Below are 230,686 nucleotides of genomic sequence, written 5' to 3'. Positions count from 1 at the left end.
CATTAGTCTTGAGCAGGCTATTCACACTTTGAGCATAAAGACGAGATAACTGATTGCCAAGCATAGCAGCTCGATGGAGCTCATCATCTCCAGATTGATGCAATTCTAATAATTGATTGCGTAAATACTCATCATAAGGCAAATAAGCGGTGCAGACTAAAGTGGGCCGTGATGAACTGAAATCTGCCAATCCCACATCGATACCATCTAGGCTGGTACCCGACATGATGCCGATATAATACATAGTCTCCAAACGCTAGTCAGTTCTATACGGTATTGTCAAGTCATTCTCTGATGCTAATTCAAGGAAGCATAGTTAATATTACGCATGATATTCAGTCGCGCCACCAGTGACTTAGTTTCCTTATGGAAGGCAGCCAGGTCTTTTTTTACAATGGGTGGGGCGCCAGGTAACACTATTTTAGAAGGATCGCGCTGCTCACCATCAACACGCAATTCATAATGCAAATGCGGGCCCGTCGCCATGCCAGTCGACCCAACATAACCAATAATATCGCCTTGGTTAACCCGTTTTCCTTTATTCAGGCCTCTTGCGAAAGCAGATAAATGACCGTATGCCGTATCGTATTTTCCTCTATGCTTCAGAATAATAAGCTTTCCGTATCCCGCCTGCGTTCCCGCAAAGGTAACGGTTCCACTTGCGGTGGCTTTCACCGGTGTACCGGCTGGTGCCGCGTAATCAATACCTTTGTGAGCTCGCCATTTTTTAAGTATTGGATGAAAACGGGCTTTTGTAAACCCGGAACTGATGCGAGAGAATGTTAATGGCGAGCGTAAAAATTCTTTCCGCAGGCTTTTACCCTCCGGTGTGTAATATCCTCCTTCCCCGCTAGAATTCTGAAAATACACTGCCTGATAGGATTTTCCCTTATTGACAAACTCAACAGCTAGGACCCGTCCTGTTTTAGCGTGCTCTCCATTATCGTAGAGCGTTTCATACACGACAGTAAAACGATCACCCTTATGTAAATCACGATGAAAATCAATATCAGAAGAAAAAATTTCTGTGATTTGCATAGCAACATTGTTGGGAACACCTGCACGATCTGTTGTTGCAAATAAAGAACTATTAACTACACCTGATCGCATCCGAATACGTGCATCAAGCTCTATCTGCTGCTCAGTCATCTGGAAAGCGCTATCGACTTTTTCCATCAAGAAAAGTTCTTCATTCCCGAAGAAATAGCGTAACATTAGTAACTCACCATCCGCAGTCGTCTGCGCATAGATGATTTTACCCGATCGTAATTGACGCATCGCCTTACTATCTCTGGCTGCACGCAGAAAATCAATGGTATCCTCTTTATTTATTTCGAGTCGGGCCAGTATTGCCGCAATAGTATCACCCCGTCGAATACTTTCTTGACGCCAGAAGGTTAAATTTGATTCGGTCTCTGAGAAAACATCTGGAATGGATAAATCAAGTACAACATCTTCTACTTGAATTTTTTTTAGGGAAGTACTGGGTGCAATACCAAATGCGGTAACGATACCAAACAATGACAAACTGATCATAGCGATCATGACGAATAACCAATGCCATCTTTTTCTTGTCAATGCTAATGATTTTTGAGCTAAAATCCTATTTTTATTGCGTAATGGCATATATAGCATATCAAGTATGAACCTTCAGTCATTCTCTCTGAATAAATACAAGTTTAACATGAAAATAAATAGATCATGCAGCAAGGTTCGCTTGACAAATCGATAAAACTACTTTCCAAGAAAACTCTAATAACAACTTGAATTTATTGTGAACAAATCAATCATAGAACAGTTAGAAATTATAAAACGAGGCAGCCATGAACTATTAGTAGAAAAAGAGCTGGAAATTATGCTTAATAAGCACTATCCATTGCGAATCAAGGCTGGATTTGATCCCACTGCACCGGATTTACATCTGGGTCATGCTGTTTTACTCAACAAACTACGTCAATTACAGGATATGGGCCATCATATTCTATTTCTAATTGGTGATTTCACAGGAATGATAGGGGATCCCAGTGGCAAGAATGCTACCCGACCGCCGCTTACACGTGAACAAGTTTCTGAGAATGCGCAATCCTACACAGCTCAAGTATTTAAGATTTTAAGGCCAGACCAAACCGAAGTTGTTTTCAACTCCACCTGGATGAATCAGTTAAACGCTGCTGATCTCATTAAACTAGCAGCGACTCATACTGTTGCCCGCATGCTGGAACGGGATGATTTTGACAAGCGCTATCGTAGCAATCAGCCGATTGCAATTCATGAGTTTCTGTATCCGTTAATTCAAGGATATGATTCTGTGGCACTTAAAGCAGATATCGAAATTGGCGGTACTGATCAGAAATTCAATCTTCTCATGGGAAGAGAATTACAAAAACATTTTACTCAGACACCCCAATGCATTCTCACCATGCCTCTCCTCGAAGGATTAGATGGTTTCAATAAAATGTCCAAATCGTTGAATAACTATGTTGGTATCACTGAAGCACCTCAGGAGATATTTGGCAAATTAATGTCTATTTCCGATCAGTTGATGTGGCGTTATATTGAGTTACTATCATTTGAATCACTGAACACGATTCAGCAATGGCAACAAGAAGTATCGGAAGGTCGTAATCCGCGAGATATCAAAGTATTATTTGCTCAGGAAATTGTTACCCGCTTCCATAGCGCACAAGATGCGCAAACAGCGCTCACTGATTTTGAAGCACGCTTCAAACGTGGCGTACTTCCAGATGATATGCCAGAGAAAACAATACAAACTGAAGCAGACGAACTACCTTTACCTCAACTATTAAAACAAACCGGACTGACTACCAGCACCAGCGAAGCACTGCGTATGATTGAGCAAGGTGGTGTAAGACTGAATGGAGAAAAGGTTGTTGACAGACACATTAAGATCGTGCGGGGTAGCACAGTAGTGCTGCAAGTCGGCAAGCGAAAATTTGCCAAGGTAATCATTAATTAATTACAAGCATTCTCTGAATGGAATATTAAAATAATGCTATCCGTTATCAGGGAATAATCCGTTTGTTTTTTAAATTTTTTTTTAATGATATGCTCTCGCATATCAATTATTCGATGAAACAATTAGTGTATTAATTACAACTACTGTATACTCATCGATTCAGTAGAATAGCATCTGGCTATTTTACTTTTGGTTTCATCGTTCCTGACCTCTCTTCGATTTTCAACTGATCTCGGAAATTGTACAGTACCTTTGGTTAGCGGCGATGCTTTTTATATGCGCCAGCTAGCAGTACTTTGCCCACCATTTCCAGGCGGTTATTCCCTGCTTGCGCGTGCATTCTTTTATTTTTCAGGAAAATAACGTGTCTTTTGAAAATCTGAACTTGCACCCTTCTATCATTAAAGCTATTAATGAAGCAGGTTATACAACACCCACACCTATCCAGGAACAGGCCATTCCGGAATTATTAGCGGGCTATGATGTCATGGCATCAGCGCAAACCGGGACCGGTAAGACAGCCGCATTCATGCTACCTGCATTACATCATTTGGCTGTTCCTTCCAAGGTACGCAGTCGTGGTCCGCGCATAGTCGTACTGACACCCACGCGCGAGCTTGCACTACAAGTATCTGAAGCAGCTACAAAATATGGCAAACATCTATCCCGCATTAAAGTCGTCAGCATATTGGGCGGAATGCCTTATCCGCTGCAAAATAGATTATTGTCACAGCCGGTTGATATCCTGGTTGCAACACCTGGGCGCCTGATTGATCACATCCAGCGGGGGCGGATCGATTTCTCACGATTAGAAATGCTCGTTCTGGACGAAGCAGATCGAATGCTCGATATGGGTTTTATTGATGATGTGGAAAGAATTGCATCAGCCACACCGGCTACCCGACAAACCTTGTTATTCTCTGCTACATTTGATGGCGCAATAGATAAGGTCGCAGCACGCCTGTTAAAATCGCCCAAGCGCATCCAGGTAGCTTCACAGCAAGCGCGACTGGATAATATTGAACAACGACTTCACTATGTAGATGATCTTTTACACAAGAACAAATTACTAGATCACGTACTACGGGACGAAACACTAAAACAGGCGATTGTTTTTACTGCCACAAAGCGTGATGCCAGTACACTGGCGGATAACCTGTCAGCACAGGGATACGAGGCAGCTGCGTTACATGGCGACATGAATCAACGTGAACGCACCCGTACACTGACTAAGCTTCGTCGCGGCGGATTACGTATATTGGTTGCAACAGATGTAGCAGCAAGAGGCATTGATGTGGCTGACATTACTCACGTAATCAATTTTGATTTACCAAAATTTGCTGAAGATTACGTGCATCGCATTGGCCGGACAGGCCGTGCCGGAGCATCGGGTACTGCGGTATCATTTGCTTCCAGCAAAGATGGCGGCAATCTGAAAAAAATTGAGCACTACACAGGTCAGTCAATTGCGTCCCATGTTATACCCGGCCTGGAGCCACGATTCAAGCCACGTTCCAGAACCGGTGGATTCAGAGGAACACCCAATGTTACGCATAAACGTAAACGCTCCCCGTTAAGCGGGAGCGATAAGCGTATTTTCAATACTGCCACCAATAGTATTAACGGTAACCGAAGCAATGGAAACCAGGATAACAACCGGGATCGCTCATTTTCTAATGACAACCGGGGTAACTCATATAAAAATAGCCGTAGTTCCGGTACGGCTCACTACGCCAGACCAAAATAATCTCATCATTTAAGCGCTATTGACATCCTCCCCTTCCTAAACGAAGGGGATTCCTAGCGACTTATTAAGCCGTTAAGAGTAGGTTTGTATTGCTACTGCCTACTGGTTCCTGCTTCTTAGACGAAACTAACGTTTCAACTCCACAGGCTAACAAGCGATGTCCTCGCTCAAGTACATTCAAGGCACCTACCAAGTCGGCATTGGCTTTAAATCCACATTCTGTACATTCAAAAGCACTTTGGCTTTTGCGATTGTCACGACTAACATGTTGACATCTAGGGCAGGTTTGAGAGGTGTATTGAGGGTTTACCTTCAATACATCCCCGCCTGAACAAGCCTGTTTATACTCCAAAAACGAAACGAACATTCCCCATCCTTGGTCAAGAATGGATTTGTTTAGACCCGATTTCGCTTTGACGTTTTTACCATGCTTTTCAACACTGCCCTTGGCACCCTTAGACATGTTTCCTATCTTTAAATTCTCAACTACGACCATTGCGTGATTTTTGCTGATTTCGGTTGAGGTTTTGTGTAAGAAGTCTAAACGAGCATTGGCAATACGCTCATGCAGTCGGGTAATGATTTGTTTCTGCTTTTTCCAGTTAGCAGAGAAACGGACTTTTTTAGACAGCTTACGCTGTTCAAAAGCCAGTTTCTTTGATAACTTTCTGAAACTGTTTAAAGGTTCTACGTATGGGCCGTCTGACAAGGTTGCAAAGCGGGTAACGCCCATATCAACACCAATCATACTGGTTGAGCTATGACGCTTTAGCTCGGTCTCGTACTCAGTCTGAATCGACACGTACCAATAACCGCCTTTACGGGAAATCGTCATATTTTTAACGTCACCAATGACTTGGCGTGAATTACGATATTTCACCCAACCGATTTTAGGCAAGAACACTTTGCTAGACTCTTGCTCCAGCTTAAATCCTTGTGGATAACGAAAGCTGTCACTCAAACCTTTTTTCTTGAATTTTGGAATCCGTTTTAAAGGCTGTTTTTTATCAAAACCGTCTTTGAACACTTTTTCTAAGTTTTTTAAGGCTTGTTGCAACGGTTGAGAATGAACGGTTTTTAGAAATCCATAATCTTCTGAGGATTTCCATAGCTTTAGCCAAAATGACAACTCGTTGTACCAAAGCAATGGCTGTTTCTGCTCTAATCTGAACAGATTCATTGCTAAGGCTTTATTCCAAACAAACCGATTAGCACCCGCAAACTCAACCATCTTCTGTACTTGGTCAGAATTTGGATTGAGTCGAGATTTAAAGGCTTTGCGTATAATCTGCTTCATGGTTATAATTATACAAAAAAGAATTGGTCTATGAAAGTTAATAACGATGTAAGAACAGGAAGATATTGCGTTTTTAATCTTCATGTTCATTTGATCTTTGTAACAAAATACCGTAGAGATGTTTTCTCCGGAAGGGTATTAATTGATTTGGAAGAAATATTTAAAAACGTGTGTTTGGATTTTGAAGCAGAATTGGTGGAATTTAACGGTGAGCATGATCATATTCACCTTTTAGTTAACTATCCACCAAAAATTGCTATTTCTAACTTGGTAAATAGTTTGAAAGGCGTTTCAAGCCGACTTATTCGCAAAAAGAATTATCCCGAAATTAAAAATAAGCTTTGGGGTAATATGCTTTGGAGTCCAAGCTATTTTGCGGGTAGTTGTGGTGGAGCACCACTCTCGATTATTAAGCAATATATTGAACAACAGCAAAGACCGCATTAAACAGGCTTCGCCTGTGCGCTTATATCTCCGCCCTGAAGGACGAAGTTTTACGCGCTATTTGATAAAATATCTGGGTTAGAAAGTCCTGATAATTTTTCTGGCAAAGGCTCACGTTTCCGTAACATACGTAATATCCAGCAGATAGCCAGTGCCGCAAGCAAATGCTTGAGTGTGTGACCGCTTATGATCTGTGTCAGATCATAAATTTCCTGATCCATTATTTCGGCCAGTTTGGCTATCGCATATAGGATGAGCGCTACATATATATCTGCTCCTCTACGATATCGAGAGGAAAAAAACAGGCTCAGTAAGACAATCAGCAGTAACGAGTAGAATTGCACCACAATATAAAAATTCAAATTCCCGGCACCCATCTGTTCACTCCAGTACCAATACAACACACTCCCAACTCCAAGCAAGATGAACAAAGGCATGAGCCGCGGGCCTAATTTCAGACTGACACGCTCGCTGAATGTCGCAGCAAGCAGTGCCATCAAGGCGATTGCTATCGGTAACCGATCCCACAATAAGCGATCATTATCTGGTGCCCAGTGATAATATGCCGAACCAAAACAGGCCATCACAACGCTTAGAAAAAAAATGAGATAGGGCCAATGTTCTGATCGTGTGATGAATACACTATGTGCAGGTGATTGTAGTGATCCTCCAATAAATATCACTCCTGCCACACCACTGAGTAAAAATGCTAAATTAGAAACAACGTTGAAGAAATTTTGAACACCCCAATAAGTATGCTGATCAGCAAATTGATGGTATGCCATGGATTGCGGAATCGGTGAAACAATTGACGCAACCAGCACTATGCCAATCGAGAAAACACCCATTATCCAGAGTCGTTTATGCAATTTAACCTCCTGTTATTACTCCTTGAATTGACTGCTCCCCTCCGTAGACGAAGGGGATTCCCAATTCAACGAATCCAACCCGGACGCACCTAAATGCAAACAGGACTTATAGATTCTCCAAGGACTGGCACCGCCAATCCAGCGGCCAAAACATTACGCGCGGCGTTGATATCTCGATCATGGATTGATCCGCATTCCGGACAAGTCCATTCGCGCGCATTCAAAGGCATCTTGTTTACGGTATGCCCACATCCCAAGCAGCGTTTGCTGCTTGGGTACCATCGCTCAATACCCACAATCTCGCCCGTAGAAAGAATAGCGAAGTGCGTTAATCCTAAGCCAATGCCGACTTTTCCGCTAACCTTTGGCTTTAACGCAACAGAGTCGTCGCAAAGCATGGAAACCCGGTATCGACCCGTTAAGTCTTTAGAGATCATTGCGGTTGTTAGTTTTGCTGCCTTAGGAAGGGTGCACGACCATCTGATATTCAGCGGATCTTTCATTTTTTCCAGCTTCAGAGACTTGCCGTCCCACTTGAAAGCGCTGGACGTGTATTCAGCCGAATGCCTCCCATACTTGCGCTTGAATGACGGGTATTTGGCTCGTTTGGCAAAGAAATTGCCGAATGCCGTTTGCAGATGGCGGAGCGATTGCTGCACAGGCACACTGGGAGCCTTGTTCAGCCATTCAAATTCAGGCTCTTTTTTTAACTTCGTCAACAAAGAGGAGGTAGCATGACACCCGATTCTTTTTTTCTCGGTATACCCAGCATCAGAGCGAACGAGCAACATGCGATTATAGACAAATCCAGCGCACCCGAATGTTTGGGCCAGCATAGTTGCTTGCTCAAAAGTTGGGTAAAATCTGAATTTGTATGCGCGCTTAATTTCCATTCACACACCTTAACAAAAATAGGTGAAAACACAGACTTTAGCATCAGCAAAACTGACTCCCTATCTATCCCCGGCCTTAAGGCCGAAGTTTCCCGTGAGTTAAGATGATGACTATAAATCTCTGAAAACTAAATCAGCCGTTCTACTCTGATTTTATATCACTGCAATTTTACGAAGCTTTCAAAATATATCCGCTATGATCATTACTCAATACTACTGTCGCCTACTCAAATGGATTACCCCCTATTGGAAAACGCTATCAATAGCAATCCTTTTTTTGGCAATCATGGCGCTAACGCTATCGATGCTACCGGCATTCATCAAGCAGATACTTAACAGCATTTTTGTTAATAAGGACCCGGAGTCAATCCAATTCGTCGCATTAGCCATCATTATGCTATTCATAATATATGGCACAGCGAGCTATATTAGTATTCATGCGATCAATGCGGCGAGCAATAAACTGGGAATAGATTTACGCATAGCCATGTTTCACAAACTGCTAAACATGCCCGTGCAATATCACGACAATTTAACTCGTTGCAATCTTGCCACTAGATTCATTGTTGATATAGACCAAATCACCCATACCATTTCCAACGTCATCATCATACTAGTGAAAGATTCTCTCACCCTCATCGGATTGACTGCCTGGATGTTTTATCTTAACTGGGAGCTCTCATTACTAGGACTATTGATAGCACCAATAATTGTGTTGTCCATACAGCTATTCGACAGGCTCATCCACAAAACAAATCAACAGGCACGTCAAATATCTGAGGCGTTAACTCAAGGACTCTTAAATACAATAGATAATTATAAAACAATCAAGCTTTATGGTGGCCTGTGGCGCGAAAAGCAACACTTCAGGCGTCAGGCTGAGCAGGTGTATCAGGCAACAATGCATCAAGTTGTCATCAAGGCACTTGGCATATCTTTAGGACAAGCAATTCTTATCCTCATCCTGACCGCAATCGTTTATTTGATGACCCAGCAGGCTTATTACAATAAAATCATTATGGAAGATGTCGGATCTTTCATTGTAGCGATATTAATATTTATTTTACCGGTACAACGCATTTCAAGTATCTATCAGCACTTGCAACAAGGGCAGCGGGCTATTGAAAATCTATTTTCATTCTTAACGTATGAATCTAAGCCAGATACAGGAACAATGGTCATAGAAGCGGCACAAGGAGAGTTAACTTTTGAACGGGTTAGCTTTAGCTTTCATTCACAAGCAGAATCTGTTCTCGACAATCTTAGTTTTGTTATAAAGCCAGGTGAAGTTGTTGCATTTATAGTGCCTAATTGTAGCGATAAAACCATTTTCATGGATTTAATCCTACGCTTCCTCTGCCCAACAGGTGGCAGGATATTACTGGATGGACATGACGTGGCGAACCTGAAGCTGACTAACCTGCACGCTAATATCGCCATGATTTCACAAAATCAGGGATTACTCGACAAAACGATTGCTGCTAACATTGCATATGGAACAATGCGGTGTGCTAGTGAGGCTAAAATAACAGCAGCCTCTCAGGCCTCTCATGCAATGGATTTTATTCGAGAAATGCCACAAGGCTTACAAACTCATGTTGGAGAAGGCGAAATAGAACTTACTGAACAACAGTGTCAATATCTTGCCATAGCGCGTGTATTCCTAAAAAATCCACCTATCCTTATTCTGGAAGATGTACCCATGACGATAAATTCTGAGTCTCAGCACCTGCAAGCCACATTAGAATCCTTAATGCAGGGGCGCACTACACTGATTATCACGCAACAACACTGCTTATCAGAAAAAATAGATCGTATTTTCGTCTTAGAAAATGGAAAAATTACTGAAACCAGAAAATGGAATAAATTATTTACCAAACAAGGAAATTGTATCAAATTCTTTCAGTCCCTTTTCAAAGCAAACAGAGATGGGCAATCGTCAAAAAATACCCACAAATGAACAAACCTATGTTCAGAAACCTGAGATACAGTAACCAATCCTGAATCAAATGACAAAAATCACATCGGAGCCTTCTATAGCAGATAATACGCGCATAATATTTCGCATCAACTCTGTATCGATAACAAAATAACCGACCTGAATATTCATTACCTTTCTAACTACACATGCCTGTTGCAAGCAACAATATAATACCCATCCGTCCGCTACCAACCTGTTAAACTTTAAGCTTAATGATCTGTTTTCCCATTCAATCAATATAATCCTTAATCATAACTGCCAAATCAGAATCAATAATAGCGAGATAGGCTAGAAAAATGATATTCAAACGCGAGAAACAAGCAAAGTTTCCTACAATACAAACTAACATATATGCAGCACTTATCTGACACTAATACCTTAAATGCTGCGGCACTTGATAATTTAAGGCAATTTACCGTGGAAACGGGAGAAACCTTGCTTAGCAAAGCAATCTCATTATTTCTAAGTACAGCGCCTAAAGAAATAAAGATGTTACAACATGCTTTAGATCAAAAAGATATCACTACATTAATTAAGATCGCGCATGGCTTTAAATCAGCCTGTAAGAGCCTCGGTGCAGAAACATTGGCAGACTACGCAACTTCATTGGAAAAAATTGCCAGACAAGGTCACACGCTGGGTATCGATGCGTTATTGCAGGCGATAAAACTTAACTTACCCGATATTCTATTATCGTTACGCCAAGAGCTTAGCAAAGTTCCCGCTACAGTGGCTAATAAGTTCGCTACACACGTATACCCCGCTAGCCATAATAAACGTATTTTATTAATCAATGGTAATACCATCTATCGCGTTATCACGAATGAGGTATTAACAGCTTCAGCATTTATTGTCGATGAGGCCAAGAATGGTTTAGAAGCGCTGAAAAAGATTAAACAACAAAAACCAGATTTAATCTTACTGGATGCCATAATGGATGAATTCAATGATTTCAGTACCTGCCAGCTATTACGAGCAGATTCCAGTCTCGCAAACATACCGATTATTATGTCAACAGGTTTAGATAATATCGATTCTATTAATCGCGCTTATGATTGCGGGGCAACTGATTTTATCGTTAATCCACTTAACTACCCTATTTTAATCCATCGCTTGGCATTTATATTGAGAGCCAATCGGAACGCTATCGAGCTCGAAAATAAGCGACACCAACTTTCAGCCGCCCAGCGTATCGCGCGCTTAGGCTACTGGATTTGGGACGTAGAACACAATCACTTCCAAATGTCAGAACAATTGGCAGATTTCTGTGACATTAATCTACAAATATTCGAGACAACTCTGGAAGGATTTATACGTCTGATCACACCAGAGGATCGTCAGATCGTTAAAAGAATGATCATGGCAGCACCTTATAGTGATACTACTCAACACATTGAATATCGATTACAAGTCTCTCAAAACAAAATTATCTTTGTACACCAGGAAATAACCAAGATAATCGATAATGGTCAAAATATCATTACGGGTACAGTCCAGGATATTACACAGCGCAAGATAAATGAAAATAAAATTCATCGCCTTGCCTATTTTGACCATCTAACCGGACTTGCCGGCAGAACTTATTATCAAGAACATATCACAATCGCTATCAGGACAGCCAATAATAATAATCGTAACGAAAAATTTGCTCTCCTGTTTCTCGATCTGGATGATTTTAAAGATATCAATGACAGCTTAGGCCATAACGTCGGAGATCAGTTCCTAAAAGCCGTAGCTAAACGTTTACAGGAAGTAACCAATTATGCTAGTTTTACAGCACGCCTAGGCGGCGATGAGTTTTGTATTCTTTTAACCGATATCAGTAATGATGAATCAATTACAAATATCGCGCACCGTTGTTTGCAACAAATAAATGAACCACTGTTTCTTAGTCATCAACGAATCAAACCCCGCATCAGTATTGGTATCGCAATTTTCCCACGCGATGGAAACAATGAAACGGAATTAATGAAAGCAGCGGAAATCGCAATGTATGCAGCCAAACAGGCCGGAAAACAATGTTATGTTTTCTATTCACAAGATATGGCCACTCAAGACGCCTCTCGCTTGGAAAAAGAACAAATACTGCGCGAAGCCTGTGAAAAAAAACAATTTATCCTTCATTTTCAACCGCAGATATCCATGCACACGGGTCGGGTCACTAGTGTTGAAGCATTAGTCCGATGGCAACACTCAGAAAAAGCTATTGTCTACCCGGGTGAATTTATCTCTCACATTGAGAAATTGGGTTTGATCGTCGATTTTGGCAACTGGGTACTGCAAACTGTATGCGAACAAATCGCGCAATGGCGCGCATCTGGATTACCCTATCTTCAAGTAGCTGTCAATATTTCACCATTACATTTTCAGGATGCTTCATTACCTGGCACGGTTCGGGATTTACTGATGAAAACTAACATTCCCGCTCAATATCTAGAATTAGAGGTTACCGAAAGTGCGATGCAAACAAAAGGACATGTCGAAATATTCAATCAGTTGAGACAGCTTGGCGTGAAAATTGCTATCGATGATTTCGGAACCGGGTATTCTTGCCTCGCTTCATTAAAAAAATTGCCGCTAGACTGTATTAAAATCGACAAAACATTTATTGATGATGTATTAACAAGCTCCCATACTGCGTTACTTGTGGGCGCGATCATTAGTTTGGCCAACGCACTTAACTATAAACTAGTTGCAGAAGGTGTCGAAACTAGAGATCAGGCATTGGCCATGCGCGAATTGGGTTGTCAAATCATACAGGGTTATTTCTTTTGTCATCCTGTCCCCAGTGATCAGATTAGCGCATTATTAGACGTTGATTTCACTCATCAATTAGACAAAGATATTTAAAACATTGCCTCAGTAACGGCCTGTTACAAAATTCATATCCCTTGACATCCTCCCCTTCCTAAACGAAGGGGATTCCTAGCGACTTATTAAGCCGTTAAGAGTAGGTTTGTATTGCTACTGCCTACTGGTTCCTGCTTCTTAGACGAAACTAACGTTTCAACTCCACAGGCTAACAAGCGATGTCCTCGCTCAAGTACATTCAAGACACCTACCAAGTCGGCATTGGCTTTAAATCCACATTCTGTACATTCAAAAGCACTTTGGCTTTTGCGATTGTCACGACTAACATGTTGACATCTAGGGCAGGTTTGAGAGGTGTATTGAGGGTTTACCTTCAATACATCCCCGCCTGAACAAGCCTGTTTATACTCCAAGAACGAAACGAACATTCCCCATCCTTGGTCAAGAATGGATTTGTTTAGACCCGATTTCGCTTTGACGTTTTTACCATGCTTTTCAACACTGCCCTTGGCACTCTTAGACATGTTTCCTATCTTTAAATTCTCAACTACGACCATTGCGTGATTTTTGCTGATTTCGGTTGAGGTTTTGTGTAAGAAGTCTAAACGAGCATTGGCAATACGCTCATGCAGTCGGGTAATGATTTGTTTCTGCTTTTTCCAGTTAGCAGAGAAACGGACTTTTTTAGACAGCTTACGCTGTTCAAAAGCCAGTTTCTTTGATAACTCTTTCTGAAACTGTTTAAAGGTTCTACGTATGAGCCGTCTGACAAGGTTGCAAAGCGGGTAACGCCCATATCAACACCAATCATACTGGTTGAGCTATGACGCTTTAGCTCGGTCTCGTACTCAGTCTGAATCGACACGTACCAATAACCGCCTTTACGGGAAATCGTCATATTTTTAACGTCACCAGTGACTTGGCGTGAATTACGATATTTCACCCAACCGATTTTAGGCAAGAACACTTTGCTAGACTCTTGCTCCAGCTTAAATCCTTGTGGATAACGAAAGCTGTCACTCAAACCTTTTTTCTTGAATTTTGGAATCCGTTTTAAAGGCTGTTTTTTATCAAAACCGTCTTTGAACGCTTTTTCTAAGTTTTTTAAGGCTTGTTGCAACGGTTGAGAATGAACGGTTTTTAGAAATCCATAATCTTCTGAGGATTTCCATAGCTTTAGCCAAAATGACAACTCGTTGTACCAAAGCAATGGCTGTTTCTGCTCTAATCTGAACAGATTCATTGCTAAGGCTTTATTCCAAACAAACCGATTAGCACCCGCAAACTCAACCATCTTCTGTACTTGGTCAGAATTTGGATTGAGTCGAGATTTAAAGGCTTTGCGTATAATCTGCTTCATGGTTATAATTATACAAAAAGGAATTTGTCTATGCAAGTTAATAACGATGTAAGAACAGGAAGAAATTAGGTTTTTAATATTCATGTTCATTTGGTCTTTGTAACAAAATACCGTAGAGATGTTTTCTCCGGAAGGGTATTAATTGATTTGGAAGAAATATTTAAAAACGTGTGTTTGGATTTTGAAGCAGAATTGGTGGAATTTAACGGTGAGCATGATCATATTCACCTTTTAGTTAACTATCCACCAAAAATTGCTATTTCTAACTTGGTAAATAGTTTGAAAGGCGTTTCAAGCCGACTTATTCGCAAAAAGAATTATCCCGAAATTAAAAATAAGCTTTGGGGTAATATGCTTTGGAGTCCAAGCTATTTTGCGGGTAGTTGTGGTGGAGCACCACTCTCGATTATTAAGCAATATATTGAACAACAGCAAAGACCGCATTAAACAGGCTTCGCCTGTGCGCTTATATCTCCGCCCTGAAGGACGAAGTTTTACGCGCTATTTGATAAAGAATGCAATGCAACCCTGTTTAACTTATGCATGACTCTATGATCAAGCGTCCATCTCCTTATATGAATACTCAGGAACCCAGGTTGGTAATTCACATCTAACTTCCGCATCACTTAACACCGGATGTTGATCAAACCATGTGATCAGTTCGGTGAGCCATTGTTCATCAATCTGGCTTGCTTGAGCAATGCGCAATTTAGCATGATGAGTAGGTAGCGTACTTTCATTGGCTGCCAGCAATTCTTCATGCAATTTTTCACCAGGGCGTAATCCACTGTAGACGATACGGATATCCTCCTCTCCCAAACCAGATAGACGGATTAAATCACCAGCAAGGTCAACAATTCTGACAGGGTCTCCCATATCCAATACGAAAATCTCCCCCCCGCCTTTATCACCGCCCATTAAACCAGCCTGCAACACTAATTGGGCCGCCTCTGGAATGGACATGAAATAACGCGTCATTTTAGGGTGCGTCACCGTAATCGGGCCGCCCCTGGCAATTTGCTCACGAAACTTCGGAATGACGCTACCGGCACTCCCCAGCACATTGCCAAAACGTACCATCACAAAGCAAGTTTTATATGTTTTTCCGTTCTGATCGTTTTTTTTAGCGCTGGAAACATATTGCTGCAAGGCCTGGCAAACCATTTCCGCCAGGCGTTTACTCGCACCCATAATACTAATAGGATTCACAGCCTTATCAGTTGAAATCAACACAAATTTCTCTACATCGAAGTCGATTGCAGTACGGGCGAGAATATAAGTCCCCATTACATTATTTGACAATGCCTGCCAGGCATTGTCATTTTCCATCAACGGCACATGCTTATAGGCTGCTGCATGAAATACTACTGCAGGGTGAAATTGCTCAAATAGCTGCACAAGTCGCGCACGGTCTTTTATATTACCAATGACAAACGACATATTGATTTCAGGAAAATTGGATTGAAACTCCTCCTGAATACTATAAAGTGCAAATTCATTCAGTTCAAGCAGCACCAGGCGACCCGGTTTAAACGCAACAATCTGCCGGCATAGTTCTGATCCAATCGAGCCACCTGCCCCGGTAATCAAGATTGTCTTTCCGGTTAATAAGCCGTGCAATCCCTCATTATCCAGCACTACTGGGGCTCTTCCCAGCAAATCATCCAGTTCGATATCACGAATCTGCGATATCGTCGTCTTACCACTAATCAAATCTACATAAGAGGGAACGGTCATTGCCCTGATACCGATATTTGAACACATCTCCAATGCGTGTCGATGAATACGACGAGAAGCTGAAGGCATTGCAATAATGACGTGACCGACATTCAATTTCTGTACCCAGTGAGGCAAATCATCTATCACACCCAGTACACGAATGCCATGTAATCGTGTTCCCAGCTTTCTTGGATCATCATCTAACATACCCACAACATGCCAGTCACGACTACGAGCCAGGTCTTTTACAAGACTCACGGCAGTGCTACCTGTTCCGAGTATTAATACTAGCTTACCTTCATAATTTTCCAGGCTATACAGGCGGCGTTCTTTCCATGCGCGATACATGAGACGAGTCCCGCCCATTAAAAGCAGCAAAAGCATCGGAGCCAAGAAAATCACTGAACGAGGCACACCATCCAAGAATCCAAGCACGAGTAATACCAACGATACAATAAGCGTACCCAGTATCACCGACAGGAAAATACGCTTCAGATCGGGTAGGCTCGCATAGCGCCACAAGCCCCGATAGAGTCCAAACCACAAAAAGGTACCTGCCTGGATTGGCACGACCCAAGGCAAAATCTCCAGTAATGGTGCCAAATAAAAAGAAGGAATCTTGAAATTGAAACAAAATAAATATGCAAACCACCAAGCCGCAATAACTGCGGTAAAATCATGAACGAACGCAATGAATGTACGTATACCAAATTTACTTGCGAACATTCTATTCCTTGCTGGAATAATGTCTCTGATAACGATCAGAAACGAGCATGAGTGTTAAATAAATACCACTCCAAATTACGCTGATCCAATACTGCACAGAGGAATCTTGATACGCCGCCCACATGGCACTAGCACCAACAGCCAACATCAGAATATAACTAAGCAATGCGGTGTTACGATGCCCCAAGCCACTGCGCAGCACACGTTGATAGTAATGTTCACAGTGCGCCTGCCAGATTTTTTTACCTCGCAAACCCCGCTTTATAAGCGTCACTGTGGAATCCATAATAAATGGCGAAAATATCAATAATGGTAGCCATAATGACCACAAGCCATCAATCCATCCCAATATACCCAATACTGCTGCCAGAAATCCCAGAGGAATCGCACCGACATCTCCCATAAAAATACGTGCGGGATAAAAGTTATATAATAAAAAAGCCATAGCAGCAGCAGCGATAGAAAAATTAATCATAGCAAATTCGTTGTGGCCAGAAAATAACGCGAACAAGCCATAATAGCCGAACCCGATCACTGTCATGCCACCTGCTAATCCATCTGAACCATCCATAAAGTTATACAGGTTAGACATCCAGACAATTACAATTGAGGTCAAAAACACGGCTACCCAGCCATACATATCCAGTAACAGCATAGTAGAAAATCCAGCAGCAGCAAGACTATGTATTAATAGCCGACACCAAATTGGCAAACTCCAAATGTCATCAATCAGTGATATCACTAATAGCAGGCTAATGCCTACCCATACAGATACCGGCAACACGGCTGAAAACAGTATCCAGGCAGTCAATACTCCGCACATCAGGCCAATACCGCCGATACGTGGCACAGGCACGGCATGAAGAGAACGGGAATTGGGATAATCTAATACCCGTAAAGCTTTCCCTTTTATTAACCACAAAATAGAAAAAAATGCGACCACGAATGATAACAGCGGTGCTGAAACTACTGACAAGGAAAACTCCAATACCATAGTGACTGGATTATCCTGTAAAAATTAGTTAGTGAGTAAACGATACGTACTATATTGATATACAGAACGCAATCGACAGAAATACAATGAACAATTACCCTATCATACCGCTTGGCTTGTCCAGTCTACAAAAATATCGAATAATTCCACTGTATCCCATCGCATTCTTATTAGAAGAATTTCACGCATCCTTGTTTCAGAATTCCATGAATCTACCAGATCCGGAAACCTGACGGGTCATATAAATGAGCACATGGAGCAGACTGATATGAAATCGCTTTGATTTTCTCATCGTAGCGTATTCCAAGAAGCACATCAGTCTGTTTTCGCCTTCTCCATCTTATTCACTACAATCGTTAAAATACACTGAGCACCTGACCAGCCTATTAATACGATTCATGAATTATACTGATGCCATCCTCTCTCTTTTAAGATACAGAAGATGGCAGGAATTCGACCAGAATGGCCAGATTATTCCGAAAACTTGGATGGCATCGGATTAGCGGCATAACTATGATGTGCTGCAGATTCTGCTGCACCATGTTCAAGCTTCATGCCCATATCAGAAAATACGGTTTCAAGCGCATTCAAACACAACACAATATTTTCAATTTTACTCGAGTAGCCCATCAAACCAAAACGCCAGATTTTCCCGGCAAAATCACCCAACCCTGCACCAATTTCCAGGTTATATTCATCAAGCAGTCTGCGTCGAACCTCTTTTTCATCGACGCCTTCAGGTACATATACTGCATTAAGTTGCGGTAGCCGGTATCGCTCATCGACCACATACTTCATACCAAAAGTTTCCAGTCCTGCTTTCAAAGCCTTGTAATTACGATCATGACGTGCCCAGGAGTGCTCCAACCCTTCTTCGTACAACATAAACAGTGACTCATGCAAGGCATAGAGCGCATTTGTAGGTGCTGTATGATGATAAGTACGGGTTGTACCCCAGTAACCCAACAACAAGTTTAAATCCATGAACCAGCTATGCACCTTTTCCTTGCGATTTTTGACTAATTCGATTACACGTTCGGAAAAACTGACAGGAGACAAGCCAGGAGGGCAAGACAAGCATTTCTGGCTGCCCGAATAAATCGCATCAATACCCCACTCATCTACTTTCAAAGGCGAGCCACCAAGCGAAGTAACCGTATCCACTATATTAAGGCAACCGTGGCGATGAGCCAATTCACATAGCGTCTTTGCATCCGATAACACACCCGTCGATGTTTCAGCGTGAACAAAAGCTAAGATTTTTGCATCCGGATTCTGCTTTAGCGCATCCTCTACTTTTTGTGGATCGACTGGCTCACCCCATTTATCATCCACGACGACCGCTACACCACCATGTCGTTCCACATTCTCAATCATACGCGATCCAAACACACCATTACGGCATACGATAACCTTATCACCTGGAACAATCATATTGACGAAGCACATTTCCATCCCAACAGAACCGGGCCCGGAAACAGGAAAAGTCATCAGATTCTTAGTCTGAAACGCATAACGCAACAGGCTCTTTAGTTCCTCCATCATGGCGGTAAATACCGGATCCAGGTGGCCCAACGTTGGCCTGGCCATAGCTGACAATACACGCGAATGTGTATCGGATGGCCCAGGACCCATCAAAACACGTTGCGGTGGATAAAATGTAGTAATTTTTTGAGTGGGACGAAAATCTTCGATAGTCATGAACAATCCTAAATTAATGTAAACTGATTTTGTTATAGAGTCTCTGATGAATTATGAGCCGGATAGATGATGGGATAAGATCCTCCAGATCAAGACACACATCACTGACAATAGCTATTCTATCATCAAGATCTAAACGATAAGATGGAGGATGCTAAGCACTAGGCTATGAGCTCATAAATAAACCAGTCATTCTTTATGTAAGAAATAGTGATTTTATCAAGTGATCGCAAAGTTTACTATAAACAAAACCACGCTCCATTGATAGAAAGCTCAAAAACATGCATAAAGAAGCAAAAGATATGGCATCCATCCACTCTTAGCGATACTAATCGCTTATATTCAATTCGACAGATAACAAATTATTCTGTTTCAGGATATCCCGAAGCAACAGACAGCGAATTCGACCGGTGAATGCAACGCATTAAATCGATTTACTACTATCGGGTGTCTTGACATCCTCCCCTTCCTAAACGAAGGGGATTCCTAGCGACTTATTAAGCCGTTAAGAGTAGGTTTGTATTGCTACTGCCACTGGTTCCTGCTTCTTAGACGAAACTAACGTTTCAACTCCACAGGCTAACAAGCGATGCCCTCGCTCAAGTACATTCAAGGCACCTACCAAGTCGGCATTGGCTTTAAATCCACATTCTGTACATTCAAAAGCACTTTGGCTTTTGCGATTGTCACGACTAACATGTTGACATCCAGGGCAGGTTTGAGAGGTGTATTGAGGGTTTACCTTCAATACATCCCCGCCTGAACAAGCCTGTTTATACTCCAAAAACGAAACGAACATTCCCCATCCTTGGTCAAGAATGGATTTGTTTAGACCCGATTTCGCTTTGACGTTTTTACCATGCTTTTCAACACTGCCCTTGGCACTCTTAGACATGTTTCCTATCTTTAAATTCTCAACTACGACCATTGCGTGATTTTTGCTGATTTCGGTTGAGGTTTTGTGTAAGAAGTCTAAACGAGCATTGGCAATACGCTCATGCAGTCGGGTAATGATTTGTTTCTGCTTTTTCCAGTTAGCAGAGAAACGGACTTTTTTAGACAGCTTACGCTGTTCAAAAGCCAGTTTCTTTGATAACTTTCTGAAACTGTTTAAAGGTTCTACGTATGAGCCGTCTGACAAGGTTGCAAAGCGGGTAACGCCCATATCAACACCAATCATACTGGTTGAGCTATGACGCTTTAGCTCGGTCTCGTACTCAGTCTGAATCGACACGTACCAATAACCGCCTTTACGGGAAATCGTCATATTTTTAACGTCACCAATGACTTGGCGTGAATTACGATATTTCACCCAACCGATTTTAGGCAAGAACACTTTGCTAGACTCTTGCTCCAGCTTAAATCCTTGTGGATAACGAAAGCTGTCACTCAAACCTTTTTTCTTGAATTTTGGAATCCGTTTTAAAGGCTGTTTTTTATCAAAACCGTCTTTGAACGCTTTTTCTAAGTTTTTTAAGGCTTGTTGCAACGGTTGAGAATGAACGGTTTTTAGAAATCCATAATCTTCTGAGGATTTCCATAGCTTTAGCCAAAATGACAACTCGTTGTACCAAAGCAATGGCTGTTTCTGCTCTAATCTGAACAGATTCATTGCTAAGGCTTTATTCCAAACAAACCGATTAGCACCTGCAAACTCAACCATCTTCTGTACTTGGTCAGAATTTGGATTGAGTCGTGATTTAAAGGCTTTGCGTATAATCTGCTTCATGGTTATAATTATACAAAAATAAATTGGTCTATGCAAGTTAATAACGATGTAATAACAGGAAGAAATTGCGTTTTTAATCTTCATGTTCATTTGGTCTTTGTAACAAAATACCGTAGAGATGTTTTCTCCGGAAGGGTATTAATTGATTTGGAAGAAATATTTAAAAACGTGTGTTTGGATTTTGAAGCAGAATTGGTGGAATTTAACGGTGAGCATGATCATATTCACCTTTTAGTTAACTATCCACCAAAAATTGCTATTTCTAACTTGGTAAATAGTTTGAAAGGCATTTCAAGCCGACTTATTCGCAAAAAGAATTATCCCGAAGAGACCTTTGCAAAACTCAGTTTTTAAAATAAAGTCCACAAGTACGGTCGTTATTTTGAATAATTGATGTGTTTTAGCCGATCTTAATTATAAAAACTGCGGAATAAGCGACTTATTATCCTATTTACCGTTTAAAAAGCACACATTTCCTGTATTACTAAATTTTGTACAAATAATTTGGGTAGTCTTTTTAAGTTATACGCCATAGCCTGCAGAATATGCCAAGCATGTGCTTTGGCCAAATCTCGGTAACGTAGGAATTTACTTCCAAACCAACGTGCCTGACTGCCAAAGGTACGTTCCACGACATACCGGACTTTGGTGATCAAGCGATTGCGTTGTAATTGTCGTTGAGTCAACGGTTTGTTCTTCACCGCCTTATCTTGAATGCCATTCGAGACTTTTGCAAAAGCCCTTGCCGGAAGCTTTCTACTATTGATTATAAAGAATTAATTTTTCAATTACTGGGGTTTTGCAAAGGTCTCGACTTATATTCTGATTGCTTTCCAATACCTGGGTTTCCAATATACGTTATCTAATTCGGATATTGTCACGCCTTTACGCAAAGAAACATGTAAAAATTTGTTTTCCTCAAGATAAATGCCGACATGCCTGGAAGTAAACCCTGTTTTAAAAAAAACCAGATCACCTGTTTCTAATTCAGATTTTCTAATTTCCTTTCCGATTTTGGATTGCAGGTGGGTCGTTCTAGGCAGATGCAATCCTAACTGTGATTTAAACGTCACGTATACAAAACCGGAACAGTCAATTCCATGCCGACTTAACCCACCCAGTTTGTAACGTACTCCGCGCCATTCATCAAACTGAATGTATAATTTTTCTTTAACGACGTTAGTGGTATCGGTTCTTTCATAAGCAGGGAACACCTCAAGCCGGACGGTTTCTTGTTCCGGCAAAGCGCCACAGCCTGCCAACAAACTACCGTATAGATAGACCACCACGTAAGCAATATTCCTATTCGTCATATTTGCACTATTTTTAAATAATAATCTGTCAAGCTTAAGTATTGTTTTTATTCACACGAGAAATCCTCGACAGGATTCTTCTCGCCATATTTCGTAGCGGAACAACTTCATCCGCAGCACCCAGCGCAATCGCTGCTTTAGGCATGCCAAATACTACGCAACTGGCCTCATCCTGAGCCAAATTATATGCGCCTGCTTGATGCATCTCCAGCATCCCTGCTGCACCGTCTTTACCCATTCCTGTAAGAATAACACCGATCGCATTTTTACCGGCAACGCGTGCTGCCGAACGAAACAATACATCCACCGATGGACGATGACGATTCACCGGTTCATCTTGGCTTAATACGGTTACGTAATGCGTGCCAGTGCGCCTCAATAACAAATGTGAATGGCCCGGTGCTAAGAATGCGTGGCCCGGCAGTATTCGTTCCCCGCCTTTTGCCTCCATTACGGATATTTGGCACAAATTATTCAAACGCCTTGCAAACATGCCCGTAAATGTCGCAGGCATATGCTGAGCAATGAGGATACCCGGGAAATTCGGTGATAAATTAATTAAAAATTCTCTGATGGCCTCAGTACCACCAACCGAAGCACCCATAACAACCAACTTCTCAGTGGAAATAGTTCGATTCGGTATCATCGACAATGCTCTATTAGCAGTATACCCGGTGCCCGATGATCCGCGAGACCACTTATGCCATGCTGTCATTGCAAAACGAACTTTATCCGTAACCTCGCTTGCACCCTGTTTCAAACCAGACACGATTTTGGATTTAGCAATAAAATCCACTGCCCCCAACTTAAGTGCTTGAAGGGCAATTCCCGAATTTTTCTCAGTGAACGCTGACACCATCACCACAGGCATGGGCCGCAATCGCATTAGTTTCTCGAGAAAATCCAATCCATTCATTCTGGGCATTTCTACATCCAGCGTCAGCACATCAGGATTCATGTCTCTGATCATTTCGCGTGCAACCAAAGGATCGGATGCTGTACCGATCACCTCCATATCATGCTCACCGTTAATAATTTCTGTAAGCAGCCTGCGAAATAGTAGGGAATCATCAATAATTAGCACTCTAATTCTTTGCACGGATACACTCCATTTGGATTGAATAAAGAATGCCTTCAAAGAAATAGTTTCATCGAACGGAAACTGCTGGTTTTATCCAGCAACCTATTGATTAACAGCACCGATGATTCGGCACAGCCTTAGCTCTGAAATCAGACTGCTTAAATGCCCTATTCCATCAACCGCATTACAGCCATGCTTATATAGCGACACACTCAGATGAACATTGACATCCTCCTCCGCCTAAAGACAGATCATTCCTGCTGCCTCTACCTCGGAATGGGGTAGATGACTTCGGTGGATTTCTGTTGCTGGCGACATAGCTGCATCGTTCACTTATCAGGCGAGCTGAGCATGTCCTGTCCTGTCCTGTCCTGTCCTTGGAATATTGGAGACTTTTGCAAAAATCTCTATTGATGGCTGCGTTGAGATCTGCATTTTCTGCGTACCCACATTCGACACACGCAAACTTGGATTGTGTTGTGCGATTCTAAACGGACACATGGTCGCAGGCCGGACACGTCCGGCTTGTGTTACGCGGATTGATGGCAAACACATCACCGCCACGCCACGCTTGCTTGTATTCCAACTGGCGGCGTCACCCCAACCCTGATCGAGAATCGAGTTGTTGAGGCCTATTTTGGCTTTGACACTTCGTCCTGGCGATTCAATCGAACCTGCTGCTGACTTACTCATATTCGTGACTTTCAGACCTTCGATAACAATCATCGCGTGGTTTTTGCTTATACGGTTAGAAGTCTTGTGGAGAAAATCATTCCCGCTACAGGCTACCCACTGATGCAATCGCGCTATTTTCTGTTCCTGTTTTTTCCAATTGTTGCTGAAATTGGTATTTCGCCAGCTTTGCCGCGTTTTCGCGGAAGGCGTTGACCGATTCAAACATCGTGCCATCCGAAAGCGTAGCAAATAACGTAACGCATGCGGCGTCCGCACTATTTCATCCTCCCTCTGAGCAGAGAGGATTTCCATTCAGCCTGTTAAAACCATTGAATCATCTGTATTCTCAATTGGCTATCCATATACACTATGGCAACCTATTGGTCAGCATATCTCAATCACAAGGTGCATTCCGCTGACCGCTAAGTTCGTAAACTGTTTTTTCGCGCAATCGAAATAGATTTCTGGCATGAAGAAAACTCTCTGAATGGCCTGCAAATAACAATCCATCTTCAGTCAATAATGGCGCAAATCGCTGCAAAATTTTGTATTGCGTCTCTTTATCAAAATAAATCATTACATTACGACAGAAAATAATATCAAAATTACCCCGTACGGGCCAATGATCATCGAGTAAATTTAGTTTCCGAAAAGTAACCATATTTTTTAATTCTTGCCGCACTTTGATCAAACCACTATTTTGATTTGTTCCTTTTAAAAAAAACGCTTTCAGGTAATCTCGAGGGAATTTATCCAATTGATTCATCAAATAAACGCCTTGCGCCGCTTTGTCCAATACATGAGCATTCAAATCAGTCGCCAGAATATGAACAGGCGGGGTCAGCGACTTGAAAAATTTAACCATCGTCATCGCTATTGAATAAGCCTCTTCACCAGTAGAGGATGCGCTGCACCAGATATGGATTTTATTCTTATTTTTACGTTGCTCTATGTGCTGTTTCAGCATCGGGAAATGGTGTTCTTCCCGGAAAAATGCAGTGGTATTTGTAGTCAAGGCATTAACAAACGCTTCCAACTCGATAGCATCACCCTGCGCCAGGAAATCCAAATATTCCTTAAAATTACGTAGCCCGTTAACACGCAGCCGTCGGGCAAGGCGGCTATAAACCATACCCTGTTTACTCAATGGCAGCGAAATACCGGCATGCTCACGAATCAACTTTCTGATTCGGTTAAAATCAGATGGCGTCAGACTAAATTCATATTTAATCTGATCTTCAGATAATCGCTTATTAGACATCCTGAATATTACTACCCACTTCTGAAAAGTGGTATGGATAGAATAAAAATAAACCCATTAATACTGAGCATTGAGGAGTCATGGCTGATTTATCATTCTCACTAAAAAGGAAAAATTCCGGATAGAATATATCTGATAGAAAAAGGGTTAATCATCTGTCTTTTTAATCCGAACAGGATCTATTAAAACTTTTCCCATCCATCATCACCGCTTTCTTTGCGTAACTGGGTTGGAATAGGCCCTGATTTCGTTATAGTCTTGCTCCCCACACTATGAAATGGCGGGCTTTCAGCACCGGCAATACGATTGCTTCTCTTGATGGGTACGGGTGCCATACCACCGACCAGTTTGAATACCATAACGGCCTGCAATAAATCCTGAGCTTGTTCTTGCATTGATTCTGCTGCAGTTGCTACCTCCTCTGCCAGTGCCGCATTCTGCTGGGTAATTTCATCCATCTGTGCCACTGCCTGATTCACATGTTCAATACCCGAACTCTGTTCTCGTGAAGCGATAGCTATCTCCGCCATGATGTCCGTCACCCGTTTAACCGCAGTGACAATTTCGTCCATAGTGATACCTGCTTCATCTACCAGTCGCGTACCCTTCTCAACCTTATCCACAGAATCATGGATCAATGCTTTAATTTCCTTTGCCGCAGTCGCAGAACGCTGCGCTAATGTGCGAACTTCAGCAGCAACGACCGCAAAACCGCGACCTTGGTCGCCCGCACGCGCGGCTTCCACCGCCGCATTCAATGCCAGAATATTCGTTTGAAATGCAATGCCATCAATCACGCTGATAATATCGACTATCCTCTTTGAACCCTGGTTAATTGAACCCATGGTTTGTATAATCCGATCGACTAAGATGCCTCCTTTTAGCGCAACCTCAGAAGCGCCCGCCGCCAGCTGATTTGCCTGTTGGGCATTATTCGCATTCTGTTTAACTGTAACCGTTAATTCTGCCATTGAAGCACTGGTTTCTTCCAGGCTTGATGCCTGTTCTTCAGTGCGCTGACTCAAATCAGTATTTCCCGAAACAATCTCGCATGCGGCCGTTGTAATCGAATCAGTATTAAGCCGTACTTTATCGACCAGGTCGATCAAATTATCATCCATCTTCTTTAATGCTTGCAACAATTTTCCCGCACCCTTTGTTGAGTTGACATCAATATGACTTGTCAGATCACCCGATGCAACTGAATTAGCGATAGCAATCGCTTTATTCAATGGCGTTACAATCGCGCGTATCAACAAAAACCCAATCAAGACTATCAACAGGACACCCAATGATGATGCAATAGTCGAAATCATAAAAATCTTTTCATAATCACTCTGTGCCTGAGCATGTTCCTGTGCAGCAATGTCACCTTGCAACTTTATTAACGCAGATAAAGTCGTATGCAAAATGCCGAATTTCTTCATTGCGTCTGTTGCCAGATTATTTATGGCTGCATTAAAATCGCCGTTAACCACAAAATTCATTGTACGGTTGCGGGACGTACGATACGCTGCCCATTGCCGGATAAAATTATTGGCCAGTATTTTTTCCTCAGGCGTCAAGACCGTTGTCATATATATTTGCCATCTGTTCTTAATCTCAACATCCAGCTTGGCAATAAGCTCAATCCTTTGTTTTGCACCCGCAACATTTCTTAAATTAGCCGCCAGCAGGACATTCAAGCGTGAACGCTGAACGCCATCGAGAAGGCCCGCCAAATCTATTAGCGGCATGGCACGATCCAAATAGACTGTACGCAGACGATCATTTGCCTGGTTAGTACCATACAAACCTAGCCCGCCAATACTTACCAACAATACGGATAATAGTCCCGTAACAAACATCAGTTGCGACTTTATCGTGATGTTATTAAACATCAAGCTCCCCTTACTCCCAATAACTCAATAAAATTATTTGACCGCCTGATCAATCAAATCCATTTCCGCACTTCCCATAAGTTCTTCAATGTCAATGAGAATCACCATTTGATTATCCGCTGTACCTAGTCCCATGATATATTCAGTATCAATAACCGAACCCAATACGGGCACTGGCTGAATTTGCGCCACGTCAAGATTAATTACATCTGGAACGCCATCCACCACTATACCCATTACCCGCCCTAATACATTCAGAATAATAACGATCGTAAGCGCATCATATTCAACACTTCCCAGTTTAAGCTTGATTCGCATGTCGATAATCGGCACAATAATTCCACGTAAATTAATGACGCCTTTTATAAAATCAGGCGTATTGGCAATCTGAGTAACCCCATCGTATGTTCGTATCTCCTTCACTTTTAAAATATCGATCCCATATACTTCCTTTCCTAAGTGAAATATAAGAAACTCACCAGAGGGCAGATCCACATGCTTACCATCTGATTCGACTGCACTCGTCGCCTGTTTCTGTGACATATTACGGGCTACCTCCTTAGACTGAGAAATTAATGCAGGGGATTTATGAAAACGATGAGATTGTCTTATTAATTCATGCTGTGACATCATCACAATTTCGATTATGTTCAGAATTAATGCCACTTTGCCATCACCCATGATGGTCGCACCTGAGATACCACGAACCCGACGATAATTGCTCTCTAGATTTTTAATCACGGCTTGATGCTGCCCTAGCAATGTATCGACTAATAAGGCTGCTTTATATCCCTCCGCCTCAAGAACAACAAGGATACCATTATCAATGTCAATGGCCTCTGATCGTATATCGAGAACTTCTTGCAAAACAATAACTGGCAAATAATCACCGCGAATTTGCACCACATATCCTTGCCCATTGACTGCTTTAATATCACCCGCTTTCGGTTGCAATGATTCCAAAATATACATGAGAGGCACAATAAGTACCTGATCACCGACTGCGACCGACAAACCATCCAGAATAACCAATGTGAGTGGCAGACGAATTGAAATCGTGGTGCCGATTCCAGGAATCGAATGGATTTCTATGTACCCACCCATTGCTTGAATAGTACATTTGACAATATCCATCCCCATGCCACGACCAGAAATATCCGTAATCGCTTCTACCGTTGAGAAACCAGATTCAAATATCAGCATCCAGACTTCCTGATCAGACATACCATCATCCGCTGATAACCCATGCTCTTTGGCTTTCTTAAGTATTCTTTCCCGATCCAAACCGCCGCCATCATCGCTCACCTCAATGATGATCCTGTTTCCTTGATAAAAAGCACGCAGCGTAATGGTACCTTTAGCCGGCTTATTTGCTGCCATACGTTTTTCGGGTAATTCAATTCCGTGATCCAGACTGTTGCGCACCAAATGAGTCAGGGGATCTATAATTTTCTCAATTAAGCTTTTATCCAGCCTCGTGTCTGCACCCATTGTTTCCAACTCAACCTGCTTATTGAGTTTCATAGCCAGATCATGCACGACACGTGAAAAACGGCTGAACACGAAACTAATGGGTAACATGCGAATCGACATTGCAGCCACTTGCAAATCCTGGGTATTACGTGCAAGTTGATCCACTTTGCTGAGCAGATTTTCATGAATGACAGGATCCAGTTGCGAAGTTGTCTGTACCAGCATGGTTTGAGTAATAACGAGCTCACCAATCAAATTGACTATTTCATCCACTTTCTCAACACGGACGCGCATCCATGATATTTCGCTGGAAGGGGCAATCAATTCAGAGCTTTTCTGTGTTTCACTTTCACCCGCTTGCACAGCGAGTTCCTTATCGGCTATTTCCTGTCGTGATGGCGATTGCAAGCACTCTTTGACTCTGGTTTCATCGTTATCATTCGCTATCGCAGGCGCAGGGGTTTCTATTGATGCATCAAGCGTCTTTATAAGCGGTTTGGCCGCACTATTCGTCGCCTCGATTTGGATTGCATCCGATGGTATCGTTTGGGAATGAATAATCGGATCAGATTGAGGTGGAGAAACTCTTTTATCGAACGTGGGCGTCACTTCAGAAAATTGCTTTAATGCCTTATACACCTCAGCCACAATCGTTGGGTCAACCTGACCATTGCCACGATATTCAGCAAGCTGACTCTTGATAACATCATTTGCCTTGAGAAAAATATCAATCACTTCATTGTGAAGCTCAAGTTCCCCCTTACGCAATTTATCAAGCAATGTTTCAAGCGAATGAGTCATGTCTATGATGTCAGTAAAACCGAAAGTACTGGCACCGCCCTTAATCGAATGCACCGTATGGAATACGGTATTCAAGTCCTCCAACTCGAGTGCATGCACATCGAGTTCAAGTAGACAAGTTTCCATCCTGACTAATAGCTCTGATGATTCTTCAAAAAACAACGCGTAAAATTGCTCCAGATCTATACTCATTTGCAGTCCATTTTAAATATACCGATTAACCTAACAACTGAGCAGACGAACAGGCCACATCGATCTGTAAAATTTATGGATGCTACCAGATCAAGAACAATCATTGCTTGTAACTGAAGTAATCTCCCTTAACTGTACAATCCGAGATTAGTCATACCCGAGGCGAGCACACAACTGCCGCCACAAATAGAATAGATGATGAAATGAATATGCCAGACTGTATAACAATCCTTTTAGGCTGGCATTGATTGTAAGTGCTTTCCTCAGCTGCTCAGCAAAGCTGGATGATTACTACAGACAAAGCTGAGCTAGGTGAATGTGGATTCTAAACAGCAATGGGTTATTTAATTTAATTGGCAACATCACCAATACGATTGGTCCAGCCGAGTGCTTCAAGCTCCATATGACTCAACTCACTGAGACTCAAAAAATCAAGCTTCTCAAGAATAACCTGGATTGCAGCAATATCTCCTTTTTCATTTGCTTCAATCAATCCTAACACCTGGCCTAAACGTCCATCCCGATAAAGCAGTGCCTGGCTCATATCTTCTGAGATTTCCAGCTTATTGACAATCTGCTGTATCTCAATGCCGAGCAAAACATCCAACAAAGACAGGATTCCAATCATAAAAGCGCGCTCTTGATGGTTTTTATCGTAGGGGCGATCTATTTTGGCAATCAGTTCCATTAATTTACCGCGCGTAGCGGCTGTCTGCAGCAAAGCATTTGACACCCCCCCATTAGATGAATCAGCAGCATAAAGCAGCAACTGTATCCATCTTTGCAATTGCTTGCGCCCCAATATCATAATTGCCTGCTTGATAGAATTAACCTTCTGAGGCAAGCCACAAGCGGCCGAATTGACCATACGTATTAAATTATAACTCAATCCAGGGTGGCGCTTGAATTCCTCCTCAATGGTATCAATATCACTGTCACCCATAACGAGTGTTAATAATTTTAGCAATAAAAATTTAGCAGGATCAGCCCGTCTGCCCGAGACAATTTCGGGCTTTGCAAAATAATAGCCTTGAAACATTTGAAAACCGAGCTCCATGCAGCGATTCGCTTGTTCACGATTTTCTATTTTTTCGGCTAGAAGCAGGACTGGCCATCGCTTCAGCACATTCACAATGCTAACGAGAGCAGCTTCCTCCAGAGCAAGTACATCAATCTTGACCACATTAACAATGGGTAAAAGTAATGCAATCTTATCATTGACCTCAACCACATCATCCAGCGCTAATTGATAGCCCATCTGCTTGAGCTCGATACAGCGCTGGATAATCTCCTCCGTGATATCAATCGTTTCCAGCATTTCAAGTACAACATGATTATTAGGCAAAAAATAGATTGCATCACTCATTAACAGCTCAGCATCAACGTTAATAAACCCGCGTTGTTGATCTAATACATTCTGAATCCCCAATTGGCCATATGCATTAATGATTACATTGGCTGTAGCCGATAATCCATTGGTAATATGAGCCGTCGTCGCTGCCTGATCCAATCGAAAAAGCAATTCATAAGCCACCAGATTTTGATCGCGATCCAGAATCGGCTGCTTACCGAAAAAAACACCTTCCATTTTATTCTCCATTAAAGCCAATATATAACGCGGCACATTCCATAAGCCGCGATTAGATTGACTTAAACGCCGCGCGTTATACCTCTAAATCACTAGAAACAGGGCCTGAATGTAAATAAAGCTCATCATCTTGATATTGGCTCTCAGCACCACAAACAAAAGAACCTGCATAGCAGGCTCATCTCAAACAATTTCAGCACTATTCCAGCGAAAAAATCGGGGCGTAAACTTACAGATAGAGATCTTTGCAAAACCCCAGTAGCTGAAAAATTAAATCCTTATAATCAATAGTATAAAACTTATGGTGAGAGCTTTTGCAAAAAGCCCAGATAATCCATTTCAATACAATCTGCTATAAAAACCAAATATACAGACCAAATCAAGAATGATTAAGAGAATAAGAAGAGGAATCAAGCACTATTTATGATACAACTCGAGAATTTACATGAGAAATAATAATCCGACCTATCCTGTATCCGCGACGATCTGATTTTTACCATTATTTTTCGCACGATACATTGCTGCGTCTGCACGCATCATCATATTCTGTTGCAGCTCCCCCGCTTGATATTCTGCGACACCAGCACTAAAGGTAATTAATAAACGTTTATTTTCATGAAGAAAGAATTTCTTGGTCAGATTACGCTGTATCCTTGATAAGACCGTTATCGCTTTCTCCAAATCCGTATTAGGTAACAGAATTACAAACTCTTCTCCACCAAAGCGCGCAATAACGTCATCTGGGCGGGTCGTATCCTTCACTGCCTCGACTAAATAAATTAGCGCATCATCTCCGACTTTATGGCCGTAAGTATCATTTAGCCGCTTAAAGTTATCAATATCAAGTAAAGCAAGACATAGTGGTATTTGGTGCCGTTTGGCACGGGATGATTCACGCTTAAAAGCAATATCCAAACCCCGTCGATTCAAAATACCTGTCAAATGGTCCTGATGTACTTTTTCGCCCATTTGTCGCAGTTCAGACTCTAGCTGGCTGATCTTATTCTGCGCCATATCAACTTCCGCGCGTACTGCCAGAAAATCATTACGAGAGCTTAATACATTCGCCTGTATCTGTTTGGTATCACGCATCATTTCTACAAGCAACTCATTCAGTTCTTCAATATTATCAATCTGCCCCGTTTTTTCTGAATAGTATTCAATCTTATCCTGATAGCCATTGGTTGTATTAGATAGCTCCTCAATACTATCAATTAGATAAGTTACCATCTGTTTCAAGGCTGTTTTAGCTTTAGATAGATGATCTTTTATGATGTCTTGTTTACGCATCATTGCTTCCAACTGATGCTCAGCCTGCTCAACAATTTGCAGGCTCAATGGCGTGGCCATCGTTGTTCGTAGCTTGGCAAGCTGATTTTTTACCCATTGATCATCCACCAACAATTCACTGGTACTGTCCATGAGCAAATTGATCAATCTCAATAAACCACGCTGCAGCTTGATAGCATTCTCACCACATGATTCAAAGTGGATACAGAATTGCTGAAAACGCATGATAAATTCGTTTGTTTCCTGCTGATCGTTAACTTTCCATACCTGTAAAGCCAAAAACCGGGCCTCATCCGTTAATACGGTATCACCGAGCTGCATCGTTGCAATGTGCTCTAGTATCTGAACCATAAATTTCTGCAAATGCGCGGATAGACGAGAATTCTCAACTGGATCACTTTGTGATAGCAACAGTGAGCCATTATCAGTATCCTCAACCTTCATTTGTTCATGAACAGAAGTTCGGGCACCATCCGGCCCCGGTATGACAGAATCTGGCGGCTTCGAAATGACCCCTGATACAACTGTCATTTCAATCAGATTTATTAATGTAGCTTTATATTGATACCAATCCTTATCATTGACAGCCTGTCTCAATCTATTGGCGCAGTGCAGCGATTCTGGCGTATTGTGAGGTAATTCTGCTGCGATTTCGGAAAGCATCTCTGCTGTATTCAAGCACATGCGATTAGCGGAATGACCCGCAATCTCATGGTATAACCTGTGGTAATTATCCGGCGTGGGTGAAATCTTGAGTAAGGCCAATTGCCGCAACGTCTCACGGGCAATTGCACATGAATTTGAATCATCACTCATATAAAACGCCCAAGAGTTTGAATAATGGCCGGGGTGAGAGTATTAATAAGCGACAATAACGACAAACATCACCTAAAACTTTAGCCGCTGCTTAGAAAAGCATTAGATTGTTAATATTAGCAATCAAGCGGATCGACAGTAAACGCTAATCCACCAGTTTATTTTTGATCGCATAACGAATTAACTCAAAATTATTGGTTAAATTGAGTTTTTCCAGAATTCGAGCACGATAAACACTCACCGTTTTTGGACTCAAGAACATTTCTTCTGAGATATCTGATAGTGTTTTTCCACTGGCAATAAGACACAATGTCTGGAATTCACGATCCGATAGCATCATATGTAATGGCTGATCAAAATCTGAATTGATCGTATTGGCGAGTTCTTGCGCAGCAACAGCCAAGCTCACGTATTTGTTGCCAGCAGCTACCTGGCGTATCGCAGTAACCAACTGGGCGGGTGCACTCTTCTTATTCAAATACCCAGCCGCACCTGCCTTCAATGAACGAATTGCAACATTCATACTCGGTACGACCACTGAGCATCAAAATAGCCAGATGCGGCTTCATTCTCTTTATCTGCTTAAGCAAATCGATTCCATTTCTATCCGGCAATGAAATATCAAGTAACACGACATGAAAACAGCTTTGCTCTATAATCTTAAGCGCCTCGAGCCCCGTTTCAGCTTCTCCTGTAACCTCAATATCATCTATTTCGCTTAATATCTGTTTCAGGCCCTGTCGAACAATAGCGTGATCATCAGCGATCATCACCAATATCATAAATGTTCCCTGCCGTTACCCAACACTACGATATCTTTCTGGCCAGCATATCCAGTGTTGTATATTTAGATTCCAAAGTCTCTTCTGAAATATCATTTAAATCATCCGATTGCATAAATTCATTCCGCTTATTATTAGATAATAAAGGGATGCGAATCGTTATTCTGGTTCCTTTTCCAGGTTTACCCGCGATATAAAAACTACCTTTTAATTGCTGACAGCGTTCTCGCATTCCTCTGATTCCAAATGAATCCTGTCCTTCCATATCCAGATTCGTAATACCACTTCCATTATCAGCCACTTCTAAAAGAACGAATTTATTTAAGCCGGCAAGCTTGACCTCGACACGAGAGGCCTTTGCATGTTTTGAAATATTGGTTAATGTCTCCTGGAAAATACGAAAGATGGCAACCGATAGATCGGGATCTAAATCTATTTCATCATCACTACAAAAGATCTGACAAGGAATACTCGTATGATTAATGAATTCTTTTGCTTGCCACCGAATAGCGGCAACAATACCACAATCCAGTATATCCGGCCTTAGATCCAGCGCAATTCTACGTGTACTGTCAATGACACGATTTACCAGCAAATCGATAGCAATTGCTTTTTTTCTGTAAAAATCCGGTTGCCGTGATGCGCCATTCATACAAGGTAGTAATTCACACCTGATGGCAGTTAGCGTACCACCGATATCATCGTGAATTTCATGAGCAATACGGGCGCGTTCGTGTTCTTTGACTTTCAACAGATAGGACGAGAGTTCAGCCAGTTGCTCTCGAGAACGGGCAATTTCAATTTCAGCCAGTTTATTTCGAGTGATGTTAATTATGATGCCATCCCACACGGTAGTACCATCATCCAATCTTTTTGGGGTGGCACGCAAACTAATCCATTTGATCCCACCGCTATTTCGGGCCTGGATACGCCCTTCCCAATTCCAGACGGTAAGGTGCTTAGCTGAAGAGATCATCAGCTGGTCATATATTTTCCTGTCATCAGACAGAACCAATTCAGAAAGTAAGGTGGGTGTCTTGATAAGCGCTTCTGGAGATAAACCCAGCAGTGTATCGGATGCCTCATTCATTTGTAGAAAATGAATCGTATGATCTTGCGCCATTAAAAGCCGAAAAACCACACCGGGCAGATTCGCCGTAACCGCCCGAAAGCAACTTTCGCTTTCTTTTAACGCAAGCTGCATATAGCTCAATTTCTGGCAATTTTCTGCTTCCAACACGCTACGACGTATAACAGAAACCAGTCGAGCCAGATTGCTTTTCATCAAGAAATCATAAGCCCCTTTTGCCATCAGCGTTGCAGCCGCCTGGGCTTCGCTGACATGACTAGACACAACAATCAGTGGTATTTTTAGTTTACGAATAACCAATTCAGACAAAATTGTCTCTGCATCAATCTTTGGCAAACTACAATCAGATAAAACAACATCCCAATTTTTATTCAGCAATGCATCACGAAAAGTACTGATTGTTGTCGTGCGAAAGCAATCAAAGGACAAGCCTCCTTCCTTAAGAACCTGTTGTACATATTCCGCATCCTCCACGGAATTCTCAACTAACAGTACATTCAGAACTTTTACCGCCACTTTTCCACCCTCTCTTGCAGGTTGAAGCTAGATTGAATTCCTGAACAATCATTTATACTACAAGATTATTCCGCCAGAAAGAAGTATTTAATGGCCATCGTACTAAACCAGTGTTGTAATTTTTCCACAATTGATACCTTGACCATCTCATATCAATCAATTTAAACATTAAACTTTCCAAAGGCCTATCCGATAACACTATTCAACGGTGGCTCACAGCCCTTTTGGATGACCGGGCAAACCAGCGTAAATGGTAAAAACACCACTAACTAACCACTAGTAAATTGATCGTAAGTTATTTATTTAAAGGTTGAGGAGAATCAAATGGCACAAGTTATCAATTCCAACATTACTTCGTTAACGGCGCAACGTAATCTGAATACCTCTCGAGATGCCTTGAATACATCTTTGGAACGTTTATCCTCTGGCCTGCGAATTAACAGCGCCAAGGATGATGCAGCAGGACTCGCCATCTCTGAAAGGATGAGCTCACAGATTCGGGGTTTAAATCAGGCTTCACGTAATGCAAATGACGGTATCTCGCTCGCACAGACAGCTGAAGGCGCGCTCAACGAAGTCACCAATAATCTGCAACGCATTCGTGAACTCGCTGTCCAGTCATCCAACTCCACCAATAACAGCGCCGACCGGGCCGCATTGGATCAGGAGGTACAGCAGCGCCTGGCCGAGATCGATCGAATTTCATCTCAGACTGATTTCAATGGAAAAAAATTACTCGATGGCAATTTTGGCACAGCGGCCTTCCAGATAGGCGCTAATGTGGGTGAAACAATCAATCTAACCGTCTCTACCGGAACACGGACCAATCAGATTGGACAAATCGCCGAGGGTACCTCATCAGTTGAAGTAACCACCGCTGCACTCTCTGGTACCGGCACCATCAAAATTGGCACCAATGATGCCGTCGATATCGGCGCTTCAGTCGCAGGAACAGCCGTCGGTCAGACAGCAGGCAGTGCTTACGCTAAAGCGCAAGCCATTAATGCCGCCAATGTACCCGGTCTTAATGTATCCGCCACCAATAATATTGAATTTGGCATTGCCGCAGCCACAGGCGGCGGGACATACAGCCTTAATATTAATGGCGAGGATATCTTTGCCAGTTACGACCTAGCTGCAAATGGTGACCTGTCTACCCAACAAATCAGCGACGCCATTAACGGACAAAGTGCCAATACCGGCGTAACCGCGACCCTGTCGGGGGGCAACCTGCGATTATCAGCTGCGGATGGACGCGACATTACCATTGGACAAGATAGTGCTACCGGCGGCATCAGCGCGGGTGGCGGCGGCTCCTCAACAATTAACGGTGTCGAGTTTCGTGATGGCACAATCGATTCGGTAGCGAATGCAGCGCTTGCTACCGATCCAGCCGTCAATGGCGGCACGCTCACTTTCCTATCCAACGAAAACATCGCCGTTACCGTTGATGGGGCCGAAATGGGGTTTGCCAACGCCGCTTTTACGCTCACCCGTGATACCAGCACACTCAGTTCGATCGATGTCAAAGATGCCGTAGCGGCGAATGATGCCCTCAAGCGCATCGATTCGGCACTGCAATCAGCCAGCTCCTTGCGCAGCACTTTTGGTGCCGTTCAGAACCGGTTTGAATCGACCATATCCAACCTGCAAACGACCACAGAAAATTTATCCTCAGCCCGTAGTCGTATTCAGGATGCCGATTTTGCCGCAGAAACCGCTAACATGACGCGGGGCCAGATTCTCCAGCAGGCGGGGGTCGCAATACTGTCACAAGCCAATTCATTACCCAATAACGTACTGTCACTATTGCGTTAAATAATCAGGCTGGCAACAAACAGGCATACGCGGGACGGCTAACAGAATGGGCCCGCGTCCATTCTACCTTTAAGGAATCGTGACATGCTAACGAGTCAAATAAATAAAGCTGCCTCAATCGCTGCCGATAGCATCCGTATTACAACTATCTGACAACACGTTATCTCCGCCAATGGCAGCAACAAGCAAACAATCCGATTCGACACAAGCAGCGGCATCAGAATTTCTGGTTGATCAGATGAGCCATAAGATTCAGGAAACACCCCATAACCCAACCAGATATTTTCAGTTGAGAACGACACGGGTAAAAACAACGATCAAGATAATGAATACATCCATTCAAAAGAGACGCGCCTGGCGACCCCCACAACGGCAGCCATAATGATCATCCGCACCTCGGATAAGAGGCAGGAGTTGCTATTGAGTGAAAAGTGACAAATGACAAATGACAAATGACAAGTGACAAATGACAAATGACAAGTGACAAGTGACAAGGCGTCATCGCAGGAAAATGTGTTAACGTTAATAGGAATTAGAGCATGCTTTCATCTCCAGGGATTGGTTCCGGACTCGATGTCAATAGTATTGTTAGCCAATTAATGACCGTAGAGCGCCAGCCACTGGCAGCACTGAATCAAAAGGAAGCCAAACAACAGGCCCAGCTTTCTGCTTTTGGCAGCTTAAAAGGCGCTTTATCTTCATTTCAAAGCAGCCTGAGTTCACTAACAGACCCCGCTAAATTTTCGACCATATCAGCCAATCTGGCGGATTCTTCAGTTGCAACCGTGATCACTTCTTCCAATGCGGTTGCAGGCCGTCATGATGTTGAAGTGCAATCGCTCGCACAGGCACACAAGGTAAAATCCGGTAATTTCGCATCTACCAATACCACGCTTGGGAGTGGCACCATCACCATCCAGTTCGGGACCTATAGTGGCGGCACGTTTTCACTCAACCCGGACAGGCCAGCCCAATCGATTACCATCGCACCCAATGAATCCTCATTAACGGGTGTACGCAATGCCATCAATCTCGCTGATGCAGGCGTCTCAGCCAGCATTGTAAATGATGGCGCCGGAGACCGCCTGGTTATTGCCTCAAAGCATCCTGGACTCAGTAATGCATTAAAAATCAGTACTGTGGATGATGATAACAATCATACGGATAACGCAGGCTTATCACAGCTGGTTTATGACGCCTCATCAGGCGGCACCATGAATCTAACTGAAACGGTAGCCGCCAGTAACGCCACATTAATAGTCGATGGTATTTCAATTAGCAAAGCATCCAACACAATTAATGATGCCATAGAAGGGATTACATTCAACCTCTTAAAACCCAATACCGGCAATACAACCACCCTGAATATCACGCACGACACAGCCGGCACTCAGGCTGCCGTCTCGTCATTTGTCAAGGCTTTTAATGACCTGGACAAAATAATCACAGATCTTTCGAAGTACGATGCGAGCACAAAACGGGCCTCCATATTAACCGGTGATGCGACGGTTCGATCCATCCAATCACAATTGCGTAGTACATTGAATGATCCCTTATCTACTGCTGGCGGCGGCTTAACCCTGCTATCGGAAATTGGCGTCAGCTTTCAAAATAACGGCACACTGAAATTAGATTCAGATAAACTAAAAGCCGTTCTCAAGGATTCAACCAAAGACATCTCTACCTTGTTTGCCTCAATGGGTAAACCCAGTGACAGTCTCGTTTCATTTGTCAGTGCCACTCCCGATACAAAAAACGGACGCTATGCCCTCAATGTGAGCCAAATGGCCACACAAGGTGCCGCCGTTGGCAGCACCCCCGCAGCACTCACGATCAATGCCGGCAGCAATGACACATTAGACCTTACCCTTGATAATGTCGAAGCCAGTATAACGCTGGCAGCCGGCACCTACAATGCAACCACTTTAGCTGCCGAAATCCAATCAAAAATTAATGGCCATTCAGCCTTTTCCGCCGCAGGCAGTAATGTAACCGTTACACAATCTGCGGGCATATTAAGTATTTCGTCCAATCGCTATGGCTCCGCCTCGATCGTGACGATTACAGGCGGAACAGGCCAATCAGATTTATTAGGCACACCCACTGAGACCCATGGCCTGGATATCGCAGGCACACTTGGAAACACAGCTGCAACAGGATCGGGCCAGGTGCTCACAGGTGCAGGTAACAGCAGCGGCCTGGTACTCGAAATAAAAGCGGGAACAACCGGCGCACGTGGCACCGTAGATTTTTCACATGGTTTTGCTTCCAGGCTCAACAAGCTGGTTGGCAGCCTGCTGGAAAATGACAGTTTAATCGATAGTCGCATGGATGGCATCAACTCCTCAATCAAGGATATCACCACACGACGGGAATCATTGAATCAACGATTGAATGGCGTGGAAAAACGAATACGGACGCAATTCGCCGCCCTGGACACAATGATTAGCAACATGACTCAAACGAGCAATTTTTTGCAGCAGCAGTTGGCAAATCTTCCCAGTATAGGAAACTAGCCATCAATACCTAGAAAAACACAAGGAGTAAAAGATGTATGCCGCAATGAACAATCCCATCTCTACCTATCAACGCATTGGCATCGAAACAGGTGTTGAATCGGCTAATCCCCACAAACTGATACTGATGTTATTTGAAGGTGCGCAGGAAGCACTGGCAAAGGCCAAAATGCACCTGCAGTATAACGAGATCGCCGCCAAGGGTGAAATGCTTTCAAAAGCCATCATGATCATCGATCAGGGCCTCAAGGCGAGCCTGGATATGAATGCCGAAGGTGATATCGCACTCCAACTACAAGCACTGTATGACTATATGATTCATCGCTTATTAACTGCGAATCTCCGGAATGATCCCGCAATCATCAATGAGGTCAATGAATTATTGTCAGTGCTATGTGATGCATGGAGAATCATTGGTGAATCAGATGCAGCAAAATCAATATCAGGCAAATAAGTAATCTCGGGATCAAGCAGCCAAGTAATTACATTAAAAAGGAAGTAAATCATGCTGGATGACGCACAGGAAATTACGACCTATGAAGCAATGTTAGTTATCACCAATCAGATGTTAGCCGCTGCTCAGAATAGTGAATGGGATAAGTTAGTTATCTTAGAACAAGAATGCAAGGCGCTCACAGACAAACTGGTGCAACACAGCTCCCAGAATATTCTCAGTCATGAATTGCAGCAAAGAAAAATCCGGATTATCCATCAAGTATTAGCCGATGATGCTCAAATCAGAATGATCACCGAACCATGGATGGAAAAACTTCGGAGCATACTCAATACGGCTGAACATAAACGCAATTTACAGCAGGCATACCAACCTGATCACAACACGTAATCGCCCAATCAGAGAACACCCTGTCATATCACATCTGAATCCATACAAACAACATAAAGATAATCTGTTGTGATTCCAACCATCATCAAAACTGATTCGATATCGCAGCCCTCACCTTCAGATTCGGTTGCACCCGTTACCCCTGTTGCCGCAGCTTCCAATGTAAAAAACGCATTATCGCACCTCATACCCGGACAAAAATATCAGGCCCTGATCGAATCCCGTTTGCCCAACAACCATGTCAAAGTTGTCATAGCAAACCAATCGTTACACATGCATCTCCCTGAAAATATACGGCCAGGGGATCAGATAGAACTCGTATTCATCTCGCGAGAGCCCAGGCTTCAGTTTTTATTACAAAGCAAGGGACTATCTGATGGATTAAAGCATAACGCATCGATTAGTACTACTGGGCGCTTTTTGAGTGCCTTAACCCAAGGCGCGATAAAACCAAGCATACCGCAATCATCAACGCTTACCACACCTATACTGCCCAGTCCACCATCAAATAGCCAGATATTACCCGGGTTATTGCAGATAGCGCTCTCTCAAAGTGGATTATTCTACGAATCTCATCAAGCGCAATGGATAGCAGGAAAAAAGACACTGGCACAGTTACAACAGGAACCGCAAGGTAAACTAACGTTCACAACTATCGATATGCCAACCGCATCTCATTCAATCATACCCGCTGACATACAAAGCATCTATTTGGTGCAGCAACAACTGGCTGCACTAGAAACGGGACATATAACCTGGCGTGGAGAAGTCTGGTGTGAGCAGGCCATGGAATGGGACATCCTGGAACACAAGTCTGACGGAAAAAGCGATACAGACAAGTTCATTCCGTGGCAGACGCAGCTACGGCTGACGCTACCCCAGCTAGGCGATATTATCGCTACAATTGCATTCGATGCACAAAGGGAGGTGCATATCAAACTGGATACCACCATAACAGAGACCGCCTGCTTATTAAAAAAGAATCAATCACCACTGGCAGCGGCCATGACATCAGCGGGCTTAAAGATTCAAGCGGTGGAGGTACAACACCATGTCAGAGAATAAAACCCATGTAACAGCCGTAGCACTGGCTTATCATCATGCTGAAACAGCCATACCTAAAGTAGTTGCAAAAGGACGAGGGGTTACCGCACAAGAGATTATTCGACGCGCCAGAGAATCGGGCATTTACGTGCATGAATCCGTAGAATTAGTCGCACTATTAATGCAAGTAAACCTGGATGAACGCATTCCTTCCCAACTCTACATCGCCGTAGCCGAATTGCTGGCCTGGCTTTATTATCTGGAACAAGAAAAAAATTCCGTGAATCCCTCTAGCGGACCGGGTAATCAATATACTACACAAAGCAGAACCCCTGAATAATGTCAAAATCTGATCAAAAACTCATAATGCCAGGAATTGCTCATACTTTTGAATCGCCTCAGAAAGAGGGCGAACAGGATTTCCGTATTCATTCAGAAGTTGAAATCTTTTTTATCCTAAGCACAATCATGCAGGCAAACACACTGATTACACTTTACTTTGATAATGCCAAAAACTTTATTCTCACATCCATTCTCGCAATCAATGCGGATAATAAAGAGATCATAATAGACTATGGTGTTGACGAGAAGCTGAATCAAGACGTATTGTGCACAAAAAAACTGACCTTCATAACATCTCAAAATAGAATCAAAATTGAATTCGTCTGTAATACCATTAGAAAAATACAATTTGAGAGCCTTGAAGCTTTTGCCGTCAAGATACCTGAATTTCTAGTGCGTATGCAAAGAAGGAATCATTTTCGTATTTCCACCCCAACGATCAAACCATTAAGATGTACTATTCCGCTTCCATCTGGAGGCAGTACCAACATAGCTGAAATCACCTTGCTCGATATCAGCTGTGGCGGCATAGCCGTTATCGATCACCATCCTATTATCAGCTTTGACCCAGGAAAAATATACAAAAATTGCCAAATCACATTACCTGGAATTGGCACCATCAATGTCGCTATCCAGGTAAAAAATACTTATCAGATCACCTTGCTCAACGGGCTGACTTGCAAACGTGCCGGTTGTCAGTTCATAGCGCTATCCACCAGCATGCAGGCAATGATCCAGCGCTATATCATCAAACAGGAGCAAATACAAAGAGCAACCGAGCAATCAGCTAGAAATTCCAACTTTCACAAACCAGCCTGAACGAACCCCCCAAAATCTCCAGGTTAATTCAATAGATACAATCTTCCGGATAAATGAAATACGGCATTCATTCTATTTAATTAATTCCAACAACAGCTAAGAAATTAACGAAATCTATATATCCAACTTAATCATCTTTAATGATGTTTACGGATTATCACATTATTATTCAGTATAATTTCAACCGCTACAGCCCACTTTCAGCGCGGCTTATTGTAGAAAAATTGATTACCTTATCGTTTCGGAATCTGCCATGCCCCGCAAAAACCATCACTTACCAACATAATTCCCTGGTCAGGGCACAAACAACGCTCCAGACACGATTCGATCTAATTCAGATAATATCAGACAAATCATCATATTATAGTAGTTTCTTGCTCAAGAATTGGGTAAAATCTGAATTTGTATGCACGCTTAATTTCCATTCACATACTTTAACAGAAATAGGTGAAAACACAGGCTTTAGCATCAACGAAGCTGACTCCCTATCCACAGGTAGATAAGCAGCTGGTGCGCCCATCCGTTTCGGAGAGAGTTATCCGTTCAGGTCAAGGCAGTGGTTTTTGACCCGGAATAAAAAGAATAACTCTCTTAATGACATAAATTAACCATCATATCGAGAAACACAGCATAACCGGATTAAACTTGCATATTCATTATCGTCTGATATGCCGCAACCAGTTTATTCCGTGTCTGTACCATTGATTGAAACGACACCTCTGCTTTTTGCAGCGATATCATAACTTCATGCAGGTTTGTTTCGGATTCATCACTCGCAAAACTCCGACTTAACTTTCCTGCTGTCTGTTGGACATGATTCACCTGATCTATCGCACCTTTCAATGCCCGGCTAAAATCAACGCTATTTTCCGCATCGGCAGCCGATGCGAGGGTCTTACCCCCCGATGCCAGCACCGATGCTGTACGTAATTGTTCCAATACATTATTTATTCCCAGTTTATCCATGCTTTTCCTCAAAAATTGGCTGGATCCATATCGTCTCTAGAAATTATCCGGCGGGAATTTTGCAATCCGCGCTCATAATAACTATCACACTGTTGCTTGCTGTTGCCTGTACAGTTAAACCACGGTCTGCAGCATAGCATTACTCTCAATTCTGATCATGATCAGAATAAGACAAACAAATTTGTTCTGTTTGATGATTCAAAGTTTATAAATTTCCTGATAATTCACATAATCACAGTAATCCAATCCAATATAACAACTAAGGAATAGGCATATTTATTGGCACCATAGCTATCCATTTTTTTAGCTGATATCTAAATATAACAACTGCTATAGCATGTGCCCTTATTTGACATTTTGATTGCTTAAGCTCATGTATTACTGATTAACCGGAGATTCATATCTATTGCTTATCTGAATCATCACTTGCTTGGATCCTTAAATTCTAGCTACTCATACATACTGTAATTAACAACTCAGAATTTAGGCAGGAGAAAATGCATGGCAACAACGCCCAATGAATCTAATGCGATAGCATCCAACACAACAATTCGGTTTGACCAATTTAACCAGCTATCCAGCCAAAAGAAATTGGGTCTCATTCTCTCTATAGCGGCCGTTATTGCACTAATGACAGGTGCATGGATGTGGAGTCAAACGCCCGATTATCGGGTTCTTTACTCCAATATATCGGATCATGATGGTGGCGCCATTATCAGCGCCCTACAGAAAATGAATGTGCCTTATAAATTTTCCGAAGGCGGCAGCACTATTCTGGCACCTGGCAATCAGGTGCATGAAGTGCGTCTACGGCTTGCTAGCCAGGGGTTGCCAAAGGGAGGACTCGCTGGCTTCGAATTGATGGAAAACCAAAAATTTGGATCCAGCCAGTTTTTAGAACAAGTTAATTATCAGCGTGCGCTAGAAGGTGAACTAGCACGCTCAGTTCAGTCATTATCAGCAGTACAAAGTGCGCGCGTGCACCTTGCTATTTCCAAGCCATCGGTATTTGCCAGAGATAAGCAATCACCCAGTGTCTCAGTATTGCTCAATCTATACCCGGGGAGAGTATTAGGTCCCGAGCAGGTCAGCGCCATCGTTCATCTGGTATCAAGTAGCGTACCCAATCTTCCTGTCAAAAATGTGACGGTCGTAGATCAGCATGGCAATCTTCTCAGCGCCCAAAATGAAAACAAATCTGATGGTGGATTTGATGCCAAACAACTTCAATACATACAGGATCTTGAAGATAATTATACGAAACGCATTGAGGCAATTCTTACACCTATTACGGGCGCAGCCAATGTACGTGCTCAAGTCACTGCTGATATCGATTTCTCACGTATTGAACGAGCAGAAGAAATCTACAGACCCAATAACAAGGAGCCTGAATCTGCTTCAATCCGTAGCCAACAAACGGTAGAGTCTAAATCAACCGGATCAAAGTTTGACGGAGGGATACCGGGTGCACTGACAAATCGGCCGCCTGAACCCGCAAATGCACCCATTGAAGTGCCTGGAGAGGCAGAGGAAGCTGCTCAGAATACACCGGTAACTCCACCAACCGACCAACGCATGGAATCTACCATCAATTACGAGGTGGACAAGACTATTCAACACACCAGCCAATCCATTGGAAGCATTAGACGGCTATCTGTAGCGGTGGTCATCAATTATCGTAAGAGAATTGATGACACAGGCAATGCACATCACGAGCCGCTCAGCTCCGAAGAAATCACAAAGATTAATAATCTAGTGAAAGAAGCGATGGGCTATAAAGAAAGTCGGGGCGATACACTCACTGTGACAAATAATCTATTTACGATCGCTGATAGTGAGAATGTCGATGAGATCCCATTCTGGAAGGATCCAGATATGCTCCTGTTGGCAAAAGAAATTAGTAAGCAATTATTAATTGCCGCCATTGTTTTATATTTTTTATTGAAGGTATTACGGCCTTTCCTAAGAAATGTCATCCAGCCCCAGCCAGCCATTCCAGCGCTACCTCCAGAGATTCCTGACAATGAAGAAGTGCTCGCCTTGGAACAATCTTTAGATAAATCAGAAAATAAGCTGGAGGATAAGTCGAATTATGAACAGAATCTTCAAATGGCTAAACAATTAGCAACCAATGAACCGGCGGTTGTTGCCAACGTAATTAAGAATTGGGTATCTAGCAATGACTGATCACGGCCTTAAAAAAAGTGCGATTTTACTGATGTCTCTGGGAGAAATGGAAGCAGCAGCGGTATTTAAGTGTTTATCACCCAAAGAAGTAGAAAAATTAGGTACAGCCATGTCTCATTTAAATAATATAACGCGGGATGAGATAGAGAGTGTACTGGAAGAATTTAGTACTCAAGCGCAAGGAAAAACGGCATTAGGCCAGGATTCAGCTGAGTATATTCGAACAGTACTCATTAATGCACTCGGTGATCAAAAGGCAGCAGGCCTGATCGATCGCATTCTGCAGAATAATGACACAAGAGGCATCGAAGATCTAAAGTGGATGGATCCACCATCAGTAGCAGAATTAATTAAATATGAACATCCTCAGATCATTGCCACTATCCTCGTACATCTTGAACGTGAACAAGCCAGCGAAATCCTGAGCCTACTCCCGGAACGCTTGCGAAATGATACATTATTGCGAATCGCAACACTCGATAGCGTTCAGCCTCACGCATTACGCGAACTCAATGATGTACTAAGCAAACTGCTATCGGGCAGCAATAATATCCGAAAAGCTCCTATGGGCGGCGTACGGACTGCGGTAGAAATTCTTAACTTCATGCCAGCCTCTCAAGAAAGTAACGTAATCGAGCATATCAAACAATATGATGAAGATTTTGCACAACAGATTATGGATGAAATGTTTATTTTTGACGATCTGATCGATATCGATGAGCGCGGCATCCAATTACTACTCCGGGAAATTGAATCTGAATCATTAGTGATTGCACTCAAGGGTGCACAGGAAGAGTTACGCAACAAAATCTTCAAGAATATGTCACAACGTGCCGCTGATGCATTACAGGAAGATCTCGAAGTTAAAGGTCCGGTACGCCTATCCGAAGTTGAAGCAGCACAGAAAGAAATTCTTAAAACATTACGTCAACTCGCCGAAAGCGGACAGATCATTCTCAGTGGCAAAGGTGATGATAACCTTGTTTAATACTCGATCGAACGATGCAATCCTGAAAACCTCGGCAAGGATCCTGACATGATAACGACTCATTTGATACCTAAAGAAGAACTCGCTGCTTATCAACCTTGGGAGCTAGATTCTTTTGATGCCCCTAATAAAAACAAACCGCAGAAAACAAAAACTGTTGATAACCCAGAACCTGATAATAATAAAAAAGCAGCGGCTATGTTACCCACTGAGGAACAAATAGCGCGTATTTATCAACAAGCAAAACACGAAGGACAGACAGCCGGCTATCAGGAAGGACTTGCAACTGGCTATCAAGAAGGCAAGCAAAATGCAGAGATAGAAATAAAAAGCGAAATGGAACGCATACACACACTACTATCCAGCCTCAGTCAGGACCTACAGAGGATAGACCAACAAGTTGCACAGGATCTATTAACCTTAGCGCTCGACCTTGCGAAAAAAATGATTACTCAGTCACTACAGATCCATCCGGAATTAATCCTTCCCATCGTACAAGAGGCAATACGTCATTTACCCAATTCCATGCAGCATCCCTGCCTTATCCTGCATCCAACAGATGCGGCACTGGTACGTCGCCACATGGATGATCAATTATCACATGCTAACTGGGAAATTCATGAAGATAAACGAATATCACAAGGAGGCTGTCTGCTAAAAGCCAACGGAAGTGAGGTTGATGCCAGTCTGGCAACGCGGTGGCAAAGAATACTGGCCGCCATCGGCCAAAAAGATAACTGGATAGACTCAAAAGAATAGCATGACTCGCAATGATCATTGGTGCAGTTTTTTACATAACTGTAACCAACTTATCACAGCTTCAGATCCATTATTACAGAGTGGTACGCTAACGCGTGTCGCAGGACTTGTGATGGAAGCTATTGGATTGAAACTTGCTGTCGGTAGCAGCTGCACTATATTCCTTCCCAATGGAAACAATGTTTCGGCAGAAGTAGTTGGTTTTTCAGAAGATCGCTTATTCCTAATGCCATCTGGCGATACCTATGGATTAGTGCCTGGCGCCAGAGTGGTTTCAACAGAATTCATTGGAGAACTACCTAAAATCGGCTGCCTTCAACACCCAAAAAGACGCGCCGCAGATCGTGCCAAACATGTCATGGTTGGTTATGAATTACTGGGACGCGTATTAAGTGGAGCGGGGGAACCACTGGATCAACTAGGCCCGCTACGCGTCGAGAATAGCATGCCATTGTATAGTCGGCCTTATAATCCACTGGAACGTGTCCCGGTCAGTGAGCCACTAGATGTTGGTGTACGCGTCATTAATACCTTATTGACTGTTGGAAGAGGTCAACGTATGGGCTTGTTTGCTGGAAGTGGTGTCGGCAAAAGCGTATTACTCGGCATGATGGCACGTTATACCAGCGCTGATGTAATTGTTGTTGCCTTAATCGGCGAGCGAGGACGTGAGGTTAAGGAATTTATAGAGAATATCCTGGGAAAAGAGGGACTCGCACGTGCTGTGGTTATTGCGGCTCCCGCTGATACCTCGCCATTGCTGCGGTTGCAAGGAGCCGCTTACGCGACAGCAATTGCTGAATTCTTCCGTGATCAGGGTAAACACGTGCTATTAATTATGGATTCACTCACACGTTTTGCCATGGCACAACGAGAAATTGCGCTGGCTATTGGCGAACCACCGGCAACCAAAGGTTATCCGCCATCTGTATTTGCCAAATTGCCTCAACTTGTGGAGCGGGCCGGCAATGGTAATAAAGCCAGCGGTTCGATTACTGCCTTTTATACGGTATTGACCGAAGGTGATGATCAAAATGATCCAATAGCCGATAATGCACGTGCGATTCTCGATGGGCATATAGTGCTTTCACGCCGATTAGCTGAAGCTGGGCATTACCCCGCTATTGATATTGAAGCCTCCATCAGTCGTGTCATGACCAGCCTGGTTTCACGTGAACAAATCGAATTAGCACGGCATTTTAAAAGTCTATATTCTCGCTATCAGCGCAGTCATGACTTGATCAGTGTCGGTGCCTATGTTGCGGGCACCCATCCAGAGCTAGATAAAGCTATTAAACTTTACCCTGCTCTTGAATCTTTTTTACAACAAGGCATGTTTCAGCAGGAGAACTACCACGATAGTCTAAAGAAACTAATGATACTGTTCGATAACAAGCAGGGCTAAGTAATCTATGAATCTTAAGATTCATCTAGTGTATAAAAAATAATCCTTGCAACATTCATTATTTGAAGCTTTTGCAAAAGTTCTTATAAGAAGTTTTAGACTATTGATTATAAAGAATTGATTTTTCAACTATTGGGGTTTCGCAAAGATCTCTATTTGTATAACACGAGATCGTCTCTTAGAGCTGAGGTGATTATACAATCCTGACTTAACCTTACTCACCACAATTACCTGGAATCGGGGAAATATTAGGAAATACAACAATATGATAAGGATATTGTAATGTCTAAAAGCTCATCCCTCAAAATACTACTTGATCACGCTCAGCAACAAAGTAACACCTCCGCAAGAAAACTGGGACAGTTAAATTCCCAGCAACAAGAGGCAGAGAAGAAATTGCTTTTACTTCTACAATACCAACATAATTATCAATCACATTTTCAAGATTCCGCAAAAAAGGGTATCGACCAAATTGAATGGCTGAATTTCATTGCATTTATGAATAAACTGGATGCGGCTATAACTGAACAACGCAAAACCGTTACGATTACCAATAGCAACAGAGAAATCGGTGGAAGTGAATTCCAATCCTATCAACGCAAACTCAAGTCCTACGATACATTATCACAACGTCACGACAGGATTAAAACACAGCAGCTGACAAAGCGCGAGCAAACGGAACAGGATGAATATGCCGCCACCCCATCCATTCACCATTATAAATAAATAAAAATCTATTTAATGCTGCAATAATTAGGCTTATTGATATTCTAATGAAATTAGTTTCATACAAAAATGCCGATATCCAATATATTGATTTCGCCACAGACACACGTTTTACCCGATAATCCGATAACGTTAGTTAACTCAGACACTGACGTCAATGAACCATTCGAAAAAGTAATGATGCGAGAAATTTCGAAAGAAACCGCTGTGCATGAACCAAAGAACCACATCCCAGCTCCTCATGAAATCTATGATAAGACATCGTCTTCAGGGATCATCATAAATTCATCGGAACCAATACAAACAGATGAAAGAAATAGTACGACACCCGATACCAGCGTTGAAAACACGATCAATACCGAAATAACGCCATTTCTCTTACTACCAGCACTATTGATCAGCAAGCCATATCAATATGCCGGTAGCCACCAGCAGACACCAGGTCCCAACGCCTCATCACTAACGACTCATCAGGTGCTACAGCCAGACCTGTCAGGAAGCGGCACACTGAATCAAATCAACAAACAGTTCTTTAGCTCGGCAGATTTTGCTGCTTCCAGCAGAACACCACCGCTCTCTACAGAAAGCAGCCAAACCATTTTCTCTAACACAGGAGAACTCACGACTTTGCTACTACCAGATTCTGCACATCAAATAGGTATAACGAGTAGTACGACATCTATCACTTCTCCCCTCACACTCGATATAGACAGTATCAACCTTGATACCCATGCTGGACAACCAAAATGGAATAACGAATTTGCCCAAAAAATAGTATGGCTGTCGAACCAGCAAGGTCAAACAGCTGAGATTCGTTTAAACCCAGCTCATCTTGGCCCGATCGAAGTCTTACTAAATATCACAAATGAACAGGGTGCTCAAGCCACAGCCCAGTTCGCATCACCTCATTTAGCTGTACGTGAAGCAATTGAAGCAGCTCTACCCAGGTTAAAAGAAATGATGTCAGAAAGCGGAATTGAGCTCGGGAATGTCCTGATTGGTGCAGACTCATTTCAACAGCAAGCCAATACCGGGCACCGTCAACATACACCATCAAGATTGCCTATTGGCAGAATAAGTACGCATGATGCGCCTGCTAGTCAGATTGAGACACATATTCAATCTAATCAGCATCAGGGGATTGTCAATACTTTTGCTTGATCAACAACCAGGTCTCAAGCAAGACAAAGCCGTTTTGACTGCTCCCCTCCGTAAACGAAGGGGATTCCCAATTCAACGAATCCAACCCGGACGCACCTAAATGCAAACAGGACTTATAGATTCTCCAAGGGCTGACACCGCCAGTCCAGCGGCCAAAACATTACGCGCTGCGTTGATGTCTCGATCATGGATTGATCCGCATTCCGGACAAGTCCATTCACGCACATTCAAAGGCATCTTGTTTACGGTATGCCCACATCCCGAGCAGCGTTTGCTGCTTGGATACCATCGGTCAATACCTACAAGCTCTCGCCCGTACCACAGCGACTTGTATTCTAATTGCCGCACAAATTCACCCCATCCTACATCGGAAATTGATTTTGCGAGGCAACGATTTTTCTTCATATTGCTAACAGCTAAAGACGCTACAGCTATCACTTGGTTTTCGTTCACTAGCCGTGTTGAGAGTTTATGTAGAAAGTCTTTACGAGCATCAGCAATTCCTGCATGTAGTCGCGCTACTTTCAGTCTGGCTTTTTGTCTATTGGCCGACCCTTTGCGCTTTTTAGATAGCTTGCGTTGCAGCTTAGCAAGCCTGGTTTCATTCTTTCGTAGCGTGTTAGGAGACGCAATCTTCTCGCCCGTAGAAAGAATAGCGAAGTGCGTTAATCCTAAGTCAATGCCGACTTTGCCGCTAACCCTTGGCTTTCGCGCAACAGAGTCGTCGCAAAGCATAGAAACATGGTATCGACTCGCTGAGTCTTTAGAGACTGTTGCAATCGTTAGTTTTGTCGCCTTAGGAAGGGTGCGCGACCATCTGATATTCAGTGGATCTTTCATCTTCGCCAGTTTCAGAGACTTACCGTCCCACTTGAAGGCGCTGGACGTGTATTCAGCCGATTGCTTCTCATGCTTGCTTTTGAATGACGGGTATTTGGCTCGTTTGGCAAAGAAATTACCAAATGCCGTTTGCAGGTGGCGGAGAGATTGCTGCACAGGAACACTGGAAACTTTGTTCAGCCATTCAAATTCAGGCTCTTTTTTTAACTCGGTCAACAAAGAGGAGGTAGCATGATACCCGATTCTTTTTTTCTCGGTATACCAAGCATCAGAACGAACGTGCAACATGCGATTATAGACAAACCGAGCACACCCGAATGTTTGAGCCAGAATAGTTTCTTGCTCAAAAGTTGGGTAAAACCTGAATTTGTATGCGCGCTTCATTTCCACTCACACACTTTAACAGAAATAGGTGAAAAACAGGCTTTAGTATCAACGAAGCTGACTCCCTATCCATCCTCGGCCTTAAGACCGGGGTTTTCCGGAAGTTGAGATGATAAAGCGAAGCTACTGGCCCACCCATATCGTATTGGGCCCTATACGCTATAATAACCGCTCGTTTATTGACATCGTCCCCCGTCTAAAGACAGGCGATTCCTGCTGTATCTACCCCGGAATGGGGTAGATGACTTCGGTGAATTCTTATTGCTGACGACATGACTGTATCGTTCACTTGACAGGCGAGCTGGGCATGCCCTGCCCTTAGAATATTGATGGCCGCGTTGAGGTCTGCATTTTCTGCTGCGTACCCACATTCGGCACACGCGAAATTGGATTGCGTTGTGTGATTCTCGGCAGGCACATGGAGACTTTTGCAAAAGTCTCTGAACATAAGACTAAAGATTTAGGCTCATTTTCCGTATCTGGAAATAGCCATGAATTCGGCTGCTGTTTGTTATATTCCCCCCTTTCTTATTCTTACATAATTGACCTGTCGCATAAGGAATAAAAATGTCAACAACTACTAGCATGGAAAACACCAAAAATAAGAAGAACTTATTGCCGATAATTCTGATTGCGATAATAGCCATTGGAAGTGGTGCAGGCGGCGCGTGGTATGTTATACAGAACCTGGATACAACAGGAGAAACCACACAATCCCATAAAAAACCAGTGAAATTCATTGACATAGAGACCTTCACTGTCAACCTTCAACCAGAAGAAGATAGCCAGTACCTGCAAGTAGGACTCACTGTCAAAACTCAAGAAACTGACGTAGTCAATGTTATTAAAAAACAAATGCCTGAGATACGTAATCGTATCCTATTATTACTATCCAGCAAAAAGCCAACAGAAATTCTTTCCATAGCTGGTAAACAGCAATTAAGTGCAGAGATTACTGATGAGATTAGGCAAACAATTGATTCAGAGATCATGCAAGAAGAGATTCTTGACGTATTATTCACATCATTTGTTATCCAATAATACTGATGACTGAAGATTTCCTCTCCCAGGAAGAAGTTGATGCCCTACTCAAAGGCACAGCGGATGAAAATAATAATATATCAAATAAACAAAGAGCATCTGGCATTCAATCCTATAATATTGCGACACAAGAACGAATCGTGGGCGAACGCATGCCTACCTATGAAATTATTAATGAACGGTTTGCGCGCCTTCTACAAACTGGGCTATTCAATTTTATGCGTCGAACGGTTGATGTTTCGGCTAGACCGCTCAAAATAATCAAGTACAGTGAGTTTGTACGCGATCTAATCGTGCCTACTAATTTCAATATCGTTCATATCAAACCATTACGTGGCACTGCCTTATTCATTTTTGACCCTAGTTTGATATTCCTAATCGTAGACCATTTATTTGGTGGCGATGGCAGATTTCATTCGCGTATAAAGGGAAAAGATCTCACCCAGACTGAGCTGCGTATCATCCAGCGCTTGCTCGATGTTGTATTTGAGGGTTATGAAAAATCATGGGAATCTGTCTATCCGGTGAAATTTGAATATATCAGATCCGAAATAAATCCCCAATTTGCAAATATTGCTACCGCTAACGAAATTGTGATTGCTGTTACTTTTGATATCGATCTGGGTGATAAAGGTGGTGAGTTACATATTTGTATGCCTTATGCAATGATTGAACCGATACGCAATATTCTCTACAGCACTTTACAGTGCAATCATTCGGAAACTGACAAACGTTGGGTACGCCTGCTATCACAACAAGTACAAAATGCTGAAGTAGAACTCGTTGCCAACCTTGGACATACAAAAGTTACCTTTGACCAGATCTTGAGTATGCAAGAAGGCGATATCATCCCATTAGATATCCCCGAAACTATTACAGCATCTGTAGATGGAATGCCAGTAATGGAATGTCGCTATGGCATCATAAACAGACGATATGCCTTAAGAGTAAATACAATGCTTTGCCAAGCAGAGTCTATTTAACTTAATGGAGATAAATATGCCTGAAACTACGACTACGAAACAATCAGATAGTAATGATTCGGCAACCACAATGACAGAACAAACGTTATCGACATCGGATAAGCCTGAATCGACTACTGCCCCGACTGATACTAATATCAATGCTGGAACTGGAACTGGAACCGAAACCGAAACCGAAACCGAAACCGAAACCGAAACCGAAACAAAAAATAATACGATGCCTAACGCACAAACTGCTTCTGTTTTTGAAGAATTTTCAAAGGATGAATTATTGACTAGCGCCCAAAATGATATCGATATGATTCTGGATATTCCTGTTCAGCTCACTGTTGAACTTGGGCGAACAAAAATTACGATCAAAAACTTATTACAACTAGCACAAGGCTCTGTCATTGAACTTGAGGGTACGGCGGGCGGACCAATGGATGTACTGGTTAATGGCTGTCTAATTGCGCAGGGTGAGGTGGTTGTAGTCAATGATAAATTTGGTATCAGACTGACCAATATTATTACACCGAGTGAACGCATCCGAAAACTCAATCATTAAAGCCTTGAATGCTAATCCGCTATCTAACATTATTGATACTCGCAATTCCATCTCGAATCTATGCCGAGGTATCACAGCCGGGCTATACGCCTCCCCCACCAGTCATATCTATAGAAAATATGTTACAGATGGCTGCCGGATTATTACTGGTGTTGATAGTCATTGGAGCGGCTACTTGGTTACTCAAACGTTTCGCTATCATCCCAACGACTACTTCAAACGCCATAAAAATAATTTCAACGACAAGCATTGGTCAACGGGAGCGCATCGTGATACTTGAAGTAGGTGACACCTGGCTGGTTCTAGGCGTTGCTCCTGGTCGAGTTAGCACTTTGCACAGTATGGAAAAAATTTCAATGAAACCATCTGATGATATATCCAATAAATCAGGTAACGATAAATTCTCGGAACATCTAAACCAACAAATAGGAAAGAAATATAACCAATCATAGTTCAATGGCAGTCCATTGATTTTATTGTATCTATTTATGCCTAATATGGACTGAGTATGCACTTTCTTCGGGCTTGTTTGCAATTGCGGCGTCTACTCCAAGTACTGTTTTTACTAGCAGGTTGTTGTTTTACGTTACCTGTATTTTCACAACAAACAGGATTTCCTGCATTCTCCAGTACGCCTCTCTCAGGTGGCGGAGCACTCTATACATTGAGCCTGCAAACACTGCTATTTTTTACTTCGCTGACATTTTTGCCAGCGGTCGTATTAATGATGTCTAGTTTCACGCGTATTATCATCGTGCTATCACTATTGCGACTGGCATTAGGAACACAATCTTCACCGCCCAACCAGGTATTAATTGGACTGGCATTATTTTTGACTTTTTTTGTTATGTCACCTGTAATTGATCGCATTTATCATGAGGCCTATCTACCTTTTTCCGAAGATAAAATAGACATTATTAAAGCTGCAGATAAAGCCAGTGTTCCCCTAAAATCTTTCATGTTGCACCAGACCCGTGAAACAGATCTGGCACTGTTTATTCAAATATCTAATAGCCATGAAATACAAAATCCAGAACAAATTCCATTAAAAATACTCGTCCCCGCTTATGTTACCAGTGAACTAAAAACAGCATTCCAGATTGGATTTCTCATTTTTATTCCCTTTCTTATCATAGATATGGTTGTGGCCAGTGTATTGATGTCTATGGGTATGATGATGTTATCGCCCATGATTATCTCGTTGCCTTTCAAATTAATGCTGTTTGTTTTGGTAGACGGCTGGCATTTACTCATTGGTTCATTGACACAAAGTTTTTTTACCTGACAGGAAGAAGATTCATGAGTCCAGAAAATGTAATGACTATCGGACGGCAAGCACTTGAGGTTACTTTTATGATTTCTGCACCTCTACTTCTAGCGGCATTGGCTACCGGCCTCATAGTCAGTATTTTTCAAGCGGCCACACAGATTAATGAAATGACTTTATCGTTCATACCCAAGTTACTCGTTATGTTTATCGTGATGGTTTTAGCGGGTCCCTGGATGCTTAACATCATGATCGACTACATGCGACGGCTCTTTACCGACATTCCCTGGTTGGGAGTCGGCTAACTTGTATTATAGGTTTTCGTTTCATCAAGATTTCGATACCGGGATCTCCACTTTTCTGATTTACAACCATTGCCGATAGTCGATTAATTGATATACTAAAATGCTTAGTATTACTACTATAGAGCTTGATGCACTATTAGCAACATTTCTTTGGCCATTCAGCAGAATTTTAGCGCTCATCACAAGTGCACCCATTTTCAGCAGTCCGAGCATTCCGATACGGGTAAAACTTGGATTCGCTACAGTCATTACAATTCTCATAGCACCCACACTAAAATCATTGCCAGCGATAGACCCGGGTTCCGGAATTGGCTTGCTTATTATCATACAACAAGTAATCATCGGACTTGCTATCGGACTTACCATGCGGATTATATTCATGGCAGTAGAAATGGCAGGAGAAGTCATCGGTCTACAAATGGGCCTGGGATTTGCAACTTTCTTTGATCCGCAAAATACTAGTCAAACTCCGCTTATCAGCCGGTTCTTGGGAATAATCGCAAGTCTGGCATTTATTGCAATGAATGGTCATCTCCAGATAATTACCTTTATTTCAAAAAGCTTTGACACGTTACCAATCGGTTCCACCGGAATCACAACACCCATGTTTGTCACGCTGACTAAATGGGGAGGAGAGATTTTTCTAACCGGCCTACAGTTATCACTTCCCGTACTGACAGCGTTATTAATTACCAACCTTGCCTTAGGCATATTAACGCGCGTCGCACCTCAGTTAAACATTTTTGCAGTGGGTTTCCCACTGACATTATCCATTGGATTTCTTGTACTGGCACTCAGCATCCCCTTTTTCACACCAATCCTGGAACGCTCAATTCAAGATGGGTTGAATATAGTAACAGAAATGACCAATTCATCTCATATCAACGCACCATGAGTCCTTCTGGCATCCATTCTGACCAAACGCGTAAACAAGCAATATTTACCTTCTGTTTCAATACTCGATTTTTGTCCGAAGCTGCTAAATTAGAAACCCCTATATGCAGGATACTCATAACGCTTAATACCCATTAGTTATCCGTATGACAAATAATCATGACCTTCAAGTCTCGCTTAATAAAATCACTATTTAAACCCTATCCGCCCTCAGAATCCAGAAGAGACATAACCACTGTTCCACCTGATAGTAAGCTGGCTAATATAGTACTTCATGAGCAGGAATCCTCGCCTGCAATAGATATGGACACACAAAGAAAGATAGCTAGACAGGCGCGATTAGCTGCAGAAGATCAAGCAATTAAGGAAGCTAAAAATCGCATCGAATTGGACACTAAGGCCCGCGTCGCGGCGGAAGCCAGAGCCAGGGCAGAAGCGAATGCCCGAATGTCCGCAGAGGCTAGAATCAAGGCTGAAACAACGGCAACAGAACAAGCCAGAGCCAGAGCCAAAGCTGAAACACTGGCTACCGATGAAGCACATGCTCGCAAAGAACTCGAAATCAAAGCAAAGCAACTCGCTGAGGAGAAAATCAGAGCTGAAAAAGAAAAAATGGTGCTGCTGCAGGACAAAATAAAAGCAGATGAGCTCATCATCAAAGAAACACAGCAACGTACCCAACAAGAAGCACAGACATTAGATCAGGCAAATGCCCGCATAGCAGCAGAAAAAAAAGCAACAGAAGCGATCATTGCCAAAGGCAAAATTGAAGAAGAGGCGCGTCTCCTCGCGCTAGCCATTATCGAAACAGAAACAAATGCGGCGGCTATAGCATCTGCCAGAATCCAAGCAGGAGAGCGAGTGCTTGCATTAGCCACAGCAAGTAGCGAAGCTGAAAGACAAGCCATAGAAGAAATTCAAGTACGCATGCGTACAGAAGCGGAAATACTAGAACAAGCGCATAATCGTTTGGCAATCGAAACTAAAGCGCGTAAAGCTGCGGAAGAAAGAGCTCAAACCGAAATTATTGCAACGCAAGCAGCTCAAGCCAGAGTAGAAGCTGAGACAATCGCTGCACATGAGGCCCAGAAGCGTACAACGGCTGATACCCGTGCGACTACAGCGGCTCAAAACAGAGTAGATGCAGAAAAAGCGGCGGCAGCCATTGCTGAATCCATTGTCACCAAAGAAAGGGCTGCAGAACAAGCAATAAAAGCAAGAATAAAAGCTGAAAAGCAATTACTTGAAGAACCTAACAATCGCATGATGGCCGAAACCCATGCAAAAACAGCTGCAGAAGCGCGCCTGCATGCCGAACAACAAAAAACACTCATAATAAAAGAAAAAATGGAAGCTGAGATAGCTGCAACAGAAGCTATTCATTCACAAATCACAGCTGAGAAAAAAGCCACCGAAGCAGCACGTGCACGTGCTCTGGCTAGTATTGCCACACAGACAGCGGCGGAAAATAAAACAAAAGCCGAAACTAAAGCCAAAGCTGTTTTTGAAGAGAGAATCAAAGCTGAGGCACTCGTTACTGAAAAAAACAATGCGCTTACAGAAGCAGAAGAGCGTTTATTGGAGGATGCTAAGATTCGTGTGGAGGCAATTAACCAAGCAGAGAAAGCAGCGATTGAACGTCTCGAAACAGAACAAAAGATTACCAGATTGGTAATCATTGGAGTTCAAGAAAAGATTACTGCCGCAGATAAAGCAAAAACCCGGCTACAGGCAGAAGAAGCAGCTATAGCAATTGCAGTCGCCAAGAAAAAGGCTGAATCTGCCGCCTTAGCTGCAATTCAAGAACGTATTGATAGCGATGAAAGAGCTCTGGAACAAGCTATTTCTCGCGAAGCAGTCGAGAGAATGGCTAAAGAAGCATCATTAGCCCGTGCCCAAACTGACAAGGAAGCAACTACAGCGGCCACATCAAGAATACGAAAAGAAATTGCGGCGGCAGAATGCATCCGAAACAAAGTTACCGGCGGAATAAAAACACAAGAAACGGCTTAAAATTCTTGTCTTGATATAACTAGCGTGCCGTTCATCCTTATCACAGGAAGATTAAGAATCCTTGACAGATATAATACCAAGAGTATGGTGTCATTGCATGAAACTCACACGAAACAAAAATCAAGATAGAAGTTTTTTCAGATATAGAATTCAACGGTAAACTCAATACCACTCATGAAAAATTATCTGTATTCAAAAGATAGAATAGTAAGAATATCGATCATAATAGGTTTAATGGTAATTTTATCCAATGGGATTGCCGCACCCCTCGATGAAAAAACCACCACAATGCTTGACCAAAATGAAATGGCGGTGACGATCTATAATCAAAATCTTGCATTAATAAAAGACTCTCGCAGCATCGAACTGGATATTAATTCTAACCAGCTAGCCTGGCGTGAGGTATCTGCAAAAATGCAGCCAGAAACAGCCTTGTTACGCAATCTAACTCATCCCAGCGGTTTTTATTTGCAAGAACAGAATTTTGATTTTGATCTACTAACACCACAGCAATTGCTGGAAAAACATATTGGCAGTAACATAACCGTCATTCGTCGAAATCCGGCTACGGGTCATGAGACCAGTGAAATAGCAACCGTTCTTGCAGCTAATGATGGCGTTGTTCTCAAGTTCTCCGATCGAATTGAAACCGGTATCCCAGGTCGCCTGGCATTTCCTAGCGTACCAGAAAATTTACGTGATAAACCTACCCTGGTTACCTCGTTTATTAATTCCACAGCAGGTAAACAGAATCTTGAACTTTCCTATTTAACAACAGGTTTATCCTGGCAGGCTGACTATGTAGCTGAATTAGATGTGCATGATCATCATCTTGATCTCAACGGCCTGGTTACATTAACTAATGAAAGTGGTACGACTTATCCCAATGCCACATTGCAACTTGTTGCCGGTGACCTCAATCGAATACACCACCCAAGATCAATTGCTAGAAAAACGAGAGGGATGACCGCAGAATTAGCCAATATTTCTGATATGCAGAATGAGGCATTATTCGAATATCACCTCTACACACTCAAACACCGCACAACCCTGGCAGATAACCAGACTAAACAAGTCGCGCTCATGTCAGCTGTTCATGTGCCCGTTAATAAGGAATTTGTATTAACAGGTGATAACTATTATTACTCCGGGCAATATAAAGATATTGGAGACAAATTAAAGATTACGGTATTCATCAAGTTCCAGAACAAAGGTAAAGGCTTAGGTATCCCATTACCCAAGGGGGTTATTCGAGTTTATAAGAAAGACCAGATGGGCAATGCACAATTTGTGGGTGAAGATCAAATCGACCACACACCCGACAAAGAATTTATCCGCTTGAAACTAGGAAGCGCATTTGATTTAACCGCTGACAAGAAACAGAGCGATTTTCAGGCGTTAACGGGAACAATGCACCAAAATAGTATATTTGAAACAGCCTATCAGATCACACTGAGAAATGCCAAAAAAGAGGAAGTAGCTGTAACAGTACATGAACCGATACCCGGCGACTGGACAATAATATCCGAGTCTCAACCACATACAAAAATATCATCTAATCTGGCTGAATGGAAACTATTACTACCTGCTGACAAAGCAATTACTTTGACTTATCGCGTACGCACTAAACTGTAATTCGATTCTGTAACCTGAAATCCCGGTATATTGACCTTTATAGATTACGATTTTTATAAAATTAATTTTATAAAAGCGTTAATTAATATCGTTCGTTCGCTTCACTCTCCTATTACAGCCTCCAACTCCAGCCAGTTTTCTTCCAATTCAGCAATTTTTCTCTCGAGATCCTTATGTACATCAGTCAGTCGATTAACCTCATCACGCGTACAATGAGTATAAGTCTTCGGATCAGATAACTGACGACTGACGGCAGCCAATTCCGTCTGAGCTATTGTCAAAGCAGCTTCAAGCTTTGCCTGTTTGGATAAAAGCGCTCTTTTATTTTGACCCGATACTACTTTCGGTTTTAATTTCTGTGATTTAGATTGAGATTGAGATGATTCACCGGAACGACCTTTCTCGATCCAATTTTTATAATCTTCCAGATCACCATCAAATAATCGAGCTTCACCATCAGCAACTAACCATAACTCATCAGCTACAGAACGAACCAGGCTACGATCATGTGATACCAGCACCACTGCGCCCGTATAAGCTTCCAGGGCCAATGTAAGCGCATCACGCATATCCAGATCCAAATGATTCGTTGGCTCATCTAACAGCAATATATGTGGTTTCTGCCATGCAAGTAACGCAAGTGCCAAACGACTCTTTTCTCCACCTGAGAAACTTACGACTGGGCGATCCTCACTATTTCCACCCAACCCAAATTGCCCCAGGAAATTCCTTAGCTCCAATTCCGTTTGCTTGGGTGCCAGCCGTATCATGTGTTGCAATGGTGTCGCAGCAGCATCTAAATTTTCTAACTGATGCTGGGCAAAGTAACCTATACGAATATCCGGCGCCATCTCTACACTGCCAGAAGTCGGTTTGATCTCATTCATAAGCAATTTGATCAACGTTGACTTTCCTGCGCCATTAGGCCCCAGTAAAGCGATACGTGCACCTGCCTGTAAGGTTAGATGAACGTGTTGAAACAAAGGATTCTCGTTATAACCAAAACTCATCTCCTTAACACGCAATAATACATCAGGACTATACTGTGGTGCTTCAATCCGCAATTGAAAATAGCCATCTTCCGTCTGTACCGGCACAATACGCGTTAATCGCTCCAATGCCTTCAACCGGCTTTGCGCCTGCTTCGCCTTAGTTGCTTTCGCACGAAAACGACGCACAAAATCTTCCATATGTGCGATCTTTTTTTGCTGTTGCTGAAAAGCCTGAGTTTGTTGTAGATGGCGCTCAGCGCGAATATGCTCAAAATCATCATAATTACCAGTATAACTATCAATTTGCTGGTTATGGATATGTGCAATACGGTTAATGCAGGCGTTAAGAAACTCTCGGTCATGCGAAACGACTATCAGGCTGCCGGGATAACACGCTAAATATTGTTCAAGCCAAAGAATGGCTTCCAGATCCAGATGATTAGTTGGCTCATCCAGCAGTAACAAATCAGCTCGATGCATTAATGCACGCGCCAAATTCAACCGCATGCGCCAGCCACCAGAAAATTGATTGACGGGGCGCTCCAATATATTATTGCTAAAACCGAGTCCATTCAGTAATTGTGCAGCCCGCGCACGGGCAACATAACCATTCGTTGTCTCATAGCGTTGTTGTGCCTCGAACCAGGCAATATCATGCTCAGCGCGCGCCAATATTTTTTCTAATTGACGCAATTCCACGTCACCGTCGAGTACAAACTCAAGTGCAGGCTGACTTGAGTTAATGATTTCCTGCTCGACAAAAGTGATCGTTTTGCCCGATTGCAAGTTAATTTCACCGTTATCCGGCTTAATTTCTCCACGTATCAAACGAAATAGTGTCGATTTTCCACAGCCATTCGTGCCAACCAAGCCAACACGCTGATTAGCAAAGACTTGCAGGTTCGCATCTTGCAATAGCGGGATGCCGCTTTGCAGATAAGTTAGACGTTGAATATTCAGCATAAAACATGATAGCAGAATTACCTTGATTCACAGCATGGTTATCATGCTCATTCAGGTGACTTTATTCTGCCTGGTCTTTGTAGTTAAAAATAAGGTGTCTTCTTGTAATCTATGGAGGCAAATTTATATTACATAAATTGTATTATTAGGTTAGCAACCATTTATTATAACGCTACTCACCAATTTAAAAATTAAGCTTGACATTTGAAATAATCCACATTTTTATAGCGAGATAACCAAGTGAGTCTGACCAAACCCGCATGAACACTAGGGAATATAATAACCATATGTTTTATATAGAATAATCGGGTGCACAAAAATTAGTCGAATTAAAAAATACCGTTATAAGAGGACAGGTTAATCCTTTAATTTACAAATTATCCACAAACTTATCCACAGGAATTGTGGATAAAAAAGGCTCTTCATTTTTTATATCCCGCAACAAACGCATTCATTAAATTGCATTTTGAATGCTCTCTCCACCTTGAGGATATTTTCTGCCGCGTTCGCCTCCCGAGCGTAGCTATTGCCGCAAAAAAGATGTCTTCCACAATCGGTGGATAAATGACATTTTCTTTAAAATATGCAGCAAACAGAATGATTTCTGCTTGACAAATAAGATTTTTCTATTTAAACAAAGGATTACTCATACCAATTCGTTTGATACTTGTAGCTATGGGAATACAGATACAGGGCAACGACAACATCACGAATACCATAACGGCTAGCTGTAGTACCTACTTCGAAGATATGAGCCACTCGAGCTACTCATTAAAATAATACAACCATCGTTTCAAACGATGGTAAGCTGATATGATGATGTTTCTGAAGGGGATGTCAATACATCATTATTCAAATTGCCGCTGAGATCACATTCACTACATTCAATCGGTTTACAGTATCAGAGTTTCGTTCGACATATTTCAAAGCCCCATTGCGACTTTTCATATACCCCATAGCTCCTACTTTCGTAATACTGCCAAACACTGTCGTGCCGATGTCTTTGGATACGCGATGTCTTTGGATACGATTACTCAGCTAAAAAATCTATTTTCTTCAAGAAATCACCTGATATTATATTATGCTGTCGGCCCAACACAGATCTCAATCTCATTGACGTGTTATCCAGAAGTCAAGATTCTGAAGAGATCTTCTGGAATACAGTGCGCTTATCATTAGTTTTTACTGATGGTCAAACAGCGCTATGCTATGATTCCTCGCTATATCTTGACATCCTCCCCTTCCTAAACGAAGGGGATTCCTAGCGACTTATTAAGCCGTTAAGAGTAGGTTTGTATTGCTACTGCCTACTGGTTCCTGCTTCTTAGACGAAACTAACGTTTCAACTCCACAGGCTAACAAGCGATGTCCTCGCTCAAGTACATTCAAGGCACCTACCAAGTCGGCATTGGCTTTAAATCCACATTCTGTACATTCAAAAGCACTTTGGCTTTTGCGATTGTCACGACTAACATGTTGACATCTAGGGCAGGTTTGAGAGGTGTATTGAGGGTTTACCTTCAATACATCCCCGCCTGAACAAGCCTGTTTATACTCCAAAAACGAAACGAACATTCCCCATCCTTGGTCAAGAATGGATTTGTTTAGACCCGATTTCGCTTTGACGTTTTTACCATGCTTTTCAACACTGCCCTTGGCACTCTTAGACATGTTTCCTATCTTTAAATTCTCAACTACGACCATTGCGTGATTTTTGCTGATTTCGGTTGAGGTTTTGTGTAAGAAGTCTAAACGAGCATTGGCAATACGCTCATGCAGTCGGGTAATGATTTGTTTCTGCTTTTTCCAGTTAGCAGAGAAACGGACTTTTTTAGACAGCTTACGCTGTTCAAAAGCCAGTTTCTTTGATAACTTTCTGAAACTGTTTAAAGGTTCTACGTATGAGCCGTCTGACAAGGTTGCAAAGCGGGTAACGCCCATATCAACACCAATCATACTGGTTGAGCTATGACGCTTTAGCTCGGTCTCGTACTCAGTCTGAATCGACACGTACCAATAACCGCCTTTACGGGAAATCGTCATATTTTTAACGTCACCAATGACTTGGCGTGAATTACGATATTTCACCCAACCGATTTTAGGCAAGAACACTTTGCTAGACTCTTGCTCCAGCTTAAATCCTTGTGGATAACGAAAGCTGTCACTCAAACCTTTTTTCTTGAATTTTGGAATCCGTTTTAAAGGCTGTTTTTTATCAAAACCGTCTTTGAACGCTTTTTCTAAGTTTTTTAAGGCTTGTTGCAACGGTTGAGAATGAACGGTTTTTAGAAATCCATAATCTTCTGAGGATTTCCATAGCTTTAGCCAAAATGACAACTCGTTGTACCAAAGCAATGGCTGTTTCTGCTCTAATCTGAACAGATTCATTGCTAAGGCTTTATTCCAAACAAACCGATTAGCACCTGCAAACTCAACCATCTTCTGTACTTGGTCAGAATTTGGATTGAGTCGAGATTTAAAGGCTTTGCGTATAATCTGCTTCATGGTTATAATTATACAAAAAGGAATTGGTCTATGCAAGTTAATAACGATGTAATAACAGTAAGACATTTCGTTTTTAATCTTAATGTTCATTTGGTCTTTGTAACAAAATACCGTAGAAATGTTTTCTCCGGAAGGGTATTAATTGATTTGGAAGAAATATTTAAAAACGTGTGTTTGGATTTTGAAGCAGAATTGGTGGAATTTAACGATGAGCATGATCATATTCACCTTTTAGTTAACTATCCACCAAAAATTGCTATTTCTAACTTGGTAAATAGTTTGAAAGGCGTTTCAAGCCGACTTATTCGCAAAAAGAATTATCCCGAAATTAAAAATAAGCTTTGGGGTAATATGCTTTGGAGTCCAAGCTATTTTGCGGGTAGTTGTGGTGGAGCACCACTCTCGATTATTAAGCAATATATTGAACAACAGCAAAGATCGCATTAAACAGGCTTCGCCTGTGCGCTTATATCTCCGCCCTGAAGGACGAAGTTTTACGCGCTATTTGATAAAAAATCTCTTATAAATATCAACGATCCGATTCGATTGAAGCCTGTTATAAACTCTGTGTGGTGCCGGGAGGGGGAATCGAACCCCCATGATGTTACCATCGCGGGATTTTGAATCCCGTGCGTCTACCAATTCCGCCATCCCGGCATATTCTGCTTAGCTATATTTTCTATACTTAGCTGGAATATGTAATTATTACCGAAAACACGAAGTACAGCAACCTACTTAAGAAAATACTCAACACACCGGTTATAATACACACGATGAAAACTCGGGATTTTGATTTTTACCTGCCGACTGAATTGATCGCACAGTTTCCTGCTGAACGACGTACCAGCAGTCGAATGCTTTATCTGGATGGAGTCAATGATCAATTACAGGATACGCTGTTCACTCAGTTACCAGATTATTTACGTGCAGGAGATGTACTGGTGTTCAATGATACCCGTGTTATCAAGGCACGTTTATTGGGTGTAAAAAGTAGTGGCGGAAAAATAGAGGTAATGGTAGAACGCATATTGGATAATCATCGAATACAAGCAACCATTCGTGCCAGCCACGCACCACAAATTGGTTCCAGACTGCTACTCGCTGATGCAATTCACGTTACAGTTATGGCTCGCGAACAAACATTTTATACCTTGCTTTTTGAACATGAAAAAACAGTAACCGAATTACTCGAGCAATACGGCACTCTACCTCTTCCCCCCTATATTTCACGGCAGGCCACAGCTGCCGATGAAACGCGTTATCAGACAGTTTATGCAAAAAATACCGGAGCAGTTGCAGCACCAACTGCAGGCCTTCATTTCGATACAGCTTTACTGACAAAATTACATGAGATGGGAATAATTATCAGCTATGTAACGTTACATGTCGGCGCAGGCACCTTTCAGCCAGTACGTGTTGAGAATATTGCCGATCATACAATGCATAGTGAAACATTCCATATACCAACCGAGACGGTCAACGCAATCCAACATGCCAAAGCGTCGGGGAAACGCATACTAGCAGTGGGGACCACATCGTTACGCGCGCTCGAAGCCTCTGCATTAGCGCATAATGGCGAATTAACCGCCGGTTATGGTGATACCCGTATTTTTATCACCCCAGGGTTTCGTTTACGGATTGTTGAACGATTACTCACTAACTTTCATCTGCCTTGCTCCACGTTACTCATGCTGGTATCCGCTTTTGGTGGAATAAGGAATATTCAGCGAGCCTATCAGCATGCCATCACAAATCGTTATCGTTTCTTCAGTTATGGTGATGCCATGTTGATCGAAAAAAAATCATGAGATTCCAACTACACTGTACCGATCACGCTGCCCGGCGTGGCACGTTAACACTGGCACATGGCGAAGTAGAGACACCTGCTTTCATGCCCGTAGGCACTTATGGTGCGGTTAAGACGATGCCACCCGCCGCTTTACAGGAAGTTCATGCCCAAATAGTGCTAGGTAATACCTTTCATTTATGGTTGCGACCCGGTCTGGAAGTAATCGAAGCACACGGTGGATTGCATGATTTCATGGGATGGAATAAACCGATATTGACTGATTCCGGTGGCTTCCAGGTATTCAGCCTGGGAGCATTGCGTAACATCACTGAAGAAGGTGTTAAATTCAAATCTCCGGTAAATGGAGACAGCTGTTTCCTGACACCTGAGGAATCGATGCGAATTCAACGCACACTCAATTCTGATATTGTAATGATATTTGACGAATGTACACCCTACCCTGCTAATGAAGCAACAGCAAGCACATCCATGGAATTAAGTCTACGCTGGGCAGAACGATCTAAACGCGCCCATGAAAATAATCCTAATGCTTTATTCGGTATTGTTCAGGGAGGCATGTTCGAGAATTTGCGCGATCAGTCGTTTGCTGCATTATACGATATCGGTTTTGATGGCTATGCGATTGGCGGTTTATCAGTAGGAGAACCCAAAGCTGATATGCAGCGCATACTTAAACATATTGCACCACAACTACCTATAGAAACCCCCCGTTATCTAATGGGCGTGGGTACACCGGCAGATATTGTTAATGCTGTGGCACAGGGTATTGATATGTTTGACTGTGTAATACCTACACGCAATGCGCGTAATGGCTGGTTATATACACGCCAAGGTGTTATCAAACTGCGTAACAGTCAATATCGATTAGATACTGCACCACCAGACGAACATTGTCATTGCTATACCTGCCGCCATTTCAGCCGTGCTTATTTGCATCATTTACAGCGTATCAACGAAATACTGGGCGCACATCTCAATACTTTACATAATTTATTTTATTATCAGCAACTGATGAGCGAAATTCGGACGGCAATTGAAGTTGGACAATTTGAAGAATACGCACGAGAATTTCAAGCATAAGCGCGCATCATGCTAATATATTGCTTTTATAAATTATTCTTGGAGAGATATCATGCTGATTAGTGAAGCCTTCGCTCAAGCTGCCGCGCCTGCTCAGGCGGAGGGAAGCTTATTAAGTCTATTGCCGTTATTTGGAATACTAATCCTCTTTTATTTCCTGCTCATTCGTCCACAATCCAAACGTGCAAAAGAGCATAAACAAATGACGGAAGCACTACAAAGGGGTGATGAAATCATAACCAGCGGCGGAGCACTGGGACGAGTTAATAATGTCAGTGAAAGCTACATAATCATGGAGATAGCACCCAATGTGGAAGTAACCGTGCTCAAATCAGCTGTTCAAACTTTATTACCCAAAGGTACACTAAAAAGTATCGAACCATCCAAAGGTGGAAAGACACAAAAAAATAACAAATTATCAAAAACCAATGAATCACCAGAAATTGATAAACCTCAGGAGACCAAGAACATAGCTGAGGCCAGTGATGACGATACTTCAAAAAACAGCGAAAAAACTAATTAACAGTTGCAAAGGTAGATATCGTTAGCTTGGTATCAACCTTTGTATTTTTTTACCTATTATCTAACTAAAAACCATGAACCGCTACCCACTCTGGAAATATCTGATTATTGCGGTTTCACTTTTGCTCGGACTGCTTTATACCCTGCCAAATTTTTATGGAGAATCCCCAGCAGTACAAATTTCTCCATTACGTATTACCCTAAGTGCTGATACAAAATTACTGGACCGAGTTGAAAACGCATTAAAGAAAGCTAATCTCTCTACCGATGGGATTTTCTTTGATACAGAAACTATCAAGGTACGCTTTGTTGATACCGACATACAACTTAAAGCTAAAGATATCCTACAAGCAGAGCTCGGGGATCAATATATTGTTGCATTAAACCTGTTACCCAATTCTCCTCAATGGTTAACAAATATCGGTGCTTTGCCAATGTATCTGGGACTTGATTTGCGAGGCGGCGTACATTTTATGCTACAAGTTGATATGGATGGGGCGCTTGACAAATCGCTCGATCGCTATAGTACTGATATACGTAGCAGCTTACGTGAGCTAAAAATTCCATATACTGGACTTGAGAAGCAGAAAACAGATCTCACACTCAAATTCCGTGATATCGAATCACGCTTAACCGCAGAAACTGAACTCAGAAATATTTATCCTGATTTAAACCTGCGTAAGGAAGATACTGATAAAAGATTCCACCTCGTGGCCAGTATCAAGCCAGAGGCGCAGGCGCATATGCAGGAATCAACTGTACAACAAAATATTATTACCTTGCGTAATCGCATCAACGAGTTAGGTGTAGCAGAGCCCATCATCCAGAAAGCGGGCGCGGATCGCGTAATCGTGCAATTACCAGGTGTACAGGATACCGCGAAAGCGAAAGATATTTTGGGACGGACAGCTACCCTCGAAATACGCATGGTCGATGATGAACGTGACATCGACTCTGCGCTACGCGGCCAAATTCCATTCGGCACCGAACTCTATGAAGAACGGGGCGGTGGTCCATTATTGGTAAGAAAGCAGGTTTTATTAACTGGCGATCAAATCACGGATGCTCAACCTGGTTTCGACAAAGATAATCAGCCTGCCGTGCATATCAGTCTGGATAATAATGGGTCACGTATCTTCAAACAGTTAACACGAGAGAATGTGGGCAGAAGAATGGCCATTCTCTTGATCGAAAAAAATCAGACGGAAGTCGTTACCGCACCAGTAATTCGCGAAGAAATAGGTGGCGGACGCGTACAAATAAGTGGACGTATGACAAGCATGGAAGCCAAGGACGTCGCATTGCTATTGCGTGCTGGCGCATTAGCTGCACCCATGGACATTATCGAGGAACGTACCGTCGGACCCAGCTTGGGTGCCGATAATATTGCCAGGGGCTTTAACTCAACACTGTATGGATTTCTTGCTGTAGCCATCTTTATGGTAATTTACTATTTAGCATTCGGCGCTATTTCAGTCGTTGCGCTCAGTGTAAATTTACTATTGTTAATTGGCTTACTTTCAATTATGCAGGCCACACTCACACTCCCTGGTATGGCAGCCATTGCATTGACTGTCGGCATGGCAATTGATGCAAACGTTCTCATCAATGAACGTATTCGAGACGAACTACGTAATGGTATTCCATCTCAATTGGCTATTAATGCTGGATATGAACGTGCAATTGGAACTATTCTGGACTCCAATATTACAACTTTAATCGCAGGTGTCGCATTGTTTGCGTTTGGTTCAGGCCCAGTTAAAGGTTTTGCCGTAGTACTTTGTCTTGGCATCTTGACCTCGGTATTCAGCGCTGTCATGGTTTCACGTAGCATGGTTAATCTGATATATGGCAGCCGACGCAGGCTCGAGCGCGTTCCAATCGGTCAAATCTGGATACCCAAAAAAGTAAACAATGATTTCATAAAAACGCAACAGATAAGACGAAAATAAAAGATCAACAAGGATCAAGTATGGAATTTTTTAGATTTAGCCGTGACATTCCCTTCATGAGTTGGGGAAAATATACTACTTTCATTTCGTTACTATCATTTATTCTTGCCATTTTTTTTCTAACTACTAAGGGATTGAATCTTGGCGTTGATTTCACTGGTGGAACCGTTTTAGAAGTCAGTTATAGCCAGCCAGCCGATCTTGATAAAGTGAGAAACATGCTGGCTGACCTAGAAATGTCGGATGCGAGCGTTCAAAATTTTGGTACTTCGCGTGATGTATTGATACGGTTACCCATCAAAGCTGAATTATCGAGTGCTCAATTGTCTGAAACCGTTATGAGCGTACTACGGCAAGAGGATAAAACCGTAGAAATACGCAGAGTTGAGTTTGTCGGACCACAAGTTGGAAAAGAATTGCTTGAAAGCGGCGCGCTGGCGCTATTATTTGTATCCATCGGTATTGTGATTTATTTGGCAATACGCTTTGAATGGAAATTTGGGATTGCGGGCATCATTGCTAATCTACATGATGTCGTAATAATCCTTGGTTTCTTCGCATTCTTTCAATGGGAATTCTCATTAACCGTGCTGGCGGCGATTCTAGCGATACTAGGTTACTCTGTTAATGAGTCAGTTGTTGTCTTCGATCGCATACGTGAAAATTTCCGCAAGTTGCGTAAAGCATCTGTGCCACAAATTATTAACAACGCCATTACACGCACTATGTCACGTACCATCATTACTCATGGGAGTACTCAAATGGTTGTAATCGCAATGTTATTATTTGGCGGTGAAGCACTACATTATTTTGCAATGGCGCTAACAATTGGTATTTTATTTGGCATTTATTCTTCTATTCTAGTAGCCAGTCCTATTATCATGCTTCTAGGCGTCAAGCGTGAAGACCTTGTCAAATTAGATAAAAAACCGCAAGAAGAAGCTGTGTTATAAAATACAACAGACAGCAAGCAAGTCCCTGTTTACTATATACATCATAACCTGATCAGAGTGAGATGACTTGTCTGAAATAATAAATTGGATTGTTGATACCGTAAGCAGTCTCGGTTACTTTGGAATCTTTATCCTAATGTTTGTGGAATCCAGCTTTATTCCTTTCCCAAGCGAAGTTATTATGATTCCAGCAGGCTACCTTGCATTTAAAGGTAAAATGGATCTGTCAGCAGTCATCCTATGCGGTATTCTAGGCAGTTTATTAGGTGCATTGCTTAACTATTATTTAGCTGCAAAACTAGGTCGCCCTTTATTGCTACGTTATGGGAAATATATCTTCTTCCATGAAGAGCATCTAAAAAAAATGGAAACTTTTTTTGTACGTCATGGCCATATTTCCACTTTCACAGGTAGATTGCTACCAATGGTGCGTCAATACATCTCAATTCCTGCCGGTTTGGCGCGCATGAAGCTATCGGTATTCAGTCTTTATACTGGTTTAGGCGCTGGAATATGGGTTATGATTCTGACACTGCTAGGCTACTTCATCGGTGAAAATGAAATGCTGATCAAGGAATATCTGCGAGATATTATTCTCGGCCTTTTTATTTTCTGCTTAGTATGCTTGGCCTTTTATTGGTATCGACAGCAACGTCGCGGCCATTAATAAACAAGTTGAGACCTTTGCAAAACCTCAATAATTGAAAACTTCTGGCAAGGGCTGTTGTAAAAGTCTCAAGTTGTATAGTCTAAGAAAGACCGCTGCATAACTGGTTATCTCGGACTGGGCAAGGTTTTTAAGTGTTTGATTCATCAATGCTGCAAGTAATCAGAAAAACTCAAAAACACAGAGTTATGCAGCGGTCTTTAAGAGGCTAAGGCGATAACATAGCAACAAGACATAACAGTCAATCAAAACCGTTATGCCTTGTTCAGCCTACTACATAAAAAACTCTCTACTTAGAAGCAACGTAGACGAAATAAAAACCTGTTATACACTTCGGATCTTGGTTATGCGGCATTTGTGACTTCAGTTTGGCGTCGTCGTAAAAAGAAAAAAGCACCAGCTGACACAATAATCACAACTGGCAGAATAATGGTCACCCAACTTGTTGGTCTTCCTTCACCAACCGAAAATGGAAAACGGGACACATAATCTTCCGCACCACCCGTAACCGTAACCAAGCCCACAAATTTACCTTTCTCTGGAAAAACATGCTCCACCGCAATGGATGCACTAGGATAAACCTTTGGCGGCAGATGATATACGGTAATATCATCCAAATTCTCCTCTGAACCTGTGTCACGAATAATACGTACTTCCGTAGTCAATGGGCGTAATTCATCATTGATGTAATCCAGTGCCACGACAGTTTTACCAATCTCCGGAATATCTTCACAGAATTCTTCCTCTTGAGTTAATGGCTGATAACCAGTGAAATGCATGGTATATGGCCCAACTGTGAGGATACAGAGATCCTCAGCCAGGGCTAATCCGCCATGTGCCTGCACTTGTGCAGAAAATATCACACTTGCTGCGAGTAATACTGATACTAGCGTTTGTTTTATTAAGTTTAATTGAAAAAACATGGAGAGTATTCCTGTATAAATTATGACGGGCATAATAATACTGCCTCATGAGTCGTCAGACTACCCATTTATTTTTGAACGGCGGGAAGCCAGCCAGCTTTTCAGCCGCTTTGATTTCATAAGCTTATAACCAAGCACAATCATCAACAGTAATCCGATTACCGGTCCGATCGCAGCACGAAACACCGCTGCATAGTTGATCATTTCAACCCGTAACTGATATTGGTAGTTCAGTGGAGGTACGCCTTCTGCCGTCACAACAACCAAATGCTCTCCCTGTTCTAGTGTACTCTCTGTATTGATTACGCCATCTTTAAAATAACCTGGCTGTATATTGATTATTGTTTCACCATCAGTTGCATTATTCCCTTTGATTACTTTCATTCCTATCGGCATATCCCGCAGTGCTGGATCAATCAAGTCCACCACAAGCACCGTATTTCCCGTATGCGGAATATCAGTACAATAATGAGCACCTATATCATTTTGTGGTTGGTAGGCGCTGAAATGTATCATATTCTCGCCGATCCGGCGCATACAGCTATCCTCTTCTATGGCAACCTTTCCATGTGCCAAAGCCATGCCTGCATATAGTGTCGTAGCCAGAATAAAGGCTGCAATACTTATCTGTATTATTTGCCTAACCACGACAAATCCTCCTGTCTGGTGAGCGCCTCCAAACAAATAAGGCTTGTTTATGCCCTTCCGTTTTTATTATTCCATTCCTGGATTTTGTGTGGCACTCTGAATTCGTGATATTACGTTATTTATAAAAAAACCGGCACACCTCTGTCTGTCTTACAACAGTGGCGTGCCGGTGTTTTATGCCGAACTTAGATTAAAGCTTAGTGAATACCGGTATAACTGCGCCAGCAATACTATTAATGTAACGATTACCTTCTTCGTCCCAAGTCATCAACAAACCACCAAAACGACTTTCCGGATCGCCCAACAGAGCCATCAGACGCTGAACTTCCCATAATGCATCTTTAGCTTCCATTTTAACCTCACGGGTTTCGCCTGGTTCAATCGCTGTATCATCATCCATCGATAAACCAGTCGCTACCAATTCTCTCGGATAAGCTGGATCCAAATGTTCTTGACCCAGCGCATTAACAAAGCGAACACCTGCTGTGGTGAATTCACCGATGTTAATACCGGTATCTCCGTTATTGGTGATGCTCATGGTCACACGCAATGCACGACCAGGCACGTCATAGTTAGCGTGGGTCACTTTAATCGCTACCGGATTAGGTGCGATTGGCAACGGTGCTACTTTAGACTCACCCGCTTGAATCGGTACGGTATAAGGATGTACGGTTTCTGTATAACGATAACCGCCCCAGACGATTGCACAAGTCAGTATTGCTACTGCCAAACCGACTTTCCTGTCCATCGGATCCAGCAACAACTCATCCCCATAAGCCAGCAATACACGGCTACGTGGCAGGAACATCGGACGTGCTACAAAGTAACCAATCCAGAAAACACCCAGACCCATCCACAATGCATGCCAGAATACACCATTGCCATGATTGAATGTTTCTGTGTCAATGGTCTTGCCTGTCAGTGTTTTAATTGGGTTGGTAAAGTCATCCCAGCTTCCGGTGATGTTCATCCAAGATGCAGGACCCGCAATCGGACCAGCGTCTTTCACGTTCACCATAGCGTGCATATGGTGACGTCCCGGAATTCTCGCTTTCAGCTTGACTTCAAATTCATAGTCACGGCCAATGACAAGTGGTCCAGCGATGAAGGTAGGTTCACCATTCAGCTTAGTGCTCAAACGTACAAACACAGGGCTAGGGCTACCTACGTTGAAGAACGCACGTTCAGGCTTGCCAACTGCACGTGGCCAATCTTCCGCCAAGTGAAATTTACCTGTCATCGTAGCGATATCATTCACTTTAGTCGTCTGAGGACCCCACTTCAGGTCATACCATTGTATGGTACGCATCCGTAAGAAAGGTTCTTGCGAACGTTCGCCGTGTGCCGCTACGGGTGAAACATCTAATACTACTGTTAATGCCAGTGTTGCTACACCATACGCCACTCCATAGAGACCAATGATGCCCAACTTAAATATGTTTTTTATACTCATTATTTAATCCCCTCTGCGAAACCTTCTTCACCAAATGCAGTGACATCGTGCTTCATGGACACCTTGCCTCTTGCACCTTTAACATAGTAAAACGCTGTACAGTAAAGTTTGCCAAAGTACCACCATACACAGAACATCAGCATGGAAACAAAGGCTGCAAAGAATGCGGCAATCACGGTCGTATGTCCACCAAAGGTACGTAACGAGCCTTGTTCAATCAATCGTACATATTCAGGTGTACCAGTACGAACATAAAGGAAACCAGTATAGTCCGCCAATGAGAGCAATACACCTTCAACCACTACAGGCAAGTGTGTTGGTCCAAAAATAGGCCAGTTACCTGGGTAGAAAAACAACCCAAAGAAACCACCACCAACCAATGCAGTAACCAACCAGCTGCGTGTCAGCAACATGACTGTATCCAGCATCAGTGCGCCAGGAATCATGGTAGATGGCAGTACAAAGTTCATGGGGTAATGTGACCACCAGTAGAAACCCCAGTAACGTGTCAGCCACTCACCTACTAGCAGACAGACGATACAGAGTGTCGCGCCAAACGGCAGACGATAGTTAACCCACAGATAGTACATAATTGCCGCACAATACATAATTCCGACAATCGGGGTAACCACAGGCCAGTATTGGCGATCCTTCCAGTCAAGCCAGAAATCCCAGTCTCCAGCTAATAGCATGAAGTGCATGTGATAGGTCCCGACCAGAAGGATACATAAAATTGGAAAATATACTGCATCGATCATTCTCGACATCTTGATCGCCTCAGGCGGCATTTTTGCTGCCTTTAAAATTTCGTCTGTTCTGCTCACTAAATCCTCCCTCCGATTGTTTCGTGTGATATTAAATTTAAAAACATGGCGATTCTCTTATTATTTTTTTCTGCGGTTTACTGCGTCGTTAGTTTGTATCGGCTTCTCCCTAAAATACAAACTAACGTCATTACAATTTCCAGACATCCCCACTTCAATAAAGCACGATACGAGGATATCCATCATAACCTGAGATTAAGGAACAATCCGGTTATTGAGAATTTCTTTACTCTGATTATTCCAGATCACATCTGTCAAGTTGGAATAACGCGTAATGATCTGTGCTGCAATCCCACCTGAGAACAGTCCAGCCCAGCCCAATATCACAAAACCCCAGTGTAACGGTGCACTGAACAGCTCTTCCATGAACCAGAAAGCATGACCCCATTCGTTAAGACCCACGTTTGGCAGAATCATGAGTGGGCCTGCAATTGCCATAACCAGTGGAAATGATGTACCGCGGCTATACAGTGGCAGACGGGTCATTGAATATAGGTATGAAGCAACACCACAAACGATATACATCGGGAATGAACCATAGAACACTACAACGTGACTTGGGGTAAAGCTGGTGTCACGGATAATAACCTGGTGCCAAGATGCATCTTGCTCAGTAAAGAAACTACCACCCCAGTAAACACCAAACAGGTAGATACCCAGCCACATCAGAAAATAGAAATAACGTTTGACTTCCAGTTTCGGATCCAGATTATCCAATTGTTCTTTGGTATCGCGAGTCTTTAGAATCCAACCCCAAGTGACTAATGCGAATAATGGCATAACGGTCATATGCACGCGCCACAGTCCCATCCAGACGCGTTCGAATTCCGGTTCCATTGAATCCATACCATGTGAATAAGCAAATGTACGCTGATACCAAATCCAAAAAGTCGCTAAAGCAAGCATTGTCGCTAGACCGATCTTATAGTACTTTGAGTCGTACCATTCTGTCATGTCATAGTCAACTTTTGCGCTGGCTGCGCTACTTGTTCCCATTGTTGTTGCCATGTTTGTTTCTCCTGTTTCTTTCTGTTAATCAAAACTATTACCAAACAATCACTATTCTAGCTTTAATATCAATGAGTCGTAAGAAATAATCGATACTTATTGCTTCAATTTAATAACTACGCCTGATTAAGCAAGTTTCGCCTACCCGTTAGCTATAGCCCGCAGGCTAGTCGACCTTGGGGATTGAAGTCAAGTGGTTTGTCATAAAAATTCCACTTTAAAGATAAGGACACTCCCTATATATCTTAAATTTCCTTTGCTTCATAATGGATTAAATACATTTCACTCATCTGTAATATTTTTGATGGAAAATATGACTACAACTATTTTCTGATAGTTATTTTTTCGATAAAATGGGCTTCACTCTATTATGTGATCATAATGGAGAAACTTGGACTTTGTTCTCCTATTACCCTATACCTCTATTATCGGGCTGAGACCTTTGCAAAGGTCCTCGCCAGAAGTTTTATGATATTGATTACAAATAGTTAATTTTTAAACTATTGGGCTTTTGCAAAGGCCTCGGGCTATAAACAAAATAAAATTACGTCGCCATCAGTCCTGATTGCTACAGATATGTATCAGAAATAACATTTGATCTACTTGATTCAGTGCTCGCTTAAAGGCAAATACGTCGACACTAACCAAAATCGTACAAACTTCACTAACACTAGAGAATCAACTGTCATCGCACCAACAATTTTGCTGCTTATAACGACAGCCTCAGAATTACGCAATACTCCCGCTCGTCTATAGAAAATCAGATACGTCTTAGATAGCGTAATCATGAGATGCTTGCCCGGAGAGCGATACACCTGATCTGCACAACGGCAAGAAATGAAGCGGTATTTTTGGCATATCTTGTGGCAATACCGCGCCATCTCTTGAGATAGAGGAAAATATTTTCAACCAGGTGTCGTAATTTATAGCGTTCCTTGTCGTAAGGCCTTCATGCTGTACGATTCTTTTTTGAGGAGATTACGATTTCCATACCCTCCCTCCTTGCCTGTTCAATAATTGCATTGTTGTCATAATCGCGATCTGCCAGTAAATAATCCGCATCAAGTTCTTTGATTAAGCGATCAATCTGCGTGCAATCCGCTGTGGTACCTTGTGTAATAAAAACTCTGACCGACATACCATGCGCGTCCACGGCCAGATGCATCTTGGTATTGAGCCCCCCTTTTTGTGCGACTCATGTCCTGATTTCCGCCCCTCGCCCCAGCGGTATGGGGATGAACCTTGCAATGACTGGCATCAATCATAAGCCGTTCGTAATCCGGATCGCCAATCGAGATCTCCAGTAACTTTTTCCAAATGCCCTTGTCGCGCCAGCGGGTAAAACGGCGGTGCGGGTTGCTCCAGCCTCCATAATCCGGCGGCCAATCCCGCCACAGTGCGCCCGTGCGAATAATCCAGAAACAACATTAATAAACTTGGCGATTATCTCTAGCTAGCCTCCCCAAACGCCTTGGCGGCCAGGCAAATGAGTCTCAAACAGTGCCCATACTTCGTCTGGTATATCATGCCTACGATGTGAATGTGTCATATGAAATTCTTTCTTTTTTTACAAGCATCTCATATTTCTCATTTCGTGACTACATTATTTAATACTTCTCAATCTGAACAGAAAATAACAAGCTAACATTAGCCTTAAATTACGCCACTGATCAATTCAATTTGATCAAACTTACCTTTAAGCGCTAATGCAAACCAAAGATTAGCCGTAATGACCATAACATCAACACCAAAGCGCTTAAAAATTTCAAATCAACAAAACAAAAATGGATTGTATAAACCGAGGAAAATTAATAGGCGGCGAGACATTATGCCGCTTCTTTCTAGTTAGCGTTGCAGATGATCCAGCTTGTTTGTTTCATTAGCCCATTCATCTGCATCAGGTAACGCGTCCTTCCTTTCTATTATAGGCTGCCATTGTTTGGATAACTCAGCATTAAGCACAATAAACTGTTGCTGATCATCTGGCACATCATCTTCGGCGCAAATAGCTTCGACCGGACACTCAGCAACACATAACGTACAATCAATACATTCATCTGGATCAATTACCAGAAAATTGGGGCCTTCCCGAAAACAATCGACTGGACATACATCTACACAATCTGTGTATTTACACTTGATACAACTTTCGGTTACAACATAAGTCATGACAGCTATTCCTTGCGTAGTTCTTAGAGAATCTGCAATTTTAACAGAGATCTTACCGATCTCGCCATTAGCAACTAGTCTAAATTTTATATATACTTTTTTATCTGAGAATATAACTTACTGAATTAAAATTAGTATCTTAATTCAGAACAAGCTAGAATGATTCAACCGGTTACATACTGCATACATCACAAGCTTTGATAATCACTCTCCAAAACATCATCTTTCACCTCTTCAATCAAAGGATATCTTCTCATCTCAAGGGGAACGAATACGCACATTAATCGTCAACCGAGTTTAATTCCCCATACTAATATATTCTCTGCCGGTTTTTATGGCATTCAAACTAGGCCACGTTACACACATTCGATATATATCAACCAGCGAAAGATCGAATAAACAAGATTGTTAATATAATTTACTTTCCCTGCCGAAACGATATCTTTTTACCTCCCAGGAATTTATTATCTTCACCAAACAGCGAGAAAATGATAGAACGACATGCAATCTGTTATAATCTTTGTTTGCGGTATTCGCTTCATTCACGTCTGCTCGCTACTCGCTTTATTTCCCACACTTCAGAGTAATTCTGCAAATCCAACCTCTTAAGTTAGACAAGACGACGTGCGATAGCTATTCGCAAAGCCCAAATGTATCTTCGCCCATTTGCTTAAAACTAGCGTTTTGTAACTGGAACGACAGACCGATGCCACTCTTTTTGGAATTTTATGTCTTTCACTACTCTCGGTTTGTCCGATAAAATTATTCAGGCTATTACTGAACGTGGCTATGCCATCCCAACTCCCATTCAATTACAAGCCATTCCTGCCGTACTAGCCGGTGGTGATTTATTAGCTGGTGCGCAAACCGGTACGGGCAAAACCGCCAGCTTTACCCTGCCAATTCTACATCGATTATCCAACAAGCATATTAAGGAAGCATTCAACGAACGGCCACCAGTACGTGCACTGATTCTTGTCCCCACTCGTGAACTTGCAGTACAAGTAGAAGAAAGCGTGCGCGATTATGGCAAATATTTAAAATTGAGTTCAATGATAATGATCGGTGGCGTTAACATCAACCCACAAATCTCTCGCCTAAAAAAGCCTGTAGATATTCTGGTTGCCACGCCCGGGCGCCTACTGGATCATGTACAGCAAAAAACCCTCGACTTATCGCATATTGAAATTCTCGTGCTGGATGAAGCTGATCGCATGCTCGATATGGGTTTTATTCGCGATATCAAGAAAATACTCGCATTACTGCCCAGGCAACGACAAAACCTATTATTTTCCGCCACTTTCTCGGACGAGATTCGAACACTAACGAGTACATTACTTGCTAAACCGGCGATAATTGAGGCAGCAGGTCGCAATGCGACTGCCGATATGGTGACACACGTGGTACATCCGGTAGACCGCGAACGCAAACGTGACCTGTTAATCCATCTCATCAAACAAGATCACTGGCAACAAATACTCGTCTTTACCCGCACCAAGCACGGTGCTAACAAACTGGCTGAATATCTGACCGCGAATGATATTCCAGCTCTCGCCATTCACGGCAACAAAAGTCAATCGGCTCGCACCCGGGCGCTGGCAGAATTTAAAACCGGTAGCATCCGAGTGCTCGTAGCAACAGATATTGCTGCCCGTGGTATCGATATCAGTGAACTACCGCACGTAGTTAACTTTGACCTGCCCAATGTAGCGGAAGACTATGTCCATCGCATTGGTCGTACTGGCCGTGCCGGTACAGAAGGTAATGCCGTATCGCTAGTATGCATCGATGAACATAAACTAGTAACAGATATCGAAGCAGTAATCAGGTGCAAGTTGCCCAGTAAAATTATTACCGGTTTCGAGCCTGACTCACGCATCAAGGCTGAACCTATAATAAATAAGCGCAGTAGCCATTCGCGCAACACCACATCCGCACGTAATCAATCAAAAAAACCAGCAAAGGGTAAACCAGCGATTCGAAAATCAGCAGGACACGCATCGCAACCGACAACAAGTCACCCACCTGCATTATATCGACCTGATCGGCGGGGGCGCTAACCCAGACTTTTCTCAGTTTTCCATCGTTTGGATGTACACTTAAAAACCACCCTCTACTGTACCCAAGAACATCATATGGGGTATAAATGATATCGTATGTTCATATCGCAGGCATGATATATCAGACAAGGTATGGGCACCGTTTGAGACTCATTTGCCTGGCCGCCAAGACATCTAAGGAGGAATAGCTAGAGATAACCGCCAGTTCATTAATGCCATTTTCTGGATTATTCGCACAGGCGCACCGTGGCGAGATTTGCTGCCGGATTATGGAGGCTGGAGCAACCCGCACCGCCGTTTTATCCGCTGACGCGACAAGGGTATTTGGAAAAAGTTACTGGGAATCTCTTGATTGGCGATCCGGATTACGAACGGCTTATGATTGATGCCAGTCATTGCAAGGTTCATCCCCATGCTGCTGGGGTGAGGGGCGGAAATCAGGACATGAGCCGCACAAAAGGGGGTTCAATACCAAGATATATCTTGCCGTGGATGCGCAGCCAGTCAGAGTTTTTATCCCAGATTTTCCATTAGGAATTTCCCAATAACGAAAAACTAATGGAATGAATAGCCTACATCAAAACAATCAGGAAGAAAAACTTGCAAATTAAAGCAACCATAATTTAGAGAATTCCAAATGTATTCAATAGGTTCTTCTAATGGAAAATTTGGGTTTATTACACAAGGTACCACAGCGGATTGCACGCAGGTTGATCGCTTAATCAAAGAACTTGATGCGGATTATTTACTGGCAGATCGCGGTTATGACAGCAATGCGATTATTGAACAGACAAGGAGGTAGAGTATGGAAATCGTAATCCTCTCAAAAAAGAATCGCACAGTACGAAGATCTTACGACAAGCAACGCTATAAATTACGGCATCTGGTTGAAAATGCTTTCCTCCATCTCAAGAGATGGCGCGGTATTGCCACAAAATACGCCAAAAATACCGCTTCATTCCTTGCCGCTGTGCAAATCAAATGTATCACTCTCTGGGCAAACATCTCATGACTACGATTTCTAGAAAAGATTCTGTTTGAAATTGCGACCCAACAAACTAAACAGTTTTCACGGGCTTAAACATATTTCGTGCCATACGTAACAAAAAATAATGTTGCTTTCTATCCCAAGGCGTAAATCGAGGTAGCTGATACTGGTCATCACCACGTTTTGCAACGCCCCAAGCGGTCGATACTGCTGCACTGAAACCTAATTCCTTTACTATATTCACATGATCCAGTTGATAATCTTGCCCTGGCTTTCCATTCGGGTAAGCAAAGAACTTAACAGGAGCGCGAATGATGCCTTCTAGCCGCTCCTTCCCTTCCGCAATTTCACTCCGTGCCATATTATTTTTGATGCGTGCTAGTATAGGATGATTCATAGTGTGTCCGCCTATTTCCATTCCGGCACTATGCAATGCTCTTATTTGACTAGAAGACATCATCAAATCATCAGGTAAGTGGATTGGTAATAAGGCACACATTTTGTCAACTTGAGATTGCCTTACTTCAAGTGGTAAATATTTCAGTGTTGAGAGCAATGAGAATAGGGTTTGCCTGCGCTGCATAAGCGAACCGATCGCATAATTCCCAAGACCGATACTTGTCAGATCCAGTGAATCTCCCGGCACACGTCTAACAAACTCGATTACACTATCGTTCCACATTCTTCCGCCATTAATGCAGCCAGCTGCAATGAAGAATGTTGCTGGAACACCATATTGCTTAAGTATCGGTAATGCCACTTCCGCGTTATCAGCATAACCATCATCAAAAGTAATGCAGAGCGCCCTACTAGGAAGTGTGCCTCTACGCAATCCCAGAATAGCATCGGGTAATGAAAGCACATTGAAATACCGGGTCAGATAGCTCAAATGTAGCTCAAAGCTCGCCTTATCTTCTCGTCCGCCCAATAAACGATCCGGCTCCAACAAAACCCGGTGATAAATAACGATGGATAAACACGCCGAATGACCCGAAGGCGACAGCAATGAAATCAGTCTACGCAGAAACATATACCCCATATTATTACTTATCGGTAGCTTATTATTCATTTCAGGGGGCGCTCTCCCCGAAATATAAATGCATGACTAAAAAGTGTTCCAAGCAGCGGTATATAGCAAAAAAACCACTGCATGGTACTTGTCTCGACTATCCATTGAAATCGATGATAACGAGAAGGAAAAATGGGTAACCAATATAATTCCACATTCTCCAGCCCATTCGATTGCATTAATCGCCGAATATGATGATGAGATTCGTAGCGCAAGTGCATGGGGCGCCCTCGAGCCCAGCGTAACAACGCTTCCCATAAATGAGGTAAGCACCAACCGTTTAATGCATCAATCCATACCTGCCCACCCGGTCGAACTACCCTTGCAAGTTCACTAACTACCGTTTCCGAGTTCACAAGTGCCTGAGTTACACCAAAACATATCACACCATCAACACTATTTCGCTTTACAGGAATTTTATTGACATCTGCAGCACACCAGCAAACCAAACCGGTTCCCTTCTTCCTTGCCTTTTGTAGGGTCGGAAGAGAATAATCAAATCCAATGACACTCTTATTTTGTTCCACAAGAAATGCCGAATATGTTCCCGCTCCGCAACCGATATCCAACCATAACCCATCATTAGACGGTATTCTCTTCCACAGATGGACAAAATGGCGCAACCTGGCCTTCAATCCGGTGGATGACCAACCAGCAATAGCGGCATCATCTTCAGAATTAACTGCAAACCCTTCAAATCTCTTACGCCATTTTTTTTCAAAACTATTCTGAGAAAGCTTTTTATCAGGTGGATATTGACCTGATACGCCTGTCGTCTCTTTTTCTTTACTTTTATTATTGCTTATCATCGGGCAAGAATATAGTCTCAGTTAATCATTTTAAGGAGATGGTTGTTCTAGAATTCTTAACGTTAAAACCAATATAACTAGAAGATGATAGCCAAGATCAAAATATGCCAGCCCAAGAAATGCGCCACCAACGGCATAACCCACAAAACTTACCTGTATCATTGCAGCCAGATCATATGCCCATTTATCCGGATGAGATGTCTTGGTTAAGAACATAATTCTCGTGGCAGTTTTCCAGGTAAGAAAACCTAAAATCAGAAAAATCGTAAGACCGACAAAACCATGTTCTCCCAAGATCTCAAAATAGATACTATGAACATCATGATATTTCCCCGTTCCTGCCCCCACTAAACCCGGTGAAAAACGCTCATAATTTTCAGCATTAAAGCTTTCAAACCCTCCACCTGTTAATGGCCGCGCAACCGCCATTTCATATGCAAATTTCCATGCCTGGAAACGTCCCTGTGCAGAGCTATCTTCCTGATGATCCACTATCGTACTCATTCTATCGTGCCATTGTTGTGGCATAAATATAAGAAGTAAAGGCATCATCAGCAGTATGATAATCAGTGGCACCAGCTTCTTCCGACTTTTTAACCATATAAAAAAACTAATTGCTGCGATAGCAAGCAGTGCACCCCGTGATTGTGTGCCAAAAATCGCAACCGGTATCAATAATAAGGCCAGTATCAATCCAGCACGAATCCATGTCTGGGCAGTATTGAGATATAAATACCAGATTAATGGCAAAACCATGACAAGCGCTAAACCAATCTCCGTATTCCCCGCGATAAAACTGCCGGTCGGTCCCAATACATGATCACCTCCCCCACTCGTTAAGGTAAAGATTCCACCCTTGATTCCATAAAAGCCGATAGATAATGCGATTACCCATATAAGGCTATGGATTCGCTCCTTAGTCCCCATAACCCATAAGGTTATAAATATAACAATTTGTATTTTAGCTACTTTTTGCCACTGAGGCCATGAATCCTCGGGCTGCAAGGAAAAAATAGTGGTGATTAAAAACCAAATATTCAAAAAAACAAGCCAGCGAATAATTGGCGGCCAAGAAAAAACCAATTGCTTTCTAGAAACAAAAAGTGCAACGATCGTTATTGCTCCAACTATTGCTGCAAATGGAAAATTATAAGCAAAGCCCCACCCCAGTCTATGTGGATTCATATAACCTAACCATGACCAAAGCAAAACACCAATCTGAGGATTGGTGAATACGAAGGGCAGCCCTCCCAGCACAATAATAGCAACCAGCACATCTCTCACAGACTATTCATTTAACGCATGAGTAATGAAGCCAGCTACAAACCAAGCTGGAATAGATGGTCAGCATGAGCTTATTAATATTTCCGCATCAGAGCTACATGAACATGACATGATACCTGCTCCTTAAATAGATTTTGTTAATTGAAAATGGTCCACAGTGTTTTATACTGCCTATTTTAGGCATAAGTAATAAATTTCATTCTATTGCCTGAAAGTCAGAATAGTCATTAGCCAGATCTAATTGTATTCGGCATATAAGTTTCTTGGCAATATCCGAAAAACAATCTCAAAATCTGTTCAAACAAAGCAGTTCACTTAACCACGCGATCATACTGATCCATTGTTTATTTGATGTTGCAACAATAGCGCATCGACAAAATATTTAGTCGCCCAATTCGGATAGCCTGCTCGCATATATCCACCAAATATAGGAAAAGATCCAGCAATAGCGCCATTCAGCGCCAGATTGGTGGAATCCACTACCTGTAATACTTTTAATGCATCAACTAATCTATTGGCAGCCTGTTTGTATTTGATTTCACCAGTGAGCTCAAATAGTCGATAGCAAACAATCGCAATCTGTGCGTTACCTGTGAGGCAAGATGAGAATGCTGCGGGCTCCCAGTCTGCATAAAAACGCCCTGCTAGTAACCCCTGCTGATTAATACGTGTAATCAATGCATCCACAGATAGTCTCGTTGCGGTTACAATATCAAGACGTTCTGCAGCCACACCAACTTCCAATATCCCCTGCAAGGTATAACCAATTGTATGCGTAAGTGGTGCAGTGGATCTGGTCAAACAATTGTGTGCAAACCAACCATTAGCCTGCTGCTGGCGCAAAGCTGCTTCAACAGTCCGGATCGCAGCTTCCTGATAATGTCTCTCTCCGGCGAGTGTTCCAAACCGATACATTGCCCAGGCACATAAACAAGTATATGTCTTAATTTCATCTGCGCTAACATAGCTACCATTAGTATGAAAATAACCGTTTGGATCTATATCTGCCACCAGGAAATCGGCAGCACGACGACCTGCTTCCAGGAATCTTTCATCACTCGTTGCACTAAATGCGGAACACCATCCATCAAGCACCATCCCAGTATTGAATGCCGCCGCAGTCTGCTTATCCGGCAAACAGACTGGCCCGCCCTGAACTGCTCCCGTTGGCATTTGGATTGCTATCTCCCACTGCAGCATTTTGAGTGCAGCATCCTTGGCAGCTGAATCATCAAAACACCTTGCATATGTCAACAGTGTCGTTGCGATATAACCGCTTGTTTCCGGATAGGATGGCAACCACGCCACTCCCTCGCGACGACACGGAAAATAACCGATTGATACACCATCATCTTCTGTCACTTGCTGTGCATAGAGTAACCACTCTACCGCCTTACTTGCATGGAATAAGGTTTTACCCGTCTCCGGCTGGATCGCACAGGTTATATAACGCCATTGATCTTTCAAAACATGGCGCATAAATACGCGATTCTGTCGTTTCGGTAATCGCATAATCTCACCAATCAGTGCATTCATATCCCAATACTGTTGGCGCAATCCACTATTAGCATAGCTATCCCGCATGATTCGTATAAAAGTACTAAATTTCAACTGACCCCCAAATCTTTAAGCCAAATCAGACCAAACCATAATTAACATAATAGTTTCTGCAATATGGATACCAGCAAGACAGCTATTCAATGACCGGCAATTATCGAATTATATTCCAGATTATTCCTGGGTGCCTTATCGGTACAAATGACCGAACCTTAAATTCTAAGCGAATACTTATTCACGTCACAGGCTATAACCAGATCTCCGGCTCCTCCCCATTCCGTACCCTAAATAAGTCGACCCGGTAATTACATATACTCGACATCTAATCCGCATCAATCCACCACGAAATTTGTGGATATCAATATTCTTTTAGCTCATAAATCCAATCACTGGCAAATCAATCGTCATAACTTAGCCTATTAGAAAACTGGATAACAGGCTTTTATCGCATCGCGGTTCAATACCTTGAGTATTTTTTAAAATAATGGAATCGCAATCAGCGCTATTGCATAACAATTACTTTTTAGTCAATATGTTTGAAATCAATACAGATTATCAAAGAGCAACACAAGCATCGCTTATATCTTGAATATAGCATAAGAAGTTAAATTCATTAATTTTCTAAAAGATATATCGTGAAACAACATTATATAAACCACTTAAGTAGGCAAATAAAAATAAACCGATACTCTTATCTATTTTTCATTTTAGATTAGAATATAACGCATGAACGAATTCATGCTACCAATATGAACTGTTCTTTTCGTGCGGAATATCTATACTTACCATACACAAAACTTAGCGCTGCTCAATTTAAATGACAAATTTTTCTGCTGCCGCACTGAATACACCGATACTCGAGATTTGCATGACTCATATGCAAAATCTTCATAATCCATTTTATACACCAGAATATATTACCTATCGGCGTTCTCAAGGCGATATACCCTGGATCCTGTCCAGTAACTCTATTCATACTCAATCAGAAATATACTGTTTGGCTTTTATGAAATCTGGACGACTGAGACATTCCCTTGAAATACCATCTATACCGGATATTTCAGGAAATGAACCTTTCTGGCACGGGCTAATGGATTTCTGCCGCAACAAAGGCATTTCCAATCTGTCGATAAATAGCTTTGGTGCGCAAGGTGGACTAATTCCACAATTGAAGCATGAACGAAGTCGTAAGAAACGATATGAATACATATTGGATCTAACCCACCCTGACGCCCTAAAAAAAATGTCAAAACAACATGTACGTAAAGTTAAGCAGGCACAAAAAGCCGGCGTAAAAATGCAACGTACATGTCATCAGGAAGCAGTTGAAGCACATGTGCGTTTGATCAGCCTTTCCATGCAGCGGCGAAAAGCGCGTGGAGAGAACATTACAATTTCAGTTCCCACAAAAAATATCCAGCATTTAGTTAGTACCGGCACAGGAGAGATTTTTCAAACTGTGCTAGCTGATCGGGTCGTATCCTCAAACTTGATTCTGCGGGCACCGAGAGCAGGCTACAATCATTCTGGAGGAACGAGCCCAGAAGGCATGGATTGCGGTGCATCTCATTTTCTCATTTATGAAATTGCCGGTGCGCTTCGTGATGAAGGAAAAAAGACACTCAACCTGGGAGGTGTTGACGATCCGGATCCGAAATCTGGATTAGTCAGATTTAAAGCTGGTTTCGGCACTGAACGGATTCAGCTTGAAGCAGCGCGATTCATGCCGAGAAGCGTTGTATTCGGTTTCTTACAACACTTTTTATCGTCAATAAGGAAATAAGCTTGTCCGCATTTAGACCTTTACTTCGACGGATTCACACTTTATTGCCGGATAACATTCGCCGTCCAATAGATATTGCGGCAATAAGTCTGCAAAATACGCTGCAAAATTGGCATATGCCCGCCCACGTTGTGCACGCTTTACTTCCTGATGGTCATACCCAAGGCACGATTCTCTATCTTGGGGATCAACTTCAGTATAAATCCTGGACACATCAATTTTTCGGACAGGCAGTTGAGCCCACTTTCGTGGGTCAATTTACTTTATTTCAGATATTATCTGGACGAAATTCAGCGTTATCAGCCGACATAATACTTTGTCCATTGAATCCATGGACGCTGTCTTTATTTACGCGTTTTGGATGGCACATTATACCCTTGAATGTCAATTGTCATGTCGATCTGAGCAAACCAATTGAGGAACTACTTCGCAGCAAGGGAGCAAAGGAGGATTTACGTGTAGCGCGTCGTCTGGGTTATCATTTTGATTTTCCAAAAAACGATGCAGCCATTCATGAATTTTTCCACCAAATGTTAATTCCGACAGCAAAACTTCGACATGAAGAGCGTGCATTTTTATCCCAGTGGGAGAATATTAAACGTATTTATCAGAATGGAGTTCTCATTTCTGCACATCTGGACAATCAATGGGTCGGTGCAATATTACTCGCACGAGAAAATGCGGAAACTATTCGATTCGCAAACATGGGCTGGCGAAATGGGGATGAACAATGGCGTAAAAAAGGCATCGTGGCAGCCCTCTTTAATCAATCCTTTATCTGGGCACAAACGAATCGATTCAAATGGGCCAACCTCGGTTCTAGTAATCCTTTCGCGAATGATGGGCCGCTTAATTTTAAGCTTAAATGGGCTGCAACGCTTACTGCACCCGAACCGAGTTTTATCGATGGCAAACTTGAAGGTACGCGATCATTCATCGGTGTGAAACTGAATCTCACATCATCTGCGACACAATCTTTTCTTACATCAACGCCATTACTCGAATACAAAAAGGGTCAGTTAAGAGCAATCGGGTGGAATGCCAAAATTCCACCCTTGTTCCAACGACAACTTGATCTCGGTTGTGAGTGGGTTAATCTTGCCGAATCTCATGATATAAATCAATAATCGTGATATTCAAGCACTCTTTATTTCACTTCAATTACTCTGTTGATTATACATAGCTTAATTGACGTGATTGTTTCCATAGATATTCCTGTTTTTAGGGAGTGACCCTATGTTGCCGATACAAAAAATCTATAAGAGCTTGACTGCTTTTATCAAGATTAACCTAAAACGAATAATTCCTATAAATCGGATTCACATCGATTCTCTTATTGACCTGAACAGACTCCTGCTGTTTAGCTGGACGCCAAGTGAAATGCCCCCTTTCAAACCAAGACCTGACCTTGAAATCAGGAAATTAACTCGGAAAGATTTTTCTGCTCTGATGTGTGATAGCGGGAGATTTTCAGAACAAGCAAAGCGATACTATCTGAAGCGCGGCATCGAAACAGCCTACGGCGCTTATATCGATGGGGAATTAGTTCATATAAGCTGGGTTTACACTGCGGCCGAATATTCAAAAGAACCTTTCCAGCGACTCGCTCTTGAAAATCATGAAGCAGAAATCGTTAACTGCTTTACATTAGAAAAATGCCGCGGCTTTGGAATTTATCCCTATGCAATCCAATTCCTATCCAATCTTCAATTTCAAAACGGAATGAAACGTGTTTATATGATGGCTGATCATAAGAACTACGCTTCACAGCGTGGAATAATTAAAGCTGGGTTAAAACCATTAGGCCGAGTCACCTATATACGTTTTCCCGCAACATCTAGCCGGAGTATTTATTATCGGCGGCACCAGAATTAAACAGGCCTATTCTGGTTATTAAACTTAACACACAGGAGTGCCGTTAGCTTTTTTCTTCTAAAGAAAATCAGCATAAGCTTTTCGGTGCGGCCGAAAATAACTCAATTAAGGAGTAATGACATGATCCCTTGGCGCATAAAAGCTTTTTTCTCCGAACACTTTCCACTTGGATATCACTTACTTGTAAATTTACGTACTCGACATGAATCGGAAGAATACTGGAATTATGCATTCGATGTCAGCTGGCAGGCCGGAAGTCGCGACTGGCCGACCAAGAATCGATTAGTAAAAAATCTGACATCGAGTACTGATCGAATCCTAGATGTCGGTTGTGGTACAGGCGCTATGTTGCGATATTTAAAAGAATACCATTATACAAATCTCGAAGGCCTCGAGATCTCAAGTCGTGCTGTTGAAGTACTCGGTGAATACGGTATTACCATGCATCATGCGCGCCTTCCTGATCTACCGCTACCCGAAGAACAGTTCGATGTGATTGTCGCATCTCAGGTTCTGGAGCATATTATCCCTCGGCGAAAATTTTTGCATAAATTACAGCGCTTATTGAAACCAACAGGATCGCTTATAATCTTTGTTCCTGATAATTGCCTAGGCCCCATAGATGAGCCAAGTCATGTCACCAAATTCACCAAAGAAAGCTTAACAAAAACACTATCAGTTCATTTTAGTTCGGTTTTCGTTAACAGTATGAAAGATGAAAATTTTGAAATGCCCATTCTATTCGCATATGCTCAAAATCATGCAGAAGCCCGCTCATCAAAAGAATTGACAAATGCAGTGGCAGCAGCACAATACACATCACCGTCTGAATAATGTATTATTTCGTGCAAGTAATCAGATACCACTAGGATAATAATACTCTGTTTTTCCGAGTTCCAGTCATCACCGGCTACACTCGATTTTCATCTGAATATATTAAGTACTTCTCGATAGCCTTGTCTGTTAAGAAATAAGGTCAGCCCACCATACGTCAATACGCCAGTTACAAACATAGCCATAAGCTGCATCAATTGACTCACATCACCGACAAGCAGCCAGCGAATACTCCAGACTGCCGCATACATTCCAACCGCTGCGGCCAACGCTGGCACAATAGCCATTAGTAAATCACGTAATCGCAGTCCCATCACGCGCAAGGAATGACAGTAATTAAGAAAGACTACTGGATATACGGCAATCCAGCTGATTGCCACACCGATAATTCCCCACTGACTGCCCACTAGAAAAGCAATCGACATCACGCATGAAGCAAAAAGTAAATTCTTCATATTGATATCGGGCCGTCCAAATGCATCGGTCGCGGACGAAAAGAAATTATCCACCATACGTAATGGCATCACTAACGTTAATAGTTGCAAAGGTAAAATAGCACTTTGCCATTTCTGTCCTAGAAATATCAAAATAATTTCATGCGCGATACTGGAAATACCCCACAGCACAGGGAAAGCAACAAGGCTGAGGATACGCACCGCTTTAATTACAGAATGGCACAACTGTTCACGATCATGCTGATAACGTGAAAACACGGGAAAAGCAACCTGTTTCACAATAGCGGATACCCGCTGCACGGGTAGCGAAGCAAGGTGCATCGCCACTGAGTAAAAACCAAGCATTTCTTGGCCGAGTAATTTACCAACAATAATGATATCAGCCTGATTAAAAAAGAACCAAAGCAGGCGAGATATCGTGACCGTACCGCCAAAAGTTATAAAATTTCGCATACCCAACAAAGAAAAGTTAGGCAGCTTGAAAAATGGCGCAAACAGATTTACCGCCACCACTCTCCAGCTTGAGGCAAAAATAGTTCCAAAAACAAGCGACCAAATCCCATAACCTGAAAGGGCTAGAATAAGCGTCAGAACACTACTGGAAACTGCGGCAGTCAGATAAATAAGTGACAGTTTCTTGAATTTCAACTCACGGTGCAACAGTACATCTGGAATTGTACCAACCATTGTAAGTAGGAATTGAAGCGATAAAACCTGCAAAATCGGGATAAGACGTTCATCACCGAAAAAACTGGCTATATATGACGTAAGCAGATTAAGTACGACTAGCAAGCTTAAATTTATTACAATAATAATACCGAAGGCTTGGCGTAATGAAGCCTCATCTATTTCCTTCTTTTGTATCAATGCAGGGGTTAATCCTGCTTCGGCCAACATGAGCATAAATGCAATAAATACGGTTGCCATGGCAAGCAAACCATAATCCTCTGGTGACAACAAACGCATCACCATGAGCGTAATACCCCAGGTTACTATCTGGCCGCCAAATTTTGCGCCGGCGGTCCATTTCAGACCAGACAGAACTTGCTTACGCATCGTCATAGATAGCCATCTCGATGCAATCTCTTGCGAATATTTATCTTCATCCGATTTTTTTATTTTTTTTCAAAGAAGTGTATCTTTTAATTTAATTCTTAGCTTCCATACTCATTCCCAAATAGGCTCATTCATTGAACTAAGGATGCTTTTCATTGTAATGAAGCTCCTATCATTCCCTTTGAAGAGCTTGCTAATTAGCACATTCGAAACAATTGAAACTACAAACCTCATTCAAACTTATGATGACGTCCAGTCGATATCAGCTAATCCAGGATAAAGCAAATCAATTTCTTTAAGTGTGCGTCTCGGACCCGCTGGCGAGTAAATGCGATAGCCAGCCAGCTCAATGGGGGTTATATAACCAATAACGGACGCAAGGTCTGAAAGGCGCACACCTTGCCTGACCAAGTAAATAATATAAGTGTGCCTGAATGCTGCAGCCTTGATTTCTTCTGGCGCCGACAAACCCGCATCTGCCACCACACAGGAAAGCAAGGCAGCCAAGTCATCATAACTGAGTGGCTGGTCTGAGGGCCCGATTAGACGGCACGCAGGCATTGAAAGCAATAATTTTAATACATGATTCAGTGGAATTACTCTAGGCGATACGCCTGCGATAGTCAGTTTTTCTTGTTCAAAATCGATCTGTTCAGCTGAGAGCGCCGAAATTTCATCCAATGTCATGCCACTGAGTAGCAATGTGATCAACAGTTTTTCTTTTTCACGGGCTACGCGCAATAAAACAGCGACCTCCTGGAGTGAAAGTTCTCTGGCTAGCGGATTCTGCAATGCCGCATTCTGTTGCTGAGTCAGTGCAGTCTGCTGTTGTTGCGGATTATTTAAGACTTCACGCGTCGTATTACCATGATGGAGGTGAATATCAGATCGATTCATTGTTAATTCTGGCTGCACCTTCCGAGTTAAGAATTCAATAATCCAGATACAAAGCAAACTCAACAAAACTGAACCAATCACAGCCAGAAGAGCATCTCGCTGATAGTCTGGTCCGATCGCGTTATATGGTCGGTATGCGCGATCAATTACCTCAACTTGTGGGTATTTTTCTGTATATCTGGATTCAATCTGAATCAATCTTGCCTGCGTCTCGCGAAATAATAATTCCAGCCCCTCAAGGTCCGTCTTCAAAGCTTCGTGTTCAGCGAATCGCGCTGTAAACTCAGCAGCTTTTCTCTTATGATCATCCAACTGACGGCGTATCGCTTTAATAGTCTGAGTCGCCGCATCATACTCTTGTTGCGCCTCTGAAACGACAATTCCTTGCCCATTTTGACGCAAATACTTGATTTCCTCTGTCAGCGCCGCTAATTTTTCTGGAATTACCTTTAAAGTGGGAGATAATGCCATGTATTCACGAGTATAACGTCCGTCCAACTCCTCTAATTCTTCGCGTAATTCCTGTGCACGCTTCTCCAATATGCTGAGGGTTCGACCTTCATCCTGCGGTATAACGGTTTGACCTCTACCAATCGCTTTATGAATCGCATCCAATTTCGCTTTGGCTTTAACTGCTTCTTCATTGGCCTGATTAAGCGATTCATGTAGACCTTTTAAACGAGCTAGCGCTTCATTTTCTTCCCGCCCTGTAGAAATAATTTCATTATTTTGCCTAAAGTGATTTAATTCCGTCCTTTTTGAGCTGATTTCATCTTTCAAATTAGTCAGCTCGCCCTGAATAATCCGAGTTGTTTCTCCTGTCGATTGAGAGACTTCAGCTGCCCTTGCCGCCAAATAGACTTCGATCCAGGTATTAATTAGAACCGGCAAGATTGCTGGATCAGAGCCTGTAGCCATCAATTCAACCAGGTTTGTATCCATCACAGGCTGCACATTCAACATTTGACGGATGTCTGCAACAGTCAGATCCACATCTTCCTCAAGGGCTGCATTTAACCGTAATCGTTTTGATATTTCAGCCAGGAGGGCTGAGCCCATTAAAATCTGCTTCTGTATCGCCACGTGCTGGATATCCGCTTCTCTGCTCTGCTGATCAACACTTGTTTTAGCTACGGTCAATAGCGTGGCTGTACTCTGGTAAATTTCTGGACGACTATAAACATAACTTAGCGCAAGTGTCGCGCTGAGAAACAAGATAATGATAAAAATGATAAATCGACGTGATTTAAACCATGGATTCCGATTCAGCGAGGATGACGAATAATATTCTTTAATCGGTGTGAGATCTATTTGAGAAATATGATTTTGCATAGCTATTATTCTCCTCACATCTGCGCTATATAATAAAATAGCCTGCTCTTTTATACCTAGGAAGAATCAGGCACATCATAGAAATCTAGAAATTCATATAAAAAAACACTCGATTTTCGTGCCCGTGAGTTTTAGCTGATAGGCATAATTCAAAATTATCTGTCTATTCTATTATCAGAATTCCTAGACAGAAATCAATTTAACAGATTTTACCGAACTGAATTCATGTTGCACAAAAAAGAATAAAAAAATCCAAAATCTTATACTGCATATCCAATTGCATGGCACTGTAGCTCATTTCCCATATCATTCCTGATGGTATCCGATAACGCTTCATTCGGATACAATGTTCTTCTTGGAAGAGCAACTTCAATCAAAGCATCATGTTTAAATTTATTTGTAAACCACGATACAGTAGAAATTCACAATATGACTGCGGTGTCGTGTAAATAACCAAACACAATTTACCTCAATAAATTGAGGAACTGATCGCCGTCTTTCTTTCCTTTATATTAACAGTCATTCATATCACTGAACCACGATCTCAACCCCAACGGTACCTGGCGCACTTAATAACCCTCAAATATGACTAGATGAAAGTACTGTCATGAATAAAAAAAATGAAATTACTCAACAACAGCTAGAGGAATTACGCACTGTCATCGAGTTGCATAATAATCGCTATTTTGCCAAGAATAATCCGAGTATTACCGATGCCGAATACGATAAGTTATTTCGTCAATTACAACAATACGAGCAATGCCATCCCGAATGGATTACAGCTGAATCACCGACTCAGCGCGTAGGAGCAGCACCTCTCAGTGAGTTCTCCCAGATTACCCACCGCACTCCGATGCTCTCACTTGGCAATGCTTTTGAGGATATCGAAGTGGAGGCCTTTGATCGACGTGTACGTGAAAGCCTTGGCATAGATTGCGTGGAATATGCAGTAGAACCCAAATTCGATGGGTTGGCAGTAAGCCTGTGTTATGAAAATGGCATCTTTATAACGGGCGCAACCCGGGGTGACGGCTATACAGGTGAAGATACTACACTCAATTTACGTACCGTTAAGTCCATACCATTACGCCTACCCACTGAAACCGCGCCAGCTTTGCTGGAAGTACGTGGTGAGGTGGTAATGCTTAAAACTGATTTTAATAGACTTAATCAACAGCAGCGTGAAAAGGGGATCAAAGAATTTGCCAACCCCCGTAACGCAGCGGCTGGATCGCTGCGCCAGCTAGATCCAGCAATCACTGCAACCCGTCGGCTGACATTTTTTGCATATGGCATTGGTGTCTATGAAGGCGAAATGGTACCCGATGACAAGCATAGTCATATTATGGCGTATCTGGCTACCTTACATTTTCCGATAGCGCGTGAATATCAAACGGTAACAGGATTCCCCGCATTATTTGAGTTTTATCGTAAAATCGGAGCAATGCGTGACCGACTGCCCTACGATATAGACGGCGTGGTATATAAAGTCAACTCATTAAGCCAACAAAAGGAATTAGGGTATATATCACGTGCACCTCGCTTCGCACTGGCGCATAAGTTTCCGGCTCAGGAAATGACCACCCGGCTATTGGCTATCGATATACAAGTTGGCAGAACCGGGGCCCTGACGCCGGTTGCACGGCTAGAACCGGTATTTGTGGGAGGCGTTACTGTGACCAATGCGACGCTGCATAATGCCGATGAAATCAAACGTAAAGACATCAGGATCGGTGATACCGTCATCGTACGACGAGCAGGCGATGTGATTCCTGAAATAGTCTCAGTAGCCATGGCGCAACGCTCTCCCCTGAGCAAACCATTTATCATGCCTGATCACTGCCCAGCGTGCGGCGCCAAAGCGATACGTTTACCAGGAGAAACCCCTGTACGTTGCATGGGAGGACTTTTTTGCCCAGCACAACAGAAACGAGCCATTGTCCATTTTGCTGCACGGCGGGCAATGGATATTGAGGGATTAGGTGACAAACTGGTGGGACAACTGGTGGATAATGCGATTGTGCGAACCCCGGCTGATCTCTACAAATTAGGTATCACAGCACTTCACAATTTAGAGCGAATGGCAGAAAAATCAGCGGACAACCTTATTAAGGCTATCGAAAAAAGCAAGCGTACTACATTATCACGTTTTATCTATGCGCTGGGTATTCGTAACGTTGGTGAAACAACCGCTAAAGCACTTGCACGACATTTTGGTAGCCTTGACCACTTAATGAATACGGATATTGAACATTTACAGCAAACACCAGATATCGGTCCCATCGTTGCTCGAAGCATTACCGACTTCTTTGCTGAACAACATAATCGTGAGGTAATTGAGCAATTGCGTTTCAGTGGCGTATATTGGGAAGAAAATAGAACATTCCCAACACTCATGGTCGAAAATATGGCGGTCAGCGGAAAGACTTTTGTGTTAACAGGCTCTTTAATCGGGATAACCCGAGAAGCCGCTAAAAAACAAATCGAAACGCAAGGCGGAAAAGTAACAGGCAGTGTCTCGAAAAAAACAGATTATGTTATTGTTGGTACTGATCCGGGCAGCAAATACGACAAAGCGATTGAATTGGGCATCGCTATTCTCGATGAAGCCGGTCTACAAACATTGCTTCATTCATTCTAACACAATAATACATATGCTCTCTCTTCAAGAAGCCCACCGAATAATGGATACGGCAGAGCAGATTTATTCTGCGGCCGCTATCACTGAAACGGTTAACCGTATGGCACAGGAGATCACAGCGTCACTATCAAACCAGTATCCCTTGGTTTTATGTGTGATGGGAGGCGCTGTCGTATTTACCGGCCAGTTATTACCGCTATTGAATTTTCCGCTTAATTTCGATTATCTTCATATCACACGTTACAATAATGAAATACACCCCGGTCAAACACAATGGAAAGTATTACCGCGTGAAAACCTGAAAGGGAGAGTCGTACTGATAATAGATGATATTCTTGACAAAGGAGTGACACTTGCGACAATCCGTGAACAGGTCATGCGTTCTGGTGCAACAGCATTTTACAGCGCTGTCTTTGTTGATAAGGAAATAAGTAAACCTAAACCGATCCAGGCTGATTTTGTCGGTGTTACGCTGCCAGATCGCTATCTATTTGGTTTTGGAATGGATATTCAGGGCGCATGGCGAAACTTACCGGCAATCTATGCCATCAAACAATAATTTTGAGAAAATATGCTCGCAGTGATCGGTGGTAGTGGTATGGCCCAACTTCCCTGTCTTGAAATATCGCATCGACAGATTATACGTACGCCCTATGGTGAACCATCAGGGCCTTTGACTTTCGGAAAAATCAATAATCATGAAATCGTATTTCTGGCGCGACACGGTCATGGTCATATTATCCCGCCACATGCGGTAAATTATCGTGCCAACATCTGGGCATTGAACTCACTTAAACCAAAACATGTTATCGCAGTAGCAGCAGTGGGCGGTATCCATGCTGATTTCAAGCCGGGTATGCTGGTTATTCCTGATCAGATTATCGATTATACCTATGGCCGTAAATTTACTTTTTTTGAGGGTACTGAACAGCCCATTACATATACCGATTTTACATATCCCTATTGTCAGATAACGCGCGACTATATTCTTGAAGCTGCGAAACAGGCTAACGAAGCAGTTATTGATGGGGGCGTTTACGCCGCAACACAGGGGCCACGGCTAGAAACAGCCGCAGAAATTAATCGTCTGGAGCGTGATGGTGCTGATATGGTCGGTATGACCGGCATGCCTGAAGTAGCTTTGGCCAAGGAGTTGGGTTTATGCTACGCAACCATTGCTGTCGTTGCCAATCATGCTGCGGGCAGGGGTTCTAGTGTACTGGCTATTCCACTGGCGGAGGTCTATGCTATTCTGGAGAAAGCAATGGTCAATGTTAGAAATATTCTTCAACAAGCGGCAAAATATAATGGCAATTAAATCTGTTTTAAAAATGGGCGATCCCTGTTTGCTACAAGTAGCAAACAAGATCGAAACATTTAATACACCGGAATTAAATAATCTACTTCAGGATATGTCTGACACTATGGTGTCTCTTAATGGTGCGGGCCTCGCAGCACCGCAGATAGGTGTTAGTTTGCAGGTAGTTATTTTTGGTATTGAGAAAAACCCACGCTATCCGGATGCAGAAGAAGTTCCCTTTACCGTATTGATTAATCCGATACTCACCCCCTTGACAAAGAAAATGGAGGAAGATTGGGAAGGCTGTTTAAGTGTACCAGGAATGCGCGGCAAGGTACCTCGCTTTACCGAATTACGCTATCAGGGAATGGACCAATACGGCCAGCATATAGATCGTTGCGTGAACGGATTTCATGCGCGCGTTGTGCAACATGAATGCGACCATCTGCAAGGCATTCTTTATCCGATGCGAATAACTGATTTTCGTACCTTTGGTTTTACTGATGTCTTATTTCCAGATCAAATAATGATGACTGAATAAATAAGAGTGAAGCGCTACATCACATCTACGAATCAGAACAACACGGGCTTCACAACCACCAGTATCACCACGGCAAACAGGATAACCACTGGAAATTCATTAAACCAGCGGTAATACACATGGCTATGCTGATTACGGTCATTTTTGAAAGCAGCAACAAATCTGCCACAATAGTAGTGATAAATAACCAGTAATATAACTAATATGAGTTTGGCATATAGCCAGCTACCGGAAAAACCATAGCCATGCCATAACCACATGCCAAAGATGATGGTTAGTACTGCGCCCGGCGTCATAATACCGTAATAAAGCTTTCGCTCCATTATCTTAAAACGCTCCTTACCCGATTGGTCGTCACACGTCGCATGATAGACAAACAAGCGCGGCAAATAAAATAAACCTGCAAACCAGGTAACCATGAAAATAATATGTAAAGATTTAATCCAGAGCATGACTGTTTAGCTGTAGACACTATTTAAATAGCGAAAGGCAGAATCATACCATTTTCAGAATCAGATTAGCCATAACCAGAAATTTAGAATCATATAAAGAAGGCAAAATTACTCTCTTATCGGCGATCATCCCGTTTATCGACATTCATATGTATTTCCCACTCAAAATAAAAATAGTTTTATCTTACATAATCACTTATCAGTCATGCTGATGATATGATACACATACGACCACACAAAAAGACAAAGACGCCGCTACCTGGTCGTGTTCTTTGCAACACAGTGACTATGTTCGTTATGTACCAGATACTTATGGTTAAGCAATAGATCATCTTATCTTTAGCCTGATTGAATAATAGGGTATCACATGCAAACACATATACCGCTAACAGAGAAGGCATTGTGGCAACACCAACACATCAACAGAACAATACTCGTCCAACTAGCTTTACTCTATCTCTTCGTTATCGTATATGGCAGCTTAATACCATTTCAGTGGAACAATCTGGCATTCGCCACCGCACTAGAAAAATTCCAGCAGATTCCATTGCTCAAGCTAGGTACCGATAATCGTGCCGACTTGGTCGCTAACTTATTGCTGTATATTCCTTTTGGTTTTCTGATTTGCGGATGGTTAGTTCAACAACACGACCACCCCGTGATCATATTGATACGCATTGTATTATCACTTTTATTCATAACAGCGGTTATAGTGAGTATTGAATTTACTCAGCAATTTTTTCAGCCGCGCACAGTATCACTAAACGATATATTCGCCGAATTCAGTGGATCCGTTATCGGTATCGGGCTATGGCTGATAGCTGGCCCATGGTGTGTGTCGCACGCTCAGGCAATCTCCCGAGGTGGAATCAAGGCCCGCCAGACTGTATTAATTATCTATACTCTCATCTACCTTGGATTAAGTCTGTTTCCTTATGATTTTTTACTATCGGCAGATGAATGGCAGATAAAACTAGCATCAGAATCACTAGGTTGGCTATTTATACCTCATTGCGGCACAACCTGCATAGGGCGGTTAATCCCAGAAGTATTGATTGTCATACCGATAGCATTACTTATTTTCGGATCAAAGCAACACCCATCATTCTTCCTCGCAGCCATGGTAGGAGCTGCATTGGGTATATTGATCGAGACTTTACAACTCACCATTGTATCTGGCATCAGCCAAGGTGCATCAATAGTCTCGCGAATAATCGGCATGCTGCTGGGAGTAAAATTAATCCAATTAGTGCGTAATCAGGACTGGCGTAATCTTCGTCAAAAAACGCGGAGCCTGTTAATGCTAGGCATTATCCCTTATCTTGCCGCATTAACCTGGGTAAGTGGCTGGTTTTCCGGCGACTGGCTTAGTTTATCTGAAGGATGGCTGCGACTCACACAGACACACTTCCTGCCATTCTATTATCATTATTACAGTACCGAAACAGTCGCATTAATCAGTCTGTTATTCCAAACCGGACTCTATCTACCTATTGGCATTGGATTCTGGCTATGGCATTGGAGCGAATCTGCAGATAAATGGCAACATGGGCCTATCTGGTCTGCTGTGATCGCTGCCACCTTGGCGTGTTTAGCTGAAACCGGCAAGCTTTTCGTATCAGGCTTACATCCCGATCCAACCGATATCTGGATCGCAGCAGCCGCCGCAGCGATAGCTTATCACTTGTTAAATCTCATGTTTTCGCCAACCACAAACATACCCATTACATCCGGATTGATGCATCAGGAGTTAGCCTCGGTCACACAATCAATTACCGGGATTAAAATACTCGGCATTCTAACGTTGTGTATTGCAACTACTGCCGCACTCTCTAGTCCGCTCAGCACAATATGGATTCCAGTGGCACTGACCATTTATGCGGCATTACTCTGGTGGCGATCGGATTGGTGGTTAGTATGGGTATTGGCCTTACTGCCTTTGCTCGATTTAACCCCCTGGAGCGGGCGCCTGTTCTGGACCACATATGACACGCTGCTTCTGGTAACCATCGGAATTGGTTATTTACGTTTACATCCAGATCGATATATCCAGCCCGCATTTAATCGACTACCCGGGCTCTTACTGTCATTATTCACATTGTCTGCGGTCATCAGCCTAGGTATTAGCATACTACCGCTCACCGCACCCGACTCTAATGCTTTTAGTCATTATCACAGCCCCTATAACGCATTTCGTGTTGCGAAAGGCTTATTCTTTGCACTCGCCTTTATTCCGCTATTGGTTAAGGAATGGAATAAACCTGAACAGGCCATACAGAAGCTGGCCTTGGGTATGACGCTTGGTTTATTAGGTGTTGTTTTGTACGTACTCTGGGAGCGTGCAACATTTTCTGGACTCTTCAATTTTACAACACATTATCGTATTACTGGACCTTTTCCGGGGATGCATGTCGGCGGGGCCTATATCGAAACTTATTTAGCAGTTACATTACCATTTGTAGCGCTGTGGGTCTGGCAACAACGGCGTATGCGTACTTCAATAGCAGCCGCCTGTTTATTTAGTCTAGGTACTTATAGCATTATGGTGACCTTCTCACGCACCGGGCAGGCTGCATTCATACTGACCACTATTATTGTTATTTTTGGCTTTATAAAACTGATATTACAAACACATATGCGGCGTTTTATTAATATCGGCACGACCATTTCACTCATATGCATCATAATAGCTGTAGCCTGGCCAATCTTTGGGGGGCAATATAGTCAGTCGCGCTGGGCTACTATTGAGCAAGATATCATTAAACGCACAAATCATTGGGCGAAAGTACTGGATATTCTTCGGTTGCAAGATACCTCAGTCTTTGGTGCCGGCCCGGGCTCATTTCCAGCGGCCTATTTCTGGAGTTCAGATTCCCCTACTCGTCCCGCTACTTATACTTTTTCTTCTGAAAGTAACAATCAATTTCTGCGACTGGGTAGTGGAGATGCCCTATATTTCGAACAATCAGTAGCCGTTTTGCCAGAACAAAGATATCAACTCACTCTGGACTTACGAGCTAACACTGAAAATGCGACCTTAACAATTTTTATTTGTGAAAAATCATTATTGTACTCATATACCTGCATTCCGGTATCCCTGCATCTCAAATCATCCGCTGGACATTGGGCCCGATATGAAACCCAGATCTATACTCGGCATTTTGGCCCGCCTGGCAGCCAAATGCGGCGACCAGTTAAATTATCGTTAAAAAACAGCAATGTCGATACCATTGTAGACATTGATAATATCGCCTTACGGGATCTTACTGGTAAAAATCTAATCAGCAATGGTGATTTTTCTGAAGCAATGCATCACTGGTTTTTTTCTGTCGATAACTATTGGCCATGGCATATTGAGAATTTCTATTTAAATATATTTTTTGAACAAGGCTGGCCCGGCCTCATTTGTTTATTTTCACTGATTATTTATGCACTGATCCGTTGGTCATCATGTGCATGGCGCAACGACAAATTGAGTTTAGTCCTATTTGCTTCTTTTATCGCTTTTCTGGTAATAGGTCTACTCAATAGCTGGAATGATGAACCACGTCTCAGCTTTTTATTCTATTTTTTGCTGATTATTGGTTTGATGGCGGAGGTACGTTTTATACCTGCACAACATCATTCCTCAACGACCTCAAATACGTCATAGATAGAGATAGAGATAGAGATAGAGATAGCCGGTAATATTTAAATAGATCAAGATAGAATGCCTTATACTTTTTCAAACTTAACGATGACATAGCCTGGTCAATAAGGCTCAAACTCTAATCGTGCACACTTATTACATTAGGGATATTTTTTCTATGTGCCAATTGATATAAAACAGGTAGTACTAGCAGGGTTAACGCAGTCGCAGATAAAATACCCCCAATAACGACGGTAGCCAAAGGTCGCTGCACTTCTGCGCCTATACTGGTGGCTATCGCCATGGGAACGAAACCGATCGCATCTGTCAAAGCCGTCATCAACACCGGACGCAGTCGCGTCAAAGCGCCTTGTTCTATCGCATCATTAAGCGCATAGCCTTTCTCTCGCAAGTTACGAATGAACGTTAACATGACGATTCCATTTAATACGGCTATACCAGAAAGAGCAATGAAGCCCACTGCTGCAGAGATGGAAAAAGGAATATCAAGTAACCACAGAGCCACTACGCCGCCAGACAGTGCAAATGGAACACCAGTAAATACAATTAGCCCATCACGAAAATTCCCGAACATCAGGTAGAGCAAGATGAAAATCAAACCCAGTGCAACCGGCACAACGATTTGAAGACGCTCGGTAGCGGAAACCAGCTGCTCATATTGTCCTCCCCACATTATCCAGTATCCCGCTGGAATCTGCACTTGCTCAGCAATCCGTCCTTGCGCTTCATTAACAAAAGAGCCGAGATCCCGTCCGCGAACATTTGCGCTAATGACGGCCCTGCGTTTTCCATTTTCACGGCTAATCTGATTAGGCCCTTCAATAATATTAAAATCAGCAACTTCACCCAACGTAAGATAGGTGGTTACATTCGCTGGCATACCGGGAAGCACGGGCGTTCCAGGCAGTGTTAGTGGCAAACGCTTAAATGTTTCGATATCAACACGCAGCTGCTCCGGCAGTCGAACTTGTAATTCGAAACGGCGATCACCTTCATAAATGAGGCCAGTACTCATACCGCCTATCGCAATCGTAATAGCATTTTGCACATCAGACACATTCAAACCATAGCGTGCCATTTTTATACGATTCATTTGAATAGAGAGCGTCGGCAATCCTGTTAGCTGTTCTATTTTTACGTCGGCCGCACCGGGAATAGACTCCAGGATTCTTTCTATTTCCTCGCCCACAGAAAGCAATGTATCCATATCATCACCAAATACTTTTACCGCCACATCCGCGCGCACACCCGACAGCAATTCATTAAATCGCATTTGTATCGGTTGGGTAAACTCATAATTATTGCCGGGTACATCATTTACAGCCAGCTCCATGGCGGCAATTAATTCACGCTTGGTACGATATGAGCCCGTCCATTCTTCCTGGGGTTTCAGTATGATAAAAATATCGGCCACACTCGGTGGCATTGGGTCGGTGGCAATCTCTGCAGTTCCAATTTTGGAGAAAACCCGTTCAACTTCTGCGAATGTCTTGATTTTCCGTTCCAGTTCATTTTGCATCTCAACAGCTGTCGTCAGGCTTGTGCCAGGAATCCGTAACGCATGAAGTGCAATATCCCCCTCATTAAGACTCGGCACAAACTCGCTGCCCATGCGGGTCGTCAACAAACCTGATAACACCACAATAACCACAGCAAGTGTGATAGTCAGTCCTTTGTTATGCATCGCGGCAGTCAGCATGGGAGAATAGATTTTTTTGGACCAAATGACTATGCGACTTTCTTTCTCCTCTATTTTTCCAGTTAAAAATAGTGCGATTGCGGCGGGAACAAACGTCACTGAAAGAATAAACGCGCCGAGCAGCGCAGTCACAATGGTGAAAGCCATTGGATGGAACATTTTACCTTCCACACCGGACAGAGCGAAGATTGGCAAATAAACTATTATAATGATGAATTCCCCGAAAAATAGCGCCTGTCGTGCTTCCTTGGAAGCAGCAAATACCACGACCAAACGCTCACTGAGGGTGAGTGTTCTGCCTAATCGCACCTGTTCTTTTCCTAGGTGTCGAATACAGTTCTCAATGATCACGATAGCGCCGTCTACAATAATTCCAAAATCCAACGCACCCAGGCTCATCAGGTTTGCGCTGACGTTGTTTGCCGCCATGCCGCTTAAAGTAAATAACATTGAAAGAGGAATAACCAGCGCGGCGATCAGGGCCGCACGGATGTTACCAAGGAACAAAAATAGCACTATAATAACCAGGACAGCACCTTCAAACAGATTGGATGCAACGGTTTGAATGGTTTTGTCCACTAATGAAGTACGATTATAAACCGGTGCTGCGACAATGCCTTCCGGCAAGCTGCGATTAATCTCTGTCAGTTTATCGGCAGCCGCTTGGGCAACTGTACGGCTGTTTTCTCCAATCAGCATATGAACGGTGCCTAACACGACTTCCTTGCCATTCTGAGTAGCCGCGCCGCTGCGCAATTCCTTGCCCAATATGACATCCGCAACATCCTTAATGCGCACCGGTATACTCTGCCGAGTACTCAGGATAATCTCACCGATTTCATCCAGATTTGTCACCTGCCCAGGCACGCGAATCAAGTATTGCTCTCCGCTTTTCTCGATATAGCCTGCGCCAATATTCTGATTATTGCGCTCCAGCGCAGTCACCACGTCCTGCAAGGACAAGCCAAAAGAAATTAGTTTTTCCGGATAAGGCGTAACATGAAACTGTTTGACAAAACCGCCAATAGAATTAACTTCCGTTACGCCTTTGACGGTAAGCAACTGTGGCCGGATTATCCAGTCTTGGATTTCGCGCAAATCCATTGAATTATAAGTGTTGCCATCCGGCTTTAATGCGCCCGCTTCAGCATCGACCGTCCACATAAAGATTTCACCCAGCCCGGTGGAGATTGGCCCCATGATAGGCTCTATCCCTACAGGCAGCTTTCCCTTTGCTTCTTGAATACGCTGACTGACTAATTGACGTGCAAAATAAATATCCGTGCCTTCCTTAAAAACAACGGTAACCTGCGACAGACCATAACGCGAAATAGAGCGGGTATAGTCAAGCCCAGGAAGACCCGCCATGATTATCTCAATCGGAAAGGTCAAACGTTGCTCAGCTTCCAGTGGCGAATAACCCGGTGCCGAGGTATTTATTTGGACCTGTATATTGGTGATATCCGGTACCGCATCAATGGGAAGGTTCTGATAACTATGAACGCCAAACAAAGCCATTGCAAACACAGTCACCAGGACAAGACCGCGGTGATTTATCGATAGTTGTAAAATGCGTTCAAACATGTTTATTTGTCCTGGGTGAGTAATTTGGTTTATTCCGCCGGCTAATTTTGCTTATGGCTTAATGATCATGTGTCGCACCAGACTTACCCAGCTCGGCTTTGATGGCAAAACTATTGCCCCCAGCATATTTCTCTCCAGCAGACAACCCTTCGAGCACTTCCACCTGCTCTCCATCACTGCGCCCCAGTTCCAATGGACGGGCTTCAAAGTATTCACCATAGCGACCAAATACCACGGTCCAGTCGTGCAGAGTCTGCAGCGCATCCATTGATACCGCGACAGGTACCTCAATCTCCTCAGCGATTAGCGCAATGTTAATAAACATACCGGCACGCCACTGTCTCTCTTTATTATCAAGCGTAATGCGCGCTTGAGCGGTGCGCGTTTGCTCATCGATGAACGCGCTGATATAGGACACAACCCCTTCCCCTTTCACATCCGATGCGACTGCCTTGATGATCGCTGTCTGCCCAATTTTGATCACATTCAAATCTTTGGGATAAACAGTCAGTGCAGCATACATAGTCGAAACATCCGCCAAAGTAAAAATTTCTTTGTCTTCTTTTAGAACCTCACCGCGAGCAATTTCCTTAGTAATCACCAGCCCGGAAATCGGCGCACGAATCTCAAAACGGGTAAGATTCTTTACCTGATTTAACTTTTCCGGCTGCTCTCCAAACGCACGTAATTTTGCCGAGGCAAGTTCCAGCGCTATTTCTGCTTCACTGGATAACTGCTGCGCAGTAAGGTAGTCCTGCTTCGCCGTGATTTTTTCTTTCCACAACTGCTGTTCCCGTTCAAAAGTAATACGGGCTAAATCCAGTCGCTTCTGAGCGGCCAGATACTGGCTACGCAATTCCGCCAACACCTGGCTTTCGATAACGGCCAACACCTCTCCTTTTTCCACCTGCCCTCCGAGATGACGCTCAACATTAACGACAATACCTGGCACACGAGGCACAACGCGAACAATATTATGATGATTAAAAGTAACTACGCCGGGCAACTGGAGCTTCGGTCGGAGAATGGCCGGTCCTGCGGTTTCTATTTCAACACCGCTACTTTCCAACGTTTCATCTGACATTTCTATGCGCGCTTCAATCTGGCTGTAACCCCAATGGAAAGTCTTTCCCATCCACTCAACTGCAATCGCCGCATCAAAGGAATGAGGCTCTACAACCACTTGATCACCTAGCAAATAATTACCCTCCGCTTTAAATTTGACTAATTGTGCCGGAGCACCAAGCCTCGACAATGTAATCGCAGCTTGGGCAGCGGTTGGAGGCAGTGGCTTGTCATTCTCATACAGATAAAGGCGAAATTGTGGCGGCACCCCTTTTTCATAAATGGTAACTTCCACACTAAAATTATCTGTCGTAAACAGCTTTCCACCTTTTGGACCTTTTTTCTCTTCGCTGTTTCTATCGTCAACACTAACTGATCCTGCGTCATCATCTCGAGATACCGTTTTGTCCCAGCTAAGTATCAGCGCGCCCACTATTACACCCATTACAATCACAATAATGATCGGCTTTAGATTGGTTTTATCCATAACTTGCTCCTTGAGGAATCTGAGTCTGCGCTTAAGCTTTAATTAATTATTTGACGCGCATCTTTATCAATCGGCTGAGCAATCAGACGTTCTATTTCATTGACCAGACGCTGATAGTTTGCAAGCGCCTGCAAATATAATGCCTGGTTCTGAAACAACGTACGCTGTGCATCCAGCATTTCCAGGAATCCAAAGCGCCCCAGCTCATAGCCTCTGCGTGCAGTCACAGAAGCTTCTCGCGCGCCCGGCAATATCTCTTCACGCAACATATTGATTTGATTGTGCGCCGCAATTAATGCTTCATAAGCCTGCACAAGCAAGGTTCTTAGCCGCAAATCAGTTGCCGCCCATTCGTCCTCCGCCTTATCCACGCGCTCATGTGCCTCAAGAATATTACCTTGGTTTCGGTTAAATATTGGCAATGGTATGGAAAGACCGACCAATGCCGTCGTATCTTGGCGGTGTTCCGTGGTCATAAATCGCCTGACACCCGCATCAAGCGTAATATCCGGAATACGCTGCGCCTTCTGCAATTCCAGTATTGCTTTTCGCTGTGCCAGGTTTAACCGACTACCTAATGCTGCCGGGTTGGAATGAAGAGACTCAGCAAGGATATTAAAATCTGGAATAGCGACAAACGACTCAAGATCACCCAGAGCCCGCTCAAATCCTGGCATGGGCTCACCCCACAGCAAGGCTAATTGTTTACGCGCAATCTCTAAATTCTGGTACGCCTGTTCAAATTCAATTCTTGTTGTTGCAAATGCAACCTTCGCTCTGGTTTCCTCAATGGGCGGAACTTTCCCGCTAAGTACACGTTTGGCGACGGTATCAACCACCGTTTGTGCTAACGCCAGGCTTTCATTTACGAGTTGTAATCGCCGCTGGCCCGCCAATACGTCAGTAAATACATTTGCCACTTGAGCAATCAAATCCAAACGCCGGGTTTCAAAGTCCTGCTCGGCCCGTTTTTGCCCCAGTGAAGCGGAATTAATTCGCGCTGTACGTTTTCCACCCATCTCAATTAATTGACTAATTCGAATAGACACAAATCGCGCGCCCGGGCTATTAGGCCGCGTACCAATATCCTCCGAATCAATTTGTAATAGCGGATTTGGCAACAAGCCTGCTTGCAGGATTACGCCGCCCAATGCACGTGTTTCTTTATCAAAAGCGGCTAAATCCGGATTATGTTGTAATGCCAGCTGAATCGCATCACGTAATGTAAGGTCAGTCTTATCATTAACCAAAGACTGTGCAGTATTGCTTATATCCTGTTTTGAAAATACTGTAGAAGTTGTATTTTCGGCAAAGGATGGCGAAATACAAACGAACTTAAGAATAAGTATAATGACTGCACGATGCCACAATGCCATGAATAATAAAAAATAATTCATGAGTAATCCTCCGCCAGACTTATATCGGGGTTATATTATAAACAGCTCAGAATGTGTAAGGACTCGAGACTATCCTTAAGCAAGGAAAATCTCAGGCGCATTTTTCACATACTATCTTCGCTCTACGAACCTCTGGTAGATCAGGTTTTCTGCAATGAGATTACCATTGAGAGTTTCAGGCTGGATCCGGCAATGAACAAACAGTCCCAACTCAGCTAAAAGCACAGCAACCTTTGAAAGGCAAGATACCTAAGCGGCTCAAATAGCTTTTTCATTTGGATAAATTAGCCAAGCGTCCAGCTTAACCTGAAGCTCTAGCTGACGGAAATATTTCGGGGAGGGCGAAAAGGCGAATCCCGAATCGAATCGGGGATAAATAAAGGAATAAATGCAACCACGGCTTCTTTACCTGTTACAGCTGATAATGAGGGGGAAATTGTAAAATAGAAAAACTGATGCTGTCCTACTGCATGAAGACTTAAATGTATTATGGAATCCAGAATCTCATCATCTGCTATCTTGTTATGCTGATGATGTTCTATATTCTCTACCTGCGTTAGCGACGTATGATGGTGGTCAAGTTCATGCATAAAAACAAATGTCCACGCAACTGCGTTTGTTAATAAATTAACAAACAGTACGAGTGCAACAAGGTTAATAGCCGAGGGTCTTTTTTTCATAACAGCCAAGACTATATGCTTACCCTACAAAGTCGTCAATCTATTACCTTGAGGATTATAGGTAACAAATAAAGTGCCCATGTCTCCTGTAGTCATTTTGTCCGCTTCATCTGCAACCCTCCTGGGCTAAAGATAATCCGGACAGATATTTGTTACCCGTGCGGACAGTTTAGATAATGTAATCATGAGATATTTGCCCAGAGAGCGATTCGATTGTCAGTTAAATACCCGCCTTCAGAAAATCAAGGCCAGATGTTGGATCGAGCCCATTGAGTTTTCCTGGCGTAAGCCATGTTATTGACTACGTCGTGCGTGAGAAACAATTGGTCGTATTCGGTGCATCGCACAAACGAAGAGTCCCGCTTAACCATCTGGCCAAAGAAAGACGTTTTAATTGTAGGAGCGCGAATATTTTGTTAAGCCTGTGTACCACCATTCTAAACGACCTATTCGCGGCATAGCTTACCGGCCACTTGCGCGACATGAGCACCCTGAAAGCGTGCAATTTTTATTTCATTGTCTGACGGCTGGCGTTTGCCATCGCTACCGGCCAGCGTGCTTGCCCCGTAGGGTGAACCGCCGGTGATTTCACTCATGTTCATAATCTCCTGGCAGGAATAGGGAACACCCACGATGATCATGCCGTGATGGAGCAAAGTAGTATGAAACGAGGTAATCGTGGTTTCCTGTCCGCCGTGCTGGGTACCCGTGGACGTGAACACGCTGCCAATCTTGCCAATCAAGTCGCCGCTTAGCCATAATCGGCCTGTCTGGTCAAGAAAATTGCGCATTTGCGCGCACATGTTGCCAAAACGCGTGGGCGTACCAAAGATGATGGCATCATAATTCGGCAAGTCATCCACTGTCGCAATCGGTGCCACCTGATCAAGCTTGGCACCAACCTTCCGTGCCACTTCTTCTGACATAAGCTCGGGTACGCGCTTAACGACAACCTCTGTATTCTCGAAGTTGCGTGCACCTTCAGCTACTGCCTTGGCCATAATTTCGATATGACCATACATGCTGTAATACAGGATAAGAACTTTTGCCATGTTGCACCTCCTGGTTTTATATGAACGCCAACTCAATCCATGTGAAAACTTTGCAACAGAATCAATCTAAATGAACTTATAGTTTCGGATTTGACCATAAACTGATCGATATCGAAGAAACTAATCGGTATAGTATAAAAACTGTCAACCATTAATATAGGAGCAAATGAATGAATAACACACTCAAAGCGATTTTTAGTGTAAATGACGCACTCGGCAAGTTGGTATTACGTTTGACACTCGGTATTTTTATATTGTTTCATGGTATGGCAAAGATTTTTAATCCCGGTTCGCTGGAATTCATCAAAGGCCAACTTGCAACTTTCGATCTTACACCCTATTTAGCTTATGGCGTATTTTTGGGAGAAATTGTTGCGCCATTGTTAATTATTTTAGGCATTTTTGCACGATTTGGTGGGCTTTTGATCGTGGGTAATATGCTGTTTGCGCTCTTTCTAGTGCACCAGGATGAACTGTTAAGCCTGGATGCACAAGGTGGGTGGGCGCTCGAGCTACAAGGTTTTTTCTTATTGTGCGGTTTGACAGTTTTTCTTATGGGAAGTGGAAAATTTGCAATCAAGCCGGACTAATTTGAATATCGATATTAGCCTTTTTTTATATACAGAAAGAAGCCCTTATGTCTAAATAAAGCCGATTGGAAGCATTCCACCGGCAAAATTTGAAATAGTATATTATCGCCAACGGTAGAGTCAGCTGGTGCGGCTTGACTCAAACAAAAAAGCCTCTAGAAAAGTCAGGGCGATTCAGTACGTTCATAAACCAGAGACCTGCGAAAAGAACATTGATTATTACCCAAGGTAATGCCTGTACATTCCAACGTAAATTCCGACGTTTATGAAGTGTTAAGGTTTGAGACCCGTTACGATGCTGTGATATCCAAATGCTTTATGGATTTGAATTTCCTCAAAGCCGATTTCGTCTAACATGGCGGTCAATTCCTGGCCTGAATATTGCCTGCCTTCCGTCCAGCCCATCATGATCATGCTGTACGCAGCAGAGGTAAACGGGCCTGTTTTTTCGTCATTATAGAGCATCTCATGAATGACTATTCGCCCGCCAGATTCAAGGCTGCCGAAGCTTTTGGCTGTCAAAAAATGACATTTATCCGGCAACCAATCGTGATACATGTTTGAGAAAAAATGAAGATCAGCAGTAGGCCAGCGATCCTGCCATATATTGCCAGCATATGTTTTGACACGAGTTTGTAAACCATACTGGGCAATATATTCTTCGGCCACTTCGCACACTTGTGAAAAATCCAGAAGCAATGCCTGCTGCAGGTTTGGCAGCCGCAACGCAGCGCCAATTGAATGCGCGCCTGAACCACCCCCAATATCAAGCATGACGCGATGTCCTGAAAAATCCATTATTGTTGGCCAGACCAGTGCTGAGGTGATGCTGATACTGTGCATGCCGGCGGTAAAACGGCGGAGCAGTTTAATTTGCTCTTCATGTGATTTAAAAATATCGCCGCCTCCATATGCCTGTGGAGAATCGGTAAGAACCGCTTTTTCCAGACCCGCAATTGAACTCACCTGATAATTATCAATCATCATGTCCCAAAAAAATCCGAAGTAATTTGGGCTTGTCTCAAGCAGATATGCTTCAGTCACCGGAGTCAAACAATAGCGCCCATCCTGCAAAGACAAGAAACCCAATGCAGTCGCCGTCGTCAATATTGCCTCAGCGGGCCGCTGTTGGATATTAAGTGCACCACAAATCTCTAGCAACGTGCGCGCATTTTCAGCCAGCAAAGGAAAAACTTTGAGCCGGTGCGCCAGGAGCAGTGCAGGATAACCATAAATAGCAAAAATCACATCCCATAATGGGCGATCATCCACCTGCGGCACCTGAATACTGGGAATTTTATCTTGCATCATCACGCTTCCTCTTGCTTATATGTTTTGATCAATGAAACGGGTCAATATCAATACACACGTGTTATTTCATTCGTTTTTGATTAAAAACTTCCATGATCAGGCAGATCCGGATTTTTCAGCTTCAACCAGACGCTTGATATTCTGAACAGTGCGCTCGGCGCCATCTTTTATGGCAGCACGCACTAATCCCTCAAGCGGACGCATTATCGCCAGCAACTCAAGCAACTCAAATGTAAACGTCAATTTTGTCGAATTGCCAGAATCAATAACCTGCAATTCATACGAGCAGCGAAAAGGATCGGATACGCCAAGAAGGGTTAAACGCTTATCCTTATCATAATCGAATATTTTAAAACGGGATTCTGAACGGCGCCCCTGGTCAACGCGCACTTGCCGGCCTATCGTTCCAAGTTGCACCGGGCCAGGCGTAATCTGCTCAAGCTCTTTGACTTCCGGAGACCATTTGGGATAATTCTGAAACAGGTCATTCCCGAGATATTGAAATAGTTCACTGCTGGAACATTCAACAATGATCGATGCTCTGCCTATGACAGGCTCGGTAGAACCCAGATTCAGTATGGCGCCTAAATTAAACATATTACGTTGTCCTTTCTTTCGAAACGATATCCAGCCTGGGGATTGAAAACCTAATACACATGCTGTTTATCCACTTAACGTATCCTGTCGCTGCCACATCACACGCTACAAACGAAACATCTCATGATTTTTCGTCTATCAAGACTATCCAATTTTCCTGGCAAGCGAATGAGTATATACAAACAATAAATGAATAAGGTATCAATTGCAAACTTCAGCTATTTCTGGAATCGGACCGCAATCATCAAGCGACAGTGATCCTGCAAATCCGAGCAGTCAACTATTGAAGTATACTCATTTCCATGGAGCCCGAAGTTTCATAAAAGGAAGGTGGTAGCGGCACGGCCTCGCCACAAGATATGCCAAAAAACCGCTTCATTCCTTGCCGCTGTATAAACCAGGTGAGATCTTTGCGAAACTCCAACAGTTGAAAAATTAATCTTTTATAATCAACGGTAAAAAACCTCTGGGGTGGATTTTTGTAAAAATCTAAAATGTACTGCTTTCTGAGCAAGAATCTCATGACCGCATTACCTAGCATAACGACGATTGATTCGTTGCCAGACTAGTGAAATATTGGCAGGGTATTACGACAACGTCCTCTGGTAATTAATCCACCAGTTTTCCTTGGTAATGACACTAACACCCTTTTTTATTCGGTGATTATCGTGAATCGATGGTAGCTGAGTTCATTATGCCAATATCAAGCGCTTCACAGGAAACCAAATATTAAAACGACTTCCCTTCCCCACTCTACTAACAATTTCTAGCCGTGCTTGGTGGCGATTCGCTATATGTTTAACGATAGCAAGCCCTAAACCGGTGCCGCCTGTTTCACGCGAACGACTATTATCCACTCGATAAAAACGCTCAGTCAATCGCGGAATATGCTCGGATCCAATACCTATGCCGCTATCTTGAACAGAAAACAGTCCCTGACCCTCATGTATCATCCAATGTAGCATGATTTCCCCACCTTCTGGCGTATAGCGGACAGCATTACTCACCAGATTAGCAAAAGCACTCCGTAACTCATCCTCACTACCTAACAGCTGTGCATCCGTAGCCAGATTCAGGCTGATCTGGTGACGCCCTGCACTCAGTGACTCCGCTTCTTGAGATAAATCATGCAACATTTCCACGATATTTATATTTTTCTCCGAGACTATATTCTGCGCATTCTCCAAACGAGATAACATTAATAAGTCTTCGACCAGACGTTGCATACGTGTAGTATGCTCGGACATGAGTGCCAATGCGCGCTGACGCACGTCAGAATCCGTATTGTTTTCTTCCGAAAGCGTTTCGAGAAAACCACCAATTACAGTTAAGGGTGTTCGTAACTCATGGGAAACATTGGCAATGAAATCTCTGCGCATCGTTTCAATTCTTTCGAGATGCGTAATATCCTGACTGATTAGTAATTTCTGTTTATCTCCATAAGGAACCAGCTGTAATGAGAGAGTCAGTTGATGATAGTGCATCTGTTTTAATACTAATGGATTGCTATAATCACGCGTGGCTAGATATTCCACGAACTGTAGCTGGCGCACCAGATAAGTGATCTGCTGACCGGCATCCAGTTTAAGATTCACGCCTAAATGCTGTTCAGCCATTGGATTACACCATTCAATACGGTCTTTTTCATTCAGAATCACAATGCCATTCGGCATCGCTGAAGTAGCACGCTGTATGCGTTCTAAAGCCATACTGAGTTTCTGTTGGCTTTGACTATGACGACGCACATAGCGGGCTAGCCGTGCCAATACATCACCCCAGGATCCAGAACTATCAGGTATCGTTGATGAAGTGAGCTCAGGAAGCTGTAACCAGCGATCCAGTGCTGCTAAGTTACGCAGATGATAAATGACTAGCCACAACAAAATGATGCTGTAGAACATGAGCGCCTTGGCTGCACCCAGTGCTGCCCATAACAAAGCCGTTATAAAAGTAACAAAAATAATGCCGCTGAAACGTTGCCAGAAGTCAGACACTTGAATAATCTCAAAAGATGGGAGTTAAGCCAAATTCTATTAAGAATTTAAGAGTTGTTAAGAAAGTTGAATCTGTCGACATATACCATCACATTGCCTGTAAGGCGTATATAAACGCCAATTTGCATATTATCCTGGAAAATTATGGAATGTGGAATGTGGAAAAATACACAGGCTTCATACACTCTCTATCATGATTCAGGTTTCGTTTGAATGATCCTCGGAACTAACAGAAAAACAATAACGGATCCTGTTACAGCTTGTGCCCATCTATTTTTACCCATTTTCATGGTGATATTTTAAAGACCGCTGCATAACTGGCTATCTCGGGCTGGGAAATATTTTTAAATATTTGATTTATCAATGTTTCAAGTAATCAGAAAAGCTTAAAAACACAGTTATGCAGCGGTCTTTTTTATGTAATCCACAAATATGTACATTGGCTACACGATCTTCCAAAAAGATAGGCTCATCCCCCGCGATCAGGTCATTGCCTACGTGTGTATATCTGCTCGGCATGTGTCATCACAAAATATAATAAGCGAGGCTCAGTTGGACTCAACATACTGGGTTGTCACGAACAATGATGTGATGAATGGCTGAGTCAAGGCCGAATTCATCGTATTCAATTATATCATCAGCCAGCTCCGGCAAGCGGCGGTTCATAGCGTCCTCATATGAATATTATTTATCCATACCGATCAAAGTACGCCTATATCACAATAATGGATATTTAACCTGCCAAGCGAATTCGAACCGATCGACATCACTGATCGACTTCGATAGACAAGGGTTCTGTTGCATGTTGCTGACTACTCGCGTCTCAATAACCGTTACTTAAAAACCGCCCGGGACGACAAACCAAAATCATTTTCTTATCCCCCCGGCCTAAACTCCGGTATTTTTAGGAGACTTTGATAAATTAAGCTTTTTCTTCAAGAGAAACTATGGTAGTTTATATGTGCTCATGGTTCTATGATAAAAAAACCAGATTGAAAGCATAAAATGCCTCTAGTTTATCAATAGGTGTATTGACAATAAAGAGGCTTCGAAATGTATCTTTTAAATACATACAAATAATTTCTGCACAATGTTGATGCTCGATTAATCTCAGCTGGTTATTATCACGCATCATTGTACGTTTGAGGTGTAGCATCATGGCAGGGCTAAACAAGGGAACACCCACTCCCACAGAAATCAAATTACATCAGCAGTCCAGATTGCTTGATATTTCTTTTTCTGACGGCAAGACTTTTCAATTTTCTTGTGAATTTCTGCGCGTCCATTCCCCTTCGGCTGAGGTACGCGGTCATAGTCCTGGGCAAGAGATATTACAAGCTGGCAAAAAGAACGTAAATATAAAACAAATCGAACCTGTAGGAAATTATGCAATCCAGCTAAACTTTACGGATGGCCATAATACTGGGCTTTATTCATGGGATTTATTATATCGCTACGGCCTTCATCAAGATGAGATGTGGCAACATTATTTGCAGCGGATGGAACAAGTCGGTGCCAGTCGAGAACCAATAGTGGGTAAATGCAATAATTAGTTGTAATCTAAAAAAGCACGCTACATGTGTTCATTCATCATACAAAAGGCAGCGAAGTAGGAATAGCTAAGCCCACGATTCCGGAATATCTCGTGGCTTAATGCAATAAAGAAATTAGAAAAATAATTATAAACTATTTTGTTTATTCAGACCCGGTGTAACTTCATATTCAACGAGTACTGAGCTGATCACTCGCTTATTAGAAAACGATATCACAATTACGTATTGTATAAACTATCATGACAAAAACCACACATTTTGGCTTCAATACCATTTCTGAAACAGAAAAAGCACGTAAAGTCGCGAGCGTATTTGACTCGGTAGCCGAACGTTATAATTTAATGAATGATGTCATGTCAGTGGGCTTACATCGCTTATGGAAGCGTTTTGCTATAGAAACCAGTGGTGTTAAAAAAGGCGATCGAGTGCTGGATATTGCCGGTGGCACAGCAGATTTAAGTACATTGTTCTTGAAACAAGTTGGCAAACAGGGTGAGGTTTGGTTAACCGACATCAATAATTCCATGCTGACTATTGGCCGTGATCGATTACTAAATGCGGGAATAGCGACGCCCGTCACACAGTGCGACGCAGAGAAACTCCCCTTCCCTGATAGTTATTTTGACTGTGTCAGCGTTGCTTTTGGTCTCAGAAATATGACACATAAGGATATTGCACTGAAAGAGATGTTGCGTATATTGCGACCTGGTGGATCTGTTATTGTTTTAGAATTCTCTAAAATATGGAAGCCCCTGCGCCCTCTATACGACACTTACTCATTCAAGATATTACCTACAATGGGTAAAATCATCGCAAACGATGCGGAAAGCTACCGCTACCTGGCTGAATCTATCCGCGTACATCCATCCCAAGAAACATTAAAGGAGCTCATGGAACAGGTTGGCTTTGAACGTGTAGAATACTTTAATCTGGCAATGGGTATCGTTGCGCTTCATCGAGGCTATAAATTCTAGCCCGCTTTTCTGTAAGAAAATTATCATCGGCTCGATTAAACTTTATATACATTATCGCTCGCCGTACTGGTCAGCGAACCACCGGTTTGCCCATTGATATCTACCCACAAATGTGGCAAATTTAACTCATCAAGCCAGCTCTGTCCTTTCTCTTCCTTAAGCATACCAATAGTCGAAGCACTGCCCGCAACAACACAGAAATCACCCACAACACTGACTGATGCCATTTGCCGTACTGGCCAACCTGTTTTAGGATTGAGCACGTGTCCATAGCGCATGCCATTGAGAATAATACAACGCTCATAATCGCCGCTGCTGGCCAAAGCGCCCGTATACAGCTGTAGTGTCAGCAACACCGCATTGGTCTGACGTGGATGGCGTATTCCGATACGCCAGGGATTTCCATCAGCGTGAGGACCGATAATTTTAATGTCTCCACCCAAATTGACCATGCCATGCTGGATACCCCCTTCCCAACACAATGCAGCAGCACGATCAACCGCATATTCCTTCACTATTCCACCAAAATCAATCTCCATGCCTGCCATAGGAAATTCCAGTATGGGTGAAATCCAACTTAACTTATCCCAGCCCACTCTTTCGCGCAGACTTTGAATGACTTCACCGGAAGGTAAATGGGCTGATTTAAAATTCCAAGCCCGACGCAAGATACCGGAGGTAATATCAAATAACCCATCACTCTCTCGATAACAGATTGCTGCATAATCCAACAATCCGGCCGTTTCAGCATCTACTGATATACGACCACCCAGTGCCGCGGTACGATTAATTTCGGATAAAAAACTATCTTCACGATAACGCGAATAAATCGCTTCCAGTCGCTGAACATCCCCAATCGCTTTATCAGCCACGCACTTGGCTTTACTGCGTGTCTTCGCATACAGTTGAATAGCGCAGGGAGTGCCCATCGCTGTAAAGTCACATTGATAAAACTCTAAACTTGCCAATATTCTCCGAATTAAAAACTATAGCCCCAGGTCGCGGCAAGCGCACCCTTGCGTTCTAATTGAAAACCGTTAACATCATCGCGCAGGGGTTGCAGCCATTCAACACCCAGACTGTTACCGACAAATTTACCGCTAGGAACAGAAACATTTAAACCCAACCCGATATCCCAATATTGCCCGCCCTGATTGGTGGGAAAATCCATTGGTCCGATACGAGCATTAAACACATTAAAATCGCCCTTAATCGCACCTTGTAAGGTATAAATGCCGCGTATTGAGGCAGACAGCCATCGGTTCAAACGGTAGCCACCCCACGTTGTGGCTTGAAACATATCACCCAAACGATAACCGGATTTATTCTGCTCTTCCATGCGCTTGACACCATTTAACTGTGCTCCCCAGGACCAGCGCCTACTGTGTCCTGTGTAGGTAAGGCTGGGTAGAAAATCCCATGTGCCACTTCCCAACTGCATGCCAAAATGAATCAGTCCACCATCAATCTGAAAAATACGTCTTAACTCCAAATCCACATTCCCGGTAGGTGCGCTGAGTCCCAAACCCATGTGAAGCTGGTGCCCGGATGTTGCATACAATTTAACCAGAGAAGACATGACGGTATCACCCACACCACCTGTAGCATGTCCGGCGATGCCAGTATGCTCATGAATACCAGGTATAGCAGCAGGACGTCCAGATAGCGCGCGAAGATCCATATCCATATCCATAAAATTAGGCATCAACATCACATTCAGCCAATCAGTTGGAGCATACATGATATTGAGCATATGCATATTCATGTTCATATAAGTCGGCGTAAATCTGCATTGCGTACTATCGCTGCAGCCCAGATCTACAATCATCTGATCACTGGCCGGATGGGCACCACGCAGCATATTACCCGCCTGGCGGCTGTACATGAAACGATAGCCGAACATAAAATCACCTGCCTTATCCAGCATATGACTATACATCAAGCCCGCCGGCCCATGTTCGCCATGATGATGATCTGACACACTATTATGGTCTGAATGTGAACGATGATGATTATCATCGGTGGAAAAATTCAACTGCTCCACATTAATCTTTATGACAGCATTCGCAACATAATAATCAAAATCAGCAAAACCTGTTCCGCCACTTCCACCTAATTTTAATGAACTTGCACGCGTATAATATTCGAAACCGGCTTCCAGTTCGATTCCTTTGACAAAGGTTTTATTCAATGCAAAACCCCCACTCAACGAACCAAAACCAGACAAGCGATGATCACTGGAAAAATTATCCGGTAATTTATCCGCATCAAAAGTATCGGTCTTCGGTTGTACATTCAGCAAGGATTCGTCAACCAGATCCCCATTACTATCGCGCAGATTAAAATTTCCGTCACGCACAAACTGCATATCTGGATTATTTACATCAACCCATATCTGCCGCCCCAGCTGATCTACCGCCCGACTACTAAACGACTGCTGGGAAAAGAGATACGGTTGATAGAAACTGGCCGCATCCTGCGAGTAATAACGAACTCTGGGTGTTAGCGTCCAGCCACGACCAAGCGGTTGAATCCAGTCAGCCGAAAATGTATTAGTATTAATGCCCCAGTCGTCATAGGAGAACTTATAGTTCAAATGTAAGGCTGCATCAAATTTACTGACATATTGAACATATTTCGTACTGATGGCTAACTGGTTACGAATATTGGGCCGTTGCTCAATCAAGGCACGCACATCGCCTACAATCGGCGTATTCTGATTATCATTAAGGGACGCCGGATCAACAAAGATAACGGTCATCGCCTTGTAGGGATTCTCCATGAATCCCGTACTATGGGTATAGTCAATATTGGCATCGATCAGCGCATGCTTACTCAGAATCTGAGTCAGACCAAAATGGCTTGTCCAGTCTTGACGACTGCCATGCAATATCTCCGACCCCCCGCGACTTTCTATCTGGCTTGCAAAAGCCGTTCGAGTCAGATAAGGTACAATATCATGGTCAAGAATAGCGGAAATATCGCTGCTGGTATAACCCAGCCCCAGTTTCAGGCTGGTTAGCTTCTGATTAAAATCGAGTCGTCCGCTCACGTTACCGTAGCGGGATTCGAAATCATTCTCCAGCGAGAGCCCCCCTCCAATATCTAAAGCCGCTTCATTCCACTCATAACCTAGTTTAAAATCAGCCGCATTACGCGTTTCCGGCGATGCAGAAGATAAAATCTCCACTGCCCGGGTATCCTTACCAATTATTTGCCCAGTCAAAGCATCTTGTCTAATCGGATTGAGTTGTCGATCCAGTAGAATCTGTGTATTCACAAAAGGAGAAGCGCCTGCTACAACAACTCCGGAAGGTAAATTCCTCAGAATAGGTCGATTGCCATTGGTCGCCAAAGGAGCCGTAGTAACCGGTGTCGCACCAGACCAAGTATCGCGCGTATAGTTAAAAGAAAATTTAACACGATCCGTTAAAGAAAGATTTCCACTTGCATGAATCACCTCTGCCTCAATCGGTTTAGCGCTATTGGGTACGGTAAAAAGTTTTCTTTTCCCTTCCTGAAACCGGCTATATTGGAAGCTGAAACTGTCAGCCCCCACATCAGCAGCCTGAGCCGGCGGCAACAACAGACCTGGTAGAACCAGCGCTGCAGAAGTCAGTGCCTGTAAGGTAGTATTTTTCGATGAGGTGATATGAGATGCTGGTTCGCATGACTGGTGACTAACAATGAAACACCGGTCTCTGCCACCAGACTTCAAGCTATCTGATTCCATGAAACGCGTTTCCTCGCCTCAAGCTTCAGAAACAACCACAGCCACCTCCACCACCGGCAGAATGGGGACTTGCCGCTGCTTCACGACTACCATAATTATGTGCGCGTATGGTACTTTGCAAGGGGTGCGGATCCAGAGCCATCTGTGGTTTAGCAAGAATACCACGCTCCCAGGGCGCCACATTGGCACAACCTGATAAGATGACGCCAGTCAAAACAAATAGGACTACCGTAATTCGCGTATTCTTCATTATTTTCAATAACAGAAAATTATCGAGGTGTTTTAAACGTATGGCAGATCTAGTCTGAATGACAAGCAAGGAAACTCATAGTGATTCTGTCAATAGATGTTCAAGTACACCGCGCAATTCTTGTTTATCTCCAGATCGAAATCCCTGATGAACGTGCCGGATAATGCCTTCTTGATCAATTATGTAAGAAGTGGGCATGGCAATCACACCGAAATCTCGGGCGCATTGCTTATCTGGATCAAGTGCAATGGTAAAACCAGCCGGATATTTGTCCAGGAATTTTTTTGCATCCATAAGCTTTTCATCCAGATTAATACCAATTACTTGCAAACCCTGATCTTTCAAATCGTGTTCTAACTGATTTAGAAATGGAAAAGATCTGACACAAGGCGGACACCAGGAAGCCCAGAAATCAACGTAAATTACTTTTCCTTTTAGCTCTTGCAAATTATAGACGTGTTCACCTTCCAGTGAAGTGAGCATGCAAGATGGCTGCACCTCTCCGACAGAGCGAGCCGATACAGACATTGTCGTAGCTAGAGTCAGTACGAACCCTGTCAAGAATAATAACCAAATCTGTCTTATCATCACAAATTACCGTCTAGTGTAAACTAATCATCTTACTTTTATTGCTTACTTAGTTGACATCTCCCTGCCTGAAGTCAGGAGACTCCCATCGCACTCAATCCAACTCCGAGCTGTCTAGACACTCTCTTTCAGCAAGCGACTAAACCATATCTCCACGGTTTTATCCGCATATCTTGCGAGATACCGTATCTGTCATCGTGCCGTAGTAAATGCCGACGCGACTAGCTGGAAAAACTTAGCATGGAACCACGCTATATCATTACCCTGAATAACAGAGACAGCGCTTCACAGCACAACGACTAAAATTACCCTCTGGTCTCTGTATGTCTCTGTATTTTTATCGGGCACACAACAAAAATGATGCTGCTCCAGTATTTATAGAATGCAATAACAAATATTGCGTTCACCTCGGTTTAAATTCCGGGATTCCAAATTGAGTTACACCAATATCTGTTCCCGTATGCACACTATCGATCGTATTACAGTGCCATTCAATTTCAAAAAATCGAGTTCCCACATCGGTTTTATTCACCAGTATCCAATAAACACCCGGACCGGCTTGTAAGGTAATAAACGGACTAAAATTCGCATCGCCTGAGGTCGTATCACTAATACTATTTGCCTTATTGCCTTTATAGACCTGAAGATTTACCAGCAAATTCGGTACTGGAGGCGAGTTATCCCTGATTCGGACAATCACGTGATCTGCAGGCCCGTTACCATCATCAAAGCAGGTAATTTGTGCTTGGCCCGTAAAATTTCTGAACATATTTTCGGAATCAAGCGTACCACCTCCCGTATGTGCATGGCTCACGCCAGCATAGAGAACTATTGATAAAATAATAAGAGCGCAGAATGTCGCCTTTCTTAAGAATAGGGATAGCATCACCAAGTCCTCCTCTCTCTATATACGTTATTTAACCTGCTGAGTAAGATACTGATCACGATAGCCGACTATAAAAACCGACTTCATGATTAATATATCACCATAACCCATGAATCACTCAATATCGACCAATTAAAAGAATAACATCCGTCATCTAATCAAGCCTTCTTAATGACCGGCCCTGTCCATATCAAAACCCGGATTGATCCACTTATTTTATGAATACGGACGGAATCGGAGAGTCATTGCCATCCGTACTTACCTCAATATTAAGGCTGTGGCCAGACTTGCTGACCATTAATTTTTATTGGCATATCACGATTAATTTGATTGGCTGAAGGCTTGACGATCACATCCACACCCTCCCCGCAAGATTCCGGCAATGCGGAAACGCGCTGGATTTTTAGCGGTGCCGGGCCTGTATCCGTCTCTCCGGTATAATCAAAAACCGTACCTACTTTTTGGGTCCACAGATTAGCGGTTTCTCCATGCACCAAACCATCAATACCTGATATCTCACAGACATCAACGATTGATATATTGAATGTTACACTCCTGGCACAAGACTCTGGATTAATAAGCGCAGCGCTCGTTCTGAATGGTAGCAGCGCCATATGGTGCGCATTCATACCCTCACCTCCACCAAACCAGAATCCAACAACATTGCCATTCGCGTCCACTTTCTCATCTGCATTTGTAAATACAGCGCGTGTTATGGCCATTTGATTGAGATTGCCCCAATTTTCAACAAAGTCGGTCAACGGGCCTTCATGCGCGACATCATTGACCAGTATTGTCGAATCCACGCCATCTGGAAAAACAACAGAAGAGCCAATAATGGCCTTATCACCACAGCCATGTCCAATCACCACGTTATTGAAAACCCTCTCACCTTCATTGATCTGTGGTACTTGTAATCGCGTATGCGCAAATGCGGCCTGTCCTGCACTCATCCATAAAATAGCCGCTAATGCATTAATATATAATCGAAAGTTATCAGATTTTATCATACCGGGACAGCTCCTTCCTTATTCTAGTCTTATAAATATGGACATACAGTATCTTGCTTTGTTCCAGAAAACACAATGCGACATAATGTCGCACCTATCAACCAAACAGATTTCAAACTATTATTGAGAGACTTTTGCAAAAGCCCTCGCCAGAAGTTTTTCACTATTGATTATAAAGGGTTAATTTTTCAGCTGCTGGGGTTTTGCAAAGGTCTCACCTTATCTTTCTTGCATCCAATCATCGCATTGATCTTGAGAAAGATACGCTGAGATCTGAACAAAGTACCTGGCTAAAACAGCGACTTGTGCAGCTTGATCAAAATATAGGCGTTATTCTAACGGATAACCTCAACCCGCTCGAATCGCTACAGGCACGTAAATCAAAGGATTATCGGCGTATACTTGCCGATTTAATGGGCACCAAGCACCTAATACGTTAGGACTGAATGAATGAACCAATAACGAACCAATCCGCAGTATTTGCCTAACCATTTTACTTATCGATTAAGGGAACTCGCTCCATCCCAGCTTTTCTCTCAACATACGATAATAACTATGATTAATTGAATGCAAAAACCGGACTGTTTTGGGAAAACGGCGCACAATGATTTTATCAGTTTGTTCCAGATCAAAACTGGAATGGCTGTCACACTGAATACGCACATCCGTTGAACACTGCATGATGATTTCTATGCTGGCATCCGGCCCAACTACAATCGGGCGATTACTGAGTGTATGCGGGCATACTGGTACTAGCGCGATTAAATCAAGACTGGGGTGCAGAATAGGTCCCCCTGATGATAAGGCATAGGCGGTAGAACCCGTCGGGGTTGCCACAATCAGCCCATCTGAGCGCAGCGTATAAACATACTCATTATTTATTCGCACCTCGAATTCAATCATACCACTGCTGATACCCCGATACAGCACTACGTCATTAAATGCCAACGAACTGAACATATTGGTTTTATAACGATTGACCTCAGCATATAACAACATACGGCGCTCGGTCACATATTGACCATCAAGCATAGCGCTGAGTGTTTCCAACATAGTATCTGTAGATAAATCAGTGAGAAATCCAAGTCGCCCCTGATTTATACCGATCAGAGGCACATCATAAGATGCCAGCATGCGTGCGATATTCAACATCGTTCCGTCGCCACCCATTACGACTGCCAGATCAGCCTGTAGGCCAATTTCTTCAAGCGTCAAAGCAGGATATTCCTTGATGGGGGCATAAGAAGCAGTGAGGTGATCAAATAACACCACAAAATTATGATCAGTCAGGTACTGAGCTAAACTTAACAAGGGCACCACAATTTCTGGGTTCTTATGCTTACCAATCAGTGCAATCGTTTGAAATGGAGAATTCATTACTTGAAAAAACAAAAAATAACTATAGTTATTAGAGAGCCAAATAGTAGTCCGAATTGCCGATAAGCATACAGATTACTAAAGAGCATATAAATGTGGAATATTAACTTAGCCTGCACGCACGATAGTTAAGATCGCCCGTTAATTAAACATTAAGATATATAATGAAAACGATACCTTAATCAAAGTATGCAGAATACACGGAAAGTGTAGCATATTAAAATAAAATCACTCGCTGCAATAAGCATCGAATCCTCCCGATTGGTGTAGAATTAGCCTATGCTTAATGAACGCGCACAAATCTTACTAAGAACACTGATTGAACGTTATATACACGAAGGGCAACCTGTGGGCTCCCGTTCTCTTTCGAAGTTCTCTGGGCTTGATTTAAGTCCTGCAACTATTCGTAATGTCATGGCCGATCTTGAAGACATGGGTTTAGTCACCAGCCCCTATACTTCTGCAGGTCGCATACCAACACCACAAGGCTATCGTCTTTTTGTGGATACCCTGCTTGTTATGGAACCGCTCGATAGCGCAGAACTCAGCCATTTGGAAAGCCAGTTACATCCGGATAATCCAACCCGATTAATCAATGCCGCATCTCAACTTTTGTCAGAATTGACCCGTTTTGCCGGTGTAGTGGTAACACCCAAGCGCACGGGTGCCGTATTTCGTTACATTGAATTTATGGCATTATCAGAAAAACGTATCTTGCTGATTATTGTGACGCCCGAAGGCGATGTGCAGAATCGCATCATCCATACCGATGCAACTTATAGCCAGACCGATTTAATAGAAGCCGGGAATTTTATCAATCAAAATTATGCTGGATGCACACTCGACGTAATCCGCAGCCGCCTTCACAAGGAATTAAAGCAGCTGCGTTATGATATGACGAGTCTTATGAACGCGGCAATTGAAGCAGGCGGTGATGCCATCAATGAAAGCAGCGAAGCTGTTATATTGGTAGGGGAACGCAGGCTTCTGGATATACATGATTTATCCGGTAATTTGACCAGCCTGAAAAAATTATTTGATCTATTTGAACGCAAAACGAAGCTGTTACAATTGCTGGAATTGAGTCACCATGCACAAGGCGTCAAGATTTTTATAGGTGGCGAATCAGACGTTGCATCATTGGAAGAGTTTAGTCTGGTTACAGCACCCTATGAAATGAAAGGAGAAATTGTCGGCACCGTGGGGGTTATTGGTCCAAGACGCATGGCGTATAAACGCATCATTCCGATTGTTGATGTTACGGCAAGACTGCTTTCTCAGGGATTATCCCAACATTAAAACATCATCGCTTATTTATATCCGATACCCTACTTATAAAACAATACATTAAAGAACAACCTGCCCGTTTTGTTTATTTTATGAAATCTAAATTAATGTCTCCTGAACCCATTTATCAACATGGCACGCCCAGTAAAACCGGTGTTTTATTGATCAACCTCGGTACACCCAACGCACCTACTGCAGAGGCACTGCGGCCTTATCTAAAACAATTCCTAAGTGATCCACGTGTAATAGAGGTGCCAAAATGGATATGGTGGTTGATTCTGCATGGATTCATACTCAACACCCGGCCCAAGAAATCGGCAGAAAAATATGCACAAGTCTGGATGCCGGAGGGTTCTCCACTTAGAGTGCATACTGAACGCCAGACGAAATTACTCTTCAATTCGTTAGAGGCACGTACTAAACCTGCACCAATTGTTGAATATGCCATGAATATCGGGAGCCCATCCATTGCTGAGGTATTAGGTCGCATGAAAGAGCGGGGCTGTGAACGTATTCTGGTTCTACCCCTTTTTCCACAATATGCTGCCAGCAGCACCGCTTCAGCGATGGATAATATTTTTGCAGAATTAAAGAAAATGCGGAATCTTCCTGCAGTCCGTACCGTTAAGCAATACCATGATCATCCAGGTTATATTTCAGCACTGGCACAAAATGTACGAGACTACTGGGAAAAAAACGGCAGGCCAGACAAACTGATCATGAGCTTCCATGGCGTCCCACGCATGACCCTTGATAAGGGAGATCCATATCATTGTAGCTGCCAGAAAACGGGACGGCTATTAGCTGAAGCACTCGAACTCGATGCAGATCAATATCAGATTTGCTTTCAATCACGCTTTGGCAGGGCCAAATGGCTGACACCTTATACAGCAGTGATACTCAAGCAACTCGGCAAAGAACAGACTCGCCGCGTGGATGTCATTTGTCCCGGTTTCGTTTCCGACTGTCTCGAAACACTAGAAGAAATCGCGATAGAAGGCAAAGCAACCTTCATAGAAGCTGGCGGTAAAGAATTTCACTACATTCCTTGTCTTAATGAGCGCGATGACTGGATACAAGCATTATCAGATATTACTTATACTCATTTGCAAGGATGGCTGGAATTGCAGCAATCAGAAGAAGAAACAGAGCAGTCCAGGAAGTTAGCACTGGAAATGGGTGCCAGGGAATAGATAGTTCCAATCTGGTCACTCGCTTTATTTGCCTTTCTTTCTGTTTGCTTCAGTTTCTTCAACGATTTCGGCATCCTCAATAACAACATATTGTCCTTCTTCCGCTCGCGTGGACTTATGTAACTTCCGACGCAACCACCAAAGCCTTAAACCAAGGCCTGCCGCAGCAACCACAAACAAAGCAAAAAAAGCAGCAAAAAAGAAAGCACCCAATACTGCCATAATGATAACAACAGGAATCAGCATCGCATACACCGCCCAGCGACTTCTTGGAGAAGCGGGCGTTGCTTCATTATCTGTTGATCCTGTCTGCCTATACTCGGAGATTCTACTAATTATTATTCGTTTATGGTCATCATTCATTGCATTAACTCCTCTATCTCGGCTATTTCTTTAGGTGCAGCAATCGTCAGAAGCTCATGGCCCACCTGAGTCACCACCACATCATCTTCGATACGAATACCGATATTCCAGAATACTTCTGGAATATTATCTGCCGGTCGAATATAACAACCCGGTTCCACAGTTAAAACCATCCCTGGCTCCAGCAAACGCCAGTTTCCGCCCTGCTTGTACTGACCAACATCATGCACATCCAGTCCCAGCCAGTGACCAGTGCCATGCATATAAAAACGCTTATAATCTTCTGTCTCTATAACTGTATCGACACTGCCCTGACACAGCCCCAAATCAATAAAGCCCTGAACCAGTACTCTTAATGCGCTGATATGGGGATCATTCCATGAGTTACTCGGTTTGACCGCATCTATCGCGGCTGCCTGAGCAGACAATACTAATTGATACACATCTTTCTGTACTGGCGTAAATTTACCATTAATGGGAAACGTACGCGTAATGTCTGATGCATAACCATCTAGTTCGCAACCGGCATCAATCAATAACAGATCACCTCCCTTGAGTACTGCATTATTCTCCATATAGTGAAGTACACAAGCGTTCGCGCCACCAGCAACAATCGACGTATAAGCCGGCGCTTGTGCGCCACGTCGACGAAATGTATAGAGCAACTCAGCCTCAATTTCATATTCATTCATTTCAGGGCACGTAATCTGCATAGCACGTCGATGAGCATCAGTTGAAATGGCTGCGGCATCACGCATAATCTGAATTTCTTCCTTACTTTTGAATAAACGCATCTCGTCCAGTAATAAATGACTATCACGAATTTCTGCCGGTACCGTAACACCTCTACGTGCTTGTTCACGAACGCGATTAATCCAGCCGATAACACGCGTATCCCAAGCAACATTTCGCCCGAGAGTACAATAAATTGCAGGCTGGTTAGCGATCAATTGAGGCAATAGCTCATCCATTCTGGAGATGGAATAAGCCTCATCAAAACCGAATATTTCTTTCGCAGCTTCAGGACCATAGCGGAAACCATTCCAGATTTCACGTTCAACATCCTTGTCGCGGCAAAATAAGATATGCCTTGAACAGGACTGACTGGCTTCAGCAATAATAACCAATACCGATTCGGGTTCACGAAACCCCGTCAGATAATAGAAATAGCTATCAAAGCGATAGGGATAGTGTGCATCTTGGTTTCGCAATTGTTCTGATGCCGTAGGAATAATAGCCACGCCATTTTGCATTTTAGATGCCATCTCTTGGCGTCGTAATAAAAAAGATTTTACTTGCATCATTAAAAATATTTATAAAATTAATTAGATAAATTAGCGCTCAATATCGACATTCTCAAACATGCAAACAATACTAGAAAAAATCGAATGTTCACGTTTCTTCATGAGTCTATTCATATCTCTCCAGTTACACACTTCATCATCGTCAAATCATATAGGCAGATCGGAATCGATTATCTATCATCCAGTGCACACACTGTTAAATAACTACCCGGAAGTACGGCAAATATTTTTTAATCAACCAGTCTTTCGCAATGTCAACAATGGCGATTCTGAAAGCGTAGCGCGCGTTCCCATTAGACCGGCCATCACCACACCCAATACGCCTGTCAGAAAACCGATGAACCATATCCATGGATTAAATGTGTAAGTTAAATGTAATACATAATGACCGATAAGATATCCGAGTACACTGGCACCAGCAGCAGCAAACAAACCGGATAATCCACCCAATATCGCAAACTCAGCAGCCCAGGCGCGCATCAACTGATCACGCCTGGCTCCCAGTGTACGAAATATAGCAGCTTCATAAATGCGTTCATCCTGAGTAGAAGCAATCGCCGCATACAACACTATAAGCCCGGCCAATAATGTAAACAGGAAAACAAACCCAATTGCTTGAGATACCTGTGCAATCATCTTTTGTACTTGCCCGACCACAGCCGCCACATCAACTACCAGTAAGTTGGGAAAAGCCCTGACCAATTCATGCATCATTATTTCCTGAGATGGCGGCAAATAAAAACTCGTAATATAACTTACCGGATATTGCTCTAATAAACCAGGTGGTGTCACAACAAAAAAATTCACGCGAAACGTATCCCACTCTATCTTCCGCAAGCTGATGACCTTGGCAGAAAAATGACTACCCGCGATATCATAGGTTAACTGGTCATCCAGTCGGATGCCAAGCGTTTTTGCAATCCCATCCTCAATCGAGATAACTGCCTCCGTACCATCATCTTCCTTATTCCACCAAGAACCTGCAACGATCTGGTTATCATCTCGCAAAGTATCCGTCCATGATAGATTGAACTCGCGCCTGATGTGATTTGCCGCATGGGGATTCGCATAATCCGCCGACGATATCTTTTTACCGTTAATCTCAATTAGACGACCACGTACCATAGGAAATACAATGGGTTGGTCAATATCATACTGATCAAAAAATTCCTCTAATGGCTGTAATTGGTCTGTCTGGATATTAACCAGAAAGCGGTTAGGCGAGTCCGGCGGTAAATTTGCGTGCCATTCCTGCACCATATCGTCTTGAATCATGGTCAGTATCAACAGCGCCATTAATCCCAATCCCAACGCAACAGCCTGCACTACACTAGAAACGGCGCGCCGTCTAATGCTTGCTAAGCCATAACGCCAAGCGCTACCCGATTGATGACGCAAACCTGATAAACACTTTATCAGCAAGAAGCCAAACAAACCAAAAATAGCTATCGATGCGATAAATCCGCCAATAATATAAAATCCTAGCCGCAGATCTCCAGCCTGCCATATTAATAATAAAGACAAAATTATTATCCCCAACACATAGCCCGTCAGGCTTTGCATATTAGGTACGCCGATATCTCGACGTAATACACGTAATGCCGACACGCTACGCAGATTAAGTATCGGTGGCAAGGCAAAACCCAGCAACAGCACTATCCCAATTAGCAGACCATGTATGGCAGGCATCCAGCCAGGCCAGGGTAATCCTGTTTCTGTCAGGCCAGACAGCCAAGTGGCCAAAATTTCCTGTGAAGCAAAGCCAAGCAAACAACCCAATGTGCTCGCAACAATTCCGAGTACCAGAAAATAACAGAGATATAAATAAAGCAGACCCGTCTGGCTTGCACCCAGGCTACGCATAACGGCGCAGCCATCCAGATGACGCAATGTAAAACGGCGCACTGCGAGTGCAATGGCGGTAGCTGCCAATATCACACTGGCCAGCGCCGACAGGCTTAGAAACTTTTCAGCACGATCCAAAGCGGCCTTAATTTCAGGGCGTGCGTCACGGATACCTTCTATACGCTGTGTCGCTGTCAGTAATGGCCGTGCCCAATCACGATATTGTTCTACTACACCAGCCTCACCTGCTATCAATAAATGATAGGCAATACGGCTGCCTGGTTGAATCAAACCTGTCGCCGGCAGATCAGCTGCATTAATCAGTACACGTGATCCCATATTAATAAAGCCAATGGAATGGTCCGGTTCACGTAGAATCAACTCCGCTACGGTTAGTTGTAACGCACCCACATCAACCTTATCTCCCCGCTTGAGTGCAAGGCTTGTCATTAATTTTTCATCAATCCATATCGTACCGGGTACTGGAATAGCATTCGCTACACGACTGTTTTGCTGTGATCCTATGAATTCAGCGCCATCAGCAAGATATAACCGGCCCCGCAACGGATAACCTTCGGTAACCGCTTTAATGTTAGCTAACTGATTACTCTCACCATTAGAAATCATACTGGGAAACTTGGTAATATTAGAAACAGCCAATCCTAATCGTTCTGCTTCATCAGCATAATCTACTGGTAGTGGGTGATTAGAAATAACCAGCAGATCGGCACCCAGCAATTGGTTACTTTCATGCGAAAGTGCGCGCGCTACCCGGTCAGAGAAAAAACTCACAGTCGTCATACCACCCACTGCAATCACTAATGCTAATATCAAAATATGCAGTTCACCCGCACGCCAATCTCGATGCAGCATGAGAAAGGAAAGCTTAAAAAAATTCATAGAAAAATTTATTCCTTACAAAATATATTGCGTGCTACGTAACCGGTGGGTGGTATACGTAAATCTTATCTGATTTACGAGAAGATGATTATTGTATAAGTTTACCGTTCGCTAATCGTATCTGGCGCGAGCAACGCTTAGACAGCGCCTCATCATGAGTAACCAGTACCAATGTAGTGCCATGTTCACGGTTCAACTCAAACATTAACTCTATAATTTGGATGCCCGTGGCGGAATCTAAATTCCCAGTTGGTTCATCAGCAAGCAATAATTTCGGCTGTGTAGCAAAAGCTCGGGCGATCGCAACACGTTGCTGCTCTCCACCAGATAACTGCTTGGGATAATGGTTTAAGCGCATTGCTAATCCCGTACGCTCCAGTAATTTTTGTGCCGTTATTTGTGCATCATTTATTCCAGAGAGCTCAAGTGGTAACATTACGTTTTCGATGGCAGTCAATGCTGAGAGTAATTGAAATGATTGAAATACAAAACCCAGTACCCTGCCTCGTAAAGCGGCCCGATTATCTTCATCCAGAGTGAAAATATCAACACCATCAAGATGAACTTTACCTGAAGTCGGAACATCCAATCCTGCAAGTAATCCCAGAAGGGTCGATTTTCCTGAGCCAGACGCACCTATAATTGCAACAGCTTCACCCGCATTTATTTCCAGATTAATATTCTGCAAAATGGTGAGCTGCTGGTCTCCGGTATTGACTTGTTTAGTTAAAGCATTTGCCCAAAGAATAGGTTGTTTAACAAAATTATTTACCATGAAAAAATTCCTGATTATTCTATTTCTCTTTTTTACGATGATACCTAGCACCATGGCTGCATCTACTAATGCCATTACCGTTATGGTGTTTGGTGATAGTCTGTCTGCCAACTATGGTATGCCAACAGAGGCCGGCTGGGTTACACTGCTGAAAGAACGATTACAGTTGCAGTCACCCGTATATCAAGTGGTTAACACTAGTATTAGTGGCGAAACCACACTAGGTGGACGCAATCGTATTGAACAGGCACTTGAAACACATCATCCCGATATTGTTATTCTTGGGCTTGGAGCCAATGATGGATTACGTGGTTCATCGATTAATTCTATTTATGACAACCTGAAAGCGATCATCGAAGCTTGCCAAAAAAATAACGCGTTAGTACTCTTAGTCGGCATGCAATTACCACCTAATTATGGCATAGCTTATACACAAAAGTTCCGAGATATTTTTCCGCAACTTGCAAAAGCATATCAAATTAAATTAGTACCCTTTTTACTAGCGGGCTTTGGAGATAAACGTGAATTCTTTCAGTCTGATGGAATACACCCCAATATAATCGCACAAGAAAAAATTGTAGATAATGTCTGGGAAGTTTTATATACGATGTTTCAAGCAAACCAAGTTGCAGTAAACATAAATATCAAATAATCTTTATTATTCCGGATCGGCACTGTCTGGCACAGGATGAGGGTTAAAATATTATGGCTTGTCCAGCCCATTTATGAATTCCTTTAGATCTTTCGCCAATGGTGCCTCCAATTGTAATCGTTCTCCCGATAAAGGATGCGTAATAACAATTTTATAGGCATGTAGAAACATGCGCTGTAGATATGCCCCCTGAGATTTCCGAGCGGTTTGTTTATTCAAAACGAAATCTCCATATTTATCATCCCCGATAATAGGAAAGCCCAGATGAGCCAGGTGTACGCGAATTTGATGGGTGCGCCCAGTTTTCAATTCTGCTTCCAGCAAACTAAAACTCTCCCAGGATTTTTTTAATCTGAATATCGTATGCGCCGGTATTGCCTTCGCATGACCGTTCTTATCCGAAACAACAGCTACACGCCGCTCACCCATTGTGGTCACATATTTATGAAGTGGTAATTTCACACTACGGTGAGAATCTTCCCATTTACCGCTAACCAAGGTAAGGTAAAATTTCTGGATCTTTCCTTCGCGAATTTGCCGATGCAGTTCAGTCAGTGCGCTGCGCTTTTTTGCTAGCAGTAAAATACCGGAAGTTTCTCTATCGAGACGATGTACCAGTTCAAGGAATTTCCAATTAGAATATTGCGCCCGTAGCTGCTCAATAACACCAAAGCTCACCCCGCTACCACCATGCACTGCCATACCTGCAGGCTTGTTAATGATCAACAGCGCTTCATCTTGAAATAAGATGTCAAATGTAACAAATTTCATTACCGCATGCTGGGTAATACTCTTCTCTCCCTGTCTAATCGGTGGAATGCGCACACTATCATTCAATTGCAACCGATAACTGGCGCTAATACGCTTACTGTTAACACGTATTTGACCACTGCGCAAAAGCTGGTAAATATGACTTTTGGGAACGCCCCTGAAACGCTTGAATAAAAAATTATCAATGCGTTGATCATGCCCATCTTCTCCAATATCTTCCCGAGTCACACTATCGGATAGATTTTTTTTGCCTAAATTATTAATTTTACCTATACTTCTCACACTGAGATCCAATCTATCCTTTATCCGGTGCTATATCGTAATGGTGGTAGATTCTTGTTCGACCGGAAACAAGAATCAGCTCTGAACCTGGTTAATATCGCTCACCAATAGAAGTAGCGATAATAATTGATTTGCGCGCTCAAAGTACATGTAGATTGTAGATTTTTTGCTTATGGTTTCCTGACACCTACTTTAAAATAAGTTTATAGTCTTAACCTAAATAAAACTTGGTATTCCTGACTCTGTTTACTAAAAGTAAACCTCAGGCATCAAAAATGACAAACTAAAGAATACTCATTAATAAGAATAAATGATTAACTAATTGATAAGTCAGCACTATAACAAAATAGCTCGGTCAATAAATTATATTTACGAATACGCGTACCGAATAAAGCTATTCTGCCTATGTGCAGATAGTCTACCCGTGGACAGGGCGCGGGGGGCATAAAATGAAACGAATGTTATTTAACGCGACACAGCCAGAAGAGCTGCGTGTCGCGATTGTTGATGGCCAGAAACTAATTGATCTGGATATTGAATCTGTCAGCAAGGAACAACGCAAAAGCAATATATATAAAGCAATTATTACCCGTTTAGAACCTAGTCTTGAGGCTGCTTTCGTCGACTATGGAAGAGAACGTCATGGTTTTTTACCATTTAAAGAAATATCCGCCGCCTGTCTGGGTGAAAAAACAGATTCTACGCGCGGTCGCATTCAGGATTTACTCCATGAAGGTCAGGAACTCATTGTTCAGGTTGATAAAGATGAACGTGGGAGCAAAGGTGCGGCGCTAACCACCTATATCTCTCTTGCGGGACGATATCTGGTTCTCATGCCTAACAATCCACGCAGTGGCGGTGTATCTCGTCGCATGAGCGGCGAAGAACGCGCTGAACTGCGAGAAGTTATTTTAAAGCTGGATGTGCCTACAGGCATGAGCATTATTGCGCGAACCGCCGGAATAGGCCGCAGTGAAGAAGAGCTGCAATGGGATCTGAACTATCTGACACAACTATGGCGAGCTATTGAAGAAGCGGCCGGTAATCAGAATGGGGTCTTTCTAATTTACCAGGAAAGCAGCTTAGTCATACGCGCCATTCGCGATTACTTTCATCATGAAATTGGCGAGATTCTGATTGACAGCAAAGATATCTATGAACAGGCTTGCCAGTTCATGACACATGTCATGCCCGCCAATGTTGATTGCCTTAAGCTTTATTATGATGACGTGCCTTTATTCTCTCGTTTTCAAATTGAACATCAGATTGAAACGGCATATTCTCGACAAGTAACCCTGCCCTCGGGCGGCTCGATCATTATCGATCATACTGAAGCACTGGTATCAATCGATGTAAACTCAGCGCGCGCTATTCGTGGTACTGATATCGAGCATACTGCATTAAATACCAACCTGGAAGCGGCGGATGAGATAGCACGGCAACTCCGCTTGCGTGATTTAGGAGGGTTAATTGTTATTGATTTTATTGACATGGAAGTGGTACGCAACCAACGTGAAGTAGAGAATCGGCTGCTCGAGGCACTGCGGCATGATCGCGCACGCATACAAGTTGGGAAAATCTCTCGCTTTGGCTTACTGGAACTATCACGTCAGCGCCTTCGTCCGTCACTCGGTGAAAGTAATTATATTCCATGCATACGCTGCCATGGTACAGGTCATATTCGTGGAACAGATTCAACAGCGCTGCATGTACTCAGAATCATTCAGGAAGAGGCAATGAAAGAGAATACGAGCGCACTCCACGTCCAGCTGCCCGTGAATGTTGCAACATATCTACTCAATGAGAAGCGAGCAGAAATTCACGATATTGAAGCGCGCTTTAAAATGGACATCATACTCATCCCGAATATTCACATAGAAACACCACATTACAGTATTACACGCTTACGTCATGATGAGACAAGGCCCAGCGAAACACTCGCCAGCTATCAAATGGTCGAAAAATCGACTGAAGAAATAGTACTTCCATCAACGGAACAAAAAATAAAACCAATACGTCAAAAGGCTGTTGTACAAGGTATCACGCCAACCCAACCGGCTCCAATCCACGAACAAAAGTCTCGAGAGCCCACGTTTCTTGATAAGTTTTTTAGCTGGTTTAAACCAGTAGATATGGTAGAAATAAAGACGGACCTGGAGCTGGAGAAAAATAAAGAAAAGCCACATCATGGACGTGGACGCAACCGTGGACGGCGTGATCGTAATCGTAATGAGCGTAATACAAGTATTGAACAATATAAGGATCATAATCAGGGTGAACCAGCCATAAGCGAAAGCACCATCTTACTGCAGGACCAACCTTCTACTCAGCACATAACCGATCATGAACAGGGGGCTGATGAAGCGTTATCTGTATTGAAAAATTCATCATTGTTAGATGATAAGCAACCATCAGCGGAGAACAGACTATCAACAGAAGCAGCACTTACAGCTGACAGTCATTCACCGCGTACTGAAGAACCCGGACGGTCTCGACGACGTCGCGGTGGCAGACAGCGTGACCGCTCATCACGAGAAAGAAAACCCGTGGAAGCAAATACACAAAACGCACTTTCTGAATACGAACAGATAGCTCAACCCGCACTCCACGGCGAAAGTACATCGAATGATATATTATCGAACACACAGGAGAAAGCAAGTCATCCACTTATTACGCAAGAAATAACACAACAGGAGGCAACTGCTGTGGAATCTTTTGTAACGACAATACCCGTTGATGCCGCGAAGAAGAATACGAATATCGACACACATGAAACGATAGAAGCAATATCAGATTCAGACAAAGTGATCGTCGAGACTGATCATCAATCTGCCTCCCAAAAACAAGACGTTCTGGAATCCTTTAAACCATTATCCGCTATCGAACCATTAGACTTAACCAAAAATGGACTCGTCATGATCGAAACGACAACAGAAGGAGTTGCCGTCACAACAGAGGAACTAGCATTACCTAAGAAACAAAGAAAAAAGGTCGAAAAAGTGACAACCGAAACCGAGACCCTGATGCAAATAGAAACAAATAAATAATTATATGTCAAAGAAAGAATCCAGCACTTCTCCCATAAATATTCATAATTTTTAGTTTTATACTGTCACGCTGTATGATAGACAGGCATAAATCTGATTTTTAAATAAAGTCGGACTGTTAAAAAATATTTTTAATAGTCCGGTAGATTACCTAAAGTCGACCTATTACAAGCAACGGAGTCTAGCCATGATCCCTAAGGGATAGCATTAATTATCGAACTTCAGAAGCAAGTAAATCATTCGACTTCATATCACCATACAATTATTGAGGCTTTGCAAAGGTCTCAACACTAATGCGCCTGCTCCCAGTTCTCTCCAATACCCACTTCAACCAGTAATGGCACATCCAGCTTTGCGGCATTACTCATATAGACTGGTAATCCATTTTTTATAACCTCAATCTCAGCATCAGGCACCTCTAATACCAATTCATCATGGACCTGCATGATGAGTTTGCTGCGCATATTCTCCCGCACTAACCAGTTGTGTACAGCAATCATAGCCAGCTTGATAATATCTGCTGCGGTACCCTGCATCGGTGCGTTGATAGCAGCCCGTTCTGCACTGTGTCTGCGATGACCATTAGCGCTATTAATATCAGGCAACCATAATCTCCGTCCCAGTACTGTTTCAACATAGCCTGATTGCCTCGCATGCTCTCTGGCATGCTCCATATAATCGGCTACGCCGGGATAACGCGCAAAGTAACGATCCATATAAGTTCTTGCAGCGCTGCGCTCAATACCTAACTGCGCTGCCAAGCCAAATTCAGACATGCCATAGATCAACCCAAAATTAATTATTTTGGCATAACGACGCTGTTCCTTATTCACTGCTGTCAGCGGTACACCAAATATTTCAGTAGCAGTCGCATTATGAATATCTTCACCTGCAGAAAATGCTTTAAGCAAGCCCGTATCTTGTGAGATATGCGCCATAATGCGCAGCTCAATCTGTGAGTAATCTGCAGAGATAATCTTATTTCCGGGTGAAGCAATGAAAGCTTCACGGATACGCCGACCTTCAGCAGTCCGTACTGGAATATTCTGCAAGTTCGGATCGTTACTAGCCAACCGGCCTGTTACAGCGACAGCCTGCGCATAATTAGTATGCACCCGCCCCGTAGTCTCATTAACCATGAGTGGTAATTTATCGGTATAGGTTGATTTTAGCTTGGCAAGTGCACGATAATCGAGCAATATTTTCGGCAAAGGATAATCTAATGCGAGTTGTTGCAACACTTCTTCATTAGTGGAAGGTACACCTTTAGGCGTTTTTTTGATAACAGGTAATTTGAGTTGATTAAATAGAATTTCCTGTATTTGTTTCGGTGAATTGAGATTAAATGGTTGCCCCGCGTGCAGAAATGCCTGTTGCTCTAGAATCAATAATTTCTCACCCAGTTCATGACTTTGCATTTCCAGTAGGCTCGAATCCAGCAATACACCATTACGCTCAATTTCGAAGAGTATACCCAGTACAGGCATTTCAATATGATGATAAACAAAATTAAGACGCGCATCACATTTAATTTTCGGATATAGATACTGATGCAATCGCAGCGTAATGTCAGCGTCTTCCCCCGCATACCGGGTAGCGGACTCGATCGCTACCTGATCGAATCCGATACGATTGACACCCTTCCCAGTGATTTCGTCATAACTAATGGTATTGACATTCAGATGGCGCAGCGCCAGGCTATCCATATTATGGGGATGGTGAGATTCCAGTATGTAAGACTGCAATAGCGTGTCATGCACAATCCCCTTCAGATGAATACCGTGATTGGAAAAAATATGCTGATCATATTTAAGATTCTGACCTAACTTAGGTTTAGTTGCATCTTCCAGCCAGGGCTTTAATTTTTTTAGTGCAAAATCAATGGCCAGTTGCTGCGGCGCACCAGTATAACTATGCATGAGCGGCAGGTAAGCGCCATGAGATGCTTCAATACAAAATGATAAGCCAACCAGCTGTGCTTGCATTGGATTTAAACTTGTCGTTTCGGTATCGATTGAAACCAGCGTAGCGGCATTAAGACGCACTAACCAGTCATTCAACTCCGATTCGGTCAATATCGTTTGATAAATTGCCGGAGAAGTGCTGACAAACAACACGTTATCACTCTCTTTCGCCGCCTGATTTTCTACATTACCTTTATTACCATTTTCACCCATATCTGACATGATTGGCTGCGCTAATCCCATATGTCGCTTTAACTCCCGCAACGCAGTCTTCATGTCCAATCGTTCATATAACGCTATCAGTTTCTCGGTATCCTGTGATTTAATTTCAAGATCATGCACATCTACTGGTAACGCTACATCACATTTTATAGTGAGTAATTTACGAGAAAGATTCAGCCAGTCCAACGCTTCACGTAAATTATTTCCGACTACCCCCTTAATCTCATCCGCATGAGCAATAATATTATCCAATGTTCCATAGTGTGCAAGCCACTTCACCGCAGTTTTGGGGCCAACTTTTGCAACACCGGGAATATTATCGGCACTGTCACCTACCAGCGTGAGGTAATCTAGTATACGTTCGGGGGCCACGCCAAACTTAGTTAATACATTTGCTTCGTCGAGTATTTCATTATTCATGGTGTTAACCAGTGTTACCTGTGGATTCACCAATTGTGCAATATCTTTATCTCCCGTTGAAATGATACAACGCATTTTTTCATGTACCGCCCGTTTCGCCAGTGTGCCGATGACATCATCTGCCTCCACGTCGTTTATAATCAACATCGGCCATCCCATGGCACGAATACAATCATATAATGGCTCAATCTGTGCCACCAGGTCATTTGGCATCGGGGGACGATGTGCCTTATATTCTGGATATAAATCATCACGAAAAGTTTTACCTTTTGCATCAAACACACACGCGCTATAATCAGCGTAGTAATCCTTATGCAAGCGGCGTAACATATTGAGCACACCATGAATTGCGCCCGTTGGTTCGTTTTGGCGGTTGCGTAAATCCGGCAAGGCATGGAAAGCACGATATAGATAAGACGAACCATCAACCAGCAACAATGTTTTCATTTAAAATTTTTTTCCTATGAGTCTACAAGATAAGCCAGCCACCGTTATGTCCCTGGAAAAACCCTGGTCAGCAAGAGAGTCATGGCGCTTGTTTGGGATTATGGCAGAATTTGTCGAGGGAACGGAGCGACTTGATGCAATCCAACCGGCCGTTAGTATCTTTGGTAGCGCACGCACCAATCAGGATCATCCCTACTATCAATTGACTGAGAACATTGCCAAACAACTCTCTGACGCCGGTTTCTCGGTTATTTCAGGAGGGGGTCCAGGTATCATGGAAGCAGCCAATAAAGGCGCTTATTTCGGAAAATCACCCAGTATCGGCTTAAATATTCAGTTACCACATGAGCAGCATCGTAATGCTTATCAGGATATTAGCCAGACTTTCCGGCATTTCTTTGCACGTAAATACATGTTTGTTAAATTTGCTACGGCTTATGTTGTTATGCCGGGTGGATTTGGCACATTAGATGAGCTAATGGAAGCACTCACTCTCGTACAAACCGAGAAAACCAGAAAGATGCCCATCATTCTGGTTTGCTCGGAATTCTGGAGCGGTTTACTTGACTGGTTTCGGCAAGTTCTAATAGTCGAAGGGTTTATATCACCTGAAGACATGAATCTGGTACAAGTCATTGATGAACCCAGCCAGGTCGTTAATGCAATATTCCAGTATTATGAAACTTATGGCTTCGAACCCACTGCAGCAGAACGAGAAACCCAGCTCAGTCTGTGATTGATTCCTGCTGCGTTAATTAAAATACGTGCAAGAACCTATCAGGAGTGAACATGCATCGAATAACTATTACTTTATTTTTAAGTTTCATATTTCCTGTCTTGGCACAATCCGGTCAGCCTCAGAATCTACAACCATTACCCGAAATAATAGAACCACCTCCACTGCCATCCGATATTGAACAAGACTTCGAGCTAGAACCACAAATCCGAGACGACATTTCCTCGGTACCACTACCACCCGATATCGAACAGGATTTCGAACTGGAGCCTCAGATTACCATTATCAAACGCGGAGAAGATACGATTGAAGAATACCGTGTTAATGGCGAACTTTACATGATTAAAGTTACACCCCGTATTGGTTTACCCTACTATCTGGTTAACCGGCGTGGTGATGGCATTTTTAATCATCCGGGAGACCCAGGAAGTGGTGTACGTGCGCCTATGTGGTTACTAGAAAGCTTCTAACTTCTAACTATAAAGGTAACAAAGGGTGTGATTTTGATAAAATCACTCTTCATTTAATTTTCTGCTACCTTTTTCTCTTTTCCACTCATGTCCGTCTTTACTCCAGTTACTCATAACCAACTCTCTGCCTGGCTAAAACGCTATTCATTAGGCACATTAGTCGACTTACAAGGTATTACTTCTGGTATCGAAAATACCAATTTTTTCATGACCACCACACAAGGTAAATATGTTCTGACTCTATTTGAAAAGCTTACTGCCACAGAACTGCCTTTCTACCTCAGCCTCATGGCACATTTGTCGCATCATGATATACCCTGTCCTAATCCCATAGCGACACTGGATAATAAACTATTGGGAGAATTGAACGGTAAGCCCGCTACAATCGTTACTTGCTTGCCGGGAAAATCACTTGAATACCCAACTACTAATCAATGTGCTGCAGTTGGAACACTATTAGCAAATATGCACTTATCTGGTCAGTCTTATTCCGGAAAAATGAAAAATCCATGTGGGTTAGAATGGTGGAAAGCGAAAGCACATGAAATGACGCCGTTTCTTTCTCAAGAAGAACAAATATTACTTAGAAAAGAATTATATTTTCAATCTGCCTATCAATCTGAAGGGTTACCACGCGGCATCATTCACGCAGATCTTTTTCGTGACAATGTATTATTTACAGGCAACACGATTGGGGGCGTCATTGATTTTTATTTCGCCTGTAATGATATTTTACTGTACGATCTTGCTATTACCAGCAATGACTGGTGTATTACCCAGAATAAATTATTGGACGAAGCACGTACACGTTCTCTGATTACAGCGTATCATCAAATACGACCCCTGACTCCTTTAGAGCACCAAGCCTGGCCGGCAATGCTGCGTGCTGGTGCCCTGCGTTTCTGGATATCACGATTGCATGATTACCATTTGCCTCGTCCAGGAGAGCTCACGCACGCCAAGGATCCCATTCATTTCAGAGAAATCCTAAAAAATTATTTGGCAGATCAATCTAGATTAAAACAAATCTGGATTTAAACCTTAATTCACTAAGAAACGGTCATATTGAACCTCATTGGAGACATGGAAATGGAAATTAGACAAGTCAATGCAAAGCAAGGGTGGCAATGGATTATCAGCGGTTTTTATCTATTTCGAATGGCGCCGGCTGCCTGGATATTAGCAGGCTTCACACTGGTCCTGATCGCCATGACACTCGCCCTGGTTCCCTTATTGGGAAAATTCATTTTTACATTGATCTCACCGGTCTTTCTTGCTGGGCTCATGATGGGATGCAAAGATTTAGAGCAAGGTAAAAAACTAGAATTACTTCATTTATTTCTGGGTTTCAAGAAAAATGTAGCGCCACTCATAACTATTGGCGGAATTTATTTGATTGGGCAAGTGTTGATCGTTGGTCTTGTCATGCTGATCGGTGGTACGGTAATGATGGACATGCTGCTTTACGGAAAAAGGGTCGATGAAAATGAATTAATGGTTGTAATGGACAATATGTTAACAGCATCGCTCGTAGCGTTGACACTCTCCATCCCTTTAATGATGGCCGCCTGGTTTTCGCCATTGCTCGTGATCTTTAATAATACACCGCCCATTGTCGCAATGAAAAAAAGTTTTTTCGCCTGCCTCAGAAACTTTATTCCTTTCCAGATCTACGGCATCACACTCATCATACTCACCATATTTGCGGTCATGCCCTATGGACTGGGTCTGATCGTATTGATACCAACCGTATTTGCCTCAATTTATGTCAGCTATAAAGATATTTTTCTTTCCGAACCACTGATCATCCAAGATACCCCGCTCAAAGAAACTAGCCAAAAAGCAAACTGGTCAGATGAGCCTGATAGCATTACAAAAAAGGGTACCGAGTCCGGAACAGATCAAAATATTGCCATCAATGCAGATCAGAATGAGATTCAATGTACATACTGTGGTTTGCATTTACCCAAAGAAAAAGCGGTCAAAATTAATGATCAATATTTCTGCAGTGATGAGCATCGTCGCCAATATGAATCCTCAACAAGAGAATAGCAGGCAATAGACGTATCATGCACCGGCAGAGCAAATATATCGGCTCTGCCGGTGCTTACATTAAATACCGATGTTACTTAATTATTTTAAAACAGTAGAATACTGTATTATTTATACCGGGGTCAGCTTCGCGTACTCCAACAACAACCATTTCATTCCGGAACGATCAAAATTTACCTGAACGCGCGCATTACCATCCTGTCTCTCATAATTAACGATCTTACCTGTACCAAATTTGTTATGCGATACGGCCTGTCCTATTCTCCACTGGACTCCCTGGGTCTGCTGACTCATTACACCCGTTTTACCTAATTCTGAATTAGGTATCGTCAAATCGAATAGCCGCTTTTTTATATTAAATTCAGAATAACCATCCTTGGTTTTCTGCACAGATTGCGACCATCTCATCAAGCTCTCCGGTATCTCATTGAGGAAACGCGATGGCACATTGTAACGAGTCTGCCCATGTAACATACGAGTTTGAGCAAAGCTTAAATATAGACGATGACGAGCACGTGTTATCGCAACGTACATTAAGCGACGCTCCTCTTCTAATCCATTGACTTCATTACGACTATTTTCATGCGGGAAGAGGCCCTCTTCCAGTCCGCTCAGAAATACACTATGAAACTCCAATCCTTTAGCTGCATGCACTGTCATCAATTGAAGTCCATCTTGAATACTCCCGGTCTGATGCTCACCTGCTTCAAGCGAAGCATGAGCAAGAAATGCAGACAGACTATCGTCTTCAGCTTCATGTATGAAACTGAGCGCAGCATTAATCAATTCGTTTAGATTCTCCAGTCGATCCGCACCTTCCCGCTCTATATGATAATGCCCCATCAACCCGCTCTGTGTCAGCATTTGCTTAATAATCTGTGGCAATGGCAAAGCCGCACAATCCTGACGCATTGAAGTAATTAGCCTGACAAATTCAGCAACGCCTTTTTTAGGTTTTTCTGACTCCCCGGAAAGCATCGCTTCACCGCCATATTTGTGCAAGGCAGCAGCCCACAAGCTGCCGCCTTGCTCCCTTGCTATCGTTTGCAGTTGCTCAAGGCCGCGTGCCCCAATTCCACGTGCAGGAAAATTAATAATACGCAATAATGCATTGTCATCATCCGGATTAGCGATAAGTCGCAAATAAGCCAATGCATGCTTAATTTCCTGGCGTTCAAAGAAACGCATGCCGCCATAGACACGATAAGGCAAAGCAGCGCTAAACAAACTGTGTTCCAATACTCTGGATTGTGCATTAGAACGATAAAGCAGGGCGATCTGGGATAGTGCGACACCTTCTGCCTGCAATGCTTTTATCTCATCAATAATAAAAGCGGCCTCATCAAAATCGTTAGGCGCATTATGCACCCGTAATGGCGCTCCCTTCCCCTCAGCAGTCCATAAGTTCTTTCCAAGGCGCCCGCTGTTATTTTGTATCAGTGCATTGGCAGCATCCAATATAGTTGCTTGTGAGCGATAATTCTGCTCGAGTTTAATAATTTTTGATATCTTAAAATCATGTTCAAATTCCACCATATTGCCCGTATTCGCACCCCGGAATGCATAAATACTCTGATCATCATCCCCAACCACAAACACAGCCGCACAGGTTTCCGAATCCATCCCCGCTAATAACTTGAGCCATTTGTACTGCAACCGATTGGTATCCTGGAACTCGTCAACCAATATATGTTTGAAACGATCATGATAATGTATCCGCAATGTTTCATTGCGATTCAACAGCTCATAACTGCGCAGCAATAATTCGGGGAAATCCACAACACCTTCTTTATTACAGCGTTGTTCATAAGCCAGATAAAATGCGGCCATTTGGCGCGTCATATTATCATTCACTTCAATATTTTTTGCTCTCAGTCCTGCTTCCTTTGCATTATTGATAAACCATTGCACTTGGCGCGGTGGAAATTCTTTTTCATCAACGGTCAAACTTTTCAAGACACGTTTAATCATTGCTAACTGATCAGATGAATCCAGAATCTGGAATGCCGGCAACAGCCCTGCTGCCTGATGATGTGCACGTAACATACGATTACAAAGACCGTGAAAAGTCCCCATCCATAGGCCACGTATATTGATCGGCAGCATGGCAGAAATACGCGTTAGCATTTCTTTCGCTGCTTTGTTCGTAAAAGTAACCGCAAGTATGTCGTATGGACTGACTTGTCCCGATTGGATTAAATAGGCAATACGCGTGGTTAACACGCGGGTTTTACCGCTTCCCGCGCCCGCCAATACCAGCGCTGACTGATGCGGCAATGTAATAGCTGCGAGTTGTTGGGGATTAAGATCAGCTAATAAGGAAGACATAAACAAGTATGTTATCTGATGGCATATAACCTATAACTCACGGATGATTTAGTATATGCAGAGAATGATTAATGGATTTATTACTGGTCAGGTAAAACTTGCTTTTTTTAATAATGCTTCTAATTGACAAAACAGGCTGGTTTAGTTTATCGAACATTTCGATAATAATGTAAATTTTCCTGTTCAAGCTGGAGTTTTCAGACTAACACGATTTCTTCCGTATTACATATAAGCTACATAATATCGTGAAGAAACCCTGTCAATAAAGTTAGCTGAAACTAGCCCTTGCTTTTAGTCATCATTTCTAGAATGAGTGGCGTCAGAATCAGTTCAATCGCCATTCCCATTTTTCCACCCGGCACAACGATAGTATTTGGCCGAGACATGAATGAATCATGAATAGTGGCAAGTAAATTAGGAAAGTCAGCCTGCTCAGCATTACTAAAGCGAATGACCACGAGACTTTCGTCTAGTGTCGGGATATCACGCGCTATAAATGGATTGGACGTATCCACTGTCGGCACTCGCTGGAAGTTGATATGTGTTCGTGAAAACTGTGGGGTTATGTAATGCACATAATCATGCATGCGACGCAAAATCGTGTGCGTTACCGCTTCGGGTGAATAACCGCGTGCATTGGTGTCACGATGTATCTTCTGAATCCATTCCAGATTAACAATTGGCACAACACCAACCAGTAAGTCCACATATCTTGCGACATCAGCCGTATCACTTTTTACCCCGCCATGCAGCCCCTCATAAAATAATAAATCGGAGCCTTCCACAACAGGTGTCCAGGGCGTAAAAGTACCAGGCTTCTGATCCCAGGGCTCAGCTTCTTCGTCATTATGTAAATATAAACGCGTACTTCCTGTGCCATTTTCACCATATTGTTTGAAAAGTGCTTCCAGTTTTTCAAATTCGTTCGCTTCTGGTCCAAAATGACTAATTGGCCGCCCACCTCCTTTTTCCGAGTCGGCAACAGCTAATTTCATTGCTTCGCGATCATAACGATGGAAACTGTCACCCTCAACCACAACTGCATTTAATTTCTCACCGTGAAAAATATGCTCAAAACTATTTTTCACCGTAGATGTACCTGCACCGGATGATCCGGTAACAGCAATAACCGGGTGTTTTTGAGACATGTAAACGCTCTCCTTAAATAAAAAAATAATAAAATATTAGTTTCATCGACTTTGATAATCTATAGACGATGTTTCTCTGGCGGGTATGATACCTTTTTTCACATCAATTTTGGCGGATGATAATAATACAGCTAATGTTTAACGTCATTTTAAAAAATATTAACGCCGGTTCTCTCCAAGCTCCGACCAGGTAATGCTTCTTACAATACAAGTCTTGTTATCAAAGCATCTTGCCGAAATTTTCTCAATTATTAATGGAAAATTAGGAAAGTAATGGAAACTAATAGAATTTAAACAATGTCGAAGTTCATGTGAGCGATTATTTATTATTAATGAAAATACAGTGTGGTACTTTAAATAATTGGATCTTGATATCTGATAAAGGTGTAAGGATGTCGATTATATTCGTTTCTTCAACTATGATCGTCTTCGTATTGTCATTAATCAGCTATGAGCGGATCAATGATTTGCTAGAACGAAATTGATACGGGATGAGATTGATATGAATCATATAAAATGGATCTATTTCACCATTGCATTGTTCGGAATTACTGCGAATGGGTTAGTTTGGGCACATGACAGGAAAAGTAACGGGAATCGACACCTTCATCAGGATCATCGTCATGCTGGAAGCGGGCATCATCATGCTAGAAACGAGCATCGCCATGTCGGAGGCGGGCATCGTCATGTCGGAGGTGGACATCGTCATGTCGGAGGCGGACATCGTCATAACCGCGGCAGAGTGAATCTTGGAATCAACCTCGGTTATTATAATTCCGGTTTCTTGGGCTCCGGTTATTATAATCCAGGTTATGCCGGGCCAGGTTACTATGGCTATCGCGGTTATGGTTATCGTGATCCTTTTTCATATCCACCTTATTATACATATCCACAAACAGTTGTAATACCTGCAACACCGCCCGTATATATACAACAAGAGGAAATCAAGCCGGTCCAACCTCAGACAAACTACTGGCACTATTGCCAAAACCCAGAAGGTTATTATCCATATGTCAGGCAATGTCCAGATGGCTGGTTACAAGTAGCACCCCAACCATCTGCACACTAATGCAACGAGGTAAAACATGTTAACAATACCAAGGTTATTTATACTATTCATGTCATTCCTGTTGGTTGCATGCGTGAACTTTCCGACTGGGCCAAGTGTTATGACTTTGCCCGGCGCAGGTAAAAGTTTTGAGCAATTCCGGTTTGATGATTATGAATGTCGGCAATTTGCTTATGAACAAATCGGCGGGACAACTGCTCAACAAGCATCGACGGCAAGCGGTGTTCAAAGCACAGCTATTAGTACAGGGCTAGGTGCAGCAGCGGGTGCCGCCCTAGGTGGTGGGCGTGGCGCTGCAGTTGGTGCCGGCGCAGGTCTTTTGATGGGAGGCTTACTCGGATCTGATAGCGCTAGAACCTCGGGTTATGCCGGTCAGGAACGCTATGATATGGGCTATGTTCAATGTATGTACGCAAAAGGACATCGTGTTCCTGTATCAGGTCAAATTATGAGCAATCCATCCACAACAAGTAATCGTAGTCGCAATATTTTAAATCCGCCATCAAATTTTATACCGCCCCCCCCACCCACGGGCAACCCTCCACCGCCGCCACCTCGATAAAATTTTCAAGAGTGTACAGCTAATAATGGTCAGAAATCTATTCGGTAAGACCTTTGCAAAACCCCAATAGCTGTAAAATCAATCCTTTATAATCAATAGGTTGAAATTTATAGCGAGGGTTTTTGCAAAAGTCTCTCGGTGTTAAATAAAATACAGCCTACTATTTCCGCATCCACCACAGGAAATCTTAATTGCATCGCTGATTTTCAGACAAATGTTTTTTTAGAGAAGCGACTATTTGAGATTAGTAATCTGTTTGACATCCTCCCCTTCCTAAACGAAGGGGATTCCTAGCGACTTATTAAGCCGTTAAGAGTAGGTTTGTATTGCTACTGCCTACTGGTTCCTGCTTCTTAGACGAAACTAACGTTTCAACTCCACAGGCTAACAAGCGATGTCCTCGCTCAAGTACATTCAAGGCACCTACCAAGTCGGCATTGGCTTTAAATCCACATTCTGTACATTCAAAAGCACTTTGGCTTTTGCGATTGTCACGACTAACATGTTGACATCCAGGGCAGGTTTGAGAGGTGTATTGAGGGTTTACCTTCAATACATCCCCGCCTGAACAAGCCTGTTTATACTCCAAAAACGAAACGAACATTCCCCATCCTTGGTCAAGAATGGATTTGTTTAGACCCGATTTCGCTTTGACGTTTTTACCATGCTTTTCAACACTGCCCTTGGCACTCTTAGACATGTTTCCTATCTTTAAATTCTCAACTACGACCATTGCGTGATTTTTGCTGATTTCGGTTGAGGTTTTGTGTAAGAAGTCTAAACGAGCATTGGCAATACGCTCATGCAGTCGGGTAATGATTTGTTTCTGCTTTTTCCAGTTAGCAGAGAAACGGACTTTTTTAGACAGCTTACGCTGTTCAAAAGCCAGTTTCTTTGATAACTTTCTGAAACTGTTTAAAGGTTCTACGTATGAGCCGTCTGACAAGGTTGCAAAGCGGGTAACGCCCATATCAACACCAATCATACTGGTTGAGCTATGACGCTTTAGCTCGGTCTCGTACTCAGTCTGAATCGACACGTACCAATAACCGCCTTTACGGGAAATCGTCATATTTTTAACGTCACCAATGACTTGGCGTGAATTACGATATTTCACCCAACCGATTTTAGGCAAGAACACTTTGCTAGACTCTTGCTCCAGCTTAAATCCTTGTGGATAACGAAAGCTGTCACTCAAACCTTTTTTCTTGAATTTTGGAATCCGTTTTAAAGGCTGTTTTTTATCAAAACCGTCTTTGAACACTTTTTCTAAGTTTTTTAAGGCTTGTTGCAACGGTTGAGAATGAACGGTTTTTAGAAATCCATAATCTTCTGAGGATTTCCATAGCTTTAGCCAAAATGACAACTCGTTGTACCAAAGCAATGGCTGTTTCTGCTCTAATCTGAACAGATTCATTGCTAAGGCTTTATTCCAAACAAACCGATTAGCACCCGCAAACTCAACCATCTTCTGTACTTGGTCAGAATTTGGATTGAGTCGAGATTTAAAGGCTTTGCGTATAATCTGCTTCATGGTTATAATTATACAAAAAAGAATTGGTCTATGCAAGTTAATAACGATGTAAGAACAGGAAGATATTGCGTTTTTAATCTTCATGTTCATTTGGTCTTTGTAACAAAATACCGTAGAGATGTTTTCTCCGGAAGGGTATTAATTGATTTGGAAGAAATATTTAAAAACGTGTGTTTGGATTTTGAAGCAGAATTGGTGGAATTTAACGGTGAGCATGATCATATTCACCTTTTAGTTAACTATCCACCAAAAATTGCTATTTCTAACTTGGTAAATAGTTTGAAAGGCGTTTCAAGCCGACTTATTCGCAAAAAGAATTATCCCGAAATTAAAAATAAGCTTTGGGGTAATATGCTTTGGAGTCCAAGCTATTTTGCGGGTAGTTGTGGTGGAGCACCACTCTCGATTATTAAGCAATATATTGAACAACAGCAAAGACCGCATTAAACAGGCTTCGCCTGTGTGCTTATATCTCCGCCCTGAAGGACGAAGTTTTACGCGCTATTTGATAAAAAAGTAGAATTTCTATGATTATTTTAGGTTTGAAATCATATTAGGCTAAAATATGTATTCAATTTAGAATGAGTACCGGTATTCAAGGTAATCATTTAAATTGGATTTTTCTATAGCAATATTAACAGCTTTCAAATCTTAAAATAAGATATTAGGAGTAAACACAGTGCACCCGATTGTACCTGCTATCATGGCACTTGGCGCCATTACCTTTTTAATTGGTATATTTGTCCTTGCTTGGTTTGGAATACAAAAAATCAAGATAGTAAAATTAATGGGCAAAGAATATACGTCTTGGCGTTTTACATTAAGCACGATTGGCTCAGGCGTCTTGCTGATTATGTCATCGATTCTTTTTCATCAACATTTCCCTTACGAGCCTGAAACTGAACCAAATGTGCAGCAATTCCAATCAGTATTATCACCTAATCTAAAATATGAACTTGATTTAATATTGTCAAACAACAAGAATGGCGCAACGGCATCTTATATCAGCCAGTTTCAGCAGGAATACCAAAAAGCATTACAGGACGAAGACGATAAAACGACTCAGATACTTAAGCTAGAATTAGCGTATAAGCTGAGAACAGAACTTGAGGGTCAAGGATACACACCCGATCAGGCCGAACAAAATATAACAAGGATTATGAAATTGTTATAATAATCACCAATTAGAGTCGTAGGATGCGGCTAAAAAATGGCCTATCGTTCGATTGTCAATGTGATACGCTACGCTATCCAAAAATTAGAGAATCATGATAGGCTGTTATTTTCGCTATACGACACAATACATTGAGGTCATCACCTGTTAAGAGCCCCTTCATTAATAATTGTATTAATAGTTTCAATCATCTAAATATGGATAGTCCGTATAACCTTTTTCATCACCACCGTAAAATGTCTCTGGATCGGGCACATTAAGCGGGGCATGTTCTGCAAAGCGCAGCGGCAGATCGGGATTAGCGATAAATAAAGTACCAAACGCAACCATATCGGCCGCACCCTGCGCCAATACCGCATTCGCAGACTCAAGATCATAGCCGCCATTAGTCATATAGGGACCTTTCCAAATATGGCGCAGTTTAATCAAATCAAACGTCGGACCAGCTGCACCCGGCTTATCCTTACCCATTTCGGTTATATGCAAATAAGCTAAACCAAAGCGATTGAGCTCCCTCACTGCGAAGCTAAACGTTTCCTCTGGACAAGAATCACGCATGTCATTAAAGGCTGTCAAGGGTGATAATCGAATACCAACACGGTTCGCTCCCCATACAGAACAAACTGCTTCAGTGACTTCGAGCACCAATCGCACTCGATTTTTGATCGAGCCGCCGTAGGCATCCAAACGCTGATTCGTGCCATCACGTAAAAACTGGTCTAACAAATACCCATTGGCCCCGTGAATTTCTACTCCGTCAAAACCAGCAGTCAATGCATTGGCCGCACTCTTGCGAAACTGCTCAACAATAGTGGGAATCTCTGCTAGCTTAAGCGCCCGAGGCGTTACAAAATCTTTAAGTCCCGCATAAGTAAATGCCTGTCCTCCTGGTCGAATCTCTGAAGGTGCCAGTGGCAATGCCCCGTTCGGCTGCAAAGAAGGATGTGAGATTCTCCCAACGTGCCATAATTGTAAGAATATTCGTCCACCCTTGGCATGCACTGAATCAGTCACGCGCCGCCACCCTGCCACTTGCTCAGCATTATGAATACCCGGCGTTAAGGGATACCCTACCCCTTCTAATGATACCTGTGTTGCTTCTGTAATGATTAAACCAGCACTCGCACGCTGCGTATAATAATGAACATTCAGCGCTGTTGGCATGTTCCCTTGTCCTGCCCGGCTACGTGTCAGCGGGGCCATAATTACCCGGTTTTCTAATGTATAAGGGCCAACCTGAATCGCAGACAGAATAGTGGCGACGGTATTCAAGGGCACTCCTTTAAATATCGTGGCCGCATATAGGTAACAGCGTAATGAATTTCTTTAGAAATTTCCAAAAATTTAATCATCGATGGTAATATCCAATTCTGTACACAATTTAGCGATTATCTTGCGTAAGGCACTGACTTCAGATGACAACCTAGCCATATCTGCTTTAAGCACAGCTATTTCATCTATAGCGATTACCGGGTCTGCTGTCTGCGTCATCATCATCTTATATTCTTCGATACCAGACGTACCGGAAAGCAAATGCATCCAACGATTTTCGCGCGAACCAGGCTGGCGCGGCAATTCCATCACTAGAGCACCTGCTGTACGTTCAGCCAGCTCTGCTAAAAAACTCTCAACCGAAGAAATATCAGCAAATTTGTGCAATCTTTCACTATTAATACGCAATTCCCCCGCTGTCTGCGGACCTCGCAACATCAGTGTCGTCATCAGAGCAGCCGACTGTATAGGAATCTGCAATACCGGTTTCAGGTTGTGTGCAAAACGAGCCGCCCGTCCTCCACTTGATTCAATAACCAGCGACATATGCTTTAAATTATCAATAGCTATCTGAATCTCTACCTGAGAAGCATTCATAATCGGATCACGACTGGTTCTCTGATTACAACCCGTCACCAACGTATTTAATGTCAGCGGATAAGTGTCTGGTACTGTGTATTGTTTCTCAGCCAACACAGCCAGGACCCGCGTTTCAAGCAAAGAAAGTACAGGAAGCGCAGAACATATTGTCATCGGTAAAAAATTATCCTATTAGGTAAATAAAAGAATCTGACATAATTATGACCGATGAATCGCTAAAAATTAATCAACCTTTTCATGAAAACTGTTTTTCAACCAACAAATACGTCACGCCACTCTACACCAGGCAGATCTTTTGAATCTAACGCAATTGGTGACTCATCCAAAGTGCAGCAGTAAAAAGTAACATTGCACCTGCTTGATGTGCAGCTGCTAAAGGCAGTGGAACCGCTAACAATAAAGTTCCTATACCCAGACTAATCTGTATCATTAACATAACAAGCAAAAAATGGCATGCCAAGCGCGCAGAACCAGAAAATGGGTATTTCCTTGCTTTAAACCAGAAAACAGGCACCAGAATCGCCAGTAGCCAGGCAATGAGGCGATGATCGAATTGCACTGTTGTTATATTATCGAAGAAATTACGATACCAGGGTTCTAATAAAAACAGATCTGGTGGTATTAAGTAACCATTCATAAGCGGAAAAGTATTATAGGCTAATCCAGCTTGAATACCGGCAACAAAACCACCGGACAGAATCATGATAAAAATGAGACTCGTCAATCCAATAGAAAATCGACGTAAATTTAATAAGCTATTTCTATCCTGCTGATCATGATTTTTTGGAGATAATAATCCCATAGCCACCCAGAGTATAGCCGCATAAATAACAAATGCCAGCCCCAGATGCGCTGTCAGCCGATACTGGCTCACATGTGGATTATCCACCAATCCACTCATTACCATATACCAACCCATTAATCCTTGTAACCCGCCTAATACAAAAATGCCAGTTAACTTCATTCCTAGCGGGCGATCGATTTTCTTTCTCACTAGGAAATAAACAAAAGGAATAAAGAATATGAATCCGATAGCACGTCCCAATAAGCGGTGAAAGTATTCCCACCAGAATATACCTTTAAATTCATCCAGGCTCATTCCTTTGTTTATTTTCTGATACTGTGGTGTCTCCTGGTATTTTTCGAGGAGTTCGTCCCAATCACCTTGACTTAATGGAGGAATCGTACCAACAATAGGCTGCCACTCAACGATAGAGAGGCCTGAATGCGTCAATCGTGTAACGCCACCTACAACCACCATGGCAAATACCATGACACCACAAATTAACAGCCAAATAGCAATCGGTTTTTGCATATCATTAACAATCTCGTTTACAGGTTTTTAAATTTAATACTGATAGTCTGAACACTATTTATCACGCATGAGTCGCTGCTTATCACGTTCCCATTCTTTCTGTTTTTCAGATTCACGTTTATCATGTTGTTTCTTACCCTTAGCTAATCCCACTTCCAGCTTAATTCTACCTGCTTTATAATGCATATCTAGTGCAACTAAAGTGTAACCGGAACGTTCAACCTTTCCGATAAGTCGTTTTATTTGCTCAATATGCAATAATAACTTGCGAGTCCGTACTGGATCAGGGAGGATATGAGTCGATGCAGTTGGTAGGGAACTAATATGGCAACCAATGAGGTATAATTCTCCTTTCCGGATGACAACATAGGCTTCTTTTAATTGAACTCGCCCGGCACGGATTGCTTTGACTTCCCAACCTTCAAGCACCATACCTGATTCGTATTTTTCTTCGATAAAATAATCATGGTAAGCTTTTTTATTTTGGACGATGCTCATGTGGGAAAGAAAATAAGTAATTTTGAAATAAGTAATTTTTTAAATTTCGGGTATTTTATCAGTTTATCAACATTACCTCATTCAAGCGAGGTGATTCATTTATGGCAGAAATAAAAAAATCAGTTTTAGTTGAATATTCAGCAAGCCAGATGTTTGCTCTGGTTGATGCGGTTGAAGACTATCCAGAGTTTCTTCCATGGTGCGGCGGCGCATCAGTGGAGCCACAGAACGAGAAGATAACGCATGCAACAGTAAAAATTAATTATCTTCATGTTAAACATAGTTTTACTACCGAGAACACGCGCCATCCACCCGAATTAATTGAGATGACATTACTGGATGGCCCTTTTCAGCATCTCGACGGCCACTGGCGCTTTATTCCATTATCAGATGATGCTTGCAAGATAGAGTTCCGTTTGCATTACACTTTTTCTCATGCACTACTGGAGAAACTGGTGGGACCAGTGTTCTATATGATTGCCAATAGTTTTGTGGAAGCTTTCATCGAACGCGCAGGTACAGTCTATGGAAAACCATGACAAACAATACATAGACATCGAAGTGGCCTATGCATTACCCCGTAACCAGATACTTAAGCGATTAAGTGTGCCGGCAGGGACAACCGTAACGCGAGCAATTATACTTTCTGAGATAATCACTTTGTTTCCGGATATAGACTTGGCAAAAAACAAGTTGGGTATATTCAGCCAATTTGTAGATCCTGAAACGATCCTACGCCATCGTGACCGTGTCGAGATTTATCGAGCGGTTATTGTTAATCCCAAGGAAATGCGAAGAAAACGAGCAATGAAAAAAACAACACAAAATACATAGCACCATTCAAATGATAACCGTTTAGCTTTTGAGAGGCTTTTGCAAAAGCCCTTGCCAAAAATTTTATGCTATTGATTATAAAGTATTAATTTTTCAATTATTGGGATTTTGCAAAGATCTCTAATCATGATTAAAATAAAAAAAAGGAATCGGTTATCTTTTTATTGAAATGAAAAATAATACCGTTTCATTGTTATCTTCACCTTGTGATAACAAGACAATAACTACTGTTAGTCTACAAAGTACAATAATAAAACCGTCAGACTATGATTCTAGTATTAGTGTGCACTGCTAACTTCAAACAGTGCACATAAACCATAACAAGTCGTTTCTAAATATAAAAATTAGAATTACAACGATTTCAGATATTCTTCTAAATCCACTTTTTCTCCTTCCGATAGCAACAATCCGAAAAAGGTATCATAATGATCAATAACACTCTGTAGCGTCATGAAACGCCCATCATGATAAAACCCTCCTTTTGTGTGTGCCCATAAGCCCTTTAATGGAGCGGTACGATACCCATTTTCAGGTCCGCGCTTAGCCTGGAAATCATCAATACCAATTTCCTCAGGTGTATGTATATTCCAGCCCGGCTCAGTAAACAGAGGCGGCACATGGCAACGTGCACAATCCGCCTTATTATTAAATAGCTCCTCTCCGCGAGCCGCCGCTACTTCGCTAAAGCTATCTCTTGGTGGTTCTGGTGATTTAAGCGCTAACTGATAGAGGTGTAACGCAGGTAATTTTGATGTCACTAAATCCTCCTCACCGGGACCAGGCCGCACATTGTCAAAGTTATTAGCGGCCGCAAGCGGAAATTTAGTACTATCTTTCAAACGCGCATCAATAAAAGTTCCTTGGCCATGCATCTCAAGTACAGCAACCAATGCATTCCAATGTGAAACGCCGCCCCAGCCCGTTGAGGTATGCAGATTAACACCTGCCAATCCAAACGCCGGTGGAATGAGCACCGCGCCCGGAATCTGAGAATCTGGCTTAAATGCTGCTCCATCGAAACCCAATGCGGCATCAAATTTACCAGGCCCCCAGCTATTCAGAACAAGTTTGACAGTATCTTCATCAACCCCCAATAAATTAACATACGGCTGTAAATTAGGTGCCAATGCAATGATCGCACCAACATTTAGATCGCGATTGGCCCAGCCATCCAGGCGATGGCCGATTCCCGGCGCAAAAGAATCATCAACGGTCGAATGACACAACGCACAAGTAATCCCGATTGAGGTCATGTTGTTCCCATCAAACCGCCCTTTTACGCCTAGAACCGCATCCTGTTTAATTAAGGTAAGCGTGGTTGCCGGGTCAGTGAGATCCACCTCACCACGCTCAAGAGCTCGCTGTAATCGTCTGGGAAGTGCACTAACATCAACTTTCAGACCCACTGCGAATGCAGTTTTTGGATCAACAGCCTGGGAAATGGATTCATGGAGCCTCAACGTATCGCCCCAAAACTTTTCATCCCCAAATGTATCAAAACGGAAGATCTCTTTCCCTTCTTCCAGCGTCCTGAGCGCATTCTCAAGTTGACTGTCATTCGACCTGCCGCGATCTCTCGCAGAGCTGTATGGAATAACAAAGACGAAACTGATCAGACTTACTACGATAAAAATAATACATTGATAACGTTTTGACATAATAATCTCCGATTAGTGGTCGTTCTGGCCCAAGAGGCCGAAATATTTTCACTCTTTACGGTATATCACTACGCCACAGGCATGAGACGCATGCTTTGCACATGTGTCAATTCATTATGTCTGCGGAAACAACGTGTAAGATTTGATTTTTATTCAGAACATACACGTTATCCAAACAACAAGCATATAGAATACTAATACACAAACAATAACTTAGATAAAAATAACACTGATGTTCCACGGTAAAGCAGAACGATTCCTCCATCCCATTCTTTCTAATTTAAATTAAATTAAAAATTATCTAAGCTAAATACAGACAAGGAACCATTCCTGGAGGCTTTTGCAAAAGCCCTCGCCAGAAGTTTTCGACTTTTGATTATAAAGAGTTAATTTTTAAACTATTGGGGCTTTGTAAAGGTCTCTCCTAATATACTGTACACAAAAAATATTTGAATTTCCAGCCATATTAAAATGCCTTGATGAAACAGGTTTGGGAAGTATAAGCTTATGATGGAAAAAGCGATGTTGCCACTACAGCTGCTGAATTGATGTTTAGCCACTCAAGTGAGGAAACCATGTCCAGAATGCCCTTTTCATCTTTATTAGTTGAAGTGCTGGCCTGCACAGCCTGTAAAGCCCATTTACCGCTCGACCCTCGGCCAATCCTTCAACTGGATCCAGAAGCAAGTATTCTGATTGCGGGGCAAGCACCCGGCAGAAGAGCTCATAACTCAAGGATACCGTTCAATGATGCTAGCGGGAATCGCTTACGTGAATGGTTGGGCATAACATACGAAACCTTCTATGACCCCAAGCAGATCGCTATTTTACCGATGGGTTTTTGCTTCCCCGGTTCAGGACAATCGGGAGATTTGCCCCCCCGACCCGAATGTGCCCCTATTTGGCGCACAGCGCTTCTCAGACACCTGCGACATCTGAAAGTTACTCTAGTGCTCGGGCAATACGCGCAAACATATTATTTTAACGAAGCGAATCTTTCTGTCACTAACCGGGTTAAAGCATGGCGCACCCACTGGCCGCACATAATCCCGCTACCACATCCAAGCCCGAGAAACAATCTTTGGCTACGCCGGAATCCGTGGTTTGAAGCCGACGTACTTCCAGCGCTTCAGGTACATCTGTCAAACATACTTGCTCAGAGACTTTTACAAAAGCCCCCACCGAAAGTTATATAATCTTGATTATAAAAGATTAATTTTTAAGCTATTGGAGTTTTGCAAAGATCTCGCTCAATGAATGAGAGTGCGTGAGCACTTATTAACTTATTATAAGGTTTCTACCCTTGCTTAGTTGCAGTAGGCCGCGATATTCTTTTTCGCCTTTTCTATTTTCTCATCCCGCATATGACTATCAACATAAACAATTCCTCCTTTTCCATCAGGTATAGTCAAGCGGGGTGACTCCCGGAATATTTTCAATCTACCTTGAGCCTCGTTACACTTCTTTTTATTTTCTTCAGCCTCAATCTGTCGTTTATTCTCAGCTTCTCGCCTGGCAAGCTGTCGTTTCTCGAATTCCAACTTTTCTTCAGACAAACTTTTTCCAGTATTAGTTTTATTATTGTCATCGAATCGCGGTGGCATCGATTGAATACTGAGCCCCCTGTTATCCTGGGTGACATCTGATGGCGGTGGCAAATCGGAATATTGCATATGACCATTTTTATCAACCCACTTATATATTTGAGCCTGTGCAACGATGCTTAATACAAATAGTAGCGCTGGCAGCAGGATATGTCGCATATTTCTCTCCGGAAAGAATCAAGATAAATTCAGCCTTTTCACAACAGGATGTCACACGATGCTTAGTCACATCAAAAATAGTGGTTTCATCTTGCTGGATCAGTTGATTATTACGTATAGATCATGATCACGATTGGTCCATTCTTTTAATCCCATTTCTTTATCCTGTCAGATTCTCATACATTGACCAATTCTCCCATTGATAGCTATCATTTCAACAATATGAATAAATGTTATTGCCAGATTACAATTACCAGCTTAAGTTTCTCAGAAAGAGATCTTTGAAAAACCCCAATAATTTGAAAATTAATCTTTAATAATCAATATTATATAGCTTATGGCGAGGACTTTTGCAAAAATCTCAGAAAGCATGATATTCATCAAAATCTACTTTACTCATATTAATTCATGAAATATTCGCGCTTAGTTTCGCTATAATAGCGCTTTGCAAAGGATTGTTAGTATGCAATTGATTCAAAAAGCACTCACCTTCGACGATGTTCTATTGCTCCCCGCCCATTCAACGGTTTTACCGCGGGATGTAAGCCTGAGCACTAAACTGACACGAACAATTTCCCTGAATATTCCACTCGTATCCGCCGCAATGGATACCGTCACTGAGGCACGACTTGCTATTGCAATGGCACAAGCAGGTGGCATCGGCATCGTTCACAAGAACATGCCGATAAAATCCCAGGCAAAGCATGTGGCGCAAGTCAAACGTTTTGAAAGTGGCGTGGTTAAAGATCCCATTACTATCCCTCAGGATATGACCGTACGTGAAGTACTTGAACTTATCCATTTACACAAGATTTCAGGACTGCCCGTTGTAACTGGCACCCAATTGGTCGGCATTGTTACGAATCGAGATCTTCGTTTTGAAACCAAGCTAGATCAGACGATTAAGAATATCATGACGCCAAAAAACCGGTTGGTCACGGTCAAAGAAGGGGCAACTCGTGCTGAAGCCATGGCACTATTGCATCAACACCGGCTAGAAAGAGTCCTGGTAGTTAACGAGAATTTTGAACTACGTGGCTTGATTACTGTAAAAGATATTATCAAGACATCGGAACATCCTTGTGCCAGCAAGGATGACCAAGAACGATTACGCGTCGGTGCTGCCATCGGTGTTGGCGAAGGCAGTGATGAACGTACAGAAGCACTGGTCGAAGCTGGAGCGGATGTCATTGTTGTTGATACCGCACATGGGCATTCCCAAAGTGTACTTAAACGAATAGAGTGGGTTAAAAAACGCTTCTCACACATTCAGGTTATTGGCGGCAATATTGCAACAGCAACAGCGGCTAGAGCGATGGTTGACCATGGAGTTGACGCTGTGAAAGTCGGAATTGGACCTGGCTCGATTTGCACCACACGCATTGTCGCAGGTGTCGGCGTGCCACAAATCACTGCCATTCACAATGTATCCGAAGCATTAAGAGGAACCGGTGTGCCGATCATTGCCGATGGTGGTATCCGTTATTCTGGCGATGTTGCTAAAGCAATAGCAGCAGGCGCTAGTTCCATTATGCTAGGCGGTTTATTTGCTGGAACAACCGAATCACCCGGAGAAATCGAGTTATTTAAAGGACGGTCGTATAAAAGCTATCGCGGCATGGGTTCACTCTCTGCTATGGAGCAAGGATCCAGCGATCGTTATTTTCAGGAAGCTGAACAAAAAAACAGCAATAAATTAGTACCTGAAGGTGTGGAAGGTCGCGTTCCGTACAAGGGCAGTATTACTTCAGTTATCCATCAGCTTACAGGTGGTATGCGTTCCAGCATGGGTTATCTGGGATGTAGCACAATTGAAGAAATGCATACTAAAGCCGAGTTCGTTGAGATCACTTCTGCTGGTATCCGTGAATCGCACGTGCATGACGTACAAATCACTAAAGAAGCACCTAACTATCACGTTGATTAGAAACGATCCTATATGCACCAGAAAATTCTTATTCTAGACTTTGGTTCTCAATACACACAATTAATTGCGCGGCGTGTGCGAGAAACCAGTGTCTATTGCGAACTACATCCTTACGATATCAGTCCACAATTCATTAAAGACTATGATCCTAAAGGAATCATCTTATCGGGTGGCCCCGCATCGGTCACCGAAGATGAAACACCCCGTGCACCACAAATTGTATTTGAGCTAGGCATTCCGGTATTGGGCATTTGCTATGGTATGCAAACGATGGCAGCACAATTAGGTGGCACGGTTGAGACCGCCCGGATAAGAGAATTTGGCTATGCTGAAGTATCCACAGCAACAGACGGCAGCTTATTACAGAATATTCAAGACCGGACTAACACTAAAGGTCAGAATATTCTGGATGTCTGGATGAGTCACGGTGACAAGATCGTAACATTACCACCTGGCTTTAAGATCATGGCATACAATACGGCCACCCCTATTGCGGCAATGGCGGATGAAACACGTCAGTTTTATGGCATTCAATTTCATCCTGAGGTTACCCATACCTTGCAAGGCAAAGCGATTATTGAACATTTTGTTCATGATATCTGTAACATCGATTATAGCTGGAATATGCCCAATTATGCGGAAGAAGCGATTGGCAAAATTCGCTCTGCCGTGGGTAATGATAAAGTCATTCTAGGTCTATCAGGTGGCGTTGATTCATCTGTAGCCGCTGCATTAATACATCGAGCAATTGGCAAACAATTAACTTGCGTATTTGTAGATAATGGCTTGCTTAGGCTCAATGAAGCCAAACAAGTCATGGATATTTTCACAAGAAATCTAGATGTTACGGTTACTCAGGTTGATGCCAGTCACGAATTCTTTAAATATCTCCAAGGTGTCTCGGATCCAGAAACAAAACGACGAATTATCGGGCGAGAATTTGTAGAAGTATTTCAAAGAGAATCGGCCAAAATTACCGATGCGAAATGGCTTGCGCAAGGAACAATTTATCCTGATGTCATCGAATCTGCCGGTAGCAAAACAAATAAAGCACATACTATCAAGTCACACCATAATGTAGGTGGTCTACCCGAAACACTGCACCTGCAGTTACTCGAACCATTGCGTGAGCTATTCAAAGATGAAGTTCGCGAACTCGGATTGGCTCTCGGTTTACCCCGCGAAATGGTTTTTCGCCACCCTTTCCCCGGACCCGGCCTAGGCGTCCGTATTTTAGGTGAGGTGAAACACGAATATGCTGAGTTACTAAGACAAGCAGATGCAATCTTTATTGAAGAACTGCATCTTTCCGGCTGGTATGAAAAAACGTCTCAGGCATTTGCGGTATTCTTACCAGTAAAATCCGTAGGCGTCATGGGTGATGGACGCACCTATGACTATGTTGTAGCACTAAGAGCCGTTCAAACTCAGGATTTTATGACGGCTAACTGGGCGGAACTTCCCTACTCCTTATTAAGTAAAGTTTCTAATCGCATCATCAACGAAGTACGTGGTATTAACCGCGTCGTTTATGATATTTCAGGTAAACCACCCGCTACGATTGAATGGGAATGATCACGCGTTAGGTACTAGCTGGCACTAAACAGCATTTAATAAGATGCAAATCCATGATTTTATGGAATTTTTTTAATATTGCGCCATCTGGCAAGGTTTGGCAGCGCCGATTCCGTCGCATTAAGCGCAAAAAAGCATATTTCGAATGAGTTGGCATGCTATCCCTTTAAACTAGACGGATTTACTCTGCCAGCCCATAAAATTGCTCAGCAAAAGATATCTTGCCAGCTCCCTCCATCATCATCTGACCTTTGCTAATCATTTGCATTAGTTCGATGCCAGCCAAGATGTTTTTAGATGATTGAAAATATGAGATCTTTGCAAAACCCAGTTTTTAAAATAAAGCCCACAAATATGGTCGTTACTTTGAATAATTGATGTGTTTTAGCCGATCATAATCATAAAAACTGCGGAATAAGCGATTTATTATCCTGATTTGCTGCGCGGATTCAATTTCGAAGTGCAACGCCTAACGGTGATTTGATGTAGCGAACCGTCTTTCCGAAGAATACCTCAAACGGGGTTCTGAATCCAAGCACTTTGCGTGGTCTATGGTTGAGTCTATCCACCGCCCATTGCACTTGTTCTTGAGTAGCCTCAACCAATTCCATCCCCTTGGGGAAATACTGTCGCAGTAGCCCATTACTGTTCTCATTCAAGCCACGCTCCCATGAATGGTAGGGATGGGCGAAATAAACATCCGCATTGAGTTCCGCCGCGATGGTTTGATGCTCCGCGAACTCTTTCCCATTGTCGAATGTCATGGTGTAGCACTTCCCTTTGTGAGGGCGCAGTAGCCGCGTTACTGCCGCCGTCACACCCAACGCATGTTTGTCGAGAACTCGGGCTGCCAGAATGTAGCGCGACCTCCTTTCGGCCAATGTGACCAATGCGCCTCGGGGGTTCTTGCCGATCACGGTGTCGCCCTCCCAGTCGCCTATGCGACTCTTCTGTTCCACAATCACCGGACGTTCGTCAATGCCAATCCGGTTCTTGATTGTGCCTCGGCGCTCTTGACCACTCGCGTAACGTTTCCTGCGCGGCTTCTGACAGCGCAAGTGCCGCCACAGGTCGCCACCACGGCGCTTATCTGCATAAATGTGCAAGTAGATCGATTCATGGCTGATCGGCAACCCGCCTTCCAGAGCAAGCCGCTGTGACGCTTGTTCCGGACTCATGTCCTGTCGAATCAATCGCTCAACTTCCGTCCATTCCAACAATGAGTGACGCTGTGCATTGGCGCAATTTTTTCGACGTTCGTCCCGTAATTCCTGAGCCTGCTTGGGATGCCAACCACGTCGACCCTTGTTCCGTCTGAATTCCCGAGAAATCGTCGACTTGTGTACGCCCACTTCATCCGCAATTTGTGATTGGCTCAAACCTGCCTTCTTCAAGCCAGAAATCTGGTATCGTTGCTCTCTGGTGAGCTGCTTGTAGTGATTCATCTGTGCTCCTTTTACTTGGTCGTTTAAGTAGCTCCGATACTACCGCAGCTTGCCTATAAACTTCCTTACAAAAGTTGCACTTCAAAGTTGAATCCGCCCTGTTTAAAAAGCAGACGTTTCCTGTATTACTAGAGTCTTTTGCAAAAGCCTCGTTGATTGATAGCAGTGGTCTCAACCACCACCAAACCATTATCATCAACCAACGTGTGTTGTTTATAACCAAACATAGATTTACCACCTTTCCTTACCCAACGAGCATCTGTATCTACACCGGGTTGATTGACTTCGATGACTCGCATGGTCGCTTGGGCAGAGGATTCATCATCTCGCTCTTCGCGGTCGTTGACCACTTCATAGGGCGGCTTAGTCTTCGGTTTACGTGGGCTATGTGTGATGCTGGCATCAATGTGACAGCCTGTTTTGACAGTGACATTAAGTGCATGGACTTGCTGATTGATTTGTTCCAACAGATTATCCCATGCCTGGGCAGCTGTTAAGCGTGTTCTGAAACGAGACAGCACTGAATGATCGGGAACATCGTCTTCCAGAGACAGGCCTAGAAAGCGCATGACGTACAGATTGGCATTAGCCATATCTTCAACTGCCTCGTCACTGAGGCCGTCATGCCAGATACCAACCAACAGCATTTTAAGCAAGAGCAATCCTGAATAGGCTGGGCGACCCGTAACATCAGTTGCGGGCGCATAATGCTGACCAATCGCTTTTTCGATGGATGCCCAGTCAATCAGATCATCAATTTGATTCAGAGAGGCTTTTGCAAAAGCCCTCACCAGAAGTTTTCGACTATTGATTATAAAGGATCAATTTTTCAACTATTGGGGTTTTGCAAAGGTCTCTCAGAAAGTTTCCTTTGCGGATGCGGCGCACGGCATCAAAATCTGAAAAGCTCACAATATATACTCATCTCACTGATTAAAAGTAGTATTTTATCATAAAAGCAGTTGAATATACCGTCTACCGTCAAAAGGTCTCCGATCGTGAAGCATGGGCTTTGATCGATGATGATGAAAAGTTGAGGCTGAGCCATAAGTATTGCCGTAAGCACAGACCTCAGTTTCGTGATGGAACCTAGAACCCAGAATACCGTAGGGCGATACGCTCTCGTGAAGCTCTTGAACTGGAGGCTAAGCGCCTGCTTAGCCAGTCGGCTCAGCCAGAAAAAGTAAAACCCCATACCGGAAAGTTGGATGTCGACCGCTTCATTATGAACCTCATCGCGCAAACAACACTACAGCCTGCTGATGAAGATAGGATCAGAAACCTGGCGCGTCGACTCGTCAACTACCGCATTTCAGATCGAAAAAAACAGATTCTGATGTTGTTGGCTACTGGTTTCAAACAGGTCGAGATCGCCCGGCGGTTGAAAATCAGCCGACAGGCCGTTTCAAAAGCGTTGGCTACTATTCCTGATGAGTTCCGTTTAAATGCGCCTTGACGCACAACCATATTGTGCATACAATAAATGAAAAATGATTAGGCAGTATGGCGATTGAATTTAAAGACACATGGCTAGAAGCCTTTTACGAAGCCGATCAGAGTTACAAAAAGATACCTAGCACTATTGAAAGTGCACTCTTTAGAAAGCTACAGATTTTGGATGCAGCCACACAGGAATCCGACTTGAGGATTCCACCAGGTAATCGCTTTGAACATTTGCAAGGTAGTTTATCTGGGTGGTGTTCCATCCGTGTGAACAAGCAATATCGACTGATTTTCCGTTGGCAAGATGGCGTCGCACTGGATACGTATTTAGACCCGCATGCGTACAGAGGCTAGTGGAGCATTTTTGGAGGTATAAAGTTATGAGAAATACAAAACGTCGCCCAGTGACTGTTGGGCAAATGCTGACGATAGAGTTTCTGGAACCCATGAACATCGAAATTAGCGAGCTGTCAGATGCCATGGGCGTGCATAGAAATACCTTGAGCCGCATTGTACACGACAAGGGTACTCTAACCGCTCCTATGGCTATCAAGTTAGGTGCAGCACTCGGTAATACCCCAGAGTTTTGGCTCAATATTCAGCATGCGGTAGAAATCTGGGACGTGCGGCACCGAGCTTATGAACAAGAAGCCAAGAATGTACGCCGAGTAAAGCCGCACCTAGAAGATGGAAGTGCGGCAGCGGGCTAGTAGCTAATTGATTTAGAAGAATAGACCAACGCGTGTATGAGTATTAATATACTCTTCAAGACCTTTGCAAAACCCCAGCAGCTGAAAAATTAACCCTTTACAATCAATAGTAGAAAGCTTTTTACGAGGACCTTTGCAAAAGTCTCATGATTACTATTTTGATTCTTCGCCGTCCACGTCGGGTTATCACGCAAAAAACTGTAGAAATCATCTCTGCGTTGCTTTAGTTCTTTTTTGTACCCTTAGGGTGTTTCTTGTCGTAACTGCGCATATCACCATGACAGTCAAAGCACAAAGGAATAGCATTATCAAACGTATCATCACCGCCTTCACTTTGTTGAATAATGTGATGAGCTTCCATCTTAAGATCTTTGAATAAATGACATAAGCAGAAATTCCTTCTGCAAGCTACTAAAGCATCATTTTTAACTTGTTTCCAAGACACTAAATACCTCCCCAAGTATTAATTAAAGCTAACGCTGCCAACACCGGCGAGCATAGCGAGTCCAGCCAGCTTGCTGACTTTTGTGATTGGTCTTGTTATGCATTTTTTATAACCGTGACAATATTGAAAAATAGGGACTAAACATCTCTCTCTAAGAAATAAAATGATCATTTTACATGCGTCAGCTTATTGTATCTCCATAAGCAACAATGTATTTCGATTGCAACTACTTCTCTATTCTTTACTTCATATGTATCATCCTGTACCAAGATAGAAGTTTAAATTTAACTTTATAAAACTTCGAGGTAGTATTTGAAATTGAATAAATAATGTTCGAGATCAAAACCAAAATGGTATTTAGCAAAAGGTAATGATACGCATTTAATTATTCAATTAAGCACATCACTGTCAACCTGAGAGAACGGATTGTTAATGTGGTTATTTGCTTCAGATATTTTTATTGAACTATCTGAGCAGCGTAATAAACCGCTATCTTCAGAGGAAAAATACTAATGAAACTCAAGACATTATTAAATTCGCCATTAGTAATATCTCGATCACCTATGGATTTTTTGTTGATATTAGCAATGGCATTATTGATCGCACCAGCGGTAGTAACCGCAGCCGGGAATAAATATGATATCCAGCAAGTCGCTGCGGCTAAAGTTAATAATTGCAAATTTATAGCCAATGTTAAAGGTTCATCTGGCTACGGCGTGACTCATGTCACCGTCTGGAAGAATAAAGGGAAACATAAAGCCCTGGAGCAAGCATCCAAGCTAAACGCAACCCACGTGGTATGGAATAACGATGCAACAGGATATGGATCAGGTCCACGTGTATCTGGCAGCGCATATTATTGCGACGGACCTGAAAAAATGGCAGGTGCCACCAGTAGATAAACAGATAGTCAAAAGTCTGAATAATAATTACAAAGTTAGCCTGAACAGGAAGAAAGTTTAATGCACTACCTTCTTCCTGTTTTTTTATTACAGAATAGAACTTCCTTCTTGATAGGCACCCCAACCCGCTATATTCAGTCTTATCAGACAAATACTTTACTTTAATTCAATGACCATACCCGATTTCCACATCATCAACTAAATCGGTGCCAGTATTCAGACTAGCGGTAAGGCAAGTTAAATAATCACATCATTAAATAACTTTTATTGCAAAATCATTCTGATTTGCTGCGCTATTCTCAATTCATGTCATTGATAAAGACCGCTGCATAACTGTTATCTCGGGCTGGATAAGATTTTTAAGTGTTTGATTTATCGATGCTGCAAGTAATCAGAAAAGCTCAAAAACACAGTTATGCAGCGGTCTTTGATATAATATGAGACCTTTGCAAAACCCTAATAGTTAAAGAATTAGCCCTTTATAATCAATAGTAAAAAACTTCTGGCGAGGGCTTTTGCAAAAGTCTCAATATAACTTTAAGATAATAGCTACCTCAAGTACTGAGCCAGAAATTAGTTTAGGCTATATTTCTTTCAATTCAAATTTACACAAGTTACAAAAGCTCTTTAATACGCTGTGAAATCACCAACGGACATTAGAAAGCTCCAATCCTTCAAAGATTATAGATCCAGGTTATTTCGCCAGCACATCATAATGCTAATATGTATGCTGCTTGAATTTTTAGATCAGGCGTCCATACTACAGACAGCAACTAGTGCTCAAACTTTCGAATAAATGCAATCCCACTCCCGCCTGCATCATTGATCGACTTCGCTGCAGCTTAACGAGGCCAAGACTCCATTTTCACAGAGAGATCTTTGCAAAACCCCAATAGTTGAAGATTAACCCTTTATAATCAATAGTCTAAAACTTCTGGCAAGGGCTTTTGCAAAAGTCTCACAGGATGGAACTGTCTCGTAATGTAGGATTTACCCATTTTTTACTATACAACTTATTGATTGTTAACACCTTAAATTTTGTAAAATGCTATTACGAGACAGCCCCAGAATATGTTGAGTACGCGCGATTACGGTGATCTTTCTGGCCCGTTAAGAGGATAAAAAAACAGGTCAATTTGAGGTTTATACCAGCAACACCCGCCACTCTCGGTTTTACTGAAATCGCATCGGTCGTACGGCAGCGCAACGAAATACCATCCTGTCACGTCCCGAGTGACGGTGGTAGTTGTCAGTCTGGCTACTTTGAATAAAGTATGTACATAACCAAGCCTACTCTCAAACATCACTTCCTGTTCTTTGACTGGATAAAGTCGAAATCGGTAAGCGCACTTGACGTCCATACTTCACATAATACAATAGCGCTGTTTAGTGAAAACCACCCGGGACGGCAAATCAAAACCGTTTCATTACCTCTCCGGCCTAAAGGCTGAGGTTTCTCGGAGACTTTGAATGAATGAAAAAATACACATACAATCTCCAATTATCGGCTGGCGGGAATGGATAACCCTGCCAGATCTTAACATTCAAAAAATTAAAGCAAAAATAGATACTGGCGCAAGAACCTCAGCATTGCACGCCTTCTGGGTTGAAGCCTATAGAAAAAAACATCAACAGTGGGTTAAATTTGCCATTCATCCCGATCAATATAATCTGGATATCGTGCTTGAATGTGATGCGCCAGTAAAAGATCGACGTATAGTTACGGATTCCGGTGGGCATAAGCAGCGTCGCTATGTCATAGAAACACTTTTTCGGCTGGGACCATGTGCTTTCATTGCAGAATTGACACTGACTAACCGTGATACCATGCAATTTCGCATGTTACTGGGTCGTACAGCGATTAATAATCACTTTCTGGTTAATCCTCGTGCTTCTTATTTGCAAGGGCGACTCTAAAAATCAAATTATATCTGCGCATATTTTATATACAATGCCATGAACTAGAAAGGATATAGCATGAAAATCGCAATTCTATCCCGCAACCCCAAGCTTTATTCCACCAAACGACTGGTCGAAGCCGCAACTGAGCGAGGACATGAAGTGAAAGTACTGGATGTGCTGCGTTGCTATATGAATATTACCTCTCATCATCCGAAAGTTCATTATCGTGGAGAGATATTAGAAGGCTTTGATGCTGTGATACCCAGAATCGGCGCTTCCGTTACCTTCTACGGCACGGCTGTGTTACGACAATTTGAGATGATGGATGTTTTCCCATTAAACGAATCCGTTGCCGTTACACGTTCGCGTGACAAGTTAAGATCGCTGCAGTTGCTGGCACGTAAAGGAGTTGGCTTACCCGTCACTGGATTTGCACATAATCCAGATGATATCCAAGGCTTAATCTCGGAAGTTGGCGGCGCACCACTCGTGATTAAATTATTAGAGGGAACACAAGGAATCGGCGTTGTCCTTGCCGAAACCCATAAAGCTGCAGAAAGTGTTATCCAAGCCTTTATGGGACTCAATGCAAACATCATGGTACAGGAATTTATTAAGGAAGCAGGTGGAAGCGATATACGCTGCTTTGTAATCGGCGATAAGGTTGTTGCATCAATGAAACGCCAGGCACCAGAAGGAGAATTCCGTTCCAATTTACATCGCGGTGGACAGGCTTCACTCGTCCGATTAACACCAGAGGAACGCTCAACAGCCGTCAGAGCCGCGAAAATTATGGGACTGAATGTCTGTGGCGTTGACTTATTACGCTCCAATCATGGGCCTGTCGTCATGGAAGTCAACTCATCACCCGGATTACAAGGAATTGAAACTGCCAGCAATAAAAACATTGCTGCATTGATTATTCAATTTATCGAAAAGAGGATCATCTCGCTTGAACATGCTGTAGATAAATCCCGAACCCGTGGGAAAGGATAAACAATGACCACAGAATTGATCATCAATAACCAACCCATAGAGCCAGGTTGCAACATCATGATCGATTTACCATTACCACGGCTTTACACGCATACTTTGATGACCATGCCCATACATGTTATACGTGGCAAAAAGCCAGGCCCAAGACTATTCGTTAGTGCTGCGATTCACGGGGACGAACTTAACGGTGTCGAAATTATAAGACGATTACTAAAACAGCCAGCCCTCCATAAGTTATGCGGCGTCCTTATTGCAATACCAATGGTCAATGTTTATGGCGTCATTCAGCATTCCCGCTACTTACCTGATCGACGTGACTTAAATCGTTCTTTCCCTGGCTCCAAAAAAGGTTCCTTAGCATCTCGACTAGCTGACTTGTTTATGACCGAGATTGTAACGAAATGTACCCATGGTATCGATTTACATACGGGTGCAATTCATCGCAGTAACTTACCGCAGATACGCGCAAATCTGGATGATGCGGAAACCCTCCAGCTAGCTAGATCTTTTAATGTTCCGGTATTGCTAAACTCAAATCTACGGGATGGCTCTCTACGTGAATCTGCTTCCGAATTTGGTATCCCGATGCTGCTGTATGAAGCAGGTGAAGCCTTAAGATTTAATGAAGTTGCCATACGTGCCGGGCTTCGCGGAATTCTGGACGTCATGCGACATTTAAATATGCTGACTACCCGAAAAGTACACAAATCCAGCGCAACGGAACCGTTTATTGCGCGTTCCAGTCAATGGATCAGGGCGCCGGAGAGTGGTATTTTCAGGGCAGCGAAATCTTTGGGCGTCAAAGTGAAAAAAAATGACGTATTGGGCGTGATGAGCGATCCCGTATCAAATTTCGAGGTACCGGTCATTTCTCCTTGCGGTGGCCTGATTATAGGCCGATCCGAAATACCCCTCGTCCATGAAGGCGAAGCCATTTATCATATCGCACAATTCCAGGATAATCGAGAAGTTGCCGAACATGTTGAAATATTTAATGAAAATATTTCTCCAGAATCAGAACCTGACAGTGAAATCCCAATCGTCTAATATGAGTGCAAAATTGCTATGAAGACTTCGAGGCCTTTGCAAAACCCCAATAGTTGAAAAATTAATACTTTATAATCAATAATATAGAACCTATTTGGAGGGCTTTTGCAAAAATCTCACTTCTTATTAGTAACACGCTCATGATTCACCCCCCTACTCCTATCTTCCCTGAAATATCACAGAGTATTTCGATAGCAAAATTATGGGATATGCTGATCCGTCGCATTGCTATCCAGAAGAGATTTTTGCAAAAGTCTCTTCAAATTTAGCGCGGCATCGTCACAAGATACACTAGAAATATCGCTTCATTCCTCTCCGCTGTGCAAATCAGATGTATCGCTCTCTGGAAAAATACCTCATGATTACAGCACCCAATACCTTTTGAATGATAAACAAAAGACCGCTGCATAACTGGTTATCTCGGGCTGGCAAGGTTTTTAAGTGTTTGATTTATCAATGCTGCAAGTAATCAGAAAAGCTCAAAAACATAGTTATGCAGAGGTCTTAACAATATAAAGACCGCTGCATAACTGGTTATCTTGGGCTGGGAAAGATTTTTAAGTGTTTGATTTATCAATGCTATAAGTAATCAGAAAAGCTCGAAAACACAGTTATGCGGCGGTCTTATATATACTAACTCAAAGCCAATCCGACAGATATATCAAAAACCTAGCAACCATTAGATCAGATCCGGGCCAGTATTATTTTGTAATATTATTAGATTGATGACTTATTATAAATCTTAAATAACTTTACGAGCTCGTAAGAAAAGTAACATAGATAGCAATCCAAGTCCGAGTAAACCAAAAATATTGGGCTCAGGTACATTTGTCGTAGTCATGTTTACCGGAAAAACACCTGAATCAGAAGTAGTAATTACGTTCGGTGCCACTGTTATGCCCGCTGTGGCTGTATTTTCCCCATCAAGTGTGTATGAGCTAACCTCACCATTAGATGCTCCAAAAAGACTAGCCAAATAAAAGAAATCAAGAGTGACGTTATTGCTTTCAAGTAAAATACTACTCTCTATATTTTCATTAATGGAAAAATTAACAATATCAGATGCTGGGCTGTTTTGATTGCCACTAATCTGTCGAAAAAAAACCGGTGCAATGTCACCCGGATCATCCTGAAGCGCATTCCCAAAGAAATTGGTATGGTCTACAAGACCTGTCTCGAAAACTGCAACGGCAATACTCCAGCCTAAAAAAGAACTGTTAGGTGTATCACCAATAATCGTTGCATTAAGAATGGCATCTAGCCCAAAAGAAATATCTACATTTGTCCCCATGCCATTCCGAAAATTAATCGTGTCGCCCATAGTACCTTGCGCTGAACTCGAAACGCTAGATCCATTGCCTTGCGCAAATAACGACATTTCTCCTGTTGACAAATCTACTGTAGACCGTGCATCATCATTAAATTGAACAGCCTTACTAGTAGCACCGTTCAACATCAAACCATCGGTGACTTGACTTCCAAAAGTAACAACAGGACGAACAAAATAGGCCTGTGTATTGGTAGAAATTAATATAACTATTGTTAATATAAACCCATGTACTATTTTTATTTTTGAACCCAACACGTTTCTTCCCTCTTCATATTTTTTTATAGATATACCCCTGGATAAACTCAGGGCTCTATGCTGTTCGATGACAACTCCTCATATACAGAAAAAAATTACAGTTAATGAGATTTTTGCAAAAGTCTCTTAATGTATATAATATTTAATAAGCAAGAACCATGCCTGAAGTTATATTTTCAATGTTTTCATAATGCTACGAACAATGTAATTTGATACATATAACAAAGTGTAATAAATATCGACGCTAATAAGCCTTACTAAGATTAGATACAATGTTCGAGATTTTTGCAAAATCCCAGTAGTTTAAAAATTAACCCTTTATAATAAATAATCAAGAGCTTCTGGCGAGGGCTTTTGCAAGAGCCTCATGAGATTAAGTATTTTCTGTGAATCCTTAAAATGATAGATCATCAGCCTACATAAAATTACTAAATCGCCATACATACTCTAAAAAACAGTGATTGTTATTATATCGGTTAGCAATAAACAAGTAGCTGTGCCAAATTACTCCGATTCTGGAAAAATGATACCAAGCAGCATATACCAGATTTCAGTATCTACAAAAACACTAGGATGTTATATTTAAAAAATTGTTACCCCTACTACTATTATAGCTAATTCAGTTTCAGATCAATTTCAGACCTTAAACGAACCAATATGCTCGATATGCCTCATATCAAATCCAGGCAATTATCATTAAAAGTAAGCTCCTCCAGGAAAAAACACCATCCTGGCTGGATACGCATATTGATGCTACTCCCAAGTCTACTGATCGTGTCCTGCGCCATGGGCCCCGACTATTTACGGCCACATATCGAAACCGCCGATCAGTTCCGTATGAGCCAGACAGAAGGACAATCTATTGCTAATCTTCCTTGGTGGGCACTCCTTCATGATGAAGAGCTCCAACGCCTCATCAGTCAGGCTTTATCGGAAAATAAAGATCTTAAACAGGCAGTAGCCAGTGTCGAGGAGTTCCAGGCTCGCCTGGGAATTACGCAAATGGATTTCCTTCCGAAAATGGAAATAGGAGCCAATGCACCAGCCTTTGGCACGCTTGGTGGATTTCCCAATCCCGGCTTTCCGACACCTTTCAGTTATTTCGGACAAACAACACTCAATTGGGAACTGGATATCTGGGGCAGAATTCGTCGTGCCAATGAGGCCGTCCGTGCAGATCTACTCGCACGTAAGGAAAATCAGCGCGCGATCATTCTGACGCTAATCAGTACCGTAGCACAATCCTATTTCGATCTGTTACAGTTCGATATGCAGCTGGATATTGCCCGACGTGCACTGACCTCGTGGGAGAAGTCAGTTGCCATTTCCCGTGCACAGTTACAAGGCGGACTCACTTCCCGCCTGGATTTAGATCAGTTCGAAGCAGAGCGCGCCAATGCTGCTGCTCGAGTAGCTGGGTTTGAACGACAAATTGTTCAGAAAGAAAACGAACTGAGCGTATTGATCGGGCGCAATCCGCTGCCAGTTACACGCGGTCACTTATTAACGGAGCAGCTGATTCCACCCGAAATCCCGGCTGGATTACCGTCCGAATTACTGCAACGGCGACCGGACATTTTACAAGCCGAACAAATCCTGGCAGCGACGACTGCTCGAATCGGAGTCAGCAAAGCCGCACGATTTCCCAGATTCTCAATTACCGGATTACTGGGTGTAGCCAGCCCGGCTTTGTCTAATCTATTGCTTTCCGGCAGCGAATTTGGTGCAGGTGGAATCGGACTGGCAGGTCCATTACTCAATGCGCAGAGCCTGGGTTTTGAACAACGGGCGGTAGAAGCACAAATGAAACAGGCGCTGGCACAATACGAACAAACGATCCTTTTAGCATTCAAGGAAGTCGAAGATGCGTTGATCGCTATTCGCACCGCCAATGATCAACGCAAGGCGCAGCAAGAACAGGTGAAAGCGCTGCGATCAGCTTTACATGTGGCCGATCTACGCTACGAGGGCGGTATTACCAGTTATGTCGATGTACTGCTTGCCAAACGTAATTTGTTCGATGCTGAGCTCTCCCTCACAGCAACGCATCGTTTCCATTTGATATCCATCGTTCAGCTCTATAAAGCCTTGGGCGGTGGGTGGGTGCCATAATCATGGATACATCATCAAAATCCATGGCAATTTAAAATAAAATACTTTTCCGCACTTATGCGGATTTCGATACTCTAAACTAGATGGTAGGTGGAGAGTTTTTTAATTACGGTTGCCTTGCTACTCATCTTATAGGCTATTTAACTCACTGGAATCCATGATTGATAAGCACACATCACCATTAATGATTTTAGCCTTTCGGACAAGAACGATTATTGTACGCATGAATCTCGGGCTACTTGTCGGGCTGTTCTTAATTTCGCTGGCGGGCTGTTCAGAAAAAGCATCTACAGATCTACTCCCTCCTATCCCTCAGGTAGAAGTTATTACCGTGACAGCCCGAACGGTTCCGGATGAACCTGAGTTTATCGGACAAACCGAGGCCTTTCGCCCCGTCGAGATTCGGTCTCAGGTAGCCGGAATTATTAATAAAATTTATTTTACTGAGGGTCGGAACGTAAAAAAAGGGGATAAACTTTACCTGATTGATCCCGTTCCTTTTAGAGCTATTTATCTTAGCAGCGAAGCGAGAGTTGCTCAGGCCAAAGCCCGACTGGTTCAGGTCAAACAGGACCTGGCACGTGTTCGCCCCTTACTGGAACAACAGGCTGTCAGCAAAAAAGATGTCGATGATGCCGTAGCTGAGGTATTGGGCACTGAAGCCACGCTGAGGGCTGCACAAAATGATCTGATTAAAGCGAAATTCGACCTGGACAATACGCTCATTAGCGCACCCGTAAATGGCCGTATCGATCGCAGCCGTTTCTATGAAGGACAGCTCATTTCGGCTCAAACCACCCTTTTGACTACGATAGATCAACTGGATCCCATGTACGTCAACGTAAATATTCCCGAAAGCTACCTTCTTCGACGCCGCCGCGAGCTGGCTGAAGCCAAGGTACAAAGACCGGATATTTTTAAATTACATGGCGTGATGACTTTTTCGGATGGAAGCGTATATCCGGAAGAGGGAATACTTGACTTCGCAGCAACTACCCTGAGATCTGAAACGGGCACCTTGCAGGGACGATTTAAGTTTCCCAATCCGGAAGGCGGTTTTTCTCCCGGAAAATCTTATTTCTATCCCGGACAATTCGTTAAGATTCGCCTGAAGGGCTACATTCGACCCAATGCGATTCTGATCCCGCAACGAGCTGTTCAGCAAAGCCCTGCAGGGTCGTTTGTTTATGTCATTAATGAGAACGAAGCAGTCGTATTCCGCTCAGTGAAAGCCAGCGCATGGTATGGAAAAGAATGGTTGATCGAAGACGGTCTTCATGTCGGAGAACGCGTGATCGTAGCAGGATTTCATCGCATTCAGCCTGGAGTGCAAGTGGAAGCCGTCCCCTATCAGGATGAAAAGACGCTTGATCCCAATGTTTATCCAGAAGAAATCACTCAAAAATCACCATGAATTCCCATTTCTTTATTGACCGTCCAATTTTTGCGGCAGTTTTATCGATTCTAATCGTGATATTCGGTCTGGTTTCTTTGCGAAGCTTGCCAATAGCGCAGTTTCCACAAATCACGCCACCCATGGTACAGATTGAGGCAGATTACCCGGGCGCCAGTGCAGAAATTGTCGCTGAGGCTGTGGCGCGGCCGATCGAAATACAACTCCCTGGTATTGATAACCTGCTTTATTACGATTCTACCAGTACGAATGATGGGCATATGACAATGCGGCTTACATTCGAAATTGGGACGGATGTCGATATCGCACAGGTTCAGACACAGAATCGGCAACGCCTCGCCGAACCCCAGTTGCCCGATGAAGTCATTCGTCAAGGCATCAGTGTAAAGAAGGTATCACCGGATTTACTGGCAGTGATCATGTTGAGTTCGACCGATCCCAGGCACGAAGCGGTTTTTCTCTCAAACTATGCCTTGCTTCGGGTTCTCGATAACATTAAACGCATCCCCGGCGTCGGCGACGCCATCATCTTCGGTGCGCAAAATTATTCAATGCGGTTGATCCTCGATCCCATCCGCATGGCGCAACTCGATATTACACCCACTGAAATCGCAACTGTGGTACGCGAACAGAATCGAGACTTTCCTGCCGGAAGAATCGGGCGCGAACCCACCTCCAAGAACACCGAACTGACCATTCCCGTGATTACACGTGGCCGGATGAGTGAAGTCAGTGAATTCGAGGATATGATCGTTCGAGCATATCCAGATGGTTCCATGATCCGAATGCGCGATATTGCACGGGTAGAACTGGGCGCTCAATCCTATGACCTCGAAGGAAGATGGAACGGAAAGCCGAATGGATTCCTTCTGACCTTTCTTTCCCCTGGGGCTAATGCGCTCGACACCATCAAACAGATTCGCCAGGAAATGGAGAAACTAGCCAAAAGCTTTCCGACAGGCGTGTCCTATGATATTCCGTATGACACGACCACATTTATTGATGTCTCCATTAAGGAAGTGGCAAAAACACTGGTTGAGGCTACGCTCCTGGTCATCCTGGTGGTTTTTCTTTTTTTACAGAGTTGGCGTGCAACATTGATCCCAGCCCTCGCCGTTCCAATTTCCCTCATTGGAACGCTGGCAGGCATGGAAGCATTGGGATTTTCAATTAACACGCTAACTTTGTTTGGCATGGTATTGGCCATTGGCATTGTGGTGGACGATGCAATTGTTGTCGTGGAAAATGTCGAGCGCCATATTACCCAAGGCGGTCTTTCACCCAAAGATGCAGCCAAAAAGGCCATGGATGAAGTAACGGGACCCGTGGTTGCGATCGTCCTTGTGCTGGCGGCGGTATTTGTACCGGCTGCCTTTTTGGAAGGAATTACTGGCGAATTATACAAACAATTTGCAATTACGATCGCGCTCTCTGTCGCCATTTCCGGATTTGTCGCGCTTACACTCAGTCCCGCACTTTGTGCCCTGATTCTTAAACCCGGCCACGGCGCACCTCACGGATTCTGGAAAATATTTAACCGCTCGTTTGATTGGATACAAACACGTTACGTTGGAGCGGTCAGTATCCTCCTCAAACGATCGATCATTGCTCTGGCCGTTTTTGCCACACTCATTGCTATTATTCCTGGACTGTTCAAGATAATTCCAGGCAGTTTTCTTCCAGAAGAAGATCAAGGTTATTTTATTACGATCTTTCAACTACCGGAAGGGGCTTCCAAAACACGTACGACAGAGGTCCTGGAAAAAATAGAAACCTATTTTGGAGCAAATCCAGCGGTTCATTCGACGGATGTTCTGGTCGGCCAAAACTTTGTATTCGGTACACGAGGAACGAATCAGGCGACAATGTTCGTTCCGCTACACCATTGGGATACCCGTCCAGATAGCAGTGAACAGGTTCCAGGCCTGATTGCAGCAGCCTATGAAGAATTTGCTAAAATTCCCGAAGCGATGATTCTGGCGTTTAATGCGCCTACTATCCCAGGGCTCGGTTCCACAGGCGGCTTTTCACTCCAGTTACAAGATCCCAGTGGTGGAGATTTTACTGAGTTTGCGACCGTCGCTCAGGAGTTTGTAGCCAAAGCTGTAGCGCATCCAGCCATTGCGGCTGCCAGCACCAATTTCCGTGTCAGTACACCTCGACTTTACGCTCAGGTGGATCGGGAACGGGCAAAAGCACTGGGTGTTCCTATTTCTGAAATCTTCGATACCATGCAGGCTTATTTCGGAAATCTATATATCAATGATTTTGTAAAATTTGGCCGCGTTTATCGCGTGCAAACAGAAGCACTACCGGAATATCGATCCAACCCAGAGGATATCAGCAAAGTTTATGTGCGCGCACAAAATGGCACCGAACATACCATGATCCCTTTGGATTCCGTCGTTTCCACTCAATTTAGCAGCGGCCCCGACCCGGTAACCCATTTCAATGGGTTTAATACCGCCCTTATATTGGGCGGCGCCGCACCGGGCTATAGTTCAGGACAAGCACTGGAAGCACTGGAGCAGACCGCCGACGAAATACTGATACCGCGTGGTTTCGCAATTGACTGGAGCGGAATCTCCTTTCAGGAAAAAAAGGCCGGAGGAGAATCCATCCTGGTATTCACCTTTGCCTTGCTGATGGTCTTTCTGGTATTGGCTGCCTTATACGAAAGCTGGTCCATTCCATTCGCAGTCATCCTCGCGATACCCTTCGGGGTTTTAGGTGCATTACTCGCTATCTGGGTTCGAGAATTGAACAATGATATCTATTTTCAGATTGGCTTAATAACCCTAATCGGGCTGGCCGCAAAGAATGCAATCCTGATTATTGAATTTGCTAATCAGCGGTATACTGCGGGCGTGTCACTAACCGATGCAGCGCTGGAAGCAGCACGTCTTCGTTTTCGCCCCATCATCATGACATCCATGGCTTTTATTCTTGGTGTATTTCCCCTTGTCATCGCTTCTGGAGCGGGAGCAGCAAGCCGACACTCTATCGGAACAGGTGTATTTGGAGGCATGTTGGCCGCCACATTCTTGGCTATCTTTTTTGTACCCTTATTCTTCGTTATCATCGGAAAGATGACACGACGCACTCAACATCCAACAACCAAGATCAGTAAAATAGAAAAGAATAGCGTTTCTTCTACAAAAAAAGAATGATAACCATTTGATTCGTTGAGACTTTTGCAAAAGTCCTTGCTAGAGATTTTTTACTATTGATTATAAAGGGTTAATTTTTCAACTATTGGGGCTTTGCAAAGGTCTCCCGGAATCATACAATGAATACAATTGAATCATGGAAAAGTGATTAATGGGTGGTGACTCGACTCATAACATAACGAAATTTCCCCGATTTTTCCGGCGGAATCTGCGCGACCCGCTCCACAAGAATATTCACTTTCTGACCAAGCCTTGCTTTGAAAGCCTGTTCAATCCTCCGAACCAATTCCGAATCAAGATTAGTCTTTGTCACTAACCAAACCGTTGTCAGATTTTTACTTTCCTGAATGATTTTAAAAGCATCCACCTGTGGAAGGTCACGCAAGATATAAATCAAAGCGAGACCATGCATTACTGTACCATCCTGCGTCACCACAAAATCAGTGCTGCGCCCCTGTATCTCCCTAATAAGCGGAAGCCCCCGTCCACAAGCACAAGCCTGACTATCAAGCACACCCATATCACCCGTCTGATAACGAATAAACGGGAAATCATCGGTGGCAAAATGAGTGACTACAATTTCTCCTGCCTGTCCAGGCGGTAAAGTATTGCCTTGTGTATCTACAATTTCAACGAGAATATCTTCCGCGGTGATATGCATACCCCCTTGCGGACATTCATGGGCAATAAAACCTGCATCGCGAGCGCCATATCCATTTGCTACCGGACAATTGAATATCTTGCTGATCTGTTGCCGTTGTTCATCATACAAGCGTTCAGAAGTTACGAAAGCAACCCGGATACCCAAATCATCCATGCGTTGTCCTTTTGCCTCGGCATGACGTGCAATGTGTGACAAGGCCGAAGGGTAACCAAACAGCATTTTTGGACGCATTATTCGGATTTCAGCAAGAAACTGATCCAATTTTTGTTCTGACATCTCAAAGGCAGGCAATAATTTTGTTTTCAATATGCGATCACGGATACGACGCAAGCGATCTTGAGCACCCAGCTCAATCGGCGATCCCCAGATTACGATCTCCGGATCCCCAATATCGACATTCCACCAGCGTGTGGCACGCCATTTTGCTGCGATATCATGACTGATACGTCGTTTGCCTATAAAGAAAATCAGGGGTTCACCACTAGAACCGCCTGTATTAAAACGTGCCAGGTCTTGTGCCTGACTAGATTTCAAAGCTTCTAAATTTGCACGAATAATCGATTTATTTAGCCGTGGCAACCGCTCCAGATCAGTCAAGGACTGAATTGATGCCGCATTAAAATCTAATTCAGTAAATAACTGTTGATAATAAGGTACTCGTGTTTGCACACGTGATAAAAAAGAACGTAACCTGGAAAGCTGAAAATCATACAAACGATCCTTATCCCACCATTGAGTAATTTCCATCTGCTTGCGTACAGCAACGCTATCATGCTGCTTAAGACGCTCATGTAAAGGAAAAAAAAGATTGGATACCAATGATGTGTATGGGCTTCGCTTGATAATAAAATCCATTTTTAATGAGTCCATCAGTTTTTTTTGTTATTTAAAGCTTGTGTATATACCCTGATCAAACGATTTTTTACACTAGGCCAAGTGTATTTCTGTATCGACTCCAAACCTGCTTTACGCATCTTCTCTGCCATATCTGGATCTTTAAATAGCTGTAATATCGCATTAGACATCGCTACTGGATCCTGTGCCGGCACCAGCAAAGCTGTTTTACCATGTTCCACCAGGTAAGGCACACCGCCAACATGCGTGCTTACCACCGGCACGCCACTCGCCAGTGCCTCCAGTATCGAAATGGGCATATTATCAACCAGACTGGGATTGATCATTAAATCGGCACAACGGTAAAGTTGAGCCATACAGTCATTATCGATTCGTCCAGTGAAAGTAACTGCTTCTTGCAGTCCTAGCTCCGCACTCAGGTTTTCCAACATTTGTCGTTGCGGGCCCGATCCGGCAATAGTTAAGTGCGCATTATGAAAAGTATTTTTGACCAAATGAAAAGCGCGCAAAGCGGTCGCATTATCATAGATAGATTCCAGATTGCGCGTCAAAATGAGGTGAGGAAAATTCCTTCTCGTTGTATTCTTTTTACCTGATTCAGTAAAAAATCTGCTAAGGTCAATAATATTGGGCACGATACTGGTTACAAATCCCCTCTTTTCGAATACAGCCTCAAGAAAACCCGAAGGGACAACAATGGCATCAGTCTGATTTAAGCTGGGTTTCACCCAGAAAAAAGACTGTCGAAAAAATGCCTCGGCTTCTCCACCTCGATAATTGACAATAACCGATTTCCCTTTAAGTTTGGCTATCCAGATAGCCGGTGCGGCATACAAATGCCAAGACCAACCGGAATTAGCCATAATGTGAAATAGCTGTACCTTGCTTGCGGCTTGCCAAAGATGAATCAGATAAGGAAGAAGCCGAAAAAGCGCTCTCAATCCTTTTATGTTGCCAACCCAGGATGGCCGATAAGGTGCATTGACTTGGATCAGCTCTACTGTCATTCCTTCTGTGCGCAATAATTTTTCTAATTGTTGGGTTTGATTCGCCATTCCTCCAAAAGGAGGCGGTAATGGCCCAACTAATCCGATACACAGTGCTGCTGTCTTCACATCATCTCTCTCTGTTTGTAACAAGTGATTCATAGACCGCCTTGTAACGCGATACACTAACTAGCCAGTTACGCTCGGTTTCTACAAAATGACGTCCAGCCTGGCGTAAAGCAGGCCATTGCTCCGGGCTACTCAAGAGATCACACACTTTATCAGCAAGGGATTGCGGATCACCTGCTTTGAATAATAAGCCCGTTTCTCCATCACGTATTAATTCCAGATGTCCTCCCACATCGGAGGCAGCAAGTAATCGACCTTGTGCCATAGCCTCCAGCGGTTTAAGTGGCGTAACCAGATCAGTCAGGCGCATGGATAAACGTGGGTACACTAAAACCTCAAGTAAGTCGTAATATTTCTGTACCTGCTCATGCGGAATACGGCCAGTAAATACAACTTTATCTTGAATACCAAGATCTTTGGCAAGCTGTCTTAGTTTCTCATCTTGAGGGCCACCTCCCGTCAACAATATACACAACTCCGGTATTCTGGCTATCATTAAAGGCAAAGCACGCAACAGAATATCCAGGCCTTCGTAGGCATAAAATGACCCAATAAACCCGATCAGTCGTTTATCTTTTAAGCCCAATTGATTTTTAAATGTGGTGTCTGCTACACCGCCCACAGAAAATTTATCAATATCTACGGCATTAGGAATAACAGTCACCTTATCGGACGATATCCCGCGCTTAACGATATCATTTCGTAATCCTTCGCAAATAGTGGTAACAGCATTGACACGCCTTACCGCGTAACTTTCAAGCCAACGAGTAAAACGATATCGCAATCCCCACTCACGATTGGTTCCATGATCAACAGCAGCATCTTCCCAAAATGCTCTGATTTCATAAATAACTGGAATACCTAAATGTCGACCAACGCGTAAAGCGGCGATGGCATTCAGTGCGGGAGAGTGTGCGTGAAGAACATCCGGTTTAACCGTTTCAACCACTTGACGCAAGCGACGTGTCAAACTATCGATAACGATTAGCTGTTTTAAAACAGGTAATTTAGCTGCGAAACTGCCCACAGTTGGAGTGCGATAAAAATGCCAATCATCAATATATTCTTCGTCTATTTGATTACTTCCTTGCTTGATGCTCGTTATGTGGAAGGTCTCCCATCCCAGTAAATGTTGCGCTCTGAGAATAGAAAGCGTACGAAAAGTATAGCCGCTATGCAGTGGAATCGAATGATCGAGAATATGGAGAATTCGCATTAAATTAACTTAAGTAACTTATTATCTATCATCAAACTGTTATGAGAATAAAAAAAGAAATTCTATCACTTCAATCTACTCGCCCCCTAGCAAAACTTGCGTGTTTCCAGAAACCCATCAATTTCGTTACAAGAAATGAAATGTATCTAATAAGCACGTTTTATACCCTATGTTCATTTTAGAATGGATCTTGTTAAATAACCACAAGAAATTGATTTATAATGTTTTAAATATTATTTCTTATTAAAATAGCTTTATTGCATATAGCAGCATCTGTCACATAAGCAAGACAGACTCTTCCGTAAGACATGGATTACAAGTATAATTTAGCCACTTCTTCCCAGATGCTGCCAATTTACGCGGCCTACTGGCAATCTCTCAAGGATTGGAAAAATGAAACCTCCCATTCGTATCGCGATTACCGGTGCAACCGGTCAGATTTGTTACAGCCTGTTATTTCGAATAGCAGCAGGTGACATGTTGGGCAAAGATCAGCCGGTCATTCTACAATTACACGATATCTCAGAAGCGTTGCCCTTATTTGATGGCATAGTAATGGAACTACTTGATTGTGCCTTCCCGTTACTGACTGATATTATCACTACCGATAATCCAAAAACCGCATTTAATAATGTTGATCTAGCCATACTAGTCGGTGCTCGCCCACGTTCTGAAAATATGGAACGTAAAGATTTGCTTAAAGCAAATGGGCCTATTTTTGTTGAGCAAGGCAGGGCTCTCGATGAAGCCGCCAAGCGTAACGTAAAGATTCTTGTTGTGGGCAACCCTGCCAATACGAACGCCTACATTGCAATGAAAAATGCGCCAAATCTCAAACCCGACAATTTTTCAGCAATGCTGCGATTAGATCATAATCGTGCTTTATCTCAAGTTGCTCAGAAACTTTCACAACCGATTTCACGCGTTAAAAAAATGATCGTATGGGGTAACCATTCCGGTACGCAATATCCAGATTTATCTCATGCTATGGTTGGTGACGAAAAAGTAATTTCTCTTATTAAAGATTCTGCATGGATCGAAGATTATTTTTTACCCACCATACAAAGACGAGGCATGACGATTATTGAGGCGCGCCATGGAAAATCAAGTGCAGCAAGTGCAGCCAACGCAATTATCAATCATATGCATGATTGGATATTTGGTACTAAAGATAATGATTGGGTATCGATGGGTATACCATCTGATGGAAGCTATGGTATTGCCGAAGGAGTCATATACGGTTTCCCTGTCACCTGTCATACCGGAAAATATGCAATTGTTGAAGGATTAGAGTTGGATAGTACAAGTAAAGAAAAATTACAAAAAAGCTATCAGGAATTGATAGAAGAGCGAGATGCTGTCCAGCATTTGTTAAATTAATATAACAACTCTTTTCAAAAAAACTCACATGGACTTATTCAATCAGAATACCACTTTATTTACCGAACCCAGATTTGAATCAATCTGGATTGTGTGAACAATTCCTCCGCCGGCTCACGTTTCCGTGCCGCTCTAGCTTCTGAGCAGCCATTACAAATCGTTGGGTGTATCAATGCCTGTTCTGCACGTATAGCAGAACAGGCAGGTTTCAAGGCTATTTATCTTTCTGGTGGTGGCGTTTCAGCTGGCTCACTCGGGCTTCCCGACCTCGCCATAACAACACTTGATGATGTACTGACTGATATACGACGCATTACTGATACTACTAATCTTCCCTTATTGGTAGATGCAGATACTGGTTTTGGTAGCACCCTGAATATTGCCCGTACTGTAAAATCGATGATTAAAGCAGGTGCAGGTGCGATGCATATTGAAGATCAACTCCAAACAAAAAGATGTGGACATCGCCCAGGTAAAATACTGGTCAGCAAACATGAAATGGTCGATCGTATTAAGGCGGCAGTGGATGCAAGAACAGACCCTGATTTTGTTATCATGGCACGTACCGATGCACTTGCATCAGAAGGATTACAAATAGCAATAGATCGCGCCTGTGCATATGTTGCAGCAGGTGCAGATATGATTTTTCCGGAAGCAGTAACCGAACTGGCAGCATATAAGCAATTCGCTGATATGGTAAAAGTACCTATATTAGCCAATATTACTGAATTTGGTAAGACACCTCTTTATACCGTAAATGAACTGTCATCTGTTCATGTTTCTCTAATACTTTACCCATTGTCCGCATTCCGCGCTATGAATAAAGCTGCATTCGAGGTGTTTCAGGCAATACGTAATGATGGAACTCAGCAGCATGTAATTGATACTATGCAGACACGCAATGAACTCTATCAACTGCTCGATTACGATACATTCGAAAGAAAACTAGATTCAATTTCCGTGACTTCTTCAAAAAAATAATGCGTGAAAATAGTGATATACGAGATAATAGAATAAAAAAATCGGTCATGCTGTCTGGCATTGAGGCAGGTAATACGGCAATCTGTACCGTCGGAAAAACAGGCCATGATTTATATTATCGCGGTTATCATATTCATGACTTGGCACGCCATTGTCAGTTTGAAGAAGTAGCTTATCTGTTAATTTATGAAAAGCTACCCACACAATCTGAGCTCACCACATACAAGACAAAGCTCAGAAATATGCGCGATATACCTGACCATATCAAAACAGTATTGAGAACAATACCAGCATCAGCGCACCCTATGGATGTAATACGTACCGGAGTCTCAGCTTTGGGAATAGAATATCCTGAAGGAAAAAATACTGCCATCGAAGAAATACAGCATTTATCCGATCGTCTGCTTGCTTGTCTTGGATCTATTTTACTATACTGGTACCACTATGCTCATCACAATCGTTGCATAGAACTAATAACCGATGATGATTCAATCGGTGGGCATTTTCTACACTTACTGCATGGCAAGCCGCCATCAGCCTTGTGGATTCAATCAATGCACGCTTCTCTTGTTCTCTATGCAGAACATGAGTTCAATGCATCTACTTTTACTGCACGCGTAATTACAGGGACTGGATCCGATTTTTATTCAGCTATTACTGGAGGCATTGGAGCACTACGTGGCGCCAAACATGGTGGTGCAAATGAACTGGCTCTCGAGATTCAACAACGCTACGATAGTATTCAAGAAGCAGAAATTGATATACAACGGCGTGTGGCAAACAAGGAAATTATTATTGGTTTTGGCCATCCAGTCTATACGACCAGAGATCCTCGCAATCAAATCATTAAAGAAATTGCACGACAACTCTCTGAAGATGCTAATCACATGAAGATATTTGATATTGCGGCTATACTAGAAACAACTATGTGGAATATCAAGAAAATGTTTCCTAATCTTGACTGGTACTCCGCCGTGAGCTATCACATGATGGCAATTCCCGTGGCTATGTTTACCCCCCTTTTTGCAATCTCACGTACTAGTGGCTGGACTGCTCACATTATCGAACAACGTACAGATAACAGAATCATTCGGCCTACCGCCAATTATATTGGCCCCAGTCACAAGAAATTCATACCTATTGAGAGACGAAACTAAAGTCTTATAAATTCGAACAAATTAATATTGTCGTCTATTAAATTAAGTCAGACATACTGATGATTTAATAGTTATTGATGAAAATCTATTAGAGATTATAACGTTTTGACGAAATCCAAAACTTCTTGTACATGACCCACCACCTTGACACCCCTCCATTCCCGTCGCAATACCCCTTCTGTATCTAATACAAAGGTACTACGTTCAATACCACGAACTTGTTTTCCGTACATGTTTTTCATCTTAATGACACCAAATAACTTACAAACCGTTTCATCAATGTCACTCAGAAGTTCAAAAGGAAAGTTCATTTTTTCTTTGAAATTTTCATGAGATTTAATGCTATCACGTGAAATTCCAACGATAATACAGTTATATTCTGCAAATTCATCAAAACTATCGCGAAATCCCTCGCCTTCAGCAGTGCAGCCTGGCGTATTATCCTTCGGATAGAAGTAAACAACAAGATTTTTACCAGCTACTGCTGATAGGCTAAACTCTCCGCCTTCAGTTGATAAAAGTTTAAAATCAGGTACAGGCCGGTTAAGTACTAACATGGAAAATTAAGCAGATCTAAGTTCATTTTTATAACCGATTAGAAGAATAGTTTTTTCTCTTATCAGGAATGGAGGAAAACATAAAATCATAACTTCTTGTGTATATGTATACATAGAATTCCGATATTATCATTCGTTAACCCCCAAAACCAAAAATAAGATTAAGGAACCTGTCTGTTAATCTCGATAGCAATATTGCTATCTCCAATCTTAACAGGTTGACTGAAGCCTTGCAGATCGCCACTCGTCGGAACAGCCTGTCCTGATTTCGTAATTCTGGCTTCGACGATGACTTCAGGAAAACTTGACAATTTCATTGCTGGCATCATCGCCATCTCATCCGTCAATGTAAACGTTGCAGGTAAGTCACTCACCTTTAATCGTAAAATTGCCAACGGCATTTTGGGTCCTGTTTTGGCGCGCGCATAGATAAACAATGTATCATTAGATGAGGCTTTAGAAACAAGCGTCTGATTCAACGTTACCGTGCCCATAATCGCAGTATTAGTCGTTGCCGCAACCGCTGTAGTATCAGGCTGCTGGGTATTTACACTCGCTTCCACTGGTTCTGGCTCTGCTATCTTTGCCCGTTGCACTGGTACTTCAGCAGTCTGGCCATTTTGCGCTAACGATCTAGCCTCAGCAATACTTTCGTTAACAGATTTAGCTAACTGGGAATCCGCAGGAATAACTGCCAATAATTTTTCCCAGTGAATCGCCGCTTGTTCGAATCTTGCCTGCTCAAACTCCGCTGTACCCGCTAATGCCAGTGCTTTTGGATATTCCGGATCAATGCGCAATGCCTCATTAATTAACTCCGCCGGCTTGCCTGCTAGACTCCCTTGGTTCTTCATCGCCAGAACATCAGCATAATCACTCAATATCTGAGGATTATCCGGTACCAATTCAACTAACTTCGTATAAGTATTACTGGCGTCATCATAGCGCCCCATTATTGCATAAGTGCGCCCTAGCATAACCCATCCTTCAACATCATCCGGATTATTATTAAGCCTTGTCACAAGATTATCTACTACAGATGAAAAATTATCATGTCCAGCAGGTGACTCATTACTGGCGCGCTGCATTTGTGTTGCATTAGCCAGTTGTGCCTGTGGCAATAAGCCTCTTGTATCACCAATAAGCAAATATAATGACACCGCAGCAAGTGGCAGTGCGAGTACAATAACAGATGACATCGCAATATTGTGAATACTTTTCGTTTTCTTAATCGTCATTTTCTCTCTCTCAGGGACATCCTGTAACATACGCTGTTGAAGCTCTTGCTTACTTCTCTCATATTGTTCCTGAGTCAGAATATCATTCTGTAAATCACTATTCAGCTCGATTAGCTGGTCACGATAAACACTAATATTAGCAGCATCATGCTCCACGCCTTTTAGCTGAGTCTCTCTATTCCTTAATAAGGCAGGAATGATAAATAGTAAAGCTGCAACAATAAAAATACCTGAAATAACCCAGAACGATGTCATACTTTATTACCTTTATTTTCATTCAGTAAAGCTTCAGCCTGTTTACGCTGTGCTTCTGATAGCGATACCTCTTCTATCTGTATTCGACGACGTCTGAGATAAAATATCAATGTCCCCACTCCAATCACAAATAGGAATAATGGTCCAAACCATAACAGCATTGTCGTGGTTTTTATTGGTGGATTGTAGAGTACAAAATCACCATATCGTTCTACCATAAAATCAATAATTTCTTTATCGCTTTTATTCGCCTTAATCTGTTGACGAATTTCCCGCCGTATATCATTCGAGAAATCCGCCCGCGAATCAGCAATCGATTCATTCTGGCAAACCAGACAGCGTAAATCTTCAGTCAATGCAACCATTCTTTTTTCCACTTCGAGATCTTCTGCTACCGGCAAAGCTTCCTTTGACCAACTAAGTGTTGGTATCATGAGCGCAATAAAAAACAGCAGTACTAGTCCGTTCAATCTGTTTAAGTAGCTAGGCATAATACTGTTTTTCTGTTTTGAACCATTCTTAAATATATTAGATAGATTCATTAAGTTTGTCTCTGTAATTCTATTATCAACGGTATGATCTTATTTTCTAATGAATCTACCGTCACAGGGCCAATCTGCTTATGTCTAATAATTCCCTTCTTATCAATTACATAAGTTTCTGGAACACCATACACACCATAATCAATTCCTACTCTACCATCTGGATCAACAATACTGATGGTATACGGATCACCCAACTGCTTAAGCCACTGCTTAGCTGTGTCACGCTCATCCTTATAGTTGAGACCATAAACCGGCACAATCCCTGAATTAGCTAATTGAACCAGTAATAAATGTTCGTCTCGACACGCAACACACCATGAAGCCCATACATTCAGCAGCCATACTTTCCCAAGATTATCCGAAGATGTCATGATTTTCTCAGGTTCGTGCAACTGCTGAAGCTGAAACACTGGTGCAGGTTTATCAATTAATGGCGATGGAACTTGACGTGGATTTAACGTAAGACCGATAAGTAAGAATACCGCCAGCACCATAAAAGCAAAAAGTGGTAATAAATAGCGCATTATGTTTCTCTTGCTTCTGTTATAAGCACAGGACTACCGGCGGTTTTATTATCAACTGGTTGCTCTTTGTCTTCATTTACGGCAACGTCATTTTTCTTACGAATTGGCAAACGATAACGGCGATCTGATACGGCCATTATTCCACCAAACACCATTAATAGACAACCAAACCATATCCAGTCTACAAATGGTTTATGATAGACACGTACCACCCATGCATCCCCCGCCAGCGGTTCACCTAGCGCAACATAGAGATCGCGAAATATACCCGTATCGATGGCCGCTTCAGTCATTGCCATGCCTGATGCATTATAAGTACGTTTCTCAGGCTGCATATTTCGAATTATTTCACCATCTTTCAAGACATCAATCTCACCACGTACTGCTTTGTAATTAGGACCTACAACATCGTTTACTCCATTGAAACGGAAGGTGTATCCACCTACAGTTACGGTGCTACCAACATCCATGCGCACATCTTTTTCAGTTTCATATCCATTTACCACCGTTACACCAATAATAAATACAGCGATCCCTAAGTGCGCAAGATGCATACCGTAATAGCTTCTAGACTGTTTGGTTAGTTTCGTAAATAATCCGCCCGGGCCACTGTTGCTAAGACGATGTTTCAGATTCACTAGAATGGTGGTAATTATCCAGAAAGATAACAGCAATCCAAAACTAACCAGTGGTTTCCACTCACCTATAAAAAACGGCATGATTAAAGCAGTTACTACACTTATTGCAAAAGCCCAGCGCAAACGAACAGCCAGTGCTGGCAAGCTCATTTGCTTCCAGCGTGCAATCGGCCCAACACCCATGAGGAAAATAGCAGGAGTCATTAATGGAACGAAAACTGTTTCAAAGTAAGGAGGACCTACGGATAACTTTCCTAAATTTAGCGCGTCAATAATCAGAGGATAAAGTGTACCCAATAAGACACTACCTGCTGCTACCAATAATAGTAAATTATTTGCAAGTAACAATGATTCACGCGACAACAGATCAAACTTTCCACCTAAACCAACTTTAGGAGCTCGCCATGCAAATAATAAGAGCGAACAGCTAATTACTATAACTAAAAACGCTAAAATAAATACACCCCGATCCGGATCCGTCGCAAAGGCATGTACTGAGGTCAGCACGCCAGAACGCACCAGGAATGTTCCCAACAAGCTTAAAGCAAATGTACAAATGGCAAGTAAAACCGTCCAACTTTTAAAACTGCCCCGTTTCTCAGTAACTGCCAAAGAATGAACCAGCGCTGTCCCAACCAACCAAGGCATAAAAGATGCATTCTCAACAGGATCCCAGAACCACCAACCGCCCCAACCCAGCTCATAATAAGCCCACCAGCTTCCCAACATGATTCCAAATGTCAAGAAGGCCCAAGCAACCGTGGTCCACGGACGCGACCAACGAGCCCAGGTTGCATCTAATTGACCACTTAATAAAGCTGCAATAGCAAAAGCAAAGGCCACTGAAAAACCCACATAGCCCATATAAAGCATAGGTGGGTGAATGACCATACCTGCATCCTGCAGTAGTGGGTTTAAATCACTTCCTTCCATTGCTGCAGGCAGTAAACGATCAAAAGGATTTGAGGTGAATAACATAAATAGTAGAAAACCAACACTCACTATCCCCAAGACACCCAGTACTCGTGCCACCATTTCGTCTGGCAATTGCCGGCTAAATACGCTCACAGCAACTGACCAACCTGCCAGCATTAATACCCATAACAGTAATGAGCCTTCGTGCGACCCCCAAGTAGCCGCAATTCTAAAATGCAATGGCAATTCCGAATTAGAATTCGATGCAACGTTTAATACAGAAAAGTCATTGCTGACAAATGAATATCCAAGACAACCAAAAGCAATCAAAACAAATACGAATTGTCCCTGTACTACAGGCCGCGCCAAAGCGATCCAAGAAGGAATACCACGGGCGGCGCCAATAATAGGTAGCGTACCTTGTGTTATTGCTAGAAGAAGTGCGAGAATTAAGGAAAAATTACCAATTTCTGGGATCATAATTTAATTTGGAAGTTAATGATTATGCGGAAATTACTGACATTCAGCTAAATAAGCTACACTTTCCTTTATATCTGTTTCAATTCTTATTTTTTTATTGTGTCAGTACTGCTTTTTGTGCTTGAGCCGCTTGCTCTAAAGCACTAGCGGCTTCGGGTGGCATATAGTTTTCATCATGCTTGGCAAGTACTTCATCAGCTTCAAAAATACCATTAGCTGCCATTTTTCCCTGAGCGACAACACCTTTCCCTTCTTTGAACAGATCTGGAAGAATACCCGTATAGACTACAGGAATAGTTTTTGCCGTGTCGGTCACGGCAAAACTGACTGCAACATTACTGTCATCCCGTTTTACGCTGCCTTCTTCCACCAGCCCACCAATCCGAAAACTTTTACCTACAGGCGCTTCATTTGCAGCTACCTGAGTCGGACTAAAGAAAAAAACCAGGTTACTCTGGAATGCATTTAATACTAGTATCGAAGCAATGCCTAATGCAGTTATTCCCGAAGCGATCATTGCAAGCTTCTTATGACGCGGTTTCATTATCATTTATCTCTTTTGAATTTGATTCGTAAATGAGACCTTGTTGTTTCTGCAAAGTTCGACGGCGATGTGAAATTAATATAATTTCCCCTATTATGCAGACAAACGCCACAAAATATGAGCCCCAGACATACGCGCCATATCCACCCATTGCAAAAAATTCTGACCAGCTAGCCCAGTTCATCGGATTTTCTCCTTATCTCGTAAATCAGCTACCCACGCCGTATGACGTTCTCGCTCAAGAATAATGACACGAGTGCGCATTAATGTCATAGCGATTGAATACATCCAGCTCGCTAGCGCCATAACAAGCATCCCCATAAGCATAGTAGTTGCCATTGCGGGTGCCTGATTCAGACTAACCGATGCGCCCTGATGCAGCGTATTCCACCATTGCACCGAAAAATAAATGATGGGAATGTTCACGACACCCACCAGTGCAATGACAGCACCAGCTTTATCAGCTCGTCGCGGATCATCTATGGCTGCCTGTAAGGACATAAAACCAATATATAAAAATAATAAAATTAATTCAGATGTCAATCGTGCATCCCATACCCACCAGGTCCCCCACATAGGTTTACCCCACAATGCACCTGTCCATAATGCTATAAACGTAAACATTGCACCAGTAGGCGCAATCGCAGTCGCAATCATGGAAGAAAGCCGTGTGTTAAATGCCAGACCAATACCTGCCCAGAAAGCCATCACCAAGTATAAAAACATAGACATCCATGCAGCAGGCACATGAATAAAAATAATACGGTAAGCCTCGCCTTGCTGAAAATCTGTAGGTGCAACAAAAAAACCAATATATAGCCCTGCTATCAGTAAAATTACTGCAGCAAAAATAAATATCGGGATCATTTTACCTGCAAGAAAATAAAAGCTTGCTGGAGAAGAATATTTATACCAGTTAATTGCCATATTTTATAATTCTTAATATTTAATTCTAAGTGTCCATTTTTTATTCTAAATTTACAGTTACTAATTTTAAACCAAAAATATAAAATCAAGAATCGCTTTCTTTTGGATACCTTAAGGAACTAAAAGTTGTAAAAAAAGAACAAACTTCATACTGAGTTCATCTCTAACCAGATCGCATAAAAATTTCAAATATGCCTTTACTCCATAGAAATACGCAAAGATGACGCCGTTGCCCAAGGCGCAAGCACAAGCGACACGAGGAAAAATGCGCCTAATAATGAGAAATGAGCACTGTATCCAAGTCCTGCTGTACTGGCCTCCACCGCACCAGATCCAAAAATCAGAACAGGAATATACAATGGCAGCACCAACAACGACACGAGTACACCTCCACCACGCAAACCCAGAGTCAATGCTGCACCGATGGCACCGATTAAGCTCAGAACGGGTGTGCCCAATAATAACGATGCGGTCAATACGGATAATGCATCTGTTGGTAAATCATATTGAATGCCCAAAATAGGTGCCATTAATACCAAAGGAACACCGGTTACTAACCAATGAGCCAGCGCCTTTCCCAGTATAAGAAGCGGCAACGATTGTGGTGAAAGCAACATTTGCTCCAAAGTGCCATCAAGATAATCACTGGAAAACATCCTGCCCAGAGATAACATCGAGGCTAATAGCGCAGCAACCCATACGACACCTGGCGCCATCGTCCGAAGCATACTCATTTCCGGACCAACACTCAGTGGAAACAAGCTCACTACGATAATAAAGAAAAATAAAGTAGTTAATACATCTGCTTGCCGACGCATAGCCAGCAACAGATCACGTTGAATTATCCACAGAAACATATTAAGCGAGCTGCAACTGCTGAATAGTTTTAGCCGATATCGCTATTTCCTGGTGTGTCGTCATTACGATCATACCACCCTGCGCCAAATGTTGTTCCAGCATCACCTGAATTATCTTTACTGCAGATACATCGAGTGCCGCTAGAGGTTCATCTAATATCCATAATACTGTCTTACAAACAAGTAATCGCGCTAATGCAACACGTCGACGCTGCCCTTGAGAAAGCACTTTAACGGGTAACGTTTCTCTTCCGCCCAGCCCCATATATTCCAATGCTTCACGAGCTTTAGACTCACTAATCTCAATACCGGCCAGGGCGCTTGAAATACGTAAATTTTCAATAACGGTCAAATCATCCTTAGTGCCACTCAAGTGACCAATATAGGTAATAACGCCATAGTAATCACCACCTAAAGAACGAATAGCATCGCCGTGCCAACAAACTTCTCCAACAGCAGGCATGGTTAATCCACATAATATTCGCAACAAACTGGTTTTCCCGCTGCCGTTAGGGCCATGTACCTGCATCAATTCACCCTCTCTAAGCGAAAAATTGATGTTTTTAAATAGCCTACGATCACCCCGCACGCATGTTAGATTGCTTCCCTGCAACATTACTAGATAATGAAATAAGATGAATAATTATAATGTATTGATAATCTCTGTAGCATTGTATCGATATTCCAGATCAAAGTTAGTCATAAAAGCTCATGATTTCTTAATTAGTTGAAAATAGGGTATTCGATACTAATCGTTTAGCTGCAATCGCTCTCTCTGCAGTTATTTTACCCAAACCCAAGAATTGTTTTTCCTGATTATATAAGCGAACATTGTCTCCTTCCGACAGGCCGACTGTATCAGATCGGTTAGATATAATACGCCCTTGGAATAAAAATGCAGCTGTCATGTCATCCAGGGTTACTGCTGGAAAATTACATAACAGACTATCAACTGGATATAAGCAGTTGTCCAGATGCCCTGTAGTCATGCCCTCAAGTGCTGTTAATGTATACCCTTGGGAAAGATCAAAACGATCAATACTAGAACGGCATAACTTAGTGAGATAGGCACCACCATAGCCCAATGCTTTACCGATATCTTCTGCTAACGTACGAATATAAGTACCCGTCCCACACTTAACAATAATACGTAATTCATCATCGACGAATGATTCAACGTGCAAATCATAAATCACTACTTCGCGAGGCTTTCGCTCGATTTCTTCACCATTTCTTGCATAGACATATAATGGTTTGCCACGGTATTTCAGTGCACTATACATGGGGGGTATTTGTAAAATTTGACCAATAAAACGTTGCAATACATCCCTGCATTCATGCAATGTTGATACGACTTTATCCGTATTCATTCTGCTAAGCGAAGCAATTTCTCCCTCAGCATCGCCTGTTGAGCTGATATACCCCAGTTTAAGTGTCGCCTCATAAATTTTATCTGCTCCTAATAATACTGAAGAAAACTTAGTGGCTTCGCCGAAACAGATCGGCAACAATCCGGTTGCCATTGGATCAAGCGTGCCAGTATGACCAGACTTGGCTGCGGAGAAAAGACGTTTGGTAATTTGAAGCGCTCGATTAGATGTAATGCCATAGGGCTTATTTAATAGCAATACACCACTAATATTACGCTTCACTTGTTAATCAGAGTTAAACGGTGGGACTCAATATGCAACATGAACATCCATATTTTAGATATCGACATGCGATTGATTAGCGCTATCCTCCTGCGCCACCGCCTCATCTATAAGACGCGAAAGACGCACACCGCGCTCAACCGACTCATCATAAATAAAATAAAGATGAGGCACTACTCTTAGTTTCATTCTATGCGATAAATGAGTACGCAAAAAGCCACTCGCATGCTCTAAGCCTTTCTCAATCAAGAATCTTTCCTCTTTACTAGCAAGCGTAGTATAGTAGACTTTAGCATTTCCATAGTCCCGACTGACTTCAACACCCGTCACTGTAATCATACCCACACGTGGGTCTTTAATTTCATTATCGATTAAATTTGCCAACTCACGCTGAATCTGATCAGCCACACGTAACGTACGAGAATAATCTCTAGGCATGTTTTGTATTATCCAGATAAAACACACATCATAAAGACCGTGCCGTTTCTATAATTTCATAAGATTCCAGTTGATCACCCACCTGAATATCATTAAAATTTTTCAACGAGAGTCCACATTCAAACCCTTCCCTAACTTCTTTCACATCATCTTTAAAACGTTTTAGTGAATCGAGCTCGCAACTATGTATCACTTTACCATCACGTAACAATCGCACCAGCGAATTCCGTTTAATAATGCCATCTAATACATAACAACCCGCAATAGCACCTACCTTGGGAATACGGAACAATTCACGGATTTCAACCAGGCCAAGAATATTATCCTTACGATCTGGCGACATCATGCCAGATAAAGCTGCTTTTATTTCATCGACCGCTTCATAGATGATATTGTAATAACGAACATCAACACCACTAGAAGTGATCAGTTTACGTGCACTTGCATCTGCACGTGTATTAAAACCAATCACAACGGCTTTGGAAGCAAGTGCCAAATTAATATCAGATTCTATAATGGCCCCAACTCCGCTATGAATAATATTCACTCTCACTTCGTCAGTAGAAAGCCTTTGCAGCGAATCCGCAAGCGCCTCACAAGAGCCTTGAACATCTGCCTTGATAATCAGTTCAAGTATTTTTACATCGTCTTTCTGTTCAAATACATTTTCAAGCTTTGCAGCCTGTAATTTAGCAAGCTTTACATCACGATATTTACCCTGACGAAACAGTGCAATTTCACGTGCTTTTCTTTCATCATCCAACACTATGACTACTTCACCAGCTACAGGCACTTCTGACATACCTTGAATTTCCACTGGAATAGAGGTGCCAGCTTGCTTGATCGGCTTGCCATTCTCATCAGTCATCGCTCGAACCTTGCCAAATACTGCACCAGCAAGTAGCACATCGCCCCGCTTTAAAGTGCCTGATTGCACCAGTATCGTGGCTACCGGGCCACGACCCTTATCCAATCGTGACTCAATCACGACACCTTTGGCAGGTGTATTTTTGGGAGCCTTAAGCTCCATTACTTCCGCTTGCAGTAAAACGCTCTCCAACAGAGTATCGATACCTTCGCCCGTTTTAGCTGAAACCTCAACAAACATGGTATCACCACCCCAATCTTCTGGCACAACCTCATGTGCAACCAGTTCCTGTTTAATTCGTTCAGGATTGGCTTCTGGTTTATCCATTTTATTAACAGCGACAACGATCGGAATTTTAGCTGCTTTTGCATGGTGGACTGCCTCAATAGTTTGAGGCATGACACCATCATCTGCAGCAACTACCAAAATAACCATATCAGTAATTCTAGTACCACGCGCTCTCATAGCTGTAAATGCTTCATGCCCAGGTGTATCCAAAAAGGTAACCATTCCCTGATTAGTCTCAACATGGTAAGCACCAATATGCTGAGTAATACCTCCCGCCTCGCCACCCGCCACCCGTGAACGACGAATATAGTCCAGCAAAGAAGTTTTGCCATGATCCACATGACCCATTACCGTGACGACTGGCGCACGTGGTTCCATCTTTAATTCAACTTCTGTCGTATTCGCATCTGTTAAGAAAGATTCAGGGCTATCAAGTGCCGCATACTTTGCAACATGCCCTAGTTCTTCCACTACAATCATTGCTGTATCCTGATCCAGCATCTGATTAATAGTCACCATATTTCCCATTTTCATCAATACTTTAATAACCCCAGCAGCCTTAACCGACATTTTCTGAGCAAGTGCCCCGACCGAAATCGTTTCAGGCACCATGATTTCATGAACAATAGGTTCCGTAGGTGCTGAAAAAGCATGGATATTTTGCCCATCGTTTGATGACGATTTTCCATGCTTTTCTTTACGTGTCCGCCACCCCTGACCACTGGTCAAATCGCCCCGTGCTTTAATACCGCGCCGCTTTGTTACTTCATCTTTCCAGTCAGCCTGCTTCGTTTGTTTCTTTTTCTTCTCAACTTTTTCTTCCGCTTTCACCGGTGTTTTTTGTAATGTTCCTTCTTTTGAAACAGATGCTGACTCTGGCTGTACTTGTGATTGTGGTATTTCTACCGGCTCTGAAGTTGCCTCAGATGAGATGGCGATAGATTCATCAGTGGCCTCAATGACTATCGGCGGTGTAACTACAGGTTTGGCCTGCTCCTCTTCTTTATTTTTTACAATAATTCCTTCCCCAGCCTTTTTACGCCTTTGCTTTTCTTTAATTTCTGCTGCCTGGCGCGCGATCAATTCGGCCTGCTTCCTTGCTTCTTCTTTACGTAATGCCATTTGAGCAGCATCTATCACGGGTTCGAACATAGGTGGTTTTGCTTGATCGACCTCTGTGACTCGATCTTTAACTTCATCAGGCACTACCGGTTTTGCCAGCACACGTTTTTTTCTCACTTCCACCTGAATAGTTCGGGCTCTTCCAGCACTATCAGATTTTCTAATTTCAGAAGTTTTCCTGCGAGTCAAAATAACACTGCCTTTTGTATCAGCAGTACCGTGAGCCTTACGAAGATAATTAAGCAACTGAGCTTTGTCTTGCTCCGTCAAACTGTCTCTGGCCAACGACTTATTTACACCGGCCGCCCGAAGTTGCTCCAATAGTACAGCCGGCAACAAGCCCAGTTCATTCGCAAATTGTTCTACACTCATTTGAGTCATCTGTAACCCTTCAACATTCCAGTTTCATACAAAACGAATAGTACCTACTTCATCTTCAGAGAGTGTCTGAAAATTTAAAGTGGTAATCAAAATAAACCATCATACGCTACGGTACAAACGCATAGTTATATAATACATATACAATGCGCGAGAATACATTCTCATTAGCAATCAAAAATCAAAACAATTAAATTAAACGGTAAAAAATAAACAGTTAGTTACAGTTAAATATTCAATCGTGTTTAATGATTCTAGAAACCGCCCATCAAATACTCGCTCGCGCTTTATCTTGACTATATTATTATTCGTTTACTATAAAATGGAAAACTTCACCATTATTATCAATCGGCTACTGCAATCAAACAAACCATGGTTCACGTGCTTTAATAATTAATTGATTAGCACGCTCGATATCTATCCCCGTCATTTCCACCAAATCATCTGCAGCCAGATCGGCCAGATCGGCTTGAGTATTAATACCTTTTGCCGCTAATTCATGCATGATTTTGACATCCATACCATCCAGAGACAATAGGTCCCCAGTCATATGTTCGACCTTTTCTTCATTAACAATAGCATCAGTCAGAAGAATATTACGTGCACGATTACGCAGTTCATTTACAGTTTGCTCATCAAAAGATTCAATCTCCAACATCTCATTGATGGGCACATAAGCAATTTCTTCCAATGTAGAGAATCCTTCACTCATCAATATCTCGGCCATTTCCTGATCGACATCCAATTTCTCGACAAAGAGCTGACAGATCATAGAGGTTTCTTCTTCATTCTTGGTCTGCGATTCTTCTTCCGTCATGATGTTGAGTTCCCAACCCGTCAACTCTGACGCAAGTCGAACATTCTGACCGCCTCGGCCTATTGCCTGTGCAAGATTATCATCATCCACCACAATATCCATACTGTGTTTTTCTTCATCCACCATGATGCTACTAATTTCAGCGGGTGCAAGCGCATTAACAACAAAAGTGGCTGGATCATCAGACCACAAAATAATATCTACACGCTCTCCTGACAGCTCACCAATAACCGCCTGCACTCTAGAACCACGCATACCAACACAAGTACCTATTGGATCTATACGCGAATCATTTGATTTGACAGCAATCTTGGCACGTGATCCGGGATCTCTCGCTGCCATCTTAATTTCCAGTAAATTTTCTTCAATTTCTGGCACTTCCAATTCAAACAATCTCACTAAAAATTCCGGTGAAATGCGTGATAATAATAATTGAGGCCCTCTTGCAACACGATCAACTTTATGCAAATAGGCGCGAACACGATCACCAATACGCAGGTTTTCTTTAGGGATCACCTGATCGCGCGGCAATACGGCTTCAATTCTGCCGGATTCGATAATTGCGTTACCACGTTCCATACGTTTGATAGTGCCGGTAACCATATAATCTTTTCGTTCAAGAAAATCATTTAAGGTCTGTTCACGCTCAGCATCACGTATTTTTTGAAAAATCACCTGTTTCGCCGCTTGCGCACCGATACGTCCAAATTCAATTGGCTCAAGTGATTTTTCGTAAAAATCTCCTAATTTAATCTCAGCATCATGCCCTAATGCTTCATTTAAAGAAATTTGACGAGCAGGATCCTCAACAGCATCATCAGGCACCACTACCCAACGCCGAAAAGATTGATAGTCTCCCGTTGTCCTATCAATCAGAACCCGCGTATCAACTTCTTCTTGAAATCGTTTTTTCGTAGCGGATGCTAATGCCATTTCTAATGCAGTAAAAACAATGTCTTTTTCGACACTTTTTTCACGCGCCAATGCATCTACCAACAGTAAAATTTCGCGGCTCATAGTCCTCCAGCCAAATTTCCATATACCTACAATTTTGGAACCAAACGGGCTTTTTCAAGGTTACTCAGTTCAAGGTCTAACAATTGTCCTTCGACTTCAAGCTTCAATATGCCATTATTTACTTCCCGCAAAATCCCAACGAAATTCCTTTGTCCTTGTAAAGCCACGCGTAGTTTCAGCTTAACCGACTCTCCCTGAAAACGGAGAAAATCAGCTTCTTTTTTTAATAATCTATCTAATCCAGGCGAGGATACCTCAAGCCGACTGTAATCAATATTCTCAACAGCGAGTAACCGACTCAGATGATCGCTAATCAAAACACAATCATCAATATTAACCCCACCTTGTTTGTCAACAAATACTCGTAATAGTTTGCCACGTGCCAATTGTTCCACTTCAACCAACTCATATCCCATTCCAGATAAAGTTGATTCCAGCAATTTGTACAACGCCATAGCCTCGCCACAAATAAAAAAAGGGCTGAAAAAGCCCATCGAAATTACGCAAACATTCTAACAAAAAATTATTAAAGATGAAACATAAACTTCGTTAAATGTAGTGCTTGCAATACTTTAATCTCATCTTCGCTGGCTATCACTTACTAGACTCAAGCAAAAAACCCTTTAACCGGAATCTTGTAATTCATACGTCGTCTTATCAGGCTGCATTGATGTAAGTGTTACAATTTCCTTTCCTAAAAAAGGGGCAGCTTTCTGAAGAAACCAATTTATCGGAGATTTACGTTATGCCCATTATTGAATCTGTTCTTAATGAAACCCGGGTCTTCCCGCCAAATAAAGAATTTTCTGAACACGCTAATATATCCAACATCGCAGAATATCGAGCATTATGCATGCAAGCTCAGGAAGATTACTTAGGCTTCTGGGAAAAACAAGCGAGAGAGCATATTCTGTGGCATAAGCCATTTACTCGAGTATTAGACGAAGCTAACCCCCCATTTTTTAAATGGTTTGATGATGGTGAATTAAATATTTCCTTTAATTGCCTGGATCGGCACCTTACTACTCAACCCGATAAAACCGCCATTATTTTTGAATCAGACGATGGCCAAGTTATTCATTCGACATATCGCGATCTCCATCAACGCGTCTGCCAATTTGCCAATGCACTTAAATCACTCAATATATGTAAAGGGAATCGTGTTGTTATTTACATGCCGATGTGTATTGAAGCAGTGGTAGCCATGCAAGCTTGCGCCCGCATTGGAGCCATTCACTCTGTGGTGTTTGGCGGATTCTCAGCTAAAAGCTTACATGAACGCATTAAGGATGCCGGTGCTGTAGCTGTCATTACCGCTGACGAGCAAGTACGCGGCGGTAGAAATAATCCGCTGAAAGCTACTGTTGATGAAGCCATTGCTCGCGGTGGAACTGAATCGGTAAAATCAGTCATCATTTACAAACGTACAGGAGCAAATATATCGATCGAGGCAACGCGTGATGTTTGGTGGCATGAAATCATTCAAAATGAAAATACCGTCTGCGAACCGGAATGGGTTAATGCCGAGCATACACTTTTTACACTTTACACTTCCGGTTCAACCGGAAAACCCAAAGGGGTTCAACATTCCAGCGCAGGCTATTTACTAGGAACGATTATTAGCATGCACTGGGTGTTTGATTACAAGTCAACGGATATTTTCTGGTGTACTGCTGACATAGGCTGGGTTACCGGTCATAGCTACGTGACATATGGTCCTTTAGCAGTCGGAGCGACACAGATTATCTTTGAAGGAACACCTACCTATCCGGATGCAGGGCGATTCTGGGAAATTATACAGAAACATAAAGTGACCACTTTTTATACCGCACCCACTGCCATTCGTTCACTCATCAAACTGGGTCCGGATTTGCCCGAAAAATATGATTTATCTTCATTGCGTTTGCTTGGCTCGGTTGGCGAGCCCATTAATCCTGAAGCATGGATATGGTATTATAATAAAGTCGGTCGAGCTCATTGCCCCATTGTAGATACTTGGTGGCAAACTGAGACGGGTAGTCATATGATTGCCCCGCTGCCGGGTATTGTACCCCTTAAACCGGGCTCCTGTACGTTACCTTTACCTGGAATTTTTGCGGCTATTGTTGATGAAACCGGTCATGACGTCGAAACCGGTGAAGGTGGGTTCCTGGTTATCAAACGTCCCTTTCCTTCACAAGTTCGTACATTATGGGGTAATCCGGAACGCTTTAAAGAAACCTATTTTCCTATAGAAATGGGTCATGGCAGATACTATTTATCAGGTGATTCTGCAAATTGTGATCAAGATGGTTATTTCTGGATTATGGGAAGAATTGATGATGTCCTGAATGTCTCGGGTCATCGTTTAGGTACAATGGAAATCGAATCTGCACTGGTTGCTCATCCACTGGTAGCAGAAGCAGCCGTAGTAGGAAAACCCCATGAGATAAAAGGAGAATCAATTATCGCATTTGTCGTTATGAAAGATCAGTGTCCGCAAGGTACGGCAGCCATTCAGATTGTTAATGAATTGCGTAATTGGGTCGCTAAAGAAATTGGCCCCATTGCCAAACCCGATGAGGTTCGTTTTGGTGACAATCTACCGAAAACCCGTTCCGGTAAAATTATGCGGCGTTTATTGCGTACACTCGCCAAAGGAGAAGAAATTACTCAGGATACTTCCACACTAGAAAACCCAGCCATTCTTGATCAGCTACAACAAGCCATAAAATGAATTTTTACTTTGCAAACCATACAAATTGTCGTTATTTCAATCGATTCTTTCTCTTGCCGGAATTTCAATGACATCTTCTCTTGTTACTGATTATGATCATGGTATTAGTGCCGTAGATGCACAATATCACCGTCCGGGACGCGCGGCCATTCACCTGATTGTAGAAAATGGCATGGTCGCATTGGTTGATACAGGTACCGCCTTCTCAATTCCTGGCGTTGTGCAAGCACTAAAAGAAAAAAACCTGGCACTCGAAAATGTCGTCTACATATTGCTAACACATATACATCTTGACCATGCTGGCGGCGCGGGAGAATGTATGCGTTGTTTTCCCAACGCAAAGTTAGTAGTGCATCCACGCGGGGCCCGACATATGGTGGATCCTGCCAGACTTATAGCAGGCGTAATCGCCGTTTATGGTGAAGCAGAATTTAAACAAATATATGGCGAAATTCTTCCGATAGATGCGAATCGCATAATCGAAGCACCTGATCAAACCCGTATTGATCTGAACGGCCGAACCTTATTGTTACTGGATACTCCCGGTCATGCGCGTCACCACTACTGTATTTATGATGAACGGAGTCATTCTTTTTTTACCGGAGATACTTTTGGCGTTTCTTACCGAGAGTTCGACGTTGATGGAATGGAATTTGTATTCCCAACGACAACACCTGTGCAATTTGACCCGATCGCAGCCCATGAATCAATAGATCGAATTATGAGTTATAACCCGCACTATGCTTACTTGACTCATTATAGTCGAATTGGCAATTTGCCACATCATGCTATAGCTATGCACAGCTTAATCGATGCTCATGTAGCGATAGCAAAAAGTGCTAACGAAAAAAGTATTGACCGGCATAAAATATTAAAAGCCGCACTAGAAAAGCTTTTGCTGCAGCAGTTGATTCAGCATGGTTGCAAATTATCACAGCAAGCAATCCGTGATTTATTGCGCTCGGATATCAAACTGAACGCCCAAGGTCTGGAAAGTTGGCTCGATCAACCAGTCAGCAGATTAAAACAGTTATGATTCACCCTAAATCTTCCCGCTATCTACAATCAGGCAACAGCATTATGAGCTATGGCCGTATGATCCACGCTTTTCTCCTTTTCCTGAATAATCAATACACTGCTTTACGCTGACTAAGACCATAAATATCTGCCACAAAAAATACGATAATAACCAGTCCAATTTTCTTATTCAGAAAAAATTTTTTTAAAGTTAGAACCATATACTAAACATCTATTTATTGCCGTCTGCCACCTTCTGTCTTTTTGTTACTGTGCAGCTTCCTTTGTATGACGAGAGTGGGCATATTTTAAGCAAATCGATTTCTAACGCATCTCTGCTTTCTACCAAAAGTAGCTACAACTTCTAACCTAGCTTATTTCTTCATACTTTCTGTAATAGAACAATACAGCATTCATTTCCGTTGGATAAATATCCTGACCGCTTGTGATAGTCATCAATAGTTAGATGGATTCCTGCATCGCTATCAGTCTCACAAAAGTACATAATATCTCCCAAAAATCGCCATTAGTTTCCTAATGATAACCAAACAAACATTTAGCATTCGCCTGACGCTTATACTGACGAGCATCGGATCATCACTCACAGCGAATGCGGCTGACATACCAACATTGAATGAAGTAACCATACGAGCCAATACCAACAATCTGATTGGTTCCGCTAACTCAGCAAATGAGGGAACTGTTCTCAAAAAACAACTGAATCAACGCGCAGTATATCGCCCCGGTGAATTACTCGAGACAGTACCAGGATTGATCGTCACTCAGCATAGCGGTGAAGGCAAAGCAAACCAGTACTTTGCGCGTGGCTTCAATCTTGATCATGGCACCGATTTAAGAATAACGGTAGATGATATGCTGGTTAATCAACGTTCACATGGCCATGGACAGGGCTGGGCCGATACTAACTTCATTATTCCTGAATTGGTAGATAATTTGCATTATCAAAAGGGACCTTATTACGCAAATCAAGGTGATTTCTCATCAGCAGGCGCAGTCAGCATGGGCTATATCAACACACTACCGCAGGGAATCGCTAATTACACCACCGGTCAACAAGGCTATATGCGTGGCCTACTTGCAAAATCTCATGAAACAGGTACAGGCAATTTTCTTTATGCTTTAGAATTGCTTAAGAAAAATGGCCCGTGGGAGAAAAAAGAAAAATTCCGGAAATTTAATGGCGTACTACGCTATAGTCAGAATATAAGCAACACTAAATTTAATATCACAGCAATGGGCTACGGAGGAAGCTGGAATGCCACTGATCAGATTCCTCAACGGGCAATCGACAGCCGTTTTGTTTCTCGTCTGGGTACAATCGATCCCAGTGATGGTGGCAAAGCGCATCGTTTCAGCCTATCAGCCGCCCTACAGCATAACAGTCACTATGGCATTACCAAGGCTAACATATATACGCTTCATAGCAATCTTGTCCTCTTCTCTAACTTTACCTATTTTCTAGATGACCCTGTCAACGGTGACCAATTCTCGCAAACAGACAAGCGTTTTCAGTCCGCAGTAAATCTTAGCCATGCCTGGGTAAATGAATTTGCCGGACTCGCATTTGAAAATACCCTGGGCTTTCAATTCCAAAATGATGTGATTGATAACGGTTTATTCAGCACAAAACAGCGTCAAGTATTATCAATCACACGCAAAGATCATATATTAGAAAACAGTATCGGTATTTACTTTCAAAACAGTGTGCAATGGTTCGAAAAATTCAGAACCATTGCTGGTATACGCAATGATATTTATTGGTTTGATGTAAAAAGTAATATTCAGGCTAATTCTGGTCGTGAACATGACAACATCGTTAATCCAAAACTTAGCCTCATCTTTGGACCATGGATCAAAACCGAATATTACTTCAACTATGGCGGCAGTTTTCATAGCAATGATGCTCGTGGCACAGTCACCAGCATAGATCCGAAATCGAATATTCCCATAAAAAGCGTTAATCCGCTCGTGCGTTCCACAGGATTTGAAACAGGATTCCGCACCGCTATCCTGTCCGGCTTACAAGCCTCACTCACATTTTTCCGGTTGGATCTTGATTCTGAATTATTATTTGTAGGTGATGCAGGGACGACCGAAGCAAGTCGCCCCAGCAAACGCACGGGTTTTGAAATTTCTGCCTTTTACATGCCGAATAAATGGCTAATGATAGACTTGGATTACGCGCTGGCCAGAGCTCGTTTTACTGATTCAAGCCCAGCAGGAAAGCACATTCCTTCAGCCATCCAGGGCGTCGGTAAAGCCGCAATCGCAATAGACAGCCTGGGGCCTTTTTTCGGTAGCATGCAATTGCGTTATTTTGGCAAACGCCCGCTAACTGAAAATAATGACGTAAAATCAGATAGCACCATAACGCTTAATGGCCAGATTGGCTTCAAGATAGACAAGAAAGTTCAGATCATCCTGCAAGGTTTTAATCTACTAAATACGCGGGCGCATGCAATTGATTATTTTTATACATCCAGACTACCTAATGAGCCGGTTGGCGGTATAGACGATACACACTTTCATCCTGTTGAAACCCGCTCGTTCCGAGTTGGCCTGATCGCTAATTTTTAATCCTCTTACCATGATCTTGAGAAATGATTTCTCCCCTGAATAAAACACGATAATCCCTGTGAAGAAGAATCCGACCACAATCTAGTCCAGTCTCTACCAAACCACACTCATATAAAATATCATATGACTCAACAAGCTTTTTATATAAATCAAATAATGACTGCAACTATTCTATTGCTGCATGATCAAATTATTGCACGATCAATAATAATTACCGCTGAAATAAAACGTAAATTAAAATGTAAAAGCGAGCATTAAATATTTATTGCGGATTTTATGCATGATCACTTTCATGAGCAGAAAAATATGGAACGCTTTACGATTTCTCTAGACAACCATTTGTCTAAACAGTTTGATGATCTAATACGAGCACGCGGCTACACCAATCGTTCAGAAGCAATACGAGATCTGATACGCGAACAACTGGAAATCGAGCGTCAGGAAAAAAAACATGAAGGTTACTGCGTTGCCACGCTCAGTTATATATACGATCATCATCAAAGTGACTTAGCCAGTCGCATTACCTCTATTCAACATAGCCATCACGATCTTACCTTATCCAGCATGCATATACATATGGATCATGATCACTGCCTGGAAGTCACTGTCTTGCGCGGAATGATTCAAGACGTCACCAATTTTGCCAATCAGGTTATTGCTACACGCGGTGTACGACACGGTAAATTGTATATGGTACCCGTAAAAATTACTCAAGAGCAGCTCTCACCTGCATCGCTGCCACATGCTCACAGTAATCCACTCACTTAACGCTTTATTCGATAAATGGGAGCTGAAAATGTGCGATACAGATGACCCAACCAGAAAACATCAACAACCAATACGACAGAGGCGCTCATTCTTGAAACTGGCAGCAACTTCTACATTCGGTTTAGGTGCTACTGTAACGGTAGAAAAGCTGATCGCCGCTTCTGGAGCAATCAAGACGCCAGCACTGCCGGAAAACATACTAACGCCCGATGCAGCTCTAGAACGACTAATGGCAGGTAACAAACGTTATATTGCCGGACAGTCTACTCCAATGGATTTTAATCTTCAAAGTGCATCCCTGATAAAAGGACAAAACCCTTATGCCTGTATTCTAAGTTGCTCCGATTCTAGAGTCAGTCCAGAATTTTGCTTTGATGAACAATTAGGTGATCTATTTGTAGCACGTGTCGCCGGGAATTATCTCACTACAGATTTCGTAGCCACTCTTGAATATGCTGCAGCGATACTGCATACGCCACTGATTATGGTACTCGGTCATGAGAGCTGTGGCGCTATTAAGGCAGCAATCAATGCCTCAGATAATAATGAACAGTTTCCCGGCCATATCCAAACCATGTCCAGTGCACTAGCGCCTGCAGTCAGAGCGGCGGAAAGAATATCCATGTTTATGTCTGGTGATCGCTACTACAATGTGGTCAAAATGAATGTCATTCTAAATGCACGAGAATTAAAAAAGCAAACGCCGATTCTCAGTAAACTAGTAACAGAGAAAAGACTGCTTGTCGTTGGTGGCATATACAGCTTGGAAACCGGTATCGTCGAGCTAGTAGCGTAACCTATGAGATTCTATCGCTTGATGCCTGATCGCCCATTGTCGTTTTTATGTCAATTTGACGCAATTAAATTTTAGGTTCCGACCAGTATTTAGACATGCCTGCTGCAAATAAAAACATCCACATAACCAAAACAAATGGAAAAGTAAGTGTAGGTAAACCGATTGGGGCTAGAAAATTAGCCAGGCCAGCTTGGCAGACTACGGTTAAAATACCTGCCAATAACGCCAGAATAGCACTTTTCTTCGTAGGCTTAAGAAAAACCCATCCTATCGCCATCATTGTCAAAACCGGATTGAATGCATACAATCCCATCTCAATCAGATTCTGATTTGCCCCTAAAACGACAGGAACGACAACCCCCACAACAGTCCCGCAAAGAGCCATAAAAGCGCCACGCCATGAAGTGATCGCAATACCAATCAAGAACAGAATCCCGACAAGAATATTATCCGCAAACATGACTTCAGCAATGCCTTTTGTTAATGCGGTATACCACATTTTAACCGTATCATCTGTCCAGACTGTAAACCATGCTTCGATTGAAAGCCCCCCCATACCTGCTACTATTGAGGGAATCTCTGGTGTTGGCAGAACAGGACCAGGCGTAAACTTATCAAAGGAATAAACCGCAACCATGAACATCCAGCAGGTCAGCACAAACGGAGATGTAGAGGCAGGAATCCTATAGGGAGTCAGAATCCTGATCAAAGCAGCCAATACGACACTTGATAATATAGCGGCCAATATGACATACAGCCACAGTTGAGGTGAGTATTCAAGAAATAAAAATAAGCAGGGTCCAACCAACGTGCCGTTAAATCCATACAATCCTGCATCAATATCATCTTCAGAGAAGCCCAGGAGGTAAGCGGTAATAGTACTCGTTACGACACCAATCGTCGCAGCCAGGCCCGCTACAAGACCACCAATAAAGAGTGCTATCAGGAAGATCAGGCCTGTCACTGCATTACCACAAAAGAATACCTGCCCCACTCCCCTTAAAATTACACGCACAGGACGCGGCAACGCCTTATCCACTGTCAGTGACCATTCCATTTTAATCACCTCCAAAGAAGCTTTTACTTAGAGATAACAGGTTGTTATGCCTGATTATTTAAAAACATCCGAATTTACTAAAACCTCGGATAGCCATCATGCTTTTCTTAACATGCCTGGGATAGACTAAAGCCAAATATTCAGTAGCGTTACTGCGTTTTCATTTCTTCCAGCAAACCCTGCTTAACAATAAAATCAATAACTGCCTGCACTCCTTCTCCTGTACGCATGTTGGTAAAAACAAAGGGACGCTCACCACGCATTCTTTTCGCATCACGTTCCATCACGCTCAGATCCGCGCCAACATGTGGAGCCAGATCGATCTTATTAATGACAAGCAATGCCGAACGCGTAATGCCGGGTCCGCCTTTACGCGGTATTTTCTCGCCTGCAGCGACATCAATGACATAAATAGTCAGATCGGAAAGTTCCGGACTGAATGTGGACGCAAGATTATCACCCCCCGATTCGATCAAAATAAGATCAAGATTGGGAAAATCCGCACTCATGCGCGAAATGGCTTCCAGATTGATTGATGCATCCTCCCTGATTGCAGTATGCGGACAACCACCTGTTTCAACCCCCATCAAGCGCTCGGCTGGTAACGCATCAGCGCGCAACAGGATTTCCAGATCTTCTTTGGTATAAATATCATTAGTAATCACCGCCATTTCATAACGACCACGCATCTTCTTACTGAGTACCTCACATAAAGCAGTCTTGCCAGAACCGACTGGGCCGCCTATGCCAACACGCAAAGGATTCGATGTTTTTTTCATATTAGATTCCGATAAAATCATTCAAGATCGATAAACCCGACTATATTGCACTTCATGCTGCATCGACAATAAAGATAAACCAGGCGCCCAGTTAGACAGCTCATCATCCTCAAGCCGCTGCGCACCATGTGCAGCCGCTTCAATTTCCGAATGAAGTGAAAGTAACAGTCGTTGGCCTAAAACTTGTCCAAGTGGTACGGATTTCACGCAGACAAGTACCTGATTCTCAATCATCGAAAACAAGTAACCCAGCAAAGCAGCCTCATGCGGTACAGCCAGTGCTTCTGCAGCACAAGCAAATGCCGTAGGTAATGGAATTTCTGGCTGATTCGTCATCAGCCCTAATAAAGATTCGTCTGCAATCTTTAAATCCATCACGAGTTTGCCGAGAGAATATCCCATTTGAATGGTTTCTGCGCGAAACTCAATCGTATCGCGGGCAGCAATAAAACGCTCTGTCCAGCGAGTAACTACAGCCAAATCTCCCGTTGAAAATCCTTGTAATAATCGCCACAGGATGGGTGCTTCAAAGTCAGCCACTACAGCCAAAGATTCAGCAATCCAGGCACGCGCCGAGGCCTCATCTTTCACCATCTCCATTTCGATAGCTGCCTCCAATCCTTGCGAGTATGTATAGGCACCAACAGGCAATGATGGACTCGCCAGGTGCAATAAGCGAAGTAGCGCTATACTTTGCATTGCTTCCTCCTATAACTTCAAATTTATCGTGCGATCAATCTGTTGGCACACGAATATCAAAGCAAGCGCATCACACGAATGACTGCGAATACTGCTTTCACAGCAACCACTACCATTCACATCATGATAACCAGCTATAGTTTTAGCATTCAACGTAGGCATCATAATCCTCAAAAATCAGTCGGTCTCATAGCCACCGTTATTGATTCACAACTTAACTATAGTAATAGAAAACTTTAATATCGCGACCACAACACGATAAGGAATGAATTGATAAATTGACTGGATTAATCAATAGTATACTTTTCCAGCACACGTAAAAATTCAGTCCCAAATCACTAAAAAGACTTAATTAAAATAAGAAATAACGTTGCGTTAATGGCAAGGTATCCGCTGGGCCACATGTTAACAGCTCCCCATCTGCCCGCACTTCGTACGTCTCCGGATCAATCTCCATTTTCGGAGTGGCTCCGTTATGAATCATATCCTTCTTACGTAGATTCCGAGTATCCTTAACTGGGATGACCTGTTTACCCAGTTTAAGCTGATCAACCAGGCCCGCTGCAATAGAAGCTTTGGAAGCAAACGTAAAACACGATAAATTGATCGCTGAACCGTACCCACCAAACATATATCGATAGTGCACAGGCTGTGGAGTCGGAATCGATGCATTCGGATCACCCATCAAAGCGGCTGCAATCATGCCTCCTTTCAGAATCACGGTCGGTTTTGCACCAAAAAAAGCAGGATTCCACAAAACCAGGTCAGCATATTTACCCACTTCAATCGAACCGATCGCGTGTGAAACGCCATGTGTAATAGCAGGGTTGATTGTATATTTGGCAATATAGCGTTTTACGCGGAAATTGTCGTTTCTAGAAGAATCTTCCTGCAAGGAGCCACGTTGTATCTTCATTTTATGCGCAGTCTGCCAAGTGCGCATCACGACTTCACCGATACGGCCCATCGCCTGCGCATCCGATGACATCATCGAAATGGCGCCGATATCATGTAAAATATCTTCGGCGGCAATGGTTTCCTTGCGAATACGTGATTCTGCGAAAGAGATATCTTCGGGGATACTGGCATTCAGATGATGGCAAACCATCAACATATCCAGATGCTCATCCAACGTATTACGAGTATAAGGTCGAGTGGGATTGGTTGATGATGGCAAGACATTATCCTGTCCTACTACAGCCATAATATCCGGGGCATGTCCTCCGCCCGCACCCTCTGTATGAAAAGTGTGGATAGTCCGGTCTTTAAATGCAGCAATCGTATTCTCTAGATAGCCACCTTCATTAATCGTATCCGTATGAATAGCAACTTGAACATCATATTTATCTGCGACATTCAGGCAGTTGTCTATAGCAGCATATGTACTACCCCAGTCCTCATGTAGTTTCAAGCCACATGCACCAGCAAGCACCTGCTCCTCATTAGGAGTGGGCACACTCACATTCCCTTTACCAAAAAAACCCGTATTCATTACCATGCCATCTGATGCTTTAAGCATTGAATGAATATGCCACGGTCCTGGTGTACAAGTGGTTGCCGCTGTGCCTACAGCCGGACCAGTACCACCACCCAACATGGTGGTAATACCACTCATCATCGCATCTTCTTCCTGCTGCGGACAAATGAAATGAACATGGACATCAAGCGCACCCGCTGTGACAATCTGACCTTCACCGGCAATGATTTCAGTTGCGGCACCAATCACCATAGTGACATTGGGTTGAACATCAGGGTTTCCGGCTTTACCAATGGCGGCAATTTTTCCATTTTTCAAACCAATATCCGCTTTTACGATACCCCAATGATCCACAATAGTGGCATTAGTGATGACAGTATCCATGACATCAGCATGATTGCGCTGTGACTGGCCCATACCATCACGAATGACTTTACCGCCGCCAAATTTTACTTCTTCACCGTAAACAGTGAAGTCTTTTTCAATTTCTATGAATAATTCGGTATCAGCTAGACGAACACGATCCCCGGTAGTGGGTCCCATCATTTCAGCATAGGCCTGACGAGAAATTTTAAAGCTCATTTTCTACTCCTTATAAGTGCTGAATGGATATTTAATTATTTAAGTTTACCCATTACCTTTTGGTTAAACCCATATACGATCCTATCTCCTGCGAGCTCAACCAGTTCAACAGTCCGTTCCTGACCCGGTTCAAAACGTACCGCTGTTCCTGACATGATATTCAGCCGCATACCATAAGCCGCCTCACGATCAAAACTTAACGCAGAGTTCACCTCGTAAAAATGAAAATGAGATCCAATCTGTATGGGTCTATCGCCACTATTGGACACCTTAATCGTTTTGGTCTTGCGACCTACATTCAGTTCAATCTCTCCAGGTTTAACGATCATTTCTCCGGGAATCATTTCTTCTCTACTACCTCTACTTGCTGCACTCATGATAATCTCCTGATGCTTAAGGAATTGGATTGTGAACAGTTACCAGCTTAGTACCGTCCGGAAAAGTAGCTTCTACCTGAATGTCGGGAATCATCTCTGGGATACCCTCCATAACATCAGCACGAGTCAAAATTTTTGTACCCTCTGCCATCAATTCCGCAACCGTATGTCCGTCACGTGCGCCTTCCAATATTGCACAGGTAATCAATGCCACTGCTTCTGGATAGTTCAGCTGCAAGCCACGTGCCTTACGTCTTTCTGCAAGTAATCCGGCAGTAAATATCTGAAGTTTGTCTTTTTCCCTTGGGGTTAAATCCATCGTTCTCTCCTCAATAAGTAAATAAATTAATAGCTCAATTCTAGGGTCTCAACACCCGATACGCATATTCCTTGCCGATACAGTGTATTTATGCTTATTCTTAAGTGAATCCGCTATCATATTTCCACCTAAGTATTCCACATGCGCGGCACAATCGCCTGACGCCCCAGCATCGCTGGACGCAAGACTCCCCATGTGCGAAGCATTATCCGTCGCGCTATTTCGCTCGAGTTTCCCAGGTAACGAACCACTACGACCGATTTTAATTGTGTGACACCAAAATCACCGATCCCACCCGCAATGACACTCGCTTCTTCCCGCATGGAAGTAATTAATGCAGGCGGTATGGCCTCTCCTACAGCGATCAATGTTGCGCAAACTGTCTTACCAGCAAGCATGAGCGGACCACTCATAGCCCTGCTTCCACCTGATAATCGAAGCTGTTCAAACCAGATTAACTTGTCAGCACGGCGAATACTGGTACGCTGCTTAATTTCTCCCTCATCAAATGATTCACCCGATGCAGTACGGCCAAAACATAAAATTTCACAACCGATATAGGTGGATTCTTTTGCTAACGTAACGCAATGATCCAATTCCACATGTGCCTGATTAAAAAATATGCTTTCCTGAGGTAACCACTCCAGTGACCCGCCTGTCTCAACATCGTGTCTTACCTGCTGTCGTGAAATACGATTATTGCCCTTGTACCATTTCGCTGCACCAGGCGTCGTCATCTGTGTCTTTGCAGCAGCCCCCACCTGGCTCACAATTTTTAACTCATCCCCCCCGACTACACCACCCGGTGGATGCACAATAACTACCTGACACATTTCGGAACCTTCCGGATAAAAAGGCTTTTGCACATATAACTGACCGAAATGATCGCGCCCTACCAGTCTGGTGACTCCGTTGTCTTCTTTAAATTTTAGAGATAGCCTTGCTTGCATTGCCGAATCCACAGGCAAGCTGGATATCGGCTCCGTAGGTTTTTTTTGCACGAATAAATGATCTGTAGATACAGTTGAATTTCCCCAAGAGGAAAAGGCGCTGTCATTGAAAGTTGAATTCATTTTGTATGATTTTAATTGAGTAATCTAATCGTATGACGCCTCCGAGATTGAAGGATAATATCGACCAAGAAAGATAATACCGACCAACTGTCTTCAAATGTGACTTAAAGTTACACTTGATTTTATGCAAAGTAAATAGTGAATATACAGAAAGTTACAGGGGAAAATGTATGAAAATTTTCTTTTTTTTCTTACATCATAGGTGAATAGCAGAGATTCAATATACTGCAGGATAATCGAGAGTACGTTCATCGGTACATGCAACGTACACTGTTTATATTTTGCATGACAATCAGAACAGCCAGGATTCCAATTAAATTAAACAGAAAACCTGGCTCGTGATGGGCTCAAACTTAATAAATTTTTTATATTTGCAGCTGAAACGATAATTTAAAAACATTCACCTTATCGCCAATAGCGCCCGGTGCATAATTCAAACCTTTAGTGAATAAATCACCATGTTGATAGTACGCTGATATACGCGCATTAAAACCATCAATCACATAATTCACACCGCCTTCTATTTCTTCCCGATTACTGCTGTTATCAGGCTGAACGCTGGTAAACCGGCCATAAGGCTGAAATTGACCAATACCCACTTTGACAGGTATCAAATACAGCCCCGTAACGGTCCATGATTTTCCATCAAACATACAAAAGCAATCCGGATCCGCAAATGCCGCCGTATTATAATTCGCATAAAATTGCTTATATTCTCCATTGAGCGTAAAAACACCTCTGTTCTCGGGCATGACTTTTTCAAATAGAATGTCGCCCACAAGGCCCAGAAAGTCGCTACGATTAGCGAGTGAACCCGCGCCATTTTCTTGAAATGAAAAACCGAATGCAAGCGCCAGAATATCTCCGGCTTTTCCAAAGTAAGTGCCACTCGTGTAATAGCCCGGATTATGCTCGGGATTTAGAAAATTATAAGTAACCCGGCCGGCCCACAAGACATTGTCATGTTGATTGGGTCCCGCGTTCGATCTTGATTCCAATCCTCTATAAATTCCTACGGCATAGCCCAGTATGCCTGGAATAAAGCCAGGTTCAAGGTTACCCCAAAGCGTTCCGCCATCATCACGGCCATAGCGACCCGCGCCGCCATTACCGAATTTAGTACTAAAGTCCTGTGAAAAAAAGGGCGTTTTAAACCCATCATGAGTGGCATGATAAAAAGGACCATTCAATTCACCCCGTTCGGTTGGCACTAACATGCGGCCACCCCAGATATTAAAATATCGGTTATATTCAAATTTCCCTACTGCGTCGAGGATACTGTATAACATCTTGGGACTATCGCCTGAATCCGTATTGTTACAGAAAAAACATTCAGTATTCACTTCGAATTTAAAATACTTATGTATTTGACCATTAAGATAGAGACGCGCATTATCCGTACTAAAACGGTCTCTGTAATGACCTGATCGATTTTGGGCCCACAGACCTGATCCACGATACCCGGCACCAAGCGTTATCCATCGAGTATCATCGAGCTCTGCTCTGAGCTTATAGCCATCAAAGCCCACCCGGGCATCACCCATTCTGACATGATTATCCGCAAAGTCAGCGTGTGCCCCGGGCAGCCATACCGTCCATCCAATGACCAGCGCTAACGCCAACATAACACCGAGGTTCAAGCTCTGTTTCCGTTTCCTAAAATCAGATTGCCCCGATATGCGCATTAATGGCTCATCTTTATTATCGATTTCCTGACATAACCCTTGTTCGTCATTCCTCATGATTGCTAATCTCCTTTTTTCTCGCGGATGCTATATATGTAGAATAATAGTCAACCAGTTCGCACCATTGATCGACTACAACATGCTTCCTCAATTACCTCTTAATACATCAAGAGGCCTCATCAGACTTACTACAAATATAAGGAGGAGTGACTTACCAGCTTCTTTTTGTTTATTACTGCCTTCTTTCTTAACCTCGCCCTAAATTCATTTTTAATTTTATCCCAAGTAAACAACTGATATTCATAAAGTTACATCGCAGTATCCCTTTAATTCACAAGCAGATGAACAACAGGTGCAGTCCGGAAAACAAGCTGTTCAACAATCATTCATCCGATTTATTCCACTTCTCGCCTTGATTTCTGCGGACAAATGTCACCATTCTCACAACGGTAATCCGGTGTGTCATGCTTATGCGGATGTACCCGAATCAAGCCACCATGACAATGAAGATTAGCGCGTAATATCCGTTGCTCTTGGATATGTTTGATTAACGCTGACAAGCCAAACAATAAGGCACCAAATAGCACAATGGTTGCACCCGAGGCAGCATTAAAGAAATAACTCAAATACATACCTGCGATGCCTGTCATTGCACCGATGATAATAGAATAGATTTGCATGCGACCAAAACTGTCCGTCATCATGCGGGCTGTCATCGCAGGCATGATCAGAGTCGCGGCAATCATAGTCACACCCACGATATTCATAGAGGCGATGATGGATAACGTCAATAGAAGCGCAAAGATTAATTGTACTATTCTTACTTTGATTCCGAATACCTGTGCTGCTTCACTATCAAAGGTAGAAAAGAGTAGTGGCCTGTACATAATGAATATCGTAATCATGGTAAAAGCGGTAACCAGCCCGACAATGATCAGATCTTGATCGGTAATACCCAGAATATTACCGAATAAGGCCGCATCAAAGCTACGATTAAACGTGCGCATCTGACTAATAATGGCCACCCCCAAGGCAAACATGGCAGTGGTCACAATGCCGATAGCCGCATCCGATTTGATCTTACTATTCTGTGTCATTCGATCAATCAGCAATGCAGCCAGCAGACCCATCACGCCGGCACCAATATAAAAATTGAAATCGAGTATAAAACCAACTACTGCGCCACCAAATGCCGCGTGCGACAATCCATGCCCGACATAACTCATACCGCGCAGCACTACGTACACACCAATCAAGCCGCATAAAGAGCCCACCATCAATGCGGCTAGCAGACCATGCCGAAAAAATTCGTATTCCAGCGGCTCCAGAAAAATAGCCATTTATCCGGAATTGCCCGTTAAATGTAAAGGTGTATTATTGGCGATCAGGAAATAATCGCCATGCTTGATTATGACGATATCACCACCATAAGTTTTAGTGAGCACCTCATTCGTAAAAATATCGCATGGCCGACCCTCTGCTATCACACCATGATTGAAACAAATCACCCATGGCAGATGTGAGGCAACGGCATTCAGGTCGTGAGTAGTCAATAAAATGGTAATACCTTCACCATTGATGTCGCTCAGTAAATGCAAGATCTCATGCTGAGTCTTAATATCAACACCTGAGGTCGGTTCATCCAGTATCAGAAGCTGTGGATTATTAATCAACGCACGAGCAAGAAATGCGCGTTGACGCTGACCACCAGAAGTATGCACGATATGATGGTGTAAGCAGCTATAGATACCCAATCTATCAGCCAGATCATGCACACGTTTAGATTCCTCTTTACTGGGCCAGGGCCAGATACGCCTATTAGTATATAGCCCCATCATGATTACTTCTTTCACTGTGACCGGAAATTTCCAATCAACACTGCCTAATTGTGGTACGTAGCCAATAGCACCTGGGTGTATATGACCCACAGAAGATCCATTCACCTGCACATCACCGGAAAAAGTCACTTGCCTGCCCAGAATTGTTTTAAGCAATGTTGTTTTACCACAGCCTGTCGGGCCCACAATACCTGCAAATCGGCCAGCCGGGATTTCGAGCGACACGTGAGAAAATGTCACATTATGCTCATAACCAGTAGTCACATTACTCAAACTAACCGCGGCGCTCATTCATGCCTCAGGGAAAGATATTACTGGTATCAACCGTTGCCACACACTCAGGATTGCCGCCCAGCGCCTTCGTCATAACAGTCATGTTACGTACCATCATGCCAATAAAAGAATCATGCGGCGGTGCGGGCAATTCATCATCTGAAAGTTGATCAATAAATGTAGCGCCTGCTTCTCGGGCAATCTGTTCCATTACCTTGCTGGGAAAGACTTCGGAGCCAAAGATAGCAGGAATCTGTTCATTTTTAATTTGCTGGATGATACGAATCATCTCACGCGGGCCTGGCTCAGAGAAATCCGAAGGCTGAATGGCCGCAATTACCTGCATGCCATAGCGTGGAGCAAAATAAGCAAATGAATCATGATAAGTCACTAATTTCCGGTTTTTAACGGGAATACTGTTTACACAGTCAAAGATTGCATCATCAAGCTTCCGCAGCTTTGCCCGATAAGCACTCGTGTTCGCAATATAATATGCCTTGCGCGATGGATCGAGTTCAACCAGACTGTCCTGAATGATCTCAGCATAGCGCATTGCCAAAGCAATATTAGGCCAGAGATGTGGATTAGGATGACCCTGCTCACGAGGAAAACTGAAATCATAGCGCCAATCTTCTTTTTTTAATGCACGGTTACCCAACTGCAGAATGGAGGTATTTGGATTTTTCACCTTTTTCGCCAACGCTACTGTCGGTAACTCAAGATCGAGCCCATTAACAATAATCAAATCGGCAGATGCCAGTATTTTTGCGTCTGTTGGAATAGGCTCAAAAGTATGAGAATCTGTTCCATCAGGAACAATGCCTGTTACATGAGCATGATCGCCACTGATATTTTTAACTATATTTGTTATAGGGGCAACGGTCGTAACAATATTAAGTTTTTTATACGACTCTTGCGCATGAGTGGTGCTAGCCAAAACAGAAAATATCAGACAGGCTAAAATTTTGCCCAAAAATAAGCGTAATCCTTTCATTATTATCCTTTTAAAGTAGGTGTTGCAATCTCAGACTGCATTGGATCGCCACACGATAAGAACGCATACAACTCTCACATTAATCATCTGGTTAGCAGAAATACTTTTATCCCGCTTATCCCGTCCGATCTCTTCTATCACTGGATGTTTATAGAGATTAATTTGTAATGCTTTTTATCCTAATCGCAGGATAATAACTGGAATACACCGTCCATTTGAGCAGACCAGCCTATCATGCGTCCGATAACAGGACGACATCTTTTGCAGGCAGTGACCAAACAGAATTTCTAAAAAGTGTCTTATAATGACAAAAATATCATTAACATTCAGAAAGGTGGCTGTAATTTGACTTTTTATATTACAGCCATACTTTTATTGATTACCGGAAACAAGCAGCCTAAGCAAATATCTTATTGCATCTCGATTACTGCCGCCAGCTCTGCCTTTGCAAGCTGGCCATGATGTACGCAAGATACGATATTGCCTTGTTTATGATTGCGGGTCCGTTGCACGATGAATCTTCTGACGCACGGGTATCGGCGCAAGCGGGCCGTGTGCATGACTGTGCTCATCATCTCCATGGTGGTGATGGCCACCACTATGATAGGCACCCGATTCCGGCTCGAATTGCGCACTTTCCTCTATTACGGTAGCGCCCAATCGCTCTAACATTTCCTTCAATACGCTATCTTGATAAATACGCAGGAATCCGCCTTCCACTTGTGTCTGCGTATGTCGATTACCCAGGTGAAAAGCACAACGTAATAAATTATGTGCCGTACTACAGGTTATTCGATAAGTCGGTTCTTGTGCTGAAATAATTTCCACCACTCTGCCATCCTCGCTTCTAAGCAAGTCCTTATTACGCAGAACGGTGCCGCGCTCTGTAAAAATAGCCACTTCTTCTCCTGATTCAAGTGCAGTACGTAAACGGCTATTCTCACGTAATTCATAAGGCAAAACCAGTTGTGCAAATATTGAATCGGCACTAGTCACTTTAGTATTCAATGTCAGCATTTGTGTCCCTTTGAGAATAAATAATTATCATGATTTCCCGCACTTGCCCAAGATAATCTGTAATAAAAAAGAATCTTAATGCACGTTTTCTAAAAAGGAAAGCAATTTTATCAACAAGATATTCAAGTGAGTATCTCATCACATTACAAAATAATCGACAAGCATTTGATGAAATTATGACGCCAGCTTATTGGAAAACAAGCGAAATTAGAATCATCAATCATTCTTGACTGCTCCCCTCCGTAAACGAAGGGGATTCCCAATTCAACGAATCCAACCCGGACGCACCTAAATGCAAACAGGACTTATAGATTCTCCAAGGGCTGACACCGCCAGTCCAGCGGCCAAAACATTACGCGCTGCGTTGATGTCTCGATCATGGATTGATCCGCATTCCGGACAAGTCCATTCACGCACATTCAAAGGCATCTTGTTTACGGTATGCCCACATCCCGAGCAGCGTTTGCTGCTTGGATACCATCGGTCAATACCTACAAGCTCTCGCCCGTACCACAGCGACTTGTATTCTAATTGCCGCACAAATTCACCCCATCTTGCATCGGAAATTGATTTTGCGAGGCAACGATTTTTCTTCATATTGCTAACAGCTAAAGACTCTACAGCTATCACTTGGTTTTCGTTCACTAGCCGTGTTGAGAGTTTATGTAGAAAGTCTTTACGAGCATCAGCAATTCCTGCATGTAGTCGCGCTACTTTCAGTCTGGCTTTTTGTCTATTGGCCGACCCTTTGCGCTTTTTAGATAGCTTGCGTTGCAGCTTAGCAAGCCTGGTTTCATTCTTTCGTAGCGTGTTAGGAGACGCAATCTTCTCGCCCGTAGAAAGAATAGCGAAGTGCGTTAATCCTAAGTCAATGCCGACTTTGCCGCTAACCCTTGGCTTTCGCGCAACAGAGTCGTCGCAAAGCATAGAAACATGGTATCGACCCGCTGAGTCTTTAGAGACTGTTGCAATCGTTAGTTTTGTTGCCTTAGGAAGGGTGCGCGACCATCTGATATTCAGTGGATCTTTCATCTTCGCCAGTTTCAGAGACTTACCGTCCCACTTGAAGGCGCTGGACGTGTATTCAGCCGATTGCTTCTCATGCTTGCTTTTGAATGACGGGTATTTGGCTCGTTTGGCAAAGAAATTACCAAATGCCGTTTGCAGGTGGCGGAGAGATTGCTGCACAGGAACACTGGAAACTTTGTTCAGCCATTCAAATTCAGGCTCTTTTTTTAACTCGGTCAACAAAGAGGAGGTAGCATGATACCCGATTCCTTTTTTCTCGGTATACCAAGCATCAGAACGAACGCGCAACATGCGATTATAGACAAACCGAGCACACCCGAATGTTTGAGCCAGAATAGTTTCTTGCTCAAAAGTTGGGTAAAACCTGAATTTGTATGCGCGCTTAATTTCCATTAACACACTGTAACAGAAATAGGTGAAAAAACAGGCTTTAGTATCAGCGAAGCTGACTCCCTATCCATCCCCGGCCTTAAGACCGGGGTTTTCCGGAAGTTGAGATGATAAAATAAAAAGTCTAATGCCTATTCCTGAATATCCCGGGACAGCGATTTGGCACAACAATCTTTCCTTCCGATGCTTCTGTGGATTTCAAGCATAGCCGGACACCAGCCTAACCAGCATTCAAATTCAAACAAATTTTACGCACAGGGCTACAATAAACGCTAGCCAATTTATCAAACATGAGGATCTATTCTATGCATACCTCTCACCGTGGATAAACTCGAGCAAAACCATGAGGCGAATTCTGCCGAACGAAAAACACTGCCACGCACCGTCATTATTCTCAGCTTCGTTAGCTTCTTCAATGATTTCGCGTCTGACATTGTTGTTCCGCTCATCCCGATTTTACTCGCAACCGTACTGGCTGCCGGACCGGTCGTACTCGGTTTAGTTGAAGGGGTTGCTGACGCACTAGCCAGCTTTCTCAAATTGTGGTCAGGGCGGCGTTCCGATCTTATGTATGGGCGACGAACTGACTGTAGCAGGTTATATTCTGAGACCTTTGCACGGTAGACGGTATATTTGACTGCTCTTTGTGATAAAATACTGCTTTTAATCAATAGGATAAATGTGTATTGTGAGCTTCTCAGATTTTGATGTCGTGCGTCGCACCCGCAAAGGAAGCTTTCTGAATCAAATTGATCACCTGATTGACTGGGTATCCATCGAAAAAGTGATTAGTCAGCATTATGCGCCTGCAACTGATGTTACGGGTCGCCCAGCCTATCCAGGATTGCTCTTGTTTAAAATGCTGTTGGTTGGTATCTGGCATGGCGGCCTCAGTGACGAGGCAGTTGAAGATATGGCTAATGCCAATCTGTACGTCATGCGCTTTCTAGGTTTGTCTTTGGAAGACGATGTTCCCGATCATTCGGTACTGTCTCGTTTCAGAACACGCTTAACAGCTGCCCAGGCATGGGATAACCTGTTGGAACAAATCAATCAGCAAATCCATGCACTTAATGTTACTGTTAAAACAGGCTGTCACATTGATGCCAGCATCACACATAGCCCACGTAAACCGAAGACTAAGCCACCCTATGAAGTGGTCAACGACCGCGAAGAGCGAGATGATGAATCCTCTGCCCAAGCTACCATGCGAGTCATCGAAGTCAATCAACCCGGTGTAGATACAGATGCTCGTTGGGTAAGGAAAGGTGGTAAATCTATGTTTGGTTATAAACAACACACCTTGGTTGATGACAATGGTTTGGTGATGGTGGTTGAGACCACTGCTGCCAATCAACATGACAGCCAACCTATGCTTAAATTACTCGATAAGGCCGCAATTAAACCAGGTTCCCGAGTGTATGGCGACAAGGCCTATTGTAGCCAGAAGCATCGTGAGGCTTTGAAATCACGCAGCATCAAGAATGGCATTCAGGATAAGGCGGTGAAGAACAAACCGTTGACTCAACGACAATTACAGCGCAATCGCTTGATCACCAAAGTCCGGTATGTCGTGGAACGTACCTTTGGCAGTCAGGCACGTTGGTTTGGAAGTAAATTCCTACGTTACCGAGGTTTGGCCAAAGCGCATGCTTGGCATATTCTGCAGGCTATGGCGTATAACTTAAAAAGACTACCCAAATTATTTGTACAAAATTTAGTAATACAGGAAACGTGCGCTTTTTAAACGGTAAATAGGATAATAAGTCGCTTATTCCGCAGTTTTTATAATTAAGATCGGCTAAAACATATCAATTATTCAAAATAGCGACCGTACTTGTGGGCTTTATTTTAAAAACTGAGTTTTGCAAAGGTCTCATTCTGTCTAATATTGCTCGCCCACTACCGGGACTAGCCAATTTATGGCCGACCATATTAGTATTACGAAGTATGGATCGCATCGGGAAGGGTCTCCGAAGTGCACCTCGTGATGCTTTGATAGCCGACACAACACCAGCACACATACGGGGTTATGCTTTTGGTTTTCATCGTACCCTGGATAACAGCGGTGCAGTTGCAGGCAGCCTCGCAGCCGCCGCATTGACATGGTCGGATCTCAGTCTGAGTGAAGTCATTTTATGGTCGGCAGTCCCGGGGTGCATTGCGGTGCTATTAATGGGTATCGGCATTCAGGAAGAAAAAACCACAATCGTTCAGAATGCCCCGGTATTACCCCCACTCAACTGGCTTGCCTTGTCCCTACCCATGCAGCGTTACCTGTTGGTACTCATGCTCTTCACTTTTGCACGCGCCTCAGAAACCTTTATTCTGCTATTGGGAGCACCAATCAGGTATCAGTGTAGTCGAACTGCTACTATTATGGTCAGCACTCAATTTTGCCAAAGCCATCACCGCCACCTCAGGCGGACGCCTAGCAGATCGTTTCGGACGGGGCACGCTCATATTGATTGGATGGACAGCCTTCGCATGCCCATTCCTATTATTCAGCAACGTCAACGTATCAGATAGCAGCGGCTTATGGTTCGCAAGTATCTTCTACGGATTATTCGCTGGCTTGAGTGAAGGCGCAGAACGCGCCCTCATCAGTGATTATGCTGAAGCCGGCAAGCAAGGCACGGCATTTGGCTGGTACCATATGGTAATAGGCATGACGGCCATTCCAGCAGGTTTATTATTCGGATCCGTCTGGCATTTCCAAAGTGCCTCAGCAGCATTCTTGTTTGCTGCCGGAGTTGCAGCTTGTGCCGCATTATTATTGAGACTATGGGCTTAGCCAGGCCGAAAACACATCTCAAAGAAGAAATCGACTGCTCGAAATCGTTAACTGAAATTGTGTCAGACCTTCCTTCAAGGAATAAAGCCTAAAATTACGACTGTCTTTCCAAAATAATATTGTATCGATAGACCGCCAGCTCTTCTTTATCGCCACTTTCAGCAGTCATCAACAACTGTTCCGACGCTTCCTTCTTACTAAATAGCAAATCCGCTTCATTGCGTTCCTCGTCCGGGAAATACATCTGTGTCGTCAATGTCAGATAGTCTTTTCTAGAAACTTTGAAGTGTATGTGCGGTGGCCTTATCCAGGTTTCTGATACAGGATAGGTACCCGGCATAACAGTCTTGAAACGAAACGCGCCATTTTTTCCACTTTGCATGATTGCCCGCCCCTGGAAGCCAGGATCTAACGGCGCCGGATTGGTGTCATTAGGGTGATGATAACGGCCTTTGGAATTTGCCTGCCAGATATCGATCATCGCATTTTCTATAAAACACCCCTCTGTATCTAAGATCTGACCTTGAACAATAATATGCTCACCATCGGCCACACCATGGTAGCCCGCCGTTTCTGTTAAGTCAGAGTCCTGATCTGCCTGACCTGACAAAGGATAAAATGGTCCCTCAATTTCGGCAGGAGTAGCGATGCGAGCCTTGCTATTCTCCCCACAGGATACAAGCAAAGCAGTGGCACTGCTCAACAAACCCAGTTTAATCATCTTTCTTCTTGATAGGTCTTCCATACACATCCTCCAAGCTCAAATAGCATATACATTGGGACTTTTGCAAAAGCCCTCGCCGGAAGTTTTCGAGTGTTGATTATAAATGATTAATTTTTCAACTATTGGGCTTTTGCAAAGGCCTCGAATTATCTATGAAGCCAGAAAAATGGGAAAACAGATACTGAAGCGTAGGAAAATATATATCGAAAGGTATAAAAACGGGCTAAACAGTGATCTTAAGAAGCGGTATCTAATCTACTTTTATCGATACTTCTATCGGATTTATGCATCCGATACTTAATCAGCGTTCCGAGGAATAGAAAGAAAAACAAGAAAGAGAACAAGAATAACAAACTTAAAAAACGCTTTGACTCCGATTCAAAAATTTCTACATTCAAATATTACTGTTCATGTAACACAGGTATTCGGCCAGGTCTATAGCGGTAGCATCGTCCAACCAATCATAAATACATCAGTAAAACAAGATGGCTCACCACTAAGCCCGACCATATTACTGTTGTATTTAGTATCCGCCGCCTGAAGATTTTTTGGCTTTGTCACCGCTGCTCTTCACGGTATCTTTACACGTCACCATTTTGCCATCAATACGATCCTTGATTTTGTCACTTGGCTTTTTGTCGGCGCAAGCCATTTTATTCAAGATTTCCTGAGCAGTCATTGGTTCTGCGCTAGAAGATAAATTTCCACTTGCCATTACACCAGCTGAACTGAACACAAACATTGCAGTGCAGGCAGCGATAAGAAACTTACTCATTTTTAACTCCTTTGTTAAATTTGATAATAATTAAACTGTTTTTAAATCTAAATGACTTCCAGTCATAAATCTAGTGTACCATAAACGGCATTGCCGTCTCTTGACTAAAAGTGGGCATACATACAGGCACAAAAAACATTATCATCGCATTCTTTATGTACCAGAACTTGCCAAGCATAAATTCACACTGGCTTGACAATAAAAGTAATTATCTAATAATTTGATCGCTAATGGTAATTAAATTATCTTTTTTTTAGCATGAATGATCGTCATCACTTTCACACTGCCACTTTCATTCTTCAACGACCACTGCAGCAAAATTCACGTAAGAAAACTGTTTTTTAGCTAGCGTAATTAACCACTCTCATCAAACACAATCATTTACACGGCTGATATTCTGCTTCGCAAAACCGCTATCAATGCGTTGCGCACGATACTACGATCTTTACGTTGTGGCAATAGACCGCATTGCCGAACGGCTTCACCATAACCAGTCAAACGCATACAGAATCAAATTCAGACAGAAAACACTATCAAAGCTAGCAGACTAGCGACCTGATGAAGCCGGCGTCTACCAGCTGATAGGGAGCATCCAGATTACAGGCATACAGCGAATGTGAAATATATCAGCTAAAACGCACAAAGACCGCTGTATAACTGGTTATCTCGGGCTGGGCAAGATTTTTAAGTGTTTGATTTATCAATGCTGTAAGTAATCAGAAAAGCTCAAAAATACAGTTATGCAGCAGTCTTACACGTTTGTTTCTACCCATCCTATTCAGGCTGCAGATATTTCATTATCGCAAGATTAGCGATCTGTTTACCCATAGCACTACCAATCTCTCCAGAATTACGATAATGCACACCATCGTAAATACGGGCATCAATCACCTCCCGAGTAAAATCATCAACGGTTCTCCAACTGCGCACTAGACCACCTGCAGCCTGGCTGGTC

The 230,686-nt window shown here is 42.9% G+C and carries 193 protein-coding genes, 1 tRNA gene and 7 pseudogenes (2 of these 201 only partly in view); 91 read left to right on the top strand and 110 right to left on the bottom strand.

Annotated features, from left to right (window positions below):
• Both BUQ89_RS07475 and BUQ89_RS07470 read right to left on the bottom strand, forming a co-directional pair.
• On the bottom strand, positions 1–244 hold the 5' portion of the coding sequence (locus BUQ89_RS07475) for an anhydro-N-acetylmuramic acid kinase (RefSeq protein WP_028462156.1). 848 nt of this gene lie to the left of the window's left edge; only the first 244 of its 1,092 coding nucleotides appear in the window; the start codon lies at positions 242–244; the stop codon falls past the left edge of the window.
• Between the two features lie 53 nt (positions 245–297).
• Positions 298–1,545 (bottom strand): M23 family metallopeptidase, encoded by a 1,248-nt coding sequence (locus tag BUQ89_RS07470; protein WP_342742976.1) that lies wholly within the window; start codon positions 1,543–1,545, stop codon positions 298–300.
• A gap of 229 nt (positions 1,546–1,774) precedes the next feature.
• On the opposite strand from BUQ89_RS07470, the gene tyrS reads away from it, so the two are divergent.
• Positions 1,775–2,977 (top strand): tyrosine--tRNA ligase, encoded by a 1,203-nt coding sequence (gene tyrS, locus BUQ89_RS07465; protein WP_028462154.1) that lies wholly within the window; start codon positions 1,775–1,777, stop codon positions 2,975–2,977.
• Positions 2,978–3,341: 364 nt separating this feature from the next.
• Positions 3,342–4,724, top strand: a complete 1,383-nt coding sequence (locus BUQ89_RS07460; RefSeq protein ID WP_028462153.1) for a DEAD/DEAH box helicase — start codon at positions 3,342–3,344, stop codon at positions 4,722–4,724.
• A 64-nt stretch (positions 4,725–4,788) separates the two neighbouring features.
• On the opposite strand, the gene BUQ89_RS07455 is transcribed toward BUQ89_RS07460, so the two are convergent.
• Complete coding sequence (locus BUQ89_RS07455; RefSeq protein ID WP_074202555.1) at positions 4,789–6,021, bottom strand: RNA-guided endonuclease InsQ/TnpB family protein; 1,233 nt, start codon at positions 6,019–6,021, stop codon at positions 4,789–4,791.
• Between the two features lie 30 nt (positions 6,022–6,051).
• Between BUQ89_RS07455 and tnpA (BUQ89_RS07450) the strand changes: the two genes are divergently transcribed.
• Complete coding sequence (gene tnpA, locus BUQ89_RS07450; protein WP_074202554.1) at positions 6,052–6,468, top strand: IS200/IS605 family transposase; 417 nt, start codon at positions 6,052–6,054, stop codon at positions 6,466–6,468.
• 47 nt (positions 6,469–6,515) lie between these two features.
• Here tnpA (BUQ89_RS07450) and BUQ89_RS07445 read toward each other — a convergent pair whose 3' ends face one another.
• Both BUQ89_RS07445 and BUQ89_RS07440 read right to left on the bottom strand, forming a co-directional pair.
• Entirely contained in the window at positions 6,516–7,334 is an 819-nt protein-coding gene (locus tag BUQ89_RS07445) for an alkaline phytoceramidase (protein WP_245812936.1), read from the bottom strand.
• 89 nt (positions 7,335–7,423) lie between these two features.
• Positions 7,424–8,227 carry an RNA-guided endonuclease InsQ/TnpB family protein gene (locus tag BUQ89_RS07440; RefSeq protein ID WP_028462478.1) on the bottom strand — a complete coding sequence of 268 codons (804 nt, stop codon included), beginning with the start codon at positions 8,225–8,227 and terminating at the stop codon, positions 7,424–7,426.
• Positions 8,228–8,423: 196 nt separating this feature from the next.
• On the opposite strand from BUQ89_RS07440, the gene BUQ89_RS07435 reads away from it, so the two are divergent.
• Both BUQ89_RS07435 and BUQ89_RS07430 read left to right on the top strand, forming a co-directional pair.
• Positions 8,424–10,187: an ABC transporter transmembrane domain-containing protein gene (locus BUQ89_RS07435; RefSeq protein WP_083399577.1), complete on the top strand. Its 1,764-nt coding sequence runs from the start codon at positions 8,424–8,426 to the stop codon at positions 10,185–10,187.
• A 372-nt stretch (positions 10,188–10,559) separates the two neighbouring features.
• Positions 10,560–13,058: an EAL domain-containing protein gene (locus BUQ89_RS07430; protein ID WP_051537766.1), complete on the top strand. Its 2,499-nt coding sequence runs from the start codon at positions 10,560–10,562 to the stop codon at positions 13,056–13,058.
• 86 nt (positions 13,059–13,144) lie between these two features.
• Here BUQ89_RS07430 and BUQ89_RS14380 read toward each other — a convergent pair whose 3' ends face one another.
• Both BUQ89_RS14380 and BUQ89_RS14375 read right to left on the bottom strand, forming a co-directional pair.
• Positions 13,145–13,711: an RNA-guided endonuclease InsQ/TnpB family protein gene (locus BUQ89_RS14380; protein ID WP_281250621.1), complete on the bottom strand. Its 567-nt coding sequence runs from the start codon at positions 13,709–13,711 to the stop codon at positions 13,145–13,147.
• Positions 13,621–14,379 carry an RNA-guided endonuclease InsQ/TnpB family protein gene (locus BUQ89_RS14375; RefSeq protein WP_218612777.1) on the bottom strand — a complete coding sequence of 253 codons (759 nt, stop codon included), beginning with the start codon at positions 14,377–14,379 and terminating at the stop codon, positions 13,621–13,623. Before BUQ89_RS14375 ends, BUQ89_RS14380 begins: the two co-directional genes overlap by 91 nt.
• A 78-nt stretch (positions 14,380–14,457) precedes the next feature.
• Here BUQ89_RS14375 and tnpA (BUQ89_RS07420) point away from each other — a divergent pair, with 78 nt between their 5' ends.
• A complete protein-coding gene (tnpA, locus tag BUQ89_RS07420; RefSeq protein ID WP_245813039.1) occupies positions 14,458–14,826 on the top strand; it encodes an IS200/IS605 family transposase in 369 nt (122 codons plus the stop codon).
• A 108-nt stretch (positions 14,827–14,934) separates the two neighbouring features.
• Here the strand turns inward: tnpA (BUQ89_RS07420) and BUQ89_RS07415 are convergent, their stop codons facing one another.
• The 4 genes from BUQ89_RS07415 to BUQ89_RS07400 all read right to left on the bottom strand — a co-directional run bounded on the left by BUQ89_RS07415 (position 14,935) and on the right by BUQ89_RS07400 (position 21,248).
• A complete protein-coding gene (locus BUQ89_RS07415; RefSeq protein WP_028462504.1) occupies positions 14,935–16,824 on the bottom strand; it encodes a polysaccharide biosynthesis protein in 1,890 nt (629 codons plus the stop codon).
• A gap of 1 nt (position 16,825) precedes the next feature.
• Entirely contained in the window at positions 16,826–17,800 is a 975-nt protein-coding gene (locus BUQ89_RS07410; RefSeq protein WP_245812935.1) for an MraY family glycosyltransferase, read from the bottom strand.
• Between the two features lie 489 nt (positions 17,801–18,289).
• On the bottom strand, positions 18,290–19,519 hold the full coding sequence (locus BUQ89_RS07405) for a pyridoxal-phosphate-dependent aminotransferase family protein (protein WP_028462506.1): 1,230 nt from the start codon (positions 19,517–19,519) through the stop codon (positions 18,290–18,292).
• Positions 19,520–20,024: 505 nt separating this feature from the next.
• Positions 20,025–21,248: an RNA-guided endonuclease InsQ/TnpB family protein gene (locus tag BUQ89_RS07400; protein WP_074202553.1), complete on the bottom strand. Its 1,224-nt coding sequence runs from the start codon at positions 21,246–21,248 to the stop codon at positions 20,025–20,027.
• Between the two features lie 30 nt (positions 21,249–21,278).
• Here BUQ89_RS07400 and tnpA (BUQ89_RS07395) point away from each other — a divergent pair.
• Positions 21,279–21,563, top strand: a pseudogene (gene tnpA, locus BUQ89_RS07395) (IS200/IS605 family transposase); the annotation flags it as partial.
• 143 nt (positions 21,564–21,706) lie between these two features.
• On the opposite strand, the gene BUQ89_RS07390 reads toward tnpA (BUQ89_RS07395), so the two are convergent.
• From BUQ89_RS07390 to BUQ89_RS07340, 11 genes and pseudogenes are all read right to left on the bottom strand, one after another.
• Positions 21,707–21,964: a transposase gene (locus tag BUQ89_RS07390; RefSeq protein WP_256205457.1), complete on the bottom strand. Its 258-nt coding sequence runs from the start codon at positions 21,962–21,964 to the stop codon at positions 21,707–21,709.
• A 99-nt stretch (positions 21,965–22,063) separates the two neighbouring features.
• Positions 22,064–22,561 carry an NlpC/P60 family protein gene (locus BUQ89_RS07385; protein WP_036573255.1) on the bottom strand — a complete coding sequence of 166 codons (498 nt, stop codon included), beginning with the start codon at positions 22,559–22,561 and terminating at the stop codon, positions 22,064–22,066.
• Positions 22,562–22,595: 34 nt separating this feature from the next.
• Positions 22,596–23,660 (bottom strand): protein-glutamate methylesterase/protein-glutamine glutaminase, encoded by a 1,065-nt coding sequence (locus BUQ89_RS07380; RefSeq protein ID WP_028461783.1) that lies wholly within the window; start codon positions 23,658–23,660, stop codon positions 22,596–22,598.
• Between the two features lie 318 nt (positions 23,661–23,978).
• A complete protein-coding gene (locus BUQ89_RS14590) occupies positions 23,979–24,629 on the bottom strand; it encodes a transposase (protein ID WP_074202551.1) in 651 nt (216 codons plus the stop codon).
• 82 nt (positions 24,630–24,711) lie between these two features.
• Positions 24,712–25,578, bottom strand: coding sequence for a CheR family methyltransferase (locus BUQ89_RS07370; protein ID WP_036573258.1), 867 nt, complete (start codon positions 25,576–25,578; stop codon positions 24,712–24,714).
• A gap of 182 nt (positions 25,579–25,760) precedes the next feature.
• Entirely contained in the window at positions 25,761–27,458 is a 1,698-nt protein-coding gene (locus tag BUQ89_RS07365; RefSeq protein WP_028461785.1) for a methyl-accepting chemotaxis protein, read from the bottom strand.
• Positions 27,459–27,491: 33 nt separating this feature from the next.
• Positions 27,492–29,924 (bottom strand): chemotaxis protein CheW, encoded by a 2,433-nt coding sequence (locus BUQ89_RS07360; RefSeq protein ID WP_074202550.1) that lies wholly within the window; start codon positions 29,922–29,924, stop codon positions 27,492–27,494.
• A 349-nt stretch (positions 29,925–30,273) separates the two neighbouring features.
• Entirely contained in the window at positions 30,274–31,512 is a 1,239-nt protein-coding gene (locus BUQ89_RS07355) for an EAL and HDOD domain-containing protein (RefSeq protein WP_028461786.1), read from the bottom strand.
• Between the two features lie 465 nt (positions 31,513–31,977).
• Positions 31,978–33,618: a GGDEF domain-containing protein gene (locus tag BUQ89_RS07350; RefSeq protein WP_036573261.1), complete on the bottom strand. Its 1,641-nt coding sequence runs from the start codon at positions 33,616–33,618 to the stop codon at positions 31,978–31,980.
• A gap of 145 nt (positions 33,619–33,763) precedes the next feature.
• A pseudogene (locus BUQ89_RS07345) lies at positions 33,764–34,400 on the bottom strand (response regulator).
• A gap of 25 nt (positions 34,401–34,425) precedes the next feature.
• The gene (locus BUQ89_RS07340; RefSeq protein WP_074202549.1) at positions 34,426–36,006 is read right to left on the bottom strand and encodes a hybrid sensor histidine kinase/response regulator; all 1,581 of its coding nucleotides are present in this window, start codon (positions 36,004–36,006) and stop codon (positions 34,426–34,428) included.
• 324 nt (positions 36,007–36,330) lie between these two features.
• On the opposite strand from BUQ89_RS07340, the gene BUQ89_RS07335 reads away from it, so the two are divergent.
• From BUQ89_RS07335 to BUQ89_RS07300, 7 genes are all read left to right on the top strand, one after another.
• Positions 36,331–37,824 (top strand): flagellin N-terminal helical domain-containing protein, encoded by a 1,494-nt coding sequence (locus BUQ89_RS07335; protein ID WP_028461788.1) that lies wholly within the window; start codon positions 36,331–36,333, stop codon positions 37,822–37,824.
• A gap of 539 nt (positions 37,825–38,363) precedes the next feature.
• On the top strand, positions 38,364–40,340 hold the full coding sequence (gene fliD / locus BUQ89_RS07325) for a flagellar filament capping protein FliD (protein ID WP_028461790.1): 1,977 nt from the start codon (positions 38,364–38,366) through the stop codon (positions 40,338–40,340).
• 34 nt (positions 40,341–40,374) lie between these two features.
• Positions 40,375–40,794 carry a flagellar export chaperone FliS gene (gene fliS, locus BUQ89_RS07320; RefSeq protein WP_028461791.1) on the top strand — a complete coding sequence of 140 codons (420 nt, stop codon included), beginning with the start codon at positions 40,375–40,377 and terminating at the stop codon, positions 40,792–40,794.
• Positions 40,795–40,845: 51 nt separating this feature from the next.
• A complete protein-coding gene (locus BUQ89_RS07315) occupies positions 40,846–41,184 on the top strand; it encodes a flagellar protein FliT (protein WP_028461792.1) in 339 nt (112 codons plus the stop codon).
• A 69-nt stretch (positions 41,185–41,253) separates the two neighbouring features.
• Positions 41,254–42,249: a flagellar hook-length control protein FliK gene (gene fliK / locus BUQ89_RS07310; protein ID WP_028461793.1), complete on the top strand. Its 996-nt coding sequence runs from the start codon at positions 41,254–41,256 to the stop codon at positions 42,247–42,249.
• Positions 42,236–42,568: an EscU/YscU/HrcU family type III secretion system export apparatus switch protein gene (locus BUQ89_RS07305; protein WP_028461794.1), complete on the top strand. Its 333-nt coding sequence runs from the start codon at positions 42,236–42,238 to the stop codon at positions 42,566–42,568. The genes fliK and BUQ89_RS07305 overlap by 14 nt, the downstream gene beginning before the upstream one ends.
• Entirely contained in the window at positions 42,568–43,389 is an 822-nt protein-coding gene (locus BUQ89_RS07300) for a flagellar brake protein (protein WP_245812934.1), read from the top strand. The genes BUQ89_RS07305 and BUQ89_RS07300 overlap by 1 nt, the downstream gene beginning before the upstream one ends.
• 356 nt (positions 43,390–43,745) lie before the next feature.
• Here the strand turns inward: BUQ89_RS07300 and BUQ89_RS14585 are convergent, their stop codons facing one another.
• Together BUQ89_RS14585 and fliE are read right to left on the bottom strand one after the other, a co-directional pair.
• Positions 43,746–43,814, bottom strand: coding sequence for a helix-turn-helix domain-containing protein (locus BUQ89_RS14585; protein ID WP_083399546.1), 69 nt, complete (start codon positions 43,812–43,814; stop codon positions 43,746–43,748).
• A gap of 214 nt (positions 43,815–44,028) precedes the next feature.
• Entirely contained in the window at positions 44,029–44,355 is a 327-nt protein-coding gene (gene fliE, locus BUQ89_RS07295; protein ID WP_028461795.1) for a flagellar hook-basal body complex protein FliE, read from the bottom strand.
• A gap of 501 nt (positions 44,356–44,856) precedes the next feature.
• On the opposite strand from fliE, the gene fliF reads away from it, so the two are divergent.
• From fliF to BUQ89_RS07265, 6 genes are all read left to right on the top strand, one after another.
• Positions 44,857–46,542: a flagellar basal-body MS-ring/collar protein FliF gene (gene fliF, locus BUQ89_RS07290; RefSeq protein WP_036573265.1), complete on the top strand. Its 1,686-nt coding sequence runs from the start codon at positions 44,857–44,859 to the stop codon at positions 46,540–46,542.
• A complete protein-coding gene (fliG, locus tag BUQ89_RS07285) occupies positions 46,535–47,530 on the top strand; it encodes a flagellar motor switch protein FliG (RefSeq protein WP_028461797.1) in 996 nt (331 codons plus the stop codon). The genes fliF and fliG overlap by 8 nt, the downstream gene beginning before the upstream one ends.
• A gap of 48 nt (positions 47,531–47,578) precedes the next feature.
• Positions 47,579–48,289, top strand: coding sequence for a flagellar assembly protein FliH (locus tag BUQ89_RS07280; protein WP_028461798.1), 711 nt, complete (start codon positions 47,579–47,581; stop codon positions 48,287–48,289).
• Between the two features lies 1 nt (position 48,290).
• Positions 48,291–49,694, top strand: coding sequence for a flagellar protein export ATPase FliI (gene fliI / locus BUQ89_RS07275; RefSeq protein ID WP_028461799.1), 1,404 nt, complete (start codon positions 48,291–48,293; stop codon positions 49,692–49,694).
• Positions 49,695–49,976: 282 nt separating this feature from the next.
• Complete coding sequence (gene fliJ, locus BUQ89_RS07270) at positions 49,977–50,420, top strand: flagellar export protein FliJ (protein WP_028461800.1); 444 nt, start codon at positions 49,977–49,979, stop codon at positions 50,418–50,420.
• 69 nt (positions 50,421–50,489) lie between these two features.
• Positions 50,490–51,581, top strand: a complete 1,092-nt coding sequence (locus BUQ89_RS07265; RefSeq protein ID WP_028461801.1) for a flagellar hook-length control protein FliK — start codon at positions 50,490–50,492, stop codon at positions 51,579–51,581.
• A 96-nt stretch (positions 51,582–51,677) separates the two neighbouring features.
• On the opposite strand, the gene BUQ89_RS07260 is transcribed toward BUQ89_RS07265, so the two are convergent.
• Complete coding sequence (locus BUQ89_RS07260) at positions 51,678–52,805, bottom strand: transposase (protein ID WP_245813036.1); 1,128 nt, start codon at positions 52,803–52,805, stop codon at positions 51,678–51,680.
• Between the two features lie 567 nt (positions 52,806–53,372).
• On the opposite strand from BUQ89_RS07260, the gene fliL reads away from it, so the two are divergent.
• The 9 genes from fliL to BUQ89_RS07215 all read left to right on the top strand — a co-directional run bounded on the left by fliL (position 53,373) and on the right by BUQ89_RS07215 (position 61,490).
• Positions 53,373–53,846 carry a flagellar basal body-associated protein FliL gene (fliL, locus tag BUQ89_RS07255; protein WP_028462425.1) on the top strand — a complete coding sequence of 158 codons (474 nt, stop codon included), beginning with the start codon at positions 53,373–53,375 and terminating at the stop codon, positions 53,844–53,846.
• A 5-nt stretch (positions 53,847–53,851) separates the two neighbouring features.
• Entirely contained in the window at positions 53,852–54,829 is a 978-nt protein-coding gene (gene fliM, locus BUQ89_RS07250; RefSeq protein ID WP_028462426.1) for a flagellar motor switch protein FliM, read from the top strand.
• A 136-nt stretch (positions 54,830–54,965) separates the two neighbouring features.
• A complete protein-coding gene (gene fliN, locus BUQ89_RS07245) occupies positions 54,966–55,376 on the top strand; it encodes a flagellar motor switch protein FliN (protein WP_425434878.1) in 411 nt (136 codons plus the stop codon).
• An 8-nt stretch (positions 55,377–55,384) separates the two neighbouring features.
• Positions 55,385–55,828 carry a flagellar biosynthetic protein FliO gene (gene fliO, locus BUQ89_RS07240; RefSeq protein ID WP_028462428.1) on the top strand — a complete coding sequence of 148 codons (444 nt, stop codon included), beginning with the start codon at positions 55,385–55,387 and terminating at the stop codon, positions 55,826–55,828.
• Between the two features lie 56 nt (positions 55,829–55,884).
• Positions 55,885–56,661: a flagellar type III secretion system pore protein FliP gene (gene fliP / locus BUQ89_RS07235; RefSeq protein ID WP_036574006.1), complete on the top strand. Its 777-nt coding sequence runs from the start codon at positions 55,885–55,887 to the stop codon at positions 56,659–56,661.
• 14 nt (positions 56,662–56,675) lie between these two features.
• Positions 56,676–56,948, top strand: a complete 273-nt coding sequence (gene fliQ / locus BUQ89_RS07230) for a flagellar biosynthesis protein FliQ (RefSeq protein ID WP_028462430.1) — start codon at positions 56,676–56,678, stop codon at positions 56,946–56,948.
• A gap of 100 nt (positions 56,949–57,048) precedes the next feature.
• Positions 57,049–57,843: a flagellar biosynthetic protein FliR gene (gene fliR, locus BUQ89_RS07225; protein WP_028462431.1), complete on the top strand. Its 795-nt coding sequence runs from the start codon at positions 57,049–57,051 to the stop codon at positions 57,841–57,843.
• 158 nt (positions 57,844–58,001) lie between these two features.
• Positions 58,002–59,855 carry a coiled-coil domain-containing protein gene (locus tag BUQ89_RS07220; protein ID WP_036574008.1) on the top strand — a complete coding sequence of 618 codons (1,854 nt, stop codon included), beginning with the start codon at positions 58,002–58,004 and terminating at the stop codon, positions 59,853–59,855.
• A gap of 234 nt (positions 59,856–60,089) precedes the next feature.
• Positions 60,090–61,490 carry a DUF4139 domain-containing protein gene (locus tag BUQ89_RS07215; RefSeq protein ID WP_051537749.1) on the top strand — a complete coding sequence of 467 codons (1,401 nt, stop codon included), beginning with the start codon at positions 60,090–60,092 and terminating at the stop codon, positions 61,488–61,490.
• A gap of 101 nt (positions 61,491–61,591) precedes the next feature.
• On the opposite strand, the gene BUQ89_RS07210 is transcribed toward BUQ89_RS07215, so the two are convergent.
• Positions 61,592–63,445: an ABC-F family ATP-binding cassette domain-containing protein gene (locus tag BUQ89_RS07210; RefSeq protein ID WP_028462433.1), complete on the bottom strand. Its 1,854-nt coding sequence runs from the start codon at positions 63,443–63,445 to the stop codon at positions 61,592–61,594.
• 1,272 nt (positions 63,446–64,717) lie between these two features.
• Entirely contained in the window at positions 64,718–65,950 is a 1,233-nt protein-coding gene (locus tag BUQ89_RS07205; protein ID WP_074202485.1) for an RNA-guided endonuclease InsQ/TnpB family protein, read from the bottom strand.
• 30 nt (positions 65,951–65,980) lie between these two features.
• Here BUQ89_RS07205 and tnpA (BUQ89_RS07200) point away from each other — a divergent pair, with 30 nt between their 5' ends.
• Positions 65,981–66,397, top strand: coding sequence for an IS200/IS605 family transposase (gene tnpA, locus BUQ89_RS07200; protein ID WP_074202505.1), 417 nt, complete (start codon positions 65,981–65,983; stop codon positions 66,395–66,397).
• Between the two features lie 123 nt (positions 66,398–66,520).
• Here tnpA (BUQ89_RS07200) and BUQ89_RS07195 read toward each other — a convergent pair.
• Positions 66,521–66,607 (bottom strand) — tRNA-Leu (locus tag BUQ89_RS07195).
• Positions 66,608–66,723: 116 nt separating this feature from the next.
• Here BUQ89_RS07195 and queA point away from each other — a divergent pair.
• From queA to BUQ89_RS07165, 6 genes are all read left to right on the top strand, one after another.
• The gene (queA, locus tag BUQ89_RS07190; RefSeq protein WP_028462456.1) at positions 66,724–67,758 is read left to right on the top strand and encodes a tRNA preQ1(34) S-adenosylmethionine ribosyltransferase-isomerase QueA; all 1,035 of its coding nucleotides are present in this window, start codon (positions 66,724–66,726) and stop codon (positions 67,756–67,758) included.
• Positions 67,755–68,840 carry a tRNA guanosine(34) transglycosylase Tgt gene (tgt, locus tag BUQ89_RS07185; protein ID WP_028462455.1) on the top strand — a complete coding sequence of 362 codons (1,086 nt, stop codon included), beginning with the start codon at positions 67,755–67,757 and terminating at the stop codon, positions 68,838–68,840. Before queA ends, tgt begins: the two co-directional genes overlap by 4 nt.
• Positions 68,841–68,892: 52 nt before the next feature.
• Positions 68,893–69,363 (top strand): preprotein translocase subunit YajC, encoded by a 471-nt coding sequence (yajC, locus tag BUQ89_RS07180; RefSeq protein WP_028462454.1) that lies wholly within the window; start codon positions 68,893–68,895, stop codon positions 69,361–69,363.
• Positions 69,364–69,436: 73 nt separating this feature from the next.
• Positions 69,437–71,314, top strand: coding sequence for a protein translocase subunit SecD (gene secD, locus BUQ89_RS07175; protein WP_051537756.1), 1,878 nt, complete (start codon positions 69,437–69,439; stop codon positions 71,312–71,314).
• 20 nt (positions 71,315–71,334) lie between these two features.
• Positions 71,335–72,267 carry a protein translocase subunit SecF gene (gene secF / locus BUQ89_RS07170; RefSeq protein ID WP_028462453.1) on the top strand — a complete coding sequence of 311 codons (933 nt, stop codon included), beginning with the start codon at positions 71,335–71,337 and terminating at the stop codon, positions 72,265–72,267.
• Positions 72,268–72,334: 67 nt separating this feature from the next.
• Positions 72,335–72,934, top strand: coding sequence for a DedA family protein (locus BUQ89_RS07165; protein ID WP_028462452.1), 600 nt, complete (start codon positions 72,335–72,337; stop codon positions 72,932–72,934).
• A 344-nt stretch (positions 72,935–73,278) separates the two neighbouring features.
• On the opposite strand, the gene BUQ89_RS07160 is transcribed toward BUQ89_RS07165, so the two are convergent.
• The 7 genes and pseudogenes from BUQ89_RS07160 to fdxA form a co-directional block, all read right to left on the bottom strand.
• Positions 73,279–73,857 carry a hypothetical protein gene (locus BUQ89_RS07160; RefSeq protein ID WP_036574044.1) on the bottom strand — a complete coding sequence of 193 codons (579 nt, stop codon included), beginning with the start codon at positions 73,855–73,857 and terminating at the stop codon, positions 73,279–73,281.
• A 60-nt stretch (positions 73,858–73,917) separates the two neighbouring features.
• Positions 73,918–74,505 (bottom strand): hypothetical protein, encoded by a 588-nt coding sequence (locus tag BUQ89_RS07155; RefSeq protein ID WP_028462450.1) that lies wholly within the window; start codon positions 74,503–74,505, stop codon positions 73,918–73,920.
• Between the two features lie 190 nt (positions 74,506–74,695).
• Positions 74,696–75,958 carry a methane monooxygenase/ammonia monooxygenase subunit B gene (locus BUQ89_RS07150; protein ID WP_074202546.1) on the bottom strand — a complete coding sequence of 421 codons (1,263 nt, stop codon included), beginning with the start codon at positions 75,956–75,958 and terminating at the stop codon, positions 74,696–74,698.
• Positions 75,958–76,782, bottom strand: coding sequence for a methane monooxygenase/ammonia monooxygenase subunit A (locus BUQ89_RS07145; protein WP_036574070.1), 825 nt, complete (start codon positions 76,780–76,782; stop codon positions 75,958–75,960). The genes BUQ89_RS07150 and BUQ89_RS07145 overlap by 1 nt, the downstream gene beginning before the upstream one ends.
• Positions 76,783–76,977: 195 nt before the next feature.
• Positions 76,978–77,790 carry a methane monooxygenase/ammonia monooxygenase subunit C gene (locus BUQ89_RS07140; protein ID WP_028461076.1) on the bottom strand — a complete coding sequence of 271 codons (813 nt, stop codon included), beginning with the start codon at positions 77,788–77,790 and terminating at the stop codon, positions 76,978–76,980.
• Between the two features lie 784 nt (positions 77,791–78,574).
• A pseudogene (locus tag BUQ89_RS13250) lies at positions 78,575–79,339 on the bottom strand (IS5 family transposase).
• Between the two features lie 296 nt (positions 79,340–79,635).
• A complete protein-coding gene (fdxA, locus tag BUQ89_RS07125) occupies positions 79,636–79,959 on the bottom strand; it encodes a ferredoxin FdxA (RefSeq protein WP_028461077.1) in 324 nt (107 codons plus the stop codon).
• Positions 79,960–80,687: 728 nt separating this feature from the next.
• Here fdxA and BUQ89_RS07120 point away from each other — a divergent pair.
• The 3 genes and pseudogenes from BUQ89_RS07120 to BUQ89_RS14180 form a co-directional block, all read left to right on the top strand.
• Positions 80,688–82,019: a DEAD/DEAH box helicase gene (locus BUQ89_RS07120; RefSeq protein ID WP_028461078.1), complete on the top strand. Its 1,332-nt coding sequence runs from the start codon at positions 80,688–80,690 to the stop codon at positions 82,017–82,019.
• Positions 82,020–82,110: 91 nt separating this feature from the next.
• A pseudogene (locus BUQ89_RS07115) lies at positions 82,111–82,537 on the top strand (IS5 family transposase); the annotation flags it as partial.
• Between the two features lie 99 nt (positions 82,538–82,636).
• Positions 82,637–83,031 (top strand): annotated as a pseudogene (locus BUQ89_RS14180) (transposase); the annotation flags it as partial.
• A 46-nt stretch (positions 83,032–83,077) separates the two neighbouring features.
• On the opposite strand, the gene BUQ89_RS07105 reads toward BUQ89_RS14180, so the two are convergent.
• The 4 genes from BUQ89_RS07105 to BUQ89_RS07090 all read right to left on the bottom strand — a co-directional run bounded on the left by BUQ89_RS07105 (position 83,078) and on the right by BUQ89_RS07090 (position 87,780).
• On the bottom strand, positions 83,078–84,076 hold the full coding sequence (locus tag BUQ89_RS07105; protein ID WP_245812933.1) for a polysaccharide deacetylase family protein: 999 nt from the start codon (positions 84,074–84,076) through the stop codon (positions 83,078–83,080).
• On the bottom strand, positions 84,073–84,885 hold the full coding sequence (locus BUQ89_RS07100; RefSeq protein WP_051537541.1) for a class I SAM-dependent methyltransferase: 813 nt from the start codon (positions 84,883–84,885) through the stop codon (positions 84,073–84,075). The genes BUQ89_RS07105 and BUQ89_RS07100 overlap by 4 nt, the downstream gene beginning before the upstream one ends.
• Positions 84,886–84,915: 30 nt before the next feature.
• The gene (locus tag BUQ89_RS07095; protein WP_051537542.1) at positions 84,916–86,169 is read right to left on the bottom strand and encodes a putative O-glycosylation ligase, exosortase A system-associated; all 1,254 of its coding nucleotides are present in this window, start codon (positions 86,167–86,169) and stop codon (positions 84,916–84,918) included.
• Positions 86,170–86,496: 327 nt separating this feature from the next.
• Positions 86,497–87,780 carry a hypothetical protein gene (locus BUQ89_RS07090; RefSeq protein ID WP_143071222.1) on the bottom strand — a complete coding sequence of 428 codons (1,284 nt, stop codon included), beginning with the start codon at positions 87,778–87,780 and terminating at the stop codon, positions 86,497–86,499.
• A gap of 763 nt (positions 87,781–88,543) precedes the next feature.
• Between BUQ89_RS07090 and BUQ89_RS07085 the strand changes: the two genes are divergently transcribed.
• From BUQ89_RS07085 to BUQ89_RS07070, 4 genes are all read left to right on the top strand, one after another.
• Positions 88,544–89,509 (top strand): GNAT family N-acetyltransferase, encoded by a 966-nt coding sequence (locus BUQ89_RS07085; protein ID WP_028461080.1) that lies wholly within the window; start codon positions 88,544–88,546, stop codon positions 89,507–89,509.
• Positions 89,510–89,511: 2 nt separating this feature from the next.
• A complete protein-coding gene (locus BUQ89_RS07080) occupies positions 89,512–90,636 on the top strand; it encodes a hypothetical protein (RefSeq protein WP_028461081.1) in 1,125 nt (374 codons plus the stop codon).
• 109 nt (positions 90,637–90,745) lie between these two features.
• Positions 90,746–91,384 (top strand): GNAT family N-acetyltransferase, encoded by a 639-nt coding sequence (locus tag BUQ89_RS07075; RefSeq protein WP_028461082.1) that lies wholly within the window; start codon positions 90,746–90,748, stop codon positions 91,382–91,384.
• A gap of 120 nt (positions 91,385–91,504) precedes the next feature.
• Positions 91,505–92,218 carry a class I SAM-dependent methyltransferase gene (locus BUQ89_RS07070; protein ID WP_028461083.1) on the top strand — a complete coding sequence of 238 codons (714 nt, stop codon included), beginning with the start codon at positions 91,505–91,507 and terminating at the stop codon, positions 92,216–92,218.
• Between the two features lie 89 nt (positions 92,219–92,307).
• Here BUQ89_RS07070 and BUQ89_RS07065 read toward each other — a convergent pair whose 3' ends face one another.
• A complete protein-coding gene (locus BUQ89_RS07065; protein WP_074202545.1) occupies positions 92,308–93,729 on the bottom strand; it encodes a lipopolysaccharide biosynthesis protein in 1,422 nt (473 codons plus the stop codon).
• Positions 93,730–93,969: 240 nt separating this feature from the next.
• A complete protein-coding gene (locus BUQ89_RS07060; protein ID WP_028461085.1) occupies positions 93,970–95,958 on the bottom strand; it encodes a GumC family protein in 1,989 nt (662 codons plus the stop codon).
• Positions 95,959–96,565: 607 nt separating this feature from the next.
• Here BUQ89_RS07060 and ligA point away from each other — a divergent pair.
• From ligA to def, 4 genes are read left to right on the top strand one after another with little or no spacing between them, the layout of a single operon-like run.
• Positions 96,566–98,599: an NAD-dependent DNA ligase LigA gene (gene ligA / locus BUQ89_RS07055; protein WP_028461086.1), complete on the top strand. Its 2,034-nt coding sequence runs from the start codon at positions 96,566–96,568 to the stop codon at positions 98,597–98,599.
• Positions 98,600–98,612: 13 nt separating this feature from the next.
• Entirely contained in the window at positions 98,613–99,158 is a 546-nt protein-coding gene (locus BUQ89_RS07050; protein ID WP_028461087.1) for a hypoxanthine-guanine phosphoribosyltransferase, read from the top strand.
• A 12-nt stretch (positions 99,159–99,170) separates the two neighbouring features.
• The gene (locus BUQ89_RS07045; protein ID WP_028461088.1) at positions 99,171–99,917 is read left to right on the top strand and encodes an S-methyl-5'-thioinosine phosphorylase; all 747 of its coding nucleotides are present in this window, start codon (positions 99,171–99,173) and stop codon (positions 99,915–99,917) included.
• Positions 99,907–100,440 carry a peptide deformylase gene (def, locus tag BUQ89_RS07040; RefSeq protein ID WP_028461089.1) on the top strand — a complete coding sequence of 178 codons (534 nt, stop codon included), beginning with the start codon at positions 99,907–99,909 and terminating at the stop codon, positions 100,438–100,440. Before BUQ89_RS07045 ends, def begins: the two co-directional genes overlap by 11 nt.
• Positions 100,441–100,472: 32 nt before the next feature.
• On the opposite strand, the gene hemJ is transcribed toward def, so the two are convergent.
• Entirely contained in the window at positions 100,473–100,892 is a 420-nt protein-coding gene (gene hemJ, locus BUQ89_RS07035; RefSeq protein ID WP_028461090.1) for a protoporphyrinogen oxidase HemJ, read from the bottom strand.
• Between the two features lie 367 nt (positions 100,893–101,259).
• On the opposite strand from hemJ, the gene BUQ89_RS07030 reads away from it, so the two are divergent.
• Positions 101,260–104,544: a VanZ family protein gene (locus BUQ89_RS07030; RefSeq protein WP_051537544.1), complete on the top strand. Its 3,285-nt coding sequence runs from the start codon at positions 101,260–101,262 to the stop codon at positions 104,542–104,544.
• A 115-nt stretch (positions 104,545–104,659) separates the two neighbouring features.
• On the opposite strand, the gene BUQ89_RS07025 is transcribed toward BUQ89_RS07030, so the two are convergent.
• From BUQ89_RS07025 to wrbA, 5 genes are all read right to left on the bottom strand, one after another.
• Positions 104,660–107,824: an efflux RND transporter permease subunit gene (locus BUQ89_RS07025; protein WP_028461092.1), complete on the bottom strand. Its 3,165-nt coding sequence runs from the start codon at positions 107,822–107,824 to the stop codon at positions 104,660–104,662.
• Positions 107,825–107,882: 58 nt separating this feature from the next.
• The gene (locus BUQ89_RS07020; protein WP_028461093.1) at positions 107,883–109,376 is read right to left on the bottom strand and encodes an efflux RND transporter periplasmic adaptor subunit; all 1,494 of its coding nucleotides are present in this window, start codon (positions 109,374–109,376) and stop codon (positions 107,883–107,885) included.
• A gap of 38 nt (positions 109,377–109,414) precedes the next feature.
• Positions 109,415–110,773, bottom strand: coding sequence for a TolC family protein (locus BUQ89_RS07015; RefSeq protein ID WP_028461094.1), 1,359 nt, complete (start codon positions 110,771–110,773; stop codon positions 109,415–109,417).
• A 314-nt stretch (positions 110,774–111,087) separates the two neighbouring features.
• Positions 111,088–111,462 (bottom strand): hypothetical protein, encoded by a 375-nt coding sequence (locus BUQ89_RS07010; protein ID WP_178377643.1) that lies wholly within the window; start codon positions 111,460–111,462, stop codon positions 111,088–111,090.
• Between the two features lie 437 nt (positions 111,463–111,899).
• Positions 111,900–112,505 carry an NAD(P)H:quinone oxidoreductase gene (gene wrbA / locus BUQ89_RS07005; RefSeq protein WP_028461096.1) on the bottom strand — a complete coding sequence of 202 codons (606 nt, stop codon included), beginning with the start codon at positions 112,503–112,505 and terminating at the stop codon, positions 111,900–111,902.
• A gap of 170 nt (positions 112,506–112,675) precedes the next feature.
• On the opposite strand from wrbA, the gene BUQ89_RS07000 reads away from it, so the two are divergent.
• Positions 112,676–113,095 carry a DoxX family protein gene (locus BUQ89_RS07000; RefSeq protein ID WP_028461097.1) on the top strand — a complete coding sequence of 140 codons (420 nt, stop codon included), beginning with the start codon at positions 112,676–112,678 and terminating at the stop codon, positions 113,093–113,095.
• A 273-nt stretch (positions 113,096–113,368) separates the two neighbouring features.
• Here the strand turns inward: BUQ89_RS07000 and BUQ89_RS06995 are convergent, their stop codons facing one another.
• The 3 genes from BUQ89_RS06995 to phoR all read right to left on the bottom strand — a co-directional run bounded on the left by BUQ89_RS06995 (position 113,369) and on the right by phoR (position 116,997).
• Positions 113,369–114,406, bottom strand: a complete 1,038-nt coding sequence (locus tag BUQ89_RS06995) for a methyltransferase (RefSeq protein ID WP_028461098.1) — start codon at positions 114,404–114,406, stop codon at positions 113,369–113,371.
• A 96-nt stretch (positions 114,407–114,502) separates the two neighbouring features.
• Entirely contained in the window at positions 114,503–115,003 is a 501-nt protein-coding gene (locus BUQ89_RS06990) for an SRPBCC family protein (protein WP_036572780.1), read from the bottom strand.
• Between the two features lie 692 nt (positions 115,004–115,695).
• Positions 115,696–116,997 carry a phosphate regulon sensor histidine kinase PhoR gene (phoR, locus tag BUQ89_RS06980; RefSeq protein ID WP_028461101.1) on the bottom strand — a complete coding sequence of 434 codons (1,302 nt, stop codon included), beginning with the start codon at positions 116,995–116,997 and terminating at the stop codon, positions 115,696–115,698.
• 1,157 nt (positions 116,998–118,154) lie between these two features.
• On the opposite strand from phoR, the gene BUQ89_RS06970 reads away from it, so the two are divergent.
• Positions 118,155–118,550 carry a gamma-butyrobetaine hydroxylase family protein gene (locus tag BUQ89_RS06970; protein WP_028461103.1) on the top strand — a complete coding sequence of 132 codons (396 nt, stop codon included), beginning with the start codon at positions 118,155–118,157 and terminating at the stop codon, positions 118,548–118,550.
• 239 nt (positions 118,551–118,789) lie between these two features.
• Positions 118,790–119,524: a bifunctional demethylmenaquinone methyltransferase/2-methoxy-6-polyprenyl-1,4-benzoquinol methylase UbiE gene (gene ubiE, locus BUQ89_RS06965; RefSeq protein WP_028461104.1), complete on the top strand. Its 735-nt coding sequence runs from the start codon at positions 118,790–118,792 to the stop codon at positions 119,522–119,524.
• A gap of 35 nt (positions 119,525–119,559) precedes the next feature.
• Here the strand turns inward: ubiE and BUQ89_RS06960 are convergent, their stop codons facing one another.
• The 6 genes from BUQ89_RS06960 to BUQ89_RS06935 form a co-directional block, all read right to left on the bottom strand.
• Positions 119,560–120,492, bottom strand: coding sequence for an FAD:protein FMN transferase (locus tag BUQ89_RS06960; RefSeq protein WP_028461105.1), 933 nt, complete (start codon positions 120,490–120,492; stop codon positions 119,560–119,562).
• Positions 120,493–120,503: 11 nt separating this feature from the next.
• Complete coding sequence (locus tag BUQ89_RS06955; RefSeq protein WP_028461106.1) at positions 120,504–123,257, bottom strand: DUF3570 domain-containing protein; 2,754 nt, start codon at positions 123,255–123,257, stop codon at positions 120,504–120,506.
• A 25-nt stretch (positions 123,258–123,282) separates the two neighbouring features.
• Positions 123,283–123,507, bottom strand: coding sequence for a DUF4266 domain-containing protein (locus BUQ89_RS06950; RefSeq protein WP_036572802.1), 225 nt, complete (start codon positions 123,505–123,507; stop codon positions 123,283–123,285).
• Positions 123,508–123,582: 75 nt separating this feature from the next.
• Positions 123,583–124,035, bottom strand: coding sequence for a TlpA family protein disulfide reductase (locus tag BUQ89_RS06945; RefSeq protein ID WP_143071226.1), 453 nt, complete (start codon positions 124,033–124,035; stop codon positions 123,583–123,585).
• 463 nt (positions 124,036–124,498) lie between these two features.
• Positions 124,499–124,981, bottom strand: a complete 483-nt coding sequence (locus BUQ89_RS06940) for a hypothetical protein (protein WP_028461109.1) — start codon at positions 124,979–124,981, stop codon at positions 124,499–124,501.
• A 269-nt stretch (positions 124,982–125,250) separates the two neighbouring features.
• The gene (locus BUQ89_RS06935) at positions 125,251–125,991 is read right to left on the bottom strand and encodes a hypothetical protein (RefSeq protein ID WP_036572785.1); all 741 of its coding nucleotides are present in this window, start codon (positions 125,989–125,991) and stop codon (positions 125,251–125,253) included.
• A 203-nt stretch (positions 125,992–126,194) separates the two neighbouring features.
• Between BUQ89_RS06935 and BUQ89_RS06930 the strand changes: the two genes are divergently transcribed.
• Entirely contained in the window at positions 126,195–126,431 is a 237-nt protein-coding gene (locus BUQ89_RS06930) for a hypothetical protein (RefSeq protein WP_028461111.1), read from the top strand.
• A 64-nt stretch (positions 126,432–126,495) separates the two neighbouring features.
• Here the strand turns inward: BUQ89_RS06930 and BUQ89_RS06925 are convergent, their stop codons facing one another.
• Positions 126,496–127,368 carry an NAD kinase gene (locus BUQ89_RS06925; RefSeq protein ID WP_028461112.1) on the bottom strand — a complete coding sequence of 291 codons (873 nt, stop codon included), beginning with the start codon at positions 127,366–127,368 and terminating at the stop codon, positions 126,496–126,498.
• 279 nt (positions 127,369–127,647) lie between these two features.
• On the opposite strand from BUQ89_RS06925, the gene hrcA reads away from it, so the two are divergent.
• Both hrcA and hemH read left to right on the top strand, forming a co-directional pair.
• Positions 127,648–128,667: a heat-inducible transcriptional repressor HrcA gene (hrcA, locus tag BUQ89_RS06920; RefSeq protein ID WP_028461113.1), complete on the top strand. Its 1,020-nt coding sequence runs from the start codon at positions 127,648–127,650 to the stop codon at positions 128,665–128,667.
• Between the two features lie 80 nt (positions 128,668–128,747).
• Complete coding sequence (gene hemH / locus BUQ89_RS06915; protein ID WP_245812930.1) at positions 128,748–129,848, top strand: ferrochelatase; 1,101 nt, start codon at positions 128,748–128,750, stop codon at positions 129,846–129,848.
• Positions 129,849–129,872: 24 nt separating this feature from the next.
• Here hemH and BUQ89_RS06910 read toward each other — a convergent pair whose 3' ends face one another.
• From BUQ89_RS06910 to BUQ89_RS06895, 4 genes are all read right to left on the bottom strand, one after another.
• Positions 129,873–130,211, bottom strand: a complete 339-nt coding sequence (locus BUQ89_RS06910; RefSeq protein ID WP_028461115.1) for a hypothetical protein — start codon at positions 130,209–130,211, stop codon at positions 129,873–129,875.
• Positions 130,208–131,515 carry a Xaa-Pro aminopeptidase gene (gene pepP, locus BUQ89_RS06905; RefSeq protein ID WP_028461116.1) on the bottom strand — a complete coding sequence of 436 codons (1,308 nt, stop codon included), beginning with the start codon at positions 131,513–131,515 and terminating at the stop codon, positions 130,208–130,210. The genes BUQ89_RS06910 and pepP overlap by 4 nt, the downstream gene beginning before the upstream one ends.
• Before the next feature lie 234 nt (positions 131,516–131,749).
• Complete coding sequence (locus tag BUQ89_RS06900; protein ID WP_028461117.1) at positions 131,750–134,260, bottom strand: ABC transporter permease; 2,511 nt, start codon at positions 134,258–134,260, stop codon at positions 131,750–131,752.
• A gap of 88 nt (positions 134,261–134,348) precedes the next feature.
• Positions 134,349–135,035 (bottom strand): ABC transporter ATP-binding protein, encoded by a 687-nt coding sequence (locus BUQ89_RS06895; protein ID WP_028461118.1) that lies wholly within the window; start codon positions 135,033–135,035, stop codon positions 134,349–134,351.
• On the opposite strand from BUQ89_RS06895, the gene BUQ89_RS06890 reads away from it, so the two are divergent.
• A complete protein-coding gene (locus BUQ89_RS06890; RefSeq protein WP_028461119.1) occupies positions 135,034–135,687 on the top strand; it encodes an arylesterase in 654 nt (217 codons plus the stop codon). The genes BUQ89_RS06895 and BUQ89_RS06890 overlap by 2 nt on opposite strands.
• 51 nt (positions 135,688–135,738) lie before the next feature.
• On the opposite strand, the gene BUQ89_RS06885 is transcribed toward BUQ89_RS06890, so the two are convergent.
• Positions 135,739–136,740 (bottom strand): RluA family pseudouridine synthase, encoded by a 1,002-nt coding sequence (locus tag BUQ89_RS06885; protein WP_083399508.1) that lies wholly within the window; start codon positions 136,738–136,740, stop codon positions 135,739–135,741.
• A gap of 449 nt (positions 136,741–137,189) precedes the next feature.
• Here BUQ89_RS06885 and BUQ89_RS06880 point away from each other — a divergent pair, with 449 nt between their 5' ends.
• The gene (locus BUQ89_RS06880) at positions 137,190–139,787 is read left to right on the top strand and encodes an Rne/Rng family ribonuclease (RefSeq protein ID WP_028461121.1); all 2,598 of its coding nucleotides are present in this window, start codon (positions 137,190–137,192) and stop codon (positions 139,785–139,787) included.
• 290 nt (positions 139,788–140,077) lie between these two features.
• Here BUQ89_RS06880 and polA read toward each other — a convergent pair whose 3' ends face one another.
• A complete protein-coding gene (gene polA / locus BUQ89_RS06875; RefSeq protein WP_028461122.1) occupies positions 140,078–142,840 on the bottom strand; it encodes a DNA polymerase I in 2,763 nt (920 codons plus the stop codon).
• Between the two features lie 16 nt (positions 142,841–142,856).
• Here polA and BUQ89_RS06870 point away from each other — a divergent pair, with 16 nt between their 5' ends.
• From BUQ89_RS06870 to BUQ89_RS06855, 4 genes are all read left to right on the top strand, one after another.
• On the top strand, positions 142,857–143,576 hold the full coding sequence (locus BUQ89_RS06870) for an LOG family protein (protein ID WP_028461123.1): 720 nt from the start codon (positions 142,857–142,859) through the stop codon (positions 143,574–143,576).
• Between the two features lie 53 nt (positions 143,577–143,629).
• Positions 143,630–144,046 carry a DUF2782 domain-containing protein gene (locus BUQ89_RS06865; RefSeq protein ID WP_028461124.1) on the top strand — a complete coding sequence of 139 codons (417 nt, stop codon included), beginning with the start codon at positions 143,630–143,632 and terminating at the stop codon, positions 144,044–144,046.
• An 87-nt stretch (positions 144,047–144,133) separates the two neighbouring features.
• Positions 144,134–145,084 carry a homoserine kinase gene (locus BUQ89_RS06860; protein ID WP_028461125.1) on the top strand — a complete coding sequence of 317 codons (951 nt, stop codon included), beginning with the start codon at positions 144,134–144,136 and terminating at the stop codon, positions 145,082–145,084.
• A 51-nt stretch (positions 145,085–145,135) separates the two neighbouring features.
• On the top strand, positions 145,136–146,098 hold the full coding sequence (locus tag BUQ89_RS06855) for a BPSS1780 family membrane protein (protein WP_028461126.1): 963 nt from the start codon (positions 145,136–145,138) through the stop codon (positions 146,096–146,098).
• Positions 146,099–146,209: 111 nt separating this feature from the next.
• Here BUQ89_RS06855 and BUQ89_RS06850 read toward each other — a convergent pair whose 3' ends face one another.
• Both BUQ89_RS06850 and BUQ89_RS06845 read right to left on the bottom strand, forming a co-directional pair.
• Positions 146,210–148,426, bottom strand: coding sequence for a UvrD-helicase domain-containing protein (locus tag BUQ89_RS06850; RefSeq protein WP_028461127.1), 2,217 nt, complete (start codon positions 148,424–148,426; stop codon positions 146,210–146,212).
• A gap of 278 nt (positions 148,427–148,704) precedes the next feature.
• Positions 148,705–149,574: a phosphoribulokinase gene (locus BUQ89_RS06845; protein ID WP_028461128.1), complete on the bottom strand. Its 870-nt coding sequence runs from the start codon at positions 149,572–149,574 to the stop codon at positions 148,705–148,707.
• 502 nt (positions 149,575–150,076) lie between these two features.
• Between BUQ89_RS06845 and BUQ89_RS14175 the strand changes: the two genes are divergently transcribed.
• Both BUQ89_RS14175 and BUQ89_RS06835 read left to right on the top strand, forming a co-directional pair.
• Positions 150,077–150,643 (top strand): hypothetical protein, encoded by a 567-nt coding sequence (locus BUQ89_RS14175; protein ID WP_028461129.1) that lies wholly within the window; start codon positions 150,077–150,079, stop codon positions 150,641–150,643.
• A gap of 16 nt (positions 150,644–150,659) precedes the next feature.
• Positions 150,660–151,205 (top strand): glycine zipper family protein, encoded by a 546-nt coding sequence (locus BUQ89_RS06835; protein WP_028461130.1) that lies wholly within the window; start codon positions 150,660–150,662, stop codon positions 151,203–151,205.
• Between the two features lie 301 nt (positions 151,206–151,506).
• On the opposite strand, the gene BUQ89_RS06830 is transcribed toward BUQ89_RS06835, so the two are convergent.
• Complete coding sequence (locus BUQ89_RS06830; protein WP_074202544.1) at positions 151,507–152,739, bottom strand: RNA-guided endonuclease InsQ/TnpB family protein; 1,233 nt, start codon at positions 152,737–152,739, stop codon at positions 151,507–151,509.
• A gap of 30 nt (positions 152,740–152,769) precedes the next feature.
• Between BUQ89_RS06830 and tnpA (BUQ89_RS06825) the strand changes: the two genes are divergently transcribed.
• Together tnpA (BUQ89_RS06825) and BUQ89_RS06820 are read left to right on the top strand one after the other, a co-directional pair.
• The gene (tnpA, locus tag BUQ89_RS06825) at positions 152,770–153,186 is read left to right on the top strand and encodes an IS200/IS605 family transposase (protein WP_074202543.1); all 417 of its coding nucleotides are present in this window, start codon (positions 152,770–152,772) and stop codon (positions 153,184–153,186) included.
• A 232-nt stretch (positions 153,187–153,418) separates the two neighbouring features.
• Positions 153,419–153,913 (top strand): hypothetical protein, encoded by a 495-nt coding sequence (locus BUQ89_RS06820; RefSeq protein ID WP_028461191.1) that lies wholly within the window; start codon positions 153,419–153,421, stop codon positions 153,911–153,913.
• Between the two features lie 183 nt (positions 153,914–154,096).
• Here BUQ89_RS06820 and BUQ89_RS06815 read toward each other — a convergent pair whose 3' ends face one another.
• From BUQ89_RS06815 to smpB, 4 genes are all read right to left on the bottom strand, one after another.
• Positions 154,097–155,185 carry an alkene reductase gene (locus tag BUQ89_RS06815; RefSeq protein WP_028461190.1) on the bottom strand — a complete coding sequence of 363 codons (1,089 nt, stop codon included), beginning with the start codon at positions 155,183–155,185 and terminating at the stop codon, positions 154,097–154,099.
• Between the two features lie 72 nt (positions 155,186–155,257).
• The gene (locus tag BUQ89_RS06810) at positions 155,258–155,938 is read right to left on the bottom strand and encodes a YceH family protein (RefSeq protein ID WP_028461189.1); all 681 of its coding nucleotides are present in this window, start codon (positions 155,936–155,938) and stop codon (positions 155,258–155,260) included.
• A gap of 148 nt (positions 155,939–156,086) precedes the next feature.
• Complete coding sequence (locus BUQ89_RS06805) at positions 156,087–157,100, bottom strand: COX15/CtaA family protein (RefSeq protein ID WP_028461188.1); 1,014 nt, start codon at positions 157,098–157,100, stop codon at positions 156,087–156,089.
• Positions 157,101–157,154: 54 nt separating this feature from the next.
• Positions 157,155–157,598 carry an SsrA-binding protein SmpB gene (smpB, locus tag BUQ89_RS06800; RefSeq protein WP_028461187.1) on the bottom strand — a complete coding sequence of 148 codons (444 nt, stop codon included), beginning with the start codon at positions 157,596–157,598 and terminating at the stop codon, positions 157,155–157,157.
• Positions 157,599–157,699: 101 nt separating this feature from the next.
• On the opposite strand from smpB, the gene BUQ89_RS06795 reads away from it, so the two are divergent.
• The gene (locus BUQ89_RS06795; RefSeq protein ID WP_028461186.1) at positions 157,700–158,137 is read left to right on the top strand and encodes a type II toxin-antitoxin system RatA family toxin; all 438 of its coding nucleotides are present in this window, start codon (positions 157,700–157,702) and stop codon (positions 158,135–158,137) included.
• Positions 158,124–158,432: an RnfH family protein gene (locus tag BUQ89_RS06790; protein ID WP_028461185.1), complete on the top strand. Its 309-nt coding sequence runs from the start codon at positions 158,124–158,126 to the stop codon at positions 158,430–158,432. The genes BUQ89_RS06795 and BUQ89_RS06790 overlap by 14 nt, the downstream gene beginning before the upstream one ends.
• 350 nt (positions 158,433–158,782) lie before the next feature.
• On the opposite strand, the gene BUQ89_RS06785 is transcribed toward BUQ89_RS06790, so the two are convergent.
• Positions 158,783–160,090 (bottom strand): hypothetical protein, encoded by a 1,308-nt coding sequence (locus tag BUQ89_RS06785; protein ID WP_028461184.1) that lies wholly within the window; start codon positions 160,088–160,090, stop codon positions 158,783–158,785.
• A gap of 575 nt (positions 160,091–160,665) precedes the next feature.
• On the opposite strand from BUQ89_RS06785, the gene BUQ89_RS06780 reads away from it, so the two are divergent.
• Positions 160,666–161,286: a uracil-DNA glycosylase family protein gene (locus tag BUQ89_RS06780; protein WP_245812928.1), complete on the top strand. Its 621-nt coding sequence runs from the start codon at positions 160,666–160,668 to the stop codon at positions 161,284–161,286.
• 111 nt (positions 161,287–161,397) lie between these two features.
• Here BUQ89_RS06780 and BUQ89_RS06775 read toward each other — a convergent pair whose 3' ends face one another.
• Positions 161,398–161,853 (bottom strand): DUF4124 domain-containing protein, encoded by a 456-nt coding sequence (locus BUQ89_RS06775; protein ID WP_028461182.1) that lies wholly within the window; start codon positions 161,851–161,853, stop codon positions 161,398–161,400.
• A 463-nt stretch (positions 161,854–162,316) separates the two neighbouring features.
• On the opposite strand from BUQ89_RS06775, the gene guaB reads away from it, so the two are divergent.
• Both guaB and guaA read left to right on the top strand, forming a co-directional pair.
• Complete coding sequence (gene guaB, locus BUQ89_RS06770; RefSeq protein ID WP_028461181.1) at positions 162,317–163,780, top strand: IMP dehydrogenase; 1,464 nt, start codon at positions 162,317–162,319, stop codon at positions 163,778–163,780.
• Positions 163,781–163,792: 12 nt separating this feature from the next.
• Positions 163,793–165,355 (top strand): glutamine-hydrolyzing GMP synthase, encoded by a 1,563-nt coding sequence (guaA, locus tag BUQ89_RS06765; RefSeq protein WP_028461180.1) that lies wholly within the window; start codon positions 163,793–163,795, stop codon positions 165,353–165,355.
• Positions 165,356–165,804: 449 nt separating this feature from the next.
• Here the strand turns inward: guaA and BUQ89_RS06760 are convergent, their stop codons facing one another.
• Together BUQ89_RS06760 and BUQ89_RS06755 are read right to left on the bottom strand one after the other, a co-directional pair.
• Positions 165,805–166,800 (bottom strand): IS30 family transposase, encoded by a 996-nt coding sequence (locus BUQ89_RS06760; RefSeq protein WP_074202542.1) that lies wholly within the window; start codon positions 166,798–166,800, stop codon positions 165,805–165,807.
• A 128-nt stretch (positions 166,801–166,928) separates the two neighbouring features.
• Positions 166,929–167,591, bottom strand: coding sequence for an IS5/IS1182 family transposase (locus BUQ89_RS06755; protein WP_051537552.1), 663 nt, complete (start codon positions 167,589–167,591; stop codon positions 166,929–166,931).
• A 413-nt stretch (positions 167,592–168,004) separates the two neighbouring features.
• Between BUQ89_RS06755 and BUQ89_RS06745 the strand changes: the two genes are divergently transcribed.
• Genes BUQ89_RS06745 through BUQ89_RS06735 form a run of 3 tightly spaced genes read left to right on the top strand, consistent with a single transcriptional unit; the run spans position 168,005 to position 168,953 of the window.
• The gene (locus BUQ89_RS06745; RefSeq protein WP_143071234.1) at positions 168,005–168,256 is read left to right on the top strand and encodes a LuxR C-terminal-related transcriptional regulator; all 252 of its coding nucleotides are present in this window, start codon (positions 168,005–168,007) and stop codon (positions 168,254–168,256) included.
• Positions 168,257–168,303: 47 nt separating this feature from the next.
• The gene (locus BUQ89_RS06740) at positions 168,304–168,597 is read left to right on the top strand and encodes a type II toxin-antitoxin system RelE/ParE family toxin (protein ID WP_028461176.1); all 294 of its coding nucleotides are present in this window, start codon (positions 168,304–168,306) and stop codon (positions 168,595–168,597) included.
• Positions 168,598–168,623: 26 nt separating this feature from the next.
• Positions 168,624–168,953, top strand: coding sequence for a HigA family addiction module antitoxin (locus tag BUQ89_RS06735; protein ID WP_028461175.1), 330 nt, complete (start codon positions 168,624–168,626; stop codon positions 168,951–168,953).
• A gap of 223 nt (positions 168,954–169,176) precedes the next feature.
• Here BUQ89_RS06735 and BUQ89_RS13915 read toward each other — a convergent pair whose 3' ends face one another.
• Positions 169,177–169,398 (bottom strand): HNH endonuclease, encoded by a 222-nt coding sequence (locus tag BUQ89_RS13915; protein WP_218146743.1) that lies wholly within the window; start codon positions 169,396–169,398, stop codon positions 169,177–169,179.
• A 512-nt stretch (positions 169,399–169,910) separates the two neighbouring features.
• On the opposite strand from BUQ89_RS13915, the gene BUQ89_RS06725 reads away from it, so the two are divergent.
• The 5 genes and pseudogenes from BUQ89_RS06725 to BUQ89_RS14170 form a co-directional block, all read left to right on the top strand.
• The gene (locus tag BUQ89_RS06725; protein WP_051537551.1) at positions 169,911–170,300 is read left to right on the top strand and encodes a hypothetical protein; all 390 of its coding nucleotides are present in this window, start codon (positions 169,911–169,913) and stop codon (positions 170,298–170,300) included.
• Positions 170,301–171,770: 1,470 nt separating this feature from the next.
• A complete protein-coding gene (locus tag BUQ89_RS06720; protein ID WP_028461174.1) occupies positions 171,771–172,217 on the top strand; it encodes an ATP-dependent zinc protease family protein in 447 nt (148 codons plus the stop codon).
• 60 nt (positions 172,218–172,277) lie between these two features.
• Positions 172,278–173,198 (top strand): 30S ribosomal protein S6--L-glutamate ligase, encoded by a 921-nt coding sequence (rimK, locus tag BUQ89_RS06715; protein WP_028461173.1) that lies wholly within the window; start codon positions 172,278–172,280, stop codon positions 173,196–173,198.
• Between the two features lie 3 nt (positions 173,199–173,201).
• Complete coding sequence (locus tag BUQ89_RS06710; protein WP_028461172.1) at positions 173,202–174,245, top strand: succinylglutamate desuccinylase/aspartoacylase family protein; 1,044 nt, start codon at positions 173,202–173,204, stop codon at positions 174,243–174,245.
• A 269-nt stretch (positions 174,246–174,514) separates the two neighbouring features.
• Positions 174,515–174,607: pseudogene (locus BUQ89_RS14170) on the top strand (IS5/IS1182 family transposase); the annotation flags it as partial.
• A 380-nt stretch (positions 174,608–174,987) separates the two neighbouring features.
• Here the strand turns inward: BUQ89_RS14170 and BUQ89_RS06705 are convergent.
• On the bottom strand, positions 174,988–175,830 hold the full coding sequence (locus BUQ89_RS06705; RefSeq protein WP_028461171.1) for a PEP-CTERM sorting domain-containing protein: 843 nt from the start codon (positions 175,828–175,830) through the stop codon (positions 174,988–174,990).
• A 750-nt stretch (positions 175,831–176,580) separates the two neighbouring features.
• On the opposite strand from BUQ89_RS06705, the gene BUQ89_RS06700 reads away from it, so the two are divergent.
• The 3 genes from BUQ89_RS06700 (at position 176,581) to BUQ89_RS06690 (ending at position 182,526) form a co-directional block, all read left to right on the top strand.
• Positions 176,581–177,942 carry an efflux transporter outer membrane subunit gene (locus BUQ89_RS06700; RefSeq protein WP_036572829.1) on the top strand — a complete coding sequence of 454 codons (1,362 nt, stop codon included), beginning with the start codon at positions 176,581–176,583 and terminating at the stop codon, positions 177,940–177,942.
• A 157-nt stretch (positions 177,943–178,099) separates the two neighbouring features.
• Positions 178,100–179,356 carry an efflux RND transporter periplasmic adaptor subunit gene (locus tag BUQ89_RS06695; RefSeq protein WP_051537550.1) on the top strand — a complete coding sequence of 419 codons (1,257 nt, stop codon included), beginning with the start codon at positions 178,100–178,102 and terminating at the stop codon, positions 179,354–179,356.
• The gene (locus BUQ89_RS06690) at positions 179,353–182,526 is read left to right on the top strand and encodes an efflux RND transporter permease subunit (protein WP_028461168.1); all 3,174 of its coding nucleotides are present in this window, start codon (positions 179,353–179,355) and stop codon (positions 182,524–182,526) included. The genes BUQ89_RS06695 and BUQ89_RS06690 overlap by 4 nt, the downstream gene beginning before the upstream one ends.
• Positions 182,527–182,674: 148 nt before the next feature.
• Here BUQ89_RS06690 and BUQ89_RS06685 read toward each other — a convergent pair whose 3' ends face one another.
• Genes BUQ89_RS06685 through BUQ89_RS06675 form a run of 3 tightly spaced genes read right to left on the bottom strand, consistent with a single transcriptional unit; the run spans position 182,675 to position 186,376 of the window.
• Entirely contained in the window at positions 182,675–184,045 is a 1,371-nt protein-coding gene (locus BUQ89_RS06685) for a phenylacetate--CoA ligase family protein (protein WP_028461167.1), read from the bottom strand.
• 14 nt (positions 184,046–184,059) lie between these two features.
• Complete coding sequence (locus BUQ89_RS06680) at positions 184,060–185,193, bottom strand: glycosyltransferase family 4 protein (RefSeq protein WP_051537549.1); 1,134 nt, start codon at positions 185,191–185,193, stop codon at positions 184,060–184,062.
• Positions 185,162–186,376 carry a TIGR04063 family PEP-CTERM/XrtA system glycosyltransferase gene (locus tag BUQ89_RS06675; protein ID WP_028461165.1) on the bottom strand — a complete coding sequence of 405 codons (1,215 nt, stop codon included), beginning with the start codon at positions 186,374–186,376 and terminating at the stop codon, positions 185,162–185,164. Before BUQ89_RS06675 ends, BUQ89_RS06680 begins: the two co-directional genes overlap by 32 nt.
• 393 nt (positions 186,377–186,769) lie before the next feature.
• Here BUQ89_RS06675 and BUQ89_RS06670 point away from each other — a divergent pair, with 393 nt between their 5' ends.
• From BUQ89_RS06670 to prpC, 3 genes are all read left to right on the top strand, one after another.
• On the top strand, positions 186,770–187,756 hold the full coding sequence (locus tag BUQ89_RS06670) for a malate dehydrogenase (RefSeq protein WP_028461164.1): 987 nt from the start codon (positions 186,770–186,772) through the stop codon (positions 187,754–187,756).
• A 93-nt stretch (positions 187,757–187,849) separates the two neighbouring features.
• Positions 187,850–188,737 carry a methylisocitrate lyase gene (gene prpB, locus BUQ89_RS06665; RefSeq protein WP_036572826.1) on the top strand — a complete coding sequence of 296 codons (888 nt, stop codon included), beginning with the start codon at positions 187,850–187,852 and terminating at the stop codon, positions 188,735–188,737.
• Entirely contained in the window at positions 188,737–189,894 is a 1,158-nt protein-coding gene (gene prpC, locus BUQ89_RS06660) for a bifunctional 2-methylcitrate synthase/citrate synthase (RefSeq protein WP_028461162.1), read from the top strand. Before prpB ends, prpC begins: the two co-directional genes overlap by 1 nt.
• Positions 189,895–189,989: 95 nt before the next feature.
• On the opposite strand, the gene BUQ89_RS06655 is transcribed toward prpC, so the two are convergent.
• From BUQ89_RS06655 to rimP, 15 genes are all read right to left on the bottom strand, one after another.
• Complete coding sequence (locus BUQ89_RS06655) at positions 189,990–190,451, bottom strand: peroxiredoxin (RefSeq protein WP_028461161.1); 462 nt, start codon at positions 190,449–190,451, stop codon at positions 189,990–189,992.
• Positions 190,452–190,612: 161 nt separating this feature from the next.
• Entirely contained in the window at positions 190,613–191,944 is a 1,332-nt protein-coding gene (gene ccmI / locus BUQ89_RS06650) for a c-type cytochrome biogenesis protein CcmI (protein ID WP_028461160.1), read from the bottom strand.
• Entirely contained in the window at positions 191,941–192,435 is a 495-nt protein-coding gene (locus tag BUQ89_RS06645) for a cytochrome c-type biogenesis protein (RefSeq protein WP_051537554.1), read from the bottom strand. The genes ccmI and BUQ89_RS06645 overlap by 4 nt, the downstream gene beginning before the upstream one ends.
• A 50-nt stretch (positions 192,436–192,485) precedes the next feature.
• Entirely contained in the window at positions 192,486–193,016 is a 531-nt protein-coding gene (locus BUQ89_RS06640; RefSeq protein WP_028461158.1) for a DsbE family thiol:disulfide interchange protein, read from the bottom strand.
• Positions 193,013–195,046 carry a heme lyase CcmF/NrfE family subunit gene (locus tag BUQ89_RS06635; RefSeq protein WP_028461157.1) on the bottom strand — a complete coding sequence of 678 codons (2,034 nt, stop codon included), beginning with the start codon at positions 195,044–195,046 and terminating at the stop codon, positions 193,013–193,015. Before BUQ89_RS06635 ends, BUQ89_RS06640 begins: the two co-directional genes overlap by 4 nt.
• 94 nt (positions 195,047–195,140) lie before the next feature.
• A complete protein-coding gene (gene ccmE / locus BUQ89_RS06630) occupies positions 195,141–195,590 on the bottom strand; it encodes a cytochrome c maturation protein CcmE (protein WP_028461156.1) in 450 nt (149 codons plus the stop codon).
• Entirely contained in the window at positions 195,574–195,774 is a 201-nt protein-coding gene (gene ccmD / locus BUQ89_RS06625; RefSeq protein ID WP_028461155.1) for a heme exporter protein CcmD, read from the bottom strand. Before ccmD ends, ccmE begins: the two co-directional genes overlap by 17 nt.
• Positions 195,771–196,517, bottom strand: coding sequence for a heme ABC transporter permease (locus BUQ89_RS06620; RefSeq protein ID WP_028461154.1), 747 nt, complete (start codon positions 196,515–196,517; stop codon positions 195,771–195,773). The genes ccmD and BUQ89_RS06620 overlap by 4 nt, the downstream gene beginning before the upstream one ends.
• A gap of 197 nt (positions 196,518–196,714) precedes the next feature.
• Complete coding sequence (gene ccmB, locus BUQ89_RS06615; RefSeq protein ID WP_028461153.1) at positions 196,715–197,374, bottom strand: heme exporter protein CcmB; 660 nt, start codon at positions 197,372–197,374, stop codon at positions 196,715–196,717.
• A 1-nt stretch (position 197,375) separates the two neighbouring features.
• Positions 197,376–197,990, bottom strand: coding sequence for a cytochrome c biogenesis heme-transporting ATPase CcmA (gene ccmA / locus BUQ89_RS06610; RefSeq protein ID WP_028461152.1), 615 nt, complete (start codon positions 197,988–197,990; stop codon positions 197,376–197,378).
• A 103-nt stretch (positions 197,991–198,093) separates the two neighbouring features.
• A complete protein-coding gene (truB, locus tag BUQ89_RS06605) occupies positions 198,094–199,026 on the bottom strand; it encodes a tRNA pseudouridine(55) synthase TruB (RefSeq protein WP_028461151.1) in 933 nt (310 codons plus the stop codon).
• A 54-nt stretch (positions 199,027–199,080) separates the two neighbouring features.
• Entirely contained in the window at positions 199,081–199,464 is a 384-nt protein-coding gene (gene rbfA, locus BUQ89_RS06600; protein ID WP_028461150.1) for a 30S ribosome-binding factor RbfA, read from the bottom strand.
• 28 nt (positions 199,465–199,492) lie between these two features.
• Positions 199,493–202,123 (bottom strand): translation initiation factor IF-2, encoded by a 2,631-nt coding sequence (gene infB / locus BUQ89_RS06595; RefSeq protein WP_028461149.1) that lies wholly within the window; start codon positions 202,121–202,123, stop codon positions 199,493–199,495.
• A 358-nt stretch (positions 202,124–202,481) separates the two neighbouring features.
• Positions 202,482–203,954, bottom strand: coding sequence for a transcription termination factor NusA (nusA, locus tag BUQ89_RS06590; RefSeq protein WP_028461148.1), 1,473 nt, complete (start codon positions 203,952–203,954; stop codon positions 202,482–202,484).
• Positions 203,955–203,980: 26 nt separating this feature from the next.
• The gene (gene rimP, locus BUQ89_RS06585; protein ID WP_028461147.1) at positions 203,981–204,409 is read right to left on the bottom strand and encodes a ribosome maturation factor RimP; all 429 of its coding nucleotides are present in this window, start codon (positions 204,407–204,409) and stop codon (positions 203,981–203,983) included.
• 290 nt (positions 204,410–204,699) lie between these two features.
• Here rimP and acs point away from each other — a divergent pair, with 290 nt between their 5' ends.
• The 5 genes from acs to BUQ89_RS06560 all read left to right on the top strand — a co-directional run bounded on the left by acs (position 204,700) and on the right by BUQ89_RS06560 (position 211,849).
• On the top strand, positions 204,700–206,670 hold the full coding sequence (acs, locus tag BUQ89_RS06580; protein ID WP_028461146.1) for an acetate--CoA ligase: 1,971 nt from the start codon (positions 204,700–204,702) through the stop codon (positions 206,668–206,670).
• Positions 206,671–206,737: 67 nt separating this feature from the next.
• Positions 206,738–207,706 carry an MBL fold metallo-hydrolase gene (locus tag BUQ89_RS06575; protein WP_028461145.1) on the top strand — a complete coding sequence of 323 codons (969 nt, stop codon included), beginning with the start codon at positions 206,738–206,740 and terminating at the stop codon, positions 207,704–207,706.
• A gap of 518 nt (positions 207,707–208,224) precedes the next feature.
• Positions 208,225–210,285 (top strand): TonB-dependent receptor, encoded by a 2,061-nt coding sequence (locus BUQ89_RS06570; RefSeq protein WP_036572819.1) that lies wholly within the window; start codon positions 208,225–208,227, stop codon positions 210,283–210,285.
• Positions 210,286–210,561: 276 nt separating this feature from the next.
• Positions 210,562–211,053 carry a nickel-responsive transcriptional regulator NikR gene (gene nikR, locus BUQ89_RS06565; protein ID WP_342742974.1) on the top strand — a complete coding sequence of 164 codons (492 nt, stop codon included), beginning with the start codon at positions 210,562–210,564 and terminating at the stop codon, positions 211,051–211,053.
• 28 nt (positions 211,054–211,081) lie between these two features.
• Entirely contained in the window at positions 211,082–211,849 is a 768-nt protein-coding gene (locus tag BUQ89_RS06560; protein ID WP_028461142.1) for a carbonic anhydrase, read from the top strand.
• A gap of 64 nt (positions 211,850–211,913) precedes the next feature.
• On the opposite strand, the gene yut is transcribed toward BUQ89_RS06560, so the two are convergent.
• The 13 genes from yut to tnpB form a co-directional block, all read right to left on the bottom strand.
• Positions 211,914–212,906, bottom strand: coding sequence for an urea transporter (gene yut, locus BUQ89_RS06555; RefSeq protein ID WP_036572816.1), 993 nt, complete (start codon positions 212,904–212,906; stop codon positions 211,914–211,916).
• 149 nt (positions 212,907–213,055) lie between these two features.
• On the bottom strand, positions 213,056–213,685 hold the full coding sequence (gene ureG, locus BUQ89_RS06550) for an urease accessory protein UreG (RefSeq protein WP_028461140.1): 630 nt from the start codon (positions 213,683–213,685) through the stop codon (positions 213,056–213,058).
• 21 nt (positions 213,686–213,706) lie between these two features.
• Positions 213,707–214,384 carry an urease accessory protein UreF gene (locus BUQ89_RS06545; protein ID WP_028461139.1) on the bottom strand — a complete coding sequence of 226 codons (678 nt, stop codon included), beginning with the start codon at positions 214,382–214,384 and terminating at the stop codon, positions 213,707–213,709.
• Between the two features lie 352 nt (positions 214,385–214,736).
• Positions 214,737–216,443: an urease subunit alpha gene (gene ureC, locus BUQ89_RS06540; RefSeq protein WP_028461138.1), complete on the bottom strand. Its 1,707-nt coding sequence runs from the start codon at positions 216,441–216,443 to the stop codon at positions 214,737–214,739.
• Positions 216,444–216,478: 35 nt separating this feature from the next.
• Positions 216,479–216,787, bottom strand: coding sequence for an urease subunit beta (locus BUQ89_RS06535; RefSeq protein WP_028461137.1), 309 nt, complete (start codon positions 216,785–216,787; stop codon positions 216,479–216,481).
• Positions 216,788–216,836: 49 nt separating this feature from the next.
• The gene (locus BUQ89_RS06530) at positions 216,837–217,139 is read right to left on the bottom strand and encodes an urease subunit gamma (RefSeq protein WP_028461136.1); all 303 of its coding nucleotides are present in this window, start codon (positions 217,137–217,139) and stop codon (positions 216,837–216,839) included.
• Positions 217,140–217,267: 128 nt separating this feature from the next.
• Entirely contained in the window at positions 217,268–218,212 is a 945-nt protein-coding gene (locus BUQ89_RS06525; protein WP_083399518.1) for an urease accessory protein UreD, read from the bottom strand.
• Between the two features lie 365 nt (positions 218,213–218,577).
• Positions 218,578–219,954 (bottom strand): hypothetical protein, encoded by a 1,377-nt coding sequence (locus BUQ89_RS06520; protein ID WP_245812926.1) that lies wholly within the window; start codon positions 219,952–219,954, stop codon positions 218,578–218,580.
• Positions 219,955–220,292: 338 nt separating this feature from the next.
• A complete protein-coding gene (locus BUQ89_RS06515; protein ID WP_051537548.1) occupies positions 220,293–221,237 on the bottom strand; it encodes a metal ABC transporter permease in 945 nt (314 codons plus the stop codon).
• Positions 221,238–222,026: a metal ABC transporter ATP-binding protein gene (locus BUQ89_RS06510; protein WP_028461133.1), complete on the bottom strand. Its 789-nt coding sequence runs from the start codon at positions 222,024–222,026 to the stop codon at positions 221,238–221,240. It abuts the gene before it with no gap.
• 7 nt (positions 222,027–222,033) lie between these two features.
• Positions 222,034–223,002 carry a metal ABC transporter substrate-binding protein gene (locus tag BUQ89_RS06505; RefSeq protein ID WP_036572813.1) on the bottom strand — a complete coding sequence of 323 codons (969 nt, stop codon included), beginning with the start codon at positions 223,000–223,002 and terminating at the stop codon, positions 222,034–222,036.
• 489 nt (positions 223,003–223,491) lie between these two features.
• Positions 223,492–224,019: an urease accessory protein UreE gene (gene ureE, locus BUQ89_RS06500; RefSeq protein WP_028461131.1), complete on the bottom strand. Its 528-nt coding sequence runs from the start codon at positions 224,017–224,019 to the stop codon at positions 223,492–223,494.
• A gap of 288 nt (positions 224,020–224,307) precedes the next feature.
• A complete protein-coding gene (tnpB, locus tag BUQ89_RS06495; protein ID WP_074202541.1) occupies positions 224,308–225,441 on the bottom strand; it encodes an IS200/IS605 family element RNA-guided endonuclease TnpB in 1,134 nt (377 codons plus the stop codon).
• Between the two features lie 685 nt (positions 225,442–226,126).
• Here tnpB and BUQ89_RS06485 point away from each other — a divergent pair.
• From BUQ89_RS06485 to BUQ89_RS14575, 3 genes and pseudogenes are all read left to right on the top strand, one after another.
• Positions 226,127–227,185, top strand: coding sequence for an IS5 family transposase (locus BUQ89_RS06485; RefSeq protein WP_177183630.1), 1,059 nt, complete (start codon positions 226,127–226,129; stop codon positions 227,183–227,185).
• Between the two features lie 92 nt (positions 227,186–227,277).
• Positions 227,278–227,694: pseudogene (locus tag BUQ89_RS14580) on the top strand (MFS transporter); the annotation flags it as partial.
• A complete protein-coding gene (locus tag BUQ89_RS14575) occupies positions 227,657–228,232 on the top strand; it encodes an MFS transporter (protein ID WP_245812924.1) in 576 nt (191 codons plus the stop codon). The pseudogene BUQ89_RS14580 and the gene BUQ89_RS14575, both read left to right, overlap by 38 nt.
• Before the next feature lie 94 nt (positions 228,233–228,326).
• On the opposite strand, the gene BUQ89_RS06475 is transcribed toward BUQ89_RS14575, so the two are convergent.
• The 3 genes from BUQ89_RS06475 to BUQ89_RS06465 form a co-directional block, all read right to left on the bottom strand.
• Positions 228,327–228,977 (bottom strand): dioxygenase family protein, encoded by a 651-nt coding sequence (locus BUQ89_RS06475; RefSeq protein WP_028461781.1) that lies wholly within the window; start codon positions 228,975–228,977, stop codon positions 228,327–228,329.
• A gap of 502 nt (positions 228,978–229,479) precedes the next feature.
• Positions 229,480–229,731: a hypothetical protein gene (locus tag BUQ89_RS06470; protein ID WP_028461780.1), complete on the bottom strand. Its 252-nt coding sequence runs from the start codon at positions 229,729–229,731 to the stop codon at positions 229,480–229,482.
• A gap of 774 nt (positions 229,732–230,505) precedes the next feature.
• Positions 230,506–230,686, bottom strand: partial view of a vanadium-dependent haloperoxidase gene (locus BUQ89_RS06465; RefSeq protein WP_245812922.1) — the 3' portion only. The gene runs 1,040 nt beyond the window's last position; 181 of the gene's 1,221 nt are visible here — the last part of the coding sequence; its start codon lies beyond the right edge, outside the window — the gene reads right to left on this strand; it ends in the stop codon at positions 230,506–230,508.

The organism is Nitrosomonas cryotolerans ATCC 49181 (genome assembly GCF_900143275.1).
Classification (GTDB): domain Bacteria; phylum Pseudomonadota; class Gammaproteobacteria; order Burkholderiales; family Nitrosomonadaceae; genus Nitrosomonas; species Nitrosomonas cryotolerans.
Note: the sequence above shows the minus strand (reverse complement) of the source record. Positions and strands in the feature narration are given on the sequence as shown.

Coding starts and splice junctions, on each gene's coding strand:
- BUQ89_RS06575 (WP_028461145.1), top strand. CDS start 206,738: ATGACATCTTCTCTTGTTACTGATTATGATCATGGTATTAGTGCCGTA.
- BUQ89_RS06940 (WP_028461109.1), bottom strand. CDS start 124,981: ATGCTATCCCTATTCTTAAGAAAGGCGACATTCTGCGCTCTTATTATT.
- BUQ89_RS07280 (WP_028461798.1), top strand. CDS start 47,579: ATGATAACGACTCATTTGATACCTAAAGAAGAACTCGCTGCTTATCAA.
- fliD (WP_028461790.1), top strand. CDS start 38,364: ATGCTTTCATCTCCAGGGATTGGTTCCGGACTCGATGTCAATAGTATT.
- BUQ89_RS07385 (WP_036573255.1), bottom strand. CDS start 22,561: ATGACGAATAGGAATATTGCTTACGTGGTGGTCTATCTATACGGTAGT.
- BUQ89_RS06845 (WP_028461128.1), bottom strand. CDS start 149,574: ATGTCTCAAAAACACCCGGTTATTGCTGTTACCGGATCATCCGGTGCA.
- BUQ89_RS07045 (WP_028461088.1), top strand. CDS start 99,171: ATGCTCGCAGTGATCGGTGGTAGTGGTATGGCCCAACTTCCCTGTCTT.
- BUQ89_RS06835 (WP_028461130.1), top strand. CDS start 150,660: ATGTTAACAATACCAAGGTTATTTATACTATTCATGTCATTCCTGTTG.
- secF (WP_028462453.1), top strand. CDS start 71,335: ATGGAATTTTTTAGATTTAGCCGTGACATTCCCTTCATGAGTTGGGGA.
- BUQ89_RS07085 (WP_028461080.1), top strand. CDS start 88,544: ATGACAAATTTTTCTGCTGCCGCACTGAATACACCGATACTCGAGATT.
- wrbA (WP_028461096.1), bottom strand. CDS start 112,505: ATGGCAAAAGTTCTTATCCTGTATTACAGCATGTATGGTCATATCGAA.
- BUQ89_RS06865 (WP_028461124.1), top strand. CDS start 143,630: ATGCATCGAATAACTATTACTTTATTTTTAAGTTTCATATTTCCTGTC.
- BUQ89_RS06560 (WP_028461142.1), top strand. CDS start 211,082: ATGTGCGATACAGATGACCCAACCAGAAAACATCAACAACCAATACGA.
- BUQ89_RS06950 (WP_036572802.1), bottom strand. CDS start 123,507: ATGAAGAATACGCGAATTACGGTAGTCCTATTTGTTTTGACTGGCGTC.
- BUQ89_RS06670 (WP_028461164.1), top strand. CDS start 186,770: ATGAAACCTCCCATTCGTATCGCGATTACCGGTGCAACCGGTCAGATT.
- rimK (WP_028461173.1), top strand. CDS start 172,278: ATGAAAATCGCAATTCTATCCCGCAACCCCAAGCTTTATTCCACCAAA.
- BUQ89_RS07000 (WP_028461097.1), top strand. CDS start 112,676: ATGAATAACACACTCAAAGCGATTTTTAGTGTAAATGACGCACTCGGC.
- BUQ89_RS06515 (WP_051537548.1), bottom strand. CDS start 221,237: ATGGCTATTTTTCTGGAGCCGCTGGAATACGAATTTTTTCGGCATGGT.
- yut (WP_036572816.1), bottom strand. CDS start 212,906: ATGGAATGGTCACTGACAGTGGATAAGGCGTTGCCGCGTCCTGTGCGT.
- BUQ89_RS07335 (WP_028461788.1), top strand. CDS start 36,331: ATGGCACAAGTTATCAATTCCAACATTACTTCGTTAACGGCGCAACGT.
- BUQ89_RS06925 (WP_028461112.1), bottom strand. CDS start 127,368: ATGAATTCTCCATTTCAAACGATTGCACTGATTGGTAAGCATAAGAAC.
- BUQ89_RS07435 (WP_083399577.1), top strand. CDS start 8,424: ATGATCATTACTCAATACTACTGTCGCCTACTCAAATGGATTACCCCC.
- BUQ89_RS06475 (WP_028461781.1), bottom strand. CDS start 228,977: ATGGAAGACCTATCAAGAAGAAAGATGATTAAACTGGGTTTGTTGAGC.
- ureE (WP_028461131.1), bottom strand. CDS start 224,019: ATGCTGACATTGAATACTAAAGTGACTAGTGCCGATTCAATATTTGCA.
- fliG (WP_028461797.1), top strand. CDS start 46,535: ATGACTGATCACGGCCTTAAAAAAAGTGCGATTTTACTGATGTCTCTG.
- hemJ (WP_028461090.1), bottom strand. CDS start 100,892: ATGCTCTGGATTAAATCTTTACATATTATTTTCATGGTTACCTGGTTT.
- BUQ89_RS07365 (WP_028461785.1), bottom strand. CDS start 27,458: ATGTTTAATAACATCACGATAAAGTCGCAACTGATGTTTGTTACGGGA.
- BUQ89_RS07075 (WP_028461082.1), top strand. CDS start 90,746: ATGTTGCCGATACAAAAAATCTATAAGAGCTTGACTGCTTTTATCAAG.
- tnpB (WP_074202541.1), bottom strand. CDS start 225,441: ATGGAAATTAAGCGCGCATACAAATTCAGGTTTTACCCAACTTTTGAG.
- BUQ89_RS06805 (WP_028461188.1), bottom strand. CDS start 157,100: ATGCAAAAACCGATTGCTATTTGGCTGTTAATTTGTGGTGTCATGGTA.
- BUQ89_RS07405 (WP_028462506.1), bottom strand. CDS start 19,519: ATGACTATCGAAGATTTTCGTCCCACTCAAAAAATTACTACATTTTAT.
- BUQ89_RS14575 (WP_245812924.1), top strand. CDS start 227,657: ATGCCCCGGTATTACCCCCACTCAACTGGCTTGCCTTGTCCCTACCCA.
- BUQ89_RS07440 (WP_028462478.1), bottom strand. CDS start 8,227: ATGGAAATTAAGCGCGCATACAAATTCAGATTTTACCCAACTTTTGAG.
- BUQ89_RS06790 (WP_028461185.1), top strand. CDS start 158,124: ATGGAAAACCATGACAAACAATACATAGACATCGAAGTGGCCTATGCA.
- BUQ89_RS06645 (WP_051537554.1), bottom strand. CDS start 192,435: ATGCCTAGCTACTTAAACAGATTGAACGGACTAGTACTGCTGTTTTTT.
- BUQ89_RS06830 (WP_074202544.1), bottom strand. CDS start 152,739: ATGAAGCAGATTATACGCAAAGCCTTTAAATCTCGACTCAATCCAAAT.
- BUQ89_RS06990 (WP_036572780.1), bottom strand. CDS start 115,003: ATGTTTAATTTAGGCGCCATACTGAATCTGGGTTCTACCGAGCCTGTC.
- BUQ89_RS07025 (WP_028461092.1), bottom strand. CDS start 107,824: ATGTTTGAACGCATTTTACAACTATCGATAAATCACCGCGGTCTTGTC.
- BUQ89_RS07060 (WP_028461085.1), bottom strand. CDS start 95,958: ATGCAAAATCATATTTCTCAAATAGATCTCACACCGATTAAAGAATAT.
- BUQ89_RS06760 (WP_074202542.1), bottom strand. CDS start 166,800: ATGAATCACTACAAGCAGCTCACCAGAGAGCAACGATACCAGATTTCT.
- BUQ89_RS07350 (WP_036573261.1), bottom strand. CDS start 33,618: ATGAGTGATGATTCAAATTCATGTGCAATTGCCCGTGAGACGTTGCGG.
- hemH (WP_245812930.1), top strand. CDS start 128,748: ATGAAATCTAAATTAATGTCTCCTGAACCCATTTATCAACATGGCACG.
- BUQ89_RS06935 (WP_036572785.1), bottom strand. CDS start 125,991: ATGATAAAATCTGATAACTTTCGATTATATATTAATGCATTAGCGGCT.
- fliQ (WP_028462430.1), top strand. CDS start 56,676: ATGAGTCCAGAAAATGTAATGACTATCGGACGGCAAGCACTTGAGGTT.
- BUQ89_RS07400 (WP_074202553.1), bottom strand. CDS start 21,248: ATGAAGCAGATTATACGCAAAGCCTTTAAATCACGACTCAATCCAAAT.
- fliL (WP_028462425.1), top strand. CDS start 53,373: ATGTCAACAACTACTAGCATGGAAAACACCAAAAATAAGAAGAACTTA.
- fdxA (WP_028461077.1), bottom strand. CDS start 79,959: ATGACTTATGTTGTAACCGAAAGTTGTATCAAGTGTAAATACACAGAT.
- BUQ89_RS07355 (WP_028461786.1), bottom strand. CDS start 31,512: ATGGAAGGTGTTTTTTTCGGTAAGCAGCCGATTCTGGATCGCGATCAA.
- BUQ89_RS07265 (WP_028461801.1), top strand. CDS start 50,490: ATGCCGATATCCAATATATTGATTTCGCCACAGACACACGTTTTACCC.
- BUQ89_RS06910 (WP_028461115.1), bottom strand. CDS start 130,211: ATGAATGATGACCATAAACGAATAATAATTAGTAGAATCTCCGAGTAT.
- BUQ89_RS06955 (WP_028461106.1), bottom strand. CDS start 123,257: ATGGAATCAGATAGCTTGAAGTCTGGTGGCAGAGACCGGTGTTTCATT.
- prpC (WP_028461162.1), top strand. CDS start 188,737: ATGCGTGAAAATAGTGATATACGAGATAATAGAATAAAAAAATCGGTC.
- tnpA (WP_074202554.1), top strand. CDS start 6,052: ATGAAAGTTAATAACGATGTAAGAACAGGAAGATATTGCGTTTTTAAT.
- infB (WP_028461149.1), bottom strand. CDS start 202,123: ATGACTCAAATGAGTGTAGAACAATTTGCGAATGAACTGGGCTTGTTG.
- tnpA (WP_074202543.1), top strand. CDS start 152,770: ATGCAAGTTAATAACGATGTAAGAACAGGAAGATATTGCGTTTTTAAT.
- tnpA (WP_074202505.1), top strand. CDS start 65,981: ATGCAAGTTAATAACGATGTAATAACAGTAAGACATTTCGTTTTTAAT.
- guaB (WP_028461181.1), top strand. CDS start 162,317: ATGCAATTGATTCAAAAAGCACTCACCTTCGACGATGTTCTATTGCTC.
- fliI (WP_028461799.1), top strand. CDS start 48,291: ATGACTCGCAATGATCATTGGTGCAGTTTTTTACATAACTGTAACCAA.
- fliR (WP_028462431.1), top strand. CDS start 57,049: ATGCTTAGTATTACTACTATAGAGCTTGATGCACTATTAGCAACATTT.
- BUQ89_RS06725 (WP_051537551.1), top strand. CDS start 169,911: ATGAAACTCAAGACATTATTAAATTCGCCATTAGTAATATCTCGATCA.
- ccmE (WP_028461156.1), bottom strand. CDS start 195,590: ATGAAACCGCGTCATAAGAAGCTTGCAATGATCGCTTCGGGAATAACT.
- BUQ89_RS06860 (WP_028461125.1), top strand. CDS start 144,134: ATGTCCGTCTTTACTCCAGTTACTCATAACCAACTCTCTGCCTGGCTA.
- BUQ89_RS06710 (WP_028461172.1), top strand. CDS start 173,202: ATGACCACAGAATTGATCATCAATAACCAACCCATAGAGCCAGGTTGC.
- BUQ89_RS06685 (WP_028461167.1), bottom strand. CDS start 184,045: ATGGATTTTATTATCAAGCGAAGCCCATACACATCATTGGTATCCAAT.
- BUQ89_RS07070 (WP_028461083.1), top strand. CDS start 91,505: ATGATCCCTTGGCGCATAAAAGCTTTTTTCTCCGAACACTTTCCACTT.
- def (WP_028461089.1), top strand. CDS start 99,907: ATGGCAATTAAATCTGTTTTAAAAATGGGCGATCCCTGTTTGCTACAA.
- BUQ89_RS14375 (WP_218612777.1), bottom strand. CDS start 14,379: ATGAAGCAGATTATACGCAAAGCCTTTAAATCTCGACTCAATCCAAAT.
- BUQ89_RS06995 (WP_028461098.1), bottom strand. CDS start 114,406: ATGATGCAAGATAAAATTCCCAGTATTCAGGTGCCGCAGGTGGATGAT.
- BUQ89_RS06690 (WP_028461168.1), top strand. CDS start 179,353: ATGAATTCCCATTTCTTTATTGACCGTCCAATTTTTGCGGCAGTTTTA.
- BUQ89_RS06520 (WP_245812926.1), bottom strand. CDS start 219,954: ATGAGGAATGACGAACAAGGGTTATGTCAGGAAATCGATAATAAAGAT.
- nusA (WP_028461148.1), bottom strand. CDS start 203,954: ATGAGCCGCGAAATTTTACTGTTGGTAGATGCATTGGCGCGTGAAAAA.
- BUQ89_RS07050 (WP_028461087.1), top strand. CDS start 98,613: ATGCTCTCTCTTCAAGAAGCCCACCGAATAATGGATACGGCAGAGCAG.
- BUQ89_RS07315 (WP_028461792.1), top strand. CDS start 40,846: ATGCTGGATGACGCACAGGAAATTACGACCTATGAAGCAATGTTAGTT.
- BUQ89_RS07430 (WP_051537766.1), top strand. CDS start 10,560: ATGCAGCACTTATCTGACACTAATACCTTAAATGCTGCGGCACTTGAT.
- BUQ89_RS06945 (WP_143071226.1), bottom strand. CDS start 124,035: ATGTCTGTATCGGCTCGCTCTGTCGGAGAGGTGCAGCCATCTTGCATG.
- BUQ89_RS06535 (WP_028461137.1), bottom strand. CDS start 216,787: ATGATTCCCGGAGAAATGATCGTTAAACCTGGAGAGATTGAACTGAAT.
- ccmA (WP_028461152.1), bottom strand. CDS start 197,990: ATGTTGCAGGGAAGCAATCTAACATGCGTGCGGGGTGATCGTAGGCTA.
- BUQ89_RS07210 (WP_028462433.1), bottom strand. CDS start 63,445: ATGCTGAATATTCAACGTCTAACTTATCTGCAAAGCGGCATCCCGCTA.
- BUQ89_RS07260 (WP_245813036.1), bottom strand. CDS start 52,805: ATGAAGCGCGCATACAAATTCAGGTTTTACCCAACTTTTGAGCAAGAA.
- BUQ89_RS07105 (WP_245812933.1), bottom strand. CDS start 84,076: ATGAATAATAAGCTACCGATAAGTAATAATATGGGGTATATGTTTCTG.
- BUQ89_RS07160 (WP_036574044.1), bottom strand. CDS start 73,857: ATGTTTTTTCAATTAAACTTAATAAAACAAACGCTAGTATCAGTATTA.
- BUQ89_RS06700 (WP_036572829.1), top strand. CDS start 176,581: ATGCTACTCCCAAGTCTACTGATCGTGTCCTGCGCCATGGGCCCCGAC.
- BUQ89_RS06780 (WP_245812928.1), top strand. CDS start 160,666: ATGTCCAGAATGCCCTTTTCATCTTTATTAGTTGAAGTGCTGGCCTGC.
- secD (WP_051537756.1), top strand. CDS start 69,437: ATGAACCGCTACCCACTCTGGAAATATCTGATTATTGCGGTTTCACTT.
- BUQ89_RS07415 (WP_028462504.1), bottom strand. CDS start 16,824: ATGTTCGCAAGTAAATTTGGTATACGTACATTCATTGCGTTCGTTCAT.
- BUQ89_RS06810 (WP_028461189.1), bottom strand. CDS start 155,938: ATGACAATATGTTCTGCGCTTCCTGTACTTTCTTTGCTTGAAACGCGG.
- BUQ89_RS06635 (WP_028461157.1), bottom strand. CDS start 195,046: ATGATCCCAGAAATTGGTAATTTTTCCTTAATTCTCGCACTTCTTCTA.
- fliS (WP_028461791.1), top strand. CDS start 40,375: ATGTATGCCGCAATGAACAATCCCATCTCTACCTATCAACGCATTGGC.
- ubiE (WP_028461104.1), top strand. CDS start 118,790: ATGACAAAAACCACACATTTTGGCTTCAATACCATTTCTGAAACAGAA.
- BUQ89_RS06570 (WP_036572819.1), top strand. CDS start 208,225: ATGATAACCAAACAAACATTTAGCATTCGCCTGACGCTTATACTGACG.
- BUQ89_RS06855 (WP_028461126.1), top strand. CDS start 145,136: ATGGAAATTAGACAAGTCAATGCAAAGCAAGGGTGGCAATGGATTATC.
- BUQ89_RS06740 (WP_028461176.1), top strand. CDS start 168,304: ATGGCGATTGAATTTAAAGACACATGGCTAGAAGCCTTTTACGAAGCC.
- BUQ89_RS07370 (WP_036573258.1), bottom strand. CDS start 25,578: ATGTCTAATAAGCGATTATCTGAAGATCAGATTAAATATGAATTTAGT.
- BUQ89_RS06735 (WP_028461175.1), top strand. CDS start 168,624: ATGAGAAATACAAAACGTCGCCCAGTGACTGTTGGGCAAATGCTGACG.
- fliM (WP_028462426.1), top strand. CDS start 53,852: ATGACTGAAGATTTCCTCTCCCAGGAAGAAGTTGATGCCCTACTCAAA.
- BUQ89_RS06695 (WP_051537550.1), top strand. CDS start 178,100: ATGATTGATAAGCACACATCACCATTAATGATTTTAGCCTTTCGGACA.
- BUQ89_RS14175 (WP_028461129.1), top strand. CDS start 150,077: ATGAATCATATAAAATGGATCTATTTCACCATTGCATTGTTCGGAATT.
- yajC (WP_028462454.1), top strand. CDS start 68,893: ATGCTGATTAGTGAAGCCTTCGCTCAAGCTGCCGCGCCTGCTCAGGCG.
- BUQ89_RS07020 (WP_028461093.1), bottom strand. CDS start 109,376: ATGGATAAAACCAATCTAAAGCCGATCATTATTGTGATTGTAATGGGT.
- BUQ89_RS06785 (WP_028461184.1), bottom strand. CDS start 160,090: ATGTCAAAACGTTATCAATGTATTATTTTTATCGTAGTAAGTCTGATC.
- pepP (WP_028461116.1), bottom strand. CDS start 131,515: ATGATGCAAGTAAAATCTTTTTTATTACGACGCCAAGAGATGGCATCT.
- BUQ89_RS06470 (WP_028461780.1), bottom strand. CDS start 229,731: ATGAGTAAGTTTCTTATCGCTGCCTGCACTGCAATGTTTGTGTTCAGT.
- BUQ89_RS06510 (WP_028461133.1), bottom strand. CDS start 222,026: ATGAGCGCCGCGGTTAGTTTGAGTAATGTGACTACTGGTTATGAGCAT.
- BUQ89_RS07150 (WP_074202546.1), bottom strand. CDS start 75,958: ATGAGTATAAAAAACATATTTAAGTTGGGCATCATTGGTCTCTATGGA.
- nikR (WP_342742974.1), top strand. CDS start 210,562: ATGCATGATCACTTTCATGAGCAGAAAAATATGGAACGCTTTACGATT.
- smpB (WP_028461187.1), bottom strand. CDS start 157,598: ATGAGCATCGTCCAAAATAAAAAAGCTTACCATGATTATTTTATCGAA.
- BUQ89_RS06655 (WP_028461161.1), bottom strand. CDS start 190,451: ATGTTAGTACTTAACCGGCCTGTACCTGATTTTAAACTTTTATCAACT.
- BUQ89_RS07100 (WP_051537541.1), bottom strand. CDS start 84,885: ATGATAAGCAATAATAAAAGTAAAGAAAAAGAGACGACAGGCGTATCA.
- BUQ89_RS07360 (WP_074202550.1), bottom strand. CDS start 29,924: ATGAGTATAGATCTGGAGCAATTTTACGCGTTGTTTTTTGAAGAATCA.
- rbfA (WP_028461150.1), bottom strand. CDS start 199,464: ATGCCTAGAGATTATTCTCGTACGTTACGTGTGGCTGATCAGATTCAG.
- BUQ89_RS06720 (WP_028461174.1), top strand. CDS start 171,771: ATGAATGAAAAAATACACATACAATCTCCAATTATCGGCTGGCGGGAA.
- BUQ89_RS07030 (WP_051537544.1), top strand. CDS start 101,260: ATGCAAACACATATACCGCTAACAGAGAAGGCATTGTGGCAACACCAA.
- BUQ89_RS06900 (WP_028461117.1), bottom strand. CDS start 134,260: ATGAATTTTTTTAAGCTTTCCTTTCTCATGCTGCATCGAGATTGGCGT.
- BUQ89_RS06880 (WP_028461121.1), top strand. CDS start 137,190: ATGAAACGAATGTTATTTAACGCGACACAGCCAGAAGAGCTGCGTGTC.
- BUQ89_RS07470 (WP_342742976.1), bottom strand. CDS start 1,545: ATGATCGCTATGATCAGTTTGTCATTGTTTGGTATCGTTACCGCATTT.
- BUQ89_RS06680 (WP_051537549.1), bottom strand. CDS start 185,193: ATGAATCACTTGTTACAAACAGAGAGAGATGATGTGAAGACAGCAGCA.
- BUQ89_RS06870 (WP_028461123.1), top strand. CDS start 142,857: ATGAGTCTACAAGATAAGCCAGCCACCGTTATGTCCCTGGAAAAACCC.
- fliF (WP_036573265.1), top strand. CDS start 44,857: ATGGCAACAACGCCCAATGAATCTAATGCGATAGCATCCAACACAACA.
- BUQ89_RS06525 (WP_083399518.1), bottom strand. CDS start 218,212: ATGAATTCAACTTTCAATGACAGCGCCTTTTCCTCTTGGGGAAATTCA.
- BUQ89_RS07305 (WP_028461794.1), top strand. CDS start 42,236: ATGTCAGAGAATAAAACCCATGTAACAGCCGTAGCACTGGCTTATCAT.
- BUQ89_RS07205 (WP_074202485.1), bottom strand. CDS start 65,950: ATGAAGCAGATTATACGCAAAGCCTTTAAATCTCGACTCAATCCAAAT.
- BUQ89_RS06970 (WP_028461103.1), top strand. CDS start 118,155: ATGGCAGGGCTAAACAAGGGAACACCCACTCCCACAGAAATCAAATTA.
- ccmD (WP_028461155.1), bottom strand. CDS start 195,774: ATGAACTGGGCTAGCTGGTCAGAATTTTTTGCAATGGGTGGATATGGC.
- acs (WP_028461146.1), top strand. CDS start 204,700: ATGCCCATTATTGAATCTGTTCTTAATGAAACCCGGGTCTTCCCGCCA.
- BUQ89_RS06505 (WP_036572813.1), bottom strand. CDS start 223,002: ATGAAAGGATTACGCTTATTTTTGGGCAAAATTTTAGCCTGTCTGATA.
- BUQ89_RS07065 (WP_074202545.1), bottom strand. CDS start 93,729: ATGCGTAAGCAAGTTCTGTCTGGTCTGAAATGGACCGCCGGCGCAAAA.
- ureG (WP_028461140.1), bottom strand. CDS start 213,685: ATGAAAAAAACATCGAATCCTTTGCGTGTTGGCATAGGCGGCCCAGTC.
- queA (WP_028462456.1), top strand. CDS start 66,724: ATGAAAACTCGGGATTTTGATTTTTACCTGCCGACTGAATTGATCGCA.
- BUQ89_RS07215 (WP_051537749.1), top strand. CDS start 60,090: ATGGTAATTTTATCCAATGGGATTGCCGCACCCCTCGATGAAAAAACC.
- BUQ89_RS07300 (WP_245812934.1), top strand. CDS start 42,568: ATGTCAAAATCTGATCAAAAACTCATAATGCCAGGAATTGCTCATACT.
- BUQ89_RS06545 (WP_028461139.1), bottom strand. CDS start 214,384: ATGCAAAGTATAGCGCTACTTCGCTTATTGCACCTGGCGAGTCCATCA.
- polA (WP_028461122.1), bottom strand. CDS start 142,840: ATGAAAACATTGTTGCTGGTTGATGGTTCGTCTTATCTATATCGTGCT.
- guaA (WP_028461180.1), top strand. CDS start 163,793: ATGCACCAGAAAATTCTTATTCTAGACTTTGGTTCTCAATACACACAA.
- BUQ89_RS06895 (WP_028461118.1), bottom strand. CDS start 135,035: ATGGTAAATAATTTTGTTAAACAACCTATTCTTTGGGCAAATGCTTTA.
- rimP (WP_028461147.1), bottom strand. CDS start 204,409: ATGGCGTTGTACAAATTGCTGGAATCAACTTTATCTGGAATGGGATAT.
- tgt (WP_028462455.1), top strand. CDS start 67,755: ATGAGATTCCAACTACACTGTACCGATCACGCTGCCCGGCGTGGCACG.
- BUQ89_RS07015 (WP_028461094.1), bottom strand. CDS start 110,773: ATGAATTATTTTTTATTATTCATGGCATTGTGGCATCGTGCAGTCATT.
- hrcA (WP_028461113.1), top strand. CDS start 127,648: ATGCTTAATGAACGCGCACAAATCTTACTAAGAACACTGATTGAACGT.
- ccmI (WP_028461160.1), bottom strand. CDS start 191,944: ATGACATCGTTCTGGGTTATTTCAGGTATTTTTATTGTTGCAGCTTTA.
- BUQ89_RS07220 (WP_036574008.1), top strand. CDS start 58,002: ATGACCTTCAAGTCTCGCTTAATAAAATCACTATTTAAACCCTATCCG.
- BUQ89_RS07140 (WP_028461076.1), bottom strand. CDS start 77,790: ATGGCAACAACAATGGGAACAAGTAGCGCAGCCAGCGCAAAAGTTGAC.
- BUQ89_RS06675 (WP_028461165.1), bottom strand. CDS start 186,376: ATGCGAATTCTCCATATTCTCGATCATTCGATTCCACTGCATAGCGGC.
- BUQ89_RS06850 (WP_028461127.1), bottom strand. CDS start 148,426: ATGTCTTCCTTATTAGCTGATCTTAATCCCCAACAACTCGCAGCTATT.
- ligA (WP_028461086.1), top strand. CDS start 96,566: ATGAATAAAAAAAATGAAATTACTCAACAACAGCTAGAGGAATTACGC.
- BUQ89_RS06620 (WP_028461154.1), bottom strand. CDS start 196,517: ATGGCAATTAACTGGTATAAATATTCTTCTCCAGCAAGCTTTTATTTT.
- BUQ89_RS07455 (WP_074202555.1), bottom strand. CDS start 6,021: ATGAAGCAGATTATACGCAAAGCCTTTAAATCTCGACTCAATCCAAAT.
- fliO (WP_028462428.1), top strand. CDS start 55,385: ATGCTAATCCGCTATCTAACATTATTGATACTCGCAATTCCATCTCGA.
- BUQ89_RS06775 (WP_028461182.1), bottom strand. CDS start 161,853: ATGCGACATATCCTGCTGCCAGCGCTACTATTTGTATTAAGCATCGTT.
- fliJ (WP_028461800.1), top strand. CDS start 49,977: ATGTCTAAAAGCTCATCCCTCAAAATACTACTTGATCACGCTCAGCAA.
- BUQ89_RS06890 (WP_028461119.1), top strand. CDS start 135,034: ATGAAAAAATTCCTGATTATTCTATTTCTCTTTTTTACGATGATACCT.
- BUQ89_RS06795 (WP_028461186.1), top strand. CDS start 157,700: ATGGCAGAAATAAAAAAATCAGTTTTAGTTGAATATTCAGCAAGCCAG.
- ureC (WP_028461138.1), bottom strand. CDS start 216,443: ATGAGCTTTAAAATTTCTCGTCAGGCCTATGCTGAAATGATGGGACCC.
- BUQ89_RS06530 (WP_028461136.1), bottom strand. CDS start 217,139: ATGGATTTAACCCCAAGGGAAAAAGACAAACTTCAGATATTTACTGCC.
- ccmB (WP_028461153.1), bottom strand. CDS start 197,374: ATGTTTCTGTGGATAATTCAACGTGATCTGTTGCTGGCTATGCGTCGG.
- BUQ89_RS14590 (WP_074202551.1), bottom strand. CDS start 24,629: ATGGAAATCCTCTCTGCTCAGAGGGAGGATGAAATAGTGCGGACGCCG.
- fliP (WP_036574006.1), top strand. CDS start 55,885: ATGCACTTTCTTCGGGCTTGTTTGCAATTGCGGCGTCTACTCCAAGTA.
- fliE (WP_028461795.1), bottom strand. CDS start 44,355: ATGGATAAACTGGGAATAAATAATGTATTGGAACAATTACGTACAGCA.
- BUQ89_RS07120 (WP_028461078.1), top strand. CDS start 80,688: ATGTCTTTCACTACTCTCGGTTTGTCCGATAAAATTATTCAGGCTATT.